The sequence below is a fragment of the Anabaena sp. CCY 9402-a genome, from assembly GCF_963920945.1.
In the GTDB taxonomy this organism is placed as follows: domain Bacteria; phylum Cyanobacteriota; class Cyanobacteriia; order Cyanobacteriales; family Nostocaceae; genus Trichormus; species Trichormus minutissimus.
Genome location: NZ_CAWUDL010000001.1, coordinates 1 through 230686, shown reverse-complemented (window position 1 = coordinate 230686; position 230686 = coordinate 1). Strand labels below are relative to the sequence as shown.

Below are 230686 nucleotides of genomic sequence, written 5' to 3'. Positions count from 1 at the left end.
CAAACTGAACTATAGACTATGGACTAAACACCAAATGATTTGCCACAACCGCAGGTTTGATTAGCATTGGGGTTAGTGAATTGGAAACCACCACCAATCATGGCATCGCTGTAATCGAGCATTAAACCGTAAAGATATAATAAGCTCTTCTTGTCGCAAACTATCTTAAAGCCATCGTAATCAAATACTTCGTCCTGGGGAGTGATCTGGCTTTCTTGTTCAAAGTCCATCATATAAGACATTCCAGAGCAGCCACCTTGACGGACTCCTACTCGTAAGCATAAGTCTTGGCCTTGCTTATCCTGGAGGGATTTTACTTGGCGCAGAGCGGCTTGACTCAACTGTATGCCGCTTTGTTGAGATTGTGTTACTTGTGTCATCCGCTTTTCCGACTCCTTAAATTGTTGAGAATAGCCTATGAGTGATTGTCTAGCAATTTTTGTATATATTCTAGCGATAATGATGATGCTAATTACCAAAATGTAAACACTCCGTTAAAAGCAGCCAAAGGTTTTTATTCTAGAATTGAGAGACTCGGTATGTTGAGACATTGGGTATTTTTTAAAGATACATCCCTGTGACAACTTGAGTCGCCAATACCTTCAGGTAAAGCCAGGAAAATGTTATTCGTGGCTAGCCACTTCCCAAAGGTTACTTTTATATTGCTTCTTTTTGGTTAACTCGCTCTATGACAAGTTTTAATCGCTCTACCAGTCGTCGGCTGAAGAAATTAACGCAAATTCCTTCTGTGTGGGAGGGCGATCGCCGTCCGTTGTCATCACCAACCCAGCATTCCCACTCAGAGGACAAGGGCGAATGTATTCTTTGGGTGGATGGTTCACAAGGTATGGTTCGGGGAATGGATGTAATATCTCCAGACACTGGCCCAGAAGCGATCGTTCGCACCTTAATGCGGGCGATGGAACATCCCCACAGTCCGGCGAAACCCGCTAGACCCCAAAGAATTGTCGTTAAAGATCGCGAGATCCAGTTTTACCTGCGTGGCGTACTCCAAGATTTAGATATCGCCATTGACTATGCACCAGAATTACCTTTAATTGATGAACTATTTCGCGGATTTGCAGAAATTATCGACAATCAAACCCCTGATTTACCTCCACAGTATGCCCAAGCATTACACAATAAAGCATTTGCGATGTGGGAAGCAGCTCCTTGGGAATATTTGGAAGAGCAGCAAATCTTGTCTATAGAGATTAATAAATGGGATGTTGGCACACTCTACGCCTCAATCATGGGAATGTTGGGGATGGAGTATGGCATTTTGTTTTACCGTTCAGAAGATTCTCTCAAGCGATTTCGTGCCGCAGTTTTACAGGATGATGATTCTCAAGGGCATTTAGAAGAGGCTTTTCTCAAACAAGATTGTCTGTTTCTGACTTTTGATACTGAGGAGGAAGAAGAAGATAATGATGATGAATTTGAGGATTTAGCTGATTTAGCTCTATCAGAAATTACCCCGACCTTTGGCACTATACACCCACTAGAAGGGCTAAGATCGGTTTTATATGAAGAAGAAGCAATAGTTATCTTCTTAGCTTTAGAGAGTCTTTCCCGCTTTATTCGTGACCATCGTCATCAACTTTTTGCAGAAGAATTCCCTAGTCTGAGTCATCGCTATCGCATTTCTTTACCGGAAGCGAAGGAAGAAACTAAATCAGTATCTGTCACTGTCGCTACTATGCCAGAACTCGCCGCCGAATTAGAAGAAATGGCAGATTTAACTGCGTCAGAAGAAGAAATAGATGAGCTAGACTCAAGTGATTTTCGTTCGCTGCGAGATGACTTAATCCCAGAAGACTCTTTTCTCAGCTTGGGAGTCATCTCTTGGGAGATGCTGGAGTGTCTGCGAAAGGGAGTCACCTATCACCAAGCTGGTGAGATTAAACCTGTGGGTGATGGATTACCCGTAATTTTAATTCAAACTTCTCGCCCGAAAGCTAAAACTGTTATTGAAAGCATGGAAGCAGCTGGTGGTCTCAATGCTATTTGCTTTAATCCCGGTGCTGATCCTTTCGATGGCGATCGCTATGATTTAGGTTTATTACAAACACAAAATGGTGAATTATTTCTCTTCGGTGAATTTTTAGATGAAGACCCCATCCATGTAGAAGCTCGCCAAAAATGGAATCAACGCTGTAAGCAGACCAAAGGTTATTGTGGGCTAATTATTGCCAAAGGCTTAACAGGTGCTTCCCGTGGCAATCCGCAATTGCGAGATATGATGGCTCTATTTGAAGCGCGATCGCTCTCACCCAAAGATTTAGGTATTGGTACTCTCCAATTAATGCCCCAATTTCAATTGGAATAGCAATTGGGGTCATTAGCATCGATAGATTTCTAACTTATTTCCCTCATCTGCGATAGCGGCTATCTCTTCGGTAGCCGCTATCGCTTCTCTGTCATCATACCGATTTGCTAGAGAGTGCAAAGTGAAGAATACTTGTCACCCGTTAAGCCTTCTCCCAAACCCTCACTACCTGTCACCTGTTTTCTCCATTCACAGTCGATGTCATTACCTGGTGACTTCATCAAGTTTTCATAAACTCACCTATTTTCTAGTGATTTCTCATAACTAGGTGGGTAATTTAAAAGAGCAGATACTAATTTAGTAGACAGAGTAATTACTAATGTCAATATTTGGTTATTTTAGAAAAATAAAATTTGGATAGAAAATCAACAAAAAATGATGTTTTTAAATTACATATCTTATGAAGTAGATATAAGGTTAATTAGAAATTCAAACAAAACTATTGTATCTTTATGTTTTTCTTATAAAGTTCTGAAAACATACAAATTATCCCTTTAATAAAGTTTTTCTAAAGCACAAAAAACATGGCTATAATAGCCATACAGCAACTGCATAAAAAGCTGATGGATTAGTTTTCTAATTTATTGATTTAATAATGAACTCTAAGGCAGATATTTAACGCTATTTATAGATAACCCAAGACATTGAATAACCTTATCTTAATTGCAGAATTAACTGCAAATGATGGTTAAAAATTTACAACTAAATAGTTGGCAAACGCGAATATATTTTTGGTCGCGTTTGAAGAGTGTCAAGATGTCAATCTTACAAGCGAAATACTGATTAGATTAAATCATAAACCGAGCAGGAAAACTTATGAACAAATCAGCCAAAATGACAGGAACAAAATCAAAAAAAACTTATCATTATGACTTAAGCCGTAAAAATTTTCATCCAATTGGTGTATCTGCATCAAATAGTAGTTGATACTTTGAATTTTAATTCTAGAAAATGGGGAATTATGTAAACCATTCAGGTGTTGTTTCTTTTTTTAGAGCATTAAACTACTGAATCAAAATCATGTTTTGTCTTACTGCTAGTGACTCTGAGATTCTAAATCAATACTATAGCTGCTAACTTCAGGGCTAGAACTAATTGTCTAAACTTAGAATAAAATAACTCAGAACCATCAAGCAGTGACTCTACAATTAAAGATTCATGTATTAGAAATACATCCAGATTAGATCATACCAGCCATCTAAGTTATCTCTTGTTTGTCTCTAATTTGAAGGGATGAGTTATGGAATATATTTCTATGGCAATGTATCTATATCATTGGAGAGAATAGCAATTTCGCAACTTTTAATAAATCAAAACTCTGGAGAGATGAATTATATGGAAACTAATTAGCTTAACTTCATTGTTGAAATTTAATAGTCATAGTTAAGCCTCCTATGGCTAAAGAGATCCTCTTAAACCGTGAGTCTGTACTATTATCCTCATCACCTAGTAGAGAGTTCTTCTATTTTCTTGAAAAACTGTGAACTATTTGATAAAACGAAAATTTTTCCTATGGTCGGTATCACTTGTTTCGCGACACAAATTCTGATAATCTTATCGTCTTCATCTTCAATTTAGTTGTTTTTGATGATGTTAATACACAGCAAATAGCATGATAATGACTAATAAAAAATGGGCCGTTAAACGTATAACTGTGAATTTAGCTGCACAGGAAGCAGAGAAATTAGAAAAATACTGTCAACAGACAGGTAGACCTGCAACTGATGTAATTCGGGAACTGATTAGAAGTTTACCTGTATCAGATGACAGCAAAGAAGTGAGTAGGTAGAGGATATTTTGATATTAAGGCAGGAAATCTTTTGACTACTCAATAAATACCTATAAAGCGGTTTTAAATCCACTATTCTTGACAAAAATTTGTCTAATGGAAAACATACGCTTTAGATTAAGTGCATCTAGCCACTGACAATTAGCAGGTTAATACAATCATATTGATCATCAGGTGCATAACTTTGCCGTCCCTCAAAATAATGCGTCGCTAGAGATAAGTAGCAAATTCCGACACCAACCCAGTTACAATTTGTAAAGAAACTGAAAAGGAAAGACGGAATGCGCGTTGCAATTGTAGGTGCGGGATTGGCTGGGCTAGCAACCGCAGTGGATTTAGCTGATGCCGGCTGTGAAGTCCAGATATTTGAGTCCCGTCCGTTTGTTGGGGGTAAAGTTGGCAGTTGGATTGATGCTGATGGCAACCACGTTGAAATGGGGTTGCACGTATTCTTTGGGTGCTACTACCAACTGTTCGATCTCATGAAAAAAGTAGGGGCGTTATCAAATTTACGCCTCAAAGAACACACCCACACTTTTATCAACACGGGGGGACGCACTGGTGCTTTGGATTTTCGCTTCTTCACAGGTGCGCCTTTTAATGGGTTGAAAGCATTTTTTACAACTTCTCAACTCTCATTACAGGATAAGCTACAAAATGCGATCGCTCTCGGTACTAGTCCTATCGTGCGGGGATTAGTAGACTTTGAAGGAGCGATGAGAACCATCCGCAACTTAGATAAAGTTAGTTTTGCTGATTGGTTTCGCAGTCATGGCGGTAGCGAAGGCAGTATTAAAAGGATGTGGAATCCCATTGCTTACGCTTTGGGATTTATCGATTGCGAAAATATGTCAGCCCGTTGTATGTTAACCATCTTCCAATTTTTCGCAGTTCGCACCGAAGCTTCTATACTGCGAATGTTGGAAGGTTCTCCTGATGAATACCTCCACAAACCCATCCTGAAATATTTAGCAGATAGAGGTACAAACGTTTACACTCGTCGCCAAGTTCGGGAAATTCAGTTTGCGGAAGTAGAGGGACAAACTCATGTCACTGGTATAGTAGTTGCCCAAGGTGACACAACAGAATTGATTACGGCTGATGCCTATGTCTGTGCTTGTGATGTGCCAGGAATTCAGCGCGTCTTACCCCAAGAATGGCGCAAGTGGTCAGAATTCGACAATATTTATAAATTAGATGCCGTACCAGTTGCCACTGTACAGTTGAGATTTGATGGTTGGGTAACGGAACTGCAAGATGGGGAGAAGCGTAAACAACTAGATCAGGCAGCCGGCATAGATAATTTACTCTACACGGCTGACGCTGATTTTTCTTGTTTTGCGGATTTAGCTTTGACTAGCCCTAGTGATTATTATCGGCAAGGACAGGGGTCATTGTTACAGTTAGTGTTGACACCGGGAGATCCATTTATTAAAGAAAGTAACGAAGCGATCGCCCAGCACGTCCTTAAGCAAGTTCATGAACTGTTCCCCTCATCACGGGAATTAAATATGACTTGGTACAGCGTGGTGAAATTGGCTCAATCCCTATACCGCGAAGCACCAGGAATGGATGTGTACCGTCCTCATCAAAAAACTCCTGTGCCTAATTTCTTCCTAGCAGGTAGTTATACTCAGCAAGACTACATCGATAGCATGGAAGGGGCAACACTTTCTGGACGACAGGCAGCAAAAGTCATCTTAGAAAATATTAAACAATAGAGTTATAGGTTAATCCCATCAAATACAAACCGAAAAATAATGGCTGACTGGCTAGAGCATAGCGTACAGGTAGAAGTAGAAGCTCCCATAGATTTAGTATGGGGTTTATGGTCTGATTTGGAGCAAATGCCCAAGTGGATGAAGTGGATTGATTCAGTGAAAATTCTGCCTGATAATCCAGAAATCTCACTCTGGAAATTGAGTACAGGCGGATTGGAATTTACTTGGAAATCTCGCATCCTCAAAGTTGTCCCCAACCAAATTATTCAGTGGGAATCTGTGGATGGGTTGCCTAATCAGGGAGCAATCCGTTTTTACGATCGCCATACTAGTAGTATCGTTAAAATGACTATTTCCTATGCTATTCCTGGTTTACTGGGCAAAATCATGGATAACCTATTTTTAGGGCGAGCTGTGGAATCTACGATCCAAGCTGATTTAGAGAGGTTTAAGGAATATGCTTTGAATGCGAAAGCAAATTAAACTAACTATTTCCAGCAATCCGATTTAAGGATTAGGCGATGACCTACGGTCGGAAATCATCACAATTGTGTCCAACAAAAAGCGATCGCTAGACCCAACATTACCCAGGGTAGCGATCGCCTATTTAATCTTCATACTTACAACAAAGCTCGCTTCAACTTTTATGTGCAAAGCGTCAGCAAGTGTTTTTTCCTTTTATATGGGTCGCCCGGGATTCGAACCCGGAACTAATCGGTTAAAAGCCGAGTACTCTACCGTTGAGTTAGCGACCCGCGCTGCATTTTGCAACTTCGCTATTATAGCACTAATGCCTAGGTCTTTGTCAAGGGATAACTAGAAAAAATCTGCCGTTAATCTCACCGATGCTGTGTAACTAGCTCCTGGTTCAAGTAAAGTCAGTTTTTCACCCGTATTTAGTGCGTTGCGGGGTGCGCTCCAAGGTTCTAGACAATAGAACTCTTTACCTTTGAGCGTCCAGAATACGAGCATAGAAAAGATATCGTCAGAGTCTAGGGTCAGTTTGAGCTTGCGGCTATGGTCTGTCACACTAGCAGACTGACTGGTAATTTGCCCAAAAGCAAAATCAATTTCATCGCGACTGAAGTCAAAATTACCGTTAAAGGGATGAAGCTCTTTGGTTTTTTGGTCTTGATACTCCTGCGAGGGAATGGCGAACTCTAGTTGATTTTTATCCCCTACGAGGAAGTAAGGATGAAAACCAGCCGAAAATGGTAACGGTGTAGACGAGAGGTTTTGGTACTGCTGCTTAATTAAGAGAGTATTTCCTTGTAGTTCGTAAGTGAAAACTACCTGGAAATCAAACGGATAAACAGCCTTAGTTTGCTCGTTGCTGTTAAGAACCAGTGTGAGTGCTGCTTTATCTGTAGTGGTTTGCTCAGTTACTTCCCAGGGTAATTCACGAGCAAAGCCATGTTGTTTGAGAGTGTACTGCTTACCATTAAAGGTGTAAGTGTTATCTGGTAAGTTGCCGCAAATGGGAAATAAAATTGGGTTTCCACCTCTAACGCTCAACTCTGGATTGGTAAAACGTTCAGTGTCTAGGTAGAAAATTTCTTCCCCCTTGATTTGCCAACGGGTAATAATACCGCCGCGTTCTGGCACTACTTCCAGATGAGAACTAGCAGTTTCATCAGAAAGGATATAGGTTTTGTACTGTTGCTGTTGAATGGCAATACTAAACACGAGATTAGTCCTAGGAGAGTGAGAGAGTGCTGAGTGCTGAGTGCTGAGTGAGAGAGTAAGGAGTGCTGAGTGAGGGAGTGAGGGAGTGCTGTTAGCGGTAGCGGGGCGTTTAGTCGGTGCTGAGTGAGGGAGTGTTTTTCTCTTTACTCATTACTCATTACTCATTACTTACAACTCAGCACTCATTACTCACTACTCTTATTCGTCTTCTGCAAAAATAAAGCGATACAATTCGCTAGGGTCTGGTTCAGGGCTGCTTTCGGCGAATTTTACAGCTTCCTCGATCACTGCCTGAATTTTGTTCTCGATCGCTTTCAATTCTGCCTCATCTGCTAAGTTCTGCTCTATTAAATAAGCCGCTAGCTTTTTAATGGGATCGCGGGAAAACCAAAATTCTTTTTCGGCTTTGCTCCGCAGTTCGTCTGGATCTGCCAACGAGTGACCACGGAAGCGGTAGGTTAGGGCTTCGATTAAGGTTGGCCCTTCACCTGCACGGGCGCGGGCGACGGCTTCTTGGGCTACAGTGTGTACTGCTAGTACGTCCATTCCATCTACTTCTACGCCCACCATGTTAAACACGCTGGCTTTTTTGTAAATCTCTGGGTCGGAGGTGGCGCGATCGTGAGCCATGCCAATTGCCCATTTGTTATTCTCGACTACAAACAGAATTGGCAATTTCCATAAGGCTGCCATATTCAGCGTTTCAAAAAACTGCCCGTTGTTGGCTGCACCATCACCAAAGAAGCAAGCTGTTACTTGGTCAGCGTTGCGATCGCCTAACACTTCACGCCGGTATTTACTTTGAAAAGCTGCACCAGCCGCCACGGGAATGCCTTCAGCTACGAAAGCATAGCCACCTAACAAGCGATGTTCGGCAGAAAACATATGCATCGAACCGCCGCGCCCTTTACTGCAACCGGTGGCCTTGCCAAATAGTTCCGCCATGACTTCTCTTGCTGGTACTCCCGCACTCAAAGCATGAACGTGGTCGCGGTAAGTGCTGGAAACGAAGTCTTCTCCTGGGCGCATGGCTTGAATTACGCCGGTGGAAACTGCTTCTTGCCCGTTATACAGGTGGACAAAACCAAACATTTTGCCTCTATAATACATTTCGGCGCATTTGTCTTCAAAAAAACGCCCTAATATCATGTCTTCGTATAAAAGCAAGCCTTTTTCTTTGCTGATCTGGGCGGTAGCAGTGTCAAATTTAGGTAATGCGCGTTCTTGAACCATTATTTTTTATTATTCCTGTTCTAAAATCGAAATTTACCATTTTCAATAGGTTGTTCTCTCAACAAGTTAGTTTTCTCTACAGAGGTTTTGCTAGAGTGAACAACCGATATTTATGCACCAAAAACAGTTATAGAGAATATTCAGGAAAAAACAGGGTGAATTCGCCAATTTTCACACATCTATATATGACTATCTCAGCCTAATAGCAACTCTCTTTTTCTGTACTTTGCTATTCCCCATTTCAGTTCATAGGCTATCACTCAGGATAGCTTGGTTTCTGCATATCTATGAACAATTTAGGGAAATTCAACCCCTAAATCCTTAAGTATATATTTATAGGGTTGTCATATCTTCTCCTTATGATATAATCTTGGTCTTTATGCTATCAGCATATATACTTGAGGCGGTGCATCTTTAAATCCATATTTCAGATAAACAAACATCTGAAATATATGTAAATAAAAATAAATCATAGTCTGGTGTGGAAGCAAGGCTTGTACAACTAAACTATGCTATTTGAGTTTTACAGGCTCAAAAACTGATAACATTTATTCTCAGGAAAATTACTAAGAATTAAGACAAAGTATTAGCACTTCCTAGCCGAAGACAAAATGTTGGTACTAGAATATGACACAAATTTGGGGAAGCAACAAAATCCATTGTTGCAATATACACTTATAGTGTAAGTCCGGCACGGTATTATTCACCGTATGATTATGGCACGGTTTTACACGCCTGGAATGCTCTAGGTGGATTATGTTAATCACGGTGCAGGGGAAGTAGGCTGTGCGAATTCCGCTTGATTACTACCGAATTTTAGGACTACCATTAGCGGCAAGTCAGGAACAATTGCGGCAAGCGTACAGCGATCGCATTGTACAATTGCCACGCAAAGAGTATTCTCAAGCAGCAATTGCTTCCCGTAAACAACTTATAGAAGAAGCTTACGTGGTTTTATCAGATCCCAAGGAACGTAGTAGTTACGACCAGTTATATCTTGCTCATGCCTATGACCCAGATAGTTCTGGTAGTGCCAAAGTAGCACTAGAAAATCGTCCCAACAGCAATCAGGGTAAGTTTAATGCTCAAAATCTCAGTATTGAAATTGCCTCTGAGGAGTTAGTTGGTGCTTTATTAATTCTGCAAGAACTAGGAGAATACGAGCTAGTCCTGAAACTAGGTCGTACCTATTTGGGGAATCAAAATGGTGTAGTACCTAAAAAAGCCGTTCACCTGGCTACTGACGCATTTCTCCAAAATGCTGAACGCCCAGATATGATTCTGACTGTGGCTCTGGCTTGTTTAGAATTAGGTCGTGAGCAATGGCAGCAAGGTCACTACGAAAATGCGGCTATTTCTCTCGAAACCGGCCAAGAAATGTTAGCTCGTGAAGGTCTGTTTGCCAATGTCCAAGTAGAAATTCAGGCTGACCTTTATAAGTTACGCCCCTATCGCATTCTAGAATTACTGGCACTGCCTCCAGCTCAGACCGTCGAACGTCATCAAGGTTTGGAATTACTGCAAAGTATCTTAGAAGATCGCGGCGGCATTGATGGCACTGGTCATGATGAATCGGGCTTAAGTATAGATGATTTTCTCCGATTCATCCAGCAACTACGCCACTATTTAACAGTTGCCGAACAACACAAGCTATTCGAGGCGGAAAGTAAACGTCCCTCGGCTGTGGCTACCTACTTAGCTGTCTATGCCTCCATTGCACGGGGATTTACCCACCGCCAACCCGCTTTGATTCGTCATGCCAAGCAAATGCTCATGCGGTTGGCTAAACGGCAAGATGTGCATTTAGAACAGTCACTTTGTGCGTTGTTATTAGGACAAACCGAAGAAGCATCCCGTGTTTTAGAACTAAGTCAAGAATATGAATCTTTAGCTTTTATTCGAGAAAAATCTCAAGATTCACCGGACTTGTTGCCTGGTTTGTGCCTTTATGCCGAACAATGGCTACAAAATGAGGTATTTCCCCATTTTCGGGATTTAACCAATCAGCAAGCATCTTTGAAAGATTATTTTGCCAACCAGCAAGTCCAAGCCTATCTAGAAGCTCTCCCTAATGATGCAGAAACTACTAATGAGTGGAAGGTAATTAATCGCACTCAGCATCGTAGTCATGCTAGTGGAACGACTGGACCTGAGTCTGATCACCAGAGAACGCCAGATCCAGAGTTACCAGAAACCCAGAACCACAAAGTAGCAGAATCGGCCAATTTTTCAGTATTTAAAGAAAATACTGCTCCTATACCCCCATATACTGGCATACCCAATCCAGAAACACCTACTACATCCCAGATATCTGGTGTACAGCGTACAGCTAGGGCTAATCAGCATCCCAGCTCTGCACCTCGCCCAACTGTAACTACTAAGCGCAGAAGACGGAAGCCTAGTGAACGTTCTCATCCACAGCGTAACTTGGTTGGTACGTTAGATCGGAAAACACGCTTAGTGTGGACTGTATTTATTTCTATGGCAGGGATATTAGTTTTTTGGCTGTTAGTCTCAACCATTTTTGGTGCAGTTAAGAATCTCTTTTTCCCCGTACCTGCTTTACAGGCAGAAACATTTTTGACTCAACTCAATGAACCATTAATAGCCACACTAGAGAGTAACGGTGCTTTACAGTCCCAGGATGGGGTACTGACAGAAGCAATAGCCGAAGGGGTGATTAAAACTTGGCTATCCACCAAAGCTTCAGCGTTAGGGCCTAATCACGAGATTGACGGTTTAGCAGAAATTTTAACGGGTTCTGCTCTCTCACAATGGCGATTCACTGCCCAGCAGGTGAGAGCTACAGACAGCTATCGGATGTATAGCCACAGTATCAAAATAGAAAATATCAATAAATTTGATAGAGATTCTAATCGAGCTTTAGTCAGAGCTAATGTCAGGGAAATTACCCAATTCTACGGCAATGGTCAAAGAAGAAATTCTACTGATGAAAATCTCCGTGTCCGCTATGAATTAGTTCGGCAAGCCGGCGGGTGGCGAATTCAGAGCATGACAGCCGTTGTCAATTAATGTAATTTTTTATATCTAAAGGCTATATTTTAGTTGCTTCAGCCACAAAAAAGTTTTTTGCGGTTTGATTGGTCTAAGGCTGCTGATTTATCTATACTAACGTGCTTATATTTGCTAATAGGGGAATTGTTGTCAGGAAAATATGACTTGGCTTGACTCTCGATCAGGAACGATGTCAGGGGATCATAACAAAATGATCCCACAAGAGCTTATAAGTTCGTAAAATAGGTAAAAAAGCCTGTTGACACCCCTTGATCCCTACCAAGGTTTACTAGTTAATATAAGTTCAACAAACTTAATTAAGTGACTCCTCCGATCCCAAAGTGCTGATTTTGGCATGAGTAAGAAATTGAAAGGACGTGACCTTTATTTAACAAAAGACTAAAAAAACACACTGGGCAAAACCAGGAGTCAGGCATAAGAAATTCATCTGGGATAAATAAAGTTTAATTAAGCATTTTGTTACCCAGGGAAATCATTTACCTTTCAAACTACTGGAGGCCAAAATTCATGGCAAAAGAACGCCCACCGCTAGAAGAGATGACACTGCGACAACTACGCAAAGTTGCCAGCGAATTTAGCATCTCTCGCTATAGCCGGATGAGGAAATCTCAATTATTAGCATCAATTCAAGAAGTTCAGCGTCAAAAAGCGTCGCTTAACCCATCTCGTTCACTGGAGGCACAGGAAACCGTGGAAGCAGCAAAATTTGAACTTGGTCAAGAAGACCGTACTGGTGGATCTCTAGCTGATGTTGATGAAGGCTTGGCAGATTTACCAGGTGGTTACGGTGACAGTCGGATTGTCCTGTTACCGCGTGATCCTCAGTGGGCTTATGCTTACTGGGATATTTCCAACGACCATAAAGAAGAGTTGCGTCGCCAAGGGGGGCAACAACTGGCACTGCGGATTTATGACGTTACTGACGTAAATCTTGATTACCAAAGCCCCCACAGCATCCAAGAGTATCCTGCTGATGAACTAGCCAGAGAATGGTATATTCCTATTCCAGTCAGCGATCGCGATTATGTTCTTGATATCGGTTATCGTGCTTTTGATGGCCGTTGGTTAGTGCTAGCTCGTTCAGCACGTGTTCACATTCCCCCCGTTTATCCCTCTGACTGGATTGAAGATGTCTTCATCACCGTCAACTTTGAGGAAGATTTACGCGGCAAAACCCTGTACGAACTCGTTCCCCCTGCCAAGAAAACAGCTGCTGCTGTTGGTGCTATTAATAGCAATGGCAACCCCATCTACGACCAAATCTTTGGCATGGCAGAGTCCGCCGAAGCACAACGGGTTGCTGGTTCGCTTTTCGGTTCTATGCAGCAAGTCCCCGGTTCTGCCCGTCCAGAACAAGCTATCAGTTCCTACGTATTCCCCTCTGGTGTAGGTATGTGGGCAGTTCCCACCGCTTCCGGCATCAATATGTCCGGTGTGGGAATGTCCGGTGTAGGCTTCTCCGCTTCCGCCGTACCAATGCGTCCTCGCCAGTTCTGGTTAATTGCTGATGCTGAGTTGATTGTCTACGGTGCAACTGAACCCGATGCTACCGTGACAATTGGTGGTCGTCCCATCAAGTTGAATCCAGATGGTACATTCCGCTTTCAAATGTCCTTCCAAGATGGTTTAATTGACTACCCCATTTTGGCTGTTGCGGCTGATGGTGAGCAAACACGCTCAATTCACATGAAATTTAATCGTGAAACCCCATCTCGTAACACCAATACCAAAGACGAAGCTGTTTTAGAATGGCTCTCCTAAATTCTGATTCCCTGATTATACCAATTTCTTAATTACGAATTACGAATTACGAATTACGAATTGATATCATTACCCGCTATAGTCATGCTGTAGCGGGTTTTTATTTTGTATGTCCTTCAAAAAAATTGTTGCTTTATCTATATTTGTAATTACTGTCAGTTTATTGTCAGGTTGTCAAAAAATTGATGCGAGTTCAGCACCAAAAACTGCAAAAGCCTGTCCTGGGGAAAATAGTAAATTTAGTATTGAATTTTTTAAAACTAATAATCGCGGTGATAAATTTGCTAAAGGGATCAATCACGTAATTATTTTTAATCCTAGGTCAGATGCACTAGATTTTAAAGTGAATCTAGGGTTATCTCATCCAATTTATGCTAAAGATAGTAGAGGTAAATTTCGGAGAGAATACATACCAAAACAATTTCGTGAACTTATTTCTAATGCTAATTCGCAGCTAAATGGCAAAAGACCAATAGCAGCAATTAATGCCGACTATATAGACACTGAAAATAAACCCCAAGGTTTAAACATTTCTCGTGGAATTGAGTATGCAGGAGATTTTAAAAATAAGCGTTCTTCTTTTGGTATTTCTGGCGGTAAACCTCAACAAAGACAGGCCACAATCCAAATAGGTAGAAGAGCGAATAATATTCTGAATTACAATTTAGTAGGTGGTAATGGCAGGTTTTATCTTCAAGGTAAATTTAAAGATATCTGCCAAGATTTAGGTGAATTTGCCTGTAGACAAGCTACTAATCGTTCTATGGCAGCTATCACAAATAAGGGTTATGTAATTTTGTTAGTTAATGATTTAAAAGCTAATTCTCATATTGAAGTATCGTCAATTAATCAAGAGTTAACACCAGATAAATTTGATGATGTTTTAGAAGGCATTGCACGCAATAACTGTTTAGGTAAGATTCAAGAAGGAATCCTATTTGATGGTGGTATGTCACCAGGATTGTATTACAACAATAAAATCTATGTAGAAAACCCTGGTTTCATTGGTTCAGTGTTTTTAATTTATAAGCGATATTAGTACAGCATGGCGTAGATAAGCAGACCATTTCAAAACAGCAAAAGCCTTGGTATATTAAACTTTTGACTTTTGATTTTTGACTTCCGCCTTGCGGTACTAGTTCCCAAAACACAGTTGATGATCTTCTGTCGTGATATTGGGGTTAGTGGTGAGATAATCAGTTAGGCGATCGCAAGCTTGATTTAGTAGTTGATCAACCACCAAGGTTTGTAGTTCTATGCCTTCTAAGTTCCACAGTTTGACAGTAGCATCCTGTCCACCGGAAACTAGTAGCTTACCATTGGGACTAAAACTGACATTCCTTACGCCGCCTTGATGTCCTTGGAACGTGGTTAACGAAGTCCCATTGGCAACATTCCAGAGTTTAATTGTGCCGTCATCGCTAGCAGAAGCCAGAGTTTTACCATCGGGGGAAAAATTGACATTAAAAACTAAATCATTATGCCCTTGTAAGGTTTTTAATAACTGACCGTCTATATTCCAAAGTTTCACCGTTTTATCTTGACTAGCGGAAGCAATGGTTTTGCTGTCAGGAGAAATATTCACACTCCAAATACTTGCACTATGACCTTTCAGGGTCTTCAGCAGTTTACCCTCCAAATTCCAGATTTTGATAGTTTTATCTGCACTAGCAGAGAGAATGTTTTTACCATCTGGAGTAAATTTGACATCCGTCACCCAACCGTTATGTCCTGAAAGAGTATTGAGTAGGCGACCATCTAAACTCCAAAGTTTGATGGTTTTATCTGCGCTACCAGACGCAAGAATTTGATTATCAGGACTAAAACTCATACTCGTTACCCAATGGTGATGATTTTGGAAGGTGCGGAGTAAAGTCCCATCCTGGCTGCGAATTTGGATACCTTGACTAGTGCTAGCTAAGGCAACTATATTGCGATCGCTACTGAAGCTGACACTATTAACATCAGGAATAGGAGAAGTGAAGGTTTTGATCAACTGTCCTTCTAAATTCCACAACTTCATGGTGCTATCTGCACCCAGTGAGGTAACAGTATCACCATTATTAGTAAAGCTAACCTTATTTACACTGCCTTTATGCCCATAAAAAGTTTTGGGTAGCTTTCTGTCTACATTCCACAGTCTCACCGTATTGTCATCACTCGCTGAAGCCAAAATCTTACTATTTGGGGTAAAACTGATACTGTTCACTTCATGGCTATGTCCTAAAAAAGTTCCTAGTACGCTACCATCACGCGACCAGATGGTGATAGTTTTATCGGCACTAGCAGTTGCAATCATTTGTCCATCGGGAGAAAATATCACCCGCCAGACCCCTTCATTATGTTTTTCCAAGGTTCTGAGTAAAGTCCCGTCACGAGTCCAGAGTTTCACTGTATTGTCAGCACTGGCAGAAGCGATGGTTTTACCATCTGGACTAAAACTTACACTACGTATTTCTCTGGTATGGGCGGGTATAGTTGTTAGCTGACGACCATCTAAACTCCACAATTTGATTGTGCCGTCATCGCTGGCAGAGGCGATAATATCACCTTCTGGGGAGAAAGCAACAGAATTTACACCCCCGTTATGTCCAGTAAAGGTTAGCAGTAATTTACCCTCACGAGTCCAGAGTTTCATTGTATTGTCAGCACTACCAGAGACAATGATTTTACTATCTGGTGAAAAACTGACACTATTGACAGCTTGATTATGTCCGGCGAGAGTAGTCAATAATTTACCGCTACGATTCCAGAGTTTAATCATATTGTCAGCACTAGCAGAAGCCAAAATTTCCCCATCAGGGGAAAAAACTACACTATTGACCCCATCACTGTGACCTGTCAAAGTATCGAGTAACTTGCCATCATTACGCCAAAGATGGATAGTGTTGTCAGCACTACCAGAGGCTAAAATTTCCCCATCCGGCGAGAAATTGACGCTTGTCACCCAAGAATTATGTATGAAGCGGTTGCGTTCTTGGGTAGTGTAGACTGCTTGTTGGAGAATAGTTGCTGTTTTATTACGGACATTTTGGGGAAGTCCGAGGTTAATTTTTTGGACTTCTTTCCCCGCCTGCACACTTGTTAATAGGGCTTCTAAGTGCCGGTGGGAAAGTAAATAGTTTTCCGAGAGAGAGTTTAAAGCCTGAATTTCTTGTAATTGAGCCTTTTGGGTTTGTTGGTAAGCAAAAACAGCTAAAGCAAAAGCAGTTAATCCGAGGGTGCTGATAATAGCTACAGCCCTTTGTGCTTGCCTGAGTCTATTTTGTTCCTTTTGTTGCTGTTTTCTTCTGGCTTGTAAACCAGCCGCAATGAAATTTTGAACATCCAAAGATAACTCATCAGTGTAATTGAGATAAATTTCTTCCGCTTCTGCTAATCGCACACCTTGCAAAAGAAAATCGGCTTGGCAGTCATGTTGCTTCCATAGAGTAGCAGCTTGTTCGATTTGTCGATGCGATCGCAATCTACTACGATTTTCCTCTAACCACCAGCGTAATGTTGACCAGTGGCGAATAATGATTTCATGGGCTACCTCGATGGTGACTGAAGGAGTCGGCAGTGAGGAGTAAGGAGTAAAGGCAAAACCCCCCCCTTGCCCCCTGCCCTCTGCCCCCTGCCCCCAGTCCCCAGTCCCATTCACCACCACCAACTTAGCAGTCGTTAATATCTGCAATGTTCTCTCTACCAAAGCAACGGGATATTTGTTCACAATTAACTCTGATTTCCCTACCCGTCGCCTAGTGTCTTCTGTACCTTCACCTAATTGTGTTAACGCTAAAAAAATCCATCTAGCACATTCTTGGGCTTCTGGATCTAAACTTTCGTAAACTGCCTGGGCTTTCTTTTCTAAAGCACCTTTAATTCCACCCAAATGTTGCTGATATGCCTGTAAGCTAATGACACCATTTTCCCGGTATTCCCACAACTGTTCTAGAACAAATTCCAGTAATGGTAAATAACCAGGAGAGTAATTCAACTCCTGTAATAATACCTCTACTAACTCTGGTTCTATTGTTAACCCAACTTGTTCGGCTGGGTGAATAATAATCCGGCGATACTCTTCTTTAGTTAAGCAAGGCGGTAATAAAATACTCGACTGTTGTAATAGCTGGGCTAATTTCCCTACTTCCAAGCAGGGAGCAATAAAATCTGCCCGTAAGGTAATAATTAATTTAAATCTTTCTGATACTCTTGCCAGTGTTCCCAAGACAATTTCTAGAAATCTTTGTCTATCTTCACTAGCAGCAAGAGTGAATAATTCTTCAAACTGGTCTACTACCAAAACTACCATTGGTTCAGGACGCTGATTTACCCAATGCACCAATCCTTCTACCCCTTGATACAACAGCCCCTCTAGCTGTTTTTGCTGATAGGCTTTTTCTCGCTCAGTACCACTATCTACCATGCGGCGGGATAAAGCTTCTAGGGGATTTGTCCCGGGGCGAAAGCTTCTTATCCACCAGCCTTGACTACCCAGTAATTGTTTACCTCGGCGCAGTTGAGACATTACACCCGCCTGCACTAAAGATGATTTCCCACTACCAGAAGCCCCCACCACAGCAATAAATGATTTTCTCTCTAACTCAGCAATTATTTGTTGTGTCTGGATTTCTCTACCGTAGAAATACTGAGCATCTTCTTCCCCAAAAGCTTGTAATCCCTGGTAAGGACAGATACCTAAATCGATTGTATTTAGTAGCTGATTACTCCTATTACCTGTACGGGTGGGAATAATTTCAATTACTCCTTGAGTACCAGATAGCCAAATCTGCAAAGGTAGAGAAGTTTCTGTCCAGATTTGTTGTAATTGGCTAATCCAAGTAGCAGCTGATAAACTGGATTGCTCTTGGGCTGCTTCCAAGGTAGAGTTTAGGGCTTGGGCAAATTGTTCCGGGTTATCTGGAGATGAAGCCGCCGCAATAATACATTGTCCTTGTTCAAAGCCCAGTTGTAAATCTTCTACCCAATCTTTTAGGAGTAAATCACTGTGTATTCCTAGAAGGCAATCTAAAATGATGATTTGTTGAGCATAGGGAGAACGTCGTAGTTGTTGTCTTAACCAAGAACGACTCAGGCGGGTATTTTCTCCCAGCACTAAGATAGGTTCTCCCGCCTCAGTTGCTTCTAAGCGTCCCCGCAAATATAACAATACTGTGGTGAAATTTTGCTGTTGACTTTGGGCTGCTGATTCTATAGTTTGTAAACAACTTTGAATTATAGTGTGTAAATCTTTACTAGTATTAGTTCGTGGCCAATACTCTATCTCAAAACCACCGACAGCCTGCAACAGTTTACTCAACCCCAAAGTAGTCTGATTAGTTGCTAATCCTTCTACAATTAATGCTTGTCGGGTGTAAGATGATTCAATTAATGCAGGTTTTACCCCTAAAATTACCTCACCCACCCCTTCAACAATGCGCTTGGGCGTTTGCAATGGATATTCAGAATAAACTTTGGTGTCTCCTCTAGTACGATTTTGTTGATTAATTAGCCGTAATTGTTGGTTAGTTTGCTCGATATATTGCTTTGTTTGGTGATAAACATAACGGTAAAGTCCATCTGCATCAATTAACCCTTGACTATCAGCAGCCTCACCTCGTAAACCCCGCATTAAATAATAAGTAAATACCCCGTGTCCCAATTCTGGAAATTCCCAAGATTGTTGGTTGGTATCACAAGAAAGTAAGGCGTAAAATCCTTTACTCTGTTTTGCCCTTTGGCGTAGTAATTCTACTATCTGGGGTGTCGGGTTTGGTAAAGCCTGTTGTGTGCTGTCGTTTCTTGCGCCTCTAAAAGTTAGACTACCACTATGACAAGCATCCAGCCAGACTAATTGAGTCTGTGCTTGGCTATTACCTAACAATTGCAAAAGTTCTTGCAATTCTAAACCTGTATTAAGTAAGTCATCCGTTTGAGTATCTGCTAGACACAAAATCGCCTGCTGGGAATTTGGTTCTAGCATTCCGTGACCAGAAAAATAAAATAAAATTGTGTCTTGTGGTTGGGCTGTATTTGTAATTTGTTCTAAACTCTCACGTACTTTCGATAACAGTGGCTGTTGGGAGACAAAATCATGGTGAACGCATTCCTGTTTGTGAGGGAAAGCCTGAGTAGCATCAGCTAAAGCTGCGGCTAACCCTTGACAATCAACAGATGAGTAACGCAATGAGGGAAGTCTCTCATCCTGGTATTGGTTAACTCCCACTAGCAACAACCAAAGTTTCGCTTCTCCTATTTCTAAAGTATGAGTTAGATGACTTGTAGTAATACCGAGTGGAGACATTTTTAATTCAAATTTAAAATTGGTGATTAGTCATTAACCATTAGCTATCTTCCCCTACACACCTATATTCTCTTTGAAGAAGATAACAGAATAGTTTCTTCCTATACTGACATATTGTGTTGTCTAATTGTGTAGTCAGAATCCAAAGCCGAGTCTATCCTGTTATTTTATTACAGTTTCATTAGTGATAATTTCTGAAACAATAAGTAATTTAATACATTTCTTAGATTAACCCATGTTTGCAAATCTAACTGTAGATAGTTTTGTTTCTTTATTAAAAAAAATGTGTAACTTTTTCTCTATTCGCTCATTCCATGACATCTAGATGAGAGAATTTTGTAATTTTTATATACAAAAAATTGGTCAAAGTGGCCACAAAGACAAAATTAACTCTGCTAGACTGTTTACATTCAAGCGAATTGCATCTCTGAATCTAGCGCATCTGATCACAGTTGTGACAAAAAAGCAGTTGAACTTAATTCATTCTGCTGTTTTGATGCTAGCTATATTCATGCAAGTTAAACTTGTAAACCCTTGTTGATTTCCTCTGATGCCTACCTCATTCATCTGCACATGAATGAGGTATTTTTGTGACTTATATAATTCTGCTTCAATATCCTAGTTATTTACTCGCATTGATGCCAATTACACCAATGACAATTAAACCAATAGATAAAAATTTTACCAATGACATGGATTCTTGAAACCAGATAATACCAATACTAGCAATTAACATTGTTCCTAACCCTGACCAAATAGCATAAGCCACGCCAACGTCAATTTTTTCGAGAGAAAGTGTAGAGAAAGTAAACCCAAAGCCATAAAATACAAATATCAAGATAGAAGGAATTATATTCTTAAATCCCTCTGACAATTTCATGCAGGTTGTGCCTAAGACTTCAAACAATATTGCTGCTAGTAAGTAAACCCAATTAATTAACATATTTGTGCTGAAATCTTAACAAGAAGATTTTTTAATTTGCTAGTATTTTATGAATAATTTCTTGAATAATTCTGCTACTTAAGCGACAACAAATTTATGTAATGCAATTATCATCAATAGTTTTGATGATGTTTGAGGCGACTCGCTTAATAACTCAAGTCTTTTATATTACCTTGAAACTCTTATTATCTGAAGTGATGGTTAGATAGGCTAAATACAAACCTTAAACTCTATTGATAGCACTAAGATAATATATCAATCTATTTATTTATTTATTTATTTATTAATCAATTGCTTTAAAGCTTACCGAACAAATCAAACCTGGTTTACCGTACCTTCTGGTAGGGTTCGGTAATTATTATTTACCAGGTGATAAAAACCGAATTTACACCCAATTATTTTTTGCATAAGATGAGAACAAATCAAATAAATTTTGAACTGATTTCCATACATCATTCTCAGAGGAGTTAAAGATATGGCACTCATTCATTGGAATCCTTTACAAGAACTGAACACTATTCAACGTCAACTTAATCATATTTTTGAAGATGAGATGTTAAATACGACAATTTTGGATAGAACCGTAGCAAAAGTTCCTGCGGCTGAATTACAAGAAACAGAAGATGCAGTACACTTAAAACTGGAGCTTCCAGGCATGGAAGCAAAAGATATAGATTTGCAAGTCACCGATAAAGCTGTCTATATTAGTGGTGAACGTAAATCTCAAACTAAGGCTGAAGACAAAGGCAAAATCAAGAGTGAATTTCACTATGGTAAATTCCAACGTGTAATTCCTTTACCTACCCGGATTCAAAATACTAATGTCAAGGCAGAATACAAAGATGGTATCTTGAATTTAATGCTGCCTAAAGCAGAAGAAGAAAAGAACAAAGTTGTCAAGATTAATCTAGATTCCGTTGGCTAATCAAATTTGATTAGTGAAAATTCAAAGTTTGAGAAACCGGTTTTATTTGATAAAATCGGTTTCTTGTTTTTCATAAATGATCTAGGATAGATGTGCATAATTAAGTCAAAATTTCTTGATTAATAGATTGCAACAGTTATTGTTGCCCATCAAAGGCATAATTACATAATTAGGTGTTGTCAAGGTGTAAACAGAGGATTGAGTGTGCTACCAGATATCCGAGCTGCAATTTTTGACATGGATGGGTTGTTGTTTGATACAGAAAGCATTGCTCGCTGGGCTTGGAAACAAGCCTTAGAGAGTCATGGCTATCTGATGAAGGATGATTTTTATCACGAGTTTGTCGGGCGCGATTTATCTTGGCGAGAAAAAATTCTCAAACAAAGATATGGAAGCAGTTTTCCCTTTGATTCGGTGACAGCACAACGGATTGAAATAGGCGATCGCCGGGAGCTACAAGAAGGTTTACCATTAAAACCAGGCGTATTAGATTTACTGCGTCAGTTAAATAATTTAGGTATAGTCATCGCTTTAGCAACAGGTACAGCAAGGAATAGAACTATCCGCCGTTTAACCAATGCAGGTATTCTGCAATACTTTACAACTATTGTCACCAGTGAAGATGTTGCTGAAGGTAAACCCGCACCAGATATATATTTAGAAGCCAGCCGCAGAATTAATGTTGTTCCTGTACAGTGTGTGGTGTTTGAAGACTCATGTGTAGGCATAGAAGCAGCTTTCAGTGCTGGGATGTACCCAATTATGATTCCCGACATAGAACAACCATCCCCAGAAATCAGATGTTTAGCTTACCAAGTCTGGGAATCCTTGGAGCAAGCCTGTGCTTTATTAGAACAGAGGCTAGGGACTAGGGGCTAGGGATAGTAGAGATTGTCGCAGGTATTGAGGCGATGGCATTCTGCCCAGCATAGCTGATCTCTTGAGGTATTTAATAGACATTTCTAAAAATTACTTGTGCCTACTTTGTCGAGACGCGAAATTTCGCGTCTCTAATATTAAATGTAATGTGTTTTTTTAGTAAAGCTACTTTTATCACATCGTAGATTGTGCTTTATATTAGATAAGTGAATATACTCGAAAATAAATGTATCTAAATAACTAGTTTAGTATTTAGAGTTTCTGCTCAATCTTCTAAATCTACAATTATGGCAATTCTGATTACAACTCTTCATACCTCATGTGATCCACGACGAGCTACTGAGTTTATAGCCTGTCTTAACGCCAACCTAGCCCATCCAGCAGTTGATGCAGTCAAGGTGCTACTAGAAACGAAAAGTGATGGTGATTATGGCTTGCTCAAAGATATTCAGCACGAGAAACTAGAGATAATTACCACTGATAAAAGACCATTCTTTTCTGACTTGTTTACACTAGCTAATCAGTGCGGGGATAATCAGGTAGCAGTGATTTGTAATGGTGATATCTACTTTGATCAGGACAGTAATTTAGAACGCGCTAATGAGATAGATAGCAGTCAATTTTGGACAATCTCACGCTACAACGAGCAAAAAGGTGGCAAATGGGTACTACACCACCAAGCAGCTGAAGGTTCTCATGACTGTTGGATTTTTCGTACACCCATCCGCCCATTTCCATCTGAGTATCACTTAGGTATTCTTGGTTGTGACGCAATCATCGCTCAACGAGCAGTCGAGGCAGGGCTATTGGTTACCAACCCTTGCTTAACCATTCTTCTACGACACCTGCACCGCTATAATATTCGCAACAATACCTTAGATAAAAAGTCTCGTTCTTATTGGCATGAACAAGATTACTTGAAGTTGGGTATACGAGTTTACTGCGCTCCTCCTACGACAATTGATTCTCCCGTCATTTGCTCCAATAGATCGTTCCGATATATCTTGATGAGTAACATGGGACGTTGGTTACTGCCAATTTACAGATCAAAACCAGTTCAAAAGCAAGTTTCATCGATGAAAAAGATGATCAAAGCTTGAGACCATATCAAGTTCAAACAAAAATAGACCATCATGAGGCAATTTAATTTTGGATTGAAATTTAATTTAAAATTCCAAATTTAAAATCCAAAATCCAAAATTCCTCTGCTCCCCGGCTTAAATACTTGACCGGAAACCCAAAACCTTTATTCGACCCTAGCACGCAGAGCCGGATATGGGAATAAAGCTTGGAATCCAGCCTGGCGTTCATTAAAGGATTCTGAGGAATAGTTCCACATACTACCGTAGTAGAATAACGCTACCCCTAATCCGCGTTGTTGGGTAACTCGTACCTGAGACTGAATTTGTTGTATGGAAACAGGGTTATTGCGTAAACCTGTCATAATCCCGATCGCAGTGGGAATCGTTTGTTGTGCTTCTTGAATTTCGGGACGGGATATATTGGTGATAAAATTTTGCAGGTTGGGACGGTAAATTTGCACAATTAACTCATCCACAAGATTTTGCCGCAACCACGTTAGCCAATCTTGCAGTTGAAACTTATAAGCAAAATCGTAATAATTGGGCGCAACAGAAAAAATGGCCTTGGGTTTTCTGGCTTTGACACCTTGGTGTAACTGGGTCATAAATGCCGTAATTTTATCAGCTCGCCACTTTATCCATGCTTGGTCTTGAGGATTGGCTGGGGGAGGGTTTTTAGTTTCTTGGGTGTAGAGAGAAACCGTGTATCGATCATAGCCAAATTCATGAGGCAAACTCATGTGATCGTCAAACTGAATGCCATCAACATCGTAGTTCGTGACGACTTCTAAGACGAGATCACTAATAAACTTCTGCACTTCGGGGTGAAAAGGATTGAGCCAGACAACTTCTCCAGCTGCACTCATCGAAGTTTCGCCACCATCGCGTTTTTTTGTCAACCACTCTGGATGGTTCAAGGCGAGTTCTGATGTAGGGGGGGCCATGAATCCAAATTCAAACCAAGCAGTTGCCAACAAACCCCGACGATGGGCTTGGTTAATTACGTCTGCTAAGATATCGTGTCCATCTGAGCCTCGAAACACAAAAGGTTGAATCTCGGCTCGTTGGGCGACAGCACTAGGATACATCACATAGCCAGAATTCCACACCACAGGGTAGACAGTATTAAAGTTCATCTCCCGTAGTCGATTCATAGCCTCTTGGACTTTGCTCCTATCCTTGAGGATGTCAAAATCATTGTTGGTCATCCACACCCCACGAATTTCTTGCCGTGGGAGTTGGGCTATGACAGGGGTGAAATTACTTGCCAACAATACGGTGACAAATGATATTAAAACAAGGATAGGGAAAATCCTCCTCAGCAGGCTGTTGCGCCGCCAACATTGGCTAAAGGAAATAGATTTGATCAATTGCAATGATGCGTCAGCTACCCAGACGCACCATAGTTTAGTGTGGTGAAGGAGTTTACTAGCCATACAGTTTAAATACTTTGATGGTTACTAAAGGATTAGTTGATTGGTAGTTATTTTTCAGTACGGCGCATCGAATTTCCGCATCAGATCAACCGAAGCATACTTAGCACAGTCAGTATAGTTGACGCAATTAGCCTTAATTAGTGCCTGATGGACTTTTGCCAATAACAGCCATGATTTGTTGACTTTGAACGGAATAAGGACATAATTAACAACGTCAATAATACTTAAATTGAATGTAATATCAAAAACTTTTATTGAAAAACAGAAAAATTGAGATTAAATTATTAGCGATCGCTTCACATACCCTTATTTTCGGGTATAAGGGGACAGAAAATCGCTCAACACCAAAAACGACAAAACACAGAAACAAATCATCATGTCTCTGTGTTTTGGCTGTATTTTATTTTAGGGACAAATTACCGAACAGTTCGCCTCACCATTATTCTACTGTCTGAGGTTTGAGACTATGAGGACTGATGGAAGAAAGTGCAGCATTAGGTAATTGACAAGCAATCATTGTCTTGACGTGTTCCATCTCATCATCTCGGATGGCTACAAACACATCATAGAGATTATTAATTTGTGGACGACGTTCGGCGGGAGTCTGCGCGGTTTGAAATTCATCAAACATATATAAGTCGCCATCACGATAGTAGAGTCTAGCTATCTCCGGTGCAGGTAGAGCTTTTAATTCAGTCTCTTGAGAGGTGAGAAACTTGTTATAGCTATTGTAGGCGTGCTTTTCCACTAATTCCATGAAATTGTATGCAGCACGGGGAGAGACAAGATACAACGCCGTAATAATCCAGTAATAAATTAAAGCAGTTGTTTTAGCTAACAAGCGATCGCCCCAAAAACTAGCACCTCCCAAATGTTCCATAATCAGCAGGTGATGCAATTCATTCCAAGACTCCGCAAAGTGAACCTTCAGCCAGTCAGCCTTACGCCATAAACCTAGAGTTTCGTAAAGGTGTAGCACCGAAAGATAAGAAAAATAAGGTACTCGTGCTACGGTTTCTAAAACATAAAAGCGAGGATAAGGGCGATCGCGATAAATTGTATTAATGACAAATACTAAGATACCAACAAGCAAACGAATCATAGTTATTCTCCATCCAGCATCAAATCAGGTAAATCAGGCTAAAATCTTTGATTTCCCCTCTTCACCGTCAAAGTATTTATAACTAGAAAACTTGAGGGACTTGTTAAGAATGATACTTACTAGAGGGGACAGGGGACAGGTGACAGATGATAGGGTACAGGAGATAGGCTGTAACCTGTAACCTATAACCTGTCACCTAATACTATGAGTAATCAACTTCAAGACTATAATCCTAGCGGCGTAGGCGAAATTAACGGTAATCTCTTGGGTTTACCTTGTGATTATGACTCTGCCAACTTAATTGTTTTTGCCGTACCTTGGGAAGTGACTGTTTCCTATGGTGCAGGTACAGCTAACGGGCCACAGCGTATTCTTGATGCTTCCATTCAACTGGATTTATTTGACTTCGACAACCCCGATGGCTGGAAACAGGGAATTTTTCTAGTAGAAATTCCCCAAGATATTTTAGAAAAAAATGATTACTATCGTGACTTAGCTGCACAAATTATTGAACGATTAGCGCAAGGTAAAGCATTAACAGACACCCCAGATTTAACACCTGTTTTAACAGAAATTAATCAGGCTTCTCAACAGGTTAATCAATGGCTATTTACACAGTCTCAGAAAGCAATAAATAAGGGTAAGCGAGTTGCTGTGATTGGTGGGGATCACAGTTCACCACTAGGTTACTTCCAAGCCATAGCAGCTAAATATCCTAACTTTGGTATTCTACATATTGACGCACATGCAGATTTACGTGATGCCTATGAGGGATTTGAATTTTCCCACGCTTCCATCATGTTTAATGCTATGAAGATACCACAAATTTCTAAATTAGTGCAGGTAGGTTTGCGCGATATTTGTCATGATGAAGTGCAAATCATTGACCAATCAAATAGTCGAATTGTGGCATATTATGACCCTGCTATTCAACAGAAGTTATATTCGGGAACAACCTGGATAAATTTATGCCAAGAAATTATTAGCCACTTACCAGAATATGTTCACATTAGCTTTGATGTAGACGGTTTAGATCCCAAACTTTGTCCAAATACGGGTACTCCTGTTCCTGGAGGGTTGGAATTAGAGCAAAGTTTTTGTCTGTTCCGAGAATTGGTGAAGAGTGGGAGAAAAATTATTGGTTTTGATGTGTGCGAAGTTGGTGATGCTGAGTGGGATGGTAATGTCGGGGCGCGAATTGTTTACAAACTTTCTAATTTAATGGATTTATCTCAGCGATGACTCTGTGAGAGGTGAAAGTTACAAAGGGTTTGTGAATATTTTCAACCTGTAACCTTTCACACTCTCCCCTACCTCTCAAAGATAAATCAAGGGTTTCCAGAATTTTGTAGAGGGAAGTAAATCATTAATATCAAACTATTGAACAAACTTATCTCTTAAATTTAGCTTAACTATTTGTTGGAATTTTGAATTTATCAAAAGCTTAGTGTAAAATCCAAAAACATAACTGAATTTTACAAAAGCAATGCTCAAAAATACCAATAAATGTCCAAATGAGTATATAGTTACTGATGATGATGCCAGTCAATATATCCGTGATTGCACTATCGCGGCTCTCATCCTAATAGCGGCTTATGGGTTATTTATAACTGAACTTATTTCCAGTTGGGTTTTATTTGTGATTGTTGCTGTTACACTGCCTCGTTGGGTTATTAGTATACATGAACTTCTTCATGTTAAAGATGAAAAACAGATAAACAAGATAATCAAATGTTTGGGTATTAGTCCGATTCCACTTTCTATTGTCACACTAAGTTACCCACAAATGCGAGAGATTCATCTGGCTCATCATCGTAGCCCTGCAACAGAATCTGACCCAGATGCTTACCATATTCGGGGTGAATTTCTTGTTGTTATTTTTAATGCCTTGAGTGCGCCAGAACAAAGTTTTATTCGCTCACTACAAGTAAATGAATTTAATCTTCAACTAGGACTAGATTTACTCATCAAACTATTGATTTTAGGTATATTAATCTTCGTAGGGGGAGAAAAATTCTTTTGGTTTTGGTTATTTATCCGAATTGTTTATGGGTTAGGGGATATAGTATTTTTCCGTCTTGTGCATCACCAGAAAGGACAATATGGAACATTTGAGATAAAAATTCCCAGCACTCTTGAAACATGGGGAGAGAGAATTTTTGGAGCAACTGTGGTTCAAGCAACAATCAATCACGATGTACATCATCAAAATCCTGGCATTGCTGCACGCCATCTAGCAACTGCAAGACCCTACATTATGATTTCTTCGAGTAATTAAACACCTAAGAGAGTTTATTCAAAAAGCCACTCTGTTAGTTGAATTTACCTGAAATCCTTTACTCACACCATAACGAACAGTTCTAAATTCTATATGATTGCTAGTGGGAGTATAGAGAGTATATTTAGCTTCCCCTGGTGTTCGTCCTACATTTCCTACCCCGACGACTTGGCGCGGCAAAATTTCTACCTTTTGGGGAGAAACTTCACTATCAAGAGTAGTGATACCTGTAGTAACTGAACCTGCTTGTAACTGATATTGAAAAGCCAAACCAGAACGTCCACAAAATAAGTTATTGGCTTGCATTCGTGAGAGGCGGTCAAGCATTTGAAATGGTGGCGTGTCTGGTATTAATTCTTCATCTATAGATACAGTTGTCCCATGAATTAACAAAGAATCTAGTTCAAAAAAACCAAAATCTAGATTTCTTAGCCATTGTACTGTTTGGCGAGAAACAGATTCCCAGAGTAACTTAACTGTTTCACCACCATATTTTGCCATTAAATCATCTGCTTCTCCAGTAGCCCCCAGACCGTGCAAAATAAAACATTGTTCTTCCCACCAACCTTTACAAATGAGTGGTTCTAACTCACCAATCTGTGGGTTACGGACTCGTTCTACTAATTTCTCTGCTTCTGGTGTTGGCCCTACTAAATCACCCAAAATATATAAAGCCTCTACTTGATTAATTTGGCGATTAATATCTGCTAATACAGCTTCATATGCCGCTAAATTACCTTCAATTCCGCTTAAAATTGCCCACTTATTCATCTAAATTTTCGCTCTTAATTTACTTTTAAAAAGTGCTGAGTGCTGAGTTGAGTGCTGAGTAATGAGTAATGAGTAATGAGTGCTGAGTGAGGTATTGGGAACAAAGTCCTTCCAGTCCCCAGTAATTTAATTTTGAATTTTGTTAGCGCAGCGTTAGCGAGTCTGCGAGCGTCATTTTGAATTTTGACTTGATTTGTCCCCATCATCTAGTACAAACATGGGTGGGGTCGTCAGCCCTTTCTGCATATTCCAAACCTTGGGCTAAACGCCATGCAAAAATTGCTGGTAAACCTTTTTCGATGATGGCTGCACAGGTTTTTTGATAGTCGTAAGGTACTTCTCGTAAACTTACTACTTGAGTATCTGTGTCATAAATCACATATGTGGCATTGGGTCGCCCATGTCGGGGTTCTCCGACTGAACCTACATTGACAATTCGCTTGATAGGAGTAGAAAAGTTAATTTCCTTTTCTTCTACTCCCGCACCTTGAACGCGAACTTGCAGACTACCTGCGTCTAAAGTACGTACATAGGGTACATGAGTATGACCACAAAACAATACATCTGCGTCTGCGGAAATTACTCTTTCTAAGGCGGCAAAAGCATCAAGTTCTGGTAACAAATATTCATGGTTACTTTGGGGACTACCATGAACGAAAACCAAATTATCTTGACCTAAGCCGTGGGGTAATTTGGCAAGAAATTTCTGATTTTCGGGATATAGTTCTTTATGTGTCCATTCGTGGGCTATTTTGCCGCGTTTTTCAGCTAATAACGAAGGGTAACTACAGTCACAGGAGTTTAAGCCTTCTACAATATCTTCATCCCAACAACCAGCACAAGTAGGAATATCTAGAGAACGAATTTGTGTAATTACTGCATTAGGATATGGCCCGTATCCTACTAAGTCACCTAGACAAAAAATCTTTTCGGCTTTTTGTTGGTCAATATCTAACAAGACTGCATCTAAGGCTTCATAGTTACCATGAATGCAAGACATGACTGCTATTTTCACTCTATAGTCTCCTCAATTAAAATTTGTCTTACCTGTTGTTGGTATTGTGCGATCGCAGTTTCTGATAAATAGCAATCTTCTAAGGTTTGCCTCATGGTAGACTCGTCTAAGTTCTCTCCTAATACCTCCATACCACTAAATCTTTGCGGTCTACCTTCCAAGTGACGTGGTAAGTCTAGTTCCAGAAAATCGATTGTGGGTACACCTGCAACAAAATCTGCATATAGCACCCGTCCATCAGCGACATCAAAAATCCCCTTGGCGCGACTAACAAAACCATAAGCACCATGAGTTACTTCGTACCAAAACTCTCGTAAACTGTCTTCATCAATCACTTGGCCACTACTGGGAACACGCCAAAGTTGATTGGCGGTAATATTAGGGTCAATATCTGCACCTTTAATAATTTTGTCTGCCCAAGCATGATACTCAGAATCCTGAAGTTTTGGCGGCAGGATAGCCAAGGCTTGGTAAGATAAACCATCTAATATTTTATGGATACTGCTTAATTCCAGATAAAACCCCAATTCTATATAGACAGTCTCGACTGTTGTTAATTGGTGCAGAAACTCAACTTCTTGCCCATCCTGAAAAACTTGCACATGGGGAAATTCCGCAGCTAGGCGCGTCTGGTCAATGGGAACATTTCCCGTACCAGGACTAAAATAAATTATATTCTCACTAGCTGTGAGATTCTGCATCTGTTGGCAAATCCACGTTGTTTTGCCACTGCCAGCCAGTCCACCAACAACAGTTATATTTAGTACCTTCATTGCTCAATGATAATCATTTTCATGGTTTTTGAAAAGCATTAGTCATTGCACTTCTCTGCGTTCTCTCCGTTCCCTGCGGGACGCTCCGCGAATGACTAGGTGCAGTGACCAGGCTAGCTAGGCATTGGGCATTGTATTTTCCTTCCCCTGCTCCCCCTGCTTTCTTATCATCTATCACCTCTCCCCAGCCTTTCTTAATAAAACACTAGCAACAAGCACACTAAAATCTCTACAATAAATCCCTGGTTGACTTAAAAAACTATAGTTGTAATTATGACGAATCAAGCTCCTATCCCGGTGATTGTGAATGGTGCGGCTGGCAAAATGGGTCGTGAGGTGGTGAAGGCGATAGCAGAATCACCAGACTTAAACCTTATGGGTGCAATTGACCACAGTGCTGAACATCAAGGTAAAGATGCGGGAGAATTAGCAGGTTTAGCAGAACCTTTAGAAATACCTATCACTAACCAATTAGAACCTATGTTGGGTTATGTGGCTGGGGAAAGACAAGGGCCTCCTGGGGTGATAGTAGACTTTACCCATCCTGATTCAGTTTACGATAATGTGCGGAGTGCGATCGCCTATGGGATTCGTCCTGTGGTTGGTACTACAGGGTTAAGTCCAGAACAACTGCAAAGTTTGGCGGATTTTGCCGAGAAAGCTAGTACAGGTTGTTTAGTGATTCCCAACTTTTCCATTGGAATGGTACTGCTACAACAAGCCGCCGTCACTGCTTCCCGATATTTTGACCATGTAGAAATTATCGAACTGCATCACAACCAAAAAGCCGATGCGCCCAGTGGTACAGCCATTCAAACTGCTCAATTACTCGCAGAACTAGGTAAAACATTTAACCCTGCGGTTGTGGAAGAAACGGAAAAAATTCCAGGGGCTAGAGGTAGTTTAGCCAGTGAAGGGATTAGAATACATAGTGTGCGCTTGCCTGGACTGATAGCCCATCAAGAAGTAATTTTTGGCGCACCTGGGCAAATTTATACCTTACGCCATGATACCAGCGATCGCGCCTGCTATATGCCAGGAGTATTACTAGCAATTCGCAAAGTTTTACAGTTAAAGTCATTAGTATATGGATTAGAAAAAATCCTCTAACCCTAACTCCCAACTCCCAACTCCCAACTCCCAACTCCCAACTCCTAACTCACCACTCCCAACTCCTAACTCATTACTCCTAACTCCTAACTCATTACTCAGCACTATTATGCTTGTCCCACTGACTCGCCAGAAATTTGAACAACTCATCCCCCTAATTGCCACTGGCCCACAGTACAAGTATTATTGGGGGAAGTTTGCCAATTTTTTACAGCGACTATTAATTTCTGTCGTTGTTCTAGTTGTAATTTTGCTTGTCCGAGGAGTGTTTAAGCTCGATTTTTTCTTTATATTTTTCCTGGGAGTAATGGGTGCGCTGTTCTGGATGTGGTATCCAGCATTTCAGGCTAGTATCCGTAATATAAAATACCGCCGTTACAAATATAGCGGCTTTTTTCGGGGTCGGATTCTCGATTGGTGGATTACAGAAAAACTCATTGGTAAACAAGAAACCGTTAACAGCAAAGGCGAATTAGTCATTGTCGAAAACCGGGAAAAACGCATTAACATCGAAGTTGGCGATGACACGGGATTTAGCGTCGAGTTAGAAGCACCACTGCGTCCTTTTCATAAAGAAATTACTCGTGGACAGATAGCCGAAATGATTGTCATGTCAAATCGTCCAGATTTGAGCAGCATTGAAGACTATAGTGATGTTTTTGTTCCCAGTCGTAACATCTGGGTGGGTGATTATCCTTACATCAGAAGAGAGTTTTTTGATGAAGTTAGCGATCGCTTACGTGAAAAGCGACAACCGAGAAAACAAAAATCTCGCCGTCCTCGTCCGAGAATGGAATGAGTTGTGAGTGATGAGTGATGAGTAGACCTCTTGCATAAATGCTTAAGCTGTCATGTTGAGCAAAGCGAAACATATCATCTCTTTGCAGGTAAGGTAGTTGACTCAAAATAAACTTTGAGATGATATACAAACTCTGAAGTATTTTCAAAGTGAATATTATGTGCAGAATTATTGATGATTTTTAGCTGAGATGCTCGACAAATTTGAGCCATTTCTTTATTAATATCTATAAATTTAGCATCATTTTCACCCACCATTAAAAGTAAAGGAATTTGATTGTTTTGCAACTTATTCCATAATGATGGTTGGCTACCAGTTCCCATAAATTGCAACGATTTAGTTAATTCTTGAGGATTATTTTGCAGTCGGCTTTCTAACATTCTATTAAATGATAGATGATTTTTCATAGAACCAAAAATTGGTTGATTGTACCAACTAAACAAAAAAGCTGCAAAATCAATTTTAGATACACTTCTAGCTAACTTTCTAGCTATTTGAGCATCACGTTGAATTCTTTCTATTTGTTCCGCTTCTGTTGCTAATCCTGGGGAAGTTGACTCTAATATAACTTTATAAAAACGCTCAGGAAAATTTAGAGTTAAATATAAAGCCAATCTACCACCCATTGAATAGCCAACTAAGAAGCATTTAGGAATATTTAATTTATCTAGTAAGCGAATAATAGCTTCTGCCGTTTTTGGCATTGTATAATAGTTATCTACTCCTGAGACTTGAGTATTTCCATGTCCGGGTAGGTCAAGTATTAAATAGGAAAAATTATCTGCTAGTAGTTTTATAGTGGCATCAAATTCATGAATATTACCCATGAATCCATGCAAGAAAAGGATTAAATGTTTGTCTGTGTTAGTAGTTAAAGAATAGTTAAAATGATAATTTTCTGAAATCATAAATTAGTTAATACTTAAGAAGTATTAGGACTGAATTTATTCATACAAAGTTTAAGGGAACTATGAGAAAAATCAGCTTGTTCATTGCTTCTAGCCTTGATGGATACATTGCTAGGGGATCAGGAGAGGTAGATTGGCTATTTACAGATCAAGATTATGGTTACACAGAGTTCTTTACCCAAGTTGACACATTAATTATGGGTCACAAGACATATCAACAGGTTTTAAGTTTTGGAGATTACCCTTATCAAGAGAAGGAAGTTTTTATATTTTCTAGAACAGAACAAGGTGAAACAGATAATCAGGCAAAATTCGTCAGTAGTGATTGGGAAGGCTTTATTAATACATTACGTCAATCAAGTGGTGGGAATATTTGGTTAGTTGGCGGAACACAAATAATCTATTTTTTCTTGCTAAAGGGTTTTATTGATGAATTAATTCTTTCAATACACCCAATTATTTTGGGAAGTGGTAGGCAATTAATTGTGAATGACTCTAGTCTCGAAACTATGCTGATTTTGCAAGATGTAAAAAGCTTTGATTCTGGACTATTGCAAGTTACTTATACTTTTAAAAGGAAAAATACAGATATAACAGACATATTTGTTTAACTATATCTGAGATTTTAAGGTAAAAATCTATCTAAAGCAGCTTTAAGTTGTTTGATTTCTAAGTCTATGTCACCTTCTTTTGCAGCTCTAGCGATGCACTCAGTTAAATGTTCATCCAGTACGATTCTTGCTACTTTATCTAATGCACCTCTAACAGCTGCAATTTGTAATAAAACATCAGGGCAAGGGCTATTCTGTTGCACCATTGTCTTAATGCCTCGAATATGTCCTTCGATCCGAGATAACCGATTCACAATTCGCCGTAAAGATTCTTCGCTATGGATGTGAGGATGAACTGACTCTCCTTGTGCATCAGCATGAGCTACGTGTTCATTTTCTACATCGTGACTGTGTATGTGTTCGGTAGACTGAGATACAGGTGAAGATTCTTGAGTTAATCGGTTTGAGCCGTTCATGGTTAATCAAAGCACTGGTAATATTAAAATCCTAGCTTAATAGTGGGGACAAGAGAGACAAGGGAGACAAGGGAGAAGTATTTGTGATATATTTCGCCGTTCCCCAGTCCCCAGTCCCCAGGAGTTATTTAATTAATTTTGACTTTTGATTTTTGACTTGATTTGTCCCCAGTCCCCAATAAATTGGTAAAACCCGAACTTGCTAAGGGTAAATTGCCATAATAGCTATTAGGTTAAAGATTCTATTAACTTAAGTTACAGGTGGCTCGTGTCATAGCCTCCTTAATAACGATAGGCTGACATAGCGAAACTTGCAGATGAGAGCCAGCGTCAATATTCAAGGATTATCTTCACTATCTGCCAAAATAACTTTAGATAGAGTTGTCACCATCAAGTAACAATTAGGCTACTAGATTAGGTTGTGAATATGCGATTTACTAAATTACCCCGGTCTATACGCCAACTCGGTACTCATGTATTAGCCATAATTCTAGGAGTTGCGCTAACATTCAGTTCTTTGCGTGTCTTACCTTCCCAAGCTGAACCTGCACCCAGTTCTAGTACAACTATGGATGTGCCAGAATTAATTGCTCAAAGACAACCACCATCTGTAAATACTGTAGGTAACAGTAGTTTTGTGACAGCCGCAGTGAATCGTGTGGGATCAGCCGTAGTTAGGCTGGATACAGAACGCACAATTACCCGTCGTGTCGATCCATTTTTTGATGATCCTGTGTTCCGCAGATTTTTTGGTGATAATTTTCAAGGACAATTACCGTCTGAACAATTGCGGGGTCTAGGTTCTGGTTTCATTATTGATAAGAGTGGCTTAATTTTAACTAATGCCCATGTGGTGGATAAAGCCGATCGCGTGACTGTCAGACTAAAAGATGGTCGCACCTTTGATGGCAAAGTTCAAGGTATTGATGAAGTCACAGATTTGGCTGTGGTGAAAATCAACGCTGGGAACAGTTTACCTGTTGCGCCTTTGGGTTCTTCTACTAATGTACAGGTAGGAGACTGGGCGATCGCAGTTGGGAATCCTTTAGGTTTTGATAATACCGTCACCTTGGGTATTGTCAGCACCCTTAAGCGTTCTAGCGCACAAGTTGGTATTTCTGACAAGCGGTTAGATTTCATCCAAACTGACGCGGCTATTAACCCCGGTAACTCTGGTGGTCCCTTGTTGAATGACAGAGGCGAAGTAATTGGGATTAATACAGCGATTCGTGCTGATGCGATGGGTATTGGCTTTGCTATTCCTATTGATAAAGCTAAAGCGATCGCAGATCAACTGCAACGGGATGGTAAAGTTGCTCACCCCTATTTAGGTGTGCAGATGGTAACTTTAACACCCGAATTAGCTAAACAAAATAACACTGATCCTAACTCTGCTTTTACTATCCCAGAAGTTAACGGTGTTTTGGTGATGCGAGTTATACCCAATTCCCCGGCTGCTAAAGCTGGTATTCGGCGCGGTGATGTGATTATGCAAGTTGATGGACAAGCTATCACTAAAGCAGAACAGTTGCAGAATGTTGTCGAAAATAGTCGCCTGGGTCAAGTTTTACAGGTGAAAGTACAACGCGGTAATCAGGTACAACAGTTAGCTGTACGCACGGCTGAGTTACAAAATGCTTCTTAGGGAGTGTTGTTAGCGGTAGCGCGGCGTTTAGGGAACACCAAAATATAAATTATCCGCAATTGATGGTTGGGTAGGGTGCGTCAGTGCTATAGAACCTAACTATACTCAGAATTTATTCATACTGACGCACCCTACAGTTTGGATATTTTTTTATCTGGAAGTCCCTGAGCCGGTGTTGAGTTAAAAAGCTAATAGTTTTTCTCCTCTACTCCCCTAATTTACTATCTTTGAACGAAATTTGTTTTGAGTTTGGGGGTATGTTTTGGCGTATCCCTAATTTTTTTCGTAGATTTGAGATTGGCAAGAATTCTAAAATCAACTGATGCTATATAGACGATTCGGACGCACAGAACTGCAAATGCCGGTATTTTCCTGCGGCGGGATGAGATACCAATATAAATGGCAAGATGTTTCCCAATCAGATATTCCTGTGGATAATCAGGCTAATTTGGAAGCCACTATTCGTTATGCAGTTGAGTTGGGAATTAATCATATTGAAACTGCCCGTGGATATGGTAGCTCAGAAATGCAATTGGGGAAAGTATTGCCTAAGTTTCCCCGCGAACAGTTGATTGTACAGACAAAAGTCTCTCCTGTGCCAGATGCAAAGCAATTTCGTAAGACTTTTGAACAATCACTGCGCTATCTTCAGTTAGACTATGTAGATTTGCTAGGGTTACATGGTATTAATAACAGTGAAACATTGGATTATAGTATCCGTCCTGGTGGCTGTTTAGATGTGGCGCGACAGCTACAAGCAGAGGGTAAAGTGCGGTTTGTGGGTTTTTCTACTCATGGCGCAACAGATTCAATTATTGATGTAATTAATACTAATGAATTTGATTATGTAAATTTGCATTGGTATTACATTAATCAATGGAATTGGCAGGCGATCGCAGCTGCAACGGATCATGATATGGGTGTATTTATTATTAGCCCTTCTAATAAAGGAGGACTGTTATATGATCCGCCACAGAAATTAGTAGATTTGTGTGCGCCTTTGAGTCCGATGGTGTTTAATGATTTGTTTTGTCTGAGTCACCCACAGGTGCATACATTAAGTATTGGTGCAGCTAAACCCCAAGATTTTGACGAACACCTGAAAACATTAGAATTATTAGACAGAGCCTCAGAAATTTTACCGCCAATTTTGGCTAGGTTAGAAGAGGAAGCGATCGCTACTTTAGGAGAAGATTGGGTAAAAACTTGGGAAACTAACTTACCACAATGGCAAGAAACCCCAGGAGAGGTTAATATGCGGGTGATTTTATGGTTGTGGAATCTGGCAACTGCCTACGATTTAGTAGACTATGCCAAAATGCGTTACAACCTGCTGGGTAACGGTAGTCACTGGTTTCCTGGTAAAAAAGCCGATAAATTAGATGAACTAGACTTGCACCCATGTCTCATCCACAGCCCCCATGCGGATAAAATTCCCCAATTTTTGGCGAAAGCCCATCAAATGCTAGCGGGTGAAGAAGTGAAACGGCTATCGAAGAGTTAGGGATTTCTCACTAAAAAAATATCCCATCACTAGGGTAAGCAAGGGGGTAGGGGGCAGAGGAAAAATATTATCACATGAGTAGGTGGGATAATTTATGTTCTGGAAATCCCTTAGATGAAATTCCTGAATCAATTAAGCGACAGCATAACCTGTATAGGGACGCAACTCAGGCGGACGAAAGCCTAGTACAATATGCTCTTTAGGGATTCCAGCCCGTTCTAAATCTGCGGCAATCCCCTCTTCTGTGCCATCTCTTTGAATCCAAATTTTACTATCTATTAGGTCAACATGAGCCAAACAGCCATGTACACGGCGATCGCCATCCCAACCTACATCCATCCATAAATAGCGATCACGGGTACGATCAAATATAACTTCAGATTGAATAGGAGCATAGGAATATGGCAGGGCTGCATATTCACTCAATACCCTTTCAATCACTTGACGATAATAATCTAATTGGGAACTATCCATTCCTTGATCTCCTCCTGCTTAGGATCAAATGCAATTAATTTTAATCGCCGATTTTTGAGTAATAGCTTACCTATGGGTTCTTCAAACAAATCTTCCACCACGCTAGTAGCAACAGCTAAATATAACTCCCTTTCTGGCTCTAACTCTGCTAATACATCTTGATACAATACATATTGTCCCAAAGCTTTCTCTAGATCATCAATATCTGAGCGACCTGTAAAGCTTTTAATCTCTACTGCAATTTTGTGATCTAGCTTTTGCGCCGCCAACAACCGAGTTGCACCTAAATCTATATAAAAATCTTTCTTGCCTAATTTCAGCGTCAATGGATCATGAGTAATTCTCCATTTTTCTTTAATTAGGGCATTTTTTACGGTGTTATGGTAAAAGTCTTTAGCTGGCATATCAAAAAAGATTTTATTTGTGAAAGCGATCGCAAAAACAAGAGTAATTTTCACCGTCAACAGTTAACGTTCATTGCCATAATTTCCTCGTGGGACTACCAATACCTTATCCACGCGATTACCGTCCATATCCATCACTTCGATTCGCATCCCCTCCCATTCAAAATGATCGGCGGCGGTGGGGATGCGGCCTAAATGGGTAATCACAAAACCTCCTAGGGTTTGGTAGCTACCTCGTTCCTCAAATTCTAATTCCTTCATATCAAAAAGTTCAAAGAATTCTTCTACAGCTATCATCCCGTCTACTAGCCAAGAACCATCTTCTCTTTGCACCGCTTGGGGTTCATACTCTCCGGGGCTAGCTGGAACATCCCCAACGATTTCGCTCATAATGTCATTGAGAGTTAATAACCCTTGAATCACGCCGTATTCATCGACAATCAAAGCCATGTGAGTTGCAGTTTGCTTGAATAACTCCAAAACTTTTAAACCACGGGTGCTTTCTGGGACAAATACAGGTTGACGTAATCCTACCGTTAAGTCTATGTGTTCTCCACGAAAACTCCTGGAAAGCAAGTCGGTGACTGGGATAATACCCAATACATTGTCCAGTCCTCCTTGACAAACTGGGTAACGAGAATAAGTATTTTCGCTTAACTTTTGCCGATTCTCTTCTTGTGAACCGTCTAAATCTAACCAGACAATATCAGGGCGCGGTGTCATAAAGGATATGACAGAGCGATCGCCTAGACGAAAAACTCGCTCTACCATATCTTGTTCTGCTTCTTCAAAAGTTCCCGCTTCTGTACCTTGTTCAATGAGAATTTTAATTTCTTCTTCAGTAACTGACGGTTCTATAGAAGGGGCGATCCCCAAAACTCGCAACACCATCTCTGTAGAAGCACTCAGCAAATATACCACCGGAGAAGCCAATGCGGCTAAGGCACGCATCGGAATAGCAACCAAGGCCGCAATACGTTCTGGGTTGTTTAACGCCAAACGTTTCGGCACTAGTTCACCGATGATCAAAGATAAATACGTAATAATCAAAACTACGATCCCAAAGGATATTGGTTCACTATAAGCTGCTAAAAAAGGTATGCGTTTTACATACATGGCTAGGCTGTTGGCAATTGTTGCTCCCCCAAAAGCACCAGTCAGGATACCAATGAGGGAAATACCGACTTGAACAGTAGACAGAAAATTATTTGGAGATTCTGCTAGCTTCAATGCCACCCTTGCTTTAGCATCGCCTTGATTAGCAAGCTGTTGTAGCCTAACCTTCCTCGCTGAGACAATCGCCATCTCAGACATCGAAAACACACCATTAGCAATAATTAGTACGAGAATGATTAAAATTTCAAAGGACATATTATAAATTGCCGCTATTCAAAAGCGAAACTAGCTTCATCATTAGTATGTAGTATTAAAGTTTCCCAGAGAAGTGGCATTGGGTATTGGGCATTGAGAACTGAGTCAACGGCTAAAGGCCGCGCTACCGCTAACACCACTCATTACTCATTACTCATTACTCACCACTTAAAATAGTGAACATAGCCGTCACTATACCTTCTCAATCTACAAAGACTTCCTCCGTTAGTTGAACTTATGGCATTTTCTTCTATTGTGCGTGCCTTGGCGCGATCGCCACTCAGCACTGAGTTACTTTCTAAGTTAAATCGTCAACAAGATTTGCGCTTAAATGGCATCTCTCGTCTACCTAAAGGCTTAGTCGCTTCAGCATTAGCACAAAATTCCCACAGGAATTTATTGGTAGTTTGTGCCACCTTGGAAGAAGCCGGACGCGCTTACGCACAGTTAGAAGCGATGGGATGGCAGACGGTACATTTTTACCCAACTTCAGAAGCTTCTCCTTACGAACTCTTTGATCCTGAAACGGAAATGACCTGGGGACAGATGCAGGTTTTGGCGGATTTAGTCAAGAGTCAACAATCAATAAGCAACGGGCAACAATCAATAAGCAACGGTCAACAATCAATAAGCAACGGTCAACAATCAATAAGCAACGGGCAACAATCAATAAGCAATGGTCAACAATCAATAAGCAATGGTCAACAATCAATAGTCAACGGTCAACAATCAATAGTCAACGGTCAACAATTAAATAAAATCGCAGTAGTAGCTACTGTTGGGGCGTTGCAACCACATTTACCGCCACCAGCAGCTTTTACTCCCTTATGTCTCACCCTGAAGCGGGGGATGGAATTTGACCTGGATATTTTCAGTGAAAAAATTACTCGTTTGGGGTATGAACGCGTACCGCTAGTAGAGACAGAAGGACAGTGGAGTCGGCGCGGTGATATTGTGGATGTCTTCCCCGTGTCATCGGAATTGCCAGTCAGGTTAGAATGGTTTGGTGATGAAATTGAGCAAATCCGGGAATTTGACACCACAACTCAACGTTCTGCCCTTGACAAAATTGCACAGATTACCCTCACCCCTACTAGCTTTACTCCCATTATTTTAGAAGCACTCAAGGATAGTGCTGAGTTCCGAGTGCTGAGTGCTGAGTTGAATTCTGACTCAGCATCGGCTGAACGCATCGCTACCGCTAACAGCGAGAAGTTGCAAGGAGGGTCTTCCTCCGGGCAAACTTCGGTGACTCAGCACTCGCCACTCATAGAAGGTAGTCGCAGATTTTTGGGTTTAGCTTTTGAAAGACCCGCTTCAATACTGGATTACTTACCAGAGGATACTCTAATTGCCATTGATGAGCCAGAACAATGTCATGCTCATAGCGATCGCTGGGTGGAAAACGCCGAGGAACAATGGTCACTGGGAACGGGAGAATATGAACTGGGCAAACTACAATTACCCAAAATCCATCGGTCTTTTGATGACTGTCTAGCTGATGTCACCAGATTTAAAACTTTATACTTATCAGAACTAGCAGAAGAAAATAGCGGGATGAATTTGGCTAGTCGGGCTGTACCCGTTACGCCGCACCAATTTGCAAAACTGGCGGACACGCTACGCCAAGAACGCGATCGCAATTTCTCGATTTGGTTAATTTCTGCTCAACCTTCCCGTTCTGTCTCCCTCTTACAAGAACACGATTGTCCGGCGCAGTTTATTCCCAACCCCCGCGACTACCAAGCCATTGACAAGCTGCAAATCAACCATATCCCCATAGCTTTGAAATATTCGGGACTGGCGGAACTAGAAGGTTTTATTTTACCGACTTACCGCTTAGTAGTCATCACTGACCGAGAATTTTTTGGACAGCATTCCTTAGCCACACCTAGCTACATCCGCAAACGGCGTAAGGCTGCATCTAAGCAAGTTGACCCAAATAAATTGCGTCCTGGGGATTATGTCGTTCACAGAAGTCATGGGATTGGCAAATTTGTTAAGTTAGAAAGCCTGACAATCAACGACGAAACCCGTGATTACATCGTAGTGCAGTATGCTGACGGTACTTTGAGAGTTTCAGCTGACCAAGTAGGCTCATTATCCAGATTCCGCAGCACCGGAGATAAAGCCCCAGAACTGCATAAGATGACGGGTAAAGCTTGGGAAAATACCAAGAACCGCGTCCGCAAAGCCATCAAGAAATTAGCGGTAGACTTACTGAAATTGTACGCCGCGCGATCGCAACAACAGGGTTTTTCTTATCCCCAAGATATGCCTTGGCAAGAGGAAATGGAAGATTCCTTCCCCTACCAACCTACAACCGACCAGCTAAAAGCTGTGCAGGATGTCAAAAGAGATATGGAAAGCGATCGCCCAATGGATCGTTTAGTTTGTGGTGATGTCGGTTTCGGAAAAACAGAAGTCGCCATCCGCGCCATTTTCAAAGCTGTCACCTCCGGTAAACAAGTCGCCTTACTCGCACCAACTACCATCCTCACCCAGCAACACTACCACACCCTCAAAGAACGCTTCGCCCCTTACCCCGTGAATGTCGGCTTACTCAACCGCTTCCGCAGTGCAGAAGAACGGCGGGATATTCAAAAGCGTCTAGCCACAGGTGAATTAGATATAGTCGTCGGGACACACCAACTTTTAGGCAAAGGTGTGAGTTTCCAAGACTTAGGACTGTTGGTAATAGACGAAGAACAAAGATTTGGAGTGAACCAGAAAGAGAAAATTAAAAGCCTGAAAACCCAAATTGATGTCCTGACTCTCTCCGCCACGCCAATTCCTCGCACCCTGTATATGTCCTTATCAGGGATTCGGGAAATGAGTTTGATTACCACCCCACCCCCCACCAGACGACCAATTCAAACTCACCTCTCCCCCAGAAATCCAGACAGCATACGTAGTGCAATTCGTCAAGAACTAGATAGAGGCGGACAGGTATTTTATGTAGTCCCAAGAGTTGAAGGAATTGAAGAGACAACGGCAAATCTACGGGAGATGATCCCAGGGGGAAGATTTGCGATCGCTCACGGTCAAATGGACGAAAGCGAATTAGAATCAACCATGCTCACCTTCAGCAATGGTGACGCAGATATCCTAGTTTGTACGACAATTATTGAATCAGGTTTAGATATCCCCCGCGTTAACACCATCTTAATTGAAGACGCTCACCGGTTTGGTTTATCGCAACTATACCAATTACGCGGACGGGTTGGACGTGCAGGGATTCAAGCCCACGCTTGGTTATTTTACCCGAAACAGCGAGAGTTATCTGATGCCGCACGGCAACGTTTAAGGGCGATTCAGGAATTTACACAACTCGGTTCTGGCTATCAGCTAGCAATGCGCGACATGGAAATCAGGGGTGTGGGTAACTTGCTAGGTGCAGAACAATCCGGTCAAATGGAAGCGATCGGCTTTGATTTGTATATGGAAATGTTGGAAGAATCGATTCGAGAGATTCGCGGTCAAGAAATACCCAAAGTTGACGATACCCAAATTGACCTCAACCTCACCGCCTTTATCCCTGCTGATTATATTCCTGATATTGATCAAAAGATGAGTGCATATCGTGCGGTAGCGGCTGTGAAATCCAAAGAAGAATTAACCCTGATTGCAGCTGAGTGGAGCGATCGCTATGGTAGTTTACCAGTCCCCGCCAATCAACTATTACGGGTAATGGAACTCAAACAAATAGCGAAAAAATTAGGATTTAGCCGCATTAAACCAGAGAACAAGCAGCACATTGTTTTAGAAACCCCAATGGAAGAACCAGCTTGGAATTTACTTGCAGCAAACTTACCAGAACATCTGAAAACCCGCTTTGTTTATTCTCCTGGTAAGGTAACTGTACGCGGTTTAGCCGTGTTGAAAGCAGACCAACAATTGCAAAGTTTAATCGATGCTTTAGGGAGAATGCAGGGAGCGATGCTTACAGCAAGCAGCTAGCGTCTACGCAGAGGCATCTGTTTTTTAAATAGTAGATTAGGATTAATCATCAAGTAAAACTATATGTCAAACTTACTGAGCAGAATTACAATTAATCCCAAACAATGCGGCGGTCGCCCATGTATTCGAGGGATGAGAATTAGGGTGTCAGATGTATTAGACTTATTTGCTGCTGGACTTAATGCAGAACAAATATTAGAAGAAATGCCTGATCTAGAAGCAGATGATCTCAAAGCAGCACTACTATATGCTTCACGGAAGCTCAATCATCCAGTGTTAGTAGCATGACAATCTGGATAGATGCACATTTATCGCCTGCCATTGCAACTTGGATCAGCAACACTTTTGGTATAACAGCTTTAGCTTTACGTGATGTTGGTCTGAGAGACGCTGAAGACCTTGATATTTTTGAGGCAGCAAAAACTCAAGGAGTTATCTTTATAACTAAGGATAGCGACTTTGTTGACTTGGTTGAGCGTCTGGGAACACCTCCGCAAATTATCTGGTTAACTTGCGGAAATACATCAAATTCTCGGTTACAAGAGATTTTAATTGCTACTTTGCCAAAAGCATTAGAGCTTTTGCGAACAGGTGAAAAGTTAGTTGAAATCAGTGGAGAATAGGAAAGGTAGTCGCCAATGGTACAGACACCAACCAAAACTTTGACATTAGAGGAGTTTCTTCAGCTACCAGAAACTAAACCTGCAAGTGAGTACATTAATGGTCATATTATTCAGAAATCCATGCCACAGGGTGAACACAGTACGATTCAAGGTGAATTAATTATTACCATCAATGGAGTCACTAAGCCGCAAAAAATTGCGCGTGCGTTTCCAGAGTTACGCTGCATTTTTGCAGGGCGTGCGATCGTTCCAGATGTAGCAGTGTTTGTTTGGGATAGAATTCCTCGCAATGAAAATGGGGGTATCGCCAATATTTTTGCACTAGCACCCGATTGGATAATTGAAATCCTCTCACCTGGACAAAGCCAAACGAAAGTCATTGCTAAAATATTGCATTCCTTGAAAAATGGAACTCAAATGGGTTGGCTAATTGACCCCACGGAAAGAGTAGTATTTGTATATTTCTCAAACCAGCCACCAGAATTATTTGATCAGGTAGAACATTTACTTCCTGTACCATCTTTTGCAAGTGATTTACAGCTTACAGTAGGAAATTCATTTGATTGATTATTAGAATAGAAAGCTCTAATTAATATTAGGAAAAATTTATGAAATTTGAATTTGTTGATTTCTAGTTAGTTTAAATTAAAGTAATCTTAGAAAAGTTTATATAGTGTTAGCTTACAATGTCTGATATTACTATCGAATTTCAGGAACTGTTGAACCGAGATGATGTGACAGAGCAAAACTGCCAAGATTTTCTTGAAAAAAATACTGAGTTATTTTACACACCATTTCTTCTGAACCATCAAGTTCATTTAAGTTCAATCATATCTAAATTCCCCTTAGACACATCATTAGTGACTGATTTTGTTTATTTAACAAAGTCTTCAGATTTTTGGTATGTTGTTTTAGTTGAGCTAGAACATCCAAATAAAGCACTCTTCCGAAATGACAAAAATAAAATTGTTTCTACGTCAGAAATGACTGAGGCAATGTCACAAATTTATTCTTGGCAGGAATTTATAGCTAAAAATAAAAATGAAGTTTTAAGACGGCTGAATCCCCTTCTCATACCTATACAGCTTCGGGCTAATCCTATTTTTTTTAAATACTTGTTAGTGATTGGTAGAAGTGAGCAAAAATCTGTTAATCAGGGTATGAGGGATAGATTAGCTAATCTTTGTAACGATGATATCCATATATGTACATATGACAGCTTAATTAGCTACTACAAACATAGCCCTAGATTAAAAAAAAATGTTCTTAAGCTTAGTAAAAATTATTTTGAAATCAAATATTTACATCAAGAAGAACCTCTTCTATTCGACTGTCTATTGCCTGAAATTTTGAAGATCACTCCAGAGCAAAAAAGCTTACTAATTAGTCGTGGTTATGATATTGAAGATTGGGAAAAGGGAAAATTACTTTCTTACAATGGTAAAATGACATCTGAAAAATGGAAAACATCTAGGAAAAAGCAAAAAAATTAGAACTGCTTTCTTCTTTTCAAAAAAATAACTGAGCAATTAGAGATAATTGATATTATGACTTTCTTAACAATAGATAGCTATGACTGAGCTACTGGAATACGCTATATCTCGATTAAAAACCTTGCCGGCTGATGAGCAAGATGTAATTGCAGCGATGATTTTGGAAGAACTAGAAGATGAACACCTTTGGGATGAAGCTTTTGGTGATTCCCCGGATGTACTTGCCAAACTTGCATCTGAGGCGATGGCTGAATATCATGCAGGCAAAACCCAAGAGTTAGACCCAGAGAAATTGTGAAGTCACGTATAACTACTCAGTTTCGACAAGCATTTGCTGATCTACCTGAGCAAATTCAAGAGCAAACCCGTGAAGCATACCGCCTCTTCAGACAAAATCCGAGCCATCCAAGCTTGCGTTTCAAAAAAGTCCATCCAGAACTACCAATTTATTCAGCACGGATTAGCAAAAGTTATCGGACAGTAGGACAGTTAGAAGGAGATACAATTGTTTGGTTTTGGGTGGGTTCGCACGCAGATTATAACAAGCTGCTGTCTCTGTTTTAGGAATGCAACGCGATCGCCTGCACCACAGTTGAGCGCAAACAGCTATGGTTGTTAGCATATTCTCAAAACCTAACTTAACAGGTCTATGAAAATCAGAGCAATTATTCATCTAGCAGAAGAAGGTGGCTATTGGGCAGAAGTTCCCGCGCTTCCCGTTTATATTACTGAAGGCGACACGATGGAAAAGGTGATGGCTAATTTAAAAGACGTGATTGAAGGTTGGCTAGATGTTGCCAACAGTCTTAATGCAATTAAGTCAACAGATCAAGTTGTTGAAATTGCTGTATGAAATCTATTTCTGGCTTTCTGGCAAGCAGGTTTGATCACAATTAGAGCGATCGCTACTTTGAAATTTTGAATTTCAACTATCCTCATCCCAGTATGGGATTTTGTGGGGATGCAAAAAATAGTATGCTAACTTTTGATGTTTATCTGTATTAAAAATTAATCCACCTATGAGAAAAAACACCAGGAAATTACTACTCATTTCTGGATTGGTTTTTAGCTTTACAATGTCGCCATTGTTAGCTCAAGCACAACAACGGGTATCTAATGCTCAAGTTGCAGCGATGGTAGAAGCATTGCGCCTAGCTGCACCACAAACAGGCAAAGTAAATGATGGACTGTACAGTAATTGGCAAGTAAAACCAGAAACCCTTAAAGGCTGGTCAAGGAATTGTCTCAAAAAAGAGGTTACACCGACAGAGTTTGAAAATAACCCGGCGATCGCACGCCAAGTTATTTCTTGCATTGTCCGCCGCGAGTTAAATCAGCAGTTTCGCGCTACCAACAATAATGAAATTGCTGCTGTGCGTAGCACTTCTTGTTGGTGGATGACTGGTAACTACACAGGTTGTAACAGTGGCTTTACTGTTACCTATGTGCAGAAAGTTGTCGGACTTTATCAGCAGCAGCGTGCTAAACCAACGGTGAATTGAGTGCTGAGTGGGGAGTGGGTTCTACTTTGTCTCCTCTACACCCTTTCCTCCTCCTGCTTTTAAATTTAAACATTAAGAAGCAAAATCATTAAAGCGATACTGAGAGCTAACGCAAACAAAAGTGCATATTCAAAGCGACGACTAAAAAAGCCGATCGCAGCAATCAAACTGATAAATAAGATAGCAATACCAATATATTGTTCACGCTGCCACCCTTTAGCAATTAATGAATCGTTATTTCCAGGCGTAGAATTTTCTTGAATAGTTCTAGGCGATGGCGTTCCACCCAGCCCAGTTGATCGCTTTGAGTTTGGTAATTCTTGTATTTGTAAATTCATTTCACCCATTGGACATATAAGGGTAAAGTATTGGCTCTTTAATAGTTGAGTTATTTACGCCCAGATGTAATAGAAAAAATATTTTCAAAAAATATTCCTCTAAAGTAATTATATTTATGAGCTTTTTTGTCTTCCTAGAGAAATAAACATTTATTATTCCATTAGAAAGAAGTAATTATTATTTCCACTATTTAGATTTAACTCAAGAATATTAATCTAACCATTTAGGCTTTTCACTTATTTAGTAGCTTCCTTCCCCACAGGGGTATGCTTTCTCTATTTACACCGTGCTGTAGTATTCAGGTGCATTATAGCTAACAGTTCTTATATGAAGTACATCATAGTCCCCTCCTCGCAAGCGTGGACGGGGTTGGGGGTGGGGTTCTTCTACCTCACTCATATATCGGCAGTTTACTTCCTAGCTAATAGATGTAATATTCGCTGATATTTGCACTTAATTATCAGCAATTTTAAGTCCATTTTAAAAAATTTTTCATCTTCTTCTTTTTCACCCAGGTAAATAATCATGACTACACAGGAGCAGCTACACCAATGGCATGAACTAGCGCAACAATTGCGAATTGATAGTATTCGCGCCACAACTATTGCTGGTTCAGGTCATCCTACGTCTTCAATGTCGCCGGCGGATTTGATGGCGGTTTTATTATCTAATTATCTCCACTACGATTTTGATAATCCCCACAACCCCAATAACGATCGCTTTATTCTCTCTAAAGGACACGCTGCGCCTTTGCTTTACTCGATGTATAAAGCGGCTGGGGTAATTACTGATGCAGAATTGCTGTCATTGCGACAAAGGGGAAGTCGTTTAGAAGGCCATCCCACACCTGTTTTACCTTGGGTTGATGTCGCCACTGGCTCGTTAGGACAGGGATTACCCGTTGGTGTGGGGTTAGCTCTAGCTGGCAAGTATTTAGATCAGCTACCCTATAATGTCTGGATATTATTAGGTGATAGTGAAACCTCCGAAGGTTCGGTTTGGGAGGCGTTTGATCATGCGGCTCACTATACCCTAGATAATCTCATTGCCATCATTGATGTTAATCGCCTTGGTCAAAGGGGTCAGACAGAATTAGGTTGGAACACTCAAGCCTATGCTAATCGGGCTAGGGCTTTTGGTTGGCAAGCAATTGAGATTGATGGTCACGATTTGACGGAGATTGATCAAGCTTTTAGTGCGGCTGTGAGTATTAACGATCGCCCCACGGTAATTATTGCCCGCACCAAGAAGGGTAAGGGCGTAAGTTCTCTGGAAGATTTGGGGGGTTGGCATGGTAAAGCCTTAAAACCCGATGCAGAAAAACAAGCGATCGCCCAATTAGGTGGTGAACACCAAATTACAATCACAGTTAGCAAACCAGAAACCCAAGCACAGCCTGCAACCATCGCCACATCCCAACCTTTGCAACTTCCTAATTACGACAAAGGTGCAAAGGTGGCAACTCGCCGCGCCTATGGTGATGCGCTGAAAGCTTTAGGTGCTGCACAACCGCAAGTAGTTGCCCTCGACGCAGAGGTGAGCAATTCTACTTACGCTGAAGATTTCGCCGAAGCTTACCCAGAACGATACTTTGAGATGTACATTGCCGAACAGCAAATGGTGGCGGCGGCTGTCGGTTTGCAAATCCGAAATTACAAACCCTTTGCTTCTACCTTTGCGGCGTTTTTAACTCGTGCTTATGACTTTGTGAGGATGGCGGCTGTCTCCCGCGCCAATATTCGATTAGTTGGTTCTCATGCGGGTGTATCTATTGGTCAAGATGGTGTTTCCCAGATGGGATTGGAAGATTTAGCAGCGTTTCGGGCTGTTTGGGGTAGCACAGTCTTATATCCCTGCGATGCCAATCAGACAGCGCAGTTAGTAGAACAAATGAGCGATCGCAATGGTATAGTCTACCTCCGCACTACACGGGAAAGCACCCCAGTTATCTATGGTGCAGATGAACAGTTCCCCATTGGTGGAAGCAAAGTTATTCGTAGTTCCGACCAAGACCAAGCCACAGTAATTGGTGCAGGGATTACTTTACATGAAGCACTCAAAGCCTATGACCAACTGAAAAATGAAGGGATTATAGTCCGGGTTATTGATGCCTACTCCATTAAACCCATTGATGTGCAAACCCTGCATCAAGCCGCCCATGATACAGAGGGTAACTTAGTAGTAGTGGAAGACCATTGGAGTGAAGGGGGATTAGGTGCAGCTGTGTTAGATGCCTTTGCGGGTAGTGGTGATATTTCTAGTTATGACGGGCCACAACTGCAAGTCATCAAGTTAGCGGTGCGTGATCTGCCCAGTTCCGGTACGCCGGAAGAATTGCTTCATGCTGCCAAAATTGACGCTGATGCCATTGTAGAGGCAGTAAGAGCGCAAATTAGACAACCCGTGGGAACTGCTGCTGCGATCGCCACTCCCTCCAGTTTGTAGTCAGGACTTCAGTCCTTTATTTTCACCAACTTACTCCCTACCCCCCATGACAAATTCAGTCGCTAGCCAGAGGGAATCAAGACAAAACATTTTTATGCTGATGAGTATAGCCTACTCAATCATTTTGTGATAGCCGAGAACTCGGATTTTTCAAACAAATCAGTGTGCTGAAATCTCGCCATTCTCACAAATCAAATAGTCCGGCATTAGATATTGTTTTAACAAATTAGGAATAAAATATGCCTCTTTATAAACTGGAAGAATTTGACCCTAACTATCGAGAAACCTTTGCTGGTGCTGATGTAAAATCTTTAGAACTATATACTGAAGGTGGAGTGTTAGTTGGCTCAATCGCTGATACTTTAGTTGACCACGATGGCCGTTTTCGTTATCTAGTTGTTTCTACCAATCTAGATTCAGTTAATAAAAAAATATTACTACCAATTGGACTCTCTCGCATCAATTATCCTGCCAGACGTGTCTATGTAGACGGATTGAGTAAACAACAAGTAGAACATTTACCGGAATACCATGAAAACTTGGTAGTAGACGAGGATTACGAAGAGAAAGTTCGTAATGTTTTTCGTCCTCAAACTGGTGATGCAAGTTATGATCGTGAGAAATATAGCTATCAACAAGAACCATCTTTATACAATTTAAATGAGCAATATCATCAAACCTTTAGATTGTATGAAGAACGCTTGATTGCCAACAAAAAACGGGTGAAATCAGGAGAAGTAGCAGTCGGTAAACATATTGAAACAGAAACTACCAGAGTTACAGTTCCTGTGCAAAAAGAAAGGGTTGTGATTGAACGTGTTACACGAACAGCCGCAGATACCATAGTAGAGCCAGAAGAAGTTCAATTCCAAGCCGGAGAAGTAGCACGGATAGAACTTTACCAAGAAACACCTGAAATTCGTAAGCAAGCTTTTGTGCGTGAAGAAGTCAGAGTGAAAAAAGTCATCGAACAAGAAACAGTAGAAGCACAAGACGTAATTCGGCGGGAGGAATTAGATATCAATACAGCAGGTAATGCCACATTGAAGCAAGAATGAAGAAAGTCATTCGGTGTAAATAATGCAAAGTTTGTAGTAATGGTTTTAGCCTTGGGAAGCAAAGCCATTACTACAAACTAAATAACTATAACCTTTGATATTGTTGGATACCAATAATTCATTCAAACGAAAGATGCAATCTCTCACATTAATCTTTAAGTTTGTAATTATGAGAGAAGTTATAAAACATTGAGGTTCAAGTAGATGGTACTTTACAAATTAGAAGATTTTGATCCTAACTACCGTGATACATTGCAAGGTGATGACATCAAAGGTCTGGGTGTCTACACAGAAAGAAATAATGAAAAGATTGGCACTGTTAACGATGTTTTAGTTGATGATGATGGACATTTCCGTTATCTAATTGTTGACCTAGGCTTCTGGATCTTTGGTAAGAAGGTTTTATTACCAGTTGGTCGCACTCGCATTGACCACGGCACAGACCGCGTTTATGCAGTTGGTATGACCAGAGAACAAGCCGAAAACTTACCAGAATTTGATGAACGTTTAAGTCTAGACCAAGATTATGAAGAGCGAGTGCGTGGAGTATATCGCAATCCCAATTACAGCACCCAACCTTTAGATACATCAACACCTTTAGAAACAAGAACACCTGTAGAAGCACCATTAGGAACTACACCTGCTTATACCCGTGATACTTATAAATACGAACAAGAACCTAGTTTGTATGGACTGAATGAACCGCATCATGAAACCATGAAATTATATCAAGAGCGGTTGATTGCAAGTAAACGCCGTCAAAAAACCGGAGAAGTCACCGTTGGTAAACACGTTGAAACTGAAACTGCGCGAGTTGCAGTCCCACTAGAAAGAGAACGAGTTGTAGTTGAGCGTGTCACGCCAGAAAATGCAGGTAGAGTTGTTTCCCCCGGTGAAGCGAATTTCCGTGAAAGTGAAGTTACTCGTATAGAACTTCATGAAGAAACCCCTGATATTCGCAAAGAAGCTGTTGTGCGGGAAGAAGTCAGAGTGAAAAAAGTCGTAGAACAAGACACAGTTCAAGCTGAAGATACTATCCGCCGTGAAGAGTTAGACGTGAATACTTCTGGTCTTCCCGTTGAAGAGCGTTAATCGTTAATTAACGTAGGTCAAGTTAGTACAAGTGCAGGTATAGTTTTTAAACTTTACCTACACTTGTATAATAAATTTACACATATTATTTATATGACTGAATATTTAACATCAGAAACATCTGATCATCAGACAATATCAGAGCATACAAACGATGAAGAGAAACTGATTCGCTTACTTGAAGAACAGTTAGTAGTTGGTAGCAGTAAGCAAAAAATTGGTGAAGTCATTGTTCGGAAAGTCATTGAAACAACGATGGTACAAGTTCCTGTCCGACGGGAGAAACTAATCGTAGAACAAATTACCCCAGACCATAAGCAATTAGCAGAAATTGATTTAAGCTGTGGGGAAATAACTGGGGTTGAGTTAACACAAAGCGAAAGACTAGAATTTACTAGTCAAGTTAGTGGTTTAACTGTTAGTGGCCGCTTTATGTCTCCTAAGATAGCTAGTTTATTATTGAATGCGATCGCTCTAGAACGCAACCACGGTTGTCAGCAGGTATTAGTATCCATTTCTGTAGACAATGAAGAACACCAGCAAAAATACCAAGAGTGGTTTGACCGTTGTTCTAAAGGTCAATTACCAAAGACTGAAAAATAAATTGACAGTTCCGTTGTCAATGACTTAATATCTAGCTTCTTTTGTAAATACCACTCGACAATTGACACCGCCATATTTTTTACAGGTTTGCACAGCATATTGTCCGGCAATAGTACGTCCCCTTCTAGGGGATTGAGTATCGTAACCCCAACCTGTACCATAAGCACCATTAGAACCAACAGCTAAAGCTCCCCAAGCATTTTTAAACCATATTGGGACTGAGCAATCATTAGCGCGAGATTGTTGTTTGCAAGAGTAAAAAGCACCCCGTTCAGCTTCCTGGCGTGATAAACCAGTTGCAGATGTGTAAACGCCTGTTGATGGAGAATAGGAAATTGCAGCAAATAAATCTCGGCTTTGAGCTTGAGCAACCTGGGTAAATCCTGGTAAAGTAGCTAATACTGTAGCAACTGCCAATAAAGTTTTTTGTAGTGTATTTGCCAACATAATTTTTGATTGAACTCTCTGTTAGAGAACTACAGTTTCTTTATGTAGGCATTCCGCAATTTATGCGTTATTTTCTGATTCAGTTGCTAGCTTCTGTCCAATTTTAGGTTCTGTACCAGCTAATAACCGCTCAATATTACCTCGGTGGCGCAAAATGACATACAACCCACCCGCCACACCAAACAAAACATAGGGCAAGGGTTGGTGGAAAATGGCCATGAGGATAGAAACTGCGATCGCGCCAATAATTGAACTCAATGATACAATCCGCGATATAGCTACGACAATCGCAAACACACCCAGTGTAGCCAAACCCACTTGCCAACTCATCGCCAACAAAATCCCCAAGCTGGTAGCGACAGATTTACCACCAGTAAACCCTAAAAAGATAGACTTGCTATGTCCCAAGATGGCGGATAAACCTACTAAGGTAACTAGCCAAGGTTGCCAAATTTTTACGTCTACTGGGGTGGGGATAAGATTTTGACTAGAGGCGAAGTTGAATAAATAGTAGACTAGAGCGATCGCTAATACTCCCTTTAAACAATCCATCAATAAAACAAATGCTCCCGCACCTTTACCTAAAGTTCTGAGAACATTGGTTGCACCTGTTGAGCCTGAACCCACTTCCCGGATATCAATACCCTTAAGTTGTTTGACAGCAATATACCCTGTAGGGAAAGAACCCAACAGGTAAGCTATAAGTACGACTGCACCACACAAACTTAACCAAACAGCCATAGGAAATTTAAAAGAGTTAATAGTTTATAGTTAATAGTCTATATTGAGTCGCCCCAGAGTTTTATGAGCGTGATGACGATGCGATTCGGATTATTTCGGCTCGTAAAGAAACACGTAAGGAGCGTGAATACTATGAAAATTGAGGATTTGAAATGCAAAGAATAGTTATTAAACATTGTCTAAATTAGCTCAAACTAGGCAATGTTGATTCATAACTAATAAGTACCGTATAGCTAAAAACTGAAACCCTTTTCATGTAAGGATTTTCAGCTATATGGCAGAATTTTTTGTGAATCGTTGCACGACCCAAGCTTGGGTCGCGTCAGTCTGGCAACGACGCTTGAGTAGGTCATCTTGTCTTGCTGCCGATAACTACCGTATTGTCCCAAACGTCGCCGTACAGCCAGTTGCCTCGCGCATTTGGGTCGCTACTGGTGTAGTATTCCAAATGCGCGGTCAGGAGTTCATCGACCGTAAGCTGTCCGTCGCCGTTGCTGTCGAGCTTCTGGAAAGCTAGCTGGCTGTTCGTCGAGTTACAGCCAAAAGCTTGGTGGAATTTGGCGAACTCACTTTGTTCGAGGAAACCGTTGTCGTCTCGATCGCAGATTGTGAAAATCGCTTTTGCAAGGGGATGGAAGGCTGCTTTATAGGCTTCTAAATCTTCGGCGAAGGACTTTAAGCCATTGCGCCATTCCTCCGGAGTCACTTGGCCATCGTTATCAACATCCATCTTGGCTTGTACATGAGTCCAAAAGTGTTCCAACGTTTGGAACAGTTTCTGTGTTTTGGGACTGCCCATAGGCTCGCCGAGATAAGTAGCAACACGAGCAGCGAGAGCGAGTGCATCGGCTTGTTCTAGAACGCCGTTACCGTTCACGTCACCATGAGTAAAACAAACATCGAATTTTCGCTCCAACAAATCTTGAGTTTCAACAAGAGGCATATTTAATCTCCGTTATATGAAATGTTGTATCAACTTTGCTAGTTCATTTATTCCGCGCGGATGAACTTATTTGATAGTATTTCACAATGTTTTATTTAAAACAAGAACAGTTAAGACAGTTAAGAAGAAGTATCAAATTAAATTTCATTTAATTTTTCGTTGTCGTTGATGCTAGCCGTAATGATGAAGCAAGAGATGCTGTAATTGGTTTGGACAAGCGGTGGAATCTGCTCTATGTGGTTCATATAGAGCGTGATAACGATGTGATTCGCATTATTTCGGCTCGTAAAGCAACACGCAAGGAGCGTGAATACTATGAAACTTGAGGATTTGAAAAAAAGATTAGACCGAAACCGTCCGATGACTACTGTAACGATTAGGATGCCTGAAGACGTGATTGATGATCTGAAAAAAGTTGCGCCATTGCTAGGGTTTTCTGGTTATCAACCTTTAATCCGAGCTTATATTGGTCAAGGGTTACGAGCAGATTTAGAGAGGTTGGAAGGAGATCCCTTTTCTGCATTGATTGCCAGTCTCAAACGTCATGGTGTTGATAATGACGTAATTGACGAGGCTTTGAGGGAAATAGCACAAAAATACGATGAGCATAGCTCATCGCATTAGTACAGCGCGGCATAAACAAACAGACTATTCTTAATTAGTCAACTAAGTCAGTCTCTTGATTCCGTTAACATTCCACGCAACCACTGACGAAATGCTCGTCGCGCTGTACTATATCCCTGTGTCAGACTTAATGGTAAAAACTGCAATATTCCCTCAATTACAGGTAATTGCCCAAATATGGGGCTAGTGTCTACCTCAATATACTTTTCTTGATGCAAGACAAAAACCTGTAACTTGCCATCTGCGTAACACCAAAGTTCAGGTACTCTCAAGGCTACATAAGCTGAAAGCTGAGTTTTGGAAGTGACATCGATTTCAATTGCTAAATCCGGTGGTGGATCAACTGACAAATCTAGCCGCCGCTTGCCAATCATTTTACTAGCGTTTTGGATATAGAAACAGGTATCTGGTTCTACACCTGCTGACATTTCTGAACGTTTAAATGTAGTCGAGCCGTAAGCTTCCCAGTCAAGTTTTAACTCATCCAGTAAAAGCTTAACCATGTCACCGATGAGTTCCTTCGTAACTTCATGTTCCGGTAACGGCATCCGAATCTCTAGCACCCCTTGATAATAAGCGACTCGTGCAGCGCGATGTTCTCCGATTTCATCTAAGATTGCTTCAAACTCTGCCCAACTAATATCCCGCAATGTCAAGCACTGCCCCGGTTGAACATCAATTTGACGCAGTTGCAGTGTAACAACCATTTTATCCTCCGTACCGTTCACTGTTCGGGGTTAGTTCCACACTTTTGTTCAATCTATTACCAATACCTAAAAATCATCATCATAATTTCTCATGGTTTTGGGGTCAGGGGCAAAAGCTAACCATAGAGGGAATTGCAGAAGTCCCAGGCTGATTTGCTCCTCTGAATCATCAATGAGAATTAAGGGTAATTGATTGGTTTTGGTTAGGCGGTCTGCTTTTTGTGCTAGGGCATCTGCTGTTTCAAATAATACTACTCCCCTGTCTGGCCCAAAATCTGGGCGACCTATACCCAGGCAATCTTGTAAACCCCGCCGCCATTCACCTAGACGTTCTGGAGTGTTAGCCAAAACTAGGGTACGAAGGCGATCGCCATACAGTTTATGTAATATCGAAATTGCCGCCGATGCAATCAAAACATTCTGCAAGCGACTACCCATTGTCCGCAACGCACCCCGTCCTCCTTGGCTAAAAAACCAATTAGCGACTCGTTCCGCGTGGACTGGTTCAAAGGTGCGGCGTAATTGCCAAGCCGGCCCATAATAATCGGGTTTGTTGCGGTATTGGTCAATTAGGCGACGAATCTGCTTGGTTGTCTCTTGAAACTGCTGTTGAGCAAACTGGGGACTTCCTGCTTGGGGTTCAGCAGGTTTAGCTTCTTTGATAACTGCAACTGGTTTTTCTCTTTGAGTTACAGGGGGTAATAGTTGTAATTGCTCTGCTGAGGCTGCCAAATCTTGTAAACTACCCGTGAGATAGTCTTTAAAACCTTGTACCCGAATTGCTAAGTCTTGAGATGTACCAGCAAAAGTAGTTCGCATCTCATTACGAATGCGTTCTTGGCGGCGTTCTAGTTGTTCTATAGAAATTTGTAGGGTTTGTTTGCGTTGTTCTAGTTGTGCTAACGACTCTTGTACTACTTTTCCCAATGCGGTTTGAGTTTCTCTGATTTGTCCTTGAAGGGTGTCGTATGTCGTTTGCAGGGTTGCGATTTCAGCTTTTAGAGATGCTTCGGTGCGTTGCAGTTCAGCAATGAGTTTTTCTGATTCCATGACTGAACCCAGTGCTGTATTTTCCCCTGCTAACTGCTGAACAAACACATCTGGTACTTCTGCATCAGCGACAGGTTCAGGACTTGTATCATCTGATGGCTGCTCAACAGATGGTGTTTGGGCTGCTATTTCCAGAACCGACTCGCCAGATGGGTTTTCTGGATTTTCTGGCTTAGGGTTTTCTACTTCGATTTGTTCCAACCACTCATCAATCGGTTCTGGGGTTTGAGATTCCTCTGGGTTCATAAACTATAATGCAATCCCTATAAAACGAATAAATAGCTTTTAGAAATATACTATTGACTTGCCCGAAAATTCTTGATTCATTAGTCTAACTCGAAACCAATCAACACAGGATAAGAGACACTTCACGTAGCTTGCTTGTATGACTGTGTAGCAGTTGCATCTAAATCCGTGGACAACGCTCTTCCAAGCAAGTTCTGAGGGTATGAGGGTCAAATAAAATCGGCAGAAAGTGAATACTGTTAATTTCTTTGAAATAAAACAATATAGGAACTGGATTCCAAAAAATCCGCCAGTTTTGCCATTCTCCATAAGGAAAACGCCGAATCAGCTTTTCACCTCTTTTAATATCTAAGTCTGTGGCGGTAAATTGCAAGCGCAGCGTCACTGTTTGAAATAAGAGAAATAAACCCAACAGTGCTAACACTGCTCCTAGCAAGGGTTGCACAAACAGAAGAGGAACAGCAGTAATCACGAGAACTACGGGGATATTATAGCTAGGCTTAAGTTCCACCGTTGATGTAAAGTTGGGAGCAATTGAACTGGTCACAGTTTCTCCTCCTGCTTTGTTACTAAACACTTTCCCAATTGTAAAAGCTTTGAGTTCAGTTAATCACTCAAAACGCTGCTCACGCCCCGCTCCGCTCTAAGCGCAGCTATGCCCCCAGGGCTTTACCGCACTCCTAAAATCCTTGCAACAATGCACCACCTGTTCCTTGAAACATGATCCAGGACAGGAAAAAGTTGCTCACAAAGATAATTAGCAAAGCGGTGACAACAGCAGTTGTGGTTGATTGTCCGACACCTTTCGCTCCTCCTGTGGTAGTCAAACCCCAGCTACAACCAATCACTGCGATGAACATCCCAAAGCAACAGGCTTTAATCATGGCACTCAAAATATCCCAACTACCTAAAAGGTTACGGGCTGAGTCTAAAAACATTGTATCGGAGATGCCATACATACTCGACGCTATCAGCAACCCTCCCAACATTCCTGTCACCAAAGATAAAAGAGTTAAAATTGGCAGCATTAAGCAGCAAGCTAGCAGGCGAGGGATAACTAAATAATCAATGGGGTCAGTTCTCAGCATTAACATGGCATCGATTTGTTCTGTGACGCGCATAGTACCAATTTCTGCGGCGAATGCTGAACCAACACGCCCTGCTAATATAACGGCTGTCAGCACGGGTGATAATTCTCGTGTCAATGCTACTGCTAACACGCCACCGACAAGATTCCCCGCACCGAAATTAATAAACTCTCGTGCTACCTGAATGGTAAATACTGCGCCCACAAAAACAGCAGTTAACAGGGCAATAAATAGAGAATCTGGCCCGACGGCTGCCATTTGCTCTTTAGTATTGCGCCAGTGGATTTTACCCCTCAGCAGGTGAACCATAGCTTGTCCACCCAAAAAAATCGCCGCCAGCAATCGCTGACTCCACGTTCCTAAACCGGATTTGGATGTAGTTTCACTCAATGTTCTATAGCTAACTCAGTGACTGCCTTAAGAATAGCGAAAGAGAATAGTCAATAGTCAATAGTCATTAGTCATTTAGTCAATGAGCATGGGGCATAAAAAAGTCAAAAACCAAAAATTCTTCACTGCGTGACGCTAACGCGAATAATTTTGAATTTTGAATTAGTTTGTCACCTGTCACCTGTCCCCTATCACCTAAATTCCTCAAAATATTAACTTATTGTAATGATTTTCTCAGGAAACATAGCTTTTCATGAACACGTTAAAAGTTGTAACATCCCGATCGCTTGAAATATAACCTCGGTTTAATAAGGGTTTAAGAGATTGTTACGCTGTTTTAGAGTGATTTGCTGAGTGTAGCAGGAGACTATGTTTTTTAATTAAAACTTAAGATTTTTGACAGATTGAGCGATGAGGAGCGATCGCACGTATTGTAGAAAAGGACGTATGGCTAATTAGCTATTGTTGACTTGATTCTAGGAGTTGGTCTGAAATGACTACTTTCACTAACTATCTTCGCTCTTTGATGCTCACGATTATTTTTAGTTTCGTGACTCCTTTTGTTGTCATCGGCGGCATATTACTATTTTTAGCGGTTGGGGGCTATATTCCCCTATTGCAAGAGCTAGCTACGATCAGTGCTACTGGAATATTAAATTTCCTCACTATTTTTGGTAACGGGTCTATTATGAACGGGATTTTGGCGATTAGCCTGACTTGTGGTTTTGTCGGAGGGCTATTCGATACTTACGTTTACTACCGTTATCAAATTTTGCGTATAGACTCTTAGTGATGAAATCGCTAGTTTTAGATGTTCATGGACTAAGAGCAAGGCACAAAAATATTGTTGCCACAACTAAAGATTCTGTTAGTCCTGACTTGATTTGGTATAGGAATGGATAAGTTAGTTTTAGCTATATTTATTAATAATTATTAATTAACCAGGTCAATAAGTTACCAGTTAATACATTTTCTGCACTATTTTAGCCTTGCTGTAATATGGGCTAGCACCGCTACGCGGAAGTCAAAAGTCAAAAATTCTGTATTTTAAGGCTTTGAAAGATTGAGAATGGTATCTTTATTTCCGCCGTGCTGTACTAGTATTTCTACTCACTACTCAGCACCGGCTAAACGCCGCGCTACCGCTAACAACACGGGCTAAACGCCCCGCTACCGCTAACAGCACTCACTACTCAGCACTCAAATAACTTATCAAGTCGGGTCATCTGTCCGCCAGACAACTTATATTGAAATTATTACTAGGTTAATTATTTGCTCATGGTTTGGCCGTTTAAGTCCAAGTTTCGTAAACAAATTGCTCGAATTGAAATTACAGGTGCGATCGCTAGTGCTACACGCAAACGGGTACTAGAAGCATTAAAAACTGTCGAAGAAAAGAAATTTCCAGCTTTACTGCTACGCATCGACAGCCCTGGAGGGACAGTTGGGGATTCTCAGGAAATTTACAGCGCACTGAAGCGGTTACGGGAAAAAATCAAGATTGTCGCCAGTTTTGGTAATATTTCTGCTTCGGGTGGTGTGTACATTGGTATGGGTGCAGAACACATCATGGCTAACCCTGGAACTATCACGGGTAGCATTGGTGTAATTCTGCGTGGTAATAACTTAGAACGCCTGCTAGAAAAGATTGGTGTTTCCTTCAAGGTTATTAAGTCCGGCCCTTACAAAGATATTTTGGCATTTGATCGGCAACTAACCGACCCAGAACAAGACATATTACAAGAGTTGATTGACACCAGCTATCAGCAGTTTGTCCAGACTGTAGCAGAGGGAAGGTCTTTAGCGGTAGAAAAAGTTAAAAGTTTTGCTGATGGACGGATTTTCACCGGGCAGCAAGCCTTAGAATTGGGTGTAGTAGACCGTCTAGGAACAGAAGAAGAAGCCCGTCGTTGGACAGCCGAGTTAGTTGGACTTGATCCAGAGAAAACACCCTGCCATACCCTAGAGGAACGAAAACCCCTGTTAAGTCGGATTTTACCTGGAAGTCGTCAAGTTTCTTCAAGACTAGGTGCAGGTGTTGATTGGCTAGAATTTGAAATGTCTACTAGTGGTTTGCCATTGTGGTTATATAGACCTTAAAGAAGAGAATAGGTGACAGGTGACAGGTGACAGGTGACAGGTGAGCCAGCGCGGTCTTGGGGGTTTCCCCCATGAGCGACTGGCGAACCCGAAGGGTGACAGGTGACAGGTGACTGGGAAAAGCAGAGGAGGGGAACTAACTGTAATGCCCAATGCCCAATACCCAGCCTGGTCACTGAGCCTAGTCGAAGTGCAATGACTAATGACTAATTCAGGAGGATTTTGGCGTGGAGTGGCGAATGCAAGCTATTCGTGGAGCGACAACCGTTTCAGACAATACAGTGGAAGCCATGCGAGGCGCGGTGACAGAACTACTAGACGAACTGGAAAGACGAAATCAAGTCCAGCCACAAGACATGATTAGCGTGACTTTTTCTGTGACGCGGGACTTAGATGCAATTTTTCCAGCTGCGATCGCAAGACCTCGGCCTGGTTGGGATAATGTAGCTATGCTAGATGTGCAGCAAATGCACGTCGAGGGTAGTTTACAGCGTTGCATTCGCTTTTTAATCCACGCCTATATACCCACTTCCACACCCATTCATCATATTTATTTACGGGAAGCTAAGAAACTGCGTCCTGATTGGAGTTTACCCCAAGCGTTACAAGCCCCGCAGCAAGTAGTAGAGTCAAAAGTTTAGAATAGTGGCTTTAAATATGACTGAATTACTCGAAAAAGCTATAGAAAAACTGAAAACATTGCCTCTGAGTGAACAGAATGCGATCGCAGCAATGATTTTGGTAGAACTAGAAGATGAACATCAGTGGGATGAAGCTTTTGCCCGTTCTCCAGATTTACTTGCTAAACTTGCAGCCGAAGCAATGGCTGAATATCACGCAGGTAAGACACAAGAACTAGATGCAGATGCCTTGTGAAGTCCTGTATAAACGCCCAGTTTCGCCAAGCATTTGCTGATTTGCTTGATCAAGTTCGGGAGCAAACCCGTGAGGCTTACCGGCTATTCAAGCAAAATCCGAGTCATCCTAGTCTATGTTTTAAAAAAGTACACCCAGAGCTACCAATTTACTCGGCTCGCATCAGCAAAAGTTATCGTGCAGTTGGACAGTTATCGGAGATACAATTATCTGGTTTTGGGTTGGTTCACACTCAGGGTAGGATCAGTTGCTGTCTCGGTAACAGGATCGCTTTAATAATCACTCTATTCTTCGTGGCGATGGAATCTAATTCCTAAAAAGATGTCGTAAACAAATTCAAAGAAATCTTTTTTCTGCAACAATCCTGAAGTTTGGTAACAGCCTTTCTCATCTAACAGTGGCTTCATTACATAGTAGGCAGGTTGGTAATTATACCAGGGAATAGAAGGCCACAAATGATGAATTAGATGGTAATTTTGACCCATAATCAAGATGTTGAGCAGTTTCCCTGGGTAGACGCGGGCATTTTTCCAGCGATCTCGCTCTGCAAAGGGACGATGGGGTAGATAATCAAAAAATAACCCCAGTGCTATCCCCACGATAAAAGCGGGAATGAACCAAAAATTGAGAATATATCCTAAAAAGTCATACTGAACAGAAATATAAACAATTGCCACCACAATCAAGCGGCTAATAAACCACTCTAATAGTTCATTTTTTCGCCACAATTTACGTTGAAAGAAAAATACTTCGTGATACAAAAACCGCACAGCAATCAACCATAGCGGCCCGCCTGTAGAGACGTAATGATCGGGGTCATCTTTGGGATGATTGACATGGGCATGATGCTGTAAATGCACCCGCGTAAACACAGGAAACGCAAAAGCTAATATCAACGCGCTACCATGACCTAACATGGCATTAATTACCCGGTTGCGGTGAGCAGATTGATGACAAGCATCGTGAATCACTGTACCTGCACAATGTAAAGCTAGGGTATTAATGACAAAGCACAGCCAATGTGGCCATTGCCAAAGCCAATAACCAAAGTTAGATACTACCAACATGGCCACAGCTGACATAAATAACAGCATCGTGGGATTAAAATCACCAGGAGGCGTTAAAAATTCCTTGGGTGGGATTTTTAGTGGTTGCTGTGCCTCCAATGTGAGCATTACTATCTCCTTTTTGATCGAATCATTACGAATATACGACAAAGATTAGTGAATAATAAACTTTTATAAGGTTTTGTATAGCAAGATTTATCTACATCGTTACCGATTAGTGGATGAATAACGCTATCATTCCAGACAAGACTCCAGTCTTTGCTGATGAGGGTGTGCTATCCGCATAACGAATAAGCTTGATGTAAAAATCTCTCAGTGAGGGAGAGGGAACACAGATTGGTGTACGATATCTACTCTGTCCCACAGTTTTACTACCTCTGGCGATGTTGGAGTCACAGATATAACAGTGACTGCAAAATGCCCCTCACCTTACTATGACTCACTAAATAGCTCCCTAGAATCAGCCCCTATGCAATTAAGAGATTCTGTACGCCGGACAAAAATTGTTGCTACAATTGGCCCCGCCACTAGCAGCCCAGAAATGCTGAAAGCCATTATTGAAGCGGGTGCAACAACGCTGCGGCTCAACTTCTCCCACGGCTCTCATGCCGACCATCAGCGTAGTATTCGCCTAATTCGGCAAACCGCTTTTGAACTAAATCAGCCAGTGGCAATTCTCCAAGACTTGCAAGGGCCAAAAATTCGCTTAGGAAAGTTTGAGAACGGGTCTATAGTTTTAGCTAAAGGCGATCGCTTCACCTTGACAAATCGCCCAGTTGTTGGTTGCCAAGAAATTAGTTGTGTCACCTACGATTATTTGGCGGATGAAGTCCCTGTGGGTGCAAAAATTCTCCTCGATGATGGTCGAGTAGAAATGGTGGTGGAGGATATCAACCGCGATAAAGGTGATTTACATTGTCGTATCACCGTTGCTGGTAAGTTATCTAACAATAAAGGTGTAAACTTCCCTGGTGTTTACCTTTCGATTAAAGCCATGACCGACAAAGACCGAGAGGATCTGATGTTCGGTTTAGACCAGGGTGTCGATTGGGTAGCATTGTCCTTTGTTCGCAACCCCCAGGACATTATCGAAATTAAAGAGCTAATTTCCAGCACTGGTAAGCAAGTACCTGTTGTTGCCAAGATTGAAAAGCATGAAGCTATCGAACAAATGGAAGCAGTTCTAGCTTTATGTGATGGTGTCATGGTGGCTAGAGGTGACTTAGGTGTAGAACTACCAGCCGAAGATGTACCGATACTACAAAAGCGGTTAATTGCCACAGCTAACCGTTTGGGGATTCCCATCATCACCGCTACGCAAATGTTAGACAGCATGGTGAGTAACCCTCGTCCCACTCGCGCGGAAGTGTCAGACGTAGCCAATGCGATTTTAGATGGTACAGATGCAGTCATGCTTTCCAATGAAACGGCTGTGGGTAGTTACGCTGTAGAAGCAGTGGCGACAATGGCACGCATTGCGGAACGCATCGAGCAGGAAGAAGATAATAGTGCAAAATTACGGCAACTGCGAGATAATCGCCGTTCTATCCCCAATGCTATTAGCCAAGCTGTAGGGCAAATTGCTGAACAATTGGGAGCAGCAGCAATTATGACCTTAACCCAAACTGGAGCAACCGCTCGCAACGTATCGAAGTTTCGTCCTCATACGCCGATTTTGGCAGTGACACCCCACGTCAATGTGGCACGACAGTTACAGATGGTATGGGGAGTTAAGCCTTTACTGGTATTAGAATTACCTTCTGCTGGTCAAACATTCCAAGCCGCGATTAATGTGGCTCAGGAGCATAAGTTGCTGTTTGAGGGTGATTTGGTAGTGATGACGGCTGGTACACTCCAAGGGGTTTCCGGCTCAACAGATTTGATTAAGGTTGAAGTGGTGACAGCCATACTCGGACAGGGTATTGGACTGGGACAAGGTTCAATCAGTGGTCGTGCTAGGGTTGCTCACACAGGTATGGATTCCAGTAACTTTAACCCTGGGGATATTTTGGTGGCATCGCGCACCGGTGCTGATTATGTGGATGCCATTCGCAAAGCCGGCGGGATTATTACTGAGGATGAAAGTCTTACTAGTCACGCAGCCGTGATTGGTTTACGCTTGGGTGTGCCTGTGATTGTGGGTGTGAAGAAAGCCACACAGGTAATTCGTGATGGGGCAATTCTTACTATGGATTTACAACGGGGTTTAATTTACTCTGGCGCAGTGGGAACACCTTAAATAATTCGTAGTTTGTAATTCGTAATTCGTAATTATGAACTACGAATTATGAAGGGTAGGTTGAAAATTAGAAAAATCAGGACTTTAGTCCTGACTACGAACCGTCAAAACTAACTTGATAGACTATTAGCCCTCAGTGACATTTAACTTTTTAGGTTCTGGTAGAGAATCAATCCAATCATCAAGGCTGAACCATGAGTGGTTTATTGGCAAATAGCGCGATCGCTTGAGCTAATATTCCCGTTATGCTGAAGATAATTGCTGATGCGGGAGCATCCCTGCTGCATCAAATTATCTAAATCCAAGTTCCACAGCATCACCCCAGCATCTTCACCACCACTCACCAAGACTTTAGCATCGGGGCTAAAACTAACACTATTCACTTTCCCTGGATGTCCTGAGAAAGTTGTGAGTAATTTACCGTTGGTAATATCCCAGAATTTGATTGTATTGTCGGCACTACCCGACGTGAGGATTTGACTATCTGGTGTAAAACTGAGGCTGGTTACGCCGTCTGTATGTCCGGTGAGAGTTTGTATTAACTTCCCGTCTGGTATTTGCCAAAGTTTGATGGTATTGTCCCAACTGGCGGAGGCTAATATTTTACCATCGGGGCTGAATTTTACAGATGCGATCGCTAAACCGTGTCCCTGTAAATCTTTAAGTAGCTTACCGTCAGTAAGTTGCCAAATTTTCACTGTATTGTCAGCACTACCGGAAGCTAAAAGTTTTCCATCAGGGCTAATATCAATACTAGTTACTTCATCATTATGTCCTGTGATAGTGCTTAATAATTGACCCTCTATTAGTTGCCAAATTTTGATAGTTTTATCAGCACTGGCAGAAGCTATCATCTGGTTATCTGGGCTAAAGCTAATACTAGTAACTCTATCTTGATGTCCCGTTAATGTTTGGAGTAATTGCTGTGTTTGAATATGCCAAATTTTAATAGTTTTATCAGCACTTGCTGTGGCTAAAATTTTACCGTCTGGACTAATACCCACAGCTTGAATTATATCTTGATGGGCTGTAAATTTAATTAGTGGTGACGCATTCAAAATTTGCGTTTTTTGCCAAATAGTTACTTTACCATCCCAACCACCAGAGATAAAAGTTTTACCATCGGGCGTAACTTTTACCTCTTGAGCATGGTTTACTGCATCTGTTTTATCAGCTTTGACTTGCCAAAATTTAATGGTTTTATCACTACTACCAGAAGCAATATATTTACCATCTGGACTAAATGTTATATCTTTAACTTGTTCGCCGTGTCCTTGAATAGTTTTTAGTAATTTACCATCTAATTGCCAGAGTTTAATAGTCCGGTCAGCACTTGCAGAAGCTAAAATTTGATTATCTGGACTAAAATTAATGTGATTAACTTGGTCATTGTGCGCTGCTAGAGTGTGTAATAGTTTCCCCTCGTAATTCCACAGTTTAATAGTTTTGTCACCACTGGCAGAAGCGATAAATTTACCATTGGGGCTAAATTTAACACAGGTAATCCGATCTGTGTGTCCTGGCACAGTTTGAATTAATGCACCGTTATCTGTGCGCCAAAGTTTTAATAAATTATCTTCACCACCAGAGGCAATTACTTTACCATCTGGACTAAAAGCAACAGAGTTTACCCAGCCATTATGAGCATTCCAACTATTAATTAATTTACCGTTATCTGTGCGCCATAATTTTATCGTTTTATCAAAACTAGCAGTGGCAATAATTTTACCATCTGGACTAAAATTAACATCAGTAACAATATCTGTATGTCCGATAATATTTTTGATGAGTTTAGTACAGTCTTTTAAGCTATTTAAGTTTAAACAAGCAGGAGCAAAATTATAGATTTTAATCTGATGATCCGCACTAGCAGCAGCTAGATATTTACCATCTACACTAAAATCGATCGCAGTTAATCTTTGTTGATGTACGATAGTTTCAATTAATCGCCCATGTGTAGACCAAATTTTGATTGTGCGATCATCGCTAGCAGAAGCTAAAATTTTACCCCTGGGATGAAAAATTATACTGTTTACCTGTTGATTATGTCCGGGGAAACGATTAATTTCTTGAGTGTTATTAATAGCTTGCTGAAAAGTTGCGGCTGTTGTGATTTGTATATCTTTAGTTGGGGCAAAAACTTGTTTAAGTTCTCGTCCAGCTTTGACGCTAGCCATGACACTTTCTAATTGTTGATGAGATAATAAAAACGCCTCAGAAGAAGCATTTAAAGCGGCAATTTCTCGTAACTGCGCGGAGCGTTTTTGGACATAGGCTAAACCGCCAAAACCACTAGCAGCTATTCCCAAAACACTAATGATAGCTATAGCTTTTTGAGCTTGTCGGAGTCGCTTTTTTTGTTCTAATTGTTGTTGTTGGCGAGCATCTAAACAAGCAGCAATAAAATTTTGCACATCAACAGATAATTCATCTGTATATTTAACGTAAATTTCTTCAGCTTCAGCTAGACGAACACCGTGTAATAAAAAATCTGATTGTTGATGATTTTGTTTCCACAGAGCTGCGGCTTGTTCAATTTGACGTTGCGATCGCAGTCTACTACGATTTTCTTCCAACCACCAGCGCAAAGTTGACCAGTGACGAATGAGGATTTCGTGCGCTACTTCGATGGTGACTAAGGGAGTTGGGAGTTGGGAGTTGGGAGTTGGGAGTATTGAGTGAGCATTGTTGTATTTTTCTCCCCCTGCTTCCCCTGCTTCCCCTGCTCCCTTTGTCTTCTTGTCCCCAATCCCCAGTCCCTCTTCCTCCAAATTCACCACTACCAACTTCGCCGCAGTTAACGCCGAAAGTGTTCTTTCTACTAGTTCATCAGGATATTTCCTCACCACTAACTCAGATTTCATTACTCTGCGTCTAGTGTCTTCTGTCCCTTCCCCTAACTGTGTCAGTGAAAGAAAAATCCATCTAGCGCATTCTTTCGCTTCTGAATCTAAATTTTCGTAAACTTCCTGTGCTTTGCGTTCCAATGCGCCTTTAATACCGCCAATTTGTTGCTGATAGGCTGTCAGGGTTAATTCTCCTGCTTGGCGGTATTCCCATAACTGTTCTAAGACAAATTCCAACAGGGGTAAATCTCCCGCCGAGTGGTTTAACTCCTGGAGTAAAATTTCTACCAGTCCCGACTCAACTTTTAACCCCACCTGTTCGGCTGGGTTGATAATGACACGGCGGTAGTCATCATCACTCAAATTCGGTGGAACTAATACACTAGACTGCTGCAATAAATTAGCCAGTGGGGGTACTTCCAAGCAAGCGGCGATAAAGTCTGCTCTAACAGTCACCACCAACTTAAACTTATCAGAGGCGTATTCTATCGCTCCCAACACCAATTCTAAAAATCGCTGTCTATCTTCAGCCGGTGCAAGGGTGAATAATTCTTCAAACTGATCAACCACCAAAACAACCATCGGCTCTGGACGACTACGCAACCAGTAAACAAAGCCTTCTACCCCTTGGTAAAGCATGGCTTCTAGGAGGAGGTGGGGGGATTGGGGATTAGGGACTGGGGAGGAGGAAATAGAAGGTAAAGACCAAGAAGAATTTTCTACCTTGTCCCCCTTGTCCCCTTTGCTCCCCTGCTCCCCCGCTTCCAAGCGTCGCGCCAAAGCCTCCAAAGGACGTGCGCCGGGACGGATGGTTTTAACTAACCAGGAATCACTATTAGGTAATTGTTTTCCTAAACGTAGTTGAGAAATTAATCCTGCTTGGACAACGGAGGATTTACCGCTACCAGATGCACCGACTAAGGCTAAAAATGATTTGTGTGCAATGTGAGCAATTAACTGCTGAGTTAAGGATTCTCTCCCGTAAAAATATTGAAAATCTTCTTCGCCAAAGGCTTTCAAGCCACGATAAGGACAAATTTTTAAATCTAAAGCTGCGGATTTTTGACGGTTTTGTGTACCAGTGGTTGCGGGGATAATTTCGATGACGCCTTGTGTACCTGATAGCCAAATATGCAAGGGTAAAGATCCGTTTATTTGCGGCTGTTCTGCTAGATGAATTTGTAATTGGGTAATCCAAGTTGCTACTGATAAACCATTAGAGACAGAAGCAGCTTTTATTGTCTCTATCAGTGCTTGAGCAAATAATTCTGGGTTGGTTTTGGGACTAGTCGCCGCAATAATACATTGTCCTGTAGTCGAGTTTAATTGTAAGTCTTCTATCCAGTCTGGCAACGATACACTATGCGCCCCAACTGGACAATCTAAGATAATAATTTGTTGTGTCACCGCAGAACGGCGTAACTGTTGTCTAAGCCAAGAACGACTCAACCAAATATCATCTAATAAAACTAATGCTGCTTCTCCTGTGGGGGTTTCTTCTAGTCGTCCCCGCAGATATAGTAGTATTGTAATGGATTCTTCAGTCTGATATTTCTGTATTTGATTGCTAGAACGCAAACATTCTTTGATGCTTTCGCGGATATTTTGAGAATTTGTATTAGCAGTGCGAGGTAAATATTCTAATTCAAAAGCTCCCGCACTCCCCAATACTTTACTAAAATCTATGGCTATTTGTGAGCCGATAATGCCTTCAATTACTAATGCTTTTCTAGGAGGAATTGATTGGGCGATCGCCGGAATTTTTCCTATAATTAATTCCCCAACTCCTTCGACAATCCGCTTGGGTGTTTGCAAGGGATATTCACTATAAAGTTCTGTATCGCCTTTACCGCGTTTCTGTTGGTTAATTAATCTTAATTGTTGGTTGGTTTTATCTATATATTGCAGTGTTTGGTGATAAACGTAGCGATATAAGCCATCAGCCGAAATCATTCCTTGATGATCAGCCGCATCTCCCCGTAAGCCCCGCATTAAATAATAAGTAAATACCCCATGTCCTAGTTCAGGAAACTCCCATGATTGTTGGTCTGTGTCGCAAGAAAGTAAGGCGTAAAACCCTTTACTTTTAGCAGCACGTTGTTGTAAAACTGCTACTAATTGTGGTGTAGGATTTAGCCCTCGTAAAGTCATGCCTCCACTATGACAAGCATCGAGCCAAACTATCTGATTTTGAACACCGCTATTACTTAAAAACTCTAGTAATTCTTTAACAGCTAAACCTGTATTTTCTAAGTTATCTTTTTGTGTATCTGCCAAACATAAAAATGCTTGTTGTGTATTGGGGTGTAATATTCCGTGTCCAGAAAAATAAAATAATATTGTATCGGTAGGTTGCGCCGATGTCGTAACTTGCTGTAAGCGATCGCGAATATTAACTAACAATGGCGATTCGGTAGCGAAGTCATGGTAAATATTAATTTCTTTTTGAGGGAATTGTTCTTGAGTTGCACCTGTTAAAGCTTCTGCTAATACCTGACAATCAACTGCGGAGTAACGCAGACATGGCAGTTGTGCATCCTGGTATTGGTTGACTCCAACCAGTAGTAACCACAGTTTCGAGGTGATTGTGGTTTTGGTTTGATTGGAACTACTGGTAGCAACGGCACGGGGCATTTTTAGTTAGGGACTGGGGTGGGGACAAGTCAATTCTAATATTCATTTATTTGCTAGGTTTGCCACTGTATTTTTATGCAATAAGTAACATTGCTGTTTATGGAATTTGATGAATTGCATTGACTGCATTGATGATCACAGAGGATGCTTTGTTGATTTCTGCTTTAGTTGTAAATTTACCAATACCAATTCTTAACGAACCTTCAATTATATTCTCTGACAGATTCATCGCTTGTAGAACGTGAGAGGGTGCAACAACACCCGATGAACAAGCCGCACCTGTAGAAATCGCTAATTGGTGGCGCACTCTAGCAATGATGGCACTATTCGGAATGTCAGGGACAGAAATATGTAAGTTACCTGATAAACGGTTGTTGATGTCTCCATTCACCACTAGGTTAGGAATATTTGATTGTAGGACGTTTTGTAGTTGCGATCGCAAAACTGCAATGTTACTTTCATCTGTTTCTATCTCCGACTGTCTCAATCTGCAAGCTTCCCCCAACCCAGCGATTCCGGGGACGTTGAGTGTACCTGATCTGAGTCCCTGTTCATGTCCTCCACCGTAAATCATCGGTGGGAGATGATGATCTTTTTTAATCACTAATGCACCAACGCCTTTGGGTGCGTAGAGTTTATGTCCAGAAATAGCTAGATAGGTGATACCCCAGTCTTGAAAGTTGAGGGGAATCTTCCCGACGGCTTGGGATGCGTCGCATAAAAAAGGGATATGGTAGCATGAGGCGATCGCGCCAATTTTTTCTATGGGGTAAATTGTCCCTACTTCATTGTTAGCCGCCATCAGACAAAGTAAGGAAGCCCCCTCACAGCAGACTTTTTCTAGATGTTCTAAATCAATCTGCCCTTGTTGATTGACTTTTAACCAAATAATTTCAATCAGTCCTTTTTTAGCTAAGGCTTTGCAGGTATCTAAAACGGCTTTGTGTTCAACTGGGGAAACAATGATTTTAGCGGGGGTATTTTGTTGAGAAATATGTCCTTGAATTGCTAAGTTAATGCTTTCTGTTGCACCTGATGTAAAGATAATTTCTTTGGGGGAGGCGTTGATTAATTCTGCTATTTCTTGACGTGCTTGTTTAACTGCTTTTGCGGCTTCGTCCCCATAACCATGATCTACACTATTCGCATTACCAAAGGCGGTAGTCATATAGTACATGACTTTCTCGGCTACTCTGGGGTCAACGGGTGTAGTTGAGTGATAATCGAGGTAGATTATGTTGGTCATTTTTTTAACGCAGAGTAACGCTAAGGACACGCGGAGGAACGCAGAGAATTATCATAACAACTCTCTCAACTCTCTGCGTCTCTGCGCCTCTGCGTGAGCTTTAATCTTACTCATTCTCTAAAAACCTCCTAGCGACTCTTCCCCAATCAATGCGGGTATCTTGAGCATTATCTTTAAATTTACCATCTGGCTGTTCATCTTCATATCTTGCCCATGCCATTAGGAGTAATTTTAAACCATCTAAAGAGTTAACTAAGCGAGAACGTAAGGTATCTATATCGGCTTTATCTACATCTTCTTCTAAGATTTCTACTAAGTTTTTATAAGCTGGATGATTGGTATTAAGAGTAACAATAATTGCTCCACCTCTAGGTTTAACTGAGAAGAAAGCAGGTGTATCAAGTGGAGATTCGACAAAGGTATACTTTAAACCGTCATCTACTGTTGTGGCGGCTAATAATTCGGCTTTGCTTTCAGTTACTCCGTCTTCTTTTAAAGTTTCTTTAATTACTTTTTTGCGTTCTGCTTTGGGTAATTGTTCATCTATATCACTTTGACCTTTGTAACCCTGTGATTTACGTTCTTGAGTAACTGTAGTTGCTACTTTTTCAGGTTTATAAGGGTCATGGCGTTTTTCAGTTGCGGTACGAGTGCCTTTGGTTTGGTTTTTAATTAAGCGACGAATTAAACTTAGTTGACTACTGATTTTATGGGCTAATTCCAATAGAGGCAGTTTTGGATCTTCATCTTGAAGTAATTCTTCTTTGAGTTGAGCAACAGTTTTACTTTCTTCTAATAAAGATTCAATATCGAGTTGTAGAATCTCTCCAAAATTACGGGCTGATTGTTTGTTATTTGTGACTCCAAAAATATCATCAAGAGATGGTGGAAATTCTACTTCAATCCCCCACCAACGTTCTGTAGGGTCGTAATTATTGACTAGGTTTTGGTCTAATTCTAATTCTCGTCCCGCACGCACTACGGAAACTCCCAGATTTTTGGCGGCGTGTTGTCCATGCGGTAAGCTACCGGGATTTTTTCCGGGTTCAGCTTGACGCGCTTCTTCTTTGGCGTAGGAGAAACGCACTTTGACATCATGTTCTTTGTCTTTAAAATTAATTTTATAAGTGGTTTCATAAGATGTATCTCCTTCCCAATGACAGAACATTGCTTGATTATCAAATGGTTGAGGACAGGAGGTTTTTTCTATTAGATAACCTGGGTCATTAGGTAGGGCATATTTTTCTACAATTAAGCTATATAAAGCATCTAAATCAAAGGCTACCATACGGATTTTAACTTTACCGCTATTAATAAATTTGCGATACATTCTGCCAATCACAAATTCAGAATTATCAATAATTGCTTTGCCAGTTCGCCACATACAACGGTCGATGTTTGACCATACTACTAATGTGCCACTGTCACCAAATTTATGACCGATATTTCTCCAAGTCATGGGGATTGGTTGAGGTGTCGGTTCTGGTACTTCGGTCATCTGCCGAGTTTTAATTTCATTTAAATCAAGGTAACTATGCAGTGCAGTTTCTATGCCATTTTGCCATGACCAGACATCAACTCTCTGACATTGAGAAATAGAAGACGAGGGTAAACCCATACCAAAACGACCGATTCCGGTGTGTTTATCTTCATCTAAATGAGTACCATTACCAAATTGCAGGGCGAGACGTAAGACATTCGCATCCATCCCACAACCATTATCTAACACAGCGATTTGTTCAATTCTTGATCGCCTCCTCACTTCCCCCTGTTCTTTCCGTTCCCCACAAAGTAACTCTACTTGCGATGCACCGGCTTGAATGGCATTATCCATTAATTCGGCTAAAGCATAGGCGGCGTTTTTATAACCGTTATCCCGCATGGCTTGGACTGCGAGGTGAGTCGGAACGATATCATGGGCGTTATTCATGGGTTTTCCTCCAAACGTCTTCCCAATTGTGGAAGGCTGATGCAACTGAACCAAAACCAGGGAGTTGGCTATCGACAACGGTGACTATTTCGGCTGTAGCATTACCCCCGGCTTTGATTCCTCTGATGGCGCGTCCTACCATTTGGCTGTAGAGAACAAGGGATTTGGTAGGACGGGCGATAACAGCAGCACTGGTTTTAGGTGCGTCGAAGCCAGTGGTTAATACGCCGTAGTTACATAAAATCTTGGTTTGGGTTTGTTGGTCTTTAAAGCTTTGAATCAGCTTTTCTCGTTCCGATTTGGGGGTTTCACCTGTCACCGCATCAGCATTCAAGCCGCGTAAACGCAAAATGGAAGCGATGAGTTTGGCGTGTTCCACGGAGGTATTAAAGACGATGATGCGTTGATGATGTGGGGCGAGTGCTTCCAGTTCTAGGATGATGCGGAGGTTGCGTTGTTCGTCTGCGGCTAACCGATTGAGGATATATTGGGGAATGTCTAAGTCTGTATGAATGCGCTTGAGGTCTTGGGGAGTTAGTTCAATGCCGTTTTCGTAAAATAATGAGCGATAGTTAACTTGCGCTAGGTATTGTTGATCTACGAGATAATCAATGGGGTTGTCATAACCGGGGATTTCTAAGGTAACTTTTTGGTGGGCGAAGAATTTAGCTAGTTGTGCATCGGTGTTAATATCCGCCCAAGTGCGTCCGGGTGTGGCGGTTAATCCTAATAAGGCGGTTTTTTCGTAGGGGACGACGAGGGAATCTAAAACGAGTTTATAGGTTTCGGCTACTGCTTGATGGGCTTCGTCGATAATTACTAATGAACAACGCACACCCAGTTGATTAATAAAGCGAATACTCTTTTTGGCGGCGTGATAGACTTTGGCTAATCCTGCTACTACTAAGCCATCTTGCGCTTGTGTTAAATCTAACTCATGGTTGCCCCAGAAGCGGTAAGTTGAGATGGTGCGATGGCATAACCGCCCAGCGTAGCTGATCGCCTAAACTGTCCCAGGCTTTTTGAAATTCTGTAACCGCTTGTTCGCAAAGTTCTTCACTGTAGGCTAACCAGATTACTAATGTGGGTTCATTGTTTCTTACGTGTAAACCCAATTAGGGCTAAAACCTTGCAGAGTTGCTAAAGAAATTAAAGGTTTTATAGTTTTTTCATAAGCATTAATGAGGATTTCTAAATTTAATAATTCGTCTGGTTGATCAACTTTCAACTCTGCAACAAAAGTCTCAATATCATTTGACCATTTTATTTGAGAAACACTTTGCTTATAAATCGTTAAGCCTAAATGTTGTAATGTTACGAAATCAAGAAAATATTCTTCTGATGGTAAATTATTAGATTTAGAAGAATTAACAGATTTTGTTGTTGGAATCAAATTCCATAATTGATCATGAGCTACAAAAGACCAAGGCAAATAATGATCTAAAGAAATTTCCTTCTTATTTAGTTGAACTTTTGAATAAATACATTCAATACCTCGATATTCTAAAATAGTCTTCCAATATTTAGTTTGATTCGCTAAAGAATCTCTGTCTTGTGGCATAAATAATTTGTTAACCACATTAGGAGTGCTAGGGTTTCTCTGCTGCATATAATTCAACCATTCCCAAGAAGCCCACCCCCTAACTATTGTGTAATTTTCCTCTAAATAATGAATCCAATCTGGATGTAAAAGAATGGAATTACAATTTTTCTGATCTTCAGCGTTAAAGTAATATAAAGGCTTTTTAGTATTAAATTGATTATTAGCTAAACTCATAATAGTGGGATTAACATCATAATCTTTTAAGCCTCTCGTCTCTTGAGAAAAGAAAGGACGAATTAAACGGTAAGAAACATATCGACTAATAGAAATAACGATATCATCAATATTTTGATTATTAATAGTATTACGTAACAGCTTTTTATCTGTATCTCTAAATTTCAAAATCGGTTCTGTAATTTCTAGTTTAAGAGAATCTAATTTATTAGGAATTTGGTCTTGTGTTCCAAAAGAAAGTTTAAAATAGTTGTGAGTATACCAAGCGTTCGCTAACATCTCAACAATTATCTCTCGAAAACTGATCGTCGATAGATTCTCAAATTTTCTTCTTTTTATAATATCTAATAATGATAAAAAATAAAGATACTTGTAGGAATTAGTTCTTGAATCAAATAATCCTGCTAAAGCTGAAATATTTAAATTATCAGAATTAGGTAAGTTATACATATTTAATTTATATTTTAGAGTCAAAACTCAAGATTTGACTTTTCACAAAATTACAAATGACAAACTAAACAAGGTAAATCATCTTTTTCTTGATTTAAACTTTTTTCTAATGCTTCAGCCAAATGAGGATTAAAAGCCGTCTTTTTCTCTTTAGCCATTAACTTTTCATGTTGAGCAATAATTTCATCCTTGCGTGCTAGAAGCTGCAATAAACTTTCCCCATCAGTCCAAGTATAGGTACGACCATCAGCATGATTAGATTCATACTCAACAGCCTTTTGAAATAAATCAGGATGTTCCTGCGCCAACATTACCCATTCATACTTGCGTTGGAAGAAACAGAAAAAACACCCAGAACGACTGCGCCAGCGATAATAGTCAGGGAGTCCAATTCCACTTTCTTCTAAAAGCCGAATAATATCAGCCCTAACTAAACCCTTCTCCTTAAAAGGAAACACAGGTTTAATATTAGGTTTAGTGGAGATATAACCATCACGGTTTTCATCAGCACGGATACCAACATAACTAATAGCCTCATCATCCCCCACAAAATCCTCCAACGGCTTAATTTTCATCTTCACCGTACACCAACGCATTTGGGGGGAAGGTAACAAACCATCATGAATCGCTAACCAATGGTCAAAACCGCGTTTATCACTGAGATAATGAATTTTAATCCCCAGACGGGCTTTAATGCGGTCAAGATAATCGTAAGTTTCTGGTAATTCTTTATGGGTATCACAAAAAAAGTATTCCATCTCTGGAATTTCCTTATGCAGCAATACCGCTAAAGCCGTGCTATCCTTTCCCCCAGAAAGCCCCAATATGTGTCTAACTTTTTTCTCTGCCATCCTGGTTTTTAGTGCGCTTAGGCAAGTATATTAATCGTACTAATATTTTAGCAAATATGCAAAGTAAATGTGTACTTTTTTAAGATTAACCTGAAAAAACATTAGTAGATTTACTGATATCATTAGCTATTTATCCACTAACTAATCACGTTATTATACTTAACTTAAAATTTATGATCTGCCAATAAGGTTTAGTAGAGCTAAAAACCTTAATTTGCCTAGAGAGTTTTTTGAGTGTCAACAGCGATCATAGATATCGCTGCTCTTTTAGTTGCGATCGCATTGCCGAATTTTGGCATAATAACACGGTTACACATCAAAAATATTGATATATAAGCCAAAAAATTAATTTACGAGTTCTCACATTGATTTACGACTCGTAAACTTAATTTATCAATCGTAAACTTGATTTCGGAGTCGTGAACTTAATTTACAAGTTGTAAACTTGATTTTCGAGTTGCAAAACTTGATTTACAAGTCAACCAATTTTAAATTTTAGTAGGAGCGGGTTCACAGATATCCTCAATTATTCACGATGATTCGGGTAAACCCGCCCCCACATCACTCATAACATTCAAATTAGATGACACGGTTCATACATGACAAATTCGCCAAAGATTATCTAGAAGAACTACTAAAAGATTACGGAGAAGTCAAAGCATCAGAAAAAGTCTCAGGAGAAATAAAAGAAATAGATGTTTTATTCACCCCAAATCAACAGCAAAAATCTAACTTACAAATCCTGGGTTTACTAGGAAGATTTGCCGAAAATCCAGCAATCATAGAACCCTTTCGCAATCCAGCTTCTACTGATGAAATATGTGATTGTATTCTAAAATTATTAGAAGTCAAAGCTTCACTACGACGAGAAGCTAAAACCAACAAAACCAAACTTCAAGACTCAGAAATTCCCCAATTGTGGGTTCTGACTCCCACCGTATCTGAAACTAGATTATCTAGCTTTGGAACTATGCAAAAACAAGATTGGTTATCAGGAGTACATTTTCTCCCAGATGCACTGCGGACAGCAATTGTAGCCATACATCAACTACCACAAACACCGGAAACATTATGGTTGAGGCTTTTAGGTAGAGGAAACGTACAGTCACAAGCAATTCTGGAATTGCAAGCGTTACCATTAAATCATCCATACCAACAAGCCACCCTCGAATTAGTTTACAACCTGCGCGAAAACTTAAGAATCAATCAAGAATTAGAAACAGACGATAGGGAGTTAGTTATGCGATTAGAACCACTTTATCAAAGAGATAGAGAACAAGCTGTCTGGGAAGGGAATAAACAAGGAGAAGAACGTTTAGTTCTACGTCAACTCAATCGCCGGATTGGGGAAATTAATCAAACATTAATAGAGCGCATTCAAGGATTATCAATTGAACAATTAGAAAATCTAGGAGAAGCATTACTAGACTTTTCTAACATTGCTGATTTAGAAACTTGGTTAAACCAACAACAAGAATAAACCATCAGAAATCAAATTTAAATTGTAGGGTGTGTTACGGCTGTGAAAGGATTTGGGAGTGTGAACAAATGATATCTAGCCGTAACGCACCACCATCATACGGTGCGTTACGCTTTGCTTGAACGCACTCTACTGGCTACTAATACTTTCACGAAACTTAGTAATTAAATCTTTTGGTTTCCCACCAGACATAACTAAATTGGCTAACAATTCCAAATCTAAATCTGGTAAAAGTTCACTTTTCATTATTTGCTCATACTTATTACCACGTAGATAATATAAGAAAAATTGATTATTCCGCCAAAACCAAACTTCCGGTACGCCTAAACCTTGATAAATTAATAAATCATCAATTCCGCCACTAGTTACAACTATTTCAATCGCCAAATCGGGAACAGCTTTTTCAGAATTAAAACAATAACATTCATCTGGTTCTATACCTCTATCGGCTACTTCTCTTCTAAAAGTAGTTGAGCCTAAAGGATAAAAATCAATCCCTTTTTCTAAAAAAAAGGTTTCTAACAATAAAGCAATAATTTTTTTATCGACCTCATGGCGACGACTAGGCGACATTATTTCTAAAGTACCTTCTAAATATTTAAAGCGATAATGAGAATTATTTTGACAACTTTTTAATAGTGTCTGATATATATCCCAGCTAATCCCATTCATCAACAAAATTTGGTCAGAATCAACGTTTTGTAGTTCTGAGTGACTTGTCAATTCTTCCCATAAACTCAATTTTGCTAGTAAACCTAACATTGTCACTACTCCAAAATCCTGTAGATTTATCTTAGCAATCACCTGCGGTAAGGGACTTCCAGATAAAAAAATATCCAAACTGTAGGGTGCGTCAGTGCGATAGAACCTAACTATACTCAGAAATTATTCATACTGACGCACCCTACCCAACCATCAATTGCGGATAATTTATTTTTTGGTGTGTCCTAATTAATGATTTACATCTAATTCACGCTCATCACGCAGTTCCTGCGCTAGTTCTGCAAACTCTTCATCTCCTTCAAACATCCCAATAAAGTCTATCCAGGGATTATTTGCTACTTCTAGCGTCACAGTTAGAGGATTCATAAATACTGGTGTTAGGTTCTCTTTCCTTATCATAATAAGTAGAACAGGGTAAATAATTAAAGGTTTGTAGTAAGAACTTTAGTTCTGAAATAAGGACTAAAGTCCTTACTACGAACTCAATCTTATTCTTTTTACATTACTTAACATAGTTTGGTTTTTTTAACTCGTTCTACTTACTTCTATTAACCGGCATTTTTCCCCGCTATTTCATCATTCCCCTTATCCCCAATCTGCGTCACCGTCTCTGGTAAATCAGCATTTAAAATGCGTTCACTCAACCTTGCTAAAATCGCTTGTCGTAACTGCTGTTCATCGGGTAATTCTGCCAAAATTTTATCAACAATCTTCTCAACCTGAGACTCTCTCTCATGATCTACCCATACCATGCGATGGATTTCCTGACCATCGGGACGAGTCATGGTAATGCGTCGCCCTTCAAAACCTTCCCCCTTGGCGGCGACTTCCTTTTGCAAAGCTTCCAAATTCTTAAACCGTCGCACCAAATCCGCTAACTTCATCTCAAACGCAGTTACATCATCATCAGTCCAGGATTCCGCCGGTTTATCTGCGACAATCATCACCAAAGCTTCCAACCATTGAGCATCACTCTTGCTTTCATCCGATGCGGCGCGAATAAAGCGTTTTAGTAATGGTTCAATACATTTTCCCGCCAAATAATTCGCCCTGACTCGCAAATCTTCCCTGAGTTTTGTTTCTGGACTTCTCACCCCAAAGGCTTCATAAATCAGTTTTTGACAATCACTCAATAAATGATCATAAGCTGTATGAATCTCTCTCAGGGCATGAACTAACTTAGTCCGTAAAGTTCTCGCCGTCACGCCATCATCCCCAGTTTCCGTCCCAATTGGGGGTAAATTACAAGCTGCTGGTAAAGCCTTGAACAACAATTCATCTGGTTCGACAGTCGTTTGCAATGCTTTTAAAATAGCTCTGGGTTCTGCTTCCAGTCGTCGGGTTTGTTTGGTATATTTAGGTAATTTCTTAACAAATTGATAAAGCGGAGTCACCACAGTTAACAACGTGGCGTTACGCACTTTACCCAAATTTTTTAACTGGGGATTGCGTAAAATTGCTTCTAATTCTTTGAATACTTCCGCCCTTAATCCGACGACTGCAAAATACTTCACAGCAAACCGTTCAGGATATTTGACTAATAATTCAAAATGTTCTGTTCCCAACACGGGAATAAATGTCCCGTCTTGATACAGTCCCAAATCATCAGCGTGATATAAAAGCACAGCCGCTAAAATCACGGGAATAGCACCCTGTTTTACACCAAATGGAGGCGCAGCTAAATGTTGATAGAGTAAATTAAATGTTTGGCTGGTTTCTGTGGCTGCTAAACAAAAATCTTCAACTGCTTCCCACAGAGAGTTTAAACCGGAATTGTCTAACGGTGGGTAAAAGTCCCAGTTATCATCTTCTTGACGGTGAATCCCTGTTTCCTCTAACAGAGAATAATACATACTCACTTCCGGGCCATATCCTTCTAACCCTAATCTCTCTTCATACTGGTGTTCCAACATCGCCTGAATCAACTCCCGTCTAGCTTTCGCGCCTTGGGAGGTTAAATCGCGGCGGTTGATTAATTCATTCCACAGAATGGTACTGCGATGGTAAGTGCGATCGCAAATTTCAGACAGCTTACTATTAAAGTCAGTAATATTATTGAGTGTTTCGATTTGCCCTTGAATCCAGCATTGCTGATTCACCCCAATACTAAAGCACTGATTCAGAGTTTCATCTAAAAATTCTTCCGCTTCTTGTAAGCGATAATTTACCTCTTTTCTCGCTACCCCATCACTTTGCAACTCTTTGGCAGTTTTTTTGATATTACTTAACGCCACAAATTCTAGAGTACGTATTCGCAATATATCTAAGCTAGCCGCAGTCAAAATCACCAATGGTTTACCGTCGCTAGTTATGGAAGGAACAGCACCAGGAACTGTTTCATCTACCCAATAACCGACAAACCCATCTGCATCAACACTACTGCAACTCAACTGGCTTAAATCTTGAGAACTATCTAAATAATGGCGTTCAAAATAACGCAAAGTCCCCGTTTTATAACTATGACGCTGCGCGACTAAAGGCTTGAGAGGACGGTGCAGAGATAACAGTTTAACTAAAGAAGTTCTCTCTTGTTCTATATATGTACTTAATTCACTATCCACATTAAAATCAGAACCTTGCCAAATCCGCAATTCATCTAATTGACGACGATGAGTAATCAGATTCTGTTTTAGTAGTTTATCAATAATTTCCTGCCAATAATTAATCTCGGCGGCTGAGGGTAAATTACACATTGCTAAACAAACTAAATTTCTTGTCGCCCTCATTGAACCTGTAACTGTAATTAGGTTTAAAATCCCAATAGTTTTTAGTACCCTGAGACTATCTTCTTCTAGGCGTTTAGCATCATTAATTAAATCTTGTACCTCTACCCATCTTTGCAAATTAGGACGAGAAGCTAAACCCATTCCCGCAGATTCAATAAAATAATCATAAACTTGATATGATTTTAGACAGGGTAAATTATAATTTTGAACTGTTTCTGAGTCTAGGAAATTCCGAAACGATAAAGGTTCACTACTAGTTAAAAATGTGAATAAAGAACGATCATTCTGAGCATACTTTTGACAGAGGCTTGGTAACACCAAAGCGGATAAAGGATGTAGGGGATAAACTTTTTTGATAACTTGAGCAGTAACTTCTTCATCAACAATGATTGATTCTAAATACTTACTCCACTCTTCCGAATAAGTATTAGTAGCACTTTTAATATTATCTGCTGCTGACGAATCAATTACTTCACCAATTAGACTCATCATTTGTCCAGATGATTCAGTAAAAGCAATATCCTCAAATCTTCCCTGAATTTTTGCCCATTCGTTGCGTTGAACATTTGCTAATCGTTGACTATACTCCCCAAAGGCTTGGTGTAAAATGCCTAAAATATAAATAGGAGTTTTGCTATTTTTTGGTAATTCAGCTAATTGTTGTAAAAGATATAAATCTTCATCCCCTTGAGCATGAGCAGCATACTCTAAATTTTTCCCTAGTTCATCAATAACCAGGAAAATACCCGTTTGAGATTCCTTGGCTAATTCCAAAACTAAATTCGGAATTTCTCTACTATCAACCTTTCCCCCATCATTAATTTCTGCTTCTAAATCTACCAACTGACGCACAACATTGATTTTGTTCTTTTGGCTGGGAGTCCAAAAATTATCAACGCCAGTTAATAAAGCTCTAATAATAGTATGACTAATCGGTTCTCTTTGTCCCGTAGCTACAGCCCTAATTAATCCTTTGGGGTTAAGTGTCTCTTGAATTAATTGATAGATATCACTATCTTTTCCTAATTTATTTTCAGCTATTGATAAAGCCTTGATATGTATTTTACTTTGGGATTTAGCAGTAAGGGAAATTAAGTAATGAGCAAAAGCCGATTTCCCAGTTCCATAAACACTAGTTAAAGTCCAAGCTCTATTTCCTTCATCAGCATTAAAACTATTTAAAATACGCTTGAGAGAATCAATTGCTCTTTTAGTCAGCACATAACCCTCTAAAGCTTCCACACTATCTAAATCTCTTTCTAAATTTATAGAACGAGAATAGCGACGCTGGAGATTAAAATAATGGGATAGCTTTTTGTTAGTCATAACTTCACTCATTTTTATTAATATTTATTGATAATATTTTTCTAAAATTTCTTCAGCTAGTATTTCTGGATTCTCAGGTAAAGATAACTGAATTAACCCGGCAGTATCTTCAAGAATTATCGTATCAAATTCTTTAGCAACTGTTTCAATAGCTGCACATAAAATACTTTCCGTTAGTTTAAATATCATCCCTGGACTACCTTCATCATAAAGTAATTTACGGATAGTAATTGTATTGTTATTACTGTCTTTATTTGCCCAACTAGCATATTCTAAACAAGTAGCCACTATTATTGATGCAGGTAAATTCACTTTTGCACCAATTTTAAACTGATAACTTTTCCCAAAATGCCGAATTAAACCCAGTTCATTAAAAGGACAATCAATAGAATCTTCAATTGGGGCATTATCTCTTACAAAATCCTGTGCTGCATACATTCTTAAAATACAACTTATATCTTTGATAAAAGAAGATTCAGCAACAGATTTATTGAAATTATCTTTATAATCTTTAAGTCCTACGAGAATATCTTCTTTCATAAAATCTAAATCTCGAAAAACATTAAAAACATAATACCAAGCAGCCGCTTCACAAGTGGGTTTTAATAAATTCCAATGTAATAACCATAATGAAGCCGGATTTTCTAAATAAGAGTCCCATCCGTTGTTTCCTAAAAGTTTTTCTCCAAATGGTGTTGGTGAGCTATTCTTATCAATAATTTTGAAAGCGGTACACCAATAACGAATAGCGCGTACCATGTTTTTCCCCACACCTAAACGTACAGGTGCATCATCTTGTAAGAAAATCCCCGGATTTCTCTTGGTTGCATCAAATCCTTTTTTCAACCAGCCAAAACGCGGGTGAAAAGTTTCATGGTTGGCAAATACTGGACTGACTGGATTTTCTTGATGTTTTAAGTCACGAGTAGTTTGAATCACGATAGGATGGCGATATAGTAGCAATTATCTTGTTTATTATGACTCAAAATAGATACAATTTAGTTAATTAATTCAAACACTAATAAAATAGAAATCATAGCAATAAGCTGATTTTTCTATACATTTGTTTAAATTAAGTAAACAATAATAGATTTAGTTAGTAGAAAATAAAATATCAACATACTAGTTTATGCCGTGTGCGACCTTCTCTCAAACCTAACCCCCAACCCCTTCCCTACAAGGGAAGGGGAGCAAGAATCAAAGCCTCTCTCCTTGCAGGCTACGGTGTACACACATCTTTATGCTGAGTGCAAAATGTGGCTTGATCCCCCTAACCCCCTTAAAAAGGGGGGAACTAGAATCAAAGTCCCCCTTTTTAAGTGGGTTAGGGGGGATCAAAACGATGTGGAATAAGGTTATCAGACTTGTGTGTACACCGTAGCCTTGCAGGGGAGAGGTTTGGAGAGGGGTTTCAAAAATAAGTTGCACATCGCGTTAGTTTTAGTCAGGGAACACCAAAACATAAATTATCCGCAATTGGCGGTTGGGTAGGGTGCGTCAGTATGAATAATTTCTGAGTATAGTTAGGTGATATTGAACTGACGCACCCTACAGTTTAGATATTTTTTTATCTGGAAGTCCCTAACCCTGGAACTGTAGGGTGCGTTGAGTGTTGTTTTACTTACGGCTAAATTTTATCCTTGCTAACGCTCAATTCCCTAAGTTGCAGTAACACAAACTACTTAATATTTATTGTAGATTTTAGTTAACAAACACTTACCAATCTACCAAAACGAGCGCGGAGGGATTTGAACCCCCGACCCACAGAACCGGAATCTGTTGCTCTATCCACTGAGCTACGCGCCCTCGTTATTGACTGATTATATCACGATATCAAACATTTGGTGTTACAGATAATCGGCTGGGTTGACTGGTGTACCATTGCGGCGGACTTCAAAATGCAGGTGTGGCCCGGTAGATAAACCAGTAGAACCGACGGATGCGATCGCCTGACCTCTTTGCACTGTTTGTCCTTCTGTCACATATAATTCACTACTGTGTCCGTATAGTGTAGTTATACCTCTGCCGTGATCGATAATTACTGTTTTACCATAACCACCATACCAACCAGCAAAAATCACCATCCCGGAATCGGCGGCGCGAATGGTACTTCCGTAGCTAGCAGCAAAATCTAACCCAGCATGAAAGCGGCGATAACCGAGAATGGGATGTACACGCCAGCCAAAGGAACTGCTTGTACGTGCATTGCTAGGAAGGGCAAATAATCCAGTACCGCCAATAAAAACGTTTTTGCGGTTATTGGCTTTAGCTTGCGCCTCCTCTCTGGCTCTGGCTTCTGCTACCTTTTGTTGAATGAGGGTTTCTAAATTTTGGGAATCTCTTTCTAGTTGATTTTGTGCAGCTTCTAAAGCTAGGCGATCACTATTTAGCCTTTGAACTAATTCTGATTGAGACTGTGCTTGAGCTTGGTAATCAGCTTTTTGTGATAATAATTGCTCTCTAATTAAAGCAACTTCGTTCTTTTGTTCTTCTAATTGGGTTTTTTGTTGATTAATCAGTGTGGCTTGAGTTTCGAGCTTCGCCAAAATTTGTTGGTCAGCCTGATACACTAACTTTAATTGATAGCGACGGCTGATAAAGTCGCTGATATCACGGCTTTGTAATAATACTGCCCATCCTTGACTGATTGGCGATCGCTGGAGATACCTTAACCTAGCTATGGTTGCTAATTGGCGTTCTCCATATGCACGTTCCGCCACATACAAATCAGCTTCTAGTTGCTGGAGGCGTTGAGTAGCAGCTTGTAATCGCGCCTCACTCTCTTGAATTTGGCTGTTGGTAGTTTGCAGGTTATTGGCTATCCCAGTCAGGTGATTTTGCGCCGCCTGTTGTAAATTAGTCAGGCGATCGCGTTCCTGAATCACATTCTGGCGTTCTTGATCAATTTGTTGCTGTTGTTGTCGGAGGTTGTTAACTGTTGGAGGTGTTGCAGATACTGGTAGCCAAACCAAAATCCAGCAAATTATCAGCAAACACCAGCACAATTTCCAGTGTCGAATCAATGGCGTTTTCATGCCGTTATGTTCAGCCAAGGGATTGCAAGCATAGATAACATTGTTCCCAAAACTGAAGAACATCTAACAGCAAACTGTCTGTGATCTGGATAATTTACGGTTTAGGTGCAGAATTTGGATGTTTTCCTGCGTAATAAACAACGATTTTTAACTGTTCTTGATTAGGAACGTAAAACACTCTGTCCCCTTTTGTCACTTCATATTCCCATGCACCTTGATAAAGTTTGCCCTTTAAAGGGCAAACACGGCCAGGCTGTCTAGTGGTTGGTGCGGTACACAAATCCTCATAACATCGACGTGTGTTTTCTGGATGACGCTGCATTAAAGCTTCCCAGTCTCGATTGACTCGACGATTTTTAGCTACTACTAACCAAGTGCTTTCTATCTCAGATAATGCAGAAGCCGTCAATTCAACTTCTGGTGGCTCTACATTCTCCACCTTGGCATTTTCTGCTGGATTGTCTGACATACTTTTATTCACACAACATTCTCAGCAGATGGCTTGGTTAACTGTACTTCATCTGTCTCAGCACTAAACGCTGCTGCGAGTTCAGGACTAGCGATCGCGATCGCACTCTCGTACCATTCATGAATAATCGCGTCAATCATCTCCCATGCTGTAGTTGAGGAATCTATTAACCGAAAAGCCTCACTGAGTTCTTTGATAAAGTCTTGCAGCTCATCTTGTTCAAATACACTCAGCCATCCATAGGGATGCTCAAAACCGATTTCTTTACCCAATAATAGGGAAAAAGCCACGGTTAATCCTTCAAAAACAGCTTTGCTCTGTGTTGCTGTCTTAACTAGAGAATTTACTTCTTCCCGACGCAACAACGCAAAAGACTGATCATTACGAGTAATTGTTACTGGACGTTCTAAAGCTTTGTCTAGAACTCGTCCAGGTTGACGATTCAATTCAGTGGCTGTAATTAGCTCATCTGAGTAAATATTTCCCAAATTCCCCAGATTCATAGGTTATGCGTTATCAATTATCTTTACGTATAATTGTACGTACTATTGATTTGGGGTCAATAGGAATGAAAACTCTCAAGGCTAATAACTCTTATAAATTAGCTTTCCAACTAGCCAAATCAGCCAAGGAGCGATCGCGGTAACGTCCGTAACGTTCCTGTTTGTTTTTGATTTTCACCCCTAAATCGGGAAAAATCCCAAAATTGGGCGGCATCGGTTGGAAATGTTTAGGCGAAGCGGAACTGATAAAATCAAACAATGCCCCCATCATAGTTGTATTGGGAAGCATCATCGGTTCTTTACCCAAAGCTAACCGTGCAGCATTAATTCCCGCCAAACAACCCCCGGCTGCTGCTGCTGTATAACCTTCAGTCCCAATCAACTGTCCAGCCGCCAACAATGTCGGACGCTGTTTAAATTGCAAAGTCGGTAGCATTAACTGGGGTGCATTAATAAAGGTGTTGCGGTGCATGACTCCCAACCGCACAAATTCCGCCTTCTCCAAACCGGGAATCATTTGGAAGACTCGCTTCTGTTCACCCCAACGCAGATTTGTTTGGAAGCCTACCATATTCCACAACTGACCGACTTTATCTTCTTGTCGTAACTGCACCACTGCATAGGGACGTTCCCCGGTGCGACTATCAGACAACCCTACTGGTTTTAAAGGGCCGTAACGCATCGTGTCCTCTCCCCGTTGTGCTTGTTCTTCAATGGGGAGACAGGCTTCAAAAAATTTCGCGGTTTCCCTCTCAAAGTCCTTGAGTTCTGTTTGTTCAGCTTGACGCAGTGCTTCCCAAAACCGTAGATATTGCTCCTTGTTCATGGGACAGTTCAGATAGGCGGCTTCACCTTTGTCATAGCGTGATGCCATAAAGGCAATATCGCGGTTGATGGACTCTCCTACAATGATGGGACTAGCCGCATCAAAGAAACTCATATATTCCATTCCAGTGAAGCGGTGTAAGTCCTCTGTTAAGTCGGGACTGGTTAAGGGGCCGGTTGCTAAAACCACAATTCCTTCAGGGATGGCTGGGACTTCCCCGCGCCGGAACTCAATTAAAGGATGATTAGCTAACGTTTGGGTTAAATCTTGCCCAAATTGTCCTCTATCTACAGCCAGCGCACCCCCAGCCGGAACAGCGTGTTCATCGGCTTTGGATATAACAACAGAACCTAGTTGACGTAATTCTTCATGCAGCAAACCCGCCGCGCGATCGCTTGCCATTGCGCCAAAGGAATTACTACATACTAACTCTGCCAAATCTTCGGTATGATGGGCAGGGCTGAAGCGTTTAGGGCGCATCTCATGTAAAATTACAGGTACTCCAGCTTGGGCTATTTGCCATGCAGCCTCTGTCCCAGCTAGTCCACCTCCAATTACTTGTATTGGTTGTTTGTCTATAGTCATTTTTGTAATTCCTAGTTTGTTAAAGTTGACACTCCCCAGCCTAAAGGCGTGGGGATTCTACATTCACAGACTCGCCGTTAGACGACAGGCCCCGGCCAATCGCCCAAGAGGGCAAATCTCCTGTAGCGTAAGTTCCGGTATGCCCTACCGTACTGAGTCCTAGTCTCAAAATGTTGATTGCTGCGTTGATATCTCTGTCTTCCACATATCCGCAATGTGGACAAACATGAGTCCTTGTAGACAAAGATTTCTGCACTTTCTCACCACAGTTAGAACAATTTTGACTCGTGTTATGGGGAGGAACAGCAACTGTCACTTTCCCATATTTCTGACCAAAATATTCCAACCACAGGCGGAAAGTTGACCAACCAGCGTCACTAATTGATTTAGCTAGATGTCGATTACGTACCAACCCTTTGACATTCAAGTCTTCATAAGCTACCAAATCATTAGATTGGATAACGGAGTATGCCAATCTCTTGCAATACTCTTTTCGTTGCCTACTTACTCTTAAATGCTTACGAGCATATCTATTTCTAGCTTTGTGGTAATTGTTAGATTGCCTTGCGCGAGCTTTCTTTTTGTCTTTACTGAACTTTTTAGACTTTTTGCGATTAGCACGGTTTAACTGTTTTTCTGACTTGCGGTAGAATTGGGGGGATGGTTCTACATTGCCTTTATTATCAGCAATGAAATACTTCAATCCCAAGTCAATACCCACTAATTGATGTGAGGGTTGAGTTTCTATCCTTGCATCAGTATCAATTGCAAATTGGGCGTAATAGCCATCAGCACGACGTACCAAACGGACACGCTTAATCTGCTTGATGTCGTAGTAATTAAGGTCGTAAGTTCCCTTTAATTTCAGAGTTCCAATACCTTTCTTATCTGAGAAAGTTATAGACTTACGAGTCAGAGTTAGCTTCCATCCCGTTGATTTATATTCAACTGAACGGCAGTTTTTCTTAAATTTAGGAAACCCTTTTTTACCTTTAACTTTTTTCTTGCAGTTGTCGTAAAACCGAGAAATTGCACTCCAAGAACGTTCAGCAGCAGATTGTCTAGCCATTGAGTTGAGTTCATCAGCAAAAGGAAATTCCGCAGCTAATACAGCACAATATTTATTCAAAGCATACTTATCTACCTTTGAATCCTTGTTATCCATCCAGTAGCGTAAGCACTTATTTTGAATGAATTGGCTGGTACGAATTGCTTCGTTTATTGCCTGATACTGCTTTTCTTTACCCTTAACCTTAAACTCGTAAACAATCATGGCTTTTCCCTGGCAAAAATGCTACGCGTAGCAAGCTACCGCGAACCACAAAGTGGTACGACCAATTAACCACACTTTTATGCTACTACAAAAGGATAAAGCCGTCGTAGAACGACGGGGTTTTTAACCCAAATTTTCGATAATTTGCTGGGAAGGTATTTATATTTTGCACCATTCTTAATAACGGTAAGCTGGGCAATGCCAGCAAGGTAAAAATCGGTGTTTTATAGCATTGCCCACCCTACAACAATCTGGCTACAACGGAGAAGCTATGATGTAAAGTTACTAATAATACGCTGCATTGCTTCTTCTACATTTTCGCGACTGTTAAATGCAGAAATGCGGAAGTAGCCTTCACCCGCAGCACCAAAACCAGAACCAGGTGTACCAACAACATTGCAGGTATCCAGCAATTTATCAAAGAAATCCCAGCTAGAAAGACCATTGGGAGTTTTTACCCACACATAAGGCGCGTTTACTCCACCATATACATCTAGTCCGGCGGCGGTGAGTTTTTCGCGGATAATTTTGGCGTTTTCTAGATAAAAACTCACTAATGCTTTAATTTGTGCTTGTCCAGCTTCAGAGTAGACGGCTTCCGCACCTCGTTGCACAATGTAGGATACACCGTTAAATTTGGTAGACTGACGACGATTCCAAAGTTTCCATAGTTCAACATCAGAACCATCGGCGGCTTTACCTGTCAAGGTTTTGGGTACAACAGTCAAGGCGCAACGAGTTCCAGTAAAGCCGGCATTTTTGGAAAAAGAACGAAATTCAATGGCACAATCTCTCGCGCCGGGAATTTCATATATAGAATGAGGCAGGGCTGGATCTGTAATATATGCTTCGTAAGCTGCATCAAAGAAAATAATCGAGTTATTAGCTTTGGCATAGTCTACCCACGCCTGGAGGTGTTCTTTAGTGGCGGTTGCACCTGTGGGGTTATTGGGAAAACAGAGGTAAATTAAATCGACTTTTTGGGTAGGAATTTCTGCCGTAAAGTTGTTTTCTGCGGTGACAGGGAGGTAAACTAAACCCTCAAACTCCCCTTGTTCATTGGCAGTTCCAGTATGTCCCGCCATGACGTTTGTGTCTACATATACGGGGTAAACTGGGTCAGTAACAGCAATAATATTGTTATCACCAAAGATATCAAGGATATTACCTGAGTCGCACTTAGAACCGTCCGAGATAAAAATTTCTGAGGCATCAATTTCACAACCCCGTGCTTGGAAATCTTGAGCCGCAATCTTTTCCCTTAACCAAGCATACCCTTGTTCTGGGCCATAGCCTTTGAAAGTAGAGCGATCGCCCATTTCTTCCACAGCTTGAATCATTGCAGTTCGGCAAGCTTCTGGTAATGGTTCGGTGACATCCCCAATTCCCAAACGAATAATTTTAGCATCAGGATGAGCTTCGGCAAAGGCATTTACCCGCCGCGCAATTTCCGGGAACAAGTAACCAGCTTTGAGTTTTAGGTAGTTGTCGTTAATAGTTGCCATAGTCAAGTTGAAAAAAAAGACCTAGATAAAACAGCTTACCAGTGCTGAGTCATGAGTGAGGAGTGAGGAGTGCTGAGTAATGAGTAATGAGTAATGAGTAATGAGTTTTGAGTCATGAGTAATGAGTTTTGAGGAAAAATATTAGTCTCTATCACTGGTAACTCTGTTAAATACTAAAATTGAGTGAGCATATGATTATTCTTGTTAAGGCAGTGTTGTTATGAGCATCCCACTTGTAGACCAGCCCACAGAAGAAAAATTGGTAACTCTCAAGGATGTTTCTTGGGAACAGTTCAAAGGTATTGAGTCACATTTGTTGGGCAATCGCAGTGTCCGACTGTCATATTTGTCAGGAGTTTTAGAGATCATGTCCCCAATAGGAGATAAACATGAAAAAGTGAAAAGTACCGTTGGCTTGCTGCTAGAAGCTTATATGAGAGTATTGGGTATCAGGTTTTATAGACGTGGTGGCTTCACTCTGGAAGAACAAGGGTACGCTTCTGGTACACCAGATGAGTCTTATAGCATCGGTAAAGAAAGAGAAGTTCCTGACATTGTGATTGAAGTTATTGTTACCAGTGGCACTATTGACAGGAAAGAGTTATTTAAACCCAAAAAAGTACCTGAAGTTTGGTTTTGGAAATCTCATACTATAAAGATATTTCGTCTGACTGAGAGTGGTGAGTATCAGGAAGTAGACAGAAGTGGGTTTTTTCCAGATTTAGACCCTGCTTTGTTGCTACATTATATCGCTATGCCTGACCAATATGATGCTGTGGTTGAGTTTGAGCAAGCTGTTCGTAATTCGTAATTTACGATAAATTACGGTAAACAACATACATTCCGCCAATGTAGAGAAAGATGATCGTTAGTCCATCTAAGGTGATGTACATTCGGGAGCGACTGACGGCATGGTAAATTAAGCCTGCGATCGCCACTGAGGTCATAACCATTGCGACAATAGCTGTGAAAATATGTACCGGACTCATCGTTAACCACAAACTACCCGGCAAATAGGCGAAATCGTAAATACCCAAAATCGCCAAGTTAAACAAATTAGAACCAAAAACGTTAGAAACTGCCAAATCAACGGCATCCAATCGAATAGCTGCGATAGATGCAGCAATTTCCGGTAAAGATGTTGCTGTTGCTAACAAAATCGCACCGATGAAACTCTTCTCTAAGCCAGTCACCTCAGCAACTCGATCACCTAAAAATGCCAGCCATATACCTAAAACTACAATTGCAGTTGCAAATAAAGTGAACTGTCGATAGGCTTGCTGGGTGGTGATGTGTTCGTATTGAAACATCTCCTCTTCTTCCTCTAGCACTTCCATACGTCGTCTAGATTCAAATTGAGAAATGGCTCTAGCACTAACGAAATAAAGCAAAATGAGTAAAACGCTCGGAATACCAACCCATCCTAAAGTTAGATTAATTTCGGTTTTTGCTAAAAACATTCCAGCAGCAGCTATACCCAGCATCACACAGCCGAGACTCGCTGCTAATCCGTGACTGATTTGTGCTTGTTTGAGTAAAGGATCGGGGCCTGTAAAGATATCCAGTAGTGCTAAAATCAGCAAATTAAACAAACAACTCCCCAAAATACCACCTACAGCCAAATCGGGGGAATTAAAAATGACAATGGCACTTATCCCTGTGGCTAATTCGGGTAAGGATGTCACGCCTGCTAGCAGGATTGTCCCAACCCAAGTCCGGCCTAGTCCGCTTTTCTCTGCAAAAATATCGGCACTTTGTGACAGTTTTGCACCTGTTAGAATCACTAAAATAAAGCACACAAGGACTTGAAGGAAAAGTAGCATGATTATGTGGAGTGACTTTTCTTATTTGTAACGACTAATGTATTGACCGTGAATATTCACTAAGTAAGGTACTATGTAAGTTAAACTTGCAGCAATCCAGCGATCGCCAGTCATTTGACCTTTGATTAGTGCTGCACCATGATTAATCGTAAATAAAATAGAACCAACCACCAGCGCAACTTTTACCGCCGTCGGCATCATCTTTTTATTGCCAAGACACAAACAATATTCTCTAATAGCTTTCATCTGTCACCTGTAAAAATTTTCGTCAAAAAATCCCTTTTTAATCTTTTATCTCTGTGTCACCTGTGTCTCCGTGGTTATATAAATGATTTATAAGCCACAGAAGCACACAGAGAAAAGCAGATATTTTATGATTTACCTTGGAAGGGTAACTACTCATGGGTCAAAATATTAACAATACTAAAATTTCTATCATTATTCCCACGCTCAATGAAGCAGCGAATATTAAACAAGCTATTTTCACTACTCAATCTAGTAAAAATATAGAAATAATAGTTGTAGATGCAGGCTCTGAAGATGAGACTGTAGCTATAGCTGATGCTATGGGTGTCAAAGTGATTTTATCTACTCCTGGCCGTGCCGTGCAAATGAATCTAGGCGCGACTGTGGCTAGTGGGGAAATTTTGCTGTTTCTCCATGCAGATACGCGTTTACCAATGGGTTTTGACGAGATGATTCGGACAGCACTGCAACAGCCTGGGGTGGTTGCTGGTGCATTTACTTTGCAGATAGATGCACCCATTTTTGCTTTAAGATTGGTGGAATGGGGGGTGAAATGGCGATCGCATTTTTGGCAAATGCCCTACGGTGATCAGGCAATTTTTATGACTAAATCTGTATTTCAAGAAATTGGCTGCTTTCCTGAAATGCCTATTATGGAAGATTTTGAACTCATCCGGCGTTTGCAACGTATCGGTAAAATATTTATTTTATCTGTGCCAGTTATTACTTCATCCCGGAGATGGTTGCAAAAGGGTTTATTGAAAACTACTCTAATTAATCAAATTGTGGTGATTGGCTATTTATTAGGTGTAGCACCAGAGCGACTGCGTAAGTTGTATCGTCGGGGTTTTAAGTAATTTGTGATGTTTTGTGAATTGAGGGCGGAAGTTTAAACGCAAAGTATCGCAGAGGTATACGCAGAGGTGTGCGGAGAATTTGCTTCAGGATTTATCCTTTTTTAAGCTGTTTCTCATCTAAGTGGCATATTCTATGGGGAGGTAGGGATGAGAACTGTCAAAAATTCAGGAATGTTGAGATTTTCGGCTGTTTTTACAAAAATCATCCGTAAGTGGTTGACAGGAACGTTAAAAACTCAGGTGATCCCATGATTCCCAAGTATCAAATGCGATTCAATGGCAAACTTAAACTCCTGCTGTTAAGTTGTTTGGTAGTTATATTAATAATCGCTGCAAGACAATTTAATTTCCCAATAATTTTAGACACATTAGTCACTTGGGTGAATAGTCTGGGAGTTTGGGGGGCAATCGCCTATATAATTATTTACAATTTAGCCACTTTATTATTTATCCCCGGTTCGCTGCTAACGTTGAAAGCTGGTTGTTTATTTGGCGTTGTTTGGGGTTCGATTTATGTGTTAATTGCCGCAATTCTGGGCGCAACTCTGGCTTTTCTCATCGGACGCTATTTATCACGAGATTGGGTTTGCAAACAACTAGCAAAATATCCTAAATTCAAAGCTATTGATCAAGCTGTAGCGCAAGAAGGTTGGAAAATTGTCCTGTTAACGCGTCTGTCTCCTGTGTTTCCTTTCAATTTATTGAATTATGCTTTTGGAGTGACGCAAATCTCTCTGAAAGATTATATTTTAGGCTCTTTTGGGATTTTACCAGGAACTATGATGTATGTTTACATTGGTTCTTTAGCTGGTGATTTGGCAATGCTGGATACGACTCATCAACCAGTCACGCCAGAAACGCAAATGCTGAAGTTATTAATGCAAATTCTTGGTTTAATTGCAACTATTGGTGTCACTATCTATGTTACAAAAATTGCTCAAAAGGCTTTAAATAAAAGTATGGTTGTCGATGCAGGAGACGGGAGTTAAGAGGTAAAAGTTATGAAAAATATATTGAATCACAAGAGTGTTAAGTTATTCAGTTTAACATTGCTGACGGTAGCGATCGCTTTCTTCGTCAACACAGATTTGGCGGCGGCGCAAACCATAGATAATCCTAGTTCTTGGCATCCCCAAACCATTTTACGCAATGCTTTGCAGTGGATTGATAGTTTGGGAACAGTAGGAGCGATCGCTTTTATTGCACTATATATTATTGCTACTGTGGCTTTTCTACCTGGCTCAATCCTCACCTTGGGTGCTGGTGTAGTGTTTGGTGTCGTTTGGGGTTCAATATACGTTTTCATTGGTGCAACCCTAGGGGCGACAGCTGCTTTTTTAGTGGGACGTTATTTAGCAAGGGGTTGGGTTGCCCAAAAAATCGCTGATAATCAAAAGTTTGCCGCCATTGACCGGGCTGTGGGTAAAGAAGGCTTAAAAATTGTGCTTTTAACCAGACTTTCCCCTATATTTCCGTTTAATCTATTAAATTACGCCTTTGGAATTACAGGAGTTTCACTCCCAGATTACTTTATTGGCTCTGTTGGTATGATCCCCGGAACTATTATGTATGTTTACATTGGTTCTCTAGCTGGAAACCTCGCTATGATTGGGACTGAAGGTCAACCCACAAACCCCACAGCACAATGGGCAATTCGGATTGTGGGTTTTATCGCCACGGTGGCTGTCACCATCTATGTCACCCGCATTGCTCAAAAAGCTTTAAATGAGGAAGTTTTGTAAAGATTGGGGAATGGGGAAAAGAAAGCAGGGGGAGCAGGGGAAGCAGGGGGAGCAGGAGGAGAAAAATACAATGTCCACTCACTACTCACTACTCACTACTCACTACTCACTACTCAGCACGGGCTAACGCCCCGCTCCGCTAACAGCACTCAGCACTCACTACTCTTAGTTAAATTTAAAATTTCTAAAGGAGATACCATCAATGTCCAATTCCGAGTTAGAGAGAGTTATTGTTCGCCCAGTGGATGAGTATAACCAGAAGTTGGTTTCTTATGTGCATCCGCCTAATTGGGTGAATCCTCAACCTGCTGATTGTTATGACTTGGTGGTCATTGGTGCTGGAACTGCGGGGTTAGTGGTGGCGGCTGGTGCGGCTGGGTTGGGTTTGGGTTTGAAAGTCGCATTGATTGAAAAGCATCTCATGGGAGGAGACTGCTTAAATGTGGGTTGCGTACCTTCTAAAACTGTGATTCGGTCGGCGCGGGTGGTAGGGGAAATTTGGAATGCGAAAAGTTTGGGGATTAATATTCCCAAACAACAAATTGAAATTGATTTTTCTACTGTGATGCAAAGAATGCGGCGCGTCAGGGCGGGAATTAGTCACCATGACTCGGTGGAACGTTTTTCATCCCTGGGAGTGGATGTTTTCTTAGGTAGTGGTCGCTTCACTAGCAAAGATACGGTGGAAGTTGGCGGTAAAATCCTCAAGTTTAAAAAAGCTGTGATTGCAACTGGTGCAAGGGCGGCAAAACCAGCGATTCGGGGTATTGAAGCGGCGGGTTATTTGACTAATGAAACGGTATTTTCTCTCATCCAAAAGCCGGAACGATTAGCCGTAATTGGTGGTGGCCCTATTGGTTGCGAATTGGCTCAAGCATTCCGGCGTTTGGGTTGTGAGGTGGTGCTGTTCCATAGCGGTTCTCATGTTCTCAATAAAGAAGATGGGGATGCGGCGCAAATTGTACAGCAGGCTTTAATCCGCGATGGAATCCGCTTAGTCTTGAATTGCAAGTTAGAAGAGGTGGTAAGTGTCACCGATGGGAAGCGGCTGTATTTTTCTGTGAATGATTATCGAGATTCGGTGACTGTAGACGAAATTTTAGTAGGTGCGGGACGTGCGCCGAATGTGGAAGGACTGAACTTGGAAACTGTCGGGGTAGAATACGACAAACGCCAAGGTGTGAAGGTAAATGATTACCTGCAAACGACAAACCCGAAGATTTATGCGGCTGGAGATATCTGCATGAATTGGAAGTTCACCCATGCGGCAGATGCAGCAGCACGAATTGTCATTAAGAATACGCTGTTTTCTCCCTTTGGTTTAGGACGTTCTCAACTGAGTAGTTTAGTTATGCCTTGGGTGACATACACTGACCCAGAAATTGCCCATGTAGGGATGTATGAACATCAAGCTAAGGAGAAGGGGATTGATGTAGAGACAATTAAGATTCCTTTTAGTAGTGTAGATCGCGCGATCGCAGATGCTCAAGAAGAAGGATTCTTGAAAATCCACCACAAAAAAGGTTCTGATGAAATCCTCGGTGCAACAATTGTCGCTAGTCATGCAGGCGAGATGATTTCGGAAGTGACAACAGCAATTGTCAATAAAATTGGTTTAAGTAAGTTGAGTAATGTGATTCATCCTTATCCCACCCAAGCTGAAGCAATTAAAAAAGCCGCAGACGCTTATCGTCGTACACTTCTGACACCAAAAACAAAAAAACTTTTGGGATTTTTAACGAAGTTTTCGTAACACCAAGTATAAACGCGATATATCGCGTCTCTACTACCACTCCCTTTTTCAAGCTAGTCAGCAGTATTCACACTAGTTTGTTTAGTTTTGAGTTGAGTTTGCAATTCTTGCATTGTTTGCAGATGTGTTTGCTCTAATTTATAACTAAGCCAAAAAAAGCTACCACCAAAGGAGGTAATTGCAATCATACAAACAGCAACTAACAATCTGACTTGAGAGCGAAGATATCTAATTTCTCTGGTCTGGTCTGCCGATTTTATGGGGTAATCTGTGGGAATTTGGGCATTTTCTACAACTATTTCGGCTTTTTTTGGTGTTGCCTTTTGAAATTTAACCTGTTCATAAAGCCAATCGGTAATCAATTGTGGGCAGTTTTTCTTAACCCATCGCCAAGCAATCATTCTGAATACAGGCTTAGAAGACCTAGCAATCATCTTCAGTGTGCCATTCACTGTCCGTGAGCGAAACTTTTGGTTAATTAGGTTAGCAGACCCCACATCATATAGACAATCTAATATCAACTTAACAGTTGTTTCTTCTCTACAGGACAAGTTTTCTAGCAAAAGCAGTACATCATGAATCCGCTCCGCTTCCATGATTTGCTCAGCTGATTTTGGAGATAAAGTGGCAAGTTTGTTAGTGGCAGTATCCATGACATCTACGATTTAACGATTGTTGTGTGTAAGTTTTGTTTTTTGGTAATGGTTGCTAAAATCAGTTAAGTCAAGCTTTTAATGACAGTATCCATGACATCTACGATTTAACGATTGTTGTGTGTAAGTTTTGTTTTTTGGTAATGGTTGCTAAAATCATTTAAGTCAAGCTTTTAATTTGTATCTATTTACACTTAATAAATTAAACTTTCAACTGTAACGACTGACTTAGTTGCTATTGGGGATACAAAAGTCTGACATAATATCCAGTCAAATGATTGCTAATTTGCCATTACTTCATTTGGCGCAACTGTTTGCTAAATTGCGGAAACTTATCAAATTCATTACATAACAGGGAACTAGCTCAGTGCTTGACAGTTGCTTTCACTCTGTTAGTTGCTTGTGCCAGTAGCTGTAAGCAATTAATGTGACTTGTGATAAGTTTGATGTCCTTACCCAATGAATAATATCATACACCATGAAGTGCAAGTATGCTTACTTACCACATGACAGTTTCTTTTGCGACATAATACACTGGCAATGCCATTATTGTCAGTATGACTCATAAATTGCCTCAGTAGCCATGATGAACTGCTGACACCAATAAATAAAGATACATCTTTACGAATTAAATATGCGTTATGCAAAGACTTTGTAAAGACGCGATATATCGCGTCTCCAGATTAAATTAAAGATGACTATAAATGACTTATTATCCTAATTTGATATAAAAATTATTGTTGAGTTATTACCAATTTATTTATGATATATCTACAAAAAATATTTTCATGAAAAATGATGAAATACTATATTAGAAAATACTGTTATAAATTGATTATTTTGGCATTTATAGTATTTATACTTATTCATGCCATACCTATTAGTTATTCTCAAGATAAAGCTCCAAAAGTTGATCAAAATTTAGAAGCCATTGAAAAAATAGATGGTACACCAGTAGTATTAGGAGATAATACATTATTTATAATTAAACAAAGTGTTGGTTCTTTTTCATCCCAGGAACGAGCTAAAGCTGTTATTAATAGAATTGAAACTATAGCTAACGACTTTTCAATGAGTCCTGATAATCTCCAGGTTTCTGACCAACAAGATACCTCAAATATCGTATTGGGAGAAAAGCTAATATATACAATTACAGATAATGATGCGAAGCCCACGGGTCAAACAAGACAAGAACTAGCTAGAGTATATCTGAATAAAATAGCTAGTTCTATTAAAATTTATAGGAACGAAAGGAGTTTAAATAATTTAATAAAAGGTGCTGTTTATAGTTTAATTGCTACCTTAATTTTAGTTATTACTTTTAAAGTATTTAATCAAATTTTTCCGAGAATTATTAATCGAATACAAACTTGGCAGGGAATTAGAATTCCTGCATTACGAATTCAGAATCTAGAACTATTACCAGCTTCGAGAGTTAGTAGTATCGTAGTTAGATTAGCAAAAACGCTCCGCTTAATTATCGTATTGGGAGTAGCCTATATCTATTTTTCTGTAGTGTTGAGTTTCTTTCCTTGGACAAAACAGCTTAGTTCTAGACTTTTTTATTACTTACTAGATGCAATATATAAAAGTTGGATAGCATTTTTAGGTTATTTACCTAACATTTTCTATTTAGCAGTAATTTGTATTTCTACCTATTATGTCATTAAATTTATTAGATATTTATTTACAGAATTAGGTAACGGAACAATATCTTTTCCGGGATTTTATCAAGATTGGGCAGAACCAACTTATAAACTAGTATTTTTTCTAATTATAGCTTTAGCATTAGTTCTGGCATTTCCATATTTGCCGGGGTTTGGTTCACCGGCTTTTCAAGGAATATCAGTATTTTTAGGTATTCTCTTCTCTCTTGGCTCAAGTTCAGTAATTGCCAATATTGTAGCTGGAATTATTTTAATTTACACTCGTGCTTTTCAAACTGGCGATCGCATTAAAATTGGCGATGCAGTTGGTGATATTATTGAGAAAAATCTTTTTGTCACAAGAATCCGCACGATCAAAAATGTTGTGATTACTATACCTAATGGCACTGTATTGACTAGTCAAATCATTAACTATAGTGCCTTGGCTCAAGACTCTAATTATTACTTAGTTCTGCACACTACAGTTACCCTAGGTTATGATGTTCCTTGGCGTAAAGTTCATCAAGTATTAATTGATGCAGCACTAGTTACTAAGAATGTTTTAGCCGAGCCGCAACCATTTGTCTTACAAACTAGTTTGGATGATTTCTATGTTAGTTATGAACTAAATATCTATACTAATAAGCCAATGATCATGGCTAGAATTTATTCACAACTCCATCAAAATATTCAAGATAAATGCAATGAAGCTGATATAGAAATACTGTCTCCTCATTACTCGGCATTGAGAGATGGTAATCAGATCACTATACCAGAAAACTATCTACCCAAAGACTACAAAGCCCCAGGATTTCGGCTGTCTACTTTAGATAGTATCATTAAGCCTTCTAACGGCAAAGATATCTCAGAAACTCATGAAGAGGGGTAAAAAATAATGATGGGAATTCTGACAGTTTTAGCATTATTAATAGCTATATTCGCTGTGATTTTTGCCTTACAAAACTCAAGTCCTATCCTAGTACAGTTTTTAGGCTGGCAGACTGAGGAATCAATGGCACTAGTGCTATTGTTGACTTTTACCTTTGGTGTGTTGTTTGGGTTGTTAGTTTCACTTCCTACTTTAATCAAAGGTATGAGACAATTAGCAAATTTAAAACGCAAGATTAGTGAAAAAAACTATGAAATAGAACAACTCGATCACAACCTCACAGCAGTCACAAATCAAGTTCAATCCCTACAAGAATCACAAATACATTCTCAATCTGAACCTATAAATGATCAACAAGACTACTCCTCAAACATCTCTGAATATTAGTATAGAAGGATTTTATTATGACAGAAGGTTGGCAAACTCTCCAAAACTTACTCTCAAAACCAGCAGTAATAAAATTTATCGAAGTCGGTATTGGCATAGTGATTATTGCCCTGATTTTCCGAATTTTAGGCAAAATATTACCACGTCAAGTCCAGGATACTGATTTACGCTATCGCATTCGTAAAGGAATTAGTTTAGCTGGGTATGTCATCATTGGCTTGGTGATCATATCTGCGTTCAGTAATAGTATAGGAAGATTGACTGTTATTTTTGGGGTTGTAGGTGCTGGTGTCGCTTTTGCGATGCAAGAGGTGATTGCTAGTTTTGCCGGGTGGGTTGCTATTTCCTTTGGTCAGTTTTATAAGCCTGGAGATCGGGTCAAGCTGGGGGGTATTATTGGCGATGTGATTGATATTAGTATTTTACGTACTACATTAATGGAATGTGGTGACTGGGTAAAGGCTGATCTCTACAATGGACGGATTGTGCGAATTGCGAATAGTTTTGTGTTCAAAGAACCTGTATTTAACTATTCTGCGGATTTTCCTTTTGTTTGGGATGAAATTACTATACCTGTAAAATATGGGAGCGATCGCTATTTAGCCAGAGAAATTTTGCAACGAGTCGCTGAGGATGTGGTAGGTACTTACGTATCACAAGCCAAGGGAAGATGGCAAAATATGGTACACAAGTACTTAATAGAAGATGCCAGAATCGAGCCAACCGTCACAGTTGCAGCCACAGATAATTGGGCAGAATTTACTCTGCGTTATGTTGTTGATTATAAATCTCGTCGTGGGAAAAAAGACCAACTTTTTACTCAAATTTTAGACGAGTTTGATAATTCTCTGGGACGTGTTACGGTTGCATCTACAACCATCCAATTAGTAGAAGTGCCTAGCTTTGATATCAATATCAAAAATGGCAAATGAAAAGCTCTCAATTTAAATAATTGGGAGCTTCATGTTTCGCTAGTGTTCGCTCTTAAATCCAGAAAGGAACTTAGGATCTAATTTTCTTCGCAGGCAGAACTTAACAGTTAAAAGTGAAACGGTATTAGTTATGCTCTAGCCATAGACATTCTCCGGCAAGTCTCGGCACAACGGCGACACATATCAGCACAAGCCTTCATTTGTGAATCATTCTCGAAGCGATCGCAATTACGAGCGCATCGTTCACACACGTCAGCACAAACTCCACAGGTACGCACATCCAAGTCAGAACCACGCAACATAAAGTTAGCACTGGTTTGGCAAATTTCAGCACAATCAAGCATTAATCGTATATGCTCTGGTTCTGTGTGCATACCACCTTTTGTTAAGCAATATGCGGTCACAGTATTTAAACAAATATTAGAGCAGTCTAAACAGTCTTGAATACATTCTTGGTTTTGTTGGTTAACTTTTTGCAAACTTAACTGTTGTATTGCCATTTTCAAAACCTCTTTTATTTCTGAATTTTTTCGATGAAGTGATATGACTTCATAGGCTTTAATTTAGAAGCCAGGTCAAACTTTAGCGTCTGACTATTGACGTATTAATAAATCTTGCTTGAAGAGGATAAGCAAATATTCCACTTGGATCTGAGTATGGAATATGAGCCAGTTTCTTGCACCCCATACCTAAATCACGAAAAATCACAACAAGTTTAGGTTTATACTTTGCCACTATCCCTTAGACTAGGGGCAGCAACTTTGTTATTACTGGTCGAGGAAAGTGGAAAGTGACAGAGACGAACAATTTAAACTCTGCCCTTCAGGATATGTCACGTAGGGAACTACGAGATTTAGTTAGGACTCAGCTGCGAATGCTATTGGAAGCAGGAGATTTGCAGGGAGCTAAAGCTATTCTCGTACCTGTGCAGCCTGCGGATATTGCTGAGGCCATTGAAGGTCTACCAGAAGCAATGCACGCTCTGGCGTTTCGGTTACTTTCAAAAAGTGAGGCGATTGAAGTTTATGAATATCTCGATTACAGCGTTCAAGAACGGCTGATTGAGGAACTGAAAAGCCAAGAAGTCCGTGATATTGTTGACCAAATGTCTTCAGATGACCGAGCTAGGTTATTTGATGAATTACCGGCTAAAGTCGTTAATCGTCTTTTAGAACAACTGAGTCCAGGAGAACGCCAAGCTACAGCTTTACTTTTAGGTTATGAAGCTGATACGGCTGGGCGGATCATGACTTTAGAGTTAATAGCTCTAAAAGAAAATTTTACGGTAACTCAAGCCTTAGAACGGATTCGCAGCCTAGCTAATGCTAGTGAGATGATTTACTATCTTTACGTTACTAATGCAGCGAGACGATTAACGGGGATAGTTTCACTGCGAGAGTTGGTCACATCTCAGCCTGAACAAACCATTGGCGAAATCATGACCCGTGATGTGATTTTTGTTCACACTGATACAGACCAAGAAGAAGTCGCCAGATTAATTCAAAGATACGACTTTTTGGCTGTGCCTGTAGTAGACCGAGAAGAACGTCTGGTGGGTATTGTCACCGTCGATGATGTCATTGATATTTTGCAACAAGAAACTACTGAAGATATTTATGCTGTAGGCGGTGGCGTGCAGTCTAATGGCGATAATTATTTTCAGATGGATTTATTTAAAGTAGCCCGTAAACGAGTTTTATGGTTATTTATCTTGCTGATTACCAATACTGTCACGGGTACGATTATTAAATCCCAAGAAGATATTTTGACCAAGTTTGTTACTTTAACTGCCTTTATTCCCTTACTTACTGGTACTGGCGGTAACGTTGGCGCACAATCTTCCACTGTGGTGATTCGGGGTATGAATACTGACGAAATCAGATCCCTGGGGACTTTACAGGTAATTGGGCGTGAGGCGATCGCTGGTGCATTGCTGGGTGGTATGTTAGGTAGTATCGCTACAGTGTGGGCTTTCTTGCTACAAGGAAGATTAGAAGTGGCGATCGCAGTCGGTACTAGTCTAGTAGCTATTTCGATTTTAGCTTCTGTCTCTGGTTCAGCACTACCGTTTTTATTTCGCTTTCTGCGTTTAGATCCAGCCTTGATGTCTGCACCATTTATTACTACAGCAGTTGATGTCTTAGGTGTCTTGATTTACTTCAACTTGGCAAGATTCATCTTAAACTGATTAATGACTGCTAAGTCCTGAGTAGGAATTACTAGTACAGCAGGGTGTAAATACAGCAACTATTCTCAATAACTTAAAAGCCTATTTTATCAGCTTTTACTTTTGCGTAGCGGTACTAGCCTCCAATTTCTACAGTTCTGAAGATGTATCTGGAGCAATGATTTCACCAGTACCCATTTCTAGTATTATGTCCTGGTCAGTCACTAATTCACTCAGTTCCTTAACTTGTAAATTCATCTGCTCACAAGCTTGTCTGAGTTTTCGTGCAAAGGTATTAATGTCATCGCCATAACCACATTGATAAGCAGCAGTTTCAATTCCTAGTTTGGCATTTGCCCTAGCACAATCTACTAGGTCAGTTCCATGCAGTTGTTTTGCAGATACCATAGGCTTTTTTTGTTAATTCTAAATCTTTTTCCCCCGTTAGACTAACAACATTTGTTCATGAAATCATCCCTCTATTGGCAGACAAAGCAATTCAAAATTTACTGAAGACTTAATAAATCACGTCTTCAGTAAATTTTGATCACTCATTTAGCTATTTCTAGCCATTGACTATTTCCCTACCATTGAGATGTAATACTTGACCAGATATATAAGAAGTTTTGAATTATAAAATAATTAAACCCTGGATAATATCAACCCAAGGTTTAATTATTTGTCCTTTGACTTGCTAAAAGCAAGTATAGGACTTTTACCCCGGATATTTAGCCAAACGTACAAATTGCTATTCAATGTACGTAACGGAATTACTCCTCACACCGAACACACACTACTATGAAACTGACCACGAAAACAAGTACACAACTCTCTTACTTACAATGAAGGATTTAGTCCATTCATCTGCTTTAAAATTAACTATTAAATTCTGGCACTTTATCGCCCTGGAGGTGGAAACAAAAATAGAATATTATCCACCTCTAGATTGAGAAAAATTATTCAATGACAACTAAGACTCTGGGACTCGAACCAAATTTATATGATTATTTACTATCTGTTTCATTGCGAGAGGCAGAAATATTAACTCAATTGCGGCAAGAAACAGCCCAAAATCCAATGGGTAGGATGCAAATTGCACCAGAACAAGGACAATTTATGGCGTTGCTGGTGCAGTTATTAGGCGCAAAGAAAACCTTAGAGGTGGGAGTCTTTACAGGCTATAGTTCTCTAGTGGTAGCACTAGCTTTACCCCCCGAAGGACAGATAGTAGCGTGTGATAATAGTGAAGAGTTTACAGCGATCGCACGGTGTTATTGGCAACAAGCTGGAGTAGCCCATAAAATTAACCTACACATCGCCCCAGCTTTAGAGACTTTAGACCAATTACTAGCCACAGGTGAAGCAGAAACCTTTGACTTTGCCTTCATTGATGCCGACAAGAGAAATTATGATAACTATTATGAGCGATCGCTGCAACTAGTTCGTCCAGGAGGACTGATAGCCATTGATAATGTTCTCTGGTCAGGACGAGTCGCAGACCCCCAAATCCAAGATAATCGCACCAAAAAAATCCGCGCCTTCAATGAAAAACTACTACAAGACCAAAGAGTAAGTTTAAGTCTCGTCCCCATCGGCGACGGCTTAACTTTAGCCTTGAAGAAGGTGACAGGTGATAGGTGACAGGTGACAGGTGACAGGGGAAAAGAAAGCAGGGGAAGCAGGGGAAGCAGGGGAAGCAGGGGGAGAAAAATACAATGTCCACTCACTACTCACTACTCACTACTCAGCACTCAGCACTCAGCACTCTTCACTCTTCACTCAGCACTCATTACTTTTTTGGCCAACGCCAATTGAATCTATTCCACTCGTAAATGCCTTGAATTTCGTACTCAGTCCCGTTATAGAAGCGAACAACGCAGTTAGTAGAGGAATCTTCACTACTATTAAGTTCATCAATCTGAATCACAATGGAAAGAAACCATTCTCTTTTGCAGGGGCCATCATTCTGCACCCACTCCCATAGGGCGTTGGAAACTTCAATGCGATCGCCTATTCTTAGTTTGAGTGCATCCTCAAAATAGGCATATTTGTCGAAGTGATAAGACTCTACACGATTTAACCACTGTAAACCATAGCGATCGCGAATAAACTGCACTTTACCTGAGTCGTTGTTATGCAGCCAGTCGTTCAGTAACTGCACCTTCCAAGTGCGGTTTTGTTGTTCCTCTATCTTCACGAACTCTAAAAATATCTCTAGTTCCTCTGGGGTGAGTTCATCTAAAGGATTGGGAGTATCTAACTTCCCTCGCTTAGATTGCTTGTGAATTTCCTCGACCAATTGCAATAAAATCTCTTTTTGCCTGTCAGTGAGAGGACAGCTGGCTGCATCACAACGATTAAAAGCTGCTTGCAACGCTGTTGTTATCTCATCTGGTGTCATAATTTAATAGTAATCGAGGGTCTGATTTAATAATTATTACAAAAGTTAAATAGAAGTTTCTAGTCATGGGGTATTAGACATTGGGCATCATCAGTCCCCAATGTCTAATACCCAGTCCCCAGTCCCCAGTCCCCAGTCCCCAATCCCCAACTTTCCTTGCTACCTTATACATTTATGGAAAAGAAAATCAGAATAACATTTAAGTTAAACTACTCAAGATTTATGACAGGCATCTTGCTTTCCTGTCTCATGGCATTAATCTCGTGGGTATGGACTCCTGTGGCTGTAGCGTTGACACAGATTAAACTCTCTGACTTATCTTACAAGGATTGTCCGCCTGAATTGGCTCAAGGGGCTGTTAGCAGTAGTGGTAGTGCGGCTGCTAATTGCTTTATTGTTACTGGAAAAGCCCAGAATGGCACTTATAAAACCGTCTACGATGCAGATATCTATGGGCGCATATATGATGCCAACAATGACTCCATATTACAAAATCGTAATCGTCTTGGTTCTATTGCGGAAGTCCCACCCGGCACTAGTGATTTTGAATTAAGAATTTCTGTACCTGCAAATCAGCCTTTACCTTTGCAGCTGAAGCAGTTTAAAGCTTCGGGTTTTAGCGCACAAATCCGGAAGTAGAAGTTATTTTTGAATTTTGAACTTAGTGGGGGGGATCAAATCCACCCCACTAAATTCAAAGGTTTGCAGAGTTAAAATGCTCCGAACAAACGTAGAAGATAAGGATTGCTTAGAAGGTTAGTGACTAAATTCAACGCCACGAAAGCGAGAATGGGAGAAAAATCCATACCACCCAAAGGGGGAATAATTGAACGGAATAAGTTGAGATAGGGGTCTGTGACTTGGCTTAAGGCTGCAAATGGTTGGTTATACCAGTTGATTTGGGGAAACCAAGTCAACAAAACCCGAATAATTAGCAAGTAGCTGTAAACGGTTAAGAAAGTAACTAACGTAGTAATCAGTAAATACATGGATGGTTTAGTTTCCTACTAAGTGTTAAACGCGGTCTTACTATAGATTTTAATTTAGTCGATGTCATTGACGTATGCCGAGAGTTACCGCATTAACCGCCATGAGCAGGGATATGACAAGTGTAGGTTTTGAATCAAGCCATAGACCTCTTGCATAAATGCTTAAGCTGTCATGTTGAGCAAAGCGAAACATCTCAAAGATTCTACATTTCATTCAGAATGACACATCTCATTTTCAAGCTAGGTCTAATGAGTGATGTTTGTAAAACTAACGGAATCATCATAGTTTTATCAATTTCTATGCCCTTACACCTTTATAACCCTACACCCTAAAAGCAGTATTGGTTGGGGAAAGCGTCAAAACCTACACCTGCGAGGAAGTGGGGGAATGGTGTAGATGTCACCTTTTTAAGAATCTTGACTAAGAGATCGATCATTAACAGATTGAGTAGAACCGCCATTGACATCCCCCAGATGTTTCCTCACCTCATCGATTGTGGCGTTTAACTGGGCAATCTTATCTTCGAGCGATCGCCGTGTTGTCTCCATTTCTATGCCTTCATTCTCTGAAGATATCATCTGACGGCGTTTCGTTGATACTTTCTTATTTTCTTTGGGGCTACTCATCAATTCTGTACCTTCTTCCACTATTTCTTCATCTCGACGAGAAGCAATGACAGCACCCACAATTCCTCCGACTACGCCACCAAATATCGCCCCTGCGAAAAAACCACTAGCAAAACCATCGCGCTGACTCATAACTTTATCCCTTTGAAGAAACTTGGCAACTTTTAGATCAGTTTTAGATCAGTTGAGTTATTTTCCTTCCCTAGCTGCATACTAACTTATGTGCCAAAGATGCGATCGCCTGCATCTCCTAGTCCCGGTACAATAAACCCTTGAGTATTGACTGTTTCATCAATAGTGGCAGTGTAAATTGTTAAATCAGGATAGGTCTGACTCAATTTTTGTAAAGCTGGCGGCGCAGCTACTACACAAACAATCCGTGTTAAAGCTGGATCAACACCTCGCCGGATCAATTCTGACATAGCTGTCATAATTGATCCACCTGTAGCCAACATCGGGTCAGTAATCAATACCCTCGTTTGGGGGGCAAATTTTTCTGGCAATTTGTTCAAATAGCATGAAGGTTCTAGCGTTTCTTCATTTCGCACCAAACCCAGATGATAAATCGACGCTAAGGGCAGTAAAGTTTGCGCCCCTTCTAATAACCCCAAACCTGCCCGTAAAATCGGCACAACTGCCATAGGAATTTGTGGATTAACCACTGTCCCAGGGCAGCTATCCAGGGGGCTTTGCACCATAATTTCTTGTGTCGGCAACCATTCCCGCGCGGCTTCATAAGTTAGCCACCGACCTAACTCAGTCATAGCACTACGAAATAAGACTGAAGGCGTAGCCGCATCACGGGCAACTGCCAGCCAATGCTTGATTAAAGGATGAGGAGGAACATAAACACGCAGTTGTACCGCCATAGCTCAAAATAGCCGTTTTTTATTCTACAAGAACTGAAACATCATCATACTCTTTCCTGGTCAACCCCCTTCGGGGAATTCAAAATTCTTGCATTAAATCAGTCATAAGTTGTTGAGCCTTGTCTCCAATCCCCAGCCTTTCAATGAGTAGATTTGTAATGAGTGGATTTTGGATTGAATGATCTAAAATCCCCACTCCCCAAAACTATTGCAATAAATTTTCATTAATAGTTGACAAGTATTCTCAATCGTGGTTATATTATTATCAGTGTTCTCCTCTCTTTAAGGATCGGCAGACGGGATTGGTCGGCGGTAGCAGACTCGTCCCTCTTTTTTATGTTTTTAGGTACTCAAAAAAAATAGCCAAACATATCTTTGTCTTTCTCGTTCTCAGTTTTTGCCTTATTGAATTAAGCCAGATCAATAAAGTAAAGACAGTCTATGATTGGACTAAATAAAAGTAATATAGAATACAAGTGTCTTAGTAAATTTCTTGTATCGGCTCTCCCCATGTCTCCTACTCTCAGCACTACACCATCTTTATTTGACGTAATTGTAATTGGTTCAGGTATTGGTGGCTTAGTAACAGCTACCCAGCTAGCAGCCAAAGGCGCGAAAGTGCTGGTACTGGAAAGTTATTTAATTCCTGGTGGAAGTGCTGGCTACTTTGAGAGCGAAGGTTATCGATTTGATGTGGGGGCATCGATGATTTTTGGATTAGGAAACAAAGGTACTACAAATTTACTTACCCGCGCCCTGAAAGCTGTTAATACTAGCCTAGAAACAATTAGCGATCGCGTCCAAATTCATTATCATCTCCCCCAAGGTTTAGACTTGAAAGTTGATAGGGATTATCACCACTTTTTGCAAAGTCTTATTGCTTACTTTCCTCATGAATCTAAAGGGATTCGTCGCTTTTATAACGAATGTTGGCGCGTATTCAATTGTCTTAACAATATAGATTTACTGTCTCTAGAAGAACCTCGGTATCTGCTGCGGGTATTTTTGCAGCACCCTTTAGCGTGTCTTGGTTTAGTCAAGTATCTGTCTCAAAATGTTGGAGATGTAGCCCGACGCTATATTAAAGACCCCCAATTATTACAATTTATCGATATGGAATGTTACTGCTGGTCTGTAGTTCCAGCCAACATGACACCCATGATTAATGCTGGAATGGTCTTTTCTGATAGACATTATGGCGGCGTAAACTATCCCAAAGGTGGCGTAGGACAAATTGCTCAAAAGCTTGTACAAGGGTTAGAAAATACAGGTGGTCAGATTAAGTACCAAGCCAAGGTAACAAAAATCCTCACCGAAAAAGGCCGGGCTGTTGGTGTGCAATTAGCTAGTGGTGAAATTTACCAAGCTAAACGCATAGTTTCTAATGCTACACGTTGGGATACATTTGAAAAATTACTTCCTGTAGAGAATATACCGTATAATGAGAAAAATTGGCAGCAATCTTATCAAAAGTCTCCAAGCTTTTTAAGTCTGCACATGGGAGTAAAAGAGTCTGTTTTACCTGGTGGGACGGAGTGTCATCATATTATTTTGGAAGATTGGCAAAATATGATGACACCGGAAGGCACGCTTTTTGTCTCCATTCCTACATTGCTTGACCCAGACTTAGCACCAAAGGGATATCATATCATTCATGCCTTCACACCCCACTGGATTGATGATTGGCAAGGAATGTCTGCTGGTGACTACGAAGCCAAAAAAGAAGCGGCTGCTTGGCGAATTATTGACCGACTAGAGAAGATTTTTCCAGGGTTAGATGCAAGCTTAGACTATCTGGAAGTGGGGACACCTCGAACCCATCGCCGTTTTTTGGGGCGCGTAGATGGGACTTACGGGCCGATACCCCGGCGCAAGTTGTGGGGATTATTGGGAATGCCCTTTAATCGCACATCTATTCCAGGGCTTTATTGTGTGGGAGACAGTACATTTCCGGGTCAAGGGTTGAATGCAGTGGCGTTTTCGGGCTTTGCTTGCGCCCATCGTATTGCTGTGGATTTAGGACTTTGAAACACCTCAAATGAGAACGGGAGCAAGGCTGTTCAACGCCCCGCTACTGCTAACAGCACTTACAATTAATTAGGAACACTCAAAGTTCTCCAGAAGTTATTTTTATCAAAGCTTGTGAACTTCTTTATTGGTTGTGCTGTTTGGGCATATAAAGGTTGGTTGGGGGAACTTTATCCCCAAGGTACTCGTGCAACAGAATTTCTCCACCTCTACAGTCGTCGCTTTACCACTGTAGAAGGTAATACCACTTTCTATGCCATACCTAATGCAGAAACTGTCAGCCGATGGACGACGGAAACACCCCCAGGCTTTGAGTTTTGTTTGAAATTAGCACGGGATATTACTCACAAAGGTTTATTAGTACCTTATATTCCGGCTGCTTTAGATTTTTTAGCAGGAATGCGTCCTTTAGGTAAGCATCTTGGCCCCGTATTTGCCCAGTTACCGCCAAGTTACTCCCCTGCATCAATTGATGATTTGGCTATGTTTCTAGAAGCTTGGCCGCGTCAAGAATCACCACTAGCACTAGAAGTAAGACATCCCGACTGGTTTAGAGAACCACACACCACTAATTTGACACAGCTTTTAGAAACTTTAGGTGTGGGGAGAGTGCTTTTAGATTCCCGTCCCATCTACTCTGGAGATGATGACCCCCAATTACAATCAGAGCGACGCAAACCTAAACTCCCTTTACAATTCAGCGTCACCGCACCTTTTTGTCTGATTCGATTTATTTCTCATCCCAACTTGTCAGTGAATCAGCCGTTTATGGAAGAATGGGTGAGCCAGATTCAGCAATGGTTGGACTCAGGAGTAAAAATCTATTTCTTTGTTCATTGTCCTCTAGAAGAGCGATCGCCTAACATAGCTCGCCACTTTCAACAGCTATTAGAACAAAATGCTGTTGCAGTTCCCCCTTTACCTTGGAATCAGCTAGACTCTCCACCTAATCAACTTAGTCTTTGGTGATGAGAGGAGAACTCAGAATTGAGCGTGGTTTTCCATTTCGACTAAGTTAATGAAAGATTCGCGTGTTTGAGAATTTGGATAGAGTGTGGCTTCAAACTGCACTACTCCCATCGCTGCAACCATTTGATTATTATATTTCTCTACCTCATCTGGCGATCGCAAAGATTGTTTGTTCCAAGATGGAAAAATACTCACCTCAGTACCATCCTCAAGCACAATTTGCGATTTTGTATAAAGTCCTTGAAAATCCGCAATTCCTGTAAATCTTGGGTCTGGTTTCCAAGTTTTTGATGTATAACGCCCAATCAGTTTGACCCTTTGACCATTGAGACGAATTAAATCACCACGGTTTTTGACTATTTCCAATTTATATGACGGAGATTCTTCATTACTTAACTGGGGTACTTTGCTTTGAGTAGGTTTCATCACAGCAAATATACTTAATATTAGTGATACAGTTAATCCCCAAGTAATAACCATCCAGACCAATCTCATGTTGTTCTCCACTTTTGACGTATAGCGTTTATCTTATGGCACTATCTTATATATCTCTCTAGATATCTATCGATATACTTAAATTCATGGTTTTTTGACTTTTGCAATATATCTCATCAAGACTACTTTAAAAAAAAGAGATAATGGTGATTGCAATCCTTTTTTGATCAGAACTTATCCAGTATCATCTTCAAAAAAGGGGGTGATACCCCTCTTGTCAAAATTGCTAAAAGGTTGTTCAACAATGCTGCTAATTAACTCATAGAAATGGGTTCAATACTCATGCGGATTGTTGAGGTAATCGCTGTTGAAGCTGTTATATCAAAGGAGGTTAAGATGAGTCGTCTTCTTTATGAAAATTCGGTTTCATATAAAGGATATCTCATCATTCCATTTATTTTTGGCAAAGCAGACCAGTACGAAATTTATTCGTATAAACTCTTGTCAGAAGTGGGACGAAAAAGTCAGTTTCATAAAGCAGATAATCCTGCAAAAATCTATGGCAATAGCACTAATAATATTGTTGAAATTGCTATAGAACATCTAGACAAAAATGCAGATTTTGTTAGTCAACGTGACATTTTTCAATCTCGCTATGTTTATCGTAAAAATTTAATTATTCTCTTCCATGAAAATGGCAGGTATTTTTACGATCATTACCCACCAGAGTTGTTAAATAACATTGCTGCACCGAAATTATTTAAATCAGAATATGAATGCCTGAAATGGATTAAGCAAGGGCTTGACAGTCAACATATGGGGCAAAGAGCAATGTAGGGTTAATAATTCGTAATTCGTAATTTTAATTACGAATTACGAATTATTTCAACAGTAAGTAGTATATAGAACCAGTAGCGACTGTAATACCGGCGCGATCGCCTGCTAAGTCACCATAACCTAAGAAGTAATCTACTCTACCAGGGCCTTTGATAGCACTACCTGTATCTTGGTCAAGCACAAAGCGGCTAACTTGACGGTTTACCAATTTACCACTGCGATCAGGATAGGGAAATGAACCATTAATGACAGCTAAAGCACCGGGAGGCATAATGGCTTTATCTGTAGCAATGGAACGTTCTGGTACTAAAGGAACGCTAATACTACCTGTAGCTGGTTCACCTTTAGTTTCTTTGAAAAAGATGAAGCGTTCCCAGCGTGGTAAATAATTATCCATTGATTGAGGATTTTTCTGGAAATACCGAATAATCCCTGGCATATTCAACTCTTCCTTAGAGAGTTTGCCATCTTGAAACAGTAATCTGCCGATACTATTCCAAGGGTAATCTGTACCGCGTACAAAACCAACACTAGTTTGAGTGCCATCAGTTAAATTGAGTTTGGCTGAACCTTGGATATGGATCATGTATGCTTGAAAGCGATCGCGTAACCAAAACATTTCCAACCCATTTAATTGGCTTTTATTTCCCAAAAGTCCGTCTACCCCTTCTAACTCAACTCGTTTCGGGTGGGGTTTAGTCCATTGCTCAAAGTCTGAAGGTGCGCGATAAATGGGATATTTGTATTGTGCAGTACGTGTACGACTGGCTTGATAAATCGGTGCGTAGTAGGCGGTAAATTTCACCGTACCCCGATTATCGTCACCCACTGACTTATAAAAAGCAAACTCCCGACGTACCGCAGTTTGTAGTTGTGCAGGTGATTTAGCTGTAGCTACCAATTGGCGAAACCGTCTTAAACTGCGGCGTACTCTTTCGAGGGTAATTTCCTTGATAGGGTAATTATTGTAGACTGCGATCGCTCTAGGTGTATTTAAATAACTCAAACTATTGTCAATTGATTTTAATAGAGATTGGCGATCTTTTTTTAAACCGCCATGACCGAGAAACAATTGTTCATCCCAACCCAAACAAGCACGCGCAGGTTGACAAGTACCAATATCAACTAGTTTTAACGCTGGCGTTACCTGAGATGGCGGTGCTGATAGTTGGGGAGTTACCTGACTCACAGCTATTGGTAACGGGTTGAAAAGTGTAATTCCCAAACCGAAGAAAAATAAAGCCAGTGGTTTTTTCATATTTAAGAGAATCTCAGATGCACATCTTTGAGATGTTTTTATCACACCCTAAGACCATTGTTTCCTACTTTAGTTTCCCATCCAGCAGAAAAATCAAACACTCTGCATGAACTTCTTCCCAGGTAATACAGCAGGTTTTCGTCCCCGCGAAGGGGAATAAAAGCAATTCGTAATTCGCAATTCGTAATTCGCAATAAATGGAAAGTCTGTATTTTCTGCCGTTGTGCAGTTTGTCACTATGACGTTTCCGTCCCCATGAAGGGGAATGAGTGGAAAAAAACGTGGGGTTTTCAGAGAATACCATGTGCTGCGGCACTGGGTTTCCGTCCCCGCGAAGGGGAATAAATGGAAAACACCTTAGGTGGTTTGCTCAAACAATGCACACCCGAGTTTCCGTCCCCGCGAAGGGGAATAAATGGAAAACTGGTTTTGCTGCGGCTTTGGTTGTGGTTAGTGCTGGTTTCCGTCCCCGCGAAGGGGAATAAATGGAAAACATAATGAGTCTTGGCACGAAGTGATTAATTCCTATAAAGTTTCCGTCCCCGCGAAGGGGAATAAATGGAAAACTTTCTGTCAAATCAGAGAGATCCTCCTCTCTGAGGCGTTTCCGTCCCCGCGAAGGGGAATAAATGGAAAACTGTTCTTGCTGCCCCAAGCTTTGGAGGTGGAAGATATACCGGTTTCCGTCCCCGCGAAGGGGAATAAATGGAAAACAAGTTACCGTCGTCGCCCACGATGATTGGAAAACAAGGTTTCCGTCCCCGCGAAGGGGAATAAATGGAAAACCCCACCGCTACCTCTACGAGCAAGGGTGGGGCGGCCACTGTTTCCGTCCCCGCGAAGGGGAATAAATGGAAAACATGATGGAGAATTTTCAGGTGTAGCTTGTCACCTGGTTTCCGTCCCCGCGAAGGGGAATAAATGGAAAACCCTGCCTTTATAGAAACCTTACTGTGACTGAGTTTGGAAGGGTCATTTTTGCGGGGGTTGGAAATTACCTGTCAACAAGCTGAAATTATTGAGAATAACCTACCTGTTTACCCTACTCAAAGCCTTGCATAGCAAGCGATCTGCGGGGGTCAACGAAATAATCAGAGTTTCAGCGATCGCTCTACCCCCACAAATGCCATTTCCGCAACAAAAGTTTACAGAAGTAATAGTAAGCTTTTAGATTAAATTTTCAAGGTTCTGTGGTTAATCTGGTATAGATATTATCAATATAATCGGGAAAATTCCAAGCTAATTTCCGAAAAGCAATATAAATCTTTACTTTTTCAGGCATTACCCCAGTAACGTAGGGTGTGTGACGGCAGCGATAAGATTTAAAACATCAGCCATATATTCAACTTGCCGTCACGCACCAAACAGATATCAGTAATATGAACTTGCTTACTTTGACAATATCAGCCGCGAGATAGGAGGAGCTTTGTTGCCAACATGATTATAATTCCTATAGCAATTGGCAATGGTTTAATCTCATGTTTCTGCAAAAGGATTAAAAACCACAATCTCTATCGCATCAAAATCTTTTTCATTACGAGTAACCAAAGTATAGTTGTAATATTTTGTTGTAGCAGCAATAAGGGAATCTAAAGGAGGTAACTTTCGTCCCTTTTTCTCTAAGTCTCCTACCAACTCACCCCATAACAATATTACGGATAAATCTAAGAGTAAAATCCTCTCCTCGAACTGCACAAGTAATTCATTCTCAAACCAATCTTGAATATTCTTTTTTCGCAATGATTCAGGTAGTTTTTCAATTCCCTTTCTAATTTCACCAATGGTGATTACACTTAAGAAAGTTCGTTTAGCATCTAAACCTTTTAGCCACGCTATTACCTTTTGATTTGGCTGGGGAGATATCAATTGAGAAATAATATTTGTATCTAAAATATAGTTCATAATTCTACTTGGCGGTTGTCAAGTTCTCTTTGGCGTTCTAAATCTATATCCACACCAAATAGAGGAGAATTTTGAAATAATTCAACTAAATTTTCTGATTCTGTTTCGGAGTATTTCTTTTCTATTTGTCTCGTTAAATAATGGATTAATTGTATCTTTTCTTCTCTGCTTAAATTATCAATTTCTTTTAATAACAATTTTACAGGTAAATTGCTCATTTTAATATTCCTATTAAAAAACAAATTTATTTACTGATAATTATAGCATCGCCAATTGGGATATATAATATTTTCTCTAAAGTCGGTATATTAGTAACGTAGGGTGTGTGACGGCAGCGATAAGATTTAAAACATCAGCCATATCTTCAACTTGCCGTCACGCACCAATCTCAAACCCTTATTTCTCTGTGTTCTCTGCGTCTCTGTGGTTCGTTATTCCGTAATTTGTGAAGTCCTTAATAATAAGGCTTAAAGGGCTAGAAATCTCAGTAAGCCCAACGCAGCGCAACCCAACATTTAACTGATAACTGTTCACTGATAACGTGTTGGGTTTCCTTGCGTCAACCCAACCTAATGTGTAATTAGCCTGTATTCTCCTACGGCAACCAGAAATTAGGCAACATAGATTTACCTAAATTGCGTACTGTTTGATTAATATTTCTGGCTATTTGTATATGTGCTTCGTCTTCTTCAACGGGTAAAATCTCGGCAATTGTACCATCTCCCAAATGAGAAATTACTAAATTCGCCGCTTCTAAACCTGTAACATAAGCTTTTTCCTGTGACCAAGAACCGTGACGGTTAATAATCCAATCACCACTCATAAATACATTGCTAAAACTAGTCTTAGCTGGCAACATATGGCGATAGCTACCGGGTGCAAAGTGAGTCACCGCCTGGGGTAAACGAATCACACTACTATCGATTACCTTTGCTTCTCTAAATCCTGGTACACAAGTAGTTAAATATCGCTGGACTTTAGCCACAATTTCCTCATCACTCCAATTTAAAAACTGATTGGCGTGATAAAAATCAGCTTCAATTACTGTGCCTTCTTCATGTTTATATTCGTCATGTAAAGCATTTAAATCAAAGAATGTCCAGCCTGTGGTGTCATCAAAACCAAAACAAGCATTAGAAGCACGGGGAATATCAATTTTACGGTCAAACCACAACCGCGTTGCTAATACATCAATTGCCCCTAAGTTATGCAAATTACGAAATTCATCGCGGCTTTGTAAGCTGGGGCTATTAGCGACAATCTTTTTCATCCCAGTCACACCAACTGCAAAAATTACCGCATCAGCTTCAAACACTTCATCACCGCAAACTACACCAGTCGCCCGATTATTACTATCAATAATTAAGTCAGTAACACGGTGTTTTGGTAAGACTTTCACCCCAGCTTTTTCTATGCGTTCCACCCACGGACGAAATATTTTCTCACCGACAGTTCCCCGACACCAAACCACATCAAAATCAGCTTGGTGAGCCAAAATAAAAAAGTACAGCATTCCCAATGTTGCAGCGGCTGAACATTGTTCACCAGGGGCAAATAAACCCACCAATAACATTGGTTCAAATGCTTCTTTATACAATCGTGCTGACACACCAAAAGACTTGAATAATTCTCGTGCTGTTACATAGTCATAACGTCGCCAAGCCTCATCCGAATTATCAAAATCAATCAGACTATAAAATAAAGGTAAGGCACTGAGACGGTCAATTAATGGTAGACGTTGAAATTGGGGATAAATAAAAGTGCCAATGGGTGTGGGTAGTCTAGGTAAATCTTGAAAAATTGGTGATTCTACTTCCAAACCAGCCGGAGAATATTGAGCAGAACGTGTCCAGGTAGTGAAGGGATTTATTTCTAATTCGTTGATGAGGGCGAAGATGTTTTTGTAAGGATACCAAAAGCCGTGGATTCCTGCTTCTACAGATTTACCTGCGGTTGTTTGCCAACCTGCTACTAGTCCACCAGGATAGGGGCCTGCTTCCAGAAGCGTCACATCATAACCTTGTTTTGCTAAATGGTAGGTTGCGCCTAAACCAGCCCAACCAGCACCCACAACTACTACTCGTTTTGGTTGTGCTTCTTCTGTCATTTTGCTCTCCAATGATTGCAGCCCATCAACTAATCTACCTGAAGTTGCGATTTACCGCAGAAATTTTGCAGTGAGGTGATGGTTTGTTTTGCATTTTTGATCAAAAATGCGCCCACTACACAGGGTAAGCGGTTAGCAGGGGAGGATATCAGTGAAATGTCTCTCTAACTTTGTGAGAGCAGCGATCGCATGGACTCTGACAAATTCATCACCATCTGTCAGCATATCAGTCAACAGTGGCGTAGCTTCTTGACAACCTAACTGGCCTAAAGATAAAGCGATCGCACTTTTAACACTAGTAATTTTTGTCGCTGGATGCTGTGATTGCACCATATCTAACAAAATTCCTGATGCTGCTGAGATTAACTCTAGTTTTTGTACTCTTCCTATAACTGTGACAATTTCTTGTAAAAGTGTTGCTGAATTTAGATGATTTAGTGCCTTTTGCAAGCACTCCAAACCCAATAATGTCTCTACCCAAATCAAGGCGCGGATGATTTCGAGTTGTAGAGTTATTGGTGTGTGAGGGGAAATTAAAACTGTAAATAGATGTTGGGTAGCTGCATCACCACCCATCCGCGCTAAGGCGATGGCGGCGTTACAACAAACCTCAATATGAAAGTCATAAAGTCTAGGTTGTAGTTGAGCAACCAAATCTAATTCTGTACATAAGTCAGAACGATAACCTAAACCTTGGACTGCTACACCTCTAACGTGAGCAGCGACATCCTCTAAAGCGTTCAATAGTATAGGTGGGACACGTTGATCATGAAAACTGCTGAGGGCTTCCAGAGTGGCTGCACGTACTGCGGCTTGGGCATCTTGTACTACGCTCAATAGCGGGGCAATAATTTCTGGGCGACGAATATAAGAGAGTGATCGCACAGCTAAAAGCCTGGTATCTTCTTCGGTAAGGAGTTCTGAGAGTATGGGAATAGCCAGAGTTCCCATTTGTCCTAGTGCTGTAGCGGTGATCGCTTTGAGTTCTTCATCCTCACTAGTTTTCAATAATTCTACTAAAGGAGCGATCGCTTCTGGGTGCTGAAACTCCCCTATAATCCGCGCCGCAAACCAGCGTAATTCATCGTCTGCATCGTCATCTTCTAAAATAGCAATTAATGATGGGATAGCGATCGTTCCTAATTGATTCAGCACCTTGGCAATATCCCAACGTTGCTGAAAATCCCCCATCTCTAAAATTGTCAATGCTAATTCCAACAGATGTTCTGGATTAGCTATTTCTGAATGTTTGGAGTCATTCGCCAAAATCAACTGATGTAAATCTTGAACTAGCGATGACCAATCAGCCGCATCATGAGCTGCTTGCGCCTGCACCAAAAGCTGCCCGATATTATTCACAATACCTTACTTAAATTTTGATTTTTGATGAATGCTAATGACTCCAGCCAAGTAACTATACGTGTTGCTGACTGAAACTAGATTCGCTTAACTACAACTGAACTCCCCTCAATCTTGGCGGCGTAAGTATTGAGTGGCTTGGTAGCTGGGTCTTTCTGTACTGTACCATCAACTCCATATTCTGCACCATGACAAGGACAGACAAATTTTTGGTTTGCGGCTTGCCATACCACCGTGCATCCTTTATGGGTACAGATGGGATTAACAGCAATCAAATTTTTAGCTGTAGATGTACCTACTACTAATACAGATCCAGCCGGGGAGTCATTCAAGAGTAATTGCCCAGTTTTGTCTAATTCGGCCACAGTACCGATTGTTTGCCAAATATCAGAACCTGAAGTGGTGGATGTTGTATTGGGAGAAGCACAAGCGGCGATCGCTACAGGTAAGCTACTAGCTAGCCAACCCAAACCCACCCAATTAATAAAATCACGACGTTTCATAGTTATTAGTTATTAGCGATTAATTATTAGTGATTAATTATTAGTTATTAGTCAATAGGCATTGGGAATTGGATTTTCTCCCCCTGCTTCCCCTGCTTCCCCTGCTTCTTACACCTCCTACATTTTGGACTTCTTGATCAAACGATTTTCTCCCCCTGCTCCCCCTGCTCCCCCTGCTTCCCCTGCTTCCCCTGCTTCCCCTGCTTTTTTATCTCCTGTCCCCTGTCCCCTAAACCCATGTTATGCAGAAAACGCATATTAATGATTTAATTTCAGCATTATTACTAGAATTTTGTAGCTAGTTATACGATTTTATCTTAAATCCCAACATAACCTGAGAAGTATCGAAATTGTTACATAAACATTCACATAAACCTCTTGACAAATTTAGCCAATGTAAAAAATTACAAATTCTCTCTAATTCATTCGTGAATTTGCGTTCAGTGAGTAATAGGCGGCCTCCTGCGGGGGAATTAAAAAATAAAGCTCTCTAGAACGCATTTGAGAACAAGTAATCAGGCATCAATATTGGTTTTTCATGTACCAATACGGTTTATATAGCCGCACTTTTGAGGGTGACGGTCACAGTTAACTGTATTTTTTCATATGGAATTTTAAATTGTTTAGAGGTTCGTACTTGACCAGCAATTTGCAACCAGAGTCAGCTTATGACGGATACAGCAACTACCACAAAAGCCAGTCTGAATAAATTCGAGAGATTCAAAGCCGAAAAAGATGGACTGGCCATCAAGGAGGAAATAGAAAAAATTGCCTCTTTGGGTTGGGAAGCAATGGACGAAATTGACCGAGATCATCGCCTCAAGTGGGTGGGTGTATTTTTCCGCCCAGTTACTCCTGGTAGATTTATGATGCGGCTGCGGATGCCCAATGGTATTGTCAACAGCGAACAGATGCGTGTATTAGCGGAGGTAGTACAGCGTTACGGAGATGATGGTAATGCTGATATTACGACCAGGCAGAATATTCAACTGCGGGGGATCAGAATTGAAGATTTACCAGATATCTTCAATAGATTTCATAGCGTTAGTTTAACTAGTGTCCAATCAGGGATGGACAACATCCGCAACATTACAGGTGATCCTGTCGCTGGGTTGGATGCAGATGAATTGTATGATACCCGCGAGTTGGTGCAACAAATTCAAGATATGTTGACCAACAAAGGACAAGGAAACCCAGAATTTAGTAACCTCCCACGCAAATTTAATATAGCGATCGCAGGTGGACGAGACAATTCCGTTCATGCGGAAATCAATGATTTAGCCTTCGTTCCAGCGTTTAAGGAAGGGACTGGGCAAGATTTTTCCCAATCCCCAGTCTTCGGCTTCAACATCCTAGTCGGGGGCTTCTTTTCCGCCAAACGTTGCGAGGCGGCGATTCCTCTCAATGCTTGGGTAACTCCAGAAGAAGTAGTGGCTGTATGTAGAGCGATTTTGGAAGTTTATCGAGACAATGGACTACGGGCTAATCGTCTCAAATCCCGCTTGATGTGGCTGATTGATGAATGGGGTATAGAGAAGTTTCGTCTAGAAGTTGAAAAGCGTTTAGGTAAGTCATTACTACCCGCCGCACCCAAAGATGAAATTGATTGGGAAAAACGCGACCACATTGGAGTGTATAAACAAAAACAACCCGGATTCAACTATGTAGGTTTGCACATACCTGTAGGACGTTTATATGCCGAAGATATGTTTGAATTGGCACGGTTAGCGGATGTTTATGGCAGTAGTGAAATTCGGCTGACCGTTGAGCAGAACGTGATTATTCCCCATATTTCTGACTCCCAATTGAAGACATTTTTAACTGATCCTTTATTGGAGAGGTTTTCTATTGACCCCGGTTTATTGACGCGATCGCTAGTTTCCTGCACAGGCGCAGAGTTCTGTAACTTCGCCCTCATCGAAACTAAAAATCGCGCCCTAGGCATGATTGAAGCCTTGGAGACTGAATTAACATTCACTCGTCCAGTCCGCATTCACTGGACAGGTTGCCCCAACTCCTGCGGACAACCCCAAGTTGCAGACATTGGTTTGATGGGAACGAAAGCCCGTAAAAATGGCAAAGCCGTAGAAGGGGTTGACATTTATATGGGTGGCAAAGTGGGTAAAGATGCCGAGTTAGGTAGCTGCGTCCAAAAAGGCATACCCTGCGAAGACTTACAGCCAGTATTACGAGATTTACTCATCCAACACTTCGGCGCGAAAGCAAGAGAAGAAGCTTTCGTGAGTGCTGTTAGCGGTAGCGGGGCGTTGAGCAGCGTGCTGAGTTAGGAGTGCTGAGTGAGGGTGTAGGGAAAGTAGAGGAGACTTAAATCAGTGAACAGTTATTAACTGACTGGTAACTGATAACTGTTGATGCTCAATGCCCAATGACTAATGACTAATGACGAATTAACAACATACACAGAAAAATGACTAACTTTTCCAGAAGAAAATTTATTGTTACTACAGGTGCGGCGGCGGCGGCTTCTATCTTGACTCATGCTTGCGCTGCTAATAATTCCAACTCAGCTACCACAGGCGATCAAGCACCCTCAGCCAATCCAGCCGCTAACGTCTCTACAGTAGCTAACGCCCCAAAAGTAGAAACGACCAAAGCCAAACTCGGATTTATCGCCCTCACTGATGCTGCACCTCTAATTATTGCTAAAGAAAAAGGCTTCTTTGCTAAATATGGCATGACCGATGTTGAGGTAATCAAACAAAAATCTTGGCCTGTCACCCGTGACAACCTGAAAATTGGTTCAGGCGGCGGAGGAATTGATGGCGCACACATCCTTAGCCCCATGCCTTATTTAATTACCATCAAAGACAAAACCCCAATGTATATCTTGGCGCGGTTAAATACTAACGGTCAGGCTATTTCTGTAGCAGAGAAGTATAAAGAACTCAACGTCAATCTAGAAAGCAAGGCACTCAAAGCAGCAGCCACTCAAGCTAAAGCTAATCAAAAAGCATTGAAAGCTGGTATTACCTTTCCTGGTGGAACTCACGATTTATGGATGCGCTATTGGCTAGCGGCTGGCGGGATTAATCCAGATCAAGATGTGGTTTTAGAACCTGTTCCACCCGCACAAATGGTAGCCAACATGAAAGTCGGTACTGTAGATACTTTCTGTGTAGGAGAACCTTGGAATGCTCAATTAGTTAGCCAAAAATTGGGTTATTCTGCCCTCGTGACAGGTGAATTATGGAAAGATCACCCAGAAAAAGCCTTTGCGATGCGGAAGGATTGGGTTGATCAAAATCCCAATGCTGCACAAGCTATGTTAATGGCCGTTTTAGAAGCTCAACAGTGGTGCGAGAAACAAGAAAACAAAGAGGAGATGTGTAAAATCTGCTCTGATCGTAAATACTTTAACGTTGCTGCCGCAGATATTATAGAAAGGTCTAAAGGCAATATCGACTATGGTAATGGAAGGACTGAGAAAGAATTTGCTCATCGCATGAAGTTCTGGGCAGATAACGCGTCTTATCCCTACAAGAGCCATGATATTTGGTTCATAACTGAAAATATTCGCTGGGGTTATCTCGCAAAAGATACCAAGATTAAAGAAATTGTTGATCAAGTAAACAGAGAAGATTTATGGAAAAAAGCAGCGAAAGCAATTAGTGTAGCTGATTCCGAAATTCCTACTAGCACTTCTCGCGGTATTGAAACTTTCTTTGATGGTGTGAAATTTGACCCCGAAAAACCAGAAGCATATTTACAAGGCTTGAAAATTAAGAAAGTCTAATTATAGGTGACAGGTGACAGGGGATAGGTGACAGGGGATAGGTTGGATTTCACTATCGTTCAACCCAACTTACATCTGCTGAATACTGCATTTACTAAAATACAAAATACTGTAAAGATTACGGAAATAATAGACAATATGGCTGCTGTTTTAGGAAGTCGGGTAATCAGAAAAAAGTCTCGAAATAATCTCAATAAATTACTTTTAAATAAAGTTGTACCACCATTGGTAGCGTTAGTAATCTTTCTAGGACTTTGGGAACTAGTTTGCTTGTTGCCTAACTTTGAGTTACCGGGGCCAATCGAAACTTTTTCTGAAACTTGGGACCCGTTTATTGTCCATCCTTTCTTTGATAATGGTGAAAGTGATAAAGGTTTAGGCTGGCAATTACTTAGTAGTTTGGGTAGAGTTGCTTTAGGTTTTTCATTATCTGCGATCGCTGGCATTGTCTTAGGTATTTTAGTTGGCGCAAATCGACTAGTTTACAATGCTGTAGATCCCATCTTCCAAGTATTACGAACTGTCCCGCCTCTAGCATGGCTACCTATTTCTTTAGCAGCATTTCAACAAGCTAATCCTTCAGCAATTTTCGTGATTTTCATTACTTCAATTTGGCCAATTATTATCAATACGACAGTTGGCGTACAACAAATTCCTCAAGACTATATCAATGTAGCTAAGGTTTTAAAACTCAAAGGTGCAAAGTATTTCTTAAAAATTGTCTTTCCTGCAACTGTTCCCTACATATTCACTGGATTAAGAATTGGCATTGGTTTATCTTGGTTGGCAATTGTAGCCGCCGAAATGTTAGTAGGTGGTGTAGGTATTGGCTCATTTATTTGGGATGCCTATAACACAACCACAGAAACTAATTTAAGTGAGATTATTTTGGCACTTATTTATGTTGGGTTAGTTGGCTTATTACTAGATAGATTAGTAGGTTTTATTGCCAGTAAAGTTGTAGCAGATCAGAAGTAAGCAATAGGGAAGGGAGAATGAATAACAGTATTACATAGCTGACCTCCCTAAGAGGTTGTTTGAAAAGTTTCAAGAGGTATAAAAATGTCATTCTGACTGGAGCGGAGCGTAAGGTTCGCGAAGCGTTCCGTAGGAAAGAATCTAGGCTTTGTGGCACATACACCAGATGTTTCATTCCGCTACGCTGCATTCAACATGACAAAGAAACAGACTTTTCAAACATCCTCTAAATAAAAACTACGAATTACGAATTACGAATTACGAATTAAAAAAAATGACTACTTTTGTTGAAGTTGACCACGTTGATCGGGTGTTTGATTTACCGAATGGTGGTAGATATATTGCCCTGAAAAATATTGAGTTGAAAATTAAGCAAGGGGAATTTGTTTCTCTAATTGGACATTCTGGTTGTGGTAAGTCTACGCTGCTGAATATCATTGCAGGTTTAGATCGCGCTAGTATTGGCGGTGTGACTTTGGAAGGGCGGGAAATTAGAGATCCTAGCCCCGATCGCATGGTGGTATTTCAAAACTATTCGTTGCTTCCTTGGTTAACTGTCAGAGAAAATATTGCTCTGGCTGTAGATGAAGTTTATCAGGGTAAGCCCAAGGGTGAGCGGCGAGGAATTATTGAAGAACATATTGATATGGTGGGACTGCGCCCAGCAGCTAATAAACGTCCTAGTGAGTTGTCTGGGGGGATGAAACAACGGGTGGCGATCGCCCGCGCTTTGGCTACTCGGCCTAAGTTGTTGTTGTTAGATGAACCTTTTGGGGCTTTGGATGCCTTGACACGGGGGAGTTTGCAGGAACAATTGATGAAAATCTGCAATGAGCATAACGTTACCTCTGTGATGGTGACACATGATGTAGATGAGGCGTTATTGTTGAGCGATCGCGTCGTCATGCTCACCAACGGGCCAGAAGCCCACATTGGACAAATCTTAGAAGTCCCAATTCCCCGTCCCCGTCAGCGTTTGGAAGTAGTCAAGCATCCCAGTTACTATAATCTGCGGAATGAAATAATATACTTTCTCAATCAGCAAAAACTAGCGAAGAAACGTCAAACCCAGCGTTTAGTAACATCTCACACAAGCACAGCCAAAGCCATCCTAGAAATTGGCTTTATGCCCTTAACTGACGCTGCACCTTTAATCGTCGCCAAAGAAAAAGGCTTCTTTGCCAAGTACGGCTTAGACAATATCATCCTCAGTAAAGCCAACAGTTGGCAAGAAATCACCAAAGGTTTTGTCACCGGGAGATTAGACGCAGCCCAAATGCTTGCAGGAATGCCCCTTTCACTGACCTTGGGTGCTGGTAATAAACCTTCAACTCCCGTAATTAACGCCCTCAATCTCTCGCGCAACGCTAACGCCATCACCTTTAGCAAAAGATTGTATAACCAAGGCGTGCATAGTCTGGCTGACTTAAAAGCAGTGATTAACGCTACTCCCGACCAGATTTTCAAATTGGGTATAGTGCATCCAGCATCAATGCAGAACTTAATTTTGCGTTACTGGTTAGCAGCTGGTGGAATAGATCCCGATCAAGATATCAGCCTCACAGTAATTCCGCCCACACAAATGGTTGCTCAACTCAAAGCCGGATACATTGACGGTTATTGTGCAGGAGAACCTTGGAACTATCAAGCTGTGCATGAAGGCTTGGGTTTTGTCGCAGCTACAGCCCTAGATATTTGGTCAGGACAGCCAAAACAAGTCTTAGGAGTACGGGAAGAATGGGCGCAAAAACACCCAGAAACCAACTTAGCCTTAATCAAAGCACTTCTAGAAGCTTGCAAATACTGTGACGACCTCCGCAACCGTCCAGAAATTCTCGAACTACTCTCTCGTTCTGAGTACCTAGATGTAAACCCTGCATACATTCGTCCCGGTTTCATCGACCCCTACGATCGCGGCGACGGTAAACCAGCCCAAGAACTCACAGCTTACAACCAGTTTTACCTCAATAAAACCAACTACCCCAACCGCACAGAAATCTTGTGGATGCTCACCCAGCTAGCACGTTGGAGTATCACACCATTCCCCAAAAACTGGGTAGAAGTCACCGAAAGAGTTTGTCGCGCAGACATATTTGGTGAAGCAGCCCGCGACCTAGGCTTACTAGACATAGGCGAAGACAACCCCATTCACCTATTTGACAGTAAAACCTTCAACCCCTCCGAACCCCTAGACTACCTAAAAAGCCTAGAAATCAAACATCAAATCCGAGTAGAAGAAATCTTCATCTAGCCACTATTCCTCTTCTCTTCTTCTCTTCTTCTCTTCTTCTCTCCCCCTCCGCGCCTCCGCGTCTCTGCGTGAATAAATCCTAAATTTAACAAAGCCATGCAAACAGTAAGAACCACCCAAACAGAAAAACCCCCCACCCCCAAACCAGATAACTTTCTAGTAATTGAAGGTGTCAGCAAAATTTACCCCACATCCGAAGGCCCATACACCGTACTAGATGGAATCGACCTCAAAGTCCGCGAAGGCGAATTCGTATGCTTAATCGGACACTCAGGCTGCGGAAAATCAACCCTACTCAACATGATTTCCGGGTTCAACACCCCCACCGATGGCGTAGTCCTCCTACAAGACCAACCCATCACCGAACCAGGCCCAGACCGGATGATGGTCTTCCAAAACTACTGCTTATTACCTTGGCTAAACGTCTTTGAAAACGTTCACCTAGCAGTAGATGCAGTATTTCCCCACAAACCCCAAGCCGAAAAACGCGCCATAGTCAGAGAACATCTAGCAATGGTGGGCTTAACAGAAGCAGCCGACAAAAAACCCCACCAGATTTCCGGCGGAATGAAACAAAGAGTAGCGATCGCCCGCGCTTTATCCATCCGTCCCAAAGTCTTAATTCTCGATGAACCCTTCGGCGCATTAGACGCAATCACCAAAGAAGAATTACAAGAAGAACTACTAGAAATCTGGCGTGAACATCAAGTCACCGTACTGATGATTACCCATGACATCGATGAAGCTTTATTCCTAGCAGACAGAGTAGTGATGATGACTAACGGGCCAGCAGCCCAAATCGGCGAAATTCTCGATATCCCCTTTTCTCGCCCCCGCAACCGTCGCCGCATCATGGAAGACCCAGAATACTACAACCTGCGGAACTACGCCCTAGATTTCTTATATCGCCGATTTGCTCACGATGAGTAATGAGTGCTGAGTAATGAGTAATGAGTTGTGAGTTATGAGTCATTAGTTTGTCTCCCCTGCGCCCCTAAAATTAGGAGATTAGAATGCTTAAAGAATTATTTTCATTCAAAGATCGTTATCGCATCTTACATCTGACTTGGTTTGCTTTCTTCTTATCCTTTGTGGTTTGGTTTAACTATGCTCCGTTTCAAACAGCAGTTAAAGAAGCCATTGGTTTAACTGAAGGACAAGTTAGAACGATCGCTATTTGTAACGTTGCTCTGACTGTGCCAGCCCGAATTATTATTGGCATGGTTTTAGACAAATATGGGCCAAGAATTACTTACTCACTGTTGCTAATTTATGCAGCTATTCCCTGTCTGGCCTTTGCAATGGCACAGAATTTCAGCCAACTGGTCATCAGTCGCTTGGCATTGAGTATTGTTGGTGCTGGTTTTGTTATCGGTATCCGTATGGTTGCTGAGTGGTTCTCGCCCAAGGAGATTGGGATAGCGGAAGGGATTTATGGTGGCTGGGGTAATTTTGGTTCAGCAGCTGCGGCTTTTATCTTACCTTCTTTAGCTACAGCAAGTGCCGTATTTGCAGCTGGTCAAATTAACTGGCGACTAGCGATCGCACTCACTGGTATTATTGCTGCTGTATATGGAGTCATCTATTTATTCAACGTTGAAGATACTCCCTCTGGTAAAGTTTATCAGCGTCCCAATCGCCACGGTGGGATAGAGGTTACTAGCCAAAAGAGTTTTTGGCTGCTGATGTTAATGAATATTCCCTTAGTTGGCATCTTAGGTCTATTGGCTTGGCGGATCTCTCAAATTGGCTTATTGAATCAAACTCAATTGCTGATTGTTTACCTGTTGTTACTGGGTCTTTACCTCTTCCAAGCCTATAAATGCTGGGATGTGAATAGAGATATGATGCAGGGTAAAAAGCGTTATCCTCCTGAAGAACGTTATGAATTTTCTCAGGTGGCGATTCTAGAGTTGACTTACTTTGTGAATTTTGGCTCAGAGTTAGCAGTAGTTTCCATGCTACCAGGATTTTTTGAGACTACTTTCAGCTTAAGTAAAGTCTTAGCCGGAATGATTGCTGCTAGTTACGCCTTCATGAACTTATTTGCACGTCCCGGCGGCGGTTGGGTTTCCGACACTTTAGGTAGTCGCAGAATGACCATGACTGTATTAACAGGTGGTATGGGTCTTGGTTATCTGCTGATGGGTGGGGTAAGTAGTAGTTTTTGGCTACCTTTGGCGATCGCTTTAACTATGCTTTGCTCATTCTTCGTGCAAGCTGGAGAAGGTTCAACTTTTGCGATCGTACCTTTAGTGAAGCGGCGAGTAACTGGTCAAATTGCAGGTAATGTTGGTGCTTACGGTAATGTGGGAGCTGTAGCTTATCTCACTCTCTATAGTTTTTTACCTGCGGGAGATGTCGGTAATAGAATCTTCTTCCAAACGTTGGGTATTGCTGCACTGATTGTCACTTTCCTATGCTATTTCTTCCTGAAAGAACCCAAAGGCTCGTTTGCTGAACACCATGAGGGTGAAACACCAGAGATGGAAGTAGAAAAATTGCCTATTTTCAGTGAAGAATCCTAGTTTGTAGTGTACCCCTGCGGGGAAGCAAGCTACGCGGAGCGTCTCGCAGAGAGGACTAAAGTCCTCACTACGAACAATAATTAGCGATGACCTACGGTGGGGCGAAGCATCATCACAAATTACCATGATTGAATCTACCAAAACTCTCTGTCCTTACTGTGGTGTCGGCTGCGGCTTAGAAGTTTCACCCCCAGCACAAGCCAATACAGCAACTAATCGAGATAGCCAAGGAAATCCCATTTGGCGAGTGCGCGGCGATAAAGCCCACCCATCTAGTCAGGGTATGGTTTGCGTTAAAGGTGCAACGATCGCCGAATCATTAGATAAAGATAGACTACAATACCCAATGGTGCGCGACTCGTTAGATCAAGAGTTCCGCCGCGTCAGTTGGGATGAAGCGTTTAATCTCATCACCCAACGCATTCAAACTGTACGCTGCACTCAAGGGGTAGAAGCTATATGTATGTATGGTTCTGGTCAGTTTCAAACTGAGGACTACTACATCGCCCAAAAATTAATGAAAGGTTGTTTGGGGACTAATAATTTTGATGCTAATTCCCGGTTATGTATGTCTAGTGCGGTATCTGGGTACATCCAAAGTTTTGGTTCAGATGGCCCTCCCTGCTGTTATGACGACTTGGAATTAACTGATTGTGCATTTTTAATCGGGACAAATACCGCCGAATGTCACCCCATCGTTTTTAACCGCTTGCAGAAATATCACAGAAAAAACCGTCATGTGAAAATGATTGTGGTAGACCCCCGGCGCACACCCACAGCCGAAGCTGCTGACTTACATTTGGCGATTCGTCCCGGTACAGATATCGATTTGTTAAATGGGATTGCCCATTTATTAATGCGTTGGCAGATGATAGATGTTAGCTTCATTGATGACTGTACCAGTAACTTTTCAGCTTACGCTGAAGTCATCCGCCACTATTCACCGGAAGTTGTAGCCCGTCAATGTGGAATCAGTATTGAAGATTTAGAAACCGCCGCCCGTTATTGGGGTAAATCGCAGCGTGTATTATCTTTGTGGTCGATGGGTGTAAACCAATCAACTGAAGGGACAGCAAAAGTTAGAACTATTATTAACCTACACCTGATGACCGGACAAGTCGGTAAACCAGGGGCGGGGCCTTTTTCCCTCACCGGTCAACCCAATGCAATGGGAGGAAGGGAAGCTGGGGGTTTAGCCCATTTGTTACCGGGTTATCGCTTGGTGAAAAATCCTCAACATCGGGCTGAGGTGGAAGAATTTTGGCAATTACAACCTGGGCAAATTTCACCCCATCCCGGTTTAACAGCTTGGGATATGATTACAGGTTTGGAAGATGGGGCTGTAGGGTTGTTGTGGATTGCGGCTACTAACCCAGCTGTAAGTATGCCAGATTTGGAACGGACAAAGAAAGCATTATTGCGATCGCCTTTCACAATTTACCAAGACGCATATTACCCCACAGAAACCTCAGCTTACGCCCATGTCCTTCTCCCGGCGGCGCAGTGGAGTGAGAAAACTGGCATAATGACTAATTCCGAACGTCGGGTAACTTTGTGTTCAGTATTCCGTCAACCCCCACGAGAAGCTAAAGCCGATTGGGAAATTTTTGCGGAAGTTGGGCGTAGATTAGGTTTTGAGGACAAATTCGCCTTTACTAATTCTGCGGAAGTTTACGCGGAGTTTGTTCAATTAACCAGGGATCGTGTTTGCGATATGACTGGTATAAGTCATGAACAGTTACAAATAGAAGGCGCGACACAATGGCCGCATCCCTTAAACACTCAGCACTCAGCACGGGCTAAACGCCCCGCTACCGCTAACAGCACTCAGCACTCAAAAAGACTTTATACTGATTTACATTTTCCTACACCAGATGGACGCGCTAAATTTGGGGCATATTATTCTAAAGGTTTGGCAGAACCACCAAATCCAGATTATCCTTTTGTGTTAACTACTGGGCGACTTTACGGACATTGGCACACCCAAACGCGTACAGGACGGATTGAAAAAATTCGCGCTATGCACCCAGAACCATTTATAGAAATTCATCCCCGTGACGCGGCTAAGTTGGGAATTATCGATAATCAAATGGTAGAAGTGCGATCGCGTCGGGGTCAAGCTCAGTTTAAAGCCAAAGTTACCAAAGCGATCGCACCCGGTACAGTCTTCGTCCCCATGCACTGGGGTTCACTCTGGGCTGACAATGCCGAAGCTAACGCCCTCACTCATCCAGAATCTTGCCCTGATTCACTACAACCAGAATTAAAAGCCTGTGCTGTACAACTAATACCTATCTCTTTGACTATTACAGCTAAAAGTTCTCAACTCCAGTCTTCACAATGGTAAGCTGCTAGATAGTAATTTTATTACCAGAAGATAGTCAATCTTTACTATTATAACTTTTGATGTACTAAAGTTGACTATTACTAAGATAAGATATTTTTAATATAGTAATAAAACATTACCAATGAATCCTCTAGAGTTATCTATAGGATTTTTCTTTTGTTTTTTAATTCTTGAGCTTATATGAAAATGGGTGCAACCAATGAAGAAATTAATCAGGCAAATTTTAGGCTTTACTAAAGATGAAAGTTTCATGTATTTCATAGAACATATAGAGGTAATAGTTTCCAAAATATTATCGATTTTCATGGTAATAGTAATTTTAGTAGCAATTATAGATTTAGGAACTTATATAGTTAAAGAAGTATTTACTACACCCTATGGCGCAATTAATACAACACTATTTAAAGTTTTTGGGTTATTTTTAAATATATTAATTGCATTAGAAATACTGGAAAACATTACAGCTTATTTAAAAAGACACGTTTTTCAGGTAGAATTAGTAATTGTTACTTCCTTAATTGCTGTAGCTAGAAAAATCATTATTCTGGATTTGGAAAAAGTGAGAGGTCTAGATATTATTGGTTTAGGGACTGCGGTTTTAGCCTTATCTATTAGTTACTTAATAATTCGTTCTAGTAATAGACATTAAAAATTTTAATTAGATATGCACAATTAGTAATTTAAAAAATTAAAATTTCAGGAAAATAATAGTATTATTAAAAAATATCTAAGTAGAACAGCGTAAATAATTAAAGGTTCGTAGTAAGGACTTAAGTCCTTACTACGAACCCGATCACATTAACTTTATATTACTTAACATAGTTAGGTTTATTCCCACCGACTTACTTATCATCATTTTTTATACTGGTGAAACTTAGTTAAAAATAAAAACAAATACTAAAAAATTGCAGATAAAATATGACCTTTTCAAGTGATGAAACTCCTAGTAATGAGCAATTACTAACTAAGCGAATCATCTCAATAGATATGTTGCGCGGACTGGTGATGGTTTTAATGGTACTAGATCATGTGAGAGTTTTTTTCACTAATGTTCGCTTCCGTCCTACAGACTTAACCCAGACAAACATACCTTTATTTCTCACCCGTTGGGTAACTCATTTATGCGCCCCCACATTTATATTTCTGGCTGGAGTAGCAGCTTATCTTTTTTTCATTAGCCGACCACAAAGTAAGCAAAAACTCGCGCAGTATCTGATAATTCGTGGATTGTGGTTAGTGTTTCTAGAATTAACAATAATACGTTTTGGCTGGATATTTGACCCAACATACTCTTTTACTGCGGCCGGGGTAATATGGGCAATTGGTTGGTCAATGGTCGTTTTAGCACTATTAATTAGGCTACCAATTCCTATGATAGCTGTACTAGGAATTTTGCTTATAGTTGGACACAATTTATTTGATCATATCCATGCGGAACAACTAGGAACATGGGGTTGGTTATGGGCGGTAATTCATGAACAAAAAATGCTTACTCCTTTTCCTAATAAAATTTTCTTCATTAGTTATCCCCTGATTCCTTGGATTGGAGTAATGGCAACAGGTTATGCTTTTGGGACTATATTTAAACTAGAAAAAACTTTTAGGCTGCGATTGTTGCAATGGTTAGGACTTGGGCTAATTCTGAGTTTTGTAGTTATCCGTGCTTTGAATGTATATGGTGATCCGTACCCTTGGAGAGTAAAAAGCAATTTTTCTTATACGATACTATCGTTTATTAACTGTCATAAATATCCACCTTCATTGCTTTATTTATTAATGACTCTAGGTCTAGCAATGCTCTTGCTCTACTTGTTTGAAAAGCAGCGATGGAGAATTTTTCAACCCCTAGTGTTATTTGGTCAAGTCCCTTTATTTTTTTAGATAATTCACCTTTGGCTCATCCATTTTACTGCTATCTTACTGGCTTTACCCAAATATGGGTTCAAGGCAATTATTATGCCCTTTATAGCTTCCCGCTTGATGCCAGCAGATTATGGATATAATTTGCCAATGATTTACAATATTTGGATAATCATGATAATTATTCTTTATCCTGTGTGTAGTTGGTTTAAGAATTACAAGTCCAATAATCCTCATAAGTGGTTAAAATACTTGTAAATAGTCATCCCATACCTAAAAATAGAACAAAATCACAACTATTAGGATTAAAAACTTAGCCATATATCTAGATGTAGCATTTAACAAGCATTGAGTAAAACTTATTACAACGGCAGAATTTAATGAATTTAAATATAATTTTGGTAATGCAAATATGAATACTTTCTTTGAATTTGAAGCAGATTTTGTTGATTCGCTCCGTTGTATACCCATGCAAGTACGTTATAAACTTGATACCTGTGGTATTAAGCTAAAATTATCTGATTGGCATCACATCACCCAAGCTGAACGGGAAGCTTTAGTTACCTTACCTTGCACAACAGAAGATGAAATTCAAGCTTACCAAGAATATCTCCAGGAATTAATTTTAGAACGCACAGGTACACCTGTTGCCACATTACCGATAGATCCTTATGCCGCATGGTTGGACTCTAACAATATGCCAGTCACTCTGCAAGAAAAAGCCCAAGAAATAGGCATAAATATAACTCTGTCACAGTGGACAAATTTAACACCATTGCAACGTTTTGCTTTGATTAAACTCAGTCGTCATGGACACGAAAACAAGAATTTTCCACGTGCGATCGCCGAATTTAACTTAGTCAATAGTTAGAAGCCAGGAAAATCGGTCATGTGTAAAAATTAGCAAATAAAATTAGGTCTAATACATCCTCATTGAATAATATTTACTTGAACTCGTGATGAATTCAATACTGATACTTTACAAGTTAAGCAAGGACACCGCTATATGGCTGCTAAGAAAATTTTGATGCTGATTGGTGACTATGTAGAAGACTACGAAGTCATTGTTCCCTTCCAAGCTTTGCAAATGGTAGGACATACTGTTCACGCAGTTTGTCCAGACAAGCAAGCTGGTGACAAAGTACGAACAGCAGTTCACGATTTTGAGGGAGATCAAACTTATAGCGAAAAACCTGGACACAATTTCACCCTCAACGCCACCTTTGCGGAAATCAAAGCCGAAAACTACGATGCTTTAGTTGTACCTGGTGGACGCGCACCAGAATATATCCGCTTAAATCAAAAAGTCTTAGAAATAACCCGCCACTTTGCTCATAGTAATAAACCAATTGCTGCTATTTGCCACGGATTGCAGTTATTAGCGGCGGCGGATGTCTTGCATGGTAAGAACTGCACTGCTTACCCAGCCTGTAGCCCCGATGTGCGGAGTGCCGGCGGTAACTATGTACAAATTCCTGTGGATGAAGCGATCGTAGATGGTAATTTAGTCACAGCACCAGCTTGGCCTGCTCATCCCCGTTGGCTAGCAGAGTTTCTCAAGGTACTGGGTACTAAAATTGAGCATCCAGAAGTAGCTAAAGTTTAATTGAAATTATTCATAGGCTAAAAAAATCAACATTTAAGGCTAGGAATTTACTTTGTTCCTAGTCTTTAACTGATGTTCAAGGAAGGATAGTTTACTATAAAATCTCTGGTTAATATACTACTAAAAAAAACAAAATTTTGATCGTCAAGATTTTGAAAAACTAATTTCTACTAGATATTGAGAAACTTTTAATTTATTGAAAAAAATAAATCTTCCAATTTATAGCATCAAAACTGCTTGCTCTCCTCCTGCTTCCTTGCATTTATAGAGATGGGATAATTTTTCTATTGTAAGTTTTTAGATGTGGTAAATAATACTATAAATTAGTTCATATCTGTACATATTTATGTATATCAGTATTGTCAAAACCTCTAAGATATATAATCCCATTGAAACATCTTATCAACAAGGTACAAAGGATACTTTTTGAAGTGGAAATCCTTGCCACAATTGGTTGAAATAACTGGTTGAAAGAATTTTAAATTTTGAGTGAGCAAATTTTGAATTTATTCGCATAGAGTAAAGCTATAGTGTACTTAGCAATGCTGCTGTTAGTGTGGCTGAGGTTAAGTCCTACTGCCAAGGTATTTTTTTGTGGATTAGTTTGGAAAGACACTCTCTAACTCGATGACAGGCAAAAACGCAAGACATAGTGCTTTTCTAAGGCTAGTGTCTGGTAATGGAGAAGCATTTGGGTCAGAATCTCGCTACTCGCTTACCAGTAAAGAAGCAGTAATTGGACGTGACCCCAGCTGCCAAGTTGTCTTGGATGCCATGATGTACCGGATGGTATCCCGTCGTCATGCTGTGGTTCGTCCCGTTGCTTCGTCCTTAGATAGCAAATTTAACTGGGTACTTTGTGATTTGAATAGTGCTAATGGCACTTATTTAAATGGACAACGCTTATATGGATGTCAAGAACTGCACGCAGGCGATCGCATTGCATTGGGTGCTGATGGGCCACAATTTATGTTCGAGTATGCAATTGCACCTCAACCCACGGTCATTACAAACCAAATTGCACCGCTACCATCAGCAAAAAATGCTAGACAATCCAAGCCTGATGCTGTCAGCTTTACCCAACTATTTCCGATTATTTCCACAGGGAAAGATTTAACTCGCAAAGCTTATCTTGTACCGGGAATTCTTACAGTAATATTTGTGGTGCTGATGTTTGCTACGGTAGGACAGCCGCAAGCTAATCAGGTAATTGTCGCCTCTTACATCGCACTAGCTGCTTACTATTTCATTTACCAACTGTGTGGTAAACCCAAGCCTTGGTGGATGCTCGTAGGTGCAGCTTTATCGACGATTATTATCTTACTCAGTCCCATATTAAGTTTCTTTATCTTCGTTTTCCGTGAACTTCTCCCTGGGAATGTACCGCCAATAGATCAGCCTGTCAGCAGCCTTACAGAATTATTTGTGCGCTACTTTTTTGGTGCTGGGTTGATGGAGGAATTACTCAAAGCTTTGCCAATACTTGGTGCTTATCTGGCGGCTTTAGCACTCCCCTCTCCCTGGCGCGAACGGATAGGAGTATGGGAACCTTTAGACGGCATTCTCTTGGGAACGGCTTCTGCTGTTGGTTTTACTTTAGTAGAAACTTTAGGTCAATATGTACCAGCCGTATCTTTACAAGCAGGTTCAGAGGTAGGTTTACAAGTTCTGATTGCGAGGATTTTGGGTTTACCTGCTGGACACATGGCTTACAGTGGTTATTTGGGATATTTCATCGGGTTGGCTGCACTCAAACCCCGTCATGCAAAACAAATTCTGGCTGTTGGCTATCTTAGCGCGGCTGCACTCCATGCTTTGTGGAATACCGCCGGACACAGTAATAACTTACTATTAGTTGTTGTTGGTGTGTTGTCTTACGCTTTTTTGATGGCGGCGATACTCAAGGCGAGGGCATTATCACCCACGCGATCGCAAAACTTTGCTACTCGTTTTCTGGGGCCGAAATAGAAGGCAAAAGGCAAAAAAAAGAATACTGATTTTGTCAGCTTTTCACCTATTTGAGATGGTAGCTTTATTTCCGTAGTGTTTACTAGCATTAATGACTCATCATTCCCTATCTTTATCTCTTAGGGTAGATGACAGAATTGTTTGATTTCTTTATTCTTGGCTTACTGTGGCATATTTTTGTTTAAAACAAATGATAGTTAATCGAAAGAATGCCACACAAGCTTCTTCTGTGAGCCAAATCATACCAATTTTTAGATATAGGGATATTGAAGAAAACGTTTTTATTTCTTGCCTGTTCTAGCAATTAAAAACCCGCCTTCTGATCCTGATTTAAGATTACGGGTAAAAAAATCACAAGAAAAATTAAACTATTAATCAACCTTCAGACTCAGATTCGTTGAGTTGTCTAAGGGCATAGTAGGCGATCGCCATTCCCATTTTTGCCTGTTCTATTTCTGATAGAGCTGTCCAATCTTCCACATTATTAATTGAACCGATCTTATGTGGTTCACCGCTACGCATCGCATAGGCATAGGGACGAGCTAAAATTGACAGATCATCCGCTCCCCAGGTAGGTAGTACAGCCTGGACACACTCTATTAATTGATCACCTAAACATTGTTGAGAGGCGACAAGTTCTGTGGCTTTGGCGGCGATCGCATTCAACCAGTTTTGAGGTATGCTGGCCGCAAAAGCTTTTTGTAAATTTTCTTGAAGACTACTCACAGCAGTCGTAATTGTATTACAGTTGTAATATGTTGAATTTTCCACCTGTAACCACAAGTTATCTAATTGATGAAAAAAACTTTGCGATCGGCTAGTTAGTTCTTCTTCTAGCACTTCTGCCATCGCAAACTGTTGTTCTAGTTCGTAAAAATAAGCTTCTGATTCATTATCTGCTGGATTCCAAGGATAGGTAGCATCTTCTGGTTCTAACAAAGCTGCTAACAATTCTAATTCCACTTGAGATGTGAGAGAATCGCGAGTGTCTGAACCGTTAATTTGATGAGTCATTGATTCCTTCCTAATGAAGTAGTTTAGGGATATTGACAGCTACACTTGTTAAATTCTAATTTCCGCAAAAAAGAATTTTATTGTCTTGCTGGGGAAACCCTGATGCTTCAAGAAATTTTCGAGTCTTCAATCATAAACTCCCAAATTTCTCCTCTAGAACTCCCAAACTTTAACTGCATTCCTGATTGTAATGGTACTTCCTCCCGGAGTATTTGTTGCCAACCATTAGTTCCTAAATACCAGGTTGTACCGTAGGTAGAGAAATCTTGGAGGTAATAAGTTCTCATTGGAGTTGTGCCGTTAAAAGTATTACGACAGAGTATTTCAGCGTGTCGTTTAGAAACAGAGGGTTCGGAGATGACAATATCATTGTCTTTAGTGCGACCAATGCGGGTGACACCAATTCTTAAGAACCAGGATCTTCCGCCGGGAGAAAGCGATCGCAAACAGGCAACAGGTACTGAATCATCTAAATTAGGAATGATTGTATCTGGTAATTCCGTCACTCCTTCATCGACACCTTTAATCAATTCCCCATCAAAATCTGGATGCAGGTAAAGAACTGGCAAAGTCCAAGCAGGTTGATTGTACTTATACAGTGTTAACAGTTCTTGCCTCGCTTCCGCTACTGCTTCGTCAATTGGTTTACGTGACCTTAAAGCTTTAGCAAAAACCTGGATAAAACTGTGACTTTCACGATCAGCAATTTCATCCCGCATTCCCAAAACTGCCGGGACACCATGACGAATCAAAACTTCTGCCAAGCTACTGGCGGGGATAGCTTGATGATTAATTGCTGCTGGTTGCGCTCCCCAACAGGCGTTAAAGACTGCTAATTTCACCGCACTACGAGTTAATACTTGGGCTAATTCTATGCCGTTGATGGTCATACTAGGGCGCAAAAATAACAGTCCGCCGTCAGGATTTGGTAACCCGTGACCAGCGTAGAAAAACACATTGTATGCTTTAGTTTCTAACTCTTGAATTAACTCTTGGGGAGTAGGTTGCAGGAGTGTTTTAACTGTACAAGAAGCATACTTTTGACCATAGCTACCCACCTGTCCACCACTTAACAGGGTTTGCTCTAAGATATCGGCTTCTTTTTGCAGTTGCAGGTTTTGATCGTGACCGAGAACCAAGAGAATTTTTAAAGCTTGATCGGTGCGTAAAAGTGGTAGGTGTTCAACTTCGCTGGTTGTGCGGCTAAACAGCAAATCTGGAGAGAGAGACATAGCAGGTTGTCCAGGCTCTCGCTGCATAATTTCCCAAGGTAGAGCGATCAAATCTGGGTCGCGGATTTCCAAGCGAAATTTCAGCCGCGTTTTTTGACCCATCGCCATCCCCCGACTGCGTTCTAGACTACCGAGAATTGAGCCTTCAAACACCCAACGCCACAGATTAATCCCCAAATATTGCATCAAACGACTGCTGTAACCAGTATTTTGTCCACTAGGAGGTGCGACTAAATTCATAGGCAGTTGATTGACTGACCGATGGGTTGAGTTTGTAGAAATATTGATACCGCTATGACCAGCAAACATTTGTTGCCATTCTTGCCAAACTTGAGTGAGTTCAGCCGGCCATCCACAGTCATGCAAAACGTAGCCACTGGGATAGGGAGCTTTAACCACCCAAATGGCGAAACTATCATTGCCAGTATTGACGAGACGGGCGATCGCCAGATTCAGGGATGGCATGGATTCATGACACTAACAGCTAGACACAAATAATATCTACCAACAATTTATAGGAAAATTTTGATCTTATAAATTTAAGTTTAGTTATTATCTGTATTATTTCAGGTTTTTACAAGTTTATCGATTATTTGTTTGTGATGCACTAGGAGAATTAGGTATAGTCATCAGAAAACGCGAAGCTTTCATCAAAGCTTCGCGCTCCTACTCTACGGGAAATCCTCTTTGGCATTTGCTGGTGTGTTGGTAATCACCGTACTTGGGTTTATCTCAGAAGGGTAATTTCTGTTTTTGAATATGAACTGGACCCAGAAGCCTAATGCACCAACTGCGATCGCTAATGATAATGGAACTATTAAACTAAGAAGAGATTCTATACCAGTGGAACTTGTTACAAACACTGTGGGGGGAGACTTAGGAGAAGCAGGAGGCTTTGCGGGAGGCTGAGTTGGCGGTAATGGTGGAGGTGGTGCAGCTTTGCGAGTCAAGTCTTCAATTACTTCATCTGCTGATTGATAACGATCCTCAATTTCTTTTTTCAACAGCTTGTCAAGAATTTTAGCCAATTCACTACTGATAGGACTTTTTAAATATTCTTCCCAAGATGTCACCCAGCCAAAACCATGATCTATCGACAAATGAAAAGGGGAAACTCCTGTCAGCAGATGAAAGGAGGTAGCCCCCAAACTAAACAAATCACTTGCTGGATAAGCTTTACCACCTTTAATCTGCTCAACTGGGCTATATCCATGTGAGCCGATTGTTGTCCCCATTTGTGTATAGACAGTGGCGGTTAACTGCTTAGAAGCTCCAAAATCAATCAGGACTAAACGATTGTCACTTTTACAACGGATAATATTTTGCGGTTTGATATCTCGATGAATTACTTTTCGCTCATGGAGAAGTTTCAACACAGGTAGTAAATCCAGCAAAAGCTTGCGAATCTCAGCTTCTCCATAGATTCCCTGCGTATCTAATTCTTTAAGCAGATTTTGTCCATCAATAAACTGCTGCACCAAATACATATTGTGATCTTGCTCAAAGTAAGCAAACAGAGTGGGAATTTGAGGATGTTCGCCCAACTCTTGCAGTCGTTTTGCTTCTTCTTTAAACAACTCCACTGCTTTTTTCAATGCCCAAGTACCCTGGACTTTCGGTGCAAACTGCTTAACTACGCATGATTCATCAAGCTTATGTACATCTTCCGCTAGATAAGTCCTGCCAAATCCACCTTCACTAGAAAGGAGATTGGTAACTTTATACCGACCTCCAAGCAGTTTGATTAACGGTACGCTGCAACTCTGGCAAAAAACATTACCATCAGGGTTTAGAGGACTAGGACAATCAGGATTGAGGCAGCAGAGCATTATCTGACAAGCATCACTAAGAAGGATTCTGTAGATATAGTAACCGAATTTTCCCTGAGCCTACTTGTTATTTTTTTAATTCTTAGATGAACTACCACTCCCAACCTACCTGAGATTTGTTACAGGGGATGAGCTTGCTTCTGGAGAAGCATTACAGCGAGTCTGCTCAATGACTAGCTCATTGACTTGCAATACTTTTAGTTTCCCTTCTGCTTCCCATTCTTTCAATTGCGAGTATTTAATCGGGATTGATTCTTCGCCAATAGCTTTTAATACTTTTTGGAGCAACTTTGGCTGACCACAGACCCTCAAATTAACTTGATCATTTTGAGCATCTGGTTTATTTCCTTTACTCTCGACTACTAAAAAGAATTCAGCCGATAAACTTGTCTGATTTGCTAAAGAAATTTCTTTCTGGATGTCAAGCACCCATCCAGGTTTGAGGTTATTGAGCGATCGCCTCTCCTGCTTTTTGGCATCTGCTGGTGTATTTGGATTCAACTGAGTTGAGTCTACACCAGAAGGGTTACTTCTGTTTTCCAAGATGAACTTGACCCAGAAGCCTAATGCACCGACTGCGATCGCTAATAATAATGGAACTATTAAATTTAAGGGTAGATTTCTGAAGTTAGTTTTTTGACGCAGAACTTTTGTCGGTTGCCCAGGGTCAGTTTCTAGTAATGTTGGTGATGTCGGTTGTGCAGTCGCATTCACGGTTGGGATGCTGGCACTATCAGGTATGACGACTTGAATAGTTGACTCTGGTTCAGTGTATTTGACTTGATAGTGTACTAGGGCGATGGTGACATTATCATGGCCATTTTTCGTGTTGGCAATTTCTATCAAGCGATCGCTAACATCAACTAAACTCTTGCCACTATTGAGAATTGGTAAGATTTCTTTTTCCCAATATTCTTCCACGCGATCGAAATCACTCAATCCATCGGAAGTGAGCAGAAATACTGTATCTTCGTCGCAAATAAATCTCTGTGCTGTGGGATGTAAAGAACTGCTGGGACTCATTCCCAAAGCCTGGACTAGAGAACCTGCACCACCTTGCTGTACTGCTTCCCGATAGATGGCGTAACCTAATCTAACTTCTCGTGAGGCTACATCGTCATCTAGGGTAATTTGATAACAACCTTGGCGGGTAATCCAGTAAGCACGACTATCACCCACATGAGTAATGTACATTTCATGGGCAATAGGTAGTGCCATCACCAAGGTTGTCCCCATGCGTTTTCTGCCCTGGCGATTTTCGCTATCATTGCGCTGACTAATCTTGTCGTTAGCGATCGCTACTGCTTTTTCTAAATCGTCCAACACACTTGATGGGTCTACACAATCAGCACGTAATCTTGTCAACTCCAGGACTTGCTGCTGGATAGTTTCAATCGCTAAATTGGAAGCTACATTTCCGCCCTCATGCCCACCAATACCATCGCAGACAATAGCTAAAGCTGTCTGAGGTGGTTTACTCAGCAGTGTTCCACTAGCGGGATAACAGGCATCTTCATTCCGTTCACGCCTAGTTCCCGTGTCTGTTTTGGTAATAATTTGAATGGTGGGTGTTTGGGTTTGCCCTAAATCTCTTAAACCTTGGTCTAAAACGGCAATGAGCAATTCTGGTGAATCAATTTCCCCGGTAATCAATAAATTACTAACTTGCTCAACAAAATCAGCGATCGCCGGTTTGGCGTTGCTCACTAATTGCTGCCAAAACTCGCCTAGTTGCGGTAATTCTGGTGCTGTAGCATGGTCAAAACGCAATTCCAACAACCGTACTAATGTTCCTTCTACCCGTAATAGATAGGTGTCAAGTAAGCTAGAGACTACGCCTTCACTCTTTAAAGGTTGCCAAAGCTGGGCAATTTGCCACAACCAATTGAGTTGGCGCATGGATGTAGCATGACCCCAAGCATCAGTTAATGCACTACATAAACTGATTTGTTGGCCTGTGCTGTCGGGTACTATTGGCGGTTTTTCTAAGAGGAGAATTTCACTGGGGCTGTCTCCGTCAAATAGCTGTAGGACTCCATATACCTGGGGAACGTTTAAGCGATAAGGAATTAGCCTGAGATACGGTCTAATGGGTTGTGAATTTTCTACCTCTGGTGATTGGGGAGGTAGACCAGGGGTAGTATCGAAAACAACAGATTTATTAATGATTAAATAGCGATCGGCTAATAATTCACCGGGACTACCTACACCTAGACCATTTCCGCCAACCCACAAGTAACGTTGAGGTAAGGGTGTGGAGCATTGCTGGCAAAACTTGTTAGTCAGGAGGTTTGTAGCCTGACAATTTGGGCAGTGGAGGAGCGTTGCCGCATCATTTGTCATAGTGTTCGCACCGATCAGCGATTGGCAATTTCTTCAACAATATAAACCGCTCATTTCTCTTCAATTGGACGTATCCAACTTGGGATGATGAATTTATCTGGTAGATACCAGAAAATACTAATACTTAATTTACAATCTATGCAAAGAACAGGCTCTTCTGTCAACCATACAGCCTCATCATAGCTTCTATTTTGCAACTCCCTATCACTAGATAAACTCACTTACACCCTGTTTCTCAAGCATAACTACAACTATATATCTCATTTTTCCTGGTAGTGTATGACTTTGTGAGTAAGCAGGCTTTTTTTCCAGTTTATAATTTGCTGCACCGCTATGAACTTTAATTAAGGATTAAGATGGCTGCTGTTTAAACAAATTTTGCTCTACTTCACAGAGTGCAAAATCTCAAAATCTCCTGTTAACTTCATCGGCATCAGGTATACATTCATATTTGGTTGTGGGTTTTCCCATGAGTAGCCGATTTTTAAGAGTGCTGAGTCCTGAGTAAGAAAAAGAGTACGCTGCCTAACGCCCCGCTTTTGCTCTAAGCGCAGCTATGCCCGCAGGGCTTTACAGCACTTTCAATTCAGCACTCTTCATCTGTTCTGGTGTACGCATTTCCTGAAAACCAATTAGGCATTAAGCGCGACTAAGTAAAAGAAATTCACAAAATTTAACTTTTTAAAGTTAACAAATTTCAACGAAAGATAGTTCTGCACTATGCTGACATAAATTGGGAGCGCAATTTTTTAAAGTTAGGCAATTCCAAAATTCAAGGTTGTATCCATCTATATGAAATAAAAATCAGTTATTTCATAACGTGAAAGTATTATTGCTATTTTTTAGGCAAATTTTTGTATCAGAATCTACTATATATTCCTGAATAATTATCTATCTATTTGCGAATTACTCAATCAAATAGATTCGCAAATAAGTTAAATGTGGAGGTAGGGGAAAGTTAACTTATTATTTTGCACTGGCTTTTTCATTAGCCAAGAAATTTATGTCTTAGTTTAAAGCTAACGTCAGGTTCAACTGATATGCCTCAATCTTTGAATCCGTTAAAACTTAGCATCTGGCAATATTCTCAACAATACCTAAAAAACCGGGTTTCTCCACGAAGAATCGGGGGCTTCAGCCTCATATATTCTCAAGAAACCCGGTTTTGTCCCAGGTACAGATGTCAGCACCCCACTAGTGCAGCTAGGCACTAGCAAAACATAAAGACTATTTACTTCTACTCAACAGCCACTTGGGGGAGTCCCATACTATAGTTAGTGACCCGCGCAGAGAGATTGTAGCTGATTTCGCCTGTTTGCAGGAGCGATCGCAAATAATGCTCTAAATCAGAACCAATCCGACGTAAGTTGTAGTCTGTGAGGTCTACACCACTGGATTCTTCCACTAGTTCATCAAATTTACGATAAATCTTTTGCAAAGCGTCTTCGTTCCAGTTAAATTCGTTGTCTGGGTCAACATCCAATGTTAAGACCTGATTACTGGGAACCAGTTCGCCGTCCCGGTCAATTTCTCCTGCGAAAATGCGTATATGACGAGTTGTAGACTTGAGCAGCGTCGGGTTGTCCATAGCTAGGATCTGAGATTTAGGTTGATGATACTGAAATCATTGTAGACGCTACACCAGGGACTAATAAAGGGAACGGGGAACTAATCAATTCAAAATTCAAAATGTAAAGGAACGCCTGGGACTGGTGACTGGTTACAAGGTAGAGAGTAACTCATGTCTAATGCCTAATTCCCTGTTACTCACAAACTGAGGTGAGGAAATTCCGGCTAATTTAGCTTCTAGTCTATGCTATGGTTTAAAACCAAGATTTTAATCTTGATAAAATTGTTTATTTTACTCTCCTGAATTTTATGTTGAAAAAAACGTACATCAAGTAATTTTACGTAGTGACGATAAAAATACCTCTGGCTCTAATAAAAGCTCAAAAAACTAGCGGATTTACTTACGTGTAAACACCAAAAGTTTAGTAAAAACTCAAACTGTTATTGACTTAAAAATAAAGTTGATGTAAAAAGCTTTAAAAAGCTAGAACAACTTCTTACAGAAACTTTATTGTATACAATCTCAAAAACTGAATAATAGTTATGGCTTGCTTTAAAAGCATCTGACACAGGTAGATGACAAGCTAAAAGCTGCAAGTCTGTCTAAAAACATACAGGAGAGTGCAATGGAAGATAAATGCTATGACTTGAAAAAAGATTCTTAATTCCACCAGAGTGGATTCAAAAAAATATAAAGAATTTTTTCTGGAAATATAAGTCCTTACCTCGTAACCACCAAGTACAGGAATCCTCAAAACTATGAACTCGAAAGCATTACCACGGCAGATAAATAATATCGAAGTAGGTGTTTATGATTGCGAAATACATCTGAAATTCCGACTGATTGAGGAAAAGAGTTTATTAGGCGATCGCGAACAACTGTTGCAAGTGCTACTAGACGCTTTGACAGAAGGCTCTGATGATTTCTTAGAGATGCTACAAGCATCTGTTAAAGCGCAGGAGATTTCTGAATTTAAAGCTTCACCTCAAATGCGCCGTCAACTAATGCGGTTGCGTAATGCTGTTGATAATACTCAGTAATCAAAAACAAAGCTGTCATAGGAGTAGCGGTAAATTTAAAATTAGGCAGACAATCTTAATTTTTTTATTGATGTTAATTTGCCTATTTGCTCTCAGTAATTAAGTTGATAGTTGTATAATTAAATTCCTGGGCAAGAGCAATTCACCCTACTCTTTGAAAAGCTAAATTGGGTATTTATTAAGTGAGCTTTAATTCTCGCACTAAGTAAATAGCTAAGTTCTTGCTAATGCAAAAATACTGAACTTCCAGTAATTATCATGCTTTGGGAAGATTCAGATTGCAAAAAAATTTGCTACCACCAGGGTTTTACTTGAGTTTATAAGTATTAATTTAGTCAGACAATATCGGGAATAATCAATAGCTCAGATTTTTAAAAATGTATTTTTAACTGTTTCTTTAATTCATAGCTGGTAGCGTACCAACGATGCGTCTACTCTTAACAAAGAAGGTTATTAATTTGTCAAAACTTGTATTAATATTACCTATATATCAAACGCATTTTTTCAAATCTATTTCAGTTAAATATAGAACTCCTATTTGATTGTTGAACAACTAACCCGCCTATAAGCTCGCTATCAAAAGGTTTCCTTCTCAGGATACTGAGCAAGATTCAAGTAGGATTCCTATATATAAAGTGAAAAATTTATTTACAGGACTTACGCAAAAACTCTCTTAAACCCTTATCTCTCCGTGTTCTCTGCGTCTCTGTGGTTCATTATTCCGTAATTTGTGCGTAAGTCCTAACTTAATGAATTTTATATTTACTACATTTTTGAAAATCCTCAATTAATACATACTTTTTAACATGGGAATTATACATTTTTAATCGCCGTGAGTAAAGCACAGTCAGTAAAAACTTCCAATTAGCAAAAGAGCATAAAGATATATTTAATAATCCTAAACAAGCTTGTAAATCTTTCTTTTTCAAAGCGACTACAGTCCAATGTAATTTTAAATATTGTTTAATCTCTTCTATATCAGGTAAGTAATCATGGTGCTTTTTATCAACTAAAGAGTATATCTTTTCCTTCATCAAAATATTTGTACTTAAACGCTGAATGAAAGAGAATTTTTGATTATAAGCACCAGGCCAAATTGTCCGATAAGCAAGACACTGATTGAGGAAAATTCCATGGCCAAATTTAGCAATGCGAATCCAAGAATCTATATCATCACAGTTGGTGTTTAATTGAGAATCCCAGCCACCAGTTTCCAAAAAAGCATCACGGCGGCAAGCAACTTGAACAGGTGTACCAAATGGGACTAATTCCAAGAGCATACCGTAGTGAATATCTACTTGGGGAATATAAAAAGCTAAACCAGGGCCAAAGTGAGGAGTACGGCTGAGTTCCATTGCATTTGTATCGACTTGAGCCGCGATACAAGAGCAAATCACAGCATCAGGACAAAGTGCGATCGCCTTAGCCATCTGTTCAATACAATTAACATCTAAATAGTCGTCATCATCTAAAAACTTGATCCAATCACCGCTAGCTTTCTCTACGCCAGCATTGACTGTTGCTGCATGACCTTGATTGACTTGGTTGCGATGATAGACTACAGAGCTACCCAAACTCCTGACATATTTTTCTGTATCCTCAGATGAGCAGTCATCTGCAACAACTACCTCACAAGGAATAGTCTGTTTTAGTGCAGAGTCGATCGCACGACGCAGCAAGTTTAGGCGGTTATAGGTAGAAATGACAATACTAAATTTCATAAATCTCACACCTGGAGCAAGAGTTTGTACAATATAACCGTCCTTCCTCGCAGATCGTATTGGGGATATAACCTAAACAATAAAGAATTTCTCGAAAATACCAGGTTGGAGGCTACAGACTAGCACCACAAGACGAAAGTCAATAATCAAAATATCTTTCCCCCATACCCTTAAACCTCAATCCCCATTCCCTATTTTCAATACAGTTACTTCAAATAGTGGACTGAAAGATGATTCTCCATTTATGATGAATGATCGTGAGATTTTTAATCAGACCAGCCATGAATGCTCAAGAAATTATCCGTTCCATTGAAGCGGAACATCTAAAATCAAACCTCCCCCAAATTTACGTGGGCGACACTGTAAAAGTCGGCGTAAAGATTAAAGAAGGCGAAAAATACCGCGTGCAACCCTACGAAGGTGTTGTAATTGCTATGCGTAACGGTGGTATTAACGAAACCATTACAGTTCGCAAAGTTTTCCAAGGTGTAGGAGTGGAACGAGTATTTCTCCTCCATTCTCCTCGGATTGATAGCATCAAAGTTATCCGTCGCGGTAAAGTCAGACGTGCCAAACTCTACTACCTCCGAGGCCGTGTTGGTAAAGCTACCCGGATTAAGCAACGCTTTGACCGGGCTTTATAACTTTATGGCTCTTGAGTATGCCAGAAATTTTTAGTTAACAGGCGGCATCTGCCGCTAGTTTGTTTCTTCAATAAAAATGTGTTATCATAATGATTGTGCGTTAAACTCAAAAAGTTCAACGTAGCAAACAAACCCAACCCAGCTTGTGCGCTCTTAGTTCAGTTGGTAGAACGCAGGTCTCCAAAACCTGATGTCGGGGGTTCAAGTCCTCCAGGGCGCGCTCGAAAGTAAAAACACAGCCCGAAGCAGTAGCACACCTGCTAAGATAGCAGAAAGTGCTATTGATTTCGGGTGTAGTTGTTTTATACTTGCAGCTTTTTTGCTTCCAGTTAATATTTGATGGAGTTAAAGCTGTCAACCTGGATGAAAACTAGCAGAGTATAGCTGTATTAAAAAAGATGGGGGGATAAACGACCGTGGCCAAAAAGAATGAAGCAGAAATAGCAGAAACTCCAAGTGGGTTTAACTTCCTCAACTTCTTCCAAGGAACAAGAGAAGAACTAGAGAAAGTAGTTTGGCCCAGTCGCAAGCAACTAGTCAGCGAATCAGCTGCCGTGTTGTTAATGGTGACACTCTCAGCTTCTTTAATATATTTGGTTGATGGATTGTTTTCTTGGGCAGCAAAGCAGGTATTCTGATGACTTCTGCAACAGACGAACCAACGAACTCGGCGTTGCAGTCAGAGGAAACAGCAGAAGCAGCGTCAAAAGAAGCACGCTGGTATGCAGTACAAGTAGCCTCAGGCTGCGAAAAACGGGTCAAAACTAACTTGGAGCAGCGCATCCAAACTTTTGATGTGGCCGATAAAATTGTCCAAGTAGAAATCCCTCATACACCATCAGTGAAAATTCGCAAAGATGGTAGCCGTCATCATACAGAGGAAAAAGTATTTCCTGGCTATGTGTTAGTACGGATGATGTTGGATGATGATACTTGGCAAGTAGTACGCAATACATCCCATGTAATTAACTTTGTGGGAGCGGAACAAAAACGTGGCACAGGCAAAAGTCGTGGTCACGTTAAGCCATTACCCTTAAGCCACTCAGAAGTAGAACGCATATTCAAACAAACCACCGAACAAGAGCCAGTTGTCAAAATTGACATGGCGACAGGTGATAAGATAGTTGTGCTTTCTGGCCCATTTAAGGACTTTGAAGGTGAGGTAATTGAGGTTAGTCCAGAACGGAGTAAACTAAAAGCCTTACTATCGATTTTCGGGCGAGATACACCAGTAGAACTGGAATTTAATCAGGTAGAAAAACAGAGCTAAATACAAATGGCGAAGAAAGTAGTAGCGGTCATTAAACTGGCCCTGAATGCTGGAAAAGCCAACCCAGCACCCCCAGTTGGCCCTGCATTGGGTCAACATGGTGTGAACATCATGATGTTCTGCAAAGAGTACAACGCCAAAACAGCAGACCAAGCTGGCATGGTAATTCCTGTAGAAATTTCGGTTTATGAAGACCGGAGTTTTACATTTGTACTCAAAACGCCACCAGCATCCGTACTGATTCGCAAGGCAGCGAAAATTGAAAGAGGTTCTAACGAACCCAACAAAAAGAAAGTTGGCTCAATCACCTCCGCTCAGTTGCGGGAAATTGCCCAAACAAAACTACCTGACCTCAACGCCAATGATATAGATGCGGCGATGAGCATTGTGGCAGGGACAGCTAAAAATATGGGTGTCACCATCACAGATTGATGATGATGCGTTTTGAGCGAAAAATTCAGATCACATCAAAAATCAATCCGAAATTTAAAATCTAAAATCCACGCATTGAATCGGGGGAGAAGCAAAGCTTCGTAAGTTACCCCAGGAGATAAAAATGACAAAAAAAGTATCCCGACGCTTGCAAGGACTGCAAGCCAAGGTAGAAGATAGAGAATACACACCTTTAGACGCTTTATTACTTCTGAAAGAAACTGCCACAGCTAAATTTGCTGAAGCAGCAGAAGCACATATACGCCTAGGTATAGATCCAAAATATACAGACCAACAATTGCGTACCACAGTCGCACTACCCAAAGGTACAGGGCAAATTGTCCGGGTAGCAGTGATTTCCCGTGGGGAGAAAGTAGCAGAAGCCTCCAATGCTGGTGCTGACATAGTTGGTTCTGAAGAACTAATTGACGAAATCCAAAAAGGGCGCATGGATTTTGACAAATTGATCGCCACACCAGATGTAATGCCGCAGGTGGCAAAACTTGGTAAATTGTTAGGCCCTCGTGGTTTGATGCCATCACCAAAAGGTGGTACAGTCACATTTGACGTAGCAAGTGCGATCGCGGAATTTAAAGCAGGTAAATTAGAATTCCGGGCTGACCGTACAGGTATAGTCCATGTTATGTTTGGTAAGGCAACCTTCGCGCCTGAAGATTTATTGATTAACCTGAAGGCGTTGCAAGAGACGATTGACCGTAACCGTCCTTCAGGAGCAAAAGGCCGCTACTGGCGTTCAATTTATGTGTCTGCCACAATGGGACCATCAATTAAACTCGATATTGCTGCTCTACGAGATTATAAACTGACTGAAGCTGCTTAATTTAGTTAAGTAGAGAGTGGGTAGTAGGAATTTACCAAACTCACCACTCTCCCCAAAATTTAATAAGCAAAGCCGGAGACCGCAGGTGCTAATCGCTTAATATCCTGCCTAGGTAAAGCTCTATTGCCAAAAGCGAGACTCATAATTGTTTCTTGTCATGGCAGCCAGAGTATTAATCCTCAACCCCGGCTAACATAGCTGGGGTTTGTTGTTATGCCCTAGTCAGATAAAAATCATCACAGAGAAATCGACAATTATTTTCGGGAGGTGAAACCGACATGGGTAGAACACTAGAAAACAAAAAAGAGATAGTAGCTGATCTCAAACAAACTTTGAGTCAGTCAACTTTGGCACTGGTAATTGACTACCAAGGGCTGACAGTTGCCGAAATTACCGACTTACGGCGGCGGTTGCGTCCTACTGGCACTAGCTGCAAAGTGACTAAAAACACTTTTATGGGTATTGCCATTAAAGACGATGAAAAATGGCAACCCCTGTCGGAGTTGTTGAAAGGTGCTTCTGCCTTTTTATTAGTTGAAGAAGATTTTTCTTCTGCAATTAAAGCTTATCAAGACTTCCAAAAAGCCTCTAAGAAGACAGAACTTCGCGGTGGCGTAATGGATGGTCGCTTGCTCCAAGCACCGGATGTCAAGGCTTTAGGAGACTTGCCATCTAAAGAAGAACTCATGGCTCAAATTGCTGGAGCTATCAACGCTTTGGCAACAAAAGTCGCTGTGGGTATCAACGAAGTTCCCAGTGGACTGGCGCGTGCTTTGCAAGCTGTCGCTGATAAAGAAAATAGTGGCGATGAGAGTGCTAGTGAGGAATAGATAAAGGGTGATATAAACCCAATTACCTATTACAAACTCAACAATTACCAAAAAAACAAATCAAAATTACGGGAGTAATATAAATGTCTACTGCAACCGACCAAATTCTAGAACAATTGAAATCTTTGACCTTGTTGGAAGCTTCCGAGCTAGTTAAGCAAATTGAAGAAGCTTTTGGTGTAAGTGCTGCTGCACCTGCTGGTGGAATGATGATGATGGCTGCTCCTGGTGCTGCTGCTGCTGAACCAGTAGAAGAAAAAACCGAGTTTGATGTAATTCTAGAATCTGTACCAGCTGATAAGAAAATTGCTGTACTGAAAGTTGTACGGGAAATCACTGGTTTGGGTCTGAAAGAAGCAAAAGACTTGGTAGAAGCTGCACCTAAAGCAGTTAAAGAAGCGATCGCTAAGGACGCTGCTGAAGACGCTAAGAAGCGGATTGAAGAAGCTGGCGGTAAGGTAGCAGTTAAGTAATTAAGTCAGAAAGTAGAAGATACTTACATTCTACTTTCGTCATGAATTACTTAAATATTCTTGAATAAAAAAAGGGGTCTAATTAGACTCCTTTTTTGTTGCTAATCCAACGATATTAAACACAGTTGTCATCTGGAAGCACGTAGATATAGCGATCGCTCTTTTCCCTCTTTAGTGAGTTACAAGAACCCCACCCCCAACCCCCTCCCCGCAGGCAAGGAGGGGGCTATGATATATCTCATGTGATGAAGAAACGCCATAACACACCCTACCAAAGTTGATTATCTGACAGAGAAGGCTTCACTGAATCGACGAGTTACAGGTTCTATGATGAAAGTCAAAATTGATTTTTTACGTGTCACAATTTCACCTGTAGCTGCCATTCCTGGGGTAAATGCTACCTCTTCTCCTCGAACACTTAGAAAGTGTTTTTTCAGTTTGATTCTAGTAGGAAAAACTAAACCTAAATCTTTATCAATAGTGGCGTTGGGACTGACTTGGACAACTTCACCATCAATAGTTCCGAATTCTTGGAAAGGGAAGGTAGCGATTTTCACTTTTGCTTTCATTCCTTTTTGGATAAAGCCAATATCGCGGTTGAGGACTTTCACTTCTAACTGAATTTCTTCCCCTTCCGGTAAGATTGACAGCAATTCTTCCCCTGCTTGTACTGGCCCTTTAGTGGCTTTAATTTTATAGATAGTACCTGCTACTGGAGCTTTGATAGTTTCTCCATCTTTTTCTTTTCTGGCTTGCTCCAACTGACCAGCCATATTAGTGAGTTCTTCTTGACGCTGATTTATCTGGGTTAAAATTTCGCTTTTGCGTTCTGATGCTACACGTTGTGCTTGGCTACGGGCGGCTTGGTAGGCTTCTTCGACTTGGCGAATTTCTTGAACTTGAGCTGCTATATCTTTTTGTAGGGATGTAACTTTGTCTTGCGCTTCTGTTAATCGATTTTGGGCATTTGTTACTTCGTCTTTAGCCCTGGTGATATCCGTCTGGGTGCGATTTAGTCTTTCTTTTGCTTCTAGATAATCAACTCTGGGAACAGCACCAGGAGTAATTAAGGTGCGGAGATTTTCTTCGCGGCTTTGGGAAATTTCTAGATTACTTTCTACCTTGACACGGATGTTTTCGGCATTGACAAGGTTCGTTTTAGCATTAATAACGCTGGTTTTGGCACTGGCGAGATTATCTTGCAATCGTGTAAAGCGGACTTTTGCTTGGTCGATAAGTGCTTTTTGACGATTAGCTTCGGCTTCTGCGGCTGCTTGACGTGCTTGGTAGTCACGCAGCCGGGATTTTAGTAGTTCATCTTGGATGTCTGTAGTAGTGGTTTGACCACCAATGCGTTCTGCTTGCAAACGCTGCAAATCTTCTCGAATTAATTTAGTGCTTTGAGCTAGGCGTGTGACATCGGTTTGTTTTAGTTCTAGGTCACGCTGAATCAGGGCTTGATCTTTGGTGACGATATCGCCTTCTTTCACCTTGATAGAAACAATATCGCCATTACCTAGAGATGTAACTGGACGTACCTGGGTGGAAGCGATTAATTCCCCTTGTCCAACTGCTACTTCGTCGATTTCTGAGAAACCAGCCCAGGCGATCGCGCCAAATACTACTAAGCTAATTGTTCCTGCTAATAATCTAGTGTAAAGCGGCGGTAATTCCTTAACGGCTTTACCCAGTTCGTAGGATAGTTGATCTTCTGGTCTAGCAAATTGTTCTTTGGTTTGACGTGCTTGAGCAGCATTGGCTGCTAGGGAATTTTTCATATTGGGGACTGGGGATTGAGAATTGGGGATTGGGGCTTGGGAATTGGGAATTGGGACTTGGGGATTGGTATTCTGTTATATCCCATGACCCATTCCCTATGCCCCATAACCAAACTTAAACTGCTAAATATCGCCGTAAAAAACTTTCTAGGGTTTCTAAAGAGAAATTGAAAGTTTGCTCTATGTTAGCTATTTCCTCTTTTCTACAGAAAAACTCATTGGACAGTAATGTCCGAAAAGTTCCTAAACTCTGTTGTGCTTTTGGATTAATTAATCCCAACACACCTCGTAACCCATCCACTACTAATAATGGAGAGTTAATTACAATTGGCTCTTTATTCAAGATGCGACTAAAAATTTGGGGAATATCCTCATGAAATAAAATCTCTGGCCCTCCGACTGGAAATATTTGGTTAACAGCACCGCCAACAGTGATTGAATCTACTACTATCCTGGCTAAATCATCCGTACTGACGATGGAAGTACGGTTTTTAGGGTCGCCAATCAATAGATATAACCCTGTTTCGCGGAATCTTTCTGCCAAGGGAAGCAAGTTAGATGCTAATCCAGCCGGACGGAAAATAGTGTAATTGATACCACTAGCAGCTAAATAGCGTTCTACAGCCCGTTTAGCTTTAAACACGGGAGCATCTTCATACCCCCGTTCAGCTCCTAGTACAGAAATAAAGACAAAATGCTGTACTCTATTAGCTTTAGCCTGATCAATCAGTTCAATATTAGCCCGGTAATCTAGGGCAAGAGCATCACTATCAGAACCGTGGGTGCTGATTATATATTGAACACCCTGACAAGCTTTGGCAATATCTTTTTCATACCTTAAATCACCGATAAAGATGTCTGCACCTCGGTGTTCTAATTCGCCATAACGTGACATGAGGCGGACAAATGCCCGCACAGACAGCTCTCGTTGGCGTAGGAGTCGCACAACTCGACGACCAATATCTCCCGTTGCTCCAGTTACCAAAAACATAATTATTAGGGATTAGGGATTAGGGATTAGGGATGGGTAGTTCTGAGTCATGTTAGCGGTAGTGGGGCGTTTAGCCCGTTCTGAGTGAATTTTTCACTCGTTACTCGGTACTTCTGACTCAGCACTGTGTTCCAGTCCCCAATATCTAATCTAAAATCTCAACTTTAAAATTCCACAATTACTGGTGTATGGTCGCTAGGTTGGGGTAATTTTCTGGGGGTGATGTCAATAGTGCAGCTTTTTGCTTGCTCGTATAATACAGATGTCAAATAGTGATGATCAATGCGCCAACCCAAGTTGCGACGGAAGGCGGCGGTGCGATAGTCCCACCAACTGAAGTTTCCGCCTTCGCTGGTAAATTTGCGAAAGGCATCAGCAAAGCCTAATTCTAGAATATCTCGTAAGGCCTGGCGTTCTGCTTGAGAAGCCATGATGTGATTTTCAGCTTTGACTTGTTCGTGAATATCTCTGGCTTCTAGAGCAATATTAAAGTCGCCACACATACAGATGGCAAGTTCAGATTGCAGAAGTGTTTGCAAATATTCCCGCAGCACCGTCAACCAGCGTAGTTTAAATTCGTATTTCTCACTACCAACAGATGAACCATTGGGAACATAGAGGTTTAGAATCCTCACACCATCTATTACACCAGTAATTACCCGTTTTTGCTCGTCCCATGCTGGATCAATGTCTGGTAACAATACTGTGAATCCGGTAGTAACATCTTTAAGCGGTTGCTGGCTAATTAAGGCTACACCGTTATAGGCTTTTTGTCCTGACACATACAGGTGATAGCCTAAATCTTCTAAAGGCGATCGCGGAAAATCCGCATCTACAACTTTGGTTTCCTGCAAACAGAGAACATCAACAGGATTTTGTCGTAACCAATCAATAACTTGTTCTAGACGAGTGCGAATCGAGTTGACATTCCAAGTAGCGATTTTCATTAGTTAATTAACAGTGTCTGTATAGAGAACAAATTTTTAACGATGATTTTTTTAGAATTATTTAATATTTATCAGGTTTCTTTATTTTTAGCCATTTTCTCTAAATGGACACCATAAAAAATTGATCCCATCTGTAATTTTTAGTATTGTTAGCTACAAAATTTCACTATATTGTGAGTTCTGCTACAAAATATTTTACTAGTTTCTGATCCCCAAGGTAGATGAAACTTAGAATACATGAGTTATATTTAAAAGGCGGTGGGTTAGTGACGTATGACGCATGATCTCAAATTAACCAAGATTACCCTTTCAGGTATCAATTAGGTTAATTTAAATTGCAAAATTGTCAGTAATAATTTTATTTCCTCATAATATTATTGAAGATTTTTATTGTGGGGAGCATCTTACCGACAGAACCAAAACAATCTATGAAAATCGCTCAAGTTGCCCCCCTGTGGGAACAAGTTCCACCTCCCAATTATGGAGGGATTGAACTGGTAGTGAGTCACTTGACCAATGAATTAGTACGTCGTGGTCATGAGGTTACATTATTTGCTTCTGGTGATTCTCAAACCCTGGCTAATTTAGCAGCAGTTTATCCGCGTGCATTACGCTTCGACAATACAGTCCAAGAGTATGCAGTATATGAAACTCTAGAACTTAGCCAAGTTTACCAACAAGCAGAGGAATTCGACCTGATTCATTCCCATATAGGGATTTCGGCATTACCCTTGGCGAGTTTGGTTTTAACGCCGACAGTACACACCCTGCACGGTAGTTTTACTAAAGATAACCAGAACGTTTTTAGTCATCACCAAAAGCAGCCATACGTCAGTATTAGCAACGCCCAACGTCAAATTAATCTCAACTATATTAAAACCGTTTATAACGGGATTGAAACAGCAGATTATCCATTCATTGCCCAACCACAAGAACCCCCATACTTAGCATTTTTAGGGCGATTTTCTCCCGAAAAGGGGCCACAATATGCGATCGCAATTGCTAAAAAAACTGGCTGGCAATTGAAGATGGCGGGGAAAGTTGATGTAGTCGATGCCAATTTTTTTGAACAAGAAATTTTTCCCCATATAGATGGGCAGCAGATAGAATATTTAGGCGAAATTAACCATACACAAAAAGCTCAATTACTTGGTAACGCTGCAATAACTCTTTTCCCTGTTAGCTGGCAAGAACCTTTTGGATTAGTGATGATTGAATCAATGGCGACTGGTACACCAGTAATTGCCATGAATCGAGGTTCTGTAAGAGAAGTGATAGAACAAGGCAAAACAGGTTTTATTTGCGAAACCTATGATGAAATGGCTCAGATGATTCCGGCGGCTCTGGAATTAAATCGTAGCCAGTGTAGAGAATATGTAGAAGACAAATTTAGTGTTATCCAAATGGTTAACAAATATGAAGCCGTCTATGAACAAGTGATCAATAATCAAATCCAATTAAATGGCTATATTCATGCGGCTCAAATCTAATTTTAAACAACAACTTTTTTTAACATTTTTCAACAATAATTTTTTGAAGAGGACATTGGTATGATGAGTATGCGAGCAAACAATTGCCCATGTTGCGGTGGTTCTCTCCTGCGCCACGTTCGTCACAGTGAATTGTATTGGTTCTGTTTGTCTTGCCGACAAGAAGTTCCGCTTTTAAATACTAATCGCTTACCAAATGTGGACACTCGCAACACTAGTGTAGTTGCTCAATCTTCTGTGAGTGCTGAGTTATGAGTGCTGTTAGCGGTAGCGGGGCGTTGAGCAGCGTGCTGTTAGCGGTAGCGCAGCGTTTAGCCGGTTATGAGTTGTGTTAGCGGTAGCGCGGCGTTTAGCGGGTGCTGAGTTGTTTCTTTCCTCTGTACTGTAATCTCTTAGTTTTTAAATATGTAATTTTTAGCTCTACCTGATAAAATCAGGTGGAGCTAAATTAATAGGTAGAAGGCTGTGTTAGCAGCATTACTTTATGGTCAAGAAGATTTACGCTTAGAACAGGTTGCAGACCCCTCTCCAGATTTAGGTGAAGTAGTAATTAAAGTAGGGGTTGCTACTACTTGTGGTACAGATTTAAAAGTTTGGCGGCGTGGTGGTCATGCCAAGATGTTGAAACTGCCAACTTTGTTTGGTCATGAAGTAGCAGGGCAAATTGTCGCAGTAGGTGGAGGTGTGACAGGTTGGCAAGTAGGCGATGGGCTACGCCCCACCGTAGGCGATCGCGTCGTCGCCAATAACTCTGCACCCTGCATGAAATGTTTTTTTTGTCAACGTCAAGAATATTCTCTATGTCCCCATTTAACTTGGAATAACGGCACATTTGCGGAATATTTAAAAATTCCTGCCCCCATTGTGCAGCATAATATGTTGCGCGTTCCTGATAAGTTGCCATTAGCATTGGCAGCAATGACTGAACCTTTGGCTTGTGTGCTGCATGGAATCGCCCGTTCTAATGTTAAACCCAAAAATAGAGTAGTTGTTTTGGGCGATGGGGCAATTGGGTTAATGTTTGTGGCAACTTTGGCGGAGACTACTGAGGTGCTGCTGTGGGGAGGTAACGACCACAGACTAGAAATTGGTCAAAAACTTGGTGCAGCTAAAACCTTTAACTATCATCAAATACTAGATATTCCTGGTGTGGTGAAAGAACTTACCGAAGGTTGGGGTGCAGATGTGGTGATTGAAGCGACGGGAGTACCCAGCGTTTGGGAAACTGCGATCGCCTGCGCCCGCCCTGGTGCTACCGTTAATTTATTCGGTGGCTGTCCACGAGATACAACAATTACCGTCAACACAGAACAATTACACTACAGCGAACTCACCTTAAAAGGCGTATTTCACAACACCCCGGAATATGTGCGGGCTGCGCTGTCATTGATTGCTAGTCGTAAAATACCCTTTGAATTATTGATTAGTGAACAGCGACCATTAAAAGATTTAGAACAAGTTTTTCATGATATGAAAGCGCGGAAAGTAATAAAAGTGGCTATTAATTCTTAAGAAGAAAATAAGGGATTTAATATGGCACTAATAAGTTTATTAATTATAGGTTTTCTTCTGGATTTGCAAATAGAGATGTTAAATTACGTCTGGCACTGACAACTCTAACAATTTCAATTCCGTCATTAGTAATTATGTAGAAAATAATATATCCATCTAATGGAAGTCCTCTTAAGTCTGGAAGCAAATCTTGATATTTTCTCCCCATATGAGGAAAGCTAACGAGTTGTTGACATTTTTGATTAAACGCATATAAAAGTCGCTCACCAGCCTCAACATTTTCTACCGCGAAGTAATCTGCAATAGCTTGTAAATCACGAGAAGCAGGTAGTGAGATAATATACCGATTCATTTTTCAGCCTTTTTTGCTTGCTGCAACTGTGTTAAAAGCTGATTCACAAAAGTTTCACCATCAATTCCTTCTCCCCTTTCAAGTGATGCTATCCCTTCATCAATCTTGGTGCGAGTTTCTTCAAGCCACCCTTGATTAGAAATAGTCTCTTCTTCTAAAAGGCGTAATGCACTTTTAATTACTTCATCAACGCTGTGGAATCTCCCTGTGGCTAGCAAAATTTGAATTATCTGTTCTTGCTCTGGGCTTAAGGTAATACTCATAACTATTCTATTTCTTGCCTTTCTCTTATGATAGAGCGTTTATATAGCGTTGCCTTGTCTGCTGAGGTACAAATTTATCTGTTTTTATCCTCATCTATCCGTTGTCAAGACACCTTACCATTCTAATTTGACATTATCTTTCTATAAAACGGGAATCCTATAGTTATCCCTTCATTGTCACCACACAATGAAGAAATTTTTCTGTGATTCCCGTATAGGAAAATGCTCAAAAAATCTCAGCTTAACTTTTTGATTTGCGCCTGTTCTCTAGTTTCTGGGCTAGGCGCGGGAATGCTATTTGATACCAAAGCAAATGCTTTACCAGGACAAAGTACAGAGGAAGTTGGTACTTGGATTAAAGCTCATCCCACCCTACGCCCTGGTAGGGGAGAGAAATTATATATTCAAAAGAGTGATACAGCAGCCCAGCGATTTACTTTTCAGGCTTCCGTATTGCCTCCGGGTAGAGTAGAATTCACCAAAGACCGGAGTAGGATTCGCTACGAGCGTCTAGCTATGTACGATGCTGTTAACGGCATGAGTTTTCAGCGTTTGCAAGAATCATTGCGGGTAATTTACGGTTTAGATATTTATCAAGACTTTAAAAATGCTCAACCCATCTATGAATATCCTAACCAGAGTGCAATTAACTCGGCGCGTTTTGCGAAAACTCCTATTAGAGAAGCTTTAAGGGGAGAATTACGAGTAGGCGATCGCTACGCCTATTGGATAGAAATTGCCCAACCACGAACCGGTAAGGCTTTCACAGGCCAAATGACTGTTTTACTCAAAACTGACTTAGATAAGTTAGAAGCAGAACTGCGAAATCGTTAGTTAGGATATGACAGTCCTAATTAGTTTTGAGAAACTAGAACCCCGACTCTTTTGAAAAGTCGGGGTTTTGTTGTTCAGATTGCTAAGTTTTGCACTTGCAACTAAAAATCACCCACTTGGCTAGGCTACGTTCATTAGTGTATAAATTGACGTTGTTGATTGCTGAGTAGGATTAATTTCAATAGTTAATCAAATTACCAAACGATTGCTAGGAGGATTGTAATACCAAACTGGAGTGCAATTGAAGCTATTTTTGTACGCCAACCCCACGCACAACAGTTGGGAGAATTGGCAGCTTGTTTAGCACGCCTCAACTCTTGGTCACAAAAAAATGCTAACCGTGAATTAGTTCCAGTATTGTTAGAAGAAAGTCAATACTTCTCGGTTAGAAAACTTAAAATGATTTTACTCACGAAGTTCTCAGGTTTTTAGCCATGTTACCCTCCACTAATTTTGGCAATAAATAAGCTTAACCGAGAGGTATTGAGAAGAAAGTTTGTTGTATTTGTCTTTGGTACAACAAAAAAATGAGACAAATAATTTTGAATTAAATCAACTCCAAGAATTACTACAGGGATGGAAACAAGACTGGATAAATATTTGGGACAAGCCAACAGAGACAGCACGTATTGCGGCGGCTGCATCTACTTGGTCACAGCGAGTATTGGATATGTCTGGGTTGCTGACCTCTGAATCTATGAGTGCTTAGTCTCAAGTTATCTATTTCCTACTACCTAAAAACTTCCAGAAGGCGGGATTTGCCAAACGCCAGAAAAAATACTTTCCACAGCTAAAGCAATTCTCAGCAAATCTTCCTTGAGTAATGGCGGCCAATCTACACCAGCCCTCCGTCCTGCTACAAATAGCTGCTGCGCCTTAATACTTAATTGATAAAGGGCAAAAGTTAGCTCTTTATCTAGGCTGGGGGATTCTTTCAGGGCTTCAAACACCACTTTCAAAGCTAATAAAATCGAGGTGATTTGACCGGGTACAGGTGGCTTTCCCCACTTCATCCGCGTCAATAAGGCATCTGAGCTATCCTCAGTTGCTGTTGTTTGCCCTACTAGGAGTTTGCGAGCTGTTTCGTAATTCATCTATCCAGCGTAGCGTAAGTTTTTACACAGTATAGATACTTGGTTATGCGCTATCTTTTGCTATATGGAATGTCACCGTTTGGTGCTAAGTCCTCAAGGGCAATGTCTGACGACAAGCCAATTTAATCTACGCATCCCGTAAGTCTAGGATAAATATATCCTTATATGTTGTATGTAACATTAAGATTCCGCTTGAATTTGTCTGACGACTGTCAGGGCGGAATAACTTACCCCGGCTGTACCTTCTCCTGGATGGGTGGAGTCACCGACTAACCATAAGGCCTGGATGGGTGTACGATTAGCAAAACCAAAGGGGCCAAAGGTGGGGATTCTTTGACCAATACCGCCAACTATACCGCGATCGCGCCCTGTGAAGTTGGCAAAAGTTCGGGGTGTGGCAGCTTCTTGATAAACTATGGTTTCTGGTTTGAGATAGAAGTATTGAGCTAGTTTAGCGATCGCTTCTTGGGTAAACTTTTGTTTGAGTCCTGAATAATCTTCAGTACGCCACCACTGTTCAGGGTCTACAAAGGATGAGGTGATAATTGTGGCTTTCCCTTCTGGTGCGCGACCATCACCCGCGTGACTGACTGACACAAACAAAGAATTATTCTCCCCAATCTCTCCATCCGCATCATACATAAACTGCAAGTGGGGCGGACAATCCAAAGGAATAGCACTAGCATCTACTCCTAGATACACTACAAATGCGCCGGATGCTTGGGGTAGCTTTTCCACACGCTGTTTATAGCCAAAAGGGGCTTTTTTTCCTAATAGTTGCACTAAGTTTTGAACGGTGACGTTAGCAACTACATGATCTGCGGTTTCCGTCCAAACTTCGCCTGTTTTTTGATTTCTGATGACAACAGCCGTAGCTTTGCCATTTTCGACTGTGATTTTTTCGACAGTGTGGCGCATTAATAATTTACCACCGTCTCTTTCTAAAGCTTCAACTAGGCGATCGCTTAATACCTGCATACTACCCTGGAGGTGAAATAATCCTTGGGGTAGTTGGGATACACTCAAGGCTGTAGCGGCGTAAAGTAAAGCTGTTTCTTCAGCACTGACTTGAGAATATAGCTTGAGTTGTAAATCTAAAAATGTCCTGAGTCGTCGTTCATTTCCCAACCCAAATAATCTTAAAGCATCACCCACAGTTAACAAGGTGAAGGGTGCAGTAATAAATGTACTCGGACGTACCGCTTGAATTAACTGTCCTAAATCCCACAAATTACGCGGTGGTAGAACAGGGTCACGCCCCTGAAATTCCCAACTGGCATTAAATAGAGTCGCCATCAACTGCCAAAAAGGTTCACTACCAGGAAACTGCCTTTGCCGTTCTTCCCGCCATTTCTCAAGGTCACGCCAGACATTAATCGGTGTATTTTCCCCAGGTAAAAAGACTGCACAAGCTGGGTCACAAGGGATTGCATCTGGTAAATCTATTTCTAGTTCCGAAAATATCCGATGATGGATTCCTCCTGGTTCTAAACCTGCTACCTGGGTTGCACCAACATCAAAGGTAAAGCCTTGGCGTTTAAATGTGGAAGCACAGCCGCCTGGAACAATGGCTTGGTCTAGAATTAACACGCTGTAACCACGATGGGCTAATAATGCAGCCGCCGTCAGTCCACCAATTCCCGCACCAATGACGACTACACGAGGTTTACTTTGATCAACAAAAATATTAGACATTAATATGAGTGTTACAAAAATTAATATTCCTACTCATAATTTTACAAGCTAATCGCAGTGAAGTAGAGGCGATCGCCGAAGAAGAAACTTGTAATATTCTCATTTTGACAATGCCTACTCCACTCTCGTCAAAGAGTAGAAATGTTATGCTGACTAGCGAACACATTTAAGCTCAAGTCTATGAAAACCAGGAGCTTTACGGTTATTGTCTACAAAGAAGATGATATGTATGTGGCTGAATGCCCAGAAGTTGGCACAGTAGATCAGGGAGAAACAATTGAACAGGCGATCGCAGGTTTGCGAGAAGCCACGCGGCTTTATTTGGAAGAATTTCCCTCACCTGAAACATCTCCCAGATTTGTGACTAGCATTGAGATTAGCTATGCCTAAAATGCCACGCATATCCAGCAGAGAAGTGATTCGGGCATTAGAACGTTTAGGATTCGAGCAAGTTCGCCAAACTGGTAGCCATGTTGTGATGAAAAAGGCTACTTCAGATGGTGAAATTGGCTGTGTTGTACCTTTGCATAGAGAACTGAAAATTGGCACTTTAAGTGGCATTCTTAAGCAAGCACAAGTAACAATAGAAGAATTGATTGAGAATTTGTAAGATCAGGTTTAAGGGTAAAATCTACAAATCCTGTGCTAAATAGGTGATTACCCGCATTTTTCACAAACAGTAGGGGCGGGTTCACAGATATACTCGAATCATTCACGAAGATTTCGCTCAACCCGCCCCTACGGACTCTAAACTGAGGTTGCAAGAATTGGTGAGAAATCCGGGGTATCCCCTCAAAATTTAGGGGAAGGTATTTTATTCAGGAATAGTAGATTTAGTTTTTTATATTTGAATAACCGTAAATATACTGTCCCAAAGCATTAGCTAGGCACGAAGGTTTAGCTAAATAAGTGTTAATATTAGCTTCTTTTAGCAACCTTTGCACATATTCCCAGTAAAACTCACCGCCCCCACCTGTAATAATTACATCTGTCACTTTTTCTGGCAACCAAGCAAATAAGCGACTACAAGTTTCGCGTGCAAATTGCTCAATTAAGTTAGGAAGTGAATCATCTATTTTAGTAAGTTTATTAGCACATTTAGGAAGATATAATCCCTTGCTATTTGGTTTTTTAACGGCAGCAATTAGGTCTAATAATGGAGTATCAGCACCTTTTATTTCTGCTGCAATTATCTCATAAAACTTACTCATTCCAAACTCTTCACTCTTGCAAGCATCTCTAACACATTTAAAATTATCGACTATAAGCAAATTAATGTTTTGATGACCAATATCAACAACAGCTAATGGAGCTTTTGTAAAATCAGGATTACCTGATCTTTTAATACGTTGACATCCAAGCCAAAGGAAACTACCATAACCTTCTGGTATTATCCACACCTTAGAAATATTCAAATCCACTGCTGAATCACAAAATTTAATGAAATGGTTGCCAGTAATGATATTAATTAACTGTGCTTTCTCACTTTCAAATTGCTGTGGAGAGAAAAAAGGTAAACTCATTACTACAGATATTTCATCTTTGAGTTTAAAGTAGCCGGCTACAGTTAATACTTTTACTAGTGCATCTTCCAGTTTAGATTGACCAATACCGAAATTTGCACCATAATCAGCTGCTAATTGACCCATAGCATAACCGCTACCTTGATGTTCTATCCACAGATTTAGTAAAGGATGATCAGTCGGTCTAGACTCAAATACACCATTTTCGATGTCTTCAACTGAAATTGGCTTGACATTAGAAGGGATGAAGACCACATTTTCAGGATCGCACATCACACAAGCTTTCGTAAAACTTCCACCTAAATCAATACTGAGGATAGTTTTCTTGTCAATATGACTGATAGTAGTTTCATAATGAGCATTAATGTGCGTAATTTTACCATTATCATTGTTGGGATTAAAAGTGTTAATTGGTGGAGTTACTTTTATTGCTGTTAAAAGACGTGCATAGTAGTCATCTGGAACAATAATTAAATCCTCTTTTAATTGAGAAAGAACTTGATTAGTTTGTTCTACTGCTGATTGAAATATGTTTAAAGTATCTGCTGTAGGTTCTCCATCAATTTCCCACATTAAATAAATAAGATTTTGCTGCAATCTTATTGCTAACCTCAAACAGTCTTTTTCTACTTCATTTAATGCGTGTTGACGAGTTAGATCATCAATCTGCCTTTTACTTTCATCAGCAAATTCATAATATTTCTTCTCTAAAGAAGCGTATTTGTCTGTTAACTCATTGGCAATTTTTCTGTGATGCTTGGCTTCTTCTCTGTCTTTTTCTCCAGCAGCATGAGCAGTAAAAGCACCTGCAACAGCATCAACTGCTGCCCTTATAGCACCGAACAAAAAAGGTAGTATAAAAATCATATGGTTTTTGACTAAATTATTTAGGAATGAGGAGGAAGGTAAGGCATTTGAGAATCAGGCAACAACTTACTATCTGCTGATGTGAGTCCTAAAGATTGAGCAATAGCAATTGATTCACGTAACCGTTCCATAGCTCCTTCTATCCCAGGTGCAAGTGGACGATTTATAATTTCTTGATTAATGGTTTTCATTTCAGCCAAGAAATCTAGATTTTTTTGGTGTTCATAAATCAGTTCATTTTCAATTTCTTGTAATCTTGCTAACTCTTGCTGCGTTAAAGATTCGTAATAAGTTCTTACCTTTTGTTTATGGTCTTCCAGGATTTTGAAAAACTCAATAACCATACCCGCAGCACCAACAACAGCTAACGCAGGTGCTACTGTGGTTAATGCGATCGCAATTGGTGGAAAAGCTGCTGCTACTGTTGTGGTTGCAAATGCCGTTGCACCCCCAACTGCACCACCCATGACGGTATCTTTTAATGTTGCTGTAGTCGCTTCCTGTGCAGAAATTTCCCCTCGGACTACGCGCATTGCATTAGTTAGAAGGGAAAAAGGTGCGGCTGTTACTGCACCAACAGCAGCCCCCAAAGGTGCAGCTTGAAAACCTGCTTTGACAGCACCTCTTAGGTTGTCAAACTGCCATTTGGCATCTAATCTCATTTTCTCCTGCCAAGTCATGGTTTTATCACCACGAGCGATATTATCTTTGGCATTCTCCCATTTGATATTGTTGGGATTGTTAGAACCACCTTTGCTATGAGGTTCGATATGACTAGCGTGTTTACCGTCTAGATACTTTTCCGCATTGCTAGCCGCAGATTTTCCGTCAACACCTGCACGTTGAGATGGGGGAATCTTCTCTAACATTTCTTGGGCTTGCACACTGGTTCTTGAAGGTTCACCAGGTCTAATTCCACCCCTATATAATCTGTTAGCTGAAGGTAAATCCTGTAAGTTGGCGTGTTGAATCTTGGTTGTAGCGGCAGCGTTGACAGCAGAATTAGAATGAGAATCGTCAGACATGGATGACTACCTTCCTCATTAGAGACTTAAGTATAATTATTTATATATTATAAATAAGCTGTATTATATATGTCATCATTTTCTTTAGTATTCTAACCCAAACTTACATATGAATTGGAAAATTCAGGTAATAGCAACTTTGAATTTCAAAAAAAGTCTGTTTTATTTTTGACAATCATTTATCCTTAAGTTCCCCTAAAGCTGCACTTGGTTTCTGCTGGCAAATTAAGATAAAGAAGTAAGAGCTATCTTCACTCACCACTACCCATGACCTCAACCCTGTTAAAATTTCCGCGCCTTAACGCCCCCAAAATACATCAGTTACCCAATGGCTTGACCATCATAGTTGAACAAATGCCGGTGGAAGCTGTAAACCTCAACTTGTGGATCAATATTGGTTCAGCAGTGGAGTCTGATGAAATTAACGGCATGGCTCACTTTTTAGAGCATATGATTTTTAAGGGAACTGAGCGAATTGCTAGCGGTGAGTTTGAACGACAAATAGAAGAACGTGGTGCTGTCACTAACGCCGCCACGAGTCAAGATTACACCCATTACTACATCACCACCGCCCCCAAGGATTTTGCTGAACTAGCTCCCCTGCAAATAGATGTAGTATTAAATGCTAGTATTCCCGATGAACCATTTGAACGGGAACGATTGGTAGTTTTAGAAGAAATCAGACGTTCTGAAGATAACCCCCGCCGCCGCACCTTCCGCCGATCAATGGAAGCAGCTTTTGCAGAGTTACCTTATCGCCGTCCAGTCTTGGGGCCGGAATCTGTGATTTCCCAACTGACAGCCCAGCAAATGCGAGATTTCCACCATACTTGGTATCAACCCCGCTCCATGACGGCGGTAGCTGTGGGTAATTTACCTGAAGAAGAATTAATTGCAATCATCGCTGAAGGATTCACCCAAAACAATCCCAGTACCCAGTATCCAGTTCCCAGCCCCCAATCCCTTAATCTCGAACCTGCGTTTACCGAAATTGTTCGTCAAGAATTTATTGATGAAAGTCTCCAGCAAGCAAGATTAGTCATGCTGTGGCGAGTTCCGGGGATGAATCAGCTAGAGCAAACTTATGGCTTGGATGTGTTAGCAGGAATTTTGGCACACGGAAGGACATCAAGATTGGTACAGGATTTGCGGGAAGAACGGGGACTAGTTTCTTCTATTGGCGTGAGCAATATGAGTAATCGCCTACAAGGGACGTTTTATATTTCTGCTAAGTGTGAAGTAGAAAATTTACAAGCTGTAGAAGAAGCGATCGCAGAACACATCCGCCTATTACAAACAGAATTAGTCACAGAAAAAGAAATCGCCCGTGTACAAAAGCGCGTCGCCAACAGATTTATTTTCGCCAACGAAACCCCAAGCGATCGCACCGGCTTATATGGTTTTTATCATTCATTGGTAGGAGATTTAGAACCAGCATTCAACTACCCAGCCCATATTCAAGCCCAAGCAGCCCAAGATTTACTCTTAGCAGCTAATCAATACCTTTGCCCAGAAGCTTATAGTGTAGTTGTCATCAAACCAGAATGAATTAGTGAGTAGTGAGTGGGGTGTGGGAGAATACATAAGTTTCTCATTCCCTTCTCCCCAATTTAATGATGTGGACTGAAATCGATGCCCATATTAGCCGGGTAACTGGCGAAAAATTTCAGAGTCAACACAGGCGATCGCTTAGTGGTGGTTGTATTAACCAAGGTTACGCTGTCTCTGATGGTCAGATGACGTACTTTGTCAAGCTCAACCAAGCATCTCTAGTTGCTATGTTTGAGGCGGAGATGCTGGGGTTACAGCAGATGTACGATACTAATACAATTCTCGTACCAAAACCGATTTGCTGGGGTATAGCTGGGAATTCTGGTTATATTGTCCTGGAATGGCTGGAAATGGGAGGAGGTAACAGCAAATCCTGGGCGGAAATGGGACGCAAGTTAGCCGCGATGCACAAAGCCACCAGCCAGCAAGGTTTCGGCTGGGAGATGAATAACACTATCGGTTCTACACCCCAAATCAACACTTGGACAGCAGACTGGGTAGAATTTTATGCTAAACACCGTCTTGGCTATCAGTTCCAATTAGCAAGGCGACGGGGTGGTAACTTTCCCAAACAAGATGATTTACTAGCAGCTATTCCTGATTTATTGGCAGATTACCAAGTCCAACCTTCCTTAGTACACGGTGACTTATGGGGTGGAAATGCTGGGTGTACGGTTGCAGGTGAACCAGTGATATTTGATCCAGCCACTTATTTTGGCGATCGCGAAGTTGATATCGCCATGACAGAACTTTTCGGTGGTTTTCCAGCCGCTTTTTACCAAGGTTATAACGAAGTCTTCCCTTTAGATGCAGGCTACGAAACTCGTAAAACCCTGTATAACCTGTATCACATTTTGAATCACTTCAATTTATTTGGTGGTAGTTATGCTTCCCAAGTTAATCGCATGATTGAACAAATCCTGCGCGTAAGGAAAGAGGGATGAGTTACTCTCCCCCTGTCACCTGTCCCCTGTCACCTGTCCCCTGTCCCCTGTCACCTGTCACCTGTCCCCTGTCCCCTCTTTACTGACTATTAATAATCGAAGGTATCAATTGCTCAGGTTGAGGATTGAGAAATTGTTGCCAAGTTTTAATTTGTTCTTGCGCTGCACTATACACAGAAGTACCACGTGGAACTAATCGGGCAGTTTCAATACCTTTGGCTATATCTGAACTACCTTGAGTACGGGCAATATCTAATATTTGCTGACTCCATTGCTCAATAGCTATATTCGCATCCATCCGCAAGATGCTGTTGTTTGAAACTTTATCAGCTATTCGGATTGCTTCAACCAAAGCTTCGGGTGTACCAGTCTGTGCTACAGCCTTGGCTTGTGACCAGTTTTCCCTAGCGCGAATTTGACCTTGCCAATCTTCTATGGCTGTTTTTGCTTCACCAGCAAGCGATCGCCCGGAAGATGCTAGGGGTCTAGCAGCGTTAATTGCAGCCGCCAAATCTCCAGTTTGTGCCAAGTCTCGCGCTTGATCTAATAATGGCTGGTCTTGGATGCGCTGTACTCTCCCTACCCAAGTTCTAATTCTGCGGCGTGCTTCTGGATACAAGGCCCGACCCTGACGAATTTGACTAGCTTCGGCGATCGCTGCTTGCAAAGAATTAATATCACCTAAAAAGGCTATTTGTTCAGCCCTTTCTAAATAAGGTCTGTCTTCAATAGTTTCTACCTGTGCTTGCCAACGGTTGATGTCTTGTCTAGCTTCTGAACCACGGGGATTGCTTGTAGGTATTAACTGTGCTTCGGCAATAGCTGCGCTTAAATCGTTAATTGTGCCTTGATTTGCCAGCATCCGCGCTTTTTCTAGCCGAGACACATCTTCTATTTCTAACTGCCATCGGGAGATTAATTGTTGAGCTTCATTATAGACTGGTCGTGATGGCTCTATTTGTTGTGCCTGGATAATTGCTGCTTCTAAACCAGTTATATTGCCTATCCATGCACTCCTTTTCGCGTCAGCTAAGGCGATGAAGTCTTCAACTTCTATTCGCAACCCAGTAATTTCCGGAATTTGTCTGGCAATATCTAAGGCTGTATCTGCATCCCGTTCAGCCATTTTTGCCTGGGCTAACTCTAGCATTTTGCGTCCATAGGCGGGGATGAGTTCTTGGGCTTTTTGATATAAGTAACTATTTTTGCCAATTGACTCAGCTAATTTAATTGCTTCTACGTAATTATCAACTACCTTACTACTCGCTAATGCTTCAGCTTTGTCTAGCTTATCAACATCTTCTTTAGCTGAAGTAATAATGCCATTTAGTTCGTCATATTTAACGCTTGACCAGTATTTATTGTCTACACGCAGCAGCTTCGATGACACCATAAACGCTGATTGCCAACGCTGTTGACGCAGTTCTTCTTCTGCGTTCTTATATATGCCTTCTGCTTTAGCCCAAATGGTTTCCCACTTGGAAATTTGTTCATCTACTACTTTATAAGTTGGTAGGTCTTGGGGTATTTTACGAGCAGTGGCGATCGCTTCTTCTATTTTTCCGGCTTGAAAACTCCCATCAGCCAGTTTCAAAATATCTTGTGACCAAACCTCTAACAAACGATCAATTTCTCCCCGCAGTGGGTGATCTGGAGGCAGTTGATTAACTAAGGCGATCGCTTGTAGTAAATCATTAACTGTTTGTTTAGAAGCGGCTAACTGGGCGCAATGTAACCGCACCGAAGCACTAGCCAGAGGCCAAAAAATTGCCGGACAATTGGGAGCAGTTGGTAACTTCAGTAGCATCGCCGTCGCCATAAATGCCACACCACCTGGAATAAGCGTTAACAACAAAGCCCACGCCACCCAGCCTTTCATCCAGCCTGGCAACTTAATATAACTTTTCTTGACTCTCTGAGTTACGTCGGATTGATCCTTAACAGGTAATCCTTCGGTATTATGCTCTGTTCGCTGCTTGACTGAATCATAAGAACCAGTAGCTGGGATACCAGATGCTTGGTGATCACCGACCTTTTGGGTTCGCGATAATCTTTCCTTCTCATCTGGATTTATTCCTCTGGTTGGATGCCAACTTTCTGGGATATCCCGCTCTGTCATCTCTCACACCAAAATAGTTGAATAGCTATCTGTTTTAGAATGATAATTCGATTTTCGCCAGAGTAACTTTCTCATATTTAAAAAGCTACTTGTTACATAATCAATCCCCACAGATAGCATTAATAATTCTGAGATTCAGCGTCCTTGTATACCTTATCCTGAAACCGAAGATTCAGTTTGCAAATCCACAATTAGTTGAGCTAGATGATCACTACTAGCTTGATAAACGCTGCCACAAAAGTCACAAGTTGCTTCAGCCCCATCATCTTTAACAATCATATCTTGCAACTCAGCTTCTCCCAACATTTTTAATGCTCCTAACACTCGGTCAAACGAGCATCCACAGTGAAAGCGCAAAATTTGGCTTTCCGGGAAGATATTTAAACCCATGTCGCCTAATAGATCATTAAAGATTTCTGGCAAAGTCTTACCAGCTTGCAATAACGGCGTGAACCCTGATAAAGCTGCTACCCGCGATTCCAATTTTGCCACTAATTCTTCATCTCTGGAAGCTTTAGGCAACACCTGCACTAATAATCCGCCAGATGCTGTCACCCCACCAGCACCAACAAACACACCTAAAACCAATGCTGAAGGTGTTTGCTCAGAATTTACGAGGTAGTGAGCCACATCATCACCAATTTCCCCCGAAACTAGTTCTACTGTACTAGAGTAAGGGTAGCCGTAACCGATATCTCTGACCACATAGAGATACCCATCACCAACTGCACCCCCAACATCTAGTTTGCCCTTAGCATTGGGAGGCAATTCCACAGATGGATTACCCACATAGCCCCGCACTGTCCCATCTAAGCCAGCATCGACTAATATACCGCCCAACGGCCCATCGCCCTTGACCCGGACGTTAACCCTAGAGCCAGAACGCTTCATACTAGAAGCCATCAACAAACCTGCTGCCATCGTCCGCCCCAGAGCCGCCGTTGCTACGTAAGAAAGCTTGTGGCGTTGCCGTGCATCTTCTGTTAAGCGCGTGGTGATCACACCCACTGCACGAATTCCACCGTCGGCTGCTGTGGCGCGAATTAATTGATCCGCCATGAAAACCTTACCAATAATAGTGTCTCAACAAACGCCCTTGCTCTTTAGCGTCGGGTTTCAAGTAATATTTAGTATAACAAAACTTAACTTATACACCACTTACGCAAGTATATCTAGTAGAAACAGAGACTTTTCATAATTTTCTGTTGATAGTTTGAAGTCAACCATCCTAAGTAAGGAAAAAGTAGGAAAATCTCGTTTCTTTATTCATTTACAAGTTTGATGTACAGGGGTTTCGGCTGGTGGGACTGAGTATCTCTATTGTGCGGTCAAGCCGAGCAAGCAGGGGGGTAGGTTTGCGTAGGAGAAAACAAATGTTTAAAATAATACTTATCAACTTGTGTATAGTTTCGGTAATGTTAAATTGGTTTTGTCTGTGAGCGATCGCGGTATATTGCTTTGAATAAATGAGAGTCACCCTTACGCATTACAAGTAAAACTCTGAATTACCACTCTTTGAGTCGAGTGTAATAGCAACGAGTTTGGGCTACAACCTTGAAATTACCAACTAAAACCGTGATGTCGTCTTCCGCATATATCACGACATCAAGGCAAAATGCAATGAGGGTCAGGCATTCAACTCGTAATTAACACAATTGTTTTTTCTATAAAATTAATGTTTCGAGTTTTGCTTGTACTTCTTCTATTAAATCTTCTGTTAAACTTTCAACAAATTTTACTTTTCTAGCTTTCCAATCTAGTGTTTTAATTTGATCTGCTAACACAACCCCTTTTGTTTTCATTCCTTCAATAAGGGGAACTTCAAACTTAAGCCCCTTCGGGTTAGTAGTTATAGGACAAGCTAAAACTAAAGAAGCCATTTGATTGTACTTAATTGGAGATATAACAAGAACAGGGCGATAGCCAGTTTGCTCACGCCCTTGTTGTTGTAGCTCGTTATTTAGTGTTATGGCAATATCATCAAATGACATTCCAGAATTACGAAGGGTAAATACACGCTGAATTGATTCAGCCGTGAACTGTTTTGCAGAGCCAAACTCTAATTTAACAATGTCTCCTCTATTGGGAAAGTAAGGCGGCTTCACTACCAAGCTTCATTCCCCACAGCGTCACCTGTTTCAAATTCTGGATAAAAATTATCAGGGGTCATCCCTTCAAGTAATTCATCAAGCGTATATTTTTTTCGTCTCTTTGGTGTAATTACTATGCTATTGCCTTCAACACTAAAATTGATATCTGTTCCTTCAGTTACGTGTGCTTGTTCAGCTATCGATCTAGGAATCCTAACAGCTAAACTGTTTCCCCATTTAGCTACAACTGCTGTCATAATCTTCTCCCAAAGCTGTATTAGCGATTTATACGCCCAATTTTGTGTTTCCGCAGCAAAACCTTTTCAATAATCGTTTGTCTGACGTATATACTTTGAAGATACATAAAAAAACAAGGGGTGTCAACACCCTTTAGAAAAAGTGACTTTTTACTTCTATCTCTCTATCCAAGCCAATACTGAGCAAGGAAGTTAACCAGTAATGGCAACTAAAATCCTTATAAGGAAAGCTTAAGAGCAAAGTAATAAGATTTTTTCTTAACTAGATTTCTTACTTGCGCCTAGCTCTATGTTAGAAGTATCCATAATCGATTACGAATAAACGCCCAACTCATTCTATCTCCCTTATTCTTTACCCATGATTTAGAATTACTATAGAAACTGCTGTCATCGAGCTTCTACAAATGCTAGGTACTTTTCAACACACCCAACTGCGAATAGAAATAGAAGCATCAGCCAATGCCATACATGATAGTCTATTACGCACCGAGCAACTGGGAAAATGGCTGATAGGGCAACGATTTGCGCCAGGAATACCAGATGAACTGACCGCAGGATTGGAGTTTACTACCTGGACTGGAGCGATCGCTATTCATCATCGGGTAGATGTCGCCAAATCCAATTGTCTACGTTTGTTACTCAGTGGCGGTATTGATGGATTTCATGAATGGTATTGGGGAGACGGTTGGGTACAATCTCGCGTCGAGGGAATATCATTACTACCCTTAAATTTGGGGCAAACTGTCAGTTTATTGAGTTTGCGCCAGTTTCTCACCGAGTCTCACAGCAAGGTTTAATTACTGCTCATCACCCGCAGAGAATACTTGCTCAACTGTTAATTGTAAGTCTGGAAAAGTAGAAGATTGAATGCGTTCTGCATCAACAAATTCCGCAGGTTCGTACAAATCCTCAATTAGAGTAAAAACAGTAACTTTGTTAATTAAAGGATCAACAATCCAATATTCGGGAATGTTAAGAACGTTATACTCAACTTTTTTGGCTCGATAATCTACAGTTTTGGTTGACTCACTGACAACTTCTACCACCAATAAAGGAGGTGGTTCATTGAGTTCAATCACTGCTCCTCGGTTTCTCAATTCTCGCCACTGAGATACTGGAAGCACAACCACATCTGGAATTCTGGATGTATCCCATTTACCAGCACGGGGAGAACGGACACCAACCACCATTTGCTTAGAAGTCCAGTTTAATTTTAAGCGGAGAATTTCATCACGAAAAAAATCATTGAGAAATTCTGCGATCGCTCCATGTAGTCCACTTCCTAAACTCATAGGAACTAGTTCCCCATTGACCAGCTCGTAGCGAGTATCAGTCCCATCATCATAAGCTAGGTACTCTGCAACGGTAAATTTCTTAGTGACTGCCGGAGTTGTGGTCATGACATGATCTAATTTTAATTTGGCTTCACTACCAACACTGAACAAGCCGCCTCTTCTACTACTTGACTACTCACAGAACCCAAGACAATCCTTGTCATACCTGTTAAACCACGACTGCCAATAATAATTAAATCTGCTTTGTAGATATTAGCAAGACGAATAATTTCTTCGGCTGGATTACCAGCTACTATTTCAATTTGATTTTTAACTGATAACTGTTCTTGAAAAGATTGTAATTGCTGTTCAATTTGGAAAGCGGAAAATCTCAAAGACTGGGGTTGAGGACGATCAGCTGGTAAGTCTATTTCTGACTCTGCTGTGGAAAAAACATGACACAATATCACCCTAGCCTCTGGTGATAAAACCAAATCATCTAAAGCTTGAATTACTTGTGTTGCAGTTTCCGAACCATCGAGAGCCACCAAAATAGTTTTTAGCACAACTGTTATCTCCTCAGATGTAGACCCCTGATACAAGTACCTAGACTTTCAGTTTGTAGCTACTGAGTAGGTTTTAGTCAAACTATAGGAAAAAATTAATCATTCTTGAGGTTCATCTTGTTGCAGGCGACGGCGGACTGAATCAGCATGAGAGGGTAAACCTTCAGCTGTTGCTAATGTGTCAATGACACCAGCAACTTTTTGTAACGCGGTTTGAGAATATTGAATAATATTCGAGTGCTTGAGGAATGTTTCCACGCCTAAAGATGAGGCATAACGAGCAGCACCGGAAGTAGGTAAGGTATGGTTTGGCCCTGCTAAGTAATCGCCTACTGCCTCTGGGGTAGAGTAACCTAAAAATATTGCTCCTGCATGACGAATCAGGGGGAGTAATGCCCAGGGGTCTTTAATTTCTAACTCTAAGTGTTCCGGTGCAAATTCATTAGAAAGTTCGGCAGCAGCTTCTAAAGATTCCACGAGGACAATTAAACCATAATGAGCGATCGCTTTTTCGGTATCTATCCGCCGGGGGTGATCCACTAACTGTCTTTCTACTGCTAATTGCACATTTTTAGCTAAAGCTGGATCTGTGGTTAACAAAATCGCCGCCGCCATCGGATCATGTTCAGCTTGCGCTAATAAATCCGTTGCTACATGAACGGGGTTGGCTGTTTCATCAGCAATGATCAAGACTTCGCTAGGCCCTGCTAAACAATCAATACCCACTGTACCGTAGACTAGTTTTTTCGCTAGGGTGACATAAATATTCCCCGGGCCTGTAATTACATCTACCTTGGGGATTGTTTCTGTCCCATAAGCTAAAGCCGCGATCGCTTGCGCTCCTCCCACCCGATAAATTTCTTTCACCCCGGCTTCTTGCGCCGCCACCAACACTGCCGGGTTAATTACTTTTTCCGTACCTGGTGGTGTCACCATGACTATACGCGGTACACCTGCTACCTTAGCCGGAATCACATTCATCAGCACCGAACTGGGATAGGCTGCACGACCACCAGGAACGTATAAGCCTGCCTTATCTACGGGGGTGTAACGTTTGCCTAAAACTACGTCATCATCCCCAAAGTGTACCCAGCTTTTCGGGACTCGCTGTCGATGGAATGCGTCAATTTGGCGACAAGCCAGCCTAATTGCTGTCAACAATTCTGGTGATACTTGTTGGTACGCAGCATCCAATTCCGAACCTTTCACCAGCAGTTCTTCTGGTTTGAGAATTTGATTGTCAAATTCGGCAGTATAATGTAACACAGCTTTATCGCCTTGGCGTTTTACTGCTTGCAAAACTTCCCGCACCGTCGCTTCCTTGTGAAGCACTTGGTCATCATGGGTGCGATCGCAAAGTCGTTGCAATTCTGCTTTTACATCTGCCTGCTGAGTAATGATTCGCAGCATGGAGTAAGGACAATGCCAAAGTTTTAGAATATTCCCACCTGAGAATTAGGTTTACCCTTTCCCAAAAAAGGTAGAGAGCTGACGCGAATTCTCTTCTCTAGCTTAACCTGGATTTTTTTGATACTCTCAAGGTGTCTGAAATTCAATGGGGAATCAAGAAACAAGAGTAACATCAATGCCCGATGCCCAATACCCCATTCCCAATAACTAATTTTTTTTCAGAAACCCTAACATTGGCAATATAGATGCTATATTAGTAAGTCTAGTAGTGTGTGTACATAATTAATAGTCTTTTTGGAATTGACTGTGGCGAATACAAAGTCTGCTCTTAAGCGCGCCCAAATCGCAGAACGCAATCGGCTGCGTAACAAAAACTACAAATCATCAGCTAAAACGCTGATGAAAAAGTACCTAAATGCGGTAGACATCTATGCCGCTAACCCCACCCCAGAATTAAAACAAGAGGTGGAAACACGCCTGTCGGAAGCTTATAGCAAAATCGACAAAGCAGTGAAAACGGGAGTTCTCCATCCCAACAATGGGGCGAGGAAAAAATCGAGATTGGCTAAAAAACTCAAGCCAATTACGCAACCAGCATAAATAGGTTATTAGTCATTAGTTATTAGTCACTAGCTAATGACCAATGACTAAAAATTAATGACTAATAACTAAAAAATGCAGCTGATTGATACCCACGTTCATCTCAACTTCGATAATTTCCAGCCAGATTTGGCAGCAGTGCGATCGCGATGGCAAGAAGCAGGAGTAGTACATCTAGTACATTCTTGCGTCGAGCCGGCAGAATTTTCCAGTATTCAAGCCATAGCACACAAGTTTCCTGAAGTGAGTTTTGCTGTAGGACTGCATCCCTTAGATGCCGAAAAATGGCAAAGTGAGACAGCAAAGGAAATATTATCTTTAGCCAGGTCTGACTCAAAGATAGTAGCAATTGGCGAGATGGGGCTGGATTTCTACAAAGCTGATAACTATGAGCAACAGCAAATAGTATTTGAGGCACAACTAGCGATCGCCTCTGAACTGAATTTACCTGTAATAATTCATTGTCGGGATGCCGCCGTTGCAGTCAGGAAAATATTGCAAAAATGGCAAGAGGGCGCAAATCATCGGCTACGGGGTGTGATGCACTGTTGGGGTGGTACACCAGAAGAAACTCAATGGTTTCTAGATTTAGGCTTTTATATTAGTTTTAGCGGTACTGTCACATTCAAAAACGCTAAAGCCATACAAGCCTCAGCAGCGATGGTGAAAAGCGATCGCCTGCTGGTAGAAACCGACTGTCCTTTTTTAGCCCCAGTACCAAAGCGAGGTGAAAAACGTAACGAGCCGGCTTATGTCCGCTACGTAGCAGAGCAAGTAGCTCAAATACGGCAAGAAACATTAGAGGCCATTTCTGCTCAAACCACCCAAAATGCCTGTGAATTATTTAATCTCGCAATATAAAGTTTGTTTATTCATCTTGTAGGGTGCAATTAAAAAATAAAACGCTAGGAGGACAAAAATGTGCTACTATGAATCCCTCCAAAACATTTTGTGTGCGCCATAATGATAAATAAAGGAACGGAAAACTCGTAAGCTTGATTTTGTAAAGTTATCAACTTGACCATCCTCACATCTCTACAAGCGGATGCTCTGAATGCGTGATAAAACCTGGCAACCAACATTGAGATAGACTGGCCTTTTATTCAACCTATAGAAAATTGTTAAAAGAAATTGTCTTGTGATTATAATCCAGCAAAATCCCGACATTTTGATCCAGAAAATACAAAGTGTAGCTCGATTCCTCAATTTGAGACTATTACCGTGAGTATAAATGGTGTAGTGCAGACCAAGTAAGAGCTGCGTAAATTGGTAAGCGCGCTTTGAGGAGAGGAAATGAGGCAAAAAAACAAACTCAGGCATATCTTAAGACTACGGCTATTGAAGAATCATTCAAATAGCTGTATCTTCGTAGCGGTGAAGAGTGTTCAGGGGCTATAACCCCCCTTGCCAAAATCTCCCTCTCCAGTTTCAATTGCGGCGTTCACCTACACCTGTAAATAGTCAGGTGATATTGAAGGATAAGTTTCCTAACGGCTAAGGACAATAGCTGGTGACACCATAAAGTGACAAAGCTTTGTCCTCTAAAAATTTGACCAGGTTGACAAAGGTAGAGGCATGATTACCGAAAATTATATTGAACCCGCCTTTTTGTTGCCCGACTTGATTGAAATCCAGCGTTCAAGCTTTCGCTGGTTTTTAGAAGAAGGGCTGATTGAAGAACTTAACTCCTTTAGTCCGATTACAGACTATACGGGCAAACTAGAACTGCACTTTTTAGGACAGAACTACAAGCTCAAGGAGCCAAAGTACAGCGTAGAAGAATCCAAACGGCGGGATAGTACCTATGCCGTCCAAATGTATGTCCCCACACGCCTGTTGAATAAAGAAACTGGGGATATTAAAGAGCAAGAAGTATTTATCGGGGATCTGCCTTTGATGACCGATCGCGGCACGTTTATTATTAACGGAGCAGAGCGAGTCATTGTCAATCAAATTGTGCGATCGCCTGGAGTTTACTATAAATCAGAAATCGATAAAAACGGGCGACGTACCTATTCAGCTTCACTCATTCCTAACCGGGGAGCGTGGCTAAAATTTGAAACAGACCGGAATGATTTGGTCTGGGTACGCATTGATAAAACTCGGAAACTCTCAGCCCAGGTACTTTTGAAAGCCCTAGGGTTATCGGATAACGAAATTTTTGATGCCCTCCGCCACCCCGAATATTTCCAAAAAACCATCGAAAAAGAAGGGCAGTTTTCGGAAGAAGAAGCCCTGATGGAGTTATATCGCAAACTCCGTCCTGGTGAACCACCAACCGTATTAGGTGGACAACAACTGCTAGACTCTCGATTCTTCGACCCCAAACGGTATGACTTAGGTCGCGTAGGTAGATATAAACTCAACAAAAAATTGCGGTTGTCAGTTCCTGACACCTTACGCGTTCTCACCCCTCAAGACATCTTGGCCGCCGTCGATTACCTGATCAACCTAGAATATGATATTGGTAGTATTGACGACATTGACCACTTAGGCAACCGCCGGGTAAGAAGCGTCGGTGAATTGCTGCAAAACCAAGTACGGGTAGGTTTAAACCGTCTAGAAAGGATCATTCGGGAACGGATGACTGTATCCGATGCAGAATCTCTGACCCCAGCATCTCTAGTCAACCCCAAACCATTAGTAGCAGCCATTAAAGAATTCTTTGGCTCTAGCCAATTAAGTCAGTTCATGGATCAAACCAATCCCTTAGCAGAACTGACCCACAAACGCCGTCTGTCAGCCCTAGGCCCTGGTGGTTTAACCAGAGAACGGGCAGGTTTTGCCGTGCGAGATATTCACCCCTCCCACTACGGACGTATCTGTCCCATTGAGACACCAGAAGGCCCTAACGCTGGGTTGATTGGTTCTTTGGCTACCCATGCACGGGTTAACCAGTACGGCTTCCTAGAAACCCCCTTTAGACCGGTGGAAAATGCACGAGTAAAATTTGACGTGCAGCCAGTGTACATGACCGCCGACGAAGAAGACGACCTGCGGGTAGCCCCTGGAGATATTCCTGTTGATGAAAATGGCTACATTATAGGGCCACAAGTGCCTGTACGTTATCGCCAAGAATTCTCCACCACAACACCAGAACAAGTAGACTACGTGGCAGTATCTCCGGTACAAATTGTATCGGTAGCTACCAGCATGATTCCCTTCTTGGAACATGACGACGCTAACCGCGCCCTCATGGGTTCTAATATGCAACGCCAAGCAGTACCCCTACTGAAACCAGAGCGTCCCTTAGTCGGTACAGGCTTAGAAGCTCAAGGTGCGAGAGACTCAGGGATGGTGATCATCTCCCGGACTGACGGTGATGTCACCTATGCAGACGCGACAGAAATTCGCATCCGTCCCAAACCTAACGCCCCAGAAATCAAGTACACCCTTTCCAAATACCAGCGTTCTAACCAAGATACCTGTCTCAACCAAAAACCCTTGGTGCGGATTGGTGAACGGGTAGTAGCTGGTCAAGTATTAGCTGACGGATCTTCTACCGAAGGCGGAGAATTGGCACTGGGACAAAATATCGTCGTCGCTTATATGCCTTGGGAAGGCTATAACTACGAAGATGCGATTTTGATTTCCGAGCGATTGATCCAAGATGATATCTACACCTCAATTCACATCGAAAAATATGAAATTGAGGCACGGCAAACTAAGCTAGGCCCAGAAGAAATCACCAGAGAAATTCCTAACGTCGGGGAAGATGCCCTACGTCAGTTAGATGAACAGGGAATCATTCGCATTGGGGCTTGGGTAGAAGCCGGCGATATCCTTGTAGGTAAAGTTACACCGAAAGGTGAATCAGACCAACCGCCAGAAGAAAAACTATTAAGGGCGATTTTCGGCGAAAAAGCGCGGGATGTAAGGGACAACTCCCTCCGTGTACCCAACGGTGAAAAAGGTCGGGTAGTTGATGTACGCTTATTCACCCGTGAACAAGGGGATGAATTACCACCAGGAGCTAACATGGTAGTCCGGGTGTATGTAGCTCAGAAGCGGAAAATCCAAGTCGGTGACAAGATGGCAGGTCGCCACGGGAATAAAGGAATTATTTCCCGCATCTTACCGATGGAAGATATGCCTTATTTGCCTGATGGTTCAACCGTTGATATCGTCCTCAACCCCCTTGGTGTACCCAGCCGGATGAATGTCGGACAAGTATTTGAATGTCTTTTGGGTTGGGCTGGTCATACATTAGGAGTGCGCTTTAAGATTACTCCCTTCGATGAAATGTATGGTGAAGAATCATCCCGGAAAATTGTGCATGGCAAATTGCAAGAAGCACGGGATGAAACCGGGAGAGATTGGGTGTATAACCCAGATGACCCAGGCAAAATTATGGTCTACGACGGTCGGACAGGTGAAGCCTTTGACCGCCCAGTGACTATAGGTGTGGCTTATATGCTGAAACTAGTACACCTAGTAGATGATAAGATTCACGCCCGTTCTACAGGCCCCTACTCACTAGTTACCCAGCAACCCTTGGGTGGTAAAGCTCAACAAGGTGGTCAGCGATTTGGGGAAATGGAAGTATGGGCATTGGAAGCCTTCGGTGCAGCGTATACCTTGCAAGAGTTACTGACAGTAAAATCTGACGATATGCAGGGGCGCAACGAAGCTTTAAATGCGATCGTTAAAGGTAAAGCGATTCCTAGACCTGGAACACCAGAGTCCTTTAAGGTGTTGATGCGAGAGCTGCAATCCTTGGGGTTAGACATTGCTGTACATAAGGTAGAGACCCAAGCTGATGGTAGTTCCTTGGATGTAGAAGTCGATTTGATGGCAGACCAAGCCAACAGAAGAACACCACCTAGACCAACTTACGAATCGCTTTCCCGCGAGTCTTTGGAAGATGACGAGTAGTGAGTGCTGAGTGCTGAGTGCTGAGTATTAAAAACTCAGCATCCAGAACTTAGATATCTCTGAACTCACATCTTTTAATTGAATAATCTACTCAAAACTCATAACTCATAACTCACAACGGGCTAAACGCCCCGCTACCGCTAACAAAACTCAGCACTTAAGTATGAGACCTGCCCAAACTAATCAGTTTGACTACGTAAAAATCGGCTTGGCATCACCAGAACGGATTCGCCAATGGGGTGAGAGGACATTACCTAATGGACAGGTAGTCGGTGAAGTCACCAAACCAGAAACGATTAATTACCGTACCCTCAAGCCAGAAATGGATGGCTTATTTTGTGAGCGCATCTTTGGCCCTGCGAAAGATTGGGAATGTCACTGTGGTAAGTATAAGAGAGTCCGCCATAGGGGTATTGTCTGTGAGCGTTGTGGTGTAGAAGTCACCGAATCACGGGTGCGCCGCCATCGCATGGGATACATTAAACTTGCTGCCCCAGTAGCGCACGTTTGGTATCTCAAGGGGATTCCCAGTTATATTTCCATTCTGCTAGATATGCCCTTGCGGGATGTGGAACAAATTGTCTATTTCAACTCTTATGTTGTCTTGAGTCCTGGCAACGCTGAAACTTTAACCTATAAACAGCTACTGAGTGAAGACCAGTGGTTAGAAATTGAAGACCAAATTTATAGTGAAGATTCTCTGTTGCAGGGTGTAGAAGTAGGCATTGGTGCGGAAGCATTATTGCGCTTGTTGGCTGACATTAATTTAGAGCAAGAAGCCGAAAACCTCCGGGAAGAAATTGGCAATGCCAAAGGACAAAAGCGGGCCAAACTGATTAAACGCCTGCGGGTGATTGACAACTTCATTGCTACCGGTTCAAAGCCAGAGTGGATGGTGATGACAGTCATTCCCGTAATTCCTCCAGATTTGCGCCCAATGGTGCAGCTGGATGGCGGACGATTTGCTACCAGCGATTTGAATGATTTATATCGCCGCGTTATTAACCGGAATAACCGTTTAGCACGACTGCAAGAAATTCTCGCACCAGAAATTATTGTGCGGAACGAAAAGCGGATGTTGCAAGAAGCAGTGGACGCGTTGATTGACAACGGTCGTCGGGGACGCACCGTGGTCGGGGCAAATAACCGACCCCTGAAATCCTTGTCTGACATTATTGAGGGTAAGCAAGGACGTTTCCGGCAAAACTTGTTGGGTAAACGGGTTGACTACTCTGGCCGTTCTGTAATTGTGGTCGGGCCAAAGCTGAAGATTCACCAGTGCGGTTTGCCCAGAGAAATGGCAATTGAGCTATTTCAACCATTTGTTATTAATCGCCTGATTCGCAGTGGCATGGTAAATAATATCAAAGCTGCGAAAAAGTTGATATCTCGCAATGACCCCAGTGTTTGGGATGTCTTGGAAGAGGTAATTGAAGGACACCCCGTCATGCTCAACCGTGCGCCGACACTGCACCGCTTGGGTATTCAGGCTTTTGAGCCGATTTTGGTAGAAGGTAGAGCGATTCAACTACATCCTTTAGTCTGTCCAGCGTTTAATGCTGACTTTGACGGAGACCAAATGGCGGTACACGTACCTCTGTCCTTAGAAAGTCAGGCTGAGGCGAGGCTGTTGATGCTGGCTTCTAACAACATTTTGTCACCAGCTACGGGTAGACCAATTATCACACCTAGCCAAGATATGGTATTGGGGGCATATTACCTAACTGCGGAAAATCCCAATGCTACTAAGGGCGCAGGTAAATACTTTGCTTCACTGGATGACGTAATTATGGCCTTCCAGCAAGAGCAAATTGACCTGCACGCTTATATCTATGTGCGGTTTGATGGTGAACTAGAATCTGACGAACCAGATACAGAACCTCTAAAAATTACAAATAACGAAGATGGTAGCCGGACTGTAATGTACAAGTTCCGCCGCATTAGAGAAGATGCCCAGGGAAATGTAATCTCTCAGTATATACGCACAACTCCTGGTCGTGTTATTTACAATAAAGCGATTCAAGAAGCACTTGCCAGTTAATTCGTAATTTCTAATTCGTAATTCGTAATTAATTCTGCAATTACGAATTACGAATTACGAATTATTAATTATTTATGACTAAGGACTAATGACTAATGACTAACGAAAAAATGATTTTTCGCAATCGCGTCGTTGACAAAGGTCAACTGAGAAATTTGATCTCTTGGGCGTTTACCCATCATGGGACGGCGCGAACTGCGGTGATGGCGGATAAACTAAAAGATTTAGGATTTCGCTACGCTACTAGAGCCGGGGTTTCCATCAGTGTTGATGATTTGATGATTCCGCCCAGTAAAAAGAGCCTGTTGGAGGCGGCCGAGGAAGAAATCCTTGCTACCGAAGCCCGTTACCAACGGGGAGAAATCACAGAAGTAGAACGCTTCCAAAAGGTAATTGACACCTGGAACGGTACTAGTGAAGCCCTGAAAGATGAAGTAGTTGTCCACTTTAAAAAGACTAATCCCCTCAACTCCGTGTATATGATGGCCTTCTCTGGGGCGCGGGGGAATATCTCTCAGGTAAGGCAATTGGTAGGGATGCGGGGACTGATGGCAGACCCTCAAGGGGAAATTATTGACTTACCTATCAAAACTAACTTCCGTGAAGGTCTAACGGTAACGGAATATATTATTTCGTCTTACGGTGCGAGAAAAGGCTTGGTAGACACTGCTTTACGTACCGCCGACTCTGGTTATCTTACCCGCCGTCTAGTTGACGTATCCCAGGATGTGATCATTCGGGAAATTGACTGTGGTACTACTAGAGGGATTCCCGTCCGGGCGATGACCGAAGGTAGCAAAACCCTGATCAAGCTGTCTACACGCTTGCTAGGACGGGTAATAGGAGAAGATGTAATACATCCCACTACAAAAGCTGTAATTGCACCACGCAATACCCCGATTTCTGACGACTTAGCGAAAGAAATTGAAAAAGCTGGGGTGACACAAGTTGTAGTGCGATCGCCTCTAACTTGTGAAGCAGCCCGTTCCGTCTGTCAACACTGCTACGGTTGGAGTTTGGCTCACGCTAAGATGGTGGACTTGGGTGAAGCGGTGGGGATTATCGCGGCTCAAAGTATCGGTGAACCTGGAACACAGTTAACCATGCGGACATTCCACACCGGCGGTGTGTTCACGGGGGAAGTAGCGCAACAAGTGCGTTCTAAGGTTGATGGCACTGTCAAGCTACCAAAAAAATTGCGGACAAGAGCCTATCGTACCCGCCACGGGGAAGATGCCTTGTACGTGGAAAGTAACGGCATTCTGATTTTAGAACCACGTAAGGAAGGTTCTGAAACCCCAGTACCCCAAGAAGTTAATCTTACCCAAGGTTCTACACTATATCTATTTGATGGGCAGTCAATAAAAACTGGTCAGTTACTGGCAGAAGTTGCCCTAGGCGCACGTACTACCCGTACCAATACAGAAAAAGCCGTCAAAGATGTGGCTTCTGATTTGGCTGGGGAAGTGAAGTTTGCGGAAGTGGTTCCTGAACAAAAAACAGACCGTCAAGGCAACACCACCATCACAGCCGCCAGAGGTGGTTTGATTTGGATTTTGTCTGGGGAAGTTTATAACTTACCACCAGGGGCAGAATTGGCCGTCAAAAACGGCGACGCAGTAGAAACTAACGGCGTTTTGGCAGCAACTAAATTAACAACTATACACGGTGGTGTCGTCCGTTTACCAGAAGCTACTCCAGGTAAGAGTACGAGGGAAATAGAGATTATCACGGCATCTGTAGTTTTAGACCAAGCTACAGTCACCGTTCAAAGTTCCCAGGGGCGCAACAATTACTTAGTCACCACTGCCAATAACCAAGTATTTAACTTGCGAGCAACACCAGGCACAAAAGTTCAAAATGGTCAGGTGGTAGCTGAGTTGATTGATGACCACTACCGTACCACCACAGGCGGCTTCTTGAAATTTGCAGGTGTAGAAGTCCAGAAGAAAGGTAAAGCCAAGCTGGGCTATGAAGTGGTACAGGGCGGCACAATGTTGTGGATTCCCGAAGAAACCCACGAAGTCAACAAAGACATCTCCTTGCTGTTGGTAGAAGATGGTCAGTATGTCGAAGCTGGCACTGAGGTCGTGAAAGACATCTTCTGTCAAAACAATGGTGTAGTTGAAGTTACCCAGAAAAATGACATTTTACGGGAAGTGGTGGTGAAGCCAGGGGAACTACTGATGGTAGACGACCCAGAGGCAGTGATTGGGCGTGATGACACATTTCTTCCGGCTGGTGAAGAATTGTTGGGACGAATTTTCACAGAATTACGTTACATTCAATATGTGGAGTCACCAGAAGGCCCGGCATTGTTAAGCCGTCCAGTTGTGGAGTTTGCCGTACCTAATAATCCTGATGTGCCATCCACTACCTCTGTCAGCCAACAAACAGGACGTTCAATTCAGTTGCGGGCAGTACAGCGTTTGCCTTACAAAGATTCTGAACGTGTTAAGTCTGTGGAAGGAGTGGAACTGCTACGTACCCAATTAGTTTTGGAAATTGAGCAGGATGGTGAACAAGAACATAATGCTTCTCCCCTGGCAGCAGATATTGAGTTAGTCACGGATGCTGAAAACGCAGAAATTCAACGCTTGCAGTTGGTAATTTTGGAATCCTTGGTCATTCGTCGTGATATTGCGGCTGATGCCACCCAGGGCAGTACCCAAACTACTTTACAAGTCCAAGATGGCGATACGATCGCACCTGGATCTGTGGTAGCAAGTACCCAAATCCTATCTAAAGAAGGTGGGATTGTACGGGGTGTGCAGAAAGGTTCTGAAGCTGTGCGTCGTTGTTTGGTACTGCGTCACAGTGACATGATCACAGTGAATACCAGTGTCCAACCCAAGGTTAAAGCGGGTAGCTTAATCGTCGCGGGGACAGAAATTGCCCCTGGATTTTTAGTTGAAGAATCTGGACAAGTTGTCTCAGTGAAAAATGCCGCCGCCACTTCCGCCAGTAAAGACTCAGCCCTTAGCACCCAAAACTATGCGGTGACTATCCGCGTGGGTCGTCCTTATCGAGTCAGTCCTGGTGCAGTGTTGCAGATAGAAGACGGCGACTTGGTACAACGGGGCGATAACTTAGTGCTGTTGGTATTTGAGCGGGCGAAAACTGGGGACATCATTCAAGGTTTACCTCGGATTGAAGAACTGCTAGAAGCCCGGAAACCCAAAGAAGCCTGTATCTTGGCAAAACGGAGTGGGGAAGTGAAAGTGGTTTACGGCGATGGTGATGAAGCGATCGCTGTCAAAGTCGTAGAAGCCAATGGTGTAGTTACTGATTACCCCCTAGGCCCTGGACAAAATTTAGCCATGCCAGATGGTTCTCCTGTAAATGTTGGACAACCCTTGTGTGATGGGCCTTCTAACCCCCATGAAATTCTCGAAGTCTTCTTCAGCCTAGGTTCGGAAGACGGAATTTATGCTTGCGCCAGCCACGCCTTACAAAAGGTACAGACTTTCTTAGTGAACGAAGTGCAGATGGTTTACCAATCCCAAGGGATTGACATTGCCGATAAACACATCGAAGTCATTGTGCGCCAAATGACTAACAAAGTCAGGATTGATGATGGTGGTGACACGACGATGCTTCCTGGTGAGTTGGTGGAATTACGCCAAGTTGAGCAGGTGAATGAAGCTATGGCCATTACTGGCGGTGCTAGGGCGGAATACACCCCAGTATTATTAGGGATAACTAAAGCATCATTGAATACTGATAGCTTTATTTCTGCGGCATCCTTCCAAGAAACCACACGGGTTCTCACGGAAGCAGCGATTGAAGGAAAATCTGATTGGTTGCGTGGCTTGAAAGAAAACGTAATTATTGGTCGATTGATTCCGGCGGGGACTGGTTACAATACCTACGATGAACCCGGTATGATTGACGATTATGCTACTTTAGATACCACCAGTGTTTTAGATGAAACTGATGATCCACTGGATATGGTACTAGATGACCGTACAGCTCGCGCCTACAATTTAGACACTCCTGGTCTAGATACCGGATTTACCAATCGTCGGGCAATTCTGGATGATGATGATTTAATCGCAGATGAAATTCATGATCTCATAGAAGACGACCAAAGCGACGACTATGAAGAAGAAGATGATGATGATGATGATGACGAATATGACGATGATTAACTTAGAGAATTAAACAAATAAATTTCAAAGGCAAAAGAATTGCATCTTTTGCCTTTGAAATTTATTTGTAGATGCTACCTAGTGCCAAAGACTTACACATTGTGCATCGATAAATAAAGCTGTATTAAACAAACACAAGCTATCCCAGTTGACTTTTATCTTACAGCAAAGCACCGCCACAGCTAGAACCACACCCAGCAGTGCAACCATAGCAATAATCAGCAGTTTGAATTTCATCAATTAAGTTTAAACTGCCAAATTCTAGTAATTTAGCTACAGTGATAGCTTCACCGTTAGCCGTTTTTGCAGGTAAATTCATCATTTGATTAAAGTCGCAATCATAAATATTACCTAAATAATCTACTGAAAGCTGATCACGACACATTAAATGTTCTACTGTACTCTCATTAAAATGAGATTCTAAAAATTGTAAGTAGCTACTATGAATATTTTTTCGCTCTAAATAAAATTTGGTTCTACCAACTGGTAGGTTGGTAATTGTAAACAGGTGATTAAATACCAAATTAAAACGTTCTTGCAAGAATATTTTATAATCTCGTTCTAGTTTTCTTTGTTCAGGTGTTAAGGAAAATTTTTCACTCTTGGGGAGTTGAGGATTGTAAACCAAGTCTAAAATTAAATTCGGGTCTGTACCATAGCCTAGTTGATTCAGCCATTGCAACGCTTTAATTGAAGCGTCAAATACACCATTACCCCGCATTTTATCCACATTATCTGCTAAGTAGCAGGGTAAAGAAGCGACAATTCTCACGTGATGTTGGGCAAAGTATTCTGGTAAATCATCAAAGCCATTTTCAAAATAAATAGTCAAGTTAGAACGAACAATTACTTGTTTATTGTTTTTTCTAGCAGATGTAACTAATGATTTAAAGCCATAATTCATTTCTGGTGCGCCACCAGTCAAATCAACAATCTGAATTTCTGGAAATCTCTCTATTAACTCAATTAATTGGTGGCAAATTTCTGGAGACAATTCTTCCGTGCGCTTGGGACTAGCTTCTACATGACAGTGGGTACAGGCAAGATTACAGCGTTTACCTAAATTAATTTGTAAAATCTGAATCTTTTTTTTAGTAAAAGATTCATTTAATTTGGTTTTAAATGGTGTGACGATTGTATCTATTGTATTATTCACTTTATTTAGCATTGATGACTACTCCCGATAAATAAAAAATATTTTGTTTTAATTTTGCAGTAATCTATAAATTATTCCACCAAGAATGGTGGCAATAGGTAATGTTAAAATCCAGGCAATAAAAACCTTAAAGAAAACAACGTTGTTAGTTTTTTCATTCATTAATCCTACGCCAAAAATAGAACTAACAGTGACATGAGTTGTAGAGATAGGTAGACCAAAATAGCTAGCTGCAATAACTAAACTACTTGTAATGATATTGGCAGATAAACCCTGAGTATGATTCATAGGGGTAATTTTTACGCTCATGGTTTCAGCCACTTTTTGAGAGCTAATTAAACCACCTAACGCCATAGCCATTGCAATAGTGATCATTGACCCTTGTCTGGAAAAATATGCAATCACCATTACCAGAGAAACAAGTTTAGGCGTATCATTAAATCCTTTAGTAAAACAGATTATTCCAGCACTGATATAGTGAGCAATCTTAATAAAATTTTGATTTATGGGTAAAGAAACTTTTGGCTTGATATATTCAACTATGCTGTAAACTCCTGCGCCTAAAACAATAGCAAGAATGGGACTTAAAAATAAGGGTAAAACAAAGTAACTTAAGAGGACTGCAAAATTAGCTTTAAGTCCAATCGCTACTAATGCACCGCCCAGAATAGCACCTATTAAACTATGGGAAGTCGAAATAGGTAAACCCAATATTGTAGCAATTAGTACCGTTAATCCAGTAGCGATCGCCACTGCAATATGAAAGTTAGGAGCATTAGCGATCGCATCTTTAACAATACCCTGACCTGAAAACGTTTTGACTAACTCATTAGCAAATATGGTGGACGTTAAAGCCCCTGCAAAAGTTGTGACAGTTGCCCACAAAATTGCTGTTTGGTAGCTAGTTATACGACTACCAAACAGCGTAGCTACACCTTTAAAATTGTCATTAGCTCCTTTAACATAAGCCAGAAATAGCGTAGCAATAAATATACTTACTAACCACATTTTAAAGATGATAAATTAACAACAACCACCACCGCTATAATGCCAGGTTGAATCAGTAATCATTATTTCTGATGGCTTTAAAGCTCCTAGTTTAGCAGCAGTTTTATCACAAACTGCTGCCGGAATGCCACGTTGCAATAAATGACCTGCTGAATCATCGAAAAATGGGTCAGAACCAGCATAAATAGCAGTTTTACCCGTAAAAATACAAGCACCATCTTCTGGAATTTCTACTTTGAAAGCAACCAAATCTAGACTTTCTAACAGTAGATGCTTTTCTAAGTTATAAGTTTCTGCGTCTAGCAAACGATAAGGACGACGAGCGCGAATTTCAATTTGACCAAAGCCAGCGTCAATAATGCGTTGAGTATATTCTTCGTAGGTGAGTGCGCCTGATAAACACATAGCCCTTAGCCGTTCATCTTCTTGTAAATGGTTAGGGATAGAACTGGTAGCAATGGGATCACTCATTTGCAAGCGTCCACCTGGTTTTAACACCCGATAGGCTGCTCGTAGTGCATGAGTTAAATCTTCAGGTTCAAAAATATTAAACAGGCAATTCTGGGCGACAATATCAACGACAGCATCAGCCACAGGTAAATTAAAAGCATCTCCTTCCCGAATTTCCACAAAACTGGTGTCAAACCAAGGGTTCTCTTCAGCCGCCAGTTCTAAATTACGTATCGCCGCTTCTCGCATAGCCGCAACAGGTTCAACCGCAATTACAGCCCCAGGACGGCGAGAAAAATAAGCAAACTGCAATGCTTCTAAGCCACCACCAACACCGATATACAACACCGTAGGCTGATGGGAAAGTTCCGTAGGGTGAACTGTAGTTCCACAACCATAGTTCATTTCCTGCATAGGTAAAGGGATTTTTAGCCCTGGAAGTTGGAGAGGTGTAGTTTGAACACAACAAAGTCCTACTTGTGGAGTTTGAGCGACTTCACTGTAAAATTGGGCTGCTGTTTCTAGATAGGTCATGGCAGTTCTGGTTGTGCGTGTTGTTATGTGGAGTCAACTTTGTGCATCCTAATATAACTAATGACTAGTTATATTAGTTTTTGCTGAAAACTCTAAAATTAGGGGTGTAGGGGAGATAACTTCACTAACTACTCACAACCGGCTAAACGCTGCGCTACCGCTAACAGCACAGGCTAAACGCCGCTCTACCGCCAACACAACTAACTCAGCACTCATAACTCTGGGGCTTTATGCGTAGATAAGCGTTAACTTTAGTTAATAGTTCTTCTATATTGAAGGGTTTGATTACATAATCATTAACAATGATGTCTAAGACTGAGATGCGATCGCTCACTTCATGTTTAGTGATTAGTAAAATTATCGGCACTTGATTATCCATACTTTGCAAGCGATGATAAAATTCTAATCCTGAGTCTCCAGGCAGTGTCTCATCTAAAATGATTAAATCTAGCTGTAACGCCCGTGCTGCCATGATTGCAGTTAATCCATCGTAGGCGACGCTTACTTGATAACCTTCATAGTTCAGTTCTAACTCCATAAATCGAGCTAGCTTGACTTCATCTTCAACCAGCAAGATGTGCGTCATGATCGGGCAAAAGTAAAAAGGTAAAGGTAAAAAATTAATAGATAACCTATAATGTGAGCTGTTGTCTGCACATAGTCTTTTGACTCCTACTGTGCTGTGCTAGCCAATAATATGGGCATCTAAATAGTTCTCCGTTAGCTTAGTATACTTTTGCGTAACTAACAAGGGTAAATCTGTAATTACCGATTATAAATTGCTGCACTCTTGAGCAATTGTCATCATTTAGCAATAAGCTGTTATGTCTTCACCACATTCATCAGCAAGATAACAAAGTGCCTTGAAACGTAAAGCTACTACTTGTTCGTAGAAAGGATTTAATTTACACATTGGCGGAATGTGGAATAGTTTACGCCCAAACAGCTTTACATCTCGTTCAAATGGACATTGAGCAGGAATAAGTCTACATAAAAAATGAGCTAGTTTATGGTTATGAATTTCGATTCCTTCTAACCATCTGCGAATAGGATTAAGTAGGTCGTTGTGGGAGTGAAGTTGAGTAAAGCTTGTCATAATCCATTACCTTCATTATTATTACTTTGTGTATTTAACCTTCTATACATAAATACAGTTAGGCTATGTCTTTTTATGCAGTTCTCAATAGAGACAGATATTATCTTTGGGAACACTGTTAACTACAGATGCAGGTGTTGCGATTACAGAAGATTGCCTAAGCACCATCACATATATGTTTTGCTAAACGTTAGTGTAGATAAGTCTGTCTCTTGTTGTGATTTAATTTTTGGGAGGCGCAGCTCAAAACTCATCGCTGGAAGCATTTAGCTGAAAGCAGCTGCGAAAACTAATGACTAACGACTTTCTCAAGAACAAAAAGTTTATTTTTGATCGATGGGCTTCTAGTTATGACTGGCTCTTACCTTCTGTGTTTTACCAGGCTGTCCACAAACGGCTGTTAGAATATGTCGATTTACCAGAGCGAGCAAATATACTTGATTTAGGTTGTGGTACTGGCCGCCTGCTGGAACGGCTAGCTAATGAGTTTCCCTATTTGCGGGCTACTGGTTTAGATTTATCGTCTAAGATGTTGCAAGTTGCACGACTGAGCAACCGCCACCATCCCCGGTTAATTTTTATTGAAGGTAAAGCTGAAGCTCTACCTTTTGGTGATGGTCAATTTGAAGCTGTATTCAACAGTATTAGTTTCTTACACTATCAAGAACCAAAACTGGTTTTGCAGGAATTAGCACGGGTGCTGTCTCCTGGTGGACGCTTTTATTTGGTTGATATCACTACGAAGAAAGAGAAAGAACCACAAACATTGTCAATTTCCCATCAGGGAATTAAATTCTACAGTCCCCAGCAACGGGAAATTCTTGGTGCTGCTGCTGGTTTGTCGTGTTTGCATCATTACTATTTATTAGGGCCTGTATTGCTGACAGTCTTTGCTAAACCGTGAATAGTTTTGAGTGCTGAGTTTTGAGTGCTGAGTGCTGAGTGCTGAGTTTTGAGTTTTGAGTTTTGAGTTTTCAGTGCTGAGTGCTGAGTTTTGTTAGCGGTAGCGGGGCGTTTAGCCCGTGCTGTTAGCGGTAGCGCGGCGTTTAGCCGGTTTTGAGTTTTCAGTGCTGTTAGCGGAGCGGTGCGTGGGCAATGTATTGAGTGTTGAATTATACTTTTTACTCAGCACTGATTTATTTGATCTTGATAGTGCATAAACACTACAGGAACTTTGATGAGTTTTTTAGCTAATTGGGATAAATTAAACTTACGCTGGAGTGATTTTGGTAAGTTTTCAAAGTTGATTTGCACAAAACCAAAGCGACTGTAAAATTTTGCGAGCCTTTCACCTAGACATTCAAGATATAACGGCTGTGTGGCTTGATTTATCAGATGTTGTATGAGCAACGTTGCTAAACCGCGACCTCTCCAAGTTGGTGTAACGACTAAACTACCGAGTTCTTGGGTTTGTGCAAAGTTACGTAGTTGTCCGCAGGCTATGACATCCCCTTGAGATTCAATCACCCAAAACTGCTGCCAACGTAATTGGGTAGGGTCAAGTATAGCTGAAAAAACTAACCATCTTAGCGATCGCATATCCCTAGATGTCGCTCTACGCAGTGTACATCCAGGTGGTAATGATAAGTTACTCTGCTTCATAATTAATTGAATATAGATAGTGGAACTCGTTTTTATTGATAAAAATTTTATTTGGGGCGTTTTTGCAAGTATACATAAATAAGATTAAACAATACTTCTGATAGAGTCATAAATTAGCCATAACTAGATTTTAGATAGATACATTTACCATACGTATTTTTTAAAATGAAGTCTGAACTAAATGAAGGAGTATAGTTATGTCTGAAGAACGGAAACAAAAATCTAAAAATCAAGAAACCACTCCCACCTCTTCTGGTGGCTACCAAACACCACTACAAGAAGATATCCGCAAAACTGGTGATGCTTCTCAATCTGATGCTAGAGAATCTGCTACACCTGAAGCTCCAGGAGAAGATGACGTAGCTGGTAGCCCCAATCAAGGTACTGAATCACGATAATTTTGCAGAAGTCTAAAGCCTAAAAACCTTTAATTGGCTTTTTTGGTGGTTAAGATAACTCAAGAGAAAATGAGTAGATATGTTTAGTTTACCTCTACATTTCTACTCATTATTTATCATACTCAGGACACAGCAGAGGCTTAAGCCCAGCTAACACAAATCACAATCGGCTAAATGCCGCGCTACCGCTAACAGCACTCACTAATGGGTAAGGTAATAGTAAATATACTACCTTCTTCTAAACGGCTACGGACTGTAACACTACCACCCATACCTTCAACAAGGGTTTTCACAATTGATAATCCTAAACCACAACCGCCTATAGAGCTAGTACGGGCTTCATCTACACGGTAAAATCGTTCAAAAATCCGTAATTGGTGTTGTAAAGGTATCCCATAACCTTGATCACAAACTTGTATAATTACTGCTTGTTCTTGCTGATGCAATTTCAAAGTTATTGGCGTATCAGAATCGGAATATTTAACAGCATTGTCAACTAAATTTAGTAATACTTGCTTGAGGCGATTGTAGTCTGCTTTCACTACAATGGGATTGATGGTATATTCGATTGTAATTTGGCGATCGCTATATTTTTCCGCCATGCCTGCAACTTCTATAATTAAGTCATTCAATGCGCATTCTTCCAGACAAAGCTGCAAGTAACCACTATCGGCTCTAGCTAAATCTAGTAAATCTTGCAAAAGCCGAATTGTTCTTTCGGCTTCTGATGCAGCAGTTTCTAAGGCTTCTCGCTGCATATCGGTGAGATTAGTCTGTCGGCGTAAAACACTTTGCAAGTAACCGTGTACTATTGTCAGTGGTGTACGTAATTCATGGGAAACATTACTAACAAATTGACGCTCTTGTTCCCAAGACTGGGAGAGGCGAGCTAACATCATATTGAAGGTTTGTGCTAATTCTTTGACTTCGCTAGGTGCTTTATCTAGATACAATTTGGCTTGTCCTAAATCTGCGATGGAAATTACAGAGGTCATTTGGCTGAGTTGCATTAGTGGTTGCAGAGAACGCTTGATGTAAAATGCGATCGCCACAGACATCACGATAATTGTTAATACACTACCAACTCCCAAACTCTGCACCATTCCCAAAAATATCGTCTGTTCACGAGTGACATCCTGGATCACAAATAATTTACCTAGGACTTTTCCCCGTACTGGTATTGCACCACCACATAACACAAAGTAGCGTTGACCGACTTTATCTATTCGTGGTTTTATCGTCATTTCACCGAGAGACATTAACTCAGTTGCTGTTGGATTCGACAACTGATTCCAATTATTAGATTTTGCTAAAATCTGATTTTCAGGACTTTTAACCCACAAAAATGTATTTGTCGCTGTCAAGTTATCAATTGCTTTTTGTAATGCTATCTTTGATGGCATCATTTCACTATAAATCTGCACATCTCGGGGAAGCCTTTGGGCAATTGCTTCAATATTTCGTTTGTGGTTATTAATTAACACTTGCCGCATTTTCCAGCTTGTCCAGAGAGCCAGATTTGCTAAACCCAAAGCGGAAACTATAGCAATACCAACTGTCAAACGTAAACGTAATGAAAAAGGATCTATTTTTTGATAAATTTTTCGTATTTGTGTCACTTTGGAGTTTCAATATTTGGGGTTGGACAAGTTCTTTGGGAATAATTACACTGATAAACGTGCGATTCTTGCCAGCTTAGGGGGATTTCTAATAAATCTCGTGAACCTGTAAAACCTTGACCGATAAATAGTAATAGGGCAATGCAATTTATAAAAGTATGAATTATCCGCCAGCGATTAGACCGATCTTGATAAATATCTTGCACAATTGCTATCGAAAAAATCATCAGTAGGGCTGCGGTAATCCCTATATAGTAGTGCGACCAATACCATTCATTTGTGCGGCGAAATACGCCATCTTGACAGCCAAGAATGACTAAACCTGCACCAGTCAATGTGGCAAATACACCGCGCCATAATCTCTGTTTTACTTGAAAAAGTAAAACTAAACAAACTATAGTCAAAACAAACATTAGCAGAATAAATATAACTTGGAATAAATTTTGATTCCAAAGTTGATTTTTAATGATATTTTTACCAATTGGATAGGCTAAACCTATTAAAGATAAACCTACAACGGCACTAGTTAGCCATTCACCTATGCGCTTATGTTCTCCTCCCACTATCGGAGGAATTTTACTTTTACCGCCGTCTACAATTTGGAGACGGCGTTGGCGTGTCTGCCAAGCAAAATGGCTGACAATGCCGATGAGAGGGAAGACAAAAATAACTGCGATCGCAGGATGTACAATCGCCAAAAAGTCTACTAATTCCATATAAAATATTGATATTAATTTTTAGGTTTATCAAACTAAAGTAAAAAGAGAATTTTTACTAATCTACTGACTCTCTCTTTTTACTTTTGACTTCATAAGACCTCTTGCAAAAGTCCGAAAATGAGATTTGTCATTCCGAATGAAATGTAGAATCTTTGAGATGTTTAGCTTTGCTCAACATGACAGCTTAAGGTTTATGCAAGAGGTCTATAAAGTGGCATAGCCAAAAGTAGCATTGAATTTCCGGCACCAGATAGCTACAGATTTATAATTTGCTAACTTGATATTATTAGGTAAAGCATAGCGTTGATTGCCACTGGTTTTTTGTAAAGGGGCAAGAGTTACATAATCTTTTTCTTTAATGCCAGATACTGGTGGTGTATCGGAAGTATGAAGAATTACAAATAAGTCAGGGCCTTTATCTGTTTTAAAATTCTGATCAAACTCTAAATATTGTTTACCTTGTTCCGTCACTACGGTTAATTTACCCTGAGTTGGGTGTTCCCCAGCTTGAAAATTGCCAGCCTTAGCACTTGGACGAGTTGCAGTAGTGGAAGTTTGAGTATCTACCTGATTAGAACTTACTTCTCTTGTACAGCCCATAGCTACAGTCGTAATAATTGCCAAAATTACTAATTTTTTCCATTTCATAGCTCAAATCTCCTGACATTGCTATCTAAAGACAATTTAAAGCTTTCTGCTACCTACAAAATTAAATTAAGCTGAGAATTTGTTAAAAATTAACTTTATTAAGAAGTTTCCGGTAAATTATTTAGGTAAGCGTAAGTTACGTTTTTTATATTCATTTAAGTATTACTGCTAGGATACTTCGGGTTTATCGATCTATAATCAATCAAGCCAAATCCTAGCTAAAAGCATCTCATTATCGTAGTTGACGAGGCATTTCTGCCTAATTTTATGGAGTATCCTATGCTGCGATCGCTCAGAAAAACACTTATGTTAGCAATGATATTAGTGTTCTCTTTCATACTATTTCCTGACGCTGCTTTAGCTTTTGTACCCTTTGAAGGTCAATTCACCGCTACAGATGCTTGCGAAGCCCTAGTCTCAATTAAAAAAGGAACTAACCCTGGCAACGTGAAATTAAAGCAGGGAGAGACTTATCAAGTAGTTGGGAAAAATAAAGATATCCCCTCTCACTACCTTTTAGAAGTTGCTGGGGCTAACCCTCCTCAGCGTTGGGTTGCTACTAGTTGTCAGAATGTGGCTAGTTCACCTGCTTCACCAACTCCTGACACAACTGTGAGCGACCCTCCTATAATTCCAATTCCTATTGGCAAAGACTACTTACTAGCTATCAGTTGGCAACCTGCATTTTGTGAGGGCAAACCAGACAAAAAGGAATGTAAAATCCTAGCTCAAGACCCAAATCGCCCTGAAGCTACTAATTTCGCTTTGCATGGTCTCTGGCCTCAACCCAAATCTAATATTTACTGCGGTGTCAGTCAGAGTGATAGGGCTTTTGATGATGGAAATAAGAGAGACTGGTCAAAGCTACCGGCTATAGAGGAAGATTTATCTCCGGAGACTTGGCAAAAACTACAGGTAGTTATGCCTGGAACTTTATCAAACTTGCATCGACACGAATGGATTAAGCATGGTACTTGCTACCAAGGTACACCGGAAGAATATTACACCGAGTCAATTGTCCTTCTGGAAGCCTTTAATAAATCTCCAGTGCAAAAATTAGTTGCTAGTAAGATTGGTCGCCAACTTGCTATCAAGGAGATTGATAAAGCTCTATCTTCTTTCGGCTCTGCAACTGGGGAGAAGATAGAAGTAAAATGCAATAATCTATTGTTGAATGAATTTTGGGTTAACCTTGCAGGCGATATTACCCTAGAAACTCCAGTTACTAACTTGCTTGCCAATAGCCCAAATGCCAAGGTTGAAAAGTTTAAATCTTGCTTAATTGATGATGCCCGCGATTAATTGTATTGTGCTTTTGTGAACCAGTAGAGATGTTGCAGTGCAATGTCTCTACAAGAGTGATTATAAATATATTTAGTCTGCCTGATTGCGATCGCCTATAAAAATTCTTACTTGAATAAAATTGCTATATCTTCCCAAATTCTGGAATCTTGGCTTCAGCTTGTGAAGTAAATGTATTATGTAAACACTACACAAATTCAGGTCACGGCTATGTAATCCCTTGGCTCAATCAAATTCGGATTCATCGCGAATGGTAGCAACTGTTAAAAATGCCTGCTCATTCGTGTGATTCCGCTACGTAATGATTTTGATTGCTCTTACCAAGGTGTAAAAGTCATGGAACAAATCTATAAATATCCGCGTACCCCTCACATTCAGGGTTCGCGATCGCAGCCTGGGGATGAAGACCTCGATAGTATCCCCTTTGCAACTATCAAGGAACAGTATGTAGTAGTTGAAGAAAAAGTTGATGGTGCAAACGCGGCTATCAGTTTTACTGTGGATGGACAACTCCGACTGCAAAGCCGGGGACACTATTTAACAGGTGGTGCGAGAGAAAAGCATTTCAATCTGTTTAAGCAGTGGGCGCATACCTACGCAGGCGCATTTTGGGAAGTTTTGGGTAGTCGTTTTATTCTCTTTGGTGAATGGCTATATGCCAAGCACACAGTGTTTTACGATGCTTTACCCCACTACTTTTTAGAGTACGATGTGCTGGATTTAGACAACGAAGTATTTCTTAGCACCAAATATCGCCAGCAGCTACTAGCAGGACTACCACTGGTTTCTGTACCGGTTTTATTTACTGGCAAACTGCAATCTTACAAACAACTCTTGGGGTTATTGAGTGAGTCTCATTATCAAACCTCTGGATATTTAGAAAATTTTTGTCAAGTTTGTCAAGAACAGGGATTAGATGTAGAACGTTCCCTGAAGCAAACTGACCAAAGTGCTTTGATGGAAGGTTTATACATCAAAGTCGAACCAGGGGATACGGTGACAGGACGTTATAAATATGTGCGTTCCAGCTTTTTAACTACTATTCAACAGTCTGATGGTCATTGGCTGAACCGCCTGATTATCCCTAATCGGCTGCGTTCTAGTGTCGAGTTATTTTGACTTGTTTGTTTTAAGGACTAAAGTCCTCAAAACTATCAGGACTAAAGTCCTTACTACGAACAAATATTACTATTAATTGAGGATGGCAATATGAGTTGGACTTTTCCTCATTGCCCAGATGCAAACAACTGGACAATAGATTGGCGCACATTAGAAACAGAATTTGATTGGTTGCGATCGCTTGCTGATTGTCCCCAAGACCCACGTTACCATGCAGAGGGTAATGTCCTCATCCATACGAAATTAGTATGTGAGGCATTAGTAGCATTACCAAAATGGCGAGCCTTACCAGTTACAGAACGCTCAGTTTTATTTGTGGCGGCGTTGCTGCATGATGTCGCTAAACCAGCCTCTACCCTTATCGAAACTGATGGTGCTATCTCCTCTAAAGGTCACGTCCTCCAAGGTGCAAAGATGGCGCAGCAAATTCTCTGGGATTTGCAAGTCCCATTCCGCGAACGGGAGGCGGTTGTGGCTTTGGTGAAATACGGTAGCTTACCTCTGTGGTTTTGGGACAAACCTAACCCCGAAAAAGCGGTGATCAAAACTAGTCAGATTATCCGTTGCGATATGCTGAGTTTGCTAGCCGAAGCCGATGTCTGGGGGCGATATTGCGACGATCAACCCCAGTTATTAGAACGGATTGCATTTTTCCGGGAATATGCTCAAGAAAATCACTGCTTTCACCAGCCTCGCACCTTTCGCTCAAATCACAGTCGGTTTATTTATTTTCAAAAAGAAAATGGCAACGCAGACTATGCAGCCTATGATGATACACGGTTTGAAGTAGTGATGATGTCAGGATTACCGGGTGCAGGGAAAGACACCTGGATTCAGAAAAATATACCTGACTGGGCAGTAATTTCTCTAGATGAACTCAGAAACATCATGAGGATTGCACCTGATGAAGACCAAGGAGCAGTGGTGAATGCAGCCAAAGCCCTAGCTAAAGACTATATGCGAACTGGAAAATCTTTTGTGTGGAACGCCACCAACATCAGTCGCCAATTGAGAGGTTCACTTATACGTCAGTTTGCCAATTATCAAGCCAAGATTCGCATTGTTTACTTAGAAGCACCTTGGGAGGAACTACTCAAAAGAAATCGCGATCGCTCTGCCAAGTTACCAGAAAAGGTACTCTATAAAATGAAGAATCGTTTAGAAGTACCAGATATTACCGAAGCACAGGCAGTAAATTGGATAGTACGATAATTGCGAATCGCCGTTCGCGAAGTGTTCCGCAGGAAAGGTGGGGCATAGCCCATCATGGTAATGGGTAATCAAACAATTACCCATTACCAAAATTACAACTATTTCCGCACTACTACCACAGTCCCATTAGCAGCCCAATCGTAAAGCTTGCGGGCTTGTTTAACTGGTAAATTCACACAACCACGACTAACGGGAGTGCCAAAGCGGTTATGCCAATAAGCTCCGTGAATAGCATAGCCTTTGTGAAAATACATAGCATAAGGGACATCTGGAATATCGTAGCCACGGCCTCGCATCCTGTTAATACGATATTTGGAATTAATCGTAAATTTGCCTGTAGGTGTAGGAGTGGAACGTTTTCCTGTAGACACACGAAAGGAATACACCAGTTTATTCCCTTCCCAAGCAAATAAACGTTGTGCCGATAAGTCAATCACAATCCGCCGAGATTGAGATATCTGTTGAATATCCGATGTACTAATACTGCTGTCATTAACTGATGCAGCTACGGTCTTGGGTGGATTGGTATCAGCTGCCGTTGGCGGCAACCAAGACAGCAAAGCCGCCATTATTATTACTGCACCAGGAGAGAATTTTCCTAAGCAATGTCTTCCGGTACTGCGAATCCAGTTTTGCATATTGCTAAAGTCATCAATTCCTAAACTTCGGATCACTGAAAATACAAGATTCAAAACATGAAACTTGATGTTTGGGGACTGTAGAGTGTTTTGAATTGCAATCTAGCTAAAGTCAGGATTTACGCAGATTTGTTGAGGCAGACAGATTAATTCTTCGTTCTATAGTTTATTTCAATTTCAGTTATGCCAATCCCGGAAAATAATAGCGATTATCTTGTTTTAGAGATATTTATGATTTTTTAAAGATAGGCTATAGCAATCAGCAATCATCTATTATTAATAATCGTACATTCGATTTTTTAATAAATTGAACACATGAATATATCAAATTTTAGTAATTTAATTATCAACTAATATTTCCTGTGTAAATTCGACTCAATATTAATGTAGAAGCCGTGCAGCATTCTACACAACGAACTTATTAGAAACTGTGGAGACGCGATTTATTGCGTCTCTACTTTGACTACGATTGAATATAATATCAGTCCATCTTTTGCAACTGCGCTACTCTAGGGTCAATAATCTTTTGTCCCAAACTTGCGAATTTAACTGCTACAGATACCTTATTCCCTTCACCAAAAATGTGAGTTATTTCACCAAGACCAAAACTTTTGTGTAAAACTCGCTCACCTACTCGCCAATCCTGATTAGCAGCTTGCTTCCCATTGGTTGCAGAAGTTTTGGTGTAAGTTTGCCGCTTTTGTCCGGGATTTGCTAATAATTCTGGGGGTAATTCGTCGAGAAATTGCGATCGCATGGCGGGTTCTCGTGAACCATACAAGCGGCGTTCACGGGCGAAGGATAAGTGTAGTCTCTCTTGGGCGCGGGTAATCCCCACGTAACACAGACGGCGTTCTTCTTCTAAGGCGGCTGGGTCGTTCATGGAACGGTAATTGGGGAATAGTCCCTGTTCTAATCCCACCAAGAAGACAACGGGAAACTCTAAGCCTTTAGAAGCGTGTAAGGTCATTAAGGAAACGGCTGTTTGTCCTTCTTTTAAGTTATCTAAATCAGAACTGAGGGCGGTACTTTGCAAGAAGGCTGTTAAAGAAACATCTTCATTTTCTTCTTGAAATTGCAGTACAGCGTTGTAAAGTTCTTGGACGTTTTGGATTCTATCTTCGGCTTCGTCTGTTCCTTGATTTTGTAAGTCTTGCACGTAACCAGAATCTTCTAAAATTCCCATTACCATCTCCGAAACGGGAACTGTTGCTATTTCTCCTTGCCAACGGTTAATCATCTTAGCAAAGTTGTTAACAGATTTGGCAGAACGTCCAGCTAAAGTATTGACTGAAGTCTCATCACTCAATATTTCCCATAATGTTGTGTTTAATTGCTGGGAAGCATTGATTAAATTATCCATAGTGGCTTTACCAATACCACGCCGGGGTGTATTAATAACTCTTAACAAACTAACTGTATCTGCTGGGTTAGCGATCGCTCTTAAATAAGCTAAGACATCTTTAATTTCTTTGCGGTCATAAAATTTCATCCCGCCGACAACTGTATAAGGAATTTGATTCCTGACTAACTGTTCTTCAAAGGGGCGAGATTGGGCGTTGGTACGATAAAGAATGGCAAAACTGCCCCAATCCAATTCAGGATGTTGATGTTCTAAGCTGCGAATTTGTCTAATCACAAAATCTGCTTCAGCTAGTTCATCATCTGCTTTGTGGCAATAAATTTGCTCACCTGCACCCCTCGTAGGCTTGAGGACTTTATCAATGCGTTGGGTGTTATTTTCAATTAGTTCATTGGCAGCTTGCAGAATGTTTTCACAAGAGCGATAGTTTTCTTCTAACTTCACCATTGTGCGTGTATCTTCATCAGCTAAAGCATCACCAAAGTTATTCTGAAACTCTAACAAAATGGTGAAATCTGCCATTCTAAAACTATAAATAGATTGGTCAGCATCACCTACAACAAAAACTGAGCGATTCTGCCAATTCCATTCAGTCTTTTGCTCTTCGCCATTAGTTGCTAACAGGCGAATTAGATCATATTGAGTGCGGTTGGTATCTTGATATTCATCTACAAGAACATGGCAAAACTTGCGATGCCAATAGCCTAAAACCTGTTCATTTTGCTGAAATAATCTAGTAGGAATCAGAATTAAATCATCAAAGTCTAGGGCATTATTTTGAGAAAGTCTATCTTGATAAAGATTATAGACATTAGCTATAACTCGCCCGCGATAATTCGGTTGTTCTTGCTCTAATTCTTGTGGAGACAACCCTTGATTTTTAGCGTTACTAATGGCGTAACGTACAGAACGGGGGTCAAATTTTTTATCGTCTAAATTTAATTGCTTGGTGACAATTTCTTTAATTAAACTCATGACATCAGATTCATCAAAGATAGAGAAATTTTTATCCCATTTTCTACCTTTTTCATCTTGATATTTTTCAATATCAAAGCGGAGAAGTCGCGAAAATAGACTGTGGAAAGTACCACACCACAAGTCTTTGATAGTAGTTTTATAAACGCGCGATCGCAGTTTAGTTTGTTCGTATTCTGGCAGTAAATCCAACTTTTGTCCATGTTCTGCCATTGCCAACTGTTCAGCAAATAGCCTCTGAATCCGTTCTTTCATCTCCCGTGCGGCTTTGTTAGTGAAAGTCACCGCCAGGATATTTTCAGGCGCGACACGGTGTTTGAGAATCAAGTTCGCAATTCGGTAAGTTAAGGCGCGTGTTTTACCAGAACCCGCGCCAGCCACAACGAGCAAAGGGCCGCAGTAATGTTCCACGGCTTGACGTTGGCTGGGGTTAAGATGGCTGAGAAAGTCGATGCTTGTAGTCATGGTGTGAGGAGTGCTGATAACTTAGTCAATGGTCAACCCCTGCGGGGAATTCAAAATTCAAAATTGTACTCCTCTGGAGTAGGCTTACGCCTGCGTAGCAAAGCAAGCTACGCGCCAGCGTCATTAGTTACTATACCTTGTACCCTTGTCTAACTTGTCTCCCAATGCCCTATTCCCAGTTTACTCCTGCACCGTCAATGGTAAGTGAACAATAAAAGTAGAACCAATTCCCATCTGACTCTGCACCAAAATTTCACCGCCCATCAGCTGACAAAAGTGGCGACTGATAGCTAAACCCAGTCCTGTACCGCCATACTTTTTTGTAGTAGAGGTATCACCTTGGATAAAGGGTTGAAATAATTGTTGCTGTTGTGTGGGAGACATCCCAATACCTGTATCGCTAATATTAAAAGTAATCATGCCCAGGGGAGCTTCTGGTGAGCTGTCTTGTCTGTCATTCTTAACTGTTAGCGTTATCTTGCCGTTAGTGGTAAATTTAGCAGCGTTACTTAATAGGTTTAACAATACCTGCCTCATTCTGGTTTGATCAGCGTACATTAAGCCTAAGTGTTCATCACAATAGACTGCTAACACATTGCCATTTTTTTCTATCGCTGGTTTGACTGTGAGGACAACGTCATTAATTAGCGTAGCAATCTCAAAGGTCTCTGGGTAAAGAGACATTTTCTCGGCTTCAATTTTGGATAAGTCAAGGATGTCGTTAATCAGTTCTAGTAGATGTCTACCAGCAGAGTTGATAGTTTCTAAGTCAGTGATGAAGTCTCCCGATACATTGAGATCCGTTGCATCATCTTGTAGCAGTTGGCTCAAGCCAATCACTGCATTTAGGGGTGTGCGTAATTCGTGACTAACATTAGCTAAAAATCTACTTTTGGCTTTGCTGGCGGCTTCGGCTTGTTCTTTGGCTTGTTCTAGTTCTTTTGTGCGTTCTGATACCCGTTCAATTAGATGATTTAAAGATTTTGCTAATAAACCAATTTCGTCTTCGGTGGTGACGGGTGCGCGTAAATCAAAATTGTGTTTCCGTGCTACTTGTTCAGCGACTTGGGTGACAATGATCACTGGTTCTGCGATCGCTCGACTGGTACGCCATGCTATGATGGCGGCGATCGCTACTGACACCAGCATACTCACCATTACAATTAATCTCTCTACTCCCTTGGCTTGTTCTACCTCATTTTGTCTCCTATGTTCTTGCTCTTCCGCAGTACGGAGGATATTAGTTAATTTTTCTGATAACTGGTCTAGTTGCATGGCTGTTTGACCACGCGTAATTTGTAACAGCTTGTCTCTAGTGACACTCACCTGCTGTTGATTACTTTCCTTCAAAACCGCTTCTATTTTGTCAACATACGATTTTAAGTAAAAAGCGTAATCTTGTAATAGAGCCTGTAAGTTAGTGGTTGTCGCCGCTAATGTTTCAGGTTTTTTATCAATAAATTTGTCGATTTTTTGCTCTAAAGTCTTAGCTTTCTCTAGATTTTTCAAAAAATCTTGTTTTTTTGCTGGTAGCCGTTGGGGATCTTCTAAAAACGCTGCCATTTTAAAACTATGCAGTTGTGCGCCTATAACTGCATCTTTATACTCACTCAGTAGTTGTCGTTGCTCCTGGGCTTGATTAAATTGCCTGATTTCTCTCCCACGGTAGTAGTTGGCGATGACCAAACCCGTGAGTGAGCCGAAAAAACCAATACCAATCGCCACAAAATATCCATAACCAATTTTCTGATGTATGCGCCAGGAACTGGCTTTGAGTTTCCCTCGTGAGGGAAATTCTATAGTCGGGAGTTCATCGTTGGATGTCTCTTCTACTGGCACTTTTTCGCTTTCTAAACTGCTGTACACAGGGATTGGCTGTTGAGTTTGCATCCCTCAAATCTCCTTATCCCTACCGCAAAAATCACCAAATCAGTCTTACTTATACAACCACTGCCAATATTGATCAATACTTTAGATTATTTTCTCTTATAACAAATGCAATAAATCACCTTCTAGATAATTCGCATTACTTCATGACATTGAAGTGGTTTTGATACGAATTTTTACACGAACATTTGCTGGTATCAGCGATATCGTGCTTAATGAATCGGTAGTTGACAAATCTAACATTTTCCTAGAAGTGCCTTTGATTCTCCTCTATTTTTGCAGATCAGATTTTGTCTGAAAGTATGGGGATACTCTAATCTAACGCATTTCCATGATCTCCCGACTGATGTTTGCTAGTTCTCTAAAGCACTTTTGTTAAACTCAACCAACATCTTCAAGCACTATAGTCGCAGATGTTTAAAAGTACAAAAGGGCTAATTCACTTTACTAGAACTTTCCAGCAATTCAGCACAGGAATCCTGACAAAAACGCAAACAGGGAACTTTTTCACTCAACTAGTTCTACTCTAGAATCAAGACTAGCTTGACTAACTAACAAGAGAGAAACTTTTTTAGATATAAAATCTGGTTATCACATAGCAAATATTATCACCTCTTGACTCTATTTTTCCAAAAATTACTAGGTTTCTATTTCTATAAGAAAACCCACTGCCCAGAAAGTTCCTGAGCAGAGGGCTTATAACTAAATCATTTTTTCAGTAGTATTGGGATCTACTTTAAAGCCTGCGCGATCGCAGCTGATATGGCATGACTAGCGGCTTGCTTCAAAAATTCTGCCTTATCGGTACGTTCCCAAGGCAAGTCTAAGTCATTCCGCCCAAAGTGACCGTAAGCCGCGATGTCCTGATAAAAACGTCCGCCTCGTTCACTTGGTAAGTTACATAAGTTGAAGGTATGAATGATGCCAGCCGGACGTAGTTCAAAGTTCTGTTTAACTAGTTCCAGCAAGGTTTCATCATCGACAGTGCCAGTACCAAAGGTATCTAGAAAAATGCTCACGGGTCGCGCTACACCAATGGCATAACTCAACTGCACTTCACACTTTTCTGCCAACCCAGCAGCGACGATGTTTTTCGCCACATAGCGAGCTGCATAGGCGGCTGAACGGTCTACCTTCGTGGGGTCTTTGCCTGAAAAAGCACCACCACCATGCCGTGAATAACCACCGTAGGTATCCACAATAATTTTCCGTCCCGTCAAACCAGAATCACCTTGAGGGCCACCAATGACAAATTTTCCGGTGGGGTTAACCAGAAAACGTGTTTCTTGGCTGGGTTTAATTTCCATGTCACCAAACACAGGTTCAACTACCGCAGTCCATAGGTCTTGTTTAATTTTCGCTTGGACTGCTGCCTCATCAGTTATGTTACCGATGGTGGCTGTGTGCTGTGTAGAAATCAGAATGGTATCAATACCAACCGGGCGACCGTCTTCATAGGTGACGGTAACTTGGGTTTTACCATCAGGACGGAGATAGGGCAAATCCCCAGTTTTACGCACTGCGGATAGTCGGCGAGCAATCCGATGAGCTAAACTCACAGGTAAGGGCATCAGTTCTGGGGTTTCGTTGCAAGCAAAACCAAACATGATTCCTTGATCACCAGCACCAATAGTGTCAAATAGTTCTTCACTATCTTGCTGACGAGTTTCTTGAGCAGTGTTCACACCCTGGGCAATATCAGGAGATTGTTCATCTAAAGCGACAATCACGCTGGTACTGTTGGCAGAAAAGCCGTTATCAGCATCAATGTAGCCGATTTCCGCTATTTTCTTCCGGGCGATATTCACATAATTGACGTTGGCTTTGGTGGTTATTTCACCAGTGATTAGCACTAAGCCAGTGTTGACAACTACCTCAGCCGCAACTCGGCTAGAGGGGTCTTGTGCGAGTAAGGTATCTAAAATCGTGTCAGAAATCTGATCGCAGATTTTATCAGGATGCCCTTCGGTAACTGACTCGGAGGTAAATAAGTAGCGTCGAGACAATAGAGTATTCCCCCTGTAAAAGTATTTTCACTGACTAAACATCAGATACATATTTAGTGCAGTTACTAATTACTGAAATCATAACAATATTGACACATTCAGTAGTTAGTTTCCTTGAACTAGTCATGAAGAACGTAAAAGTAAAAATAGCAAATAATTAACAATGTGGATTTTCTGGTGTTGGCGCAGCCTCTCTCTGCGACACCCTACGCTTTCCCTCTGGGAACGTGCTGACCGGAGCTATATTGTACTGAATATAGATTTTTGTGCCTTAGATGACATTTTCTCTGAAAAAATCACAGTAAATTATTTTTATACAGTATTTTGCAGAAGTCTATAAAAAAAGGGAGTACGCGGAATGTACTCCCTAAAGTTTTGACACAAACACTGCTGTTTTAAACTTGAACTGCTAGCTTGGCTTCTTTTGCTGTTAAACGCTCGTAAGTAGCACGCATTTTCAACCCTGTTAATACTTGGAATAAGCCAGTACCGTTGTTAGAACCTGGATACTCACGGTGTTGTAATAACAAGTGAGTCATTTCACCTGCGTATTTGGTGGATGTGTTACTTAGGTGGCTCTCGATGTAAATAACTTCTTCTAGATTGTCAAATTGTCCGTCTACTTCCAGAACTGAGACATAACGACCATAGTAAACATCAGAACCATAGTAAAGTTGCATACCTGGGTAAGAACAGGTTAGTTTACGTCCGCAAGGAGTCCACTGGATAGTTGAGCCTTCATCAAAGAGGTAACATGGCTCAAAGCCTTCCTTCCCTTCCCGTTGTAGCATCCGTACCCGTAGCACTTTACGCTCGGTATCGTTTTTAATTAGGTTGGTGGGCAATACTTGCAGAACCACATCCGCAAATTCTCTTTGTGGTTCGATATATTTTTGGAAATCGGGTTTACGGGAGTTGATGGCGGCTAAGACATCTTCATAGCGATGGCCTCTTTCTGCCATATCACGCTGGATTTTCCAGGCAATTTTCACTTCGTCGCTGATGTCGAAGTAAACGCTAAAATCAAGCAGCGATCGCACCCGTTCATCATATAGAGGATGTAGACCCTCAACCACTACAATATGATTTGGCTTGACAATTTCGGGTGGATCGATCAGGCCGGTTTCGTGGTTGTAAATCGGCTTATTAATTTCTTGACCTTCTTTGAGAGCCTTGATTTGCTCATACATCAGGTCAAAGTTGTTAGCCCTGGGGTCAAGTGCCGTGATGCCAGTATCTTTACGTTGTTTGCGATCCAAACAATGATAGTCATCTAAACAGATAACTGTCATAAACTCTTCACCAAACAAATCTATCAAACGACGCAAAAACGTAGATTTTCCGCATCCGGAGTCTCCGGCTACTCCGATTAGTACCACGCGTTCCGGCTTACTTGTCATAAATCTCCTCTATGTACTAAATGTGTCAATCAATAATTTTTTCTCACAGCAGATGTGAAGCCAGGAGTTTACCCGTTTGGTTTGTCCTGCGTTCTTGCTACTCAGCGACATATAAGATTCATCAAACCGATTGTCAACCAAATTAGTAGTTGTTACTCGTCTGAATATCTTGCTTTGAAAACTGGCTAAGTATTTAATCCTAGTGGTATAGTTGATTTTAACAGAATGATGTAACCCATACAAGATTTACTGTCAAGAGAATCTAGTGCAGGAAGTAAAAAGGTAAAAGACAAAAGGCAAAATAAAGAATCTTGATTATATAAGCTTTTCGTCTATTCCAGATGGTGACTTCGTTTACGCTCTGTTGTACTAGTAACTCCCTAGAAATATTTTCCAGAATCTGCTTTTACTACTCACAGCACGAAAAAAAAGATTAAATTGACTCATTATTAACATTATCCAAGAGACTTATCCTTTAACTTAGAAGGTGAACAGGTGTGTTTATTCCTAAGCCTCCACGTCCTTGGTGAGTGTATTAATGCAAGGCATTATTTGATAGTGCCACTTTCTCATAACGTTAGTTTTAGGAACACGAAATCCGATAAACTAAAGCTAGTTTGTGATGGGAAAAGTTTTTTTTGATAAACGGTTAAGTAAATATCGGAGTGGTAGAAAGAATGTACAACCAAGGTGCTTTTGAAGGTGCTGCCAACGCAGAATCAGGTAGCCGTGTCTTCGTTTACGAAGTGGTGGGTCTGCGACAGAACGAAGAAACTGATAAAACTAACTACCAAATTCGTAAAAGTGGCAGTGTGTTCATCAGAGTACCTTACAACCGCATGAATCAAGAAATGCAGCGTATCACTCGCCTAGGAGGGAAGATTGTTAGCATTCATCCTGCAAATGGTCTACAACAACTTAATGGGAAAGTGGCCGATCAGGTGAATCCTAGCACTCAGGGAAATGGTCATGCCACACCTGTAACAGCCAATAGTGAAGCGAAAGGCTTTGCTCAAAAACCAGCTGAAGAACAGCAGAAGAATAAGGATAACAAAGGCAAAACCATGACTCAAGCGAAAGCCAAAAAAGCCCACGCTGATGTTCCTGTAAACACCTACCGCCCCAATGCGCCATTTGTTGGTAAGTGTATCTCTAATGAAACATTAGTCAAAGAAGGCGGAATTGGGATTGTTCAGCACTTAAAATTTGACATTTCCGGTGGTAATTTGAAATACATCGAAGGTCAAAGTATTGGGATTATCCCCCCTGGTGTAGACAAAAACGGTAAGCCAGAAAAGCTCAGACTGTACTCCATTGCATCCACTCGTCATGGTGATGATGTAGATGATAAGACAGTCTCCCTATGCGTCCGTCAGCTGGAGTACAAGCACCCAGAAAGCGGTGAAACAATTTACGGTGTTTGCTCTACATACCTAACTCAGTTGCAGCCTGGAGATGATGTCAAAATCACAGGGCCAGTGGGTAAGGAAATGTTGTTACCTGATGATCCAGAAGCCAACGTTATCATGATGGCGACTGGTACAGGTATTGCTCCCATGCGTGCTTACCTGTGGCGGCAATTTAAGGATGCAGAAAGAGCTGCTAACCCAGAATATCAATTTAAAGGATTCTCTTGGTTGATTTTTGGTGTTCCCACAACTCCTAATATTCTATATAAAGAAGAATTGGAAGAAATGCAGCAGAAGTATCCCGAAAACTTCCGCTTAACTTGCGCTATCAGCCGGGAACAACAAAATCCCCAAGGCGGTAGAATGTACATCCAAGACCGCGTGGCAGAAAATGCTGATGAACTGTGGAAGTTGATCAAAAACGAAAAAACCCACACTTACATCTGCGGTTTGCGCGGTATGGAAGATGGTATTGATGCTGCTTTAACTGCTGCTGCTGCTAAGGAAGGCGTAACCTGGAGTGACTATCAGAAAGACCTCAAGAGAGCAGGCCGTTGGCACGTTGAAACATACTAAAAACAGAGTTCTGAGTAATGAGTAATGAGTTCTGAGTAATGAGTTTGTAGGGTGGGCAATGTCCACCCTACATTTTTTTGTATAAATAAATAGCTGAGATAAGAGTGGTAAGTTCTGAGCCAAATCAGCACCGGCTAAACGCCGCGCTACCGCTAACAGCACTCAACACTCAGCACTCAGCACTCAGCACTAGATATAGTTGAGACAAGAGTGGTAAGTTCTGAGCCAACTCAGCACTCAGCACTCCGTACTCAGCACTTAAATATAGAGTTTGGGGTTAATTTTGTGGGTGTAAAGCTGGGAATTTTAGGATTAGGTACGGTAGGAACGGGGACTGTGCAGTTGCTACAAGATGCGGCTGGTCGTCACCCATTGTTACAAGAAATTGAAATTTATCGAGTGGGAGTGCGATCGCTAGATAAACCCCGCGATGTTAATTTACCTGCGGAGATCATCACGACAGATTTAGAAGCAATTGTCAATGACCCGGAAATAGATATTATAGTCGAGGTGATGGGGGGATTAGAGCCGGCGCGATCGCTAATTCTCCAAGCCCTCAAGAATGGTAAACACGTCGTCACCGCCAATAAGGCTGCTATTTCTCGCTTTGGGGCAGAAATTTTCACTACTGCCAATCAAGCGGGCTTATACGTCATGCTAGAGGCGGCTGTGGGTGGTGGTATCCCCGTAATTCAACCCTTAAAGCAGGCTTTAAGTGTCAACCGCCTGCATACTGTGACTGGCATTGTTAACGGTACAACTAACTACATCCTCACCCGGATGCAAACCGAAGGCATTGACTTTGCTGATGTGTTGGCTGATGCCCAACGCTTGGGTTATGCAGAAGCCGACCCCACGGCTGATGTCGATGGCTTAGATGCAGGGGATAAAATCGCAATTTTGGCATCATTGGCTTTTGATGGCCGGATTCATTTAAAAGATGTGTATTGTGAGGGGATTCGGCAAGTTAGTCAAACCGATATTGCCTATGCCGAAAAATTGGGCTTTGTCATTAAATTACTAGCGATCGCTACAAATCAGGTTAACGACAACTCCCAGCTATCTGTGAGGGTGCATCCAACGTTAGTCCCCAAGGCACATCCTCTAGCAAGTATTAACGGTGTTTACAACGCCATCCTCGTAGAAGGAGAACCCATCGGTCAAGTGATGTTCTTTGGCCCTGGGGCGGGTGCGGGTGCTACTGCTAGTGCCGTCACATCAGATATTTTGAGTCTAGTGGCAGCATTAAAAAGCAATACCGCCGCACCGAATCCCCTCTTAACTTGTAGGCATGAGGATTACTGCCAACTTGCCCCGATAGCAGACCTTGTAACTCGATTTTACGCTCGATTCCTCACCAAAGACCAATCCGGTGTCATTGGTAAACTCGGTACTTGCTTTGGTGATCATGGCGTAAGTTTAGAGTCAATTGTCCAAACAGGCTTTCAGGGAGGACTAGCAGAGATTGTAGTTGTTACCCACGATGTTAGAGAAGGCGATTTTCGCCAAGCCTTAGCAGAAATTCAGAGTTTGGAAGCAGTTGATAGCATTCCCAGCATCTTACGGGTGTTGTAAATTGTGAATGGGCATTGGGAATACGAGTTATAAACAACAAAAATGGTCAAGCAAAATGCTTGACCATTTTCGTTTTCTATCTATATTCTGTAGTAGCCGTCAGTAGGCGATGTATCATTTAGCCAAATATTAGCTTTCTGACCCATCGTGACCAACTACTTGGGACTTCAGAGTTGTAATTTCACTGTTTAACTCTTGTCTGGTTGAAGCTTTTAGTAAGTAGCGGTAAACAAACCAAGCAGAGTAACCAATTCCAATCAACTCAAAAGTTGGTGCTACCAAAGGAATGTCATTCAAAGCATCTAATACTGCCAACAGTACCCTGACTGCAACCAATGATCCTACAATTAAGCCTACGCTCACCAAGGGCTGCTTATATTGATTAAAAAAGTTACCTACATAATCAGGCAGTGTTCCTAAAAATTCAGAAATTTGTTCTCCGTATTTTACCCATTGCTCTTGAGACTGTACAGGAGGCTGGAGTTTAGTAATAGTTCCTGGTTGATTGTTGATATCTGGCACTGTTGTCTCTTTGGGTTGGGTTTGGGCGAATTCCGGTTCTTGCATGTTCACTTCCATAAATTTGACAGTTGAGTTTCTCTAATCTGGACAATTACAACCAAAAGGCTGTTGATTAGGTGATGCACTCTTGCATTCAATCGAGTTTGGCAACAGGATTTAGTGTCCTATAACCATAATTGCCCTGTAACATCTACTGCATCAACTACAAGGTAGACAGTCACTAAGCAAATAGAAGTCAGAAGGCTACAGGATGTCTAAAACCATTGGCGTTCTGAGTTCTTTTGTCGTGAATCAACTGGAATCTTCAGGTTGTTATTATCCTAGGCTGTGTCAGTTGCTCATCATCGTACTTAAATAAAGTACAGATCATGCAAAAATCACTCTACCTCTCATTTATATAAGCACAAACGCTGATTTCATCTGAATATTAAAGCTATCTTAAGCCGTGTTCGTCAATGAAAGTATTGATTCTTGATACCAATACTTCATAAAAATTAGGACTACTAGCATTTCCCAACATTATTGGCAAACAATTAATTGGCTTTATAGTAGTAATTGTGTACTGATTTACTACAGACCAATAAAAATGCACCCTATTTGGATTGGCGGGTAAGCAATTTCGTATTGAGGATTTTAGTCGTAATGCTTCCAAGCACTTTAGTGCTGACTACAAAACATTAATTCAACGACGTATTCGCCCGCCGCAGGTCATCGCTTGTTGAAGTAAATAAATGTTAAGTTTTGGCAGAGCAGAGGTTTTCGTCTCAGTTTAAATACTTTTGATAGGTATGTGAGAGATCATATTGGCTAACACCCAATTCTCTCACCCCATCTTTTGTTTCTTAAAGTTTAGCTGACTTAGTTCACCCTAATCCCAATCGGGAATTTCTGCACCATCTTCGCCACCCACACCGATCGCAGTGTGATAGATTTCTGCATCAGTGATGGTGAGGTTTTCCATTGATGCGCCATACACATTGGAATCTATAACATGAGCGCGAGTCATGTTGACATTGTTGAGATTGGCTTTTTTGAAGTTGACGTTGGTGATAAAGGCTGCGCTTAAGTTCGCGCCTTTCAAGTTAGCGTTAGTGAAATCAGCACCTTCGAGATTTGCACCAGCTAGGTTTGCACCAGCTAGGTTTGCTCCTCTTAAATCAGCACCAATTAAATGTGCGCCATTGAGGTTCATCCCTGAGAGATTACACCCACCACATTCCCCAGTTGATAATAGCCTTTGTAAATCTTGTGGATTCCCAGCCTTGACTGAGTTTACAAAAAATAGGGGAGTAGCTAACACTACTGCTGCTAATAGCTTGAGTTTCATAAATTTCCCCTTTTCTCCTTATATTTCGTGTCCGTTCTTTTCCTCACGCTTCTATTATCCCACTAACTTCCTAAATAATGTTGATTTAAATCACAATTTGCTTTTCTAGATAACAGATGTATTCGTGAGGCTGAAAAGATTACTATTTATGCTTTATAGCCATCTTTGAGCAATAAATTAAGCATAAATACTTGACTTAATTTAATATTAAATATCTTTAAGCAAATGTATCATTAGATATATTTTTTAGGATGAAAATTTTTCAGCATTTATCAATAAAAAATATGATCAATTTTTACAAAAAATTAGTATATTAAATCACGAAGCAAGTCATAGGTTACTGATTAAATAGTTCTGGACTCTCTTGTTGAACCCAATATCCGCAACCGGGAATATACTTAATTTTGAGATTTTGAAGATAGGCGGCGGTGTCACAGGTAAGTTCTTTACCCAGAGCAGTATTATTTTCACTCGAAATTATCAGTATAGGGAATTCTAAAATACCCCTATTTTTTTGGGATAAGAAGCTGGAGAAAACATTACAGTAATAGTTCAATAGGCTGTGAGTGCGAGACTTTTGGCAACAGATTTTTTATAAGTAGCAATATCATCTGGAGCGAAGGTAATTTTATTAGATTTTGTCATTGCGAATGAAGCCTTCGCGTTCCCGTCCTGAAGGGAAGTGGAATGTTCGCAGAGCTTTCTCGCCGGGTCGCAATCGCAACACCTAGATATTGCGATTACTTCGCGCCATTTCATTACGCTCGCAATGACAAAATATGTTTTTATACATTTGGGATACTCCCAAATGTAACCACGGCGGATTATTATTTCCTGGTTTCGTGCATATTCCTCACGACTTTGCTAACTATGTTTCTGGGTGCAAATTTGACGGATTTAGCTAATATCTTATTTCTAAAACCAGGAATTACAATAGTTTTATTTGCCATTAAACCATCGTAGCCAATTTTAGCGACAGTCTCACTAGTCATCATTCTATTAACATGAGAAATTTTGGATTCTTCCATTGCGGCTGCTTTTTGAAATTCTGATGCTGTCGGTCCTGGACAAAGAGTAGTTACTGTTACGCCTGTACCCTCTAATTCATTAGTGATCGCTTCGGAAAATGATAAAACATAAGCTTTAGTCGCAAAATAAACTGCCATTAGTGGACCTGGTTGAAAAGCTGCAACTGAGGCAACATTTAATATTTTTCCATAGCCTTGGCAGATCATATCCTTGAGGAATAATTTAGTTAAATGAGTGAGACTCACTATGTTTACTTGTAACATTTTTAGTTCAGTAGTGAGGTCAGTTTCGCTAAATACTCCATAAGTACCAAATCCAGCATTATTAACTAATACATCAATCTTGATTGCTGCTTGTTGTAATTCGGTGAATATTTCTTCTGGGGATGTTGATATAGATAAATCTTTAACTAAAGTTTTAACAGAAATGCCAAATTCTTGGATAAGTTCCTCAGCAATTACTGCGAGTTTTTCTTCATCTTTATCCACTAAAACCAGATTGTAACTATGACGGGAAAAAATATATGCTAATTGGTAGCCAATTCCATGTGCTGATCCTGTGATAAGCGCAGTTTTTTGTGGATATTTATGATTATTTTTCATTTGATAAAATGGCTGATGTAACTTGGATAAAACAAAAAAGTTCTTAGAGGAATCTTATTGGAATTTACCTTTATTAACCTTTGCAGAATTCAAATTAACCATATTAGTCTCCTACTAAGAAATCTGTATTCCTTGATTCACTATTGTTAACCTGATAAAGTTTATTGTCTACGCCCTTGAAATAACCCCTCAACTCGCATTGAGCAACTTCGATTCCGTCGAAATTCTGAAGCTTACTGGGCAACTATTGAGAAACTACTTCTCCAGGAAATTTTGCCACACTAATTTTTTTAAAATTAAAATACCGTATTCATCGCTACAGTTAGGCATCATCAGTTCCCCTAACATTTGAAGCTAATAATAAATCGGGAGAAATAAACACAACAATGAAGTTAAGGAAGATAAGGTCAAGCTTCCCGATGTTGATCAATTTTTTAGTCGTACTCCAATTCTGCAATCGGAACGATATAGAACTCTAGCTAAGAGAAGCCAGGGTGTTCCAGAATATATGACAACAGATCCAACACAGGTAATGCGGGCAGCAATAGAGGTATTGTTGTCAATAAATTGCACGTATTCTCTGATGTTATAAACCAAGGTTTTCATATCCTCACGAAATATTCTCTCTTTTTGAGTTGGTTAGCACAGTATCTTCCAAAAGTTTAGAAAATAGTCAAGTCAAATTAATAATTATGTTGGACACTACTCACAAGCATTTAATTCTTGGGGCTGGTTTTGTGGGATTGGGTATGGCTGAAACGCTCAAGAGCGCGAGTATTCCCTACGACCAGGTTGATGCCAGCGATGACATTGGTGGAAATTGGTATCATGGTGTGTATGAAACTGCACACATTATTTCATCACGGAAGATTACCCAATTTACCCATTTCCCCATGCCGGATAATTATCCGGACTTTCCCAGCGCTCAAAATATACGAGATTACTTAAACTCCTTTGCTGACCATTTTGGGTTACGTAAAAATATTAAACTAAATCGTCAAGTTAGCTATATGAGACCTGTTGAGAATAGTCTCTGGGAAGTTACCTTTGATAATGGGGAACAGCGAATTTACAAAGGGATTATCATTTGTAATGGTCATCACTGGTGCAAACGTTTTCCCAAATTCTCAGGAGAATTTGATGGGGAGATAATTCACTCCAAAGATTATAAAAATCCCCAGCAACTACGTGGTAAGAGAGTTCTAGTGATTGGTGGAGGGAATTCAGCTTGTGATATAGCCGCAGAAGCCGCTAGGGTGGGAGCTAAATCTGTGTTGAGTATGCGTGAATCTGTGTGGTTTATTCCCAAAACCTTTGTAGGTGTTCCAGTTTTAGATTTAATTGAATGGTGGATGCCAGAGTGGTTTCAGAGGTTTATGGCTTATGTAATTATTCTGCTAACCTTCGGTAAGCACAAAGATTATGGTCTACCCGAACCCAAATATCGAATTTTTGATAAGCACCCGACCTTAAATAATGAAGTGCCTTACTATATTAAACACGGTCGCATTACCTATAAGCCAGAGGTAAGACATTTAGATGGTGGAGAAGTTAAATTTGCGGATGGTAGTCGAGAAACCTTTGATTTAATTGTTTGTGCAACTGGTTTTCATGTAGCCTATCCATTTTTACCTCCAGAACTCCAACGGGTGGAAGGAGCAACAGTAAAATGTTATGGAGGGTCATTTCTTGAAGATTACAAAGGAATTTACTACATCGGTTGGGGACAAGCTAGAGGAGGTGCTGGTTCTTTAATTTCCGCTTTTGCACCCATATTTACCCGTCTTCTTGAACTCCAGGATGAAATTAAAATTCCTATGGGTTTAGTTCTCAAAAAAATGGGACAGCAACTACCCACAACCCATCTTGAAGATCCGCAAAAGATTTTTCGAGAATTAAAATTAGCCAATCTGTTTTTTCAACAAACGGTTCAAAAAGCTCACCGAATTGATTCCCAGTATTCCCAGTTTGAAAATCATCCACTCCCACCCCAGGGCAACCGCATCTAAAGGACTCTTGATCACGACCAAGATTAAGAACCAACGAAACATCAGTATTTCATAGCGTTAAGTTAGCATCAAAAACCTTAAAATGCGTAGGTTGGATTGAGGAACAAAACCCAACATTTCTGGGGCTTATTGGGTTTCACTGTGTTCAATCCAACCTACAATTTATCCTTAACTGAACCGTATTATGGTATGGGGTATGATTTTCCTATTGTTGGTTTTTGAGCAAAAAATAAATGACAAGCTTTGTAGAATCTCGCCTACCAATAGAACAAGTAATCAAAACTCTGCAACAGGATTTACCCACACTGTTTGAGCAAGATATATCTTATGATATATATACAAAAGATATTTACTTTCAAGACCCAGTAAATAAATTCAAATATAAATTTAATTACCGAATTATATTTTGGACTCTAAGATTTCATGCTCGCCTATTCTTTACAGAAATCTACTTTGACGTGCATGAAGTATATCAGTCTGCCGCAGACACTATTATAGCGAGGTGGACAGTTCGGGGCGTGTTGCGTGTTCCCTGGAAAGCGCAGCTTTTTTTTAATGGTTATTCTACCTATAAACTCAACTCGGATAATTTAATTTACGAGCATATTGATACTTGGGATCGCAAACCTAGTGAAATTCTGCAACAGTTTTGGCTCAAAGGAAATAGGGGATAGGTGACAGGTGACAGGTGACAGAGGACAAGAAAGCAGGGGAAGTAGGGGGAGAAAAATATAATATCCAATGCCCTATTCCCTATTCCAAAGGTAAAACATTGTGAAAATGTTTGTAATCGATGTAACGATGCCCGTCATTTGTGTGATGAAAAATATCAACAAATCGACTGTTCCAGATAATATCATCAGCAGCATAAGTATGACGGGCATGAACTACTTGTGAGACTGTTTCATCAATGCCACTCAGAGAAATAACAATAGTAGTATTGGTTTGAGAAAGTAATTCTGCCGTCATCCCATAAAGAGGACTAAACTTATCAATTGGGTGCATTACTACCCAACTTAGTGCAAAACTAGGTGTTTGGTTTCTGACTAACTTTAAATCATGAAACCGCCGAATAAACTCGCCTTCTGCTGTTATTTCATCGCGCATTAAATACACCCGCATATGTGCTTCTAGGATAAAATTACGACGCTGGTTAGCAGTGCGAAACATGAAAGTTGGCATATTTTCATGGGGTGTAATAACTGCTACATTGCTAAATATCACACGGGCAGTAGGTCGGGAAAAGCGAGTAAATGCTAGTCCTGTCATGACTGCAATTCCTACCAATCCAATCATTGCTTCTATAGTGACAATAATATTGGCATAAGTTGTTTTGGGGTACATTGCACCATAACCAATGGATGCCAGAGTTTGCACGCTGAAGAAGAATACATCCAAAAAAGAGCCAGGTTGAGCGTTAGCAATGCAGTCTCCACCAGCCAAGTAAGCTAGGGCAAATAAAGCATTAATTAATACATAGAAAATACAAATTAGGATGAGGAAACCACTCCAAGGAATCGTGAGCAGCAGATGGTAAGGATCGCGCCAATAAGAATACCATGTACCCATACCAAGTATTTCAAATTGTCCATTGTGGATTTTAATGTGAATTCGCGGCAGCAGACGTTGTTTTTTTGGTTTAACAGGTTTTTTTATAGGAAATTTCATCGATAATATTCACAAAAGATACAAGTGATGATAATAGGCGGCGGTTAACGTTATAGGTGCGTGTGTAGAGACGTTGCAATGCAGCGTCTCTATAAGCGTTATTATTTCTGCAAATTATCTTATTTGAACCAGATTGCCAGTAATGATTTAGCTAGAACAGAAAAGCTGATATGTTTATTTCTAGTAGACTTGAACCGTAATAAATAGATAGTATGGATTGCGCATGAATAGAATTTTTTGGATTATTGCTTTAGTTGCATTTATTAACTCCCTGAGTTTTACAATTTTAATTCCTATTATCTATCTTTATGGCAGACAATTTGGACTGAGTGATTTCCACACTAGTTTACTATTTTCGATTTATGCGATCGCACAATTTTTGGCGACTCCCATTATTGGCAAACTCTCAGATCGCTTTGGGCGTAAGCCTTTATTGATTATTAGTTTAGCGGGAACGGTCATTGCTAATTTATTCGCTGGCACAGCTACAGCTGCAACAACTCTGTTTTTGGCACGTTTTTTAGATGGAATTACTGGAGGAAATAATGCCGTTGCTCAGGCGATGATTTCTGATGTGACTGAGCCTGAACGCCGCGCTCAAGGTTTTGGCATATATGGGGCTGCAATGGGTTTAGGTTTTGTCTTGGGGCCAGCCACCAGTTTAGCAGCACAGCAGATATCTTTAGGGGCAGCTTTTTTAGTTTCCGGTAGTGTGGCAATGATAGCTCTGATAGTTACCACATTTTTATTGCCAGAGACTATCAAAAGTAAAGATAAGCAAGCACACAACATCTTTGATTTAGGTTTAGATAATTTAATTAAAGGTTTGGCTATTCCTAAAGTTGGTATTTTGTTGATAATTAACTTCTTTATTGGTACAACTTTCACTCTATTTACTTTTGCTTTTCAACCTTACTTCCTAAATGTACTAAAACAAGATAACCAATCCTTAACATTAATGTTTCTCTTGTTTGGAGTATTAGGAGTGATCATGCAGACTTGGGGAGTGAAAATTCTTAGCAAATATTTTAATGAAACTAAAATATTACTCTTGAGTTTATGCGTGAGAAGTTTTTCATTTCTTTTAATGCCAGTTTTCCCTATAGTCAGTTATTTTGTGGTTGTTAGTATAGTTTTTTCCTTGTTTAATTCTTTAGTGCAACCCATGATTAACACTTTGATTTCACTAAATGCAAAACCAGAAGAACAAGGGACAGCTTTAGGATTAAATTCATCTTATTTAAGTATGTCTAATGGAGTAGGCCCTGTAATTGCTGGTATGTTGGTTAGTCAAGGTAATCCCCAGACCTATAGTTACCCTTTATATTTAGCTGGATTCCTCACATTTTTAGTCTTGCTATTTGCCATAGTTAATCGTCAAAGATATAAGGTTAATATCTCCATGTAAAGCACTTAACAGCACATTTAAACCCGCTTCTTTAGCAACCTGTTCAATTCCCTCTACTAGCTCACCAAAAAAAGGATCTGCGATGGAAGTGACAACTACTCCAACGGTATAGGTGCGTTGATTTTGTAAACTTTGAGCGATCGCATTAGGTACATAGTTCATCTCATGTGCATTAATCATAGCCGTTCTCAACAACGGTTTGACCCTATTAAATATGTCCTACTTCTGGTAACTCGTTGTTAAAGGACTAGTGCTGTGTCAAGTTAGTTTTGATGGTTTGTAGTAAGGACTTTAGTCCTGATTTTTCTAAGGACTAAAGTCCTTACTACAAACTTGCTTATCCATCAATTCAAACTTGATGAACTACTAGTCATCATTGCCGCAGTCATGATTGACAGACTCCGCAGACGTTCCAGACGCTAAGGGATGTGTGCTAAATAAACTACCTCTAGCTAGCTCCGCTTGAGCTAAAGGTAGTTCGTTTGATTATTCGACTACTTCATTAACAGGGAATCGATCAATGAGTTGCATAGCACGATAGGCGTTACGCTGTAAGGCATCTGGCAAATTGGGAACGTGGGGTATCTGCGATAATAAATCCAACGTCCGGCGTAAAATTCGCACCACGTCACCTTCATCTAAAGTGGTGTTTTCACACAATTCTACCCACTCAGTACCTAAAGCCCACTGTTCAACCAGGGCAATTAAGCCAATGTATCGATTCTCTAAACCTACTGGCAAGGTGACACCATGACGGTACTGCACCTTTAAAACAGCCCGCCGAATTTTTTGTAAACTCGACCAGGCTTCATCTATTTCTGGGGACAGGTTAAAGTTGACTCTGCTATCGGGACGGGGTGTTTCTGTAACTAAAGCCGCAATGACAGCAGCTAAATGCTGGGGATCTAAGTTATCCAATTCTCCACTAGCTAAGGTTAAACCTAACCACAGTTCATTTTCTCCCCGAATGGCGGCAGCGACTTGTCCCAGTCGCGTGGGAACGAGGTTGTCTAAGCAATCAAATTGCTGCAAAATCGTGATTAAATTGAGAAATTCTTCCCAATAACGTTGGGATTGTTGCGCTACTTGTCCCTGCAATTCTTGCAGTTCTTCTTCGATTTCAGCGTAGCGTTCCCGACGCTTGAAAACTTTGGCAATATTCCCAGATTGATAAAGGGGATGGGCTTCTAATTGAGCTTGTACCGCAGTCACCCGACTCAGTTGTTCTGCTACTTCCTGGGGGAGATGCAAAGATCCTTCGGGGTCAGGGATACTTTGAGCGATCGCAGCTGTTATTTCATCCCCACGGCATGATTGCCCTGGTTTGAAGGCTAACTCTTGGGGCGGGAAGATATCGGCTGCTACTTCCACGCGGGGCAATTCGGCATATAAATCTACCACATCTACCGTAGCCGCCACATACCAGCGATTATCTTTTCCGAGGCATACTAAGTAGCTAGACTCCCCAGATGTAGGAGATTGACCCACTAAAACGGCTGTTATAGGGGTAGATGTTTTAATATTCTTGCCCTTGAGGCTTAACAGTGTCCCAGAAACAGCAAAATCTAGGAGCATCTTAATTTGTTCTTGTCGCGCTTCCTGGGCTTGTTCTTCTAGAGTTTTCAATAACTGGCGTTCTACTTTATGACGTTGCCACAATTTTTCATAAATAGCCACTTCATTTTGACTGACTGAAGCAATTTGCTCCTGTAATGTCGCTAATTCGGTTTGTAGTTCTTCAATATATTCATAGTCTGGTCTTAAGTGTAATGTCGCCATGTACTGCCCGAAACTGCGTTCTATCAGTTCCTTAGTTTTCTCTAAGGTGTGGGTTTGTAGCAAGTTTAAAACCATGCCGTAGCTAGGGGTAAACTGACTAACTAACGGGTCTGGTTTAGAGGTGGCTAAATACGCTGCTTCTTTTGCTCCTTCAAAGGGAGTTTGGACTGTGACTACATAACCTTGTTTATCCATCCCCCGTCGGCCTGCCCTACCCGCCATTTGCAGAAATTCTGAAGCGTTCAATAGGCGGTGTCCGGTGTCGGTACGTTTGGAGAGGGTGGAAATCACTGTTGTCCTAGCGGGCATATTAATTCCGGCTGCTAGGGTTTCTGTGGCAAAGACAACTTTGATTAAACCTTGTTGGAATAACTCTTCTACCAACACCTTCCAAGCTGGTAAAATGCCGGCGTGGTGGGCAGCAATTCCCCGATATAAGGGGGCAATTTGTCCTGTTCGTCCGGCCTCGGGGTTGCGAGTTAAAAAGTCGTCGATTTGTCGCCGTAGCACCTGTGACTCATCATTATCTACCAGCCATAAATCACCAACCTCTGCTACTGCTTTGTCACATCCCCGGCGACTGAAAATAAAGTAAATCGCCGGCAGCATATCCCGTTCTTGTAAATGGTTCAGGGTATAGATCAGGCTGGGGGCTTCTGGTCTGCCATTTCTCCCTCTATCCCTATCCGCTTGTTTTCTTTTCCCTCTGTTGGCGAGACGGGGGTTAATTTTGGTATTGCTGTCATTTAGCAGGGGAAATAGTCCCTTGGGACTACAGTAATTAAATGCTAAGGGGACAGGGCGAAAATCGGAATAAATCAGGTCAGTAGGGCCATGAACACGATTTAGCCAGTCGGTGAGTTGGTCGCTATTGGCAACGGTAGCAGATAGGGCGACTAGTTGAACTTCACGGGGACAGTAGATAATTGATTCTTCCCAAACTGTACCTCGTTGGCGATCGTTCATGTAGTGGCATTCATCCAACACCACTGCTTCCACGTCCACCAAGGAAATACCAACTTGCCCAATTGGTGTGCCGTAGAGCATATTCCGAAAAATTTCGGTGGTCATCACCAAGATGGGTGCATCTCTGTTAATCGAGGCATCTCCCGTTAACAGACCCACCGAGTCAAAGCCAAATTTTTCGCGGAAGTCACGTAATTTTTGATTAGACAGTGCCTTTAAAGGAGTGGTGTAGAATACCCGCTTCCCTCGTGTTAGGGCGCGATAAATAGCGTATTCACCAACCAAAGTTTTGCCCGAACCTGTGGGCGCACACACGACAACAGATCGCCCCGCGTTCAGGGACGCGATCGCATCTTTTTGAAACTGATCTAGCTCAAAGGGAAATATCAACCCTAGGTCTAGTTCTGGAGACGGCGCGGGATAATTCACTCAATCACTTTTACAACCGGACTGTTTACTATATTAACGAGTCTTTTGTCAACTTCGTTAGTGAGAATAAGAATTGGGAATTGGGAATTGGGAAAAATTCTCTATTTTCTCCTACTCATCACTCAGCACTCAGCACTCACTCATTTTCCCAATTCTTGCGATCGCAATGCAGCTGCTTTGACTGCTTCAATTAAGGCGGAACGAAATCCTGCTTGTTCTAATTTAGCTACACCTGCAATTGTTGTCCCACCAGGGCTGGTAACACGGTCTTTTAGTTCGGCTGGGTGCATTCTGCTATCTTGCAATAATTTGCTTGTCCCCAGGACGGTTTGTAATGCTAGTTGATTGGCGATTGACCTCGGTAATCCGGCGGCGACTCCACCATCGGCGAGGGCTTCTACTAAGATGGCTACGTAAGCCGGGCCACTCCCAGATAACCCTGTGACTGCATCCATCAAGGATTCGCTCACTTCGACAACTTCCCCTACAGCCGAGAATATCTGCTGTGCTAACTTTTGGTGTTGGGGGTGGGTGTATGCACCTAAGCACATAGCTGTCATACCTGCACCAACAGTTGCAGGGGTGTTGGGCATGGCTCTAATAACTGGTAATTGTGGGAATGCTGCTTCTAGCTGACTTAAAGACACTCCCGCCAAAATGGAAATGACTAGGGGTGAGTGTCCTGAAACTAAAATCATTTCTGCTAATTCTTGAGCGATCGCACTAAATACCTGCGGTTTCACTGCCAAAAACACCACTTCTTGGGCTTGACTGAACACCAGACTATTATCTGTGGTGACACTCACATCATATTTCTGTTTTAAAAAAGCTTGGCGCACTAGCTGGGGTTCGCTGACTATGACTTCTGATGGGTGATAAATTTCTCGCGCAATAAGGCGGGATAACAGCGATTCTCCCATTACCCCACCACCAATCAAGCCAAATTTTATAGTCATTAGTCACTTAGTCATTGGTCATTTGTCGATAGTCAATAGTCAAAAACCTTTAACTTTTGACTATTGACTAATGACTAATCTAACCTTATTGTACCATTCTGTTAGGTTCATTGCCCCAAGCAGTTGGACTGGGGGTTGCAGGACGAGAGGGACGGGCTGGGGGTTGGGGTACTTCATGAATGACTCCACCTTGTGTGCTGACTTGCACGCAGCTGGGCGTAAACAAAAAGATACTTTCGCCAATGCGTTCTTGATGTCCATCTAATGCGTAAGTCCCACCAGCTACAAAATCAACTGCACGTTGTGCTTGATCTGGATCCATGATTGTCAGATTCAACACTACTGACTTACGCTCACGCAATGCTTGAATTGCCTGGGGCATTTCTTCAAATGTCCGAGGTTCTAGAACTAATACTTCAGAAATTCCGTTAATTGCTCCTGGCATACCAATCACATTCCCCATCGTCGATTTTGTTCCTGTTACTACCTCATCACCCATTGTAGTCACTGGTTCTCGCCAACGTCGATTAGGTGGGGTGGCTTCTGCTGGTGCTGGCTGAGGATTTTCTTGTTGATACAAATTTTGGTAGTTATCTGTATCTGCTTCTTCTTCGTAGTATTCGTATTCCACTTGTTCATTGAGACCTACAAAGTCTCGTAGTTTAGAAAATATATTATTCATTTAGTGACGCTCCTGCTGATAATTGTCTCTATTTATTCCGGTTCATCAAATGATGTAGCTAACGGTAAAGCTACAAAGGGCAGACAATCCCAATAATTTTATCGTTATTTGTAGCATCTACTACTGTTATTGGCAATGGGCTGACGTTGTACCAATTCACAATTCAAAATTAAGGGAGCTAGATATCACAAGTTCTTGAGTATGTATATCTGTCAGATTCTTTTTCAAATTGGTATTACATGGAACGTCTGTACATTAACCTAGATACAATAATTGAGTCAAGATTATATCCCAACACTGATCCGAAAGGAAGTTGACTTCAACACCTTTTTCTGATTTTTTATTTTCATTAAAAAAATATTTCATGTGTTTTATAGCACCAGTATGACTCTAGTCTAACCGTAGTTCATACTGGGCAACCAAAAACACGATCAAAAAATAATGGGGCTGTTCTACCTAAGTGCGCTTACCAAACAAGATAGTCCCTAATCTTACCATTGTTGCCCCAGCCTGTACTGCCAGTTGGTAGTCCCCTGACATACCCATCGATAACTCTTGCATTTTGATGTGATCCCAGTTTTGTTCAGAAATTTCTTTGGCTAACTGGTGAGTTTCATTAAACACATAAAGACTTTCAGTATCGTCTAGACCAAATGGCGGAATTGTCATTAAACCCTGAATTTGTAAATTTTTACACTGGTTGAGGGCAGGTAAATCGGCTAGTAGTTCCGGCACACTCCAACCCGACTTACTGGGATCAGGGAGGATTTTTACTTGTAGGCACACTTGGGGACTTGCGCCTAGCTGTTGTGCTACTTGATTTAAACGCTGTGCCAGCTGCAAACTATCTAAGGAGTGAATCCAGTCAAATTGTTCAAGGGCTTTTTTGGCTTTATTACTTTGCAAATGGCCAATAAAATGCCAAGTAATATCTGAGAACTCTTGTAACTGTTCTTGTTTGGTAGCAGCTTCTTGGATGCGATTTTCAGCAAAATCGCGGATACCAGCTGCATAGGCAACACGAATAACTTCAGTTGGCATTTGCTTGGTGACAGCAATTAACCTGACTGAAGCTGGAATAGATGCACGAATTTGAGTAATACGTTCGCTAATCGAACTAATCATTGGAAGGTGCGTTGGAAAACACTCTGAAGCTGATCGTACTCCTGTGACAGACCATTACGACGCAAAGTTCGCAAACGATTTTCCAACAACATTCGGGCTTCTGTACGCCCTATGGGTTGAAATTTCAGTGCTTTCATGTCGTTCACCACCAAAAAAAACAGGCGTTGGGCGTAGAGTGTAGTGAACAGATCCTGGGCATCATCAACCATGCAGATCCGATATAGCAAGCCCCAAGTGGGATGATTGATGTAAGTTTCTGCGCTTTCTGGATTCATCTAATAATCAAGTAGGAGAATAATATATTTTTTGGCAGTGAAGTACAAACATCCAGACGATAATATCTCCCTTTCGCCAGAATATTTGTAGAAATTCATTTGAGAATCAGCAAATTCTACCCTTTTATGAAGTTGATGACGACCTTGATATTTCTGATAGGTAGATGAAGCTAGTAAAACAAGACAAAAAGCAAAAGAGAACAGACTGAGTATGTGGGCTTTGGGATAACTTCTACAATGCGCTAACGATGGGATGCGCCCTTTGAACTCGTCCAGGGCAAAAGCCGACTCTGATACTGCTGTTTACTCTCACATCTCTCTATGTTGCCATAATTATCGCTCGTTAGAGCAAAATCTCCAACAGGGGAATTTTCCTAATAATTGTTCATCTTAACAGTCTGTATTGTTACAGTTTGGGGATTGGGCAATTCAAAATTCAAAATTCAAAATTCAAAATTCAAAATTCAAAATTCAAAATTCAAAATTCA

At 41.1% G+C, this 230686-nt stretch carries 200 protein-coding genes, 3 tRNA genes, 3 pseudogenes, 1 CRISPR repeat array and 1 other annotated feature; of the genes and pseudogenes, 100 read left to right on the top strand and 106 right to left on the bottom strand.

Annotated elements, in window-relative coordinates; translation table 11 throughout:
* Positions 1–23 precede the first annotated feature (23 nt).
* Positions 24–380, bottom strand: coding sequence for a HesB/IscA family protein (locus ACM0OR_RS01030; RefSeq protein WP_190699001.1), 357 nt, complete (start codon positions 378–380; stop codon positions 24–26).
* A 308-nt stretch (positions 381–688) separates the two neighbouring features.
* Here ACM0OR_RS01030 and ACM0OR_RS01025 point away from each other — a divergent pair, with 308 nt between their 5' ends.
* The 4 genes from ACM0OR_RS01025 to ACM0OR_RS01010 all read left to right on the top strand — a co-directional run bounded on the left by ACM0OR_RS01025 (position 689) and on the right by ACM0OR_RS01010 (position 6322).
* Entirely contained in the window at positions 689–2329 is a 1641-nt protein-coding gene (locus ACM0OR_RS01025; RefSeq protein WP_414574657.1) for a DUF6930 domain-containing protein, read from the top strand.
* 1612 nt (positions 2330–3941) lie between these two features.
* Positions 3942–4118 carry a ribbon-helix-helix protein, CopG family gene (locus tag ACM0OR_RS01020; RefSeq protein ID WP_190699007.1) on the top strand — a complete coding sequence of 59 codons (177 nt, stop codon included), beginning with the start codon at positions 3942–3944 and terminating at the stop codon, positions 4116–4118.
* A 281-nt stretch (positions 4119–4399) separates the two neighbouring features.
* Positions 4400–5839 carry a 9,9'-di-cis-zeta-carotene desaturase gene (gene zds / locus ACM0OR_RS01015; protein WP_323266570.1) on the top strand — a complete coding sequence of 480 codons (1440 nt, stop codon included), beginning with the start codon at positions 4400–4402 and terminating at the stop codon, positions 5837–5839.
* A 39-nt stretch (positions 5840–5878) separates the two neighbouring features.
* Positions 5879–6322: an SRPBCC family protein gene (locus tag ACM0OR_RS01010; RefSeq protein WP_414574656.1), complete on the top strand. Its 444-nt coding sequence runs from the start codon at positions 5879–5881 to the stop codon at positions 6320–6322.
* A gap of 200 nt (positions 6323–6522) precedes the next feature.
* Here the strand turns inward: ACM0OR_RS01010 and ACM0OR_RS01005 are convergent.
* From ACM0OR_RS01005 to pdhA, 3 genes are all read right to left on the bottom strand, one after another.
* A tRNA-Lys gene (locus ACM0OR_RS01005) sits at positions 6523–6594 on the bottom strand.
* A 61-nt stretch (positions 6595–6655) separates the two neighbouring features.
* Entirely contained in the window at positions 6656–7525 is an 870-nt protein-coding gene (locus tag ACM0OR_RS01000; RefSeq protein WP_414574655.1) for an aldose epimerase, read from the bottom strand.
* A 198-nt stretch (positions 7526–7723) separates the two neighbouring features.
* Positions 7724–8758, bottom strand: a complete 1035-nt coding sequence (gene pdhA, locus ACM0OR_RS00995; RefSeq protein ID WP_190699019.1) for a pyruvate dehydrogenase (acetyl-transferring) E1 component subunit alpha — start codon at positions 8756–8758, stop codon at positions 7724–7726.
* A gap of 786 nt (positions 8759–9544) precedes the next feature.
* Between pdhA and ACM0OR_RS00990 the strand changes: the two genes are divergently transcribed.
* The 3 genes from ACM0OR_RS00990 to ACM0OR_RS00980 all read left to right on the top strand — a co-directional run bounded on the left by ACM0OR_RS00990 (position 9545) and on the right by ACM0OR_RS00980 (position 14594).
* On the top strand, positions 9545–11791 hold the full coding sequence (locus ACM0OR_RS00990; protein ID WP_414574654.1) for an IMS domain-containing protein: 2247 nt from the start codon (positions 9545–9547) through the stop codon (positions 11789–11791).
* Positions 11792–12301: 510 nt separating this feature from the next.
* On the top strand, positions 12302–13555 hold the full coding sequence (locus tag ACM0OR_RS00985) for a DUF4912 domain-containing protein (protein ID WP_190699025.1): 1254 nt from the start codon (positions 12302–12304) through the stop codon (positions 13553–13555).
* A 109-nt stretch (positions 13556–13664) separates the two neighbouring features.
* Complete coding sequence (locus tag ACM0OR_RS00980; RefSeq protein WP_414574653.1) at positions 13665–14594, top strand: phosphodiester glycosidase family protein; 930 nt, start codon at positions 13665–13667, stop codon at positions 14592–14594.
* Between the two features lie 96 nt (positions 14595–14690).
* On the opposite strand, the gene ACM0OR_RS00975 is transcribed toward ACM0OR_RS00980, so the two are convergent.
* Both ACM0OR_RS00975 and ACM0OR_RS00970 read right to left on the bottom strand, forming a co-directional pair.
* Entirely contained in the window at positions 14691–19841 is a 5151-nt protein-coding gene (locus ACM0OR_RS00975; RefSeq protein ID WP_414574652.1) for an eIF2A-related protein, read from the bottom strand.
* Between the two features lie 622 nt (positions 19842–20463).
* Positions 20464–20784: a DMT family transporter gene (locus tag ACM0OR_RS00970; protein WP_190699033.1), complete on the bottom strand. Its 321-nt coding sequence runs from the start codon at positions 20782–20784 to the stop codon at positions 20464–20466.
* Positions 20785–21259: 475 nt separating this feature from the next.
* Here ACM0OR_RS00970 and ACM0OR_RS00965 point away from each other — a divergent pair, with 475 nt between their 5' ends.
* The 3 genes from ACM0OR_RS00965 (at position 21260) to ACM0OR_RS00955 (ending at position 23688) form a co-directional block, all read left to right on the top strand.
* Complete coding sequence (locus ACM0OR_RS00965; RefSeq protein WP_414574651.1) at positions 21260–21709, top strand: Hsp20/alpha crystallin family protein; 450 nt, start codon at positions 21260–21262, stop codon at positions 21707–21709.
* 204 nt (positions 21710–21913) lie between these two features.
* Positions 21914–22588, top strand: a complete 675-nt coding sequence (locus ACM0OR_RS00960) for an HAD family hydrolase (protein WP_414574650.1) — start codon at positions 21914–21916, stop codon at positions 22586–22588.
* A gap of 287 nt (positions 22589–22875) precedes the next feature.
* Positions 22876–23688: a hypothetical protein gene (locus tag ACM0OR_RS00955; protein WP_414574649.1), complete on the top strand. Its 813-nt coding sequence runs from the start codon at positions 22876–22878 to the stop codon at positions 23686–23688.
* 146 nt (positions 23689–23834) lie between these two features.
* On the opposite strand, the gene ACM0OR_RS00950 is transcribed toward ACM0OR_RS00955, so the two are convergent.
* Both ACM0OR_RS00950 and ACM0OR_RS00945 read right to left on the bottom strand, forming a co-directional pair.
* Positions 23835–25106, bottom strand: a complete 1272-nt coding sequence (locus ACM0OR_RS00950; RefSeq protein WP_414574648.1) for a glycoside hydrolase family 10 protein — start codon at positions 25104–25106, stop codon at positions 23835–23837.
* A 439-nt stretch (positions 25107–25545) separates the two neighbouring features.
* Positions 25546–26208 (bottom strand): alternative oxidase, encoded by a 663-nt coding sequence (locus tag ACM0OR_RS00945; RefSeq protein ID WP_414574647.1) that lies wholly within the window; start codon positions 26206–26208, stop codon positions 25546–25548.
* Positions 26209–26412: 204 nt separating this feature from the next.
* Between ACM0OR_RS00945 and speB the strand changes: the two genes are divergently transcribed.
* Entirely contained in the window at positions 26413–27450 is a 1038-nt protein-coding gene (gene speB, locus ACM0OR_RS00940; RefSeq protein ID WP_323266560.1) for an agmatinase SpeB, read from the top strand.
* Between the two features lie 244 nt (positions 27451–27694).
* Positions 27695–28486 (top strand): fatty acid desaturase, encoded by a 792-nt coding sequence (locus ACM0OR_RS00935; RefSeq protein ID WP_414574646.1) that lies wholly within the window; start codon positions 27695–27697, stop codon positions 28484–28486.
* An 18-nt stretch (positions 28487–28504) separates the two neighbouring features.
* Here ACM0OR_RS00935 and ACM0OR_RS00930 read toward each other — a convergent pair whose 3' ends face one another.
* From ACM0OR_RS00930 to ACM0OR_RS00920, 3 genes are all read right to left on the bottom strand, one after another.
* Entirely contained in the window at positions 28505–29257 is a 753-nt protein-coding gene (locus ACM0OR_RS00930) for a metallophosphoesterase family protein (protein WP_414574645.1), read from the bottom strand.
* Positions 29258–29459: 202 nt separating this feature from the next.
* On the bottom strand, positions 29460–30272 hold the full coding sequence (locus tag ACM0OR_RS00925) for a metallophosphoesterase family protein (protein WP_414574644.1): 813 nt from the start codon (positions 30270–30272) through the stop codon (positions 29460–29462).
* On the bottom strand, positions 30269–31045 hold the full coding sequence (locus ACM0OR_RS00920; protein WP_414574643.1) for a GTP-binding protein: 777 nt from the start codon (positions 31043–31045) through the stop codon (positions 30269–30271). Before ACM0OR_RS00920 ends, ACM0OR_RS00925 begins: the two co-directional genes overlap by 4 nt.
* Positions 31046–31318: 273 nt before the next feature.
* On the opposite strand from ACM0OR_RS00920, the gene dapB reads away from it, so the two are divergent.
* Positions 31319–32155: a 4-hydroxy-tetrahydrodipicolinate reductase gene (gene dapB / locus ACM0OR_RS00915; protein ID WP_414574642.1), complete on the top strand. Its 837-nt coding sequence runs from the start codon at positions 31319–31321 to the stop codon at positions 32153–32155.
* Positions 32156–32264: 109 nt separating this feature from the next.
* A complete protein-coding gene (locus ACM0OR_RS00910; protein WP_414574641.1) occupies positions 32265–32954 on the top strand; it encodes a phosphate ABC transporter permease in 690 nt (229 codons plus the stop codon).
* Between the two features lie 74 nt (positions 32955–33028).
* Here ACM0OR_RS00910 and menH read toward each other — a convergent pair whose 3' ends face one another.
* Positions 33029–33862 (bottom strand): 2-succinyl-6-hydroxy-2,4-cyclohexadiene-1-carboxylate synthase, encoded by an 834-nt coding sequence (gene menH, locus ACM0OR_RS00905; protein WP_414574640.1) that lies wholly within the window; start codon positions 33860–33862, stop codon positions 33029–33031.
* A 62-nt stretch (positions 33863–33924) separates the two neighbouring features.
* Between menH and ACM0OR_RS00900 the strand changes: the two genes are divergently transcribed.
* Positions 33925–34473, top strand: a complete 549-nt coding sequence (locus ACM0OR_RS00900; RefSeq protein WP_414574639.1) for a dihydrofolate reductase family protein — start codon at positions 33925–33927, stop codon at positions 34471–34473.
* A 14-nt stretch (positions 34474–34487) separates the two neighbouring features.
* Here ACM0OR_RS00900 and ACM0OR_RS00895 read toward each other — a convergent pair whose 3' ends face one another.
* Positions 34488–34889 carry a metal-sensing transcriptional repressor gene (locus ACM0OR_RS00895; protein WP_414574638.1) on the bottom strand — a complete coding sequence of 134 codons (402 nt, stop codon included), beginning with the start codon at positions 34887–34889 and terminating at the stop codon, positions 34488–34490.
* Between the two features lie 427 nt (positions 34890–35316).
* On the opposite strand from ACM0OR_RS00895, the gene ACM0OR_RS00890 reads away from it, so the two are divergent.
* Together ACM0OR_RS00890 and ACM0OR_RS00885 are read left to right on the top strand one after the other, a co-directional pair.
* Entirely contained in the window at positions 35317–36534 is a 1218-nt protein-coding gene (locus ACM0OR_RS00890; RefSeq protein ID WP_414574637.1) for an HhoA/HhoB/HtrA family serine endopeptidase, read from the top strand.
* Between the two features lie 322 nt (positions 36535–36856).
* Positions 36857–38038, top strand: a complete 1182-nt coding sequence (locus ACM0OR_RS00885) for an aldo/keto reductase (RefSeq protein ID WP_414574636.1) — start codon at positions 36857–36859, stop codon at positions 38036–38038.
* A 132-nt stretch (positions 38039–38170) separates the two neighbouring features.
* Here ACM0OR_RS00885 and ACM0OR_RS00880 read toward each other — a convergent pair whose 3' ends face one another.
* From ACM0OR_RS00880 to ACM0OR_RS00870, 3 genes are read right to left on the bottom strand one after another with little or no spacing between them, the layout of a single operon-like run.
* Positions 38171–38512: a XisI protein gene (locus tag ACM0OR_RS00880; protein WP_323266549.1), complete on the bottom strand. Its 342-nt coding sequence runs from the start codon at positions 38510–38512 to the stop codon at positions 38171–38173.
* Positions 38494–38970 carry a XisH family protein gene (locus ACM0OR_RS00875; RefSeq protein WP_323266548.1) on the bottom strand — a complete coding sequence of 159 codons (477 nt, stop codon included), beginning with the start codon at positions 38968–38970 and terminating at the stop codon, positions 38494–38496. The genes ACM0OR_RS00880 and ACM0OR_RS00875 overlap by 19 nt, the downstream gene beginning before the upstream one ends.
* A gap of 9 nt (positions 38971–38979) precedes the next feature.
* Positions 38980–40287, bottom strand: coding sequence for a hemolysin family protein (locus tag ACM0OR_RS00870; RefSeq protein ID WP_414574635.1), 1308 nt, complete (start codon positions 40285–40287; stop codon positions 38980–38982).
* 237 nt (positions 40288–40524) lie between these two features.
* On the opposite strand from ACM0OR_RS00870, the gene mfd reads away from it, so the two are divergent.
* From mfd to ACM0OR_RS00825, 9 genes are all read left to right on the top strand, one after another.
* Positions 40525–44247: a transcription-repair coupling factor gene (gene mfd, locus ACM0OR_RS00865; RefSeq protein WP_414574634.1), complete on the top strand. Its 3723-nt coding sequence runs from the start codon at positions 40525–40527 to the stop codon at positions 44245–44247.
* Positions 44248–44310: 63 nt separating this feature from the next.
* Positions 44311–44535, top strand: a complete 225-nt coding sequence (locus ACM0OR_RS00860; protein ID WP_062296641.1) for a DUF433 domain-containing protein — start codon at positions 44311–44313, stop codon at positions 44533–44535.
* Positions 44532–44870, top strand: a complete 339-nt coding sequence (locus tag ACM0OR_RS00855) for a DUF5615 family PIN-like protein (RefSeq protein ID WP_414574633.1) — start codon at positions 44532–44534, stop codon at positions 44868–44870. The genes ACM0OR_RS00860 and ACM0OR_RS00855 overlap by 4 nt, the downstream gene beginning before the upstream one ends.
* A gap of 15 nt (positions 44871–44885) precedes the next feature.
* On the top strand, positions 44886–45437 hold the full coding sequence (locus tag ACM0OR_RS00850) for a Uma2 family endonuclease (protein ID WP_414574632.1): 552 nt from the start codon (positions 44886–44888) through the stop codon (positions 45435–45437).
* A 119-nt stretch (positions 45438–45556) separates the two neighbouring features.
* Entirely contained in the window at positions 45557–46363 is an 807-nt protein-coding gene (locus ACM0OR_RS00845) for a Shedu immune nuclease family protein (RefSeq protein ID WP_414574631.1), read from the top strand.
* A 79-nt stretch (positions 46364–46442) separates the two neighbouring features.
* Complete coding sequence (locus ACM0OR_RS00840) at positions 46443–46661, top strand: hypothetical protein (protein ID WP_414574630.1); 219 nt, start codon at positions 46443–46445, stop codon at positions 46659–46661.
* A complete protein-coding gene (locus ACM0OR_RS00835) occupies positions 46658–46927 on the top strand; it encodes a hypothetical protein (RefSeq protein ID WP_414574629.1) in 270 nt (89 codons plus the stop codon). Before ACM0OR_RS00840 ends, ACM0OR_RS00835 begins: the two co-directional genes overlap by 4 nt.
* Before the next feature lie 85 nt (positions 46928–47012).
* The gene (locus tag ACM0OR_RS00830; protein ID WP_414574628.1) at positions 47013–47216 is read left to right on the top strand and encodes a type II toxin-antitoxin system HicB family antitoxin; all 204 of its coding nucleotides are present in this window, start codon (positions 47013–47015) and stop codon (positions 47214–47216) included.
* A gap of 166 nt (positions 47217–47382) precedes the next feature.
* Positions 47383–47865, top strand: a complete 483-nt coding sequence (locus tag ACM0OR_RS00825) for a hypothetical protein (RefSeq protein ID WP_414574627.1) — start codon at positions 47383–47385, stop codon at positions 47863–47865.
* Positions 47866–47930: 65 nt separating this feature from the next.
* On the opposite strand, the gene ACM0OR_RS00820 is transcribed toward ACM0OR_RS00825, so the two are convergent.
* Positions 47931–48203, bottom strand: coding sequence for a hypothetical protein (locus ACM0OR_RS00820; RefSeq protein ID WP_414574626.1), 273 nt, complete (start codon positions 48201–48203; stop codon positions 47931–47933).
* A 526-nt stretch (positions 48204–48729) separates the two neighbouring features.
* Between ACM0OR_RS00820 and ACM0OR_RS00815 the strand changes: the two genes are divergently transcribed.
* From ACM0OR_RS00815 to ACM0OR_RS00800, 4 genes are all read left to right on the top strand, one after another.
* The gene (locus tag ACM0OR_RS00815; protein ID WP_414574625.1) at positions 48730–50649 is read left to right on the top strand and encodes a transketolase; all 1920 of its coding nucleotides are present in this window, start codon (positions 48730–48732) and stop codon (positions 50647–50649) included.
* 239 nt (positions 50650–50888) lie between these two features.
* Positions 50889–51707: a DUF2382 domain-containing protein gene (locus ACM0OR_RS00810; protein WP_414574624.1), complete on the top strand. Its 819-nt coding sequence runs from the start codon at positions 50889–50891 to the stop codon at positions 51705–51707.
* Positions 51708–51911: 204 nt separating this feature from the next.
* Positions 51912–52799: a DUF2382 domain-containing protein gene (locus tag ACM0OR_RS00805; protein ID WP_414574623.1), complete on the top strand. Its 888-nt coding sequence runs from the start codon at positions 51912–51914 to the stop codon at positions 52797–52799.
* Positions 52800–52892: 93 nt separating this feature from the next.
* On the top strand, positions 52893–53402 hold the full coding sequence (locus ACM0OR_RS00800) for a DUF2382 domain-containing protein (protein WP_414574622.1): 510 nt from the start codon (positions 52893–52895) through the stop codon (positions 53400–53402).
* A gap of 24 nt (positions 53403–53426) precedes the next feature.
* Here ACM0OR_RS00800 and ACM0OR_RS00795 read toward each other — a convergent pair whose 3' ends face one another.
* From ACM0OR_RS00795 to ACM0OR_RS00785, 3 genes are all read right to left on the bottom strand, one after another.
* Positions 53427–53849 carry a DUF4189 domain-containing protein gene (locus ACM0OR_RS00795; protein ID WP_414574621.1) on the bottom strand — a complete coding sequence of 141 codons (423 nt, stop codon included), beginning with the start codon at positions 53847–53849 and terminating at the stop codon, positions 53427–53429.
* A 60-nt stretch (positions 53850–53909) separates the two neighbouring features.
* On the bottom strand, positions 53910–54590 hold the full coding sequence (gene plsY, locus ACM0OR_RS00790) for a glycerol-3-phosphate 1-O-acyltransferase PlsY (protein ID WP_414574620.1): 681 nt from the start codon (positions 54588–54590) through the stop codon (positions 53910–53912).
* A 349-nt stretch (positions 54591–54939) separates the two neighbouring features.
* Positions 54940–55533, bottom strand: a complete 594-nt coding sequence (locus ACM0OR_RS00785; protein WP_414574619.1) for an EF-hand domain-containing protein — start codon at positions 55531–55533, stop codon at positions 54940–54942.
* A gap of 170 nt (positions 55534–55703) precedes the next feature.
* Here ACM0OR_RS00785 and ACM0OR_RS00780 point away from each other — a divergent pair.
* A pseudogene (locus ACM0OR_RS00780) lies at positions 55704–55859 on the top strand (BrnT family toxin); the annotation flags it as partial.
* On the top strand, positions 55849–56157 hold the full coding sequence (locus ACM0OR_RS00775) for a hypothetical protein (protein ID WP_414574618.1): 309 nt from the start codon (positions 55849–55851) through the stop codon (positions 56155–56157). The pseudogene ACM0OR_RS00780 and the gene ACM0OR_RS00775, both read left to right, overlap by 11 nt.
* Positions 56158–56204: 47 nt before the next feature.
* Here the strand turns inward: ACM0OR_RS00775 and ACM0OR_RS00770 are convergent, their stop codons facing one another.
* The 4 genes from ACM0OR_RS00770 to ACM0OR_RS00755 all read right to left on the bottom strand — a co-directional run bounded on the left by ACM0OR_RS00770 (position 56205) and on the right by ACM0OR_RS00755 (position 59638).
* A complete protein-coding gene (locus ACM0OR_RS00770; RefSeq protein ID WP_323266524.1) occupies positions 56205–56864 on the bottom strand; it encodes a Uma2 family endonuclease in 660 nt (219 codons plus the stop codon).
* A gap of 66 nt (positions 56865–56930) precedes the next feature.
* A complete protein-coding gene (locus ACM0OR_RS00765) occupies positions 56931–58160 on the bottom strand; it encodes a DUF3086 domain-containing protein (RefSeq protein WP_414574617.1) in 1230 nt (409 codons plus the stop codon).
* Positions 58161–58320: 160 nt separating this feature from the next.
* Positions 58321–58707 (bottom strand): DUF3119 family protein, encoded by a 387-nt coding sequence (locus tag ACM0OR_RS00760; RefSeq protein WP_414574616.1) that lies wholly within the window; start codon positions 58705–58707, stop codon positions 58321–58323.
* A gap of 133 nt (positions 58708–58840) precedes the next feature.
* Entirely contained in the window at positions 58841–59638 is a 798-nt protein-coding gene (locus tag ACM0OR_RS00755; protein ID WP_237989144.1) for an MlaE family lipid ABC transporter permease subunit, read from the bottom strand.
* Between the two features lie 493 nt (positions 59639–60131).
* Here ACM0OR_RS00755 and ACM0OR_RS00750 point away from each other — a divergent pair, with 493 nt between their 5' ends.
* Both ACM0OR_RS00750 and sppA read left to right on the top strand, forming a co-directional pair.
* Positions 60132–60428 (top strand): hypothetical protein, encoded by a 297-nt coding sequence (locus ACM0OR_RS00750; protein WP_414574615.1) that lies wholly within the window; start codon positions 60132–60134, stop codon positions 60426–60428.
* Positions 60429–60916: 488 nt separating this feature from the next.
* Positions 60917–61738 carry a signal peptide peptidase SppA gene (gene sppA / locus ACM0OR_RS00745; RefSeq protein WP_190699154.1) on the top strand — a complete coding sequence of 274 codons (822 nt, stop codon included), beginning with the start codon at positions 60917–60919 and terminating at the stop codon, positions 61736–61738.
* Here the strand turns inward: sppA and ACM0OR_RS00740 are convergent.
* Positions 61735–61914, bottom strand: a complete 180-nt coding sequence (locus ACM0OR_RS00740; protein ID WP_414574614.1) for a hypothetical protein — start codon at positions 61912–61914, stop codon at positions 61735–61737. The two genes, sppA and ACM0OR_RS00740, sit on opposite strands and share 4 nt — an antisense overlap.
* A gap of 51 nt (positions 61915–61965) precedes the next feature.
* On the opposite strand from ACM0OR_RS00740, the gene aroH reads away from it, so the two are divergent.
* The 3 genes and pseudogenes from aroH to ACM0OR_RS00725 all read left to right on the top strand — a co-directional run bounded on the left by aroH (position 61966) and on the right by ACM0OR_RS00725 (position 62855).
* Positions 61966–62379 (top strand): chorismate mutase, encoded by a 414-nt coding sequence (gene aroH, locus ACM0OR_RS00735; RefSeq protein ID WP_414574613.1) that lies wholly within the window; start codon positions 61966–61968, stop codon positions 62377–62379.
* 16 nt (positions 62380–62395) lie between these two features.
* The gene (locus tag ACM0OR_RS00730) at positions 62396–62614 is read left to right on the top strand and encodes a hypothetical protein (RefSeq protein ID WP_414574612.1); all 219 of its coding nucleotides are present in this window, start codon (positions 62396–62398) and stop codon (positions 62612–62614) included.
* A pseudogene (locus ACM0OR_RS00725) lies at positions 62611–62855 on the top strand (hypothetical protein). The gene ACM0OR_RS00730 and the pseudogene ACM0OR_RS00725 overlap by 4 nt, the downstream one beginning before the upstream one ends.
* Before the next feature lie 43 nt (positions 62856–62898).
* On the opposite strand, the gene crtR reads toward ACM0OR_RS00725, so the two are convergent.
* Positions 62899–63789, bottom strand: a complete 891-nt coding sequence (crtR, locus tag ACM0OR_RS00720) for a beta-carotene hydroxylase (protein WP_323266519.1) — start codon at positions 63787–63789, stop codon at positions 62899–62901.
* A gap of 361 nt (positions 63790–64150) precedes the next feature.
* Here crtR and pyk point away from each other — a divergent pair, with 361 nt between their 5' ends.
* Positions 64151–65920: a pyruvate kinase gene (gene pyk / locus ACM0OR_RS00715; RefSeq protein ID WP_323266518.1), complete on the top strand. Its 1770-nt coding sequence runs from the start codon at positions 64151–64153 to the stop codon at positions 65918–65920.
* A 203-nt stretch (positions 65921–66123) separates the two neighbouring features.
* Here pyk and ACM0OR_RS00710 read toward each other — a convergent pair whose 3' ends face one another.
* The 7 genes from ACM0OR_RS00710 to ACM0OR_RS00680 all read right to left on the bottom strand — a co-directional run bounded on the left by ACM0OR_RS00710 (position 66124) and on the right by ACM0OR_RS00680 (position 77654).
* Positions 66124–71400, bottom strand: a complete 5277-nt coding sequence (locus tag ACM0OR_RS00710) for an eIF2A-related protein (protein WP_414574611.1) — start codon at positions 71398–71400, stop codon at positions 66124–66126.
* 97 nt (positions 71401–71497) lie between these two features.
* Positions 71498–72646 (bottom strand): cysteine desulfurase family protein, encoded by a 1149-nt coding sequence (locus ACM0OR_RS00705; protein ID WP_414574610.1) that lies wholly within the window; start codon positions 72644–72646, stop codon positions 71498–71500.
* A gap of 106 nt (positions 72647–72752) precedes the next feature.
* Complete coding sequence (locus ACM0OR_RS00700; RefSeq protein WP_414574609.1) at positions 72753–74576, bottom strand: ATP-binding protein; 1824 nt, start codon at positions 74574–74576, stop codon at positions 72753–72755.
* Entirely contained in the window at positions 74569–75435 is an 867-nt protein-coding gene (locus ACM0OR_RS00695) for a DEAD/DEAH box helicase (protein ID WP_414574664.1), read from the bottom strand. The genes ACM0OR_RS00700 and ACM0OR_RS00695 overlap by 8 nt, the downstream gene beginning before the upstream one ends.
* Positions 75436–75511: 76 nt before the next feature.
* Positions 75512–75691, bottom strand: a complete 180-nt coding sequence (locus ACM0OR_RS00690; RefSeq protein ID WP_414574608.1) for a hypothetical protein — start codon at positions 75689–75691, stop codon at positions 75512–75514.
* Positions 75676–76803, bottom strand: coding sequence for an HNH endonuclease domain-containing protein (locus ACM0OR_RS00685; protein WP_414574607.1), 1128 nt, complete (start codon positions 76801–76803; stop codon positions 75676–75678). Before ACM0OR_RS00685 ends, ACM0OR_RS00690 begins: the two co-directional genes overlap by 16 nt.
* Before the next feature lie 50 nt (positions 76804–76853).
* On the bottom strand, positions 76854–77654 hold the full coding sequence (locus ACM0OR_RS00680) for a phosphoadenosine phosphosulfate reductase family protein (protein ID WP_414574606.1): 801 nt from the start codon (positions 77652–77654) through the stop codon (positions 76854–76856).
* Between the two features lie 583 nt (positions 77655–78237).
* Between ACM0OR_RS00680 and ACM0OR_RS00675 the strand changes: the two genes are divergently transcribed.
* The gene (locus tag ACM0OR_RS00675) at positions 78238–79134 is read left to right on the top strand and encodes a DUF4351 domain-containing protein (protein ID WP_414574605.1); all 897 of its coding nucleotides are present in this window, start codon (positions 78238–78240) and stop codon (positions 79132–79134) included.
* 129 nt (positions 79135–79263) lie between these two features.
* Here ACM0OR_RS00675 and ACM0OR_RS00670 read toward each other — a convergent pair whose 3' ends face one another.
* From ACM0OR_RS00670 to ACM0OR_RS00620, 11 genes are all read right to left on the bottom strand, one after another.
* Positions 79264–79896 (bottom strand): Uma2 family endonuclease, encoded by a 633-nt coding sequence (locus tag ACM0OR_RS00670; protein WP_414574604.1) that lies wholly within the window; start codon positions 79894–79896, stop codon positions 79264–79266.
* Positions 79897–80085: 189 nt separating this feature from the next.
* Complete coding sequence (locus ACM0OR_RS00665) at positions 80086–80223, bottom strand: hypothetical protein (RefSeq protein ID WP_414574603.1); 138 nt, start codon at positions 80221–80223, stop codon at positions 80086–80088.
* A gap of 182 nt (positions 80224–80405) precedes the next feature.
* On the bottom strand, positions 80406–83909 hold the full coding sequence (locus ACM0OR_RS00660) for a hypothetical protein (RefSeq protein ID WP_414574602.1): 3504 nt from the start codon (positions 83907–83909) through the stop codon (positions 80406–80408).
* A 24-nt stretch (positions 83910–83933) separates the two neighbouring features.
* Positions 83934–84848 carry a DUF4007 family protein gene (locus tag ACM0OR_RS00655; RefSeq protein WP_414574601.1) on the bottom strand — a complete coding sequence of 305 codons (915 nt, stop codon included), beginning with the start codon at positions 84846–84848 and terminating at the stop codon, positions 83934–83936.
* Positions 84849–85642: 794 nt separating this feature from the next.
* Positions 85643–85715, bottom strand: a tRNA-Arg gene (locus ACM0OR_RS00650).
* A 41-nt stretch (positions 85716–85756) separates the two neighbouring features.
* On the bottom strand, positions 85757–86944 hold the full coding sequence (locus ACM0OR_RS00645; RefSeq protein WP_414574600.1) for a murein hydrolase activator EnvC family protein: 1188 nt from the start codon (positions 86942–86944) through the stop codon (positions 85757–85759).
* Positions 86945–87038: 94 nt separating this feature from the next.
* The gene (locus ACM0OR_RS00640; protein ID WP_414574599.1) at positions 87039–87413 is read right to left on the bottom strand and encodes a hypothetical protein; all 375 of its coding nucleotides are present in this window, start codon (positions 87411–87413) and stop codon (positions 87039–87041) included.
* Between the two features lie 8 nt (positions 87414–87421).
* Positions 87422–87916, bottom strand: coding sequence for a hypothetical protein (locus ACM0OR_RS00635; RefSeq protein WP_414574598.1), 495 nt, complete (start codon positions 87914–87916; stop codon positions 87422–87424).
* A 91-nt stretch (positions 87917–88007) separates the two neighbouring features.
* Complete coding sequence (gene trmFO, locus ACM0OR_RS00630) at positions 88008–89321, bottom strand: FADH(2)-oxidizing methylenetetrahydrofolate--tRNA-(uracil(54)-C(5))-methyltransferase TrmFO (RefSeq protein WP_414574663.1); 1314 nt, start codon at positions 89319–89321, stop codon at positions 88008–88010.
* Between the two features lie 46 nt (positions 89322–89367).
* Entirely contained in the window at positions 89368–90600 is a 1233-nt protein-coding gene (locus tag ACM0OR_RS00625; protein ID WP_414574597.1) for an RNA-guided endonuclease InsQ/TnpB family protein, read from the bottom strand.
* 269 nt (positions 90601–90869) lie between these two features.
* A complete protein-coding gene (locus ACM0OR_RS00620) occupies positions 90870–92105 on the bottom strand; it encodes an LL-diaminopimelate aminotransferase (protein WP_414574596.1) in 1236 nt (411 codons plus the stop codon).
* 220 nt (positions 92106–92325) lie between these two features.
* Here ACM0OR_RS00620 and ACM0OR_RS00615 point away from each other — a divergent pair, with 220 nt between their 5' ends.
* Positions 92326–92916, top strand: coding sequence for a Uma2 family endonuclease (locus ACM0OR_RS00615; protein WP_323267087.1), 591 nt, complete (start codon positions 92326–92328; stop codon positions 92914–92916).
* Position 92917: 1 nt separating this feature from the next.
* Here the strand turns inward: ACM0OR_RS00615 and ACM0OR_RS00610 are convergent, their stop codons facing one another.
* Positions 92918–93928 (bottom strand): sodium:calcium antiporter, encoded by a 1011-nt coding sequence (locus tag ACM0OR_RS00610; protein WP_323267086.1) that lies wholly within the window; start codon positions 93926–93928, stop codon positions 92918–92920.
* A gap of 21 nt (positions 93929–93949) precedes the next feature.
* Complete coding sequence (nrtS, locus tag ACM0OR_RS00605) at positions 93950–94174, bottom strand: nitrate/nitrite transporter NrtS (protein WP_323267085.1); 225 nt, start codon at positions 94172–94174, stop codon at positions 93950–93952.
* A gap of 155 nt (positions 94175–94329) precedes the next feature.
* On the opposite strand from nrtS, the gene ACM0OR_RS00600 reads away from it, so the two are divergent.
* From ACM0OR_RS00600 to ACM0OR_RS00585, 4 genes are all read left to right on the top strand, one after another.
* Positions 94330–95031: a TIGR04283 family arsenosugar biosynthesis glycosyltransferase gene (locus ACM0OR_RS00600; protein ID WP_414574595.1), complete on the top strand. Its 702-nt coding sequence runs from the start codon at positions 94330–94332 to the stop codon at positions 95029–95031.
* A 248-nt stretch (positions 95032–95279) separates the two neighbouring features.
* On the top strand, positions 95280–96020 hold the full coding sequence (locus ACM0OR_RS00595; RefSeq protein WP_414574594.1) for a TVP38/TMEM64 family protein: 741 nt from the start codon (positions 95280–95282) through the stop codon (positions 96018–96020).
* A gap of 12 nt (positions 96021–96032) precedes the next feature.
* Positions 96033–96773 carry a TVP38/TMEM64 family protein gene (locus ACM0OR_RS00590; RefSeq protein ID WP_414574593.1) on the top strand — a complete coding sequence of 247 codons (741 nt, stop codon included), beginning with the start codon at positions 96033–96035 and terminating at the stop codon, positions 96771–96773.
* 202 nt (positions 96774–96975) lie between these two features.
* Complete coding sequence (locus ACM0OR_RS00585) at positions 96976–98526, top strand: mercuric reductase (protein ID WP_414574592.1); 1551 nt, start codon at positions 96976–96978, stop codon at positions 98524–98526.
* Between the two features lie 53 nt (positions 98527–98579).
* Here the strand turns inward: ACM0OR_RS00585 and ACM0OR_RS00580 are convergent, their stop codons facing one another.
* Positions 98580–99179, bottom strand: coding sequence for a hypothetical protein (locus ACM0OR_RS00580; protein WP_414574591.1), 600 nt, complete (start codon positions 99177–99179; stop codon positions 98580–98582).
* A gap of 795 nt (positions 99180–99974) precedes the next feature.
* Here ACM0OR_RS00580 and ACM0OR_RS00575 point away from each other — a divergent pair.
* The 3 genes from ACM0OR_RS00575 to ACM0OR_RS00565 are packed head-to-tail and all read left to right on the top strand — an operon-like array spanning position 99975 to position 103033.
* Positions 99975–101714, top strand: a complete 1740-nt coding sequence (locus ACM0OR_RS00575) for a mechanosensitive ion channel family protein (RefSeq protein WP_414574590.1) — start codon at positions 99975–99977, stop codon at positions 101712–101714.
* Positions 101715–101720: 6 nt separating this feature from the next.
* Positions 101721–102101, top strand: coding sequence for a LapA family protein (locus tag ACM0OR_RS00570; protein ID WP_414574589.1), 381 nt, complete (start codon positions 101721–101723; stop codon positions 102099–102101).
* 17 nt (positions 102102–102118) lie between these two features.
* A complete protein-coding gene (locus ACM0OR_RS00565) occupies positions 102119–103033 on the top strand; it encodes a mechanosensitive ion channel family protein (protein ID WP_414574588.1) in 915 nt (304 codons plus the stop codon).
* A 128-nt stretch (positions 103034–103161) separates the two neighbouring features.
* On the opposite strand, the gene ACM0OR_RS00560 is transcribed toward ACM0OR_RS00565, so the two are convergent.
* Complete coding sequence (locus tag ACM0OR_RS00560) at positions 103162–103533, bottom strand: four-helix bundle copper-binding protein (RefSeq protein WP_414574587.1); 372 nt, start codon at positions 103531–103533, stop codon at positions 103162–103164.
* Between the two features lie 329 nt (positions 103534–103862).
* On the opposite strand from ACM0OR_RS00560, the gene mgtE reads away from it, so the two are divergent.
* Positions 103863–105221, top strand: a complete 1359-nt coding sequence (gene mgtE / locus ACM0OR_RS00555; protein ID WP_414574586.1) for a magnesium transporter — start codon at positions 103863–103865, stop codon at positions 105219–105221.
* A gap of 129 nt (positions 105222–105350) precedes the next feature.
* Here mgtE and ACM0OR_RS00550 read toward each other — a convergent pair whose 3' ends face one another.
* Positions 105351–105608 carry a hypothetical protein gene (locus ACM0OR_RS00550; protein ID WP_414574585.1) on the bottom strand — a complete coding sequence of 86 codons (258 nt, stop codon included), beginning with the start codon at positions 105606–105608 and terminating at the stop codon, positions 105351–105353.
* A 555-nt stretch (positions 105609–106163) separates the two neighbouring features.
* Here ACM0OR_RS00550 and ACM0OR_RS00545 point away from each other — a divergent pair.
* On the top strand, positions 106164–106841 hold the full coding sequence (locus ACM0OR_RS00545; protein ID WP_414574584.1) for a class I SAM-dependent methyltransferase: 678 nt from the start codon (positions 106164–106166) through the stop codon (positions 106839–106841).
* Between the two features lie 148 nt (positions 106842–106989).
* On the opposite strand, the gene ACM0OR_RS00540 is transcribed toward ACM0OR_RS00545, so the two are convergent.
* Positions 106990–107601: a hypothetical protein gene (locus tag ACM0OR_RS00540; protein WP_414574583.1), complete on the bottom strand. Its 612-nt coding sequence runs from the start codon at positions 107599–107601 to the stop codon at positions 106990–106992.
* Between the two features lie 222 nt (positions 107602–107823).
* Here ACM0OR_RS00540 and ACM0OR_RS00535 point away from each other — a divergent pair, with 222 nt between their 5' ends.
* The gene (locus ACM0OR_RS00535; RefSeq protein ID WP_414574582.1) at positions 107824–108240 is read left to right on the top strand and encodes a biotin carboxylase; all 417 of its coding nucleotides are present in this window, start codon (positions 107824–107826) and stop codon (positions 108238–108240) included.
* Between the two features lie 71 nt (positions 108241–108311).
* Here the strand turns inward: ACM0OR_RS00535 and ACM0OR_RS00530 are convergent, their stop codons facing one another.
* The 3 genes from ACM0OR_RS00530 to upp all read right to left on the bottom strand — a co-directional run bounded on the left by ACM0OR_RS00530 (position 108312) and on the right by upp (position 110086).
* The gene (locus ACM0OR_RS00530; RefSeq protein WP_190704597.1) at positions 108312–108590 is read right to left on the bottom strand and encodes a YggT family protein; all 279 of its coding nucleotides are present in this window, start codon (positions 108588–108590) and stop codon (positions 108312–108314) included.
* Positions 108591–108998: 408 nt separating this feature from the next.
* Entirely contained in the window at positions 108999–109349 is a 351-nt protein-coding gene (locus ACM0OR_RS00525; protein ID WP_414574581.1) for a hypothetical protein, read from the bottom strand.
* An 86-nt stretch (positions 109350–109435) separates the two neighbouring features.
* A complete protein-coding gene (upp, locus tag ACM0OR_RS00520; RefSeq protein ID WP_323267073.1) occupies positions 109436–110086 on the bottom strand; it encodes a uracil phosphoribosyltransferase in 651 nt (216 codons plus the stop codon).
* Between the two features lie 510 nt (positions 110087–110596).
* On the opposite strand from upp, the gene crtH reads away from it, so the two are divergent.
* Complete coding sequence (gene crtH, locus ACM0OR_RS00515; protein WP_414574580.1) at positions 110597–112114, top strand: carotenoid isomerase; 1518 nt, start codon at positions 110597–110599, stop codon at positions 112112–112114.
* A gap of 114 nt (positions 112115–112228) precedes the next feature.
* A complete protein-coding gene (locus ACM0OR_RS00510; protein WP_414574579.1) occupies positions 112229–113083 on the top strand; it encodes a DUF72 domain-containing protein in 855 nt (284 codons plus the stop codon).
* Positions 113084–113095: 12 nt separating this feature from the next.
* Here the strand turns inward: ACM0OR_RS00510 and ACM0OR_RS00505 are convergent, their stop codons facing one another.
* The gene (locus tag ACM0OR_RS00505; protein WP_414574578.1) at positions 113096–113578 is read right to left on the bottom strand and encodes a hypothetical protein; all 483 of its coding nucleotides are present in this window, start codon (positions 113576–113578) and stop codon (positions 113096–113098) included.
* Between the two features lie 336 nt (positions 113579–113914).
* Here ACM0OR_RS00505 and ACM0OR_RS00500 point away from each other — a divergent pair, with 336 nt between their 5' ends.
* Positions 113915–114355, top strand: coding sequence for a hypothetical protein (locus tag ACM0OR_RS00500; RefSeq protein ID WP_323267118.1), 441 nt, complete (start codon positions 113915–113917; stop codon positions 114353–114355).
* A gap of 43 nt (positions 114356–114398) precedes the next feature.
* On the opposite strand, the gene ACM0OR_RS00495 is transcribed toward ACM0OR_RS00500, so the two are convergent.
* The 6 genes from ACM0OR_RS00495 to ACM0OR_RS00470 form a co-directional block, all read right to left on the bottom strand.
* Positions 114399–115613 carry a murein transglycosylase A gene (locus ACM0OR_RS00495; RefSeq protein WP_414574577.1) on the bottom strand — a complete coding sequence of 405 codons (1215 nt, stop codon included), beginning with the start codon at positions 115611–115613 and terminating at the stop codon, positions 114399–114401.
* A 134-nt stretch (positions 115614–115747) separates the two neighbouring features.
* Positions 115748–116543: a CRISPR direct-repeat array (repeat unit 35 nt; unit sequence GTTTCCGTCCCCGCGAAGGGGAATAAATGGAAAAC).
* A 546-nt stretch (positions 116544–117089) separates the two neighbouring features.
* A complete protein-coding gene (locus tag ACM0OR_RS00490; protein WP_414574576.1) occupies positions 117090–117515 on the bottom strand; it encodes a type II toxin-antitoxin system VapC family toxin in 426 nt (141 codons plus the stop codon).
* On the bottom strand, positions 117512–117733 hold the full coding sequence (locus tag ACM0OR_RS00485; protein ID WP_414574575.1) for a hypothetical protein: 222 nt from the start codon (positions 117731–117733) through the stop codon (positions 117512–117514). Before ACM0OR_RS00485 ends, ACM0OR_RS00490 begins: the two co-directional genes overlap by 4 nt.
* A gap of 377 nt (positions 117734–118110) precedes the next feature.
* Positions 118111–119622, bottom strand: a complete 1512-nt coding sequence (locus ACM0OR_RS00480; RefSeq protein ID WP_414574574.1) for an FAD-dependent oxidoreductase — start codon at positions 119620–119622, stop codon at positions 118111–118113.
* A 132-nt stretch (positions 119623–119754) separates the two neighbouring features.
* Complete coding sequence (locus ACM0OR_RS00475; protein ID WP_414574573.1) at positions 119755–120981, bottom strand: HEAT repeat domain-containing protein; 1227 nt, start codon at positions 120979–120981, stop codon at positions 119755–119757.
* Between the two features lie 77 nt (positions 120982–121058).
* Complete coding sequence (locus ACM0OR_RS00470; RefSeq protein WP_323267068.1) at positions 121059–121484, bottom strand: ubiquinol-cytochrome c reductase iron-sulfur subunit; 426 nt, start codon at positions 121482–121484, stop codon at positions 121059–121061.
* A gap of 668 nt (positions 121485–122152) precedes the next feature.
* Here ACM0OR_RS00470 and ACM0OR_RS00465 point away from each other — a divergent pair.
* The 12 genes from ACM0OR_RS00465 to ACM0OR_RS00410 all read left to right on the top strand — a co-directional run bounded on the left by ACM0OR_RS00465 (position 122153) and on the right by ACM0OR_RS00410 (position 138776).
* Positions 122153–123772 carry a ferredoxin--nitrite reductase gene (locus tag ACM0OR_RS00465; protein ID WP_414574572.1) on the top strand — a complete coding sequence of 540 codons (1620 nt, stop codon included), beginning with the start codon at positions 122153–122155 and terminating at the stop codon, positions 123770–123772.
* A 140-nt stretch (positions 123773–123912) separates the two neighbouring features.
* Positions 123913–125238 carry a CmpA/NrtA family ABC transporter substrate-binding protein gene (locus tag ACM0OR_RS00460; protein ID WP_414574571.1) on the top strand — a complete coding sequence of 442 codons (1326 nt, stop codon included), beginning with the start codon at positions 123913–123915 and terminating at the stop codon, positions 125236–125238.
* A 138-nt stretch (positions 125239–125376) separates the two neighbouring features.
* The gene (ntrB, locus tag ACM0OR_RS00455; RefSeq protein ID WP_323267065.1) at positions 125377–126216 is read left to right on the top strand and encodes a nitrate ABC transporter permease; all 840 of its coding nucleotides are present in this window, start codon (positions 125377–125379) and stop codon (positions 126214–126216) included.
* A 274-nt stretch (positions 126217–126490) separates the two neighbouring features.
* Positions 126491–128467 carry a nitrate ABC transporter ATP-binding protein gene (locus ACM0OR_RS00450; RefSeq protein WP_414574570.1) on the top strand — a complete coding sequence of 659 codons (1977 nt, stop codon included), beginning with the start codon at positions 126491–126493 and terminating at the stop codon, positions 128465–128467.
* 96 nt (positions 128468–128563) lie between these two features.
* The gene (locus ACM0OR_RS00445; protein ID WP_414574569.1) at positions 128564–129397 is read left to right on the top strand and encodes a nitrate ABC transporter ATP-binding protein; all 834 of its coding nucleotides are present in this window, start codon (positions 128564–128566) and stop codon (positions 129395–129397) included.
* Between the two features lie 83 nt (positions 129398–129480).
* Complete coding sequence (locus ACM0OR_RS00440; RefSeq protein ID WP_414574568.1) at positions 129481–130995, top strand: MFS transporter; 1515 nt, start codon at positions 129481–129483, stop codon at positions 130993–130995.
* Positions 130996–131119: 124 nt separating this feature from the next.
* The gene (locus tag ACM0OR_RS00435; protein ID WP_414574567.1) at positions 131120–133342 is read left to right on the top strand and encodes a molybdopterin oxidoreductase family protein; all 2223 of its coding nucleotides are present in this window, start codon (positions 131120–131122) and stop codon (positions 133340–133342) included.
* A gap of 199 nt (positions 133343–133541) precedes the next feature.
* Positions 133542–133991, top strand: coding sequence for a phosphate-starvation-inducible PsiE family protein (locus ACM0OR_RS00430; RefSeq protein ID WP_323267060.1), 450 nt, complete (start codon positions 133542–133544; stop codon positions 133989–133991).
* A 269-nt stretch (positions 133992–134260) separates the two neighbouring features.
* A complete protein-coding gene (locus ACM0OR_RS00425) occupies positions 134261–135223 on the top strand; it encodes a DUF1624 domain-containing protein (protein ID WP_414574566.1) in 963 nt (320 codons plus the stop codon).
* Positions 135224–135614: 391 nt separating this feature from the next.
* Complete coding sequence (locus ACM0OR_RS00420) at positions 135615–136073, top strand: nitrate reductase associated protein (RefSeq protein WP_414574565.1); 459 nt, start codon at positions 135615–135617, stop codon at positions 136071–136073.
* A 135-nt stretch (positions 136074–136208) separates the two neighbouring features.
* Entirely contained in the window at positions 136209–136808 is a 600-nt protein-coding gene (locus tag ACM0OR_RS00415) for a DJ-1/PfpI family protein (protein WP_414574564.1), read from the top strand.
* 627 nt (positions 136809–137435) lie between these two features.
* Positions 137436–138776 carry a PrsW family glutamic-type intramembrane protease gene (locus ACM0OR_RS00410; RefSeq protein ID WP_190704544.1) on the top strand — a complete coding sequence of 447 codons (1341 nt, stop codon included), beginning with the start codon at positions 137436–137438 and terminating at the stop codon, positions 138774–138776.
* Between the two features lie 375 nt (positions 138777–139151).
* Here ACM0OR_RS00410 and ACM0OR_RS00405 read toward each other — a convergent pair whose 3' ends face one another.
* The 5 genes and pseudogenes from ACM0OR_RS00405 to ACM0OR_RS00385 form a co-directional block, all read right to left on the bottom strand.
* Positions 139152–139790, bottom strand: coding sequence for a hypothetical protein (locus ACM0OR_RS00405; RefSeq protein WP_414574563.1), 639 nt, complete (start codon positions 139788–139790; stop codon positions 139152–139154).
* A gap of 107 nt (positions 139791–139897) precedes the next feature.
* On the bottom strand, positions 139898–141487 hold the full coding sequence (locus ACM0OR_RS00400) for a CHAT domain-containing protein (protein WP_414574562.1): 1590 nt from the start codon (positions 141485–141487) through the stop codon (positions 139898–139900).
* Between the two features lie 332 nt (positions 141488–141819).
* Positions 141820–142851 (bottom strand): annotated as a pseudogene (locus ACM0OR_RS00395) (protein kinase domain-containing protein); the annotation flags it as partial.
* Positions 142852–142956: 105 nt separating this feature from the next.
* Entirely contained in the window at positions 142957–145194 is a 2238-nt protein-coding gene (locus tag ACM0OR_RS00390; protein WP_414574561.1) for a protein phosphatase 2C domain-containing protein, read from the bottom strand.
* A gap of 1237 nt (positions 145195–146431) precedes the next feature.
* Positions 146432–146782: an NAD(P)H-quinone oxidoreductase subunit M gene (locus ACM0OR_RS00385; RefSeq protein WP_190704530.1), complete on the bottom strand. Its 351-nt coding sequence runs from the start codon at positions 146780–146782 to the stop codon at positions 146432–146434.
* 740 nt (positions 146783–147522) lie between these two features.
* Between ACM0OR_RS00385 and ACM0OR_RS00380 the strand changes: the two genes are divergently transcribed.
* Positions 147523–147804: an Npun_R1517 family heterocyst differentiation transcriptional regulator gene (locus tag ACM0OR_RS00380; RefSeq protein ID WP_190704527.1), complete on the top strand. Its 282-nt coding sequence runs from the start codon at positions 147523–147525 to the stop codon at positions 147802–147804.
* Between the two features lie 746 nt (positions 147805–148550).
* On the opposite strand, the gene ACM0OR_RS00375 is transcribed toward ACM0OR_RS00380, so the two are convergent.
* Positions 148551–149525, bottom strand: coding sequence for a glycosyltransferase family 2 protein (locus tag ACM0OR_RS00375; RefSeq protein ID WP_414574560.1), 975 nt, complete (start codon positions 149523–149525; stop codon positions 148551–148553).
* Positions 149526–149806: 281 nt separating this feature from the next.
* On the opposite strand from ACM0OR_RS00375, the gene rplS reads away from it, so the two are divergent.
* The 8 genes from rplS to rplL all read left to right on the top strand — a co-directional run bounded on the left by rplS (position 149807) and on the right by rplL (position 154015).
* The gene (gene rplS, locus ACM0OR_RS00370; RefSeq protein WP_190704667.1) at positions 149807–150169 is read left to right on the top strand and encodes a 50S ribosomal protein L19; all 363 of its coding nucleotides are present in this window, start codon (positions 149807–149809) and stop codon (positions 150167–150169) included.
* Positions 150170–150316: 147 nt separating this feature from the next.
* A tRNA-Trp gene (locus ACM0OR_RS00365) sits at positions 150317–150389 on the top strand.
* A gap of 196 nt (positions 150390–150585) precedes the next feature.
* Entirely contained in the window at positions 150586–150807 is a 222-nt protein-coding gene (gene secE, locus ACM0OR_RS00360; protein WP_190704521.1) for a preprotein translocase subunit SecE, read from the top strand.
* A complete protein-coding gene (nusG, locus tag ACM0OR_RS00355; protein ID WP_414574559.1) occupies positions 150807–151439 on the top strand; it encodes a transcription termination/antitermination protein NusG in 633 nt (210 codons plus the stop codon). The genes secE and nusG overlap by 1 nt, the downstream gene beginning before the upstream one ends.
* A gap of 6 nt (positions 151440–151445) precedes the next feature.
* Positions 151446–151871 carry a 50S ribosomal protein L11 gene (rplK, locus tag ACM0OR_RS00350; RefSeq protein ID WP_414574558.1) on the top strand — a complete coding sequence of 142 codons (426 nt, stop codon included), beginning with the start codon at positions 151446–151448 and terminating at the stop codon, positions 151869–151871.
* Positions 151872–151995: 124 nt separating this feature from the next.
* Complete coding sequence (gene rplA / locus ACM0OR_RS00345) at positions 151996–152712, top strand: 50S ribosomal protein L1 (RefSeq protein WP_414574557.1); 717 nt, start codon at positions 151996–151998, stop codon at positions 152710–152712.
* 54 nt (positions 152713–152766) lie between these two features.
* Positions 152767–152931 (top strand) — a sequence feature (ribosomal protein L10 leader region).
* A gap of 59 nt (positions 152932–152990) precedes the next feature.
* Positions 152991–153542, top strand: coding sequence for a 50S ribosomal protein L10 (gene rplJ / locus ACM0OR_RS00340; protein WP_414574556.1), 552 nt, complete (start codon positions 152991–152993; stop codon positions 153540–153542).
* An 83-nt stretch (positions 153543–153625) separates the two neighbouring features.
* Positions 153626–154015, top strand: coding sequence for a 50S ribosomal protein L7/L12 (gene rplL, locus ACM0OR_RS00335; protein ID WP_414574555.1), 390 nt, complete (start codon positions 153626–153628; stop codon positions 154013–154015).
* A 281-nt stretch (positions 154016–154296) separates the two neighbouring features.
* On the opposite strand, the gene ACM0OR_RS00330 is transcribed toward rplL, so the two are convergent.
* The 3 genes from ACM0OR_RS00330 to xth form a co-directional block, all read right to left on the bottom strand.
* Positions 154297–155793, bottom strand: coding sequence for an HlyD family efflux transporter periplasmic adaptor subunit (locus ACM0OR_RS00330; protein WP_414574554.1), 1497 nt, complete (start codon positions 155791–155793; stop codon positions 154297–154299).
* Between the two features lie 115 nt (positions 155794–155908).
* Positions 155909–156784: an SDR family oxidoreductase gene (locus ACM0OR_RS00325; protein ID WP_414574553.1), complete on the bottom strand. Its 876-nt coding sequence runs from the start codon at positions 156782–156784 to the stop codon at positions 155909–155911.
* A 164-nt stretch (positions 156785–156948) separates the two neighbouring features.
* On the bottom strand, positions 156949–157731 hold the full coding sequence (xth, locus tag ACM0OR_RS00320; RefSeq protein WP_190704496.1) for an exodeoxyribonuclease III: 783 nt from the start codon (positions 157729–157731) through the stop codon (positions 156949–156951).
* Between the two features lie 428 nt (positions 157732–158159).
* On the opposite strand from xth, the gene ACM0OR_RS00315 reads away from it, so the two are divergent.
* The 3 genes from ACM0OR_RS00315 (at position 158160) to ACM0OR_RS00305 (ending at position 160733) form a co-directional block, all read left to right on the top strand.
* Positions 158160–159221 (top strand): glycosyltransferase family 4 protein, encoded by a 1062-nt coding sequence (locus tag ACM0OR_RS00315; RefSeq protein WP_414574552.1) that lies wholly within the window; start codon positions 158160–158162, stop codon positions 159219–159221.
* Between the two features lie 63 nt (positions 159222–159284).
* Positions 159285–159476 carry a hypothetical protein gene (locus ACM0OR_RS00310; protein ID WP_190704661.1) on the top strand — a complete coding sequence of 64 codons (192 nt, stop codon included), beginning with the start codon at positions 159285–159287 and terminating at the stop codon, positions 159474–159476.
* 210 nt (positions 159477–159686) lie between these two features.
* Entirely contained in the window at positions 159687–160733 is a 1047-nt protein-coding gene (locus ACM0OR_RS00305; protein ID WP_323264989.1) for a zinc-dependent alcohol dehydrogenase, read from the top strand.
* Positions 160734–160776: 43 nt separating this feature from the next.
* Here the strand turns inward: ACM0OR_RS00305 and ACM0OR_RS00300 are convergent, their stop codons facing one another.
* Positions 160777–161085, bottom strand: coding sequence for a type II toxin-antitoxin system RelE/ParE family toxin (locus tag ACM0OR_RS00300; RefSeq protein ID WP_323264990.1), 309 nt, complete (start codon positions 161083–161085; stop codon positions 160777–160779).
* The gene (locus ACM0OR_RS00295) at positions 161082–161348 is read right to left on the bottom strand and encodes a type II toxin-antitoxin system ParD family antitoxin (RefSeq protein WP_414574551.1); all 267 of its coding nucleotides are present in this window, start codon (positions 161346–161348) and stop codon (positions 161082–161084) included. Before ACM0OR_RS00295 ends, ACM0OR_RS00300 begins: the two co-directional genes overlap by 4 nt.
* Positions 161349–161570: 222 nt before the next feature.
* Here ACM0OR_RS00295 and ACM0OR_RS00290 point away from each other — a divergent pair, with 222 nt between their 5' ends.
* Positions 161571–162182, top strand: a complete 612-nt coding sequence (locus ACM0OR_RS00290; RefSeq protein ID WP_323264991.1) for a hypothetical protein — start codon at positions 161571–161573, stop codon at positions 162180–162182.
* Positions 162183–162678: 496 nt separating this feature from the next.
* On the top strand, positions 162679–162891 hold the full coding sequence (locus ACM0OR_RS00285; RefSeq protein WP_414574550.1) for a hypothetical protein: 213 nt from the start codon (positions 162679–162681) through the stop codon (positions 162889–162891).
* A gap of 25 nt (positions 162892–162916) precedes the next feature.
* Here the strand turns inward: ACM0OR_RS00285 and ACM0OR_RS00280 are convergent, their stop codons facing one another.
* Together ACM0OR_RS00280 and crtD are read right to left on the bottom strand one after the other, a co-directional pair.
* Positions 162917–163276: a Dethiobiotin synthetase gene (locus ACM0OR_RS00280; protein WP_323264994.1), complete on the bottom strand. Its 360-nt coding sequence runs from the start codon at positions 163274–163276 to the stop codon at positions 162917–162919.
* 180 nt (positions 163277–163456) lie between these two features.
* Positions 163457–164971, bottom strand: a complete 1515-nt coding sequence (gene crtD, locus ACM0OR_RS00275) for a C-3',4' desaturase CrtD (RefSeq protein WP_414574549.1) — start codon at positions 164969–164971, stop codon at positions 163457–163459.
* Positions 164972–164979: 8 nt separating this feature from the next.
* Between crtD and ACM0OR_RS00270 the strand changes: the two genes are divergently transcribed.
* Genes ACM0OR_RS00270 through ACM0OR_RS00260 form a run of 3 tightly spaced genes read left to right on the top strand, consistent with a single transcriptional unit; the run spans position 164980 to position 165581 of the window.
* Positions 164980–165141, top strand: a complete 162-nt coding sequence (locus ACM0OR_RS00270; protein WP_414574548.1) for a hypothetical protein — start codon at positions 164980–164982, stop codon at positions 165139–165141.
* A 10-nt stretch (positions 165142–165151) separates the two neighbouring features.
* Positions 165152–165361 (top strand): type II toxin-antitoxin system HicB family antitoxin, encoded by a 210-nt coding sequence (locus tag ACM0OR_RS00265; RefSeq protein WP_414574547.1) that lies wholly within the window; start codon positions 165152–165154, stop codon positions 165359–165361.
* Positions 165354–165581, top strand: a complete 228-nt coding sequence (locus ACM0OR_RS00260) for a type II toxin-antitoxin system HicA family toxin (RefSeq protein WP_414574546.1) — start codon at positions 165354–165356, stop codon at positions 165579–165581. The genes ACM0OR_RS00265 and ACM0OR_RS00260 overlap by 8 nt, the downstream gene beginning before the upstream one ends.
* 223 nt (positions 165582–165804) lie before the next feature.
* Here the strand turns inward: ACM0OR_RS00260 and ACM0OR_RS00255 are convergent, their stop codons facing one another.
* Positions 165805–166905, bottom strand: coding sequence for a ParM/StbA family protein (locus ACM0OR_RS00255; RefSeq protein WP_414574662.1), 1101 nt, complete (start codon positions 166903–166905; stop codon positions 165805–165807).
* Between the two features lie 476 nt (positions 166906–167381).
* Complete coding sequence (locus ACM0OR_RS00250; RefSeq protein ID WP_414574545.1) at positions 167382–168386, bottom strand: hypothetical protein; 1005 nt, start codon at positions 168384–168386, stop codon at positions 167382–167384.
* Between the two features lie 267 nt (positions 168387–168653).
* On the opposite strand from ACM0OR_RS00250, the gene ACM0OR_RS00245 reads away from it, so the two are divergent.
* The gene (locus tag ACM0OR_RS00245; protein WP_414574544.1) at positions 168654–169934 is read left to right on the top strand and encodes a M16 family metallopeptidase; all 1281 of its coding nucleotides are present in this window, start codon (positions 168654–168656) and stop codon (positions 169932–169934) included.
* A 68-nt stretch (positions 169935–170002) separates the two neighbouring features.
* Positions 170003–170881, top strand: a complete 879-nt coding sequence (locus tag ACM0OR_RS00240; protein ID WP_323265118.1) for a fructosamine kinase family protein — start codon at positions 170003–170005, stop codon at positions 170879–170881.
* Positions 170882–170960: 79 nt separating this feature from the next.
* On the opposite strand, the gene ACM0OR_RS00235 is transcribed toward ACM0OR_RS00240, so the two are convergent.
* From ACM0OR_RS00235 to ACM0OR_RS00220, 4 genes are all read right to left on the bottom strand, one after another.
* Positions 170961–173000 (bottom strand): chromosome segregation ATPase, encoded by a 2040-nt coding sequence (locus ACM0OR_RS00235; protein ID WP_414574543.1) that lies wholly within the window; start codon positions 172998–173000, stop codon positions 170961–170963.
* 153 nt (positions 173001–173153) lie between these two features.
* Positions 173154–174059, bottom strand: coding sequence for an Hsp33 family molecular chaperone HslO (gene hslO / locus ACM0OR_RS00230; protein ID WP_414574542.1), 906 nt, complete (start codon positions 174057–174059; stop codon positions 173154–173156).
* A gap of 605 nt (positions 174060–174664) precedes the next feature.
* Positions 174665–175105, bottom strand: coding sequence for a type II toxin-antitoxin system PemK/MazF family toxin (locus ACM0OR_RS00225; RefSeq protein WP_323265002.1), 441 nt, complete (start codon positions 175103–175105; stop codon positions 174665–174667).
* The gene (locus tag ACM0OR_RS00220) at positions 175105–175347 is read right to left on the bottom strand and encodes an AbrB/MazE/SpoVT family DNA-binding domain-containing protein (RefSeq protein WP_323265003.1); all 243 of its coding nucleotides are present in this window, start codon (positions 175345–175347) and stop codon (positions 175105–175107) included. Before ACM0OR_RS00220 ends, ACM0OR_RS00225 begins: the two co-directional genes overlap by 1 nt.
* A gap of 404 nt (positions 175348–175751) precedes the next feature.
* Between ACM0OR_RS00220 and ACM0OR_RS00215 the strand changes: the two genes are divergently transcribed.
* A complete protein-coding gene (locus ACM0OR_RS00215) occupies positions 175752–176144 on the top strand; it encodes a hypothetical protein (RefSeq protein WP_323265004.1) in 393 nt (130 codons plus the stop codon).
* On the opposite strand, the gene ACM0OR_RS00210 is transcribed toward ACM0OR_RS00215, so the two are convergent.
* The 3 genes from ACM0OR_RS00210 to hisD all read right to left on the bottom strand — a co-directional run bounded on the left by ACM0OR_RS00210 (position 176145) and on the right by hisD (position 178597).
* A complete protein-coding gene (locus ACM0OR_RS00210; RefSeq protein WP_414574541.1) occupies positions 176145–176747 on the bottom strand; it encodes a Uma2 family endonuclease in 603 nt (200 codons plus the stop codon).
* A gap of 14 nt (positions 176748–176761) precedes the next feature.
* The gene (locus ACM0OR_RS00205) at positions 176762–177187 is read right to left on the bottom strand and encodes a universal stress protein (RefSeq protein ID WP_414574540.1); all 426 of its coding nucleotides are present in this window, start codon (positions 177185–177187) and stop codon (positions 176762–176764) included.
* A 99-nt stretch (positions 177188–177286) separates the two neighbouring features.
* A complete protein-coding gene (gene hisD / locus ACM0OR_RS00200; protein WP_323265007.1) occupies positions 177287–178597 on the bottom strand; it encodes a histidinol dehydrogenase in 1311 nt (436 codons plus the stop codon).
* Positions 178598–178903: 306 nt separating this feature from the next.
* On the opposite strand from hisD, the gene rpsT reads away from it, so the two are divergent.
* The 5 genes from rpsT (at position 178904) to ACM0OR_RS00175 (ending at position 190264) form a co-directional block, all read left to right on the top strand.
* On the top strand, positions 178904–179197 hold the full coding sequence (gene rpsT / locus ACM0OR_RS00195; RefSeq protein ID WP_190704449.1) for a 30S ribosomal protein S20: 294 nt from the start codon (positions 178904–178906) through the stop codon (positions 179195–179197).
* 75 nt (positions 179198–179272) lie between these two features.
* Positions 179273–180058 carry a TatD family hydrolase gene (locus tag ACM0OR_RS00190; RefSeq protein WP_323265008.1) on the top strand — a complete coding sequence of 262 codons (786 nt, stop codon included), beginning with the start codon at positions 179273–179275 and terminating at the stop codon, positions 180056–180058.
* Positions 180059–180772: 714 nt separating this feature from the next.
* Positions 180773–184072: a DNA-directed RNA polymerase subunit beta gene (gene rpoB / locus ACM0OR_RS00185; protein WP_190704444.1), complete on the top strand. Its 3300-nt coding sequence runs from the start codon at positions 180773–180775 to the stop codon at positions 184070–184072.
* Between the two features lie 163 nt (positions 184073–184235).
* On the top strand, positions 184236–186113 hold the full coding sequence (locus ACM0OR_RS00180; protein ID WP_323265009.1) for a DNA-directed RNA polymerase subunit gamma: 1878 nt from the start codon (positions 184236–184238) through the stop codon (positions 186111–186113).
* Positions 186114–186208: 95 nt separating this feature from the next.
* A complete protein-coding gene (locus ACM0OR_RS00175) occupies positions 186209–190264 on the top strand; it encodes a DNA-directed RNA polymerase subunit beta'' (RefSeq protein ID WP_414574539.1) in 4056 nt (1351 codons plus the stop codon).
* Positions 190265–190424: 160 nt separating this feature from the next.
* Here ACM0OR_RS00175 and arsS read toward each other — a convergent pair whose 3' ends face one another.
* The 5 genes from arsS to ACM0OR_RS00150 all read right to left on the bottom strand — a co-directional run bounded on the left by arsS (position 190425) and on the right by ACM0OR_RS00150 (position 194508).
* A complete protein-coding gene (arsS, locus tag ACM0OR_RS00170) occupies positions 190425–191432 on the bottom strand; it encodes an arsenosugar biosynthesis radical SAM (seleno)protein ArsS (protein ID WP_414574538.1) in 1008 nt (335 codons plus the stop codon).
* 36 nt (positions 191433–191468) lie between these two features.
* Positions 191469–192428 carry an anion permease gene (locus tag ACM0OR_RS00165; RefSeq protein ID WP_414574537.1) on the bottom strand — a complete coding sequence of 320 codons (960 nt, stop codon included), beginning with the start codon at positions 192426–192428 and terminating at the stop codon, positions 191469–191471.
* Positions 192429–192443: 15 nt separating this feature from the next.
* A complete protein-coding gene (arsM, locus tag ACM0OR_RS00160) occupies positions 192444–193412 on the bottom strand; it encodes an arsenosugar biosynthesis arsenite methyltransferase ArsM (RefSeq protein WP_414574536.1) in 969 nt (322 codons plus the stop codon).
* Between the two features lie 205 nt (positions 193413–193617).
* A complete protein-coding gene (locus ACM0OR_RS00155; RefSeq protein ID WP_414574535.1) occupies positions 193618–193998 on the bottom strand; it encodes a response regulator transcription factor in 381 nt (126 codons plus the stop codon).
* Between the two features lie 222 nt (positions 193999–194220).
* On the bottom strand, positions 194221–194508 hold the full coding sequence (locus ACM0OR_RS00150; RefSeq protein ID WP_414574534.1) for a Mo-dependent nitrogenase C-terminal domain-containing protein: 288 nt from the start codon (positions 194506–194508) through the stop codon (positions 194221–194223).
* A gap of 292 nt (positions 194509–194800) precedes the next feature.
* Here ACM0OR_RS00150 and ACM0OR_RS00145 point away from each other — a divergent pair, with 292 nt between their 5' ends.
* Complete coding sequence (locus tag ACM0OR_RS00145; RefSeq protein WP_414574533.1) at positions 194801–195412, top strand: class I SAM-dependent methyltransferase; 612 nt, start codon at positions 194801–194803, stop codon at positions 195410–195412.
* Positions 195413–195633: 221 nt separating this feature from the next.
* On the opposite strand, the gene ACM0OR_RS00140 is transcribed toward ACM0OR_RS00145, so the two are convergent.
* Positions 195634–196110 carry a GNAT family N-acetyltransferase gene (locus ACM0OR_RS00140; RefSeq protein ID WP_414574532.1) on the bottom strand — a complete coding sequence of 159 codons (477 nt, stop codon included), beginning with the start codon at positions 196108–196110 and terminating at the stop codon, positions 195634–195636.
* 197 nt (positions 196111–196307) lie between these two features.
* Here ACM0OR_RS00140 and ACM0OR_RS00135 point away from each other — a divergent pair, with 197 nt between their 5' ends.
* Positions 196308–196508 (top strand): hypothetical protein, encoded by a 201-nt coding sequence (locus ACM0OR_RS00135; RefSeq protein WP_190704420.1) that lies wholly within the window; start codon positions 196308–196310, stop codon positions 196506–196508.
* A 188-nt stretch (positions 196509–196696) separates the two neighbouring features.
* Here the strand turns inward: ACM0OR_RS00135 and ACM0OR_RS00130 are convergent, their stop codons facing one another.
* The 3 genes from ACM0OR_RS00130 to ACM0OR_RS00120 form a co-directional block, all read right to left on the bottom strand.
* The gene (locus ACM0OR_RS00130; RefSeq protein ID WP_414574531.1) at positions 196697–198127 is read right to left on the bottom strand and encodes a sensor histidine kinase; all 1431 of its coding nucleotides are present in this window, start codon (positions 198125–198127) and stop codon (positions 196697–196699) included.
* A complete protein-coding gene (locus ACM0OR_RS00125; protein ID WP_414574530.1) occupies positions 198124–198843 on the bottom strand; it encodes a DUF4079 domain-containing protein in 720 nt (239 codons plus the stop codon). The genes ACM0OR_RS00130 and ACM0OR_RS00125 overlap by 4 nt, the downstream gene beginning before the upstream one ends.
* A 207-nt stretch (positions 198844–199050) precedes the next feature.
* Positions 199051–199494 carry a DM13 domain-containing protein gene (locus ACM0OR_RS00120; RefSeq protein ID WP_414574529.1) on the bottom strand — a complete coding sequence of 148 codons (444 nt, stop codon included), beginning with the start codon at positions 199492–199494 and terminating at the stop codon, positions 199051–199053.
* A gap of 267 nt (positions 199495–199761) precedes the next feature.
* On the opposite strand from ACM0OR_RS00120, the gene ACM0OR_RS00115 reads away from it, so the two are divergent.
* The 3 genes from ACM0OR_RS00115 to ACM0OR_RS00105 all read left to right on the top strand — a co-directional run bounded on the left by ACM0OR_RS00115 (position 199762) and on the right by ACM0OR_RS00105 (position 203127).
* Positions 199762–200796 carry a ribonuclease T2 family protein gene (locus ACM0OR_RS00115; protein ID WP_414574528.1) on the top strand — a complete coding sequence of 345 codons (1035 nt, stop codon included), beginning with the start codon at positions 199762–199764 and terminating at the stop codon, positions 200794–200796.
* A gap of 336 nt (positions 200797–201132) precedes the next feature.
* Positions 201133–201915, top strand: coding sequence for an RNA ligase family protein (locus ACM0OR_RS00110; RefSeq protein ID WP_323265020.1), 783 nt, complete (start codon positions 201133–201135; stop codon positions 201913–201915).
* 90 nt (positions 201916–202005) lie between these two features.
* On the top strand, positions 202006–203127 hold the full coding sequence (locus ACM0OR_RS00105; protein WP_414574527.1) for an AAA family ATPase: 1122 nt from the start codon (positions 202006–202008) through the stop codon (positions 203125–203127).
* Positions 203128–203225: 98 nt separating this feature from the next.
* Here the strand turns inward: ACM0OR_RS00105 and ACM0OR_RS00100 are convergent, their stop codons facing one another.
* The 5 genes from ACM0OR_RS00100 to ACM0OR_RS00080 form a co-directional block, all read right to left on the bottom strand.
* The gene (locus ACM0OR_RS00100; protein ID WP_190704400.1) at positions 203226–203765 is read right to left on the bottom strand and encodes a L,D-transpeptidase; all 540 of its coding nucleotides are present in this window, start codon (positions 203763–203765) and stop codon (positions 203226–203228) included.
* Between the two features lie 481 nt (positions 203766–204246).
* On the bottom strand, positions 204247–206568 hold the full coding sequence (pcrA, locus tag ACM0OR_RS00095; RefSeq protein ID WP_414574526.1) for a DNA helicase PcrA: 2322 nt from the start codon (positions 206566–206568) through the stop codon (positions 204247–204249).
* 180 nt (positions 206569–206748) lie between these two features.
* The gene (locus ACM0OR_RS00090; RefSeq protein ID WP_414574525.1) at positions 206749–208458 is read right to left on the bottom strand and encodes an ATP-binding protein; all 1710 of its coding nucleotides are present in this window, start codon (positions 208456–208458) and stop codon (positions 206749–206751) included.
* Positions 208459–209186: 728 nt separating this feature from the next.
* Positions 209187–210461, bottom strand: a complete 1275-nt coding sequence (gene metK, locus ACM0OR_RS00085) for a methionine adenosyltransferase (protein WP_414574524.1) — start codon at positions 210459–210461, stop codon at positions 209187–209189.
* A gap of 395 nt (positions 210462–210856) precedes the next feature.
* Positions 210857–211861, bottom strand: coding sequence for a phosphoribulokinase (locus ACM0OR_RS00080; protein ID WP_414574523.1), 1005 nt, complete (start codon positions 211859–211861; stop codon positions 210857–210859).
* 677 nt (positions 211862–212538) lie between these two features.
* Between ACM0OR_RS00080 and petH the strand changes: the two genes are divergently transcribed.
* Positions 212539–213846, top strand: coding sequence for a ferredoxin--NADP reductase (gene petH, locus ACM0OR_RS00075; RefSeq protein WP_414574522.1), 1308 nt, complete (start codon positions 212539–212541; stop codon positions 213844–213846).
* Positions 213847–214131: 285 nt separating this feature from the next.
* Entirely contained in the window at positions 214132–215421 is a 1290-nt protein-coding gene (locus ACM0OR_RS00070) for a homoserine dehydrogenase (protein WP_414574661.1), read from the top strand.
* Between the two features lie 129 nt (positions 215422–215550).
* Here the strand turns inward: ACM0OR_RS00070 and ACM0OR_RS00065 are convergent, their stop codons facing one another.
* The 3 genes from ACM0OR_RS00065 to ACM0OR_RS00055 form a co-directional block, all read right to left on the bottom strand.
* Positions 215551–215988 carry a CAAD domain-containing protein gene (locus ACM0OR_RS00065; RefSeq protein WP_190704653.1) on the bottom strand — a complete coding sequence of 146 codons (438 nt, stop codon included), beginning with the start codon at positions 215986–215988 and terminating at the stop codon, positions 215551–215553.
* 823 nt (positions 215989–216811) lie between these two features.
* On the bottom strand, positions 216812–217270 hold the full coding sequence (locus tag ACM0OR_RS00060; protein ID WP_323265027.1) for a pentapeptide repeat-containing protein: 459 nt from the start codon (positions 217268–217270) through the stop codon (positions 216812–216814).
* Positions 217271–218097: 827 nt separating this feature from the next.
* Positions 218098–218901, bottom strand: a complete 804-nt coding sequence (locus ACM0OR_RS00055) for an SDR family NAD(P)-dependent oxidoreductase (RefSeq protein WP_414574521.1) — start codon at positions 218899–218901, stop codon at positions 218098–218100.
* Between the two features lie 692 nt (positions 218902–219593).
* Here ACM0OR_RS00055 and ACM0OR_RS00050 point away from each other — a divergent pair.
* Together ACM0OR_RS00050 and ACM0OR_RS00045 are read left to right on the top strand one after the other, a co-directional pair.
* Entirely contained in the window at positions 219594–220910 is a 1317-nt protein-coding gene (locus tag ACM0OR_RS00050; RefSeq protein ID WP_414574520.1) for a flavin-containing monooxygenase, read from the top strand.
* Between the two features lie 233 nt (positions 220911–221143).
* Positions 221144–221584: a DUF2358 domain-containing protein gene (locus tag ACM0OR_RS00045; protein WP_414574519.1), complete on the top strand. Its 441-nt coding sequence runs from the start codon at positions 221144–221146 to the stop codon at positions 221582–221584.
* Between the two features lie 79 nt (positions 221585–221663).
* Here ACM0OR_RS00045 and ACM0OR_RS00040 read toward each other — a convergent pair whose 3' ends face one another.
* On the bottom strand, positions 221664–222578 hold the full coding sequence (locus ACM0OR_RS00040; RefSeq protein ID WP_414574518.1) for an ion channel: 915 nt from the start codon (positions 222576–222578) through the stop codon (positions 221664–221666).
* 223 nt (positions 222579–222801) lie between these two features.
* Here ACM0OR_RS00040 and ACM0OR_RS00035 point away from each other — a divergent pair, with 223 nt between their 5' ends.
* A complete protein-coding gene (locus tag ACM0OR_RS00035; RefSeq protein WP_414574517.1) occupies positions 222802–223986 on the top strand; it encodes an MFS transporter in 1185 nt (394 codons plus the stop codon).
* Here ACM0OR_RS00035 and ACM0OR_RS00030 read toward each other — a convergent pair.
* The 6 genes from ACM0OR_RS00030 to pipX all read right to left on the bottom strand — a co-directional run bounded on the left by ACM0OR_RS00030 (position 223936) and on the right by pipX (position 230198).
* On the bottom strand, positions 223936–224166 hold the full coding sequence (locus ACM0OR_RS00030; protein ID WP_323265032.1) for a hypothetical protein: 231 nt from the start codon (positions 224164–224166) through the stop codon (positions 223936–223938). The genes ACM0OR_RS00035 and ACM0OR_RS00030 overlap by 51 nt on opposite strands.
* A 306-nt stretch (positions 224167–224472) precedes the next feature.
* Positions 224473–227160, bottom strand: coding sequence for an RNA helicase (locus tag ACM0OR_RS00025; RefSeq protein WP_323265033.1), 2688 nt, complete (start codon positions 227158–227160; stop codon positions 224473–224475).
* Between the two features lie 140 nt (positions 227161–227300).
* Positions 227301–228116 (bottom strand): pyrroline-5-carboxylate reductase, encoded by an 816-nt coding sequence (gene proC, locus ACM0OR_RS00020; protein ID WP_414574516.1) that lies wholly within the window; start codon positions 228114–228116, stop codon positions 227301–227303.
* A gap of 85 nt (positions 228117–228201) precedes the next feature.
* The gene (locus ACM0OR_RS00015; protein WP_323265035.1) at positions 228202–228798 is read right to left on the bottom strand and encodes a cell division protein SepF; all 597 of its coding nucleotides are present in this window, start codon (positions 228796–228798) and stop codon (positions 228202–228204) included.
* Between the two features lie 456 nt (positions 228799–229254).
* Positions 229255–229923 (bottom strand): YggS family pyridoxal phosphate-dependent enzyme, encoded by a 669-nt coding sequence (locus ACM0OR_RS00010; RefSeq protein ID WP_414574515.1) that lies wholly within the window; start codon positions 229921–229923, stop codon positions 229255–229257.
* Positions 229920–230198, bottom strand: a complete 279-nt coding sequence (gene pipX / locus ACM0OR_RS00005; protein WP_190708427.1) for a transcriptional coactivator PipX — start codon at positions 230196–230198, stop codon at positions 229920–229922. The genes ACM0OR_RS00010 and pipX overlap by 4 nt, the downstream gene beginning before the upstream one ends.
* Between the last annotated feature and the right edge of the window lie 488 nt (positions 230199–230686).

What these genes read in the sequence shown, in the direction of transcription:
- ACM0OR_RS01030 (WP_190699001.1), bottom strand. Translation starts at nt 380, where the DNA reads ATGACACAAGTAACACAATCTCAACAAAGCGGCATACAGTTGAGTCAA.
- ACM0OR_RS01025 (WP_414574657.1), top strand. Translation starts at nt 689, where the DNA reads ATGACAAGTTTTAATCGCTCTACCAGTCGTCGGCTGAAGAAATTAACG.
- ACM0OR_RS01020 (WP_190699007.1), top strand. Translation starts at nt 3,942, where the DNA reads ATGATAATGACTAATAAAAAATGGGCCGTTAAACGTATAACTGTGAAT.
- zds (WP_323266570.1), top strand. Translation starts at nt 4,400, where the DNA reads ATGCGCGTTGCAATTGTAGGTGCGGGATTGGCTGGGCTAGCAACCGCA.
- ACM0OR_RS01010 (WP_414574656.1), top strand. Translation starts at nt 5,879, where the DNA reads ATGGCTGACTGGCTAGAGCATAGCGTACAGGTAGAAGTAGAAGCTCCC.
- pdhA (WP_190699019.1), bottom strand. Translation starts at nt 8,758, where the DNA reads ATGGTTCAAGAACGCGCATTACCTAAATTTGACACTGCTACCGCCCAG.
- ACM0OR_RS00985 (WP_190699025.1), top strand. Translation starts at nt 12,302, where the DNA reads ATGGCAAAAGAACGCCCACCGCTAGAAGAGATGACACTGCGACAACTA.
- ACM0OR_RS00980 (WP_414574653.1), top strand. Translation starts at nt 13,665, where the DNA reads ATGTCCTTCAAAAAAATTGTTGCTTTATCTATATTTGTAATTACTGTC.
- ACM0OR_RS00975 (WP_414574652.1), bottom strand. Translation starts at nt 19,841, where the DNA reads ATGTCTCCACTCGGTATTACTACAAGTCATCTAACTCATACTTTAGAA.
- ACM0OR_RS00970 (WP_190699033.1), bottom strand. Translation starts at nt 20,784, where the DNA reads ATGTTAATTAATTGGGTTTACTTACTAGCAGCAATATTGTTTGAAGTC.
- ACM0OR_RS00965 (WP_414574651.1), top strand. Translation starts at nt 21,260, where the DNA reads ATGGCACTCATTCATTGGAATCCTTTACAAGAACTGAACACTATTCAA.
- ACM0OR_RS00955 (WP_414574649.1), top strand. Translation starts at nt 22,876, where the DNA reads ATGGCAATTCTGATTACAACTCTTCATACCTCATGTGATCCACGACGA.
- ACM0OR_RS00950 (WP_414574648.1), bottom strand. Translation starts at nt 25,106, where the DNA reads ATGGCTAGTAAACTCCTTCACCACACTAAACTATGGTGCGTCTGGGTA.
- ACM0OR_RS00945 (WP_414574647.1), bottom strand. Translation starts at nt 26,208, where the DNA reads ATGATTCGTTTGCTTGTTGGTATCTTAGTATTTGTCATTAATACAATT.
- speB (WP_323266560.1), top strand. Translation starts at nt 26,413, where the DNA reads ATGAGTAATCAACTTCAAGACTATAATCCTAGCGGCGTAGGCGAAATT.
- ACM0OR_RS00935 (WP_414574646.1), top strand. Translation starts at nt 27,695, where the DNA reads ATGCTCAAAAATACCAATAAATGTCCAAATGAGTATATAGTTACTGAT.
- ACM0OR_RS00930 (WP_414574645.1), bottom strand. Translation starts at nt 29,257, where the DNA reads ATGAATAAGTGGGCAATTTTAAGCGGAATTGAAGGTAATTTAGCGGCA.
- ACM0OR_RS00920 (WP_414574643.1), bottom strand. Translation starts at nt 31,045, where the DNA reads ATGAAGGTACTAAATATAACTGTTGTTGGTGGACTGGCTGGCAGTGGC.
- dapB (WP_414574642.1), top strand. Translation starts at nt 31,319, where the DNA reads ATGACGAATCAAGCTCCTATCCCGGTGATTGTGAATGGTGCGGCTGGC.
- ACM0OR_RS00910 (WP_414574641.1), top strand. Translation starts at nt 32,265, where the DNA reads ATGCTTGTCCCACTGACTCGCCAGAAATTTGAACAACTCATCCCCCTA.
- menH (WP_414574640.1), bottom strand. Translation starts at nt 33,862, where the DNA reads ATGATTTCAGAAAATTATCATTTTAACTATTCTTTAACTACTAACACA.
- ACM0OR_RS00900 (WP_414574639.1), top strand. Translation starts at nt 33,925, where the DNA reads ATGAGAAAAATCAGCTTGTTCATTGCTTCTAGCCTTGATGGATACATT.
- ACM0OR_RS00895 (WP_414574638.1), bottom strand. Translation starts at nt 34,889, where the DNA reads ATGAACGGCTCAAACCGATTAACTCAAGAATCTTCACCTGTATCTCAG.
- ACM0OR_RS00890 (WP_414574637.1), top strand. Translation starts at nt 35,317, where the DNA reads ATGCGATTTACTAAATTACCCCGGTCTATACGCCAACTCGGTACTCAT.
- ACM0OR_RS00885 (WP_414574636.1), top strand. Translation starts at nt 36,857, where the DNA reads ATGCTATATAGACGATTCGGACGCACAGAACTGCAAATGCCGGTATTT.
- ACM0OR_RS00880 (WP_323266549.1), bottom strand. Translation starts at nt 38,512, where the DNA reads ATGGATAGTTCCCAATTAGATTATTATCGTCAAGTGATTGAAAGGGTA.
- ACM0OR_RS00870 (WP_414574635.1), bottom strand. Translation starts at nt 40,287, where the DNA reads ATGTCCTTTGAAATTTTAATCATTCTCGTACTAATTATTGCTAATGGT.
- mfd (WP_414574634.1), top strand. Translation starts at nt 40,525, where the DNA reads ATGGCATTTTCTTCTATTGTGCGTGCCTTGGCGCGATCGCCACTCAGC.
- ACM0OR_RS00860 (WP_062296641.1), top strand. Translation starts at nt 44,311, where the DNA reads ATGTCAAACTTACTGAGCAGAATTACAATTAATCCCAAACAATGCGGC.
- ACM0OR_RS00855 (WP_414574633.1), top strand. Translation starts at nt 44,532, where the DNA reads ATGACAATCTGGATAGATGCACATTTATCGCCTGCCATTGCAACTTGG.
- ACM0OR_RS00850 (WP_414574632.1), top strand. Translation starts at nt 44,886, where the DNA reads ATGGTACAGACACCAACCAAAACTTTGACATTAGAGGAGTTTCTTCAG.
- ACM0OR_RS00845 (WP_414574631.1), top strand. Translation starts at nt 45,557, where the DNA reads ATGTCTGATATTACTATCGAATTTCAGGAACTGTTGAACCGAGATGAT.
- ACM0OR_RS00840 (WP_414574630.1), top strand. Translation starts at nt 46,443, where the DNA reads ATGACTGAGCTACTGGAATACGCTATATCTCGATTAAAAACCTTGCCG.
- ACM0OR_RS00830 (WP_414574628.1), top strand. Translation starts at nt 47,013, where the DNA reads ATGAAAATCAGAGCAATTATTCATCTAGCAGAAGAAGGTGGCTATTGG.
- ACM0OR_RS00825 (WP_414574627.1), top strand. Translation starts at nt 47,383, where the DNA reads ATGAGAAAAAACACCAGGAAATTACTACTCATTTCTGGATTGGTTTTT.
- ACM0OR_RS00820 (WP_414574626.1), bottom strand. Translation starts at nt 48,203, where the DNA reads ATGAATTTACAAATACAAGAATTACCAAACTCAAAGCGATCAACTGGG.
- ACM0OR_RS00815 (WP_414574625.1), top strand. Translation starts at nt 48,730, where the DNA reads ATGACTACACAGGAGCAGCTACACCAATGGCATGAACTAGCGCAACAA.
- ACM0OR_RS00810 (WP_414574624.1), top strand. Translation starts at nt 50,889, where the DNA reads ATGCCTCTTTATAAACTGGAAGAATTTGACCCTAACTATCGAGAAACC.
- ACM0OR_RS00805 (WP_414574623.1), top strand. Translation starts at nt 51,912, where the DNA reads ATGGTACTTTACAAATTAGAAGATTTTGATCCTAACTACCGTGATACA.
- ACM0OR_RS00800 (WP_414574622.1), top strand. Translation starts at nt 52,893, where the DNA reads ATGACTGAATATTTAACATCAGAAACATCTGATCATCAGACAATATCA.
- ACM0OR_RS00795 (WP_414574621.1), bottom strand. Translation starts at nt 53,849, where the DNA reads ATGTTGGCAAATACACTACAAAAAACTTTATTGGCAGTTGCTACAGTA.
- plsY (WP_414574620.1), bottom strand. Translation starts at nt 54,590, where the DNA reads ATGGCTGTTTGGTTAAGTTTGTGTGGTGCAGTCGTACTTATAGCTTAC.
- ACM0OR_RS00785 (WP_414574619.1), bottom strand. Translation starts at nt 55,533, where the DNA reads ATGCCTCTTGTTGAAACTCAAGATTTGTTGGAGCGAAAATTCGATGTT.
- ACM0OR_RS00775 (WP_414574618.1), top strand. Translation starts at nt 55,849, where the DNA reads ATGAAACTTGAGGATTTGAAAAAAAGATTAGACCGAAACCGTCCGATG.
- ACM0OR_RS00770 (WP_323266524.1), bottom strand. Translation starts at nt 56,864, where the DNA reads ATGGTTGTTACACTGCAACTGCGTCAAATTGATGTTCAACCGGGGCAG.
- ACM0OR_RS00765 (WP_414574617.1), bottom strand. Translation starts at nt 58,160, where the DNA reads ATGAACCCAGAGGAATCTCAAACCCCAGAACCGATTGATGAGTGGTTG.
- ACM0OR_RS00750 (WP_414574615.1), top strand. Translation starts at nt 60,132, where the DNA reads ATGACTACTTTCACTAACTATCTTCGCTCTTTGATGCTCACGATTATT.
- sppA (WP_190699154.1), top strand. Translation starts at nt 60,917, where the DNA reads ATGGTTTGGCCGTTTAAGTCCAAGTTTCGTAAACAAATTGCTCGAATT.
- ACM0OR_RS00730 (WP_414574612.1), top strand. Translation starts at nt 62,396, where the DNA reads ATGACTGAATTACTCGAAAAAGCTATAGAAAAACTGAAAACATTGCCT.
- crtR (WP_323266519.1), bottom strand. Translation starts at nt 63,789, where the DNA reads ATGCTCACATTGGAGGCACAGCAACCACTAAAAATCCCACCCAAGGAA.
- pyk (WP_323266518.1), top strand. Translation starts at nt 64,151, where the DNA reads ATGCAATTAAGAGATTCTGTACGCCGGACAAAAATTGTTGCTACAATT.
- ACM0OR_RS00710 (WP_414574611.1), bottom strand. Translation starts at nt 71,400, where the DNA reads ATGCCCCGTGCCGTTGCTACCAGTAGTTCCAATCAAACCAAAACCACA.
- ACM0OR_RS00705 (WP_414574610.1), bottom strand. Translation starts at nt 72,646, where the DNA reads ATGACCAACATAATCTACCTCGATTATCACTCAACTACACCCGTTGAC.
- ACM0OR_RS00700 (WP_414574609.1), bottom strand. Translation starts at nt 74,576, where the DNA reads ATGAATAACGCCCATGATATCGTTCCGACTCACCTCGCAGTCCAAGCC.
- ACM0OR_RS00685 (WP_414574607.1), bottom strand. Translation starts at nt 76,803, where the DNA reads ATGTATAACTTACCTAATTCTGATAATTTAAATATTTCAGCTTTAGCA.
- ACM0OR_RS00680 (WP_414574606.1), bottom strand. Translation starts at nt 77,654, where the DNA reads ATGGCAGAGAAAAAAGTTAGACACATATTGGGGCTTTCTGGGGGAAAG.
- ACM0OR_RS00675 (WP_414574605.1), top strand. Translation starts at nt 78,238, where the DNA reads ATGACACGGTTCATACATGACAAATTCGCCAAAGATTATCTAGAAGAA.
- ACM0OR_RS00670 (WP_414574604.1), bottom strand. Translation starts at nt 79,896, where the DNA reads ATGTTAGGTTTACTAGCAAAATTGAGTTTATGGGAAGAATTGACAAGT.
- ACM0OR_RS00665 (WP_414574603.1), bottom strand. Translation starts at nt 80,223, where the DNA reads ATGAATCCTCTAACTGTGACGCTAGAAGTAGCAAATAATCCCTGGATA.
- ACM0OR_RS00660 (WP_414574602.1), bottom strand. Translation starts at nt 83,909, where the DNA reads ATGACTAACAAAAAGCTATCCCATTATTTTAATCTCCAGCGTCGCTAT.
- ACM0OR_RS00645 (WP_414574600.1), bottom strand. Translation starts at nt 86,944, where the DNA reads ATGAAAACGCCATTGATTCGACACTGGAAATTGTGCTGGTGTTTGCTG.
- ACM0OR_RS00640 (WP_414574599.1), bottom strand. Translation starts at nt 87,413, where the DNA reads ATGTCAGACAATCCAGCAGAAAATGCCAAGGTGGAGAATGTAGAGCCA.
- ACM0OR_RS00635 (WP_414574598.1), bottom strand. Translation starts at nt 87,916, where the DNA reads ATGAATCTGGGGAATTTGGGAAATATTTACTCAGATGAGCTAATTACA.
- ACM0OR_RS00625 (WP_414574597.1), bottom strand. Translation starts at nt 90,600, where the DNA reads ATGATTGTTTACGAGTTTAAGGTTAAGGGTAAAGAAAAGCAGTATCAG.
- ACM0OR_RS00620 (WP_414574596.1), bottom strand. Translation starts at nt 92,105, where the DNA reads ATGGCAACTATTAACGACAACTACCTAAAACTCAAAGCTGGTTACTTG.
- ACM0OR_RS00615 (WP_323267087.1), top strand. Translation starts at nt 92,326, where the DNA reads ATGAGCATCCCACTTGTAGACCAGCCCACAGAAGAAAAATTGGTAACT.
- ACM0OR_RS00610 (WP_323267086.1), bottom strand. Translation starts at nt 93,928, where the DNA reads ATGCTACTTTTCCTTCAAGTCCTTGTGTGCTTTATTTTAGTGATTCTA.
- nrtS (WP_323267085.1), bottom strand. Translation starts at nt 94,174, where the DNA reads ATGAAAGCTATTAGAGAATATTGTTTGTGTCTTGGCAATAAAAAGATG.
- ACM0OR_RS00600 (WP_414574595.1), top strand. Translation starts at nt 94,330, where the DNA reads ATGGGTCAAAATATTAACAATACTAAAATTTCTATCATTATTCCCACG.
- ACM0OR_RS00595 (WP_414574594.1), top strand. Translation starts at nt 95,280, where the DNA reads ATGATTCCCAAGTATCAAATGCGATTCAATGGCAAACTTAAACTCCTG.
- ACM0OR_RS00590 (WP_414574593.1), top strand. Translation starts at nt 96,033, where the DNA reads ATGAAAAATATATTGAATCACAAGAGTGTTAAGTTATTCAGTTTAACA.
- ACM0OR_RS00585 (WP_414574592.1), top strand. Translation starts at nt 96,976, where the DNA reads ATGTCCAATTCCGAGTTAGAGAGAGTTATTGTTCGCCCAGTGGATGAG.
- ACM0OR_RS00580 (WP_414574591.1), bottom strand. Translation starts at nt 99,179, where the DNA reads ATGGATACTGCCACTAACAAACTTGCCACTTTATCTCCAAAATCAGCT.
- ACM0OR_RS00575 (WP_414574590.1), top strand. Translation starts at nt 99,975, where the DNA reads ATGATGAAATACTATATTAGAAAATACTGTTATAAATTGATTATTTTG.
- ACM0OR_RS00570 (WP_414574589.1), top strand. Translation starts at nt 101,721, where the DNA reads ATGATGGGAATTCTGACAGTTTTAGCATTATTAATAGCTATATTCGCT.
- ACM0OR_RS00565 (WP_414574588.1), top strand. Translation starts at nt 102,119, where the DNA reads ATGACAGAAGGTTGGCAAACTCTCCAAAACTTACTCTCAAAACCAGCA.
- ACM0OR_RS00560 (WP_414574587.1), bottom strand. Translation starts at nt 103,533, where the DNA reads ATGGCAATACAACAGTTAAGTTTGCAAAAAGTTAACCAACAAAACCAA.
- mgtE (WP_414574586.1), top strand. Translation starts at nt 103,863, where the DNA reads ATGTCACGTAGGGAACTACGAGATTTAGTTAGGACTCAGCTGCGAATG.
- ACM0OR_RS00550 (WP_414574585.1), bottom strand. Translation starts at nt 105,608, where the DNA reads ATGGTATCTGCAAAACAACTGCATGGAACTGACCTAGTAGATTGTGCT.
- ACM0OR_RS00545 (WP_414574584.1), top strand. Translation starts at nt 106,164, where the DNA reads ATGACAACTAAGACTCTGGGACTCGAACCAAATTTATATGATTATTTA.
- ACM0OR_RS00540 (WP_414574583.1), bottom strand. Translation starts at nt 107,601, where the DNA reads ATGACACCAGATGAGATAACAACAGCGTTGCAAGCAGCTTTTAATCGT.
- ACM0OR_RS00535 (WP_414574582.1), top strand. Translation starts at nt 107,824, where the DNA reads ATGACAGGCATCTTGCTTTCCTGTCTCATGGCATTAATCTCGTGGGTA.
- ACM0OR_RS00530 (WP_190704597.1), bottom strand. Translation starts at nt 108,590, where the DNA reads ATGTATTTACTGATTACTACGTTAGTTACTTTCTTAACCGTTTACAGC.
- ACM0OR_RS00525 (WP_414574581.1), bottom strand. Translation starts at nt 109,349, where the DNA reads ATGAGTCAGCGCGATGGTTTTGCTAGTGGTTTTTTCGCAGGGGCGATA.
- upp (WP_323267073.1), bottom strand. Translation starts at nt 110,086, where the DNA reads ATGGCGGTACAACTGCGTGTTTATGTTCCTCCTCATCCTTTAATCAAG.
- crtH (WP_414574580.1), top strand. Translation starts at nt 110,597, where the DNA reads ATGTCTCCTACTCTCAGCACTACACCATCTTTATTTGACGTAATTGTA.
- ACM0OR_RS00505 (WP_414574578.1), bottom strand. Translation starts at nt 113,578, where the DNA reads ATGAGATTGGTCTGGATGGTTATTACTTGGGGATTAACTGTATCACTA.
- ACM0OR_RS00500 (WP_323267118.1), top strand. Translation starts at nt 113,915, where the DNA reads ATGAGTCGTCTTCTTTATGAAAATTCGGTTTCATATAAAGGATATCTC.
- ACM0OR_RS00495 (WP_414574577.1), bottom strand. Translation starts at nt 115,613, where the DNA reads ATGAAAAAACCACTGGCTTTATTTTTCTTCGGTTTGGGAATTACACTT.
- ACM0OR_RS00490 (WP_414574576.1), bottom strand. Translation starts at nt 117,515, where the DNA reads ATGAACTATATTTTAGATACAAATATTATTTCTCAATTGATATCTCCC.
- ACM0OR_RS00485 (WP_414574575.1), bottom strand. Translation starts at nt 117,733, where the DNA reads ATGAGCAATTTACCTGTAAAATTGTTATTAAAAGAAATTGATAATTTA.
- ACM0OR_RS00480 (WP_414574574.1), bottom strand. Translation starts at nt 119,622, where the DNA reads ATGACAGAAGAAGCACAACCAAAACGAGTAGTAGTTGTGGGTGCTGGT.
- ACM0OR_RS00470 (WP_323267068.1), bottom strand. Translation starts at nt 121,484, where the DNA reads ATGAAACGTCGTGATTTTATTAATTGGGTGGGTTTGGGTTGGCTAGCT.
- ACM0OR_RS00465 (WP_414574572.1), top strand. Translation starts at nt 122,153, where the DNA reads ATGACGGATACAGCAACTACCACAAAAGCCAGTCTGAATAAATTCGAG.
- ACM0OR_RS00460 (WP_414574571.1), top strand. Translation starts at nt 123,913, where the DNA reads ATGACTAACTTTTCCAGAAGAAAATTTATTGTTACTACAGGTGCGGCG.
- ntrB (WP_323267065.1), top strand. Translation starts at nt 125,377, where the DNA reads ATGGCTGCTGTTTTAGGAAGTCGGGTAATCAGAAAAAAGTCTCGAAAT.
- ACM0OR_RS00450 (WP_414574570.1), top strand. Translation starts at nt 126,491, where the DNA reads ATGACTACTTTTGTTGAAGTTGACCACGTTGATCGGGTGTTTGATTTA.
- ACM0OR_RS00445 (WP_414574569.1), top strand. Translation starts at nt 128,564, where the DNA reads ATGCAAACAGTAAGAACCACCCAAACAGAAAAACCCCCCACCCCCAAA.
- ACM0OR_RS00440 (WP_414574568.1), top strand. Translation starts at nt 129,481, where the DNA reads ATGCTTAAAGAATTATTTTCATTCAAAGATCGTTATCGCATCTTACAT.
- ACM0OR_RS00435 (WP_414574567.1), top strand. Translation starts at nt 131,120, where the DNA reads ATGATTGAATCTACCAAAACTCTCTGTCCTTACTGTGGTGTCGGCTGC.
- ACM0OR_RS00430 (WP_323267060.1), top strand. Translation starts at nt 133,542, where the DNA reads ATGAAGAAATTAATCAGGCAAATTTTAGGCTTTACTAAAGATGAAAGT.
- ACM0OR_RS00425 (WP_414574566.1), top strand. Translation starts at nt 134,261, where the DNA reads ATGACCTTTTCAAGTGATGAAACTCCTAGTAATGAGCAATTACTAACT.
- ACM0OR_RS00420 (WP_414574565.1), top strand. Translation starts at nt 135,615, where the DNA reads ATGAATACTTTCTTTGAATTTGAAGCAGATTTTGTTGATTCGCTCCGT.
- ACM0OR_RS00415 (WP_414574564.1), top strand. Translation starts at nt 136,209, where the DNA reads ATGGCTGCTAAGAAAATTTTGATGCTGATTGGTGACTATGTAGAAGAC.
- ACM0OR_RS00410 (WP_190704544.1), top strand. Translation starts at nt 137,436, where the DNA reads ATGACAGGCAAAAACGCAAGACATAGTGCTTTTCTAAGGCTAGTGTCT.
- ACM0OR_RS00405 (WP_414574563.1), bottom strand. Translation starts at nt 139,790, where the DNA reads ATGACTCATCAAATTAACGGTTCAGACACTCGCGATTCTCTCACATCT.
- ACM0OR_RS00400 (WP_414574562.1), bottom strand. Translation starts at nt 141,487, where the DNA reads ATGCCATCCCTGAATCTGGCGATCGCCCGTCTCGTCAATACTGGCAAT.
- ACM0OR_RS00390 (WP_414574561.1), bottom strand. Translation starts at nt 145,194, where the DNA reads ATGACAAATGATGCGGCAACGCTCCTCCACTGCCCAAATTGTCAGGCT.
- ACM0OR_RS00385 (WP_190704530.1), bottom strand. Translation starts at nt 146,782, where the DNA reads ATGGACAACCCGACGCTGCTCAAGTCTACAACTCGTCATATACGCATT.
- ACM0OR_RS00380 (WP_190704527.1), top strand. Translation starts at nt 147,523, where the DNA reads ATGAACTCGAAAGCATTACCACGGCAGATAAATAATATCGAAGTAGGT.
- ACM0OR_RS00375 (WP_414574560.1), bottom strand. Translation starts at nt 149,525, where the DNA reads ATGAAATTTAGTATTGTCATTTCTACCTATAACCGCCTAAACTTGCTG.
- rplS (WP_190704667.1), top strand. Translation starts at nt 149,807, where the DNA reads ATGAATGCTCAAGAAATTATCCGTTCCATTGAAGCGGAACATCTAAAA.
- nusG (WP_414574559.1), top strand. Translation starts at nt 150,807, where the DNA reads ATGACTTCTGCAACAGACGAACCAACGAACTCGGCGTTGCAGTCAGAG.
- rplK (WP_414574558.1), top strand. Translation starts at nt 151,446, where the DNA reads ATGGCGAAGAAAGTAGTAGCGGTCATTAAACTGGCCCTGAATGCTGGA.
- rplA (WP_414574557.1), top strand. Translation starts at nt 151,996, where the DNA reads ATGACAAAAAAAGTATCCCGACGCTTGCAAGGACTGCAAGCCAAGGTA.
- rplJ (WP_414574556.1), top strand. Translation starts at nt 152,991, where the DNA reads ATGGGTAGAACACTAGAAAACAAAAAAGAGATAGTAGCTGATCTCAAA.
- rplL (WP_414574555.1), top strand. Translation starts at nt 153,626, where the DNA reads ATGTCTACTGCAACCGACCAAATTCTAGAACAATTGAAATCTTTGACC.
- ACM0OR_RS00330 (WP_414574554.1), bottom strand. Translation starts at nt 155,793, where the DNA reads ATGAAAAATTCCCTAGCAGCCAATGCTGCTCAAGCACGTCAAACCAAA.
- ACM0OR_RS00325 (WP_414574553.1), bottom strand. Translation starts at nt 156,784, where the DNA reads ATGTTTTTGGTAACTGGAGCAACGGGAGATATTGGTCGTCGAGTTGTG.
- xth (WP_190704496.1), bottom strand. Translation starts at nt 157,731, where the DNA reads ATGAAAATCGCTACTTGGAATGTCAACTCGATTCGCACTCGTCTAGAA.
- ACM0OR_RS00315 (WP_414574552.1), top strand. Translation starts at nt 158,160, where the DNA reads ATGAAAATCGCTCAAGTTGCCCCCCTGTGGGAACAAGTTCCACCTCCC.
- ACM0OR_RS00310 (WP_190704661.1), top strand. Translation starts at nt 159,285, where the DNA reads ATGAGTATGCGAGCAAACAATTGCCCATGTTGCGGTGGTTCTCTCCTG.
- ACM0OR_RS00300 (WP_323264990.1), bottom strand. Translation starts at nt 161,085, where the DNA reads ATGAATCGGTATATTATCTCACTACCTGCTTCTCGTGATTTACAAGCT.
- ACM0OR_RS00295 (WP_414574551.1), bottom strand. Translation starts at nt 161,348, where the DNA reads ATGAGTATTACCTTAAGCCCAGAGCAAGAACAGATAATTCAAATTTTG.
- ACM0OR_RS00290 (WP_323264991.1), top strand. Translation starts at nt 161,571, where the DNA reads ATGCTCAAAAAATCTCAGCTTAACTTTTTGATTTGCGCCTGTTCTCTA.
- ACM0OR_RS00280 (WP_323264994.1), bottom strand. Translation starts at nt 163,276, where the DNA reads ATGAATTACGAAACAGCTCGCAAACTCCTAGTAGGGCAAACAACAGCA.
- crtD (WP_414574549.1), bottom strand. Translation starts at nt 164,971, where the DNA reads ATGTCTAATATTTTTGTTGATCAAAGTAAACCTCGTGTAGTCGTCATT.
- ACM0OR_RS00265 (WP_414574547.1), top strand. Translation starts at nt 165,152, where the DNA reads ATGAAAACCAGGAGCTTTACGGTTATTGTCTACAAAGAAGATGATATG.
- ACM0OR_RS00260 (WP_414574546.1), top strand. Translation starts at nt 165,354, where the DNA reads ATGCCTAAAATGCCACGCATATCCAGCAGAGAAGTGATTCGGGCATTA.
- ACM0OR_RS00250 (WP_414574545.1), bottom strand. Translation starts at nt 168,386, where the DNA reads ATGTCTGACGATTCTCATTCTAATTCTGCTGTCAACGCTGCCGCTACA.
- ACM0OR_RS00245 (WP_414574544.1), top strand. Translation starts at nt 168,654, where the DNA reads ATGACCTCAACCCTGTTAAAATTTCCGCGCCTTAACGCCCCCAAAATA.
- ACM0OR_RS00240 (WP_323265118.1), top strand. Translation starts at nt 170,003, where the DNA reads ATGTGGACTGAAATCGATGCCCATATTAGCCGGGTAACTGGCGAAAAA.
- ACM0OR_RS00235 (WP_414574543.1), bottom strand. Translation starts at nt 173,000, where the DNA reads ATGACAGAGCGGGATATCCCAGAAAGTTGGCATCCAACCAGAGGAATA.
- hslO (WP_414574542.1), bottom strand. Translation starts at nt 174,059, where the DNA reads ATGGCGGATCAATTAATTCGCGCCACAGCAGCCGACGGTGGAATTCGT.
- ACM0OR_RS00220 (WP_323265003.1), bottom strand. Translation starts at nt 175,347, where the DNA reads ATGACAGCAGTTGTAGCTAAATGGGGAAACAGTTTAGCTGTTAGGATT.
- ACM0OR_RS00215 (WP_323265004.1), top strand. Translation starts at nt 175,752, where the DNA reads ATGCTAGGTACTTTTCAACACACCCAACTGCGAATAGAAATAGAAGCA.
- ACM0OR_RS00210 (WP_414574541.1), bottom strand. Translation starts at nt 176,747, where the DNA reads ATGACCACAACTCCGGCAGTCACTAAGAAATTTACCGTTGCAGAGTAC.
- hisD (WP_323265007.1), bottom strand. Translation starts at nt 178,597, where the DNA reads ATGCTGCGAATCATTACTCAGCAGGCAGATGTAAAAGCAGAATTGCAA.
- ACM0OR_RS00190 (WP_323265008.1), top strand. Translation starts at nt 179,273, where the DNA reads ATGCAGCTGATTGATACCCACGTTCATCTCAACTTCGATAATTTCCAG.
- rpoB (WP_190704444.1), top strand. Translation starts at nt 180,773, where the DNA reads ATGATTACCGAAAATTATATTGAACCCGCCTTTTTGTTGCCCGACTTG.
- ACM0OR_RS00180 (WP_323265009.1), top strand. Translation starts at nt 184,236, where the DNA reads ATGAGACCTGCCCAAACTAATCAGTTTGACTACGTAAAAATCGGCTTG.
- ACM0OR_RS00175 (WP_414574539.1), top strand. Translation starts at nt 186,209, where the DNA reads ATGACTAACGAAAAAATGATTTTTCGCAATCGCGTCGTTGACAAAGGT.
- arsS (WP_414574538.1), bottom strand. Translation starts at nt 191,432, where the DNA reads ATGCTAAATAAAGTGAATAATACAATAGATACAATCGTCACACCATTT.
- ACM0OR_RS00165 (WP_414574537.1), bottom strand. Translation starts at nt 192,428, where the DNA reads ATGTGGTTAGTAAGTATATTTATTGCTACGCTATTTCTGGCTTATGTT.
- arsM (WP_414574536.1), bottom strand. Translation starts at nt 193,412, where the DNA reads ATGACCTATCTAGAAACAGCAGCCCAATTTTACAGTGAAGTCGCTCAA.
- ACM0OR_RS00155 (WP_414574535.1), bottom strand. Translation starts at nt 193,998, where the DNA reads ATGACGCACATCTTGCTGGTTGAAGATGAAGTCAAGCTAGCTCGATTT.
- ACM0OR_RS00150 (WP_414574534.1), bottom strand. Translation starts at nt 194,508, where the DNA reads ATGACAAGCTTTACTCAACTTCACTCCCACAACGACCTACTTAATCCT.
- ACM0OR_RS00145 (WP_414574533.1), top strand. Translation starts at nt 194,801, where the DNA reads ATGACTAACGACTTTCTCAAGAACAAAAAGTTTATTTTTGATCGATGG.
- ACM0OR_RS00140 (WP_414574532.1), bottom strand. Translation starts at nt 196,110, where the DNA reads ATGAAGCAGAGTAACTTATCATTACCACCTGGATGTACACTGCGTAGA.
- ACM0OR_RS00135 (WP_190704420.1), top strand. Translation starts at nt 196,308, where the DNA reads ATGTCTGAAGAACGGAAACAAAAATCTAAAAATCAAGAAACCACTCCC.
- ACM0OR_RS00125 (WP_414574530.1), bottom strand. Translation starts at nt 198,843, where the DNA reads ATGGAATTAGTAGACTTTTTGGCGATTGTACATCCTGCGATCGCAGTT.
- ACM0OR_RS00120 (WP_414574529.1), bottom strand. Translation starts at nt 199,494, where the DNA reads ATGAAATGGAAAAAATTAGTAATTTTGGCAATTATTACGACTGTAGCT.
- ACM0OR_RS00115 (WP_414574528.1), top strand. Translation starts at nt 199,762, where the DNA reads ATGGAGTATCCTATGCTGCGATCGCTCAGAAAAACACTTATGTTAGCA.
- ACM0OR_RS00110 (WP_323265020.1), top strand. Translation starts at nt 201,133, where the DNA reads ATGGAACAAATCTATAAATATCCGCGTACCCCTCACATTCAGGGTTCG.
- ACM0OR_RS00105 (WP_414574527.1), top strand. Translation starts at nt 202,006, where the DNA reads ATGAGTTGGACTTTTCCTCATTGCCCAGATGCAAACAACTGGACAATA.
- ACM0OR_RS00100 (WP_190704400.1), bottom strand. Translation starts at nt 203,765, where the DNA reads ATGCAAAACTGGATTCGCAGTACCGGAAGACATTGCTTAGGAAAATTC.
- pcrA (WP_414574526.1), bottom strand. Translation starts at nt 206,568, where the DNA reads ATGACTACAAGCATCGACTTTCTCAGCCATCTTAACCCCAGCCAACGT.
- ACM0OR_RS00090 (WP_414574525.1), bottom strand. Translation starts at nt 208,458, where the DNA reads ATGCAAACTCAACAGCCAATCCCTGTGTACAGCAGTTTAGAAAGCGAA.
- ACM0OR_RS00080 (WP_414574523.1), bottom strand. Translation starts at nt 211,861, where the DNA reads ATGACAAGTAAGCCGGAACGCGTGGTACTAATCGGAGTAGCCGGAGAC.
- petH (WP_414574522.1), top strand. Translation starts at nt 212,539, where the DNA reads ATGTACAACCAAGGTGCTTTTGAAGGTGCTGCCAACGCAGAATCAGGT.
- ACM0OR_RS00065 (WP_190704653.1), bottom strand. Translation starts at nt 215,988, where the DNA reads ATGCAAGAACCGGAATTCGCCCAAACCCAACCCAAAGAGACAACAGTG.
- ACM0OR_RS00060 (WP_323265027.1), bottom strand. Translation starts at nt 217,270, where the DNA reads ATGAAACTCAAGCTATTAGCAGCAGTAGTGTTAGCTACTCCCCTATTT.
- ACM0OR_RS00055 (WP_414574521.1), bottom strand. Translation starts at nt 218,901, where the DNA reads ATGAAAAATAATCATAAATATCCACAAAAAACTGCGCTTATCACAGGA.
- ACM0OR_RS00050 (WP_414574520.1), top strand. Translation starts at nt 219,594, where the DNA reads ATGTTGGACACTACTCACAAGCATTTAATTCTTGGGGCTGGTTTTGTG.
- ACM0OR_RS00045 (WP_414574519.1), top strand. Translation starts at nt 221,144, where the DNA reads ATGACAAGCTTTGTAGAATCTCGCCTACCAATAGAACAAGTAATCAAA.
- ACM0OR_RS00040 (WP_414574518.1), bottom strand. Translation starts at nt 222,578, where the DNA reads ATGAAATTTCCTATAAAAAAACCTGTTAAACCAAAAAAACAACGTCTG.
- ACM0OR_RS00035 (WP_414574517.1), top strand. Translation starts at nt 222,802, where the DNA reads ATGAATAGAATTTTTTGGATTATTGCTTTAGTTGCATTTATTAACTCC.
- ACM0OR_RS00030 (WP_323265032.1), bottom strand. Translation starts at nt 224,166, where the DNA reads ATGATTAATGCACATGAGATGAACTATGTACCTAATGCGATCGCTCAA.
- proC (WP_414574516.1), bottom strand. Translation starts at nt 228,116, where the DNA reads ATGACTATAAAATTTGGCTTGATTGGTGGTGGGGTAATGGGAGAATCG.
- ACM0OR_RS00015 (WP_323265035.1), bottom strand. Translation starts at nt 228,798, where the DNA reads ATGAATAATATATTTTCTAAACTACGAGACTTTGTAGGTCTCAATGAA.
- ACM0OR_RS00010 (WP_414574515.1), bottom strand. Translation starts at nt 229,923, where the DNA reads ATGATTAGTTCGATTAGCGAACGTATTACTCAAATTCGTGCATCTATT.
- pipX (WP_190708427.1), bottom strand. Translation starts at nt 230,198, where the DNA reads ATGAATCCAGAAAGCGCAGAAACTTACATCAATCATCCCACTTGGGGC.